This window comes from Streptomyces luomodiensis, from assembly GCF_031679605.1.
GTDB lineage: Bacteria > Actinomycetota > Actinomycetes > Streptomycetales > Streptomycetaceae > Streptomyces > Streptomyces luomodiensis.
The window spans coordinates 9,061,708-9,292,393 of the sequence record NZ_CP117522.1; the positions used below are offsets into that span (position 1 = coordinate 9,061,708).

A 230,686-nucleotide genomic window follows, 5' to 3' on the forward strand; every position below is an offset into this window, starting at 1 on the left:
CGGCATCATCTGCACACCGCGCACACCGCTGGGCGCCACCATGGTCTCCAGCGAGGGCGCGTGCGCCGCCTACTACCTGTACCGGCGGCTGTCCCCGCCCCACACGGAGGAGAAGGCTTCCGTTGACTGACCTCACCACCGACACCACCGGCTGGTCCTGTCCGGTGCCGCTGCGCGACCACCCCGTGGTGGTCATGGGACACGGTGGTGGCGGAGCGCTGTCCGCCGAGCTGACCCGGCACCTCTTCCTCCCCGCCTACGGCGGCGAGACGCTGGCAGGGCTCGCCGACTCGGCCTCCGTCACCCTCGGTGGCGCCCGGCTGGCCTTCTCGACCGACTCCTACGTCGTCCGCCCGCTGTTCTTCCCCGGCGGAAGCATCGGAGACCTGGCGGTCAACGGCACCGTCAACGACCTGGCCATGAGCGGGGCCGTCCCCGCGTACCTGTCCTGTGCGTTCATCCTGGAGGAGGGGACGGAGCTGAGCACCGTCGGCCGGGTCGCCCAGGCACTCGGCGCGGCCGCGCGGGCGGCCGACGTCACCGTGGTCACCGGCGATACCAAGGTGGTCGACTCCGGCCACGGCGACGGCGTCTACCTGAACACGGCGGGCATCGGGCTGATCCCCGAGAGCGTGGACATCCGTCCGCAGCGCGCCCGGCCCGGAGATGTGGTGATCGTCAGCGGTCCGATCGGGCAGCACGGCATCGCCATCCTCAGCGTCCGCGAAGGGCTGACGTTCGGCACCGACGTGGTCAGCGACACCGCGCCCCTGGCCGGGCTGGTCCAGGCGATGCTCGCCGCCACCCCCGAGATCCACGTCCTGCGTGATCCGACGAGAGGCGGCCTGGCCGCGGCACTGGGCGAGATCGCGACAGCCTCGGACACCGGCGTCGTGCTGGACGAGGGCGCGGTGCCCGTCCCCGACGCGGTGGCCACCGCCTGTGCCCTGCTCGGCCTGGACCCGATGTACGTGGCCAATGAAGGCCGCCTGGTGGCCTTCGTGCCCAGGACCCACGCCGACGCGGTACTGGCGGCGATGCGCGCGCATCCGCAGGGAGGGGGTGCGGTCGTGATCGGTGAGTGCGTGGCCGAACACCCCGGCATGGTCGTGGCCCGTACCGGACTCGGCGGGACCCGGATCGTGGATCCGCCGCTCGGTGAGCAACTCCCGCGCATCTGCTGAACGGGCGCGGTCCCCAGGTGGCCGGGACACACCGGAGGACCGGACACTGGAAGGGGAAGAGCCGCCGGAACGCCGTGCGGAACGGACCGAGGGAAGGGAGGAACCCCGTGCCCGAGACTCCGCACATCGTGAGCGATGTGATGACACGGACGGTGGTCGCCGTCGGGCGTGAGGCGCCGTTCAAGGAACTGGTGCAGACCCTGGGCACGTGGCGGGTGAGCGCCATGCCGGTCCTGGAGGGCGAGGGCCGGGTCATCGGCGTCGTCTCCGAGGCCGATCTGCTGCCCAAGGAGGAGTTCCGGGACAGCGACCCGGACCGCTTCCAGCAGCTGCGGCGCCTCCCCGATCTCGCGAAGGCGGGGGCGGTGACGGCGGAAGAGCTGATGAGCTCCCCGGCGGTGACCGTGCACCCCGGCGCCACGCTGCCCGAGGCGGCCCGGATCATGGCCGTCAGAGGGGTCAAACGGCTTCCCGTGGTCGACGCCGAGGGGAAGTTGCAGGGCATCGTCACCCGGGGCGATCTGCTGAAGGTCTTCCTCCGTACGGACCAGGACATCGAGGCGGAGGTCCACCGCACCGTGGTGTCCCACCTCTTCCCCGGCAGCGGTGTCCACGTACGGGCCCGGGAGGGCGTCGTCACCCTCAGCGGACAGCTCCGCGACACCGCGCTGATCCCCGTGGCCGCGCGCCTCACCCGGGCCGTGGAGGGAGTCGTGGACGTCGAATGCCATTTCCGGGGCGTCGGACCGGACCAGGCCGGACACCCCGCCTGACGGGGACCTCCCTGGCCGGTCCGGAACGCACGGGTGCGGTTACGGCTCGGTGTCCAGTACGTCCTGGACCGGCCGGCGAGGGGTCCGGGCGCCCGGACGGCCATACCCCAAGCGCAGCACCATCTGCACATAGGCCATGCCCGACGTCGGGTCGCGCAGCGGCCAGCGCGTGTCGTGCCATTCGAGGGCCTGGGTGACGAACGAGGTGGCCAGCCCCTCCAGGGTGGCCCGCAGCAGTACCCGTTCCACCGCCTGGCCGGTGCGCAGCCAGTCCTCGGGCCGGTCGCGTGCGGTGCTCAGCAGCGCCAGGTGGGGAAAGGTCTCGAAATCGGCGGTCGGGCGGCCGGGGACCCGCTTGCCGCCCGCGAAGTCCCGCATGGGCGCCTTGCCGATCCGGCGGAGGGGCCCGAAGGCGGACTCCGGGACCCCTTCGGTGGCCGGCCGCTCATCACCCGCCCTGCGGGTGAAACGGGCCAGGTCCGAGGCGGTGCCGGCATCGGTGATGTTGCGGGCCTCGGCCTCCAGCATCAACTCCAGGACCGACTGGAGGTGCCAGCCGGAGGGGAAGGCCAGCCAGACGCCCTCCTGGTGCGCGGCATCGACGAGAGCGGTGCACACGGGTCCGGGTATCGGCGTCTCGGCGAAGGGGTGGCGGCTGGTGTGCCGGGTGTGCACGGCGGGGTACAGACCGGCCGGATCGGTCTCGCCGCCGAGTGGGCCGGTCAGCGTCACCGAGGCCAGCAGCATGGGGTCGCCGGGGTCGGGCAGTAGCCGGGTCGCCGCCTGCCATCCCTCGTGCGCGACCGCGACCCGCAGGTTCATCAGGGCGGCGCCGCAGCCGAGGTGCAGGGCGCGCAGTTCCGGGTCGGAATGGGGCAGAGCGCCCCGGAGGTCGGCCCTGAGGTGGAAGACACGGGTGCGCCGGAAGTACTGGAACCGCCAGGGCTGGGCGTTGTGCATCGACGGGGCGGCCGTGGCGTCCCGCACCAGCGCCATGACCACCGCTTCGGAGAGCGAACGAGCGCTGTCCCGCGCCACCCCGGACTCAGGGTGACCGGTCGTCTCCGGCCGCCCTTCCGGTTCGTGCGCGAGGTGGTGAACGTGCGCGTCCGGGCCAGGGAACACGAGGGTGACCTGATCGGAGTCCGACCACCGCACGTCATAGGGCGGCGTCCCGTCCTCGTGGTGGAGTCCGACGATCTCACCGTCCCGTTGGGTGGCACCGGTGGTGGGGCTTTCGACAATCAGTTGGTCGCCGACTTGAGCACGCATCGACATCCCGCCTCTCTGCCCTCGCGTCCCACTGTGTCACCGCGGAGGTGCGGTGTCCTGGGGGCGGAAAGTCCTCGGGCGGGGGCCGGATGGCCCCATTGCTCGTGGTGGCGACGAGACCGGGAGGACTCTGCCGCGGCGGACCCCGCGCCGGCCGTTTCAGGTGGCCCACCCCCATACCTCATGGGGCCGGGGGCGGGGCGGCGCGCCGCCACCGTCGATATCGCGCTCCGCGGCGCCCAGCAGCTGGTCACCCAGATCGTGCAGCGCCCGTCCGGCCGCCAGCTCGTCCCCGATCTCGGGCACGTTCTCGTCCTCGGGGTTGCGCCGGGCGGTCCCGCGGCCGGTGAGCGAGGTGTCCTTGGTGTCGAGCACGACGCGGGCCTTCGTCGTTCCCTCGTCCTCGAAGAGGTAAAGGCGGACTGTCCATTCCACTGTGTGTGGCATCTTCTCCTCCTCGCCGGAAGATGACGGCGGGCCATCGCATCGCCCAGCACTGCCGGGCGGTCCGTTCCACGATCCGGCGCGGGCACGTCCGATCACAGGGCCGAAGGGCCCCATGGGAATGACTGAATCGCCCTATCTGAACAAGAAGCGGCATTCCATGATTAATGCGGCTTTCCGGGGTGTGAGGGGGTACTCCTCGGCTGAGCCGCGAGCGCGCAGCGGACGGGCAGACCACCGGAAGGACAGCACATGGCCTGGGAGACGATCCGGAAGGACACCGCACCGCACGTCACGCCGAACCTGACCGACTACGACCGGGCGCGAGCCGAGTTCACCTGGTCGCGGGCGCGTGCCGCGCTCGCCGGACTCCCCAGCGGCGGCCTGAACATCGCCCACGAGGCGGTGGACCGGCACATCGACTCCGGCGGTGGCGAGAAGAGCGCGCTGCGCTGTGTCGCCCGGGACGGTGCCGTCCACACCGTCACCTACGCCGGACTGGCCCGGCGTACCGCCCGTTTCGCGAACGTCCTGCGCGCGTTGGGCGTCGGCCGGGGCGACCGCGTGTTCACACTGCTCAGCCGCTGCCCCGAGCTGTACACCGCGGTGCTGGGCACACTGAAGAACACCAGTGTGCTCTGCCCGCTGTTCTCCGCCTTCGGCCCCGACCCGGTGGAACAGCGCATGCGGCTCGGCGACGCGCGCGTCCTGGTGACCACCGCGGCGCTCTACCGGCGCAAGGTGGCGGCACGCCGTGCGGCCCTCCCCGGACTCGACCATGTGATCATCGTCGGTCCCGGCGGGGAGGAACTGCCCGGCACTCTCGACTTCGACGAACTGATGGACGCGGCCGCGGACGAGTTCACCATCCCGCCGACCTCGCCGGAGGACATGGCGCTGCTGCACTTCACCAGCGGCACCACCGGCACTCCCAAAGGCGCGGTACACGTCCACGAGGCGGTGGTCGCCCACCACGCCACCGCCGCCTACGCGCTCGATCTGCACCCCGAGGACATCTACTGGTGCACCGCCGACCCCGGCTGGGTCACCGGCATGTCGTACGGCATCGTCGCCCCGCTCGTCCACGGTGCCACGGTCGTCGTCGACGAGGGGGACTACGACACCAGGCGCTGGTACCGGATCCTCGAGGAGCAGCGGGTGAGCGTCTGGTACACGGCGCCCACGGCGCTGCGCATGCTGATGCGGGCCACGCCCCGGCACGGTTCCCACGACCTGCCGGCCTCCTATGACCTGTCCCGTCTGCGGTTCGTCGCCTCGGTCGGCGAGCCGCTGAACCCCGAAGCGGTGGTCTGGGGCCGGGACGTGCTGGGCCTTCCGGTGCACGACAACTGGTGGCAGACCGAAACCGGCTGCATCATGATCGCGAACTTCGCGGCCTGCGACATCCGGCCCGGCTCGATGGGCCGCACGCTGCCGGGTGTCGAGGCGGCGGTCCTCACCTGCGGGGAGGACGGCCGGGCACTGGTCATCGACGGCCGGGTGAGCGTGGAGGACCGCCCGGGTGTCGAGGGAGAACTGGCGCTGCGCCCCGGCTGGCCGTCGATGTTCCGAGGCTATCTGCACGACAAGGAGCGTTACGAGGCGGCGTTCGCCGACGGCTGGTATCTCACCGGCGACCTGGTCAGCCGGGACGCGGACGGCTGGTTCTGGTTCGTGGGCCGCGCCGACGACGTGATCAAGTCCGCGGGTCACCTGATCGGGCCGTTCGAGGTGGAGAGCGTACTCATGGAACATCAGGCGGTCGCCGAGGCGGGGGTGATCGGCCGGCCGGATCCCGTCGCCGGGAATCTGGTCAAGGCGTTCGTATCGCTGCGCCCCGGCACCGAGCCCAGCCGGGCCCTCGAACGCGACCTGCTGGCCTTCGCCCGCCGGCGGCTGGGCCCGGCGGTAGCGCCCCGTGAGATCGCCTTCGACCAGAACCTGCCCAAGACCCGCAGCGGCAAGGTCATGCGCCGAGTGCTGCGCGCCCGGGAACTCGGCCTGCCCACCGGCGACCTGTCCACTTTGGAGGGAACGGCATGAGCCCGGCCCACGAGACCCGAACCCGCACGACCGCGAAGACCTCCGAGGCTCCGAAGGCGGCGAAGACCCCAGGGGCGTCGAAGCGCGTGCGCAAGAGCGACGGAGGTTCCGCCCCCGACCGGTCCGGGGCCGCGCACCGCCGCGACCTGTTGCACGCCATGCTGCGCATCCGCCGTTTCGAGGAGCGGTGCGTCGAGCTGTACAGCGCCGCGAAGATCCGGGGCTTCGTCCACCTCTACATCGGGGAGGAAGCCGTCGCCGTCGGCGTCAACGAGGCGCTGACCCCGGACGACGCGGTGGTCTCCACCTATCGTGAGCACGGCCACGCACTCGCCCGCGGCATTCCGGCCGAAGCCGTCATGGCCGAGATGTACGGCAGGACGACCGGGTGCAGTGGTGGCCGGGGCGGGTCCATGCACCTCTTCGACGCCGGCCGCCGGTTCTACGGCGGGAACGCGATCGTCGCCGGCGGGATTCCGCTGGCCGCCGGGCTCGCGCTGGCCGACCGTATGCGCGGACAGTCCCGCGTCACCTGCTGCTTCTTCGGCGACGGCGCGTTCGCGGAGGGTGAGTTCCACGAAACCGCGAACCTGGCCGCGCTGTGGCGTCTGCCGCTGCTGTTCGCCTGTGAGAACAACCGGTACGCGATGGGCACGGCCCTGGAGCGCCATCAGGCACAGACCGACCTGGCCCTGCGCGCCGCCTCGTACGGCATGGTCTCCTGGGCGGTGGACGGCATGGACGCCGAGGCCGTCGAAAGGGCGGCCCACCGGGCGGCCGAGGGAATCCGGGCAGGCGCCGGACCGCACTTCCTCGAACTGCGTACCTACCGGTTCCGGGCGCACTCGATGTACGACCCGGACCGTTACCGCGACAAGGCCGAGATCGAGCGGTGGAAGGCGCAGGACCCCATCGAGCGGCTCACGGACCGGATGCGCGAGCGCGGTGAACTGGACGACGAGGAACTGGCCGCGGTGGAGAGCCGGATCGACGATGAAGTGGGTGACGCGGTGGAAGCGGCCGAACGGGCGCCGGAGGAGCCGGCCGGGAGCTTGCTGCGCCATGTCACCAGCGCACCGACGGAGGTGGGCTGAAGCCATGGGAACCAGCCGGACGGATGAGCGGAAGACCACCTACCGGGAAGCGCTGCGCGAGGCCCTCCGCGAAGCCATGCGCTCCGACGACCGCGTGTTCCTGATGGGGGAGGACGTGGGGCGGTACGGCGGCTGCTTCGGGGTCAGCCTCGGACTGCTGGAGGAGTTCGGCCCGGAGCGGGTCCGTGACACCCCACTGTCGGAGTCCGCGTTCGTCGGCGCTGGCATCGGCGCCGCCCTGGCCGGGATGCGGCCGATCGTCGAGATCATGACCGTGAATTTCAGCCTGCTAGCCCTCGACCAGATCCTGAACAACGCCGCCACCCTGCTGCACATGTCGGGTGGTCAGCTGCCGGTTCCCCTGGTGATCCGCATGACGACGGGTGCGGGCCGCCAGCTCGCGGCGCAGCACTCGCACAGCCTCGAGGGCTGGTACGCCCACATCCCCGGCATCCGGGTGATCGCCCCGGCGACCCTCGAGGACGCTCGCCACATGCTGGCCCCCGCGCTGGCCGATCCCGATCCGGTCCTGATCTTCGAGCACGGCGTTCTGTACAACGCCTCGGGCGAGATCGGCCCGCCTGCCGCGTCGGCGGATCTGGACCACGCGGCCGTCCGCAGATCCGGCACCGACATCTCGCTGATCACCTATGGCGGCTCGCTGCCCAAGGTGCTCATGGCGGCCGACGAACTGGCCGTCGACGGCATCAGCGCGGAAGTCGTCGACCTGCGCACGCTGCGGCCACTGGACGGCGAGACCATCGCCGCCTCGGTGACCCGTACGCACCGTGCCGTGGTCGTCGACGAGGCCTGGCGCACCGGCAGTCTGGCCGCCGAGGTGTCCGCCCGGATCGCCGAGGGCTCCTTCTACGACCTGGACGCGCCCGTCGAGCGGGTGTGCGGCGCCGAGTGCCCCATGCCCTACGCCCGGCGGCTGGAGGAGGCCGCGTTGCCGCAGCCGTCGGACGTCGTGGCCGCGGCCCACCGGGCGGTGGACTGACCATGGCCGAGTTCACGATGCCGTCGCTGGGCGCCGACATGGACGAGGGGACGCTCCAGGAGTGGCTGGTGCGCCCCGGTGAGCGGATCCGGCGGGGCGATCCGGTCGCGGTGGTTGAAACCGCGAAGTCCACGATCGAGGTCGAGTGCTTCGAGACCGGAACGGTGGGGGAACTGCTGGTCGAGCCCGGACGGACGGTGCCCGTGGGCACCCCGCTCGCGCTGATCGAAACGGACCGGGAGGAACCGGAGAAGCCCGGGAGGAAGCCGCCGCGGAGGCGCGGGCCGAAGGCCACGCCACCACCGAAGGTGGTCCCGCCCCCGCCGCACGAGCCGGCACCGGCCGGTGATCGCGAGCTTGCCGTCGACCTTCCCCCGGAAGGACGCGTCCCGCACGAGGCCGTCCCCCTGGTCCGGCGGCTGGCCCGGGAACGCGGCGTCGACCTGGGGGCCCTCCACGGCTCGGGGCCGCACGGGCGCATCACCCGCTCCGATGTCGAGCGGGCCGCCGCACGGCGGCCGCGACCGCCGATCACCCCGCTCGCCCGACGGCTGGCCGGGGAACTGGGCGTGGACCTGGCCACCGTGACGGGGACCGGCAGACACGGCGCCGTCCGCGCCGACGACGTGCGGAAGGCGGCTGCCGGCCGCGCCGCCGCCCCGGTGAGCGGCCACGCGGAACCGGCGCGTACGGCTGACGACCGGGCCGTGGCCATGCGCCGGACGATCGCCGGACTGATGGCGCGGTCCAAGCGGGACATCCCGCACTACTACCTGTCCACGACGGTCGACATGGCCGCCGCGATGGGCTGGCTGCGCGATTACAACCGGCGCAGCCCGGTGGGTGAGCGGCTGCTCCCCGCGGCCCTGCTGCTGAAGGCGGCGGCCCTGGCGGTGCGGGAGGTGCCCGCGCTCAACGGATTCTGGACCGAGGACCGCTTCACCGAGGGCGACGGTGTGCACCTGGGCGTGGCGGTGTCCCTCCGCGGCGGCGGGCTGGTCGCCCCCGCGCTGCACGACGCCGACAGACTTCCTCTCCCGGAGTTGATGTCCCGCCTGAAGGACCTGGTCACCCGGGTCCGTGAGGGGCGGCTGCGCGGATCCGAGGTCTCCGACCCCACCATCACGGTCACCAATCTCGGGGATCAGGGAGTGGAGAGCGTTCTGGGCGTGATCTACCCGCCGCAAGTGGCCCTCATCGGGTTCGGGCGCGTCGTCGACCGTCCCTGTGCCGTCGACGGGCTGCTGGGTGTCCGGCCGACGGTCACGGCCACTCTCTCCGCCGACCACCGGGCGACCGACGGGGCCATCGGGGCCCGCTGCCTGGCCGAGGTCGACCGTCGCCTGCGGCATCCGGAGGAACTGTGAACCGCACCGAAGCGATGGACGTCGTCAAGGACTCCCTGGCGCAGGTCGTGCCCGGCGCGGACCTCGCCGTCCTGCACCCGGACGATGCCTTCCGCGACACCCTGGAACTCGACTCGCTGGACTTCCTCAACTTCATCGAGACGCTCAGCCGGCGCACGGGTGTCCGCATCGACGACGAGGACACACCGCGGCTCACCACACTGTCCGGTTGCGCCGCGTTCCTCGTCTCGCGCACGGAGTGAGACGCAATGGCGGCCGGTGCCGGGGCGCGGCCGAACCCGCCCGCCCGGGGGCCGTTGGGCCCGGCGGCGTGACCGTCCGATCGGTGCGACACTGGCGGCATGGGTGACCGGTAGCGCTCGTGGGGAGGTTGCCATGAGCGAATTCGAACATCATGCGGCGGAGAAGGAAGCCCGCCGCGGCGTCCACGGCCGCCACCGGATATCGACGGCGGAGCGGCGTGAGGACATGCTGAGGCGTTACCTCGGTGCCGTGGCCGCCGCCTCGTCCACCGAGGGCGAAACGGCACCGGCACGCGGAGCCGAACCCGTGCACACCGGGCGCCGGGCTCCGGCACACCCCACCGTGCCGCGGGTGGACGACGTGATGCGGGCGCCCGCCGTCTCGGTGCCGGGCGATATGCCCTTCCTCCAGGTCGCCGCTGCGCTCGCGGCCGAACAACTGAGTGCGGTACCTGTGGTCGACGCCGAAGAACACGTCGTCGGGATGGTGTCCGAGTCCGATCTGCTGGCCAAGGCCGCCGTGCTGGCCACCACCCGCCGACCGGGCCCGCTCGGCAAGCTCAAGGAGCGTCGGCTCTACGAGAAGAGCCGTGGCGAGACGGCGGCCACCTTGATGACCTACCCCGCCGTCACGGTCCATCCGTCGGACACGGTGGCCGACGCGGCGTGGACCGCCGCGCGTTCCCGTCTCAAGCGGCTGCCCGTCACCGACCACCGCGATCGGCTCATCGGCGTGGTGACCCGCGCGGATCTGCTGCGGTCGCTCGTCCGGGACGACGCCGACATCCGTGAGGAGATCGAGTCCAGGATCCTCCGCGAGGAGTACCACCTCGATCCGGATGCCATCGAGGTGATGGTGGTGGGCGGCGTCGTGACCGTGGAGGGCAAGGTGGACGTGGCACTCGCCCCCGGACTGCTCGAGTCGATTCGGGCGGTCGAGGACGTCGACGAGGTGGTCGATCACCTCACCGGAGTCACCTGACCCGGCCCATTCGGGCCGCGGCAGCCGCGAACCGCGGCGGATACGGAGGAGGTCCCATGGCCCGACCCATCACCGTAGGCCTGGACGGATCGCCCGAGAGTCTGGACGCCGCCGACTGGGCGGCGCGGGAGGCGCGGTGGCGTCATGCGCCGTTGCGCCTTGTGTACGCCTGGGCGCCGCTGCCGCACACGGCGCGCACCGCTCAGGCCCCCGAGGTCCGCGAGGAGTGGGCACGGGGGCTCCTGGACGATGCGGAGGCCGATCTCGCGAGCCGCCATCCGGAGGTGTCGGTCTCCACCGAGCTGGTGACGGAGACCGCCGTCCCGGCCCTGGTGGCCCACGGTGCCGACGCGGAGATGCTGGTGCTGGGCTGCCGCGGCCGTGGCGCCGTGGCCGGCTTCCTGCTCGGCTCCGTCGCGCTGCAGGTGCTCGGCCGGTCCACACGTCCGGTCGTGCTGGTGCGGCACACGAGCCATCACGCGCACGGGGCCGCCGGGTCGGACGTGGTGGTGGGCATCCAGAATCCGCCCGAGTCGGCCGCGCCGATCGAGTTCGCGTTCGCCACGGCCGCGGCCCGAGGCGTGGGGGTCCGAGCCGTACGGGCCTGGGTGCTGCCGCCGGTGTTCGAGTACGGTCCGGCGTACCTGCGGGCCCTGGACGAGGCCGGTGGTATCGAACCCGGTGAGCGGAAGCAGCTGGCGGAAGCGGTCCTGCCGTGGCGGGAGAAGTACCCGCGGGTGCCGGTGACCGAGCACGTCGAGATGGGCGGCGTCGCGGAGGTGCTGTTGACATCGGCCGAGGGGGCGGGACTCGTGGTCGTCGGCCGGCACATCCACCGGCCCGCCATGGGCCCGCGCCTCGGCCATGTCGCGCACGCCCTGCTGCACCACGCGGCGTGCCCCGTCGCGGTCGTCCCGCACGGCTGAACCGGATGGTGGCGGAGCCCGATGGGGAACCAGGTGCGCGGCGTCCGGGGACCGGCACCTCGGCGCTCAAGGCCGCGCACAGGCCGGAAGAAGCCGCGCACTGGACCGTGAGAACAGCACATTGACGACCGAAGGGATGTGAGCCACGGTGTCCGAACCATCAGGCTCCAGCCCGGCAGCCCGGCAGCCGATCGGGGGCGGAGGCGACCTCGGACGGCGCATCGCGCTGCGGCGGGCGCAGCTCGGTCTCTCGAGGGAGGAGGTGGCCGTCCGGGCGGGCAGCTCACCGGGTTACGTGCGCTATCTGGAGGAATCCCCCGCCGACCCGGGCGCCGGCACCCTCCTGAGGATCGCCGCGGCCTTGGAGACCACCACGACCGCACTGCACGGCTACGGCACCGATCTGCCGCCCGGCCTCGGCCAGGCAGGACACCACCCCCAGCTGCTGGAGCTGGACCCCGTGGAGTGCCGGGCCCGGCTCGCGGCGCACGGCGTGGGCAGGGTCTCGGTGTCGACCTCCCGGGGCCCGGTCATCGTCCCGGTCAACTACAGCGTCATCGACGACGCCGTGGTCTTCCGGACCGCGCCTGAGGCCTCCCCGGCGGCGGCCGCCGGCACCGAGGTCGCCTTCGAGGTGGACCATATCGACGAGGCGCTCAGCCAGGGCTGGAGCGTCCTTGTCGTCGGACGCGCCCGACAGGTCACCGAGCCGGCGGCGGTCCGGGAACTGGCCGACAAGGCGTTCAGCACCCCATGGCCCGGGGGCAGCCGTGACCTGTGGCTGCGCATCGAGCCCACGAGCATCACCGGCCGCCGTATCCAGGCGGAGTGACCAGCGCGCGTGCCCGGCCGCCACGGGCGGCGTTCGGCTTCGACGCCGCGACCGGGCACGCGGTGCCGGGCCAACGGCTCGGGGCACCCCGCGGGGCCGGGCGAGGGCCGTGCCGGCCCGCCGAGCCGGGCACCGGATGCGGCCCGGCGGAACCGGCTCCACGATGGGGTTATGACGGCCCCCCGCCCCGCCGAGAGCTATGACGCCTTCCGGGCCCCGGCCGCCCGGCGGGGGCGGCCGGCGGCGGACGGTCTCGGGTGACGTCCGGTCTGTCGCAGCGGGAGGCGGCACGCCGGCTGGGGGAGTACGGGGCCAACGTGGTCGCCCAGGGGCGGCGCACCCCCGTGTGGCGCCGCGTGGCACAACAGCTGCGTGACCCTCTGATCGTGGTGCTTCTCGTGGCCGCCGCGCTGACCATCGCCACCGGGGATCTGCCCGACGCATCGGTCATCCTGCTGGTGATCACGGTGAACACCGTGGTCGGCGTCGTCCAGGAGGTGAGGGCGGAACGGGCTGTCGCCGCCCTGTCGGCCTTGAGTGCCCCCACCGCCCGCGTCGTACGGGATGGCGCGGAGCGTTCCGTACCGGCCGCCGACGTGGTGCCGGGCGACCTGGCCCTGGTGGCCGAGGGCGACATCGTGCCCGCGGACGGCGTCGTTCTCGATGCCGCACGGCTCTTGGTGGACGAGTCGTCACTGACGGGCGAGTCCGTCCCGGTGGAGAAGACCACCACCGAGGACCGGTCGCTCGGCACGGTCTCGGCGGGCACGGTGGTCGTGCGCGGCCACGGCCGCTTCCAGGTCACCGGCACCGGGGCGAGCAGCGCGCTCGGCAGGATCGCCTCGCTGATGACGGCCGCTCCCGGGCTGACTCCGCTCCAGCGCCGGCTGGCCCGGTTCGGCCGGGTCCTGGCGGCCGTCACCGTCGTGCTGTGCGCCGTGGTGCTGGCCCTAGGACTGGTGCGCGGACAGCCGGTGGAGCTGATGGTCGTGACCGCCATCAGCCTCGCCGTCGCCGCCGTACCGGAGTCCCTGCCCGCCGTGGTGACCCTGGCACTCGCCCTGGGGGCGCGGCGAATGGCCGACCGGCACGCCATCGTCCGCCGGCTCCCCGCCGTGGAGACCCTGGGGTCGGTCACGGTGCTCGCCACCGACAAGACCGGAACCCTCACCGAAGGCCGCATGGCCGTGGAGAAACTGTGGACGCCCCGGGAGGAGGCCACGGTCACCGGTACCGGCTACGGGCCCGAGGGCCGCGTCATCCGCGACGGCCACACGGTGACCGCGCGCGGCGACCCCGATCTGGCCCTGCTGCTGCGTGCCTCGATGCTGTGCAACGACGCCGCGCTCGAACCTCCGCCGGACGGCGGGACACGGTGGCGCGCGCTGGGCGACCCCACCGAGGCCGCCCTGCTCGCCGCCGGGGCCAGGCTGGGCCTGGACCGGGCCGCGCTGGACCGGGAACTGCCACGCGTGGACGAGGTCCCCTTCGACAGCACCCGCAAGCGCATGACCACCGTGCACCGAAGGCCCGGCGGCGGCCTGTGGGTCATCTCCAAGGGGGCGCCGGAGGTGATGCTGCGGCCCCCGGTCCTCGCCGACCCGCCGGAGCTGCTCGGCCGGGCCGCCGCCGAGGCGGAGGAACTGGCCCGGGGCGGGTACCGGGTCCTGACGGTCGCCTGTGCCGAGCACGGGCAGGAAGGGCGGGGGGACCCCGGGACGCGGGAGTCGAACCTGTCGCTCCTGGGACTCATCGGCATCCTCGACCCGCCCCGCGACGCCTCCCGGACGACCATCGCGGCCTGCGAACGCGCCGGTATCACCCCCGTCCTCATCACCGGCGACCACCCGCTCACCGCGCGGGCGGTGGCCCTGCGCTCGGGCATCACCGCCCAGGAGGGCCAGGTCACCACGGGTGAACGGATCCGCACCGGCACCGCGGGCGACCTCACCCACCTGTGTGTGTACGCCCGGACCACTCCGGAGCAGAAACTGGACATCGTCCAGGCGTGGCGCGAGTCGGGTCACGTCGTGGCGATGACCGGGGACGGCGTCAACGACGGGCCCGCCCTGCGCCGAGCCGACATCGGCGTGGCCATGGGACAGCGCGGCACCGAGGTGGCCCGTCAGGCGGCCGACCTCGTACTCGCCGACGACAACCTGGGCACGGTGGTCTCCGCCGTCGAGGAGGGCCGCCGTGTCTACGCCAACGTCCGCCGGTTCCTGCTGTACGCCCTCGCCGGCGGCACCGCCGAGATCCTGGTGATGCTCCTGGGCCCGTTCTGGGGCATGCCCCTGCCCCTGCTCCCGGCCCAGATCCTGTGGATCAACCTGCTCACCCACGGCCTCCCGGGCGTGGCCCTGGGAGCGGAGCCGGGCGCCCCGGATGTGATGCGCCACCCGCCCAGACCTCCTGAGGAGAGCGTGCTCGGCGCCGGCCTGTGGCCCCGGATCCTGGCCATGGGCGCCTTCGTCGCCACCGTCACCCTGGCGGCCGGGGTCTGGGCGCGGGAGACCGGCCGCCCCTGGCAGTCCATGATGTTCCTGGTGCTCGGCGCCACCCAGCTCGGTGTCGCCCTGGGTTCCCGGGCACGGCCGGGCAGCCTCGCCAACCCCTTCCTGCTGCTCGCCGTCGGGGCGGCGCTGGTCCTCCAGGCGGCCGGCGTGTATCTGCCGCCCCTGCGCGCCCTGTTGGGCACCGAGCCGCTGCCCCCCGGGGACCTCGCCGTCGCGTGTGTCCTCTCCGGCCTCGGGCACATCGTCATGCGCGTACAGGCGCGGCTGGTCCCGGAACGGCCACCCCGGACGGGCTCCGCCGTCCGCGAGGTGCGACGGGGCGGAGGTGAGGCGGGCGCCGGGTAGGTCTGGCGGAGGCCCGGCCGAGCGCCCCGCCGGCTCCGTCCCTTCCGGCACGGGGAGCGGTTACAGACCCTGCGACAGCAGCAGTTCGTGGGCGAGCCGCGCGCCGCGTGCCGCCTCCTCGGGCGGAACGTCCTTCGACGGGATGTTCTCCAGGCCGTGGGCGAGTGCCCGGACCGCCTCGGCCAGGGTTCCGACCTGTGTTTCCAGCCGACTCAACCGGGCTTCCGGTCCGGGCTCGGCATCGGATGCTTCGGGATGGTTGTGCGTCATGTCGTGCCTCCCCACGAGGCGGTGACAAACCGGGCCTCAGCTCGGTGGGAACGAACGAACGCCCGCGAATCGGCGGTCGTGTGCATGTGTGCGTCGGGCCGGGGAACACAAGGGTGGCCCGGCCGGTGCTCGCTCATCGGTGCTCACGCATCCACATCCCGCCTCTCTGCCTGACTTCCACTGTGTCACCGCTGATGAGTCGTGTCCTGGTGGCGGGAAGACCTGGCGGGTGGGCCGGATGGCCCCGTGGTGGGCCGAGCGGCCGTGACTGGGAGCCATGAGGCTCATCCGGCGGCCGGGGACGAGCTGGCAGGCTCGATGAGGGAGCACACGGGCCGACCTGCCGCGCGTCCGTGAGAGGAGTCGGGAGATGCACCACAGAACGGTCGGAGAGCTCATGACGCGCCCCGTGGTCCGGGCGCCGCGCGACATGCCGTTCAAGGAACTCGTGGCACTGCTCACGGAGCACGATGTCACCGCCGTGCCGGTCGTGGACGACTCCGGACGACCGATCGGTGTGCTGTCCGAGGCCGATCTGCTCCGCAAGTCGTCCGGTCAGGCCGACCCGTCGGGTCTGTTGCCCCTTCCGCACCTGGAGGCGTGGGAGCGCGCGAAGGCGCAGGGGGCGAGGGCGGAGGAGCTGATGTCGGCGCCCGCGGTGTGCGCGCGTCCGGAGTGGACGGTCGTCGAGGCGGCTCGGGTGATGTCGGACCGGAACGTCAGGCGGCTGCCCGTGGTGGACGAGACCGGCGAGCTGCTCGGCATCGTCAGCCGGGGCGACCTGTTGCGGGTCTTCCTGCGCCATGACGACGCGATCCGCGACGAGATCGAAAGGGATCTGCTGCGGCGGACCCTGCGTCTGGCGCCCTCGGCCGTGACGGTCCAGGTGCGGCAGGGCGAGGTCACGCTGGACGGGTCGGTCGAGGCCAGGAGCCTGGTCCCGGTCATCGTGCGGCTGTGCCGGGGGGTGGACGGGGTGGTCTCGGTCGACGAGCACATCGCCTATGGCACCGATGACACCGGCGGCTCCGCCGTGGCCGCGTGAACCCGGCAGGAGGCACCGGCATGGAAGACGCCACGGAACACACCACGGAACAAGTGGTCACCGTGGGCCTCGACGGCTCGGCCGAGAGCCTGGCCGCCGCCCACTGGGCCGCCGACGAGGCGGAGCGGCGTGAGCTGGCGCTGCGTCTGACGCACGCCTGGATCCTGCTGTCCCCGCCCACGCCGGACAGCCCCACGGCGGACGACCAGAACTACTGGGCGCGGCGGATCGTGCACGACGCCCACGCCGAGCTGGCCCGCGAGCATCCGCGGCTGACCATCGTCGAGGACCTGGTCGCGGACGAGGCCGAGACGGCCCTGCTCGACGCGGCCGCGCGGTCCCGCATGCTGGTGCTCGGGTCCCGGGGGCTGGACCGGGTGGCCAGCTTCTTCCTGGGCGACATCGGATCGCACACCATCGCACGGGCGGAGCGGCCCGTGGTGCTGATGCGCGCGGCGGGGAGAACGGACGGACGCCGGCGTCATGTGGTCGTGGGCCTGAGCCTGCACGGTCCCCAGGACAACCTCCTCGAGTTCGCCTATGTCACCGCGTTCACCCGCGATGTGCCGCTGCACGCCGTCCACGGAAGAAAGCCGGACCGGGCACACACCGCCGCCCGGGGGACGGAATCCGACGTGGCTCAGGTCTTCACGGAGCAGGCGCGCCGGGAACTGGACGAGGTGCTGCGGCCGTGGCGGGAGAAGTTCCCCCGGGTGCGGGTGATCGACGAGGTCCGGCTGGAGAGCCCCGCCCAGGCCGTCGTACGGGCCGCGTCCGACAGCGATCTGCTGATGCTCGGACGGCGGAAGCACCCGCCCGCGCTGGGTCCCCGCCTGGGCCCCGTGGTGCAGGCGGCGGTGCACCACGCGGGCTGTCCGGTCGCCGTCGTCCCGCATGAATGAGCGGGACGCGGCAGTGGCGGGACGGATGGCCACGGTCGGCGGAAGGGGACACGGATGACGGGCACCTCTCGTCCCGATACCGTCCACGCCCTGCTCGCCGACGGCACCACCGTCGAGATACGCCCCGCCCGGCCACAGGACCGCGACGAGGTGCTGCGCATGCACCAGGAGCTGTCTCCCGAAGCCACCCGGCTGCGTTTCTTCGCCGTCAGCCCGCACTACGGACAGGAGGCGGCGGAGCGCATCTGCGCACCGGGACACCCCGGTTACCGTGCGCTCGTCGCGGTGGCCCGTGGCCGGGTGATCGGAGTGGCCGAGTACACCATGTTGCCGACGTCCCCCGGCGAACCGGTGTCCGCCGATATCGCCCTGGCCGTCGCCGAGCGCCGCCATGGCCAGGGCATCGGCACACTGCTGCTCGAACACCTCGTCCACGCGGCCCGGGAGGCGGGCATCTCCGCCTTCACCGCCGAGGCGCTCGCCGAGAACCACGAGGTCCTGAAGGTCTTCGCCGATCTGGGGCTGCGCACCTCCCGCCACTTCGACGGCACCGACGTCCGCTGCACCGTCCACCTGGCGGAGGACGAGCACTATCTGGCGGCGGTGGACCGGCGGGGCCGCATCGCCGACGTGGCCAGCCTGCGGCCACTGCTGCGGCCGCGTTCGGTGGCCGTGGTCGGCGCGGGCCGGCGGCCCGGCTCGGTGGGGCGGGCCGTGCTGGGCAACCTGCGGTCCGGGGGCTTCACCGGTGCGCTGTACGCGGTCAACCCGCACACTCAGGTCATCGAGGGGACACCGGCGTTCCCGTCCGTGGCGGCCCTGCCGCTCGTACCCGATCTCGTCGTGCTCGCGGTACCGGCGCCCACGGTTCCCGAGGTCGCCGAAGAGTGCGGCACGGCGGGGGTGCGGGGGCTGGTGGTCCTGACGGCAGGGCTCGACACCGGTCAGGCGGAGGCGCTGTTCACCTGCTGCCGGCGCTCCGGTATGCGGCTGGTGGGTCCCAACTGTCTGGGGATCGCCGACACGGCCGACGAGGCGCGCTTGAACGCCACGTTCGCCGCGCATCCCCCGCTGTCCGGGTGCGTGGGTGTCGCCGTGCAATCCGGTGGCGTCGGCATCGCGCTGCTCGAACGGTACGGCCGGCTCGGCGTCGGTGTGTCCGGCTTCGTCTCGCTCGGCGACAAGTACGACGTCAGCGGCAACGACATGCTCCAGTGGTGGGAGGCGGACCCCCGCACCCGGCTCGCCGTGCTCCACCTGGAGTCCTTCGGCAATCCGCGGGCCTTCTCGCGCACCGCGCGCCGCGTCGCCCGCACCATGCCCGTCCTCACCGTGGACGCGGGCCGATCGGACGCCGGACGACGCGCCGCCGCCTCGCACACCGCCGCCGCGGCCACCCCCACCATGACCCGAAGTGCCCTGTTCACCCAGGCCGGCATCATCGCCACCCGGAGCATCGCCGAACTCGTCGACACCACGGCCCTGGTGCACGCCCAACCGCTGCCCGCGGGCTCCCGCGTCGCCGTGGTGAGCAACGCCGGAGGCGCCGGTGTGCTCGCCGCCGACGCCTGCGTCGACGCCGGGCTCGCGGTGCCCGCCCTGGACTCCTCCCTGGCCGGTGCGTTGCGGGCGGTCCTGCCACCCGGTGCCGCCACCGGCAACCCTGTGGACACCACGGCCGCCGTCACCGCCGACCGGATGCGCTCCTGCGTGGACCGGCTGGCGGCGACGGCGGCCGTGGACGCCGTACTGGTGGTGCTCGTTCCCACCGCGCTGGCCACCGGAACCCGCGACGATCCGCTCCTGGCCCTCACCGAGGCGCCAGGGCGTCGCCCCCGCCCGGTGGCTGCGGTCCTGCTCGACCAGGAAGCCCCCGTGCGGCTCCTGGCGAGCGCCGACGACCACCCCGTCCCCGCCTATTGCGAGCCGCGGTCGGCGGCCCGTGCCCTCGCCCATGCCGCCCGCTACGCGCGCTGGCGCGCCGAACCACCGGGCAGCGTTCCCGCGCTGTCGGGGATCGACCATACGGGTGCGGCCGAACTCGTGGAGACTTTCCTCTCCCGCCACGCGGACGGTGGCTGGCTCGACCCGTGTGCCTGCGCGGCCCTGCTCGACCGCTACCACATCCCCCAGCTGCCCTGGGCCTGGGCCGAGGACGAGGACACCGCCGTGGCCGCCGCGCGGCACCTGGTGGAGGACGAGCACGGCCGGGTGGCCCTCAAGGCGTACTGGCCCGGACTGGTGCACAAGAGCGACCAGGGCGCGCTGCGGCTCGACCTGGAGTGGCCGGACCAGGTACGCCACGCCTACCGGGAGCTGCGGACGCGCTTCGCGGACCGGATGACCGGCGTTCTCCTACAGCCCATGGCCCGCCGGGGCGTGGAGCTGTTCGCCGGCGTCGCCCAGGATGAGGTGTTCGGCCCGCTGGTGCTCTTCGGCCTCGGCGGCACCGCCACCGAACTCCTCGCCGACCACGCCGCCAGGCTCGCCCCGCTCACCGACCGCGATGCCCACAGCCTCCTCACCGCCCCGCGCTGTGCCCCCCCTGCTGTTCGGATACCGGGGCGGTGAGCCGGTGGACCTGAAGGCGCTGGAGCAGTTGCTGCTGAGGCTCTCCCGGATGGCCTGCGACCTCCCGCAGCTCGCCGAGACCGACCTCAACCCGGTGGTGGCCCGCCCCGACGGAGTGATGGCGCTGGACGCGCGGCTGCGCATCCTGCCACGCCATGCGCACGACCCCTACCTGCGGCGACTGCGCGCCGCCCGGCGGTGGGCCTGAAGGCGCCGGGGACGGGGCGCGGTCACGTCTGCTGCGGGACGATGGCGACCGGGCACGCGGAGTGGTGGAGCACGGCATGGCTGACCCGGCCGAGCTGCAGACCACCGTGGTCCCGGCGGCGGAGGGCGCCGACCACCAGCAGATCGGCCTGTTCCGACATCTCCAGCAGAACCCGGTGCGCCGGTCCCTCGATCACATCACGGTGGACCGAGACGCCACCCTCCTCGCGCTCGACCGGGTCCAGCACCTCGCTGAGGATGGTCGCGGCCTGCTCCTCGTAGATCAAGGTGGCCGCCCCGTGCACGAGCAACGACTGGCCCGCGCCCGCGTGCGCGGGGCGCCGCCAGGTGCGTACGGCGTGGAGTTCGGCGTCCCGCGCCCGCGCCTCCCGGAAGGCGAACCGGACGGCTGCCGACCCCTCCGCGAGGTCGCCGACCGCGAGGAGCACACGCCGGAAGGCCCCTTGACGGCCGCGCTCTCCGCCACGCACCACGATCACCGGGGAGACCGCACGCGCCGCCACGGCCAGGCTCACCGACCCCAGCACCGTGTCCACCAGCTCGCCCCTGCCACGGGACCCGGTGACCACGCCGAACGCCTCACGGCTGTGCTCCAGCAACGCGGTGACGGTGTCTTCGGCCAGCACTTCGGCGGACACCTTCACATCCGGATCACGCAACCGCGCCCGTTCCGCGCAGGAGGCGACGATGTGCTCGGCCACGATCTCCCCCGAGGGGCGTTCCGTGCTGAACGAGGGGAGCCGGCCCTCGTACCGCTCCCACCGGGAGGCGTGGATCAGGCGCAGCGGCAGCTCATGGCGCGCCGCCTCGTCCACCGCCCAGTCCACGGCCTCCAGGCTGGATTCGGACCCGTCAACACCCACGACCAGCGGGAGCGCCATCATCCCCACCGCCCTTCCTGCGGTCGACTCGTCCGCTCCGGGTACCCCCGCGGCCGCACTCGCACCACGCCGGTTCCTGGGGACGGGCACATCGGCTCGATTCGGTGACCCGCGCCGACCCCGCCCGTCACGGCGCGGCCCCGGCCAGGACCGTCCCGGGGAAGCCCGGGGTGCGCCAGACCTCACCCGCCGCGGTGATCCCCAGCGCCTCGTGGCCGTCCAGCGCCTCGACCCAGGCGCGGGCCCCGCCGCCCATGGCGAACGCGGCGGTGGCGTAGGCGTCGGTCCGGGTGAGGTGACGGCCGGTGAGGGTGAGCGAGAGCAGCCCGGTGGCGGGCCGGCCGGTGTGCGGGTCCAGCACATGCGCACCGCGCTCGGCCGTGCCCGAGGTGGCGACGGCCAGGTCGTGTCCGGTGACGACGGCGGCCGGCTCCCCTGGGCGGGCGGGGTGGGCGATGCCGATCCGCCAGGGCGTGCCGGGGGCGGCTTCGCCACGCGACTGGAGGTCGCCGCCGCCGTTGACGCAAGTGTTGTGGGCGCCCGCCGCGTCCAGCATCTGGGAGACCCGCTCGACCGCCCAGCCCTTGACCATCCCGGAGGGGTCGAGCCGGCCGCCGGGGGTGTGGCTGAACCAGCCGCCGGTGGCGCGCGCCGCTTCCGCGCACAGCGCGAACACCTCGGTCACCTCCGGCCCGTACCGCTCCGGGACCGGCTCGCCACGGCCCAGGCGGCTGATCACGCTGTTGGGGCGGTAGGTCGAGAAGACCTCGTCCACATGGTGCAGCCAGCCCACGGCCTCCCGCAGGGCCCGGTGGACGGACGGGGTGACCGGGTCACGGAGGTCGAAGGAGAACACCGTGCCCATGACGTGCTCGACGTGGCGCAGCCCACGGGCGGGCGCGGAGGCATCAGACACCGGCCCTGTCCAGTGCGCTCTGGAGGGACCGGGTGTATCCCTCGCTGGTGTAGGTGGCGCCGGAGACCGCGTCGATGTGGGCGCTCTGGGCGCTCAGCGCCTCCTGGGTCAGCTGCGGTACGGCGTAGGAGTTGATCTCCTGGGAGCGGGGGCGGTCGGACGGTGTCCGGAGCGCCTTGACGGCGGTGATCCTGCCGCCTGAGACCGTGACGGCCACCTGGACCGGGCCGTACACGGTGTTGCTCACGTCTCCGGTGTAGGTGGCGGAGGCGCCGGAGGTGCCGCCTGAGGGTGCGGGGGACGACGTTCCCGACCGGCCGGTGCCGGGCGACGGGGACGACGACGCTCCCGGAGTCCTGGAGGCCGGCGGCGACGCCGCCATGGCCGTGGCGGGGTTCTGGTGTGGTTTGAGCGACAGCAGCAGGACGATGCCCGCCACGGTCGAGACGGTGGTGACGGCGGTCTTGCGCACGGAGGTCTCCTTCGGGTGCGGCGCGGTGCGGTGCGGATCGGACTCAGAACGCGAACGACTCGTGGTGGACGCGGCGGCGCGGCACCCCGGCGTCGCGCAGGGCGCGCCGGGCGGCCTCCGTCATGCCGGGCGGGCCGCACAGGTAGACGTCACGTTCGGTGAGGTCGGGCACCAGGCCGCGCAGTCCCTCGGCGGTCAGCGGGGAGGAGTGGACGGCCGGCTCGTCGACGACGTAGTGGACGACCGCCCCGCGCGCGGCGGCCACGCCGTCCAGTTCGGCGCGGAGCGCCAGGTCCTCGGGGCGCCGGGCCCGGTAGACCAGGGTCACCTCGCCGGGCAGCGTCTCGAAGAGGGTCCGCAGCGGGGTGATCCCGACGCCGCCGCCCAGCAGGAGGGTCTTGCGGGCGCGGCGGCGGCGTGCGGTGAAGCCGCCGTACGGGCCCTCGGCGAGCACCCGGGTGCCGGGTTCGAGGCGGGCGAGCGCCGCGCTGTGGCCACCGGACGCCTTGACGGTGATCCGCAGATACGCCGGGTGCGGGACGGCCGACAGCGAGTAGGGGTTGGCGGCCCACCACAGGCCGTGGGTCAGGAACCGCCACCGGAAGAACTGGCCGGGCTCGGCGCACAGCTCCGTCAGCCGGTCGCCCGACAGGTACACCGACACCACACCCGGGGCCTCCGGCCGGACCCCGGTGACGTACAGCCGGTGGCGCAGCGCCCGGCGTACCGGGACGGCGAACCGGTACCAGGCCAGCAGCGCCGCCGCTCCGATGTAGAGCGTGTACCAGGCCAACTGGGCGGGGCGGTCGCCGACGAAGTCGGCCCCGTCGGAGAGCTGGTGCCCGAAGACGAGGAAGACCGCGAGGTAGGTCGCGAAGTGCAGGAAGTGCCACGTCTCGTAGGAGACGCGGCGGCGCACGGCGCGCGCGGACACGCACGCGGTGACGAGGAAGAGCAGGAAGCCGATCGTGCCCTTGAGCAGGTCCGGGTAGTGGAGCACCAGGGTGGTGGTCTGGTCCACCACCCCGGTGTGCGATTCCAGCGCGTACCCCCAGATGATCAGCAGCACGTGGGCGCAGGCCAGCGAGACCGTGTACCGGCCGCCCATGGCGTGCCAGCGGGCCAGCCGGTCGGTGCCGACGGCGCGGTCCAGGAGCGGTACGCGGGCCATGAGGATCAGCAGCACCGCACACGCGTAACCGGCGAGCAGCCCGGTGATCCGCCCCGCGCCGGTCAGCCAGTCCGCCGCGCCGACGACCGAGGACGTGTCGCTCCACCACAGCGCCAGGACGGCGGCGGCCCCGCCCCAGATCACCAGGTGCGCGAGGGCCGGGACGGGGCTGGGCGGGCGCGGTGCCGACCGGGCCGGGCGGGTCACGGCCGGGACCGGCGTTGTCGTGCTGGTCATGGGATTCCTCTCGGTGAATTGCCTGGTCAGAGTGGTCGGCGAAGTTCTGAAAACCCTATGAACAGGGGCGAAGCGCTCGGAATTCAGAGGAAACTCAGAGGAAGGCCGGGCCTTGGCACGACGCGTCCCGAGGGATGCTGGACGCATCATGGATACGCACACCACCAGCCGTTTTCTGCTGCGGCCCGACGGCGCCCGGGTCCGCGTCCTGGTCGTCGACGACGAGCCCGATCTGACCGATGTGCTGTCGGGGGCGCTGCGCTACGAGGGCTGGGAGGTCCGTACCGCCGCCGACGGCGCGTCCGCGCTGGAGGCGGTGCGGACGTTCCGCCCGGACGCGGTGGTACTCGACTGGATGCTGCCGGACACCGACGGGCTCACGGTGCTGCGCGCGATCCGGGCGGAGCTGCCGGATGTGTGCGTGCTGTTCCTGACCGCCCGGGACGCGGTGGAGGATCGGATCGCGGGGATCACGGCGGGCGGCGACGACTACGTGACCAAGCCGTTCAGCCTGGAGGAGGTGCTGGCCCGGCTGCGCGGGCTGCTGCGCAGGGCCGGGATGGCGCGGGAGCCGGACGACGACCGGCTGGTGGTCGGGGATCTGGTGATGGACGAGCAGGCGCGGGAGGTGACCCGCGGGGGCGTGGCCGTGGAGCTGTCCCGCACCGAGTTCGAACTGCTGCGGTTCCTGATGCGCAACCCCCGGCGGGTGCTGTCCAAGGCGCAGATCCTGGACCGGGTGTGGAGCTATGACTTCGGCGGCCAGGCGCATGTGGTCGAGCTGTACATCAGCTATCTGCGCAAGAAGATCGACGCCGGACGGGCGCCGCTGATCCACACGGTGCGCGGGGTGGGCTACGTGCTGAAGGCGGAGGTCTCGTGAGGCGGCCGCGCACCGGTCGGCTGCTGAGGTGGCTGCCCCGGACGCTGCGCGCCCGGCTGACCGCCGGTCTGGTGGTGCTGCTGGCGGTGGCATGTCTGGCGGTGGGGCTGACCACGGTGTTCGCGCTGGAGGGGTTTCTGGTGCGCCGGCTGGACCAGCAGCTGACGGCGGCCGGCGGCCGGTTCCCGGCCAGCCTGGAGCACGGTGAGCGGCGGCCGGACGCCGACAACCGGCCCGACACCCGTGGCCAGTCGGACGGCACCTTCGGCGCCCGGCTGGTGGACGGTACGCCGACCGACGCGGCGGTGGTGCGCGACCAGACGGACGCCGCCGTACCGCTGACCGGCGCCGACCGGCGGGTCCTGGCCACGGTGCCGGTGGACGGCGCCGGCCACAGCATCCGGCTCACCGCGCTCCACGGCTACCGGGTCGCGGCGGTCGCGGGGGACGACGGCGACGTCCTGATCACCGGGCTGCCGCTGCGCCCGGTGGAGGAGACCGTGCACCGGCTGGAGCTGGTGGAGACCGTGGTGTTCGGCAGCGCGCTGCTGGTGACCGGGGTGGCCGGGGCGCTGTGGGTCCGTCTGTCGCTGCGCCCGCTGCGGCGGGTGACCACGACCGCCGCGGGCGTGGCCGAGCTGCCGCTGGCCAGCGGTGAGGTGGCCATGCCGCCACCGGTGCCGGACACCGATCCGCACACCGAGGTGGGCCAGGTGGGCACCGCGCTCAACCGCATGCTCGGCCACGTCGGGGACGCGCTGGGCCGTCGCCAGGCGAGCGAGGAGCGGCTGCGGCACTTCGCCGCCGACGCCAGCCACGAGCTGCGCACCCCGGTGGCCTCCGTCCGCGGCCACGCGGAGCTGGCACTGCGCCATCCGGGTCCGGTGCCGGCCGAGGTGCGGCACGCGCTGGAGCGGATCCAGTCCGAGTCGGAGCGGATGTCCACGCTCGTGGACGATCTGCTGCTGCTCGCCCGGCTCGACGCGGGGCGGCCGCTGGCCCGCGCGCCGGTCGACCTGACCCGGCTGGTGCTGGACGCGACGGGCGACGCACGGGCCGCCGGTCCGGGACACCGCTGGACGCTGGAGCTGGCCGAGGAGCCGGTCACGGTCGTCGGCGACGAGCACCGCCTCCAGCAGGTGGTGGGCAACCTGCTGGCCAACGCCCGTATCCACACCCCGCCCGGCACGCGGGTCACGGTCCGGCTGGCACCGGCCGGCGAGGACTGGGCCGAGTTCAGCGTGGCGGACGACGGTCCCGGGGTTCCCCAGGCGCTCCGGGACGAGGTGTTCGAGCGGTTCGCCCGCGCCGACCCGGGGCGGGCTCGGGCCGCGGGCGGCACCGGACTGGGTCTGGCGATCGCCCGCGCCGTCATCGCGGCACACGGCGGCACGGTCACGCTGGGCGGCGCGCCGGGCGCCACCACCTTCCGGGTCCGCCTTCCCCGCCGCACCACGGCGCCCGATCCGGCTGACACGGCGCCCGATCCGGGCTGACCGGGGCCGGCGGGCGGTGGCCGCGGCGAGGTCAGGCGTTGCGCGGAAGGAGGCCGACGCCGTCGGCGTGGCGCAGCGGGGTGGCAGGTGATGCCGCCGAAGGTGACGGGCACGTCGAGGTCGCCGGTGGACGCGGGGGCGCGTCGGGAACGCTCCCGCTCCCGGGAACGCTCCCGCTCCCGGTAACGCTCCACCGGGGCGCCCGCCGGATGCTGGAACGCGAGGCGGCGGAGGACGGCGTCAGCACCCTGGCGGGCGCGGGGCACCTGGGCGCCGCGTGAGGCGGATCAGTCGGCGGTGCGCTGCTCCAGCGCCTCCCGCAGACGGCGCGAGGCGCTCTCCATATGCCGGGCCATCGCCGCTCGGGCGGCCTGCGCATCGCCCTTCTCGACCGCCTCGAAGATCGGCACATGGTCGGCGTAGGCGACCTCGCGGGGCCGTACGGCGCCGGTGCGCTCGACCCAGCCGCGCTGGATCACGGCGCGCATGCCCTTGAGCATGTCCCGCAGGACCGTGTTCCCGGCCAGTTCGGCGAGGGTCGCGTGGAACGCGGTGTCCGCCTCGGCGAACTCCGCGTCGGGGCATTCGCGCATCGCGGCGAGCCGGGCCCGCAGCAGCCGCACCCCCGCCTCGTCGCGGGTCTCGGCGGCCAGACCCGCGACGACGACCTCGAGTTCGGCACGGGCCCGCAGCATGTCCTGCGCGCCGCGCTCGCCGAGCACCAGGCCGAGTTCGAAGAGGCGGTACAGGACGTCGGAGTCGGCGCCGCGGAAGTAGGTGCCGCTGGACTGCCGGATCTCCAGGAGCCCCAGGAATCCGAGGGATTTGATGGCCTCGCGCACGGTGGGCCGGTTGACTCCGAGCATCTCGGTGAGCCGGCGCTCCGAGGGGATGCGGTCGCCGGGCTGGACCGCGCCGGACATCAGATAGTCGATGAGGCGGCGCGAGACCTCGGCGGCCAGCGGTTCCCTCGGCTCGACCGTGATTCTCGAGAGTTCGGCCATGGATTCCCTCACTTCGGTGTGGATGAGTCAGCCGGAAGTCTAGTTTCCTACCGGCCGACCGGTCATCCGGTTGGCCGCGCCCGGAACCACGAGGACGCCGTGGGGGACAGGGGCCGTCCCCCACGGCGTCCATGACGCGGCAGGCCGGTGGGCTCCTCGGTCAGCCGGCCGGGGCGAGCGTGATGTCGTGTCGCTGGGCGTGGCCGGGCGCCACCAGCAGGAACTCCGCACGCGGCGCATGCGCCGGGCTGGACGCGATCAAGGTGTAGCCGCCGGGTCGCAGACCGGGCAGCCGGTAGCCACCGCCGGCGGCCCGGACCAGGGCCTCGCGCTTGCCCCGATCGCTGATCACGGTGATCCACGCCGAACAGCCGTCCGGGTGCGCCGGGCAGTGCAGCGCGCCGCTGACGGTGACCGTCCCGGAGCCGGCGGAAGACGTGGACCCGGCGGAAGACGCGGTGGCGGCAGGCGCCGTCGTGCGGTGGCCGGCGGCGGGGGCGCCCGCGCTGTGGGCGCGCGCCGTGTTCGTGGCCGTGCCGGGACGCAGGGTGGCCGCCCAGGCGGCGAGGGCCGTGTGGGTGCGGTCGGCCGGAGCGGTCCGTGTGGTGGGCGGGGTGGTCGTCGCCAGCCCCCGGCCCTCCGCGAGCGCGGCGAGCGCCTCGTCCAGCGCCGCCAGCTCGTGCAGCGCGGTGTGCAGCCGGTCGGCGCGTGGCCGGTCGGCGGTGCGCAGATGGTCCGTCAGCTCGTGGATCAGGGGACTGACCCGGACCCAGGTGCCGCCCTCCTCGCCCTTCGTGATGCGCCGGTCCAGGGCGTGGAGGGAGTCGACGAAGACATCGCAGACGCGCCGCAGACGGGCGGCCGACTCAGGAGCGAGGCGGATGTCGACGTCCGCCGCCGCGGCCAGGGTGTGTGCGTGCCGGGTGGCGGTGTTGAGAATCCCGAGCGCGCTCTCGTTGCCGCGCCCCCGGCCGCCCAGCGGCATCCGGACCAGTGGCCTGACCACGCTGCGCACCTGGAGGAGGGCGGCGTCCAGGGCGCGGGCCGCGCCGCGCAGCCGGACCGGGGCCTTGGGATCGGTCCAGCGCAGGGCGACCTGCTGGATCAGGTGTTCCATCGCGGACAGGTAGCCGCGCTGGACCTCGCCGGCGACCTTGCGGGTCGAGACCGGGAAGATCACCGCGGCGCAGACGGTGGCTATCGCGCAGCCCAGCGCGTTGTCCATCAGACGCTGCGTCAGCAGCCAGTTGACGTCGTCGTACGGCGTGGTCAGGCCGTACATCTGGACGAGCGCGGCGACCAGGCCGACGACCCAGTACGCGTACTGGCGCTGCATGCCCCAGGAGCCGATGGCCAGCCCGCCGACGATCACCGCCAGGGTCCACCAGATGTGGCCCGGCCCGATCAGGTGCAGCAGGACGATGCCGATGACCGCGCCGACGGCCGTGCCCACCACACGGTGTGCGAGCTTGCGCAACCGCTCATGGGTGGTGTTCGTGCCGAACAGCGTGATCATCACGCCGACCAGGCCCCAGTAGAAGCGCTGCCCGTTGATGGCGTCGGCCAGCGGGCACGTGATGGCGGCGGCGACCCCGGCCTGGAGCGGGGCGCGCAGAGAGGGAACGGCGCGCCGCCACCCCGGACCGGCCTGCGCGGCGGCGACCCGCTTGGCGGCGGGACCGGCTTCGGCCGGACGGTTGCGCTCCAGCGCCACGGTGGGCTGGAACGGCACCCTGGCCCGCACGGTGGACGAACTCCACCCCAGCTCCAGCCAGCGGGCGAGGGATTCGGCGAGCCCGTCCAGCAGGTCCGCGACACGGTGGGCCAGGGCGCGCACCTCCGCCTGCTCCGCGCTCGTCCCTTCGGGGACGGCGGCGGCCTGCTGCCGGATCAGCTCGGCGGCCGGGCGCAGCGCGTCGGCCTGCCCCAGATGGGTGTCGCGGGCGATGACCAGGCCGATCACGAGTGTTTCGCGCAGCGGAGCCGGCACCTGGCGGGCCGTCAGCTTCTGGATCGCCTGGCCGATGCCCTGGAGGGCGAGCTCGGCGTCGAAGAGGTACTGGTGCAGCAGCTCGGCGGTGTCCGGGTCGGCCGCGACCTCGGGCTGGGCGAGGTGGCCGTCGATGGTGACGGTGGTGATGTTCAGCCGGCGCTGCGCGCGGCTCATCCGTTTGACCGCCGTGGCCTGGTCGGCGTCGGGGTCCAGGGCGGTGGCGGCGGCGTCCGCGATCCTGCGGGCCTCGACGAGGAAGGCGCGCTGGGTGCGCAGCAGGTCCTCACGCGGCATCGGGTAGCACAGCAGCAGCCGGGCGAGCAGTACGGCCACCGAGGCCACCAGGGCGATGACGGCGAGCGGCCCACAGGTGTCCAGCGGGATGACGATGATGCCGCCGACCATGAAGGCGTTGAAGGTCATCATGCCGGTCAGCAGGCCGATGGGACCGAAGCGGGCCAGGAAGAACGCGAAGGCCAGCGTCACCACCAAGAGGGTGAGGTCGAGCATCCGGTGCGCATGCGCCCATGAGGCGATCGGCAGGGCGGCGCAGTAGGGCAGGGGCATCCACAGGCTGGAACGCGCCAGTCGCAGCGGGGTGTTCTCGGCCACCACGAAGGCGCTCATCAGCCCCATCATGCCGCCGACCACCATGCCCAGCATGGTGGGCACGTCCAGGACATGCGTCATCCCGTAACCGACCGAGAGGGAGACGGTCATGGACACCAGCGCTCGCCACCCCGCCTGAAGGTGGCCGAGGCCGGGATCGGCGGCGAGCACCCAGTCCCACCAGCGTCTGGGTCCGCCGACTCGGGGCGGGGCGAATCCACGGGCAGGGTGCGTGGGGTGCGGGTCCGTGGCCGACGGGGGTGAGTCGATAGCCGGCGTCGTCAACTGGCCTCCGTTTCTCTGGCGGGTACAAGGGGTGTGGCCGGACGTGCGGGGCGGTCACACAGTCGCGCGGTGCCCCGGAGCGGCCGGACGTACGCAGGACGCGGAGAGCCCGCCGATGTCGCTCAGTGGCCCTCTCGGGCCCTGCCCCATCCGACACTCGTCGGGTCCCAGCGAACGATGCATTGGCCAATTATATAAGTGGCTTTCACTTCGGCGGTGGCCGGGGCACCACGCCGGGACCGCCGGTCCGCCACGCCGGAGGCGTCATCTCCTCACCGCCGCAGTCCGTTTCACCCCAGGCAGCCCGTGATGCACCCCGGCGTCGCGGACGTTGTGGCATCCGTGGCGGAGTCGGCGGCTCGGCGGCTCGGTGTCTCACCGGCCCGGTCGGGTGACTCGCCCGGATCACAGCCTCAGCGTCGCCGCCACCGGCAGGTGGTCGCTGTCGGTGGCGGGCAGGGTCCAGGACGCGCGCGGATCCACGCCGCGCACGAGTATGTGGTCGATCCTCGCCACGGGGAGGGAGGCGGGCCACGTGAGCCCGAACCCGGCGCCCGCCTCGCTCTGGGCCGAGCGCAGTCGGGAGGTGACGGCGGACAGCGCCCGGTCCTCGAAGGTGCCGTTGAAGTCGCCCACGAGCACGGTGCGCCCCGCCGGTTCGGCCCGCAGGGCGTCGCCGAGGCGGTGCGCGGCGGCGTCGCGCGCGGTGGTGGCGAAACCCGAGAAGGGAGTGAACCGGACCGACAGCAGATGGGCGACGAAGACGGTGACCGGCCCCTTGGGTGTCCGCACGGTGGCGCGCAGGGCGCGTGGCCAGGGCGCGATGTCCACCGTGCGGGAGGCGTCGATGGGGTAGCCGCTCCACAGTCCGACCGTGCCCCGCACCACGTGGTACGGGTAGGTGGCGGCCAGTGTTCTCTCGTACTCCGCTGTCGCGCTGCCCAGCTCTTCGAGGGCCAGCACATCGGCACCGGAGGCGGCGAGGGCGCGTGCGGTGTGCGCGGGGTGCGGGTTGTGCTCGTTGACGTTGTGGGACACCACGGTCAGGTCTCCGCCGTCCGCCCGCTTGTCGAGGAGCGTCCCGCCGAACAGCGAGCACCAGGTGAGCGCGGGCAGGACGACGGCCACGGCGGCGGTCGCGGACCGGCGGACGAGGGCACAGAGCAGCAGCGTCGGCACGGCCAGCCCGGTCCAGAGCAGAAAGGTCTCCACGAGGCTGCCGAGGTGGCCGACCTGGTTGGGGATATGGGCGTGGAACAGCATCGCCGCCGCGGCCGTCAGCGCGAGCACGGCGATGGTCCGGCCCCGCCGCCAGACGCCGCCGGTCGTGGCGCTCTCGTCGGTCTCGGGCGGGGGAGCGGGCGCCGGCGGTGTGGAAGGGGTGTCGAGGGAGGTGGTCATGGTGCTTTCACCAGGTCCCGGAGGTGGTCGTCGACACCCACCGTCGTACGGCCTCGATCAGGGTGCGGCTGCTGTCGAGCGCGGCCTGGAGCCCCTCCTGGGGGCTGGAGCCCGCGCGCTGGTGGAGGACGACGCCGAGGATCAGCCGGTCGTGTCCCGCGCCGTCGGGCGCGGTGGCCGCCCACATCAGGGCGCCACCGGCGGGTGTGCTGGAGCCGGTCTTGAGGCCGATCACACCGGCCGTGCCCAGCAGGGTGTTGGTGTTGCGGATCGGGCCGGGCACACCGGGGACGGTGGTGCTGGGCTTGGCGACGATGGCTCGGAGCACCTCGTCCCGCATCACCCGCCGCGCCAGCTTCAGCTGGTCGGCGCTGGTGCTGGTGGTCGTGGACTCGATGCCGCTGGCGCCGCTGTAGGTGGTGTGGCGCATGCCCAGATCGTGGGCAGCCCGGTTCATCTCCGCCACGAACGCCTCCTGCGAGCCCGCGTCCCAGCGGGCCAGCAGCCGGGCGATGTTGTTCCCGGAGGGGATCAGCATCAGTTCCAGCACGTGTCGTTCGCTCAGCCGCTGTCCGGCCCGCACCCGCACGCTCGACTCCGAGCCCGAGCCGGACTCGTCGGCGGCCGGCTGGTCGACGGTGATGTCGGGACCGGCCTCGCCGGCCCGCAGTGGATGGTCACGCAGGATCACGTACGCGGTCATCACCTTCGTGACGCTGGCGATCGGCACCGGCCTCTGGGCGCCCTCGGTGGCGACATCACCGATGTCGCCGGTATCACCAGTGCCGCCGGCGCCGCCGGTTTCCCCGGTATCACCGGTGCCCTCGACCAGCACGCTCGTCTGGCCCTCCCGCGGCCAGGGCCACGACAGCGAGCCGTCCTCTCCTGAGGTGAGTCCGACGCACAGGCCGATGACGGCCACGAGCACCACGGCCGTGGCACCGGCTTTGCGGAGGGGAGGCCACGAGCGGCCCGGCCGCGGCGGCTGCGCCACGCCCGTGCCAGGTGGTTGGGGGATACGGTCACGGTCCATGTGCAAGGCACCTCCAAGGTGGTCGATGTGCTGCGCTCGCGCACGTCGGCCACCTTGGCCGGGCCGGATTTCCGCGGGGTCGTGACCGTGGCTCCGGCACCGCTCGGCCGGTCATCCGTTGTGTATCAGCTCTGTGGCGTCAGCCCGTCGGCGGCAGCCGGAGCGTGACGACGGCTCCGCCGTCGGTGGCGTTCGAGAAGTGCAGCGCCGCGCCGATGACCCGGGCCTGGCCCGAGGCGACGGTCAGCCCGAGTCCGTGACCGCGGCCGCGCTCGGCCGCGCCGGTGCGGAACCGCTGCGGCCCTTCCACGAGCAGGCTGTGGGGGAAACCGGGGCCGTGGTCGCGGACCACGACCGTCGTTCCCTCGATGGTGACCTCGACCGGCGCTCCGCCGTGCCGGTGGGCGTTGGTGAGCAGGTTGGCGAGGATCCGGTCGAGCCGGCGCGGGTCCGTCTCGACCACGCCGGGCGCGGCCCCGGCCGTGAGGGTCGCTTCGAGACCGGTGCGGGCCAGCGAGTCCCGGACCATGTCGGGGAGAGCGACGGGCCGCAGATCGGCGCGTTCCACACCGGCGTCGAGACGGGAGATCTCCAACAGGTCCTCCACGAGGGTGCGCATCACCCGCACCCGGTCCCTGACGAGATCGGTGGCCTCGCTCTCGGGGAGCAGCTCGGCGGAGGTGACCAGGCCCATCAGCGGGGTGCGCAACTCGTGTGCCACATCGGCGGTGAAGCGCTGTTCACCGCGCAGCCGGTCCCGCAGGCTGTCGGCCATGGAGTCGACGGTGGCCGAGATCTCGGTGATCTCGTCGCCCGCCCGGCCGCCCGACTCGGTCCTGGCGTCCAGGTCGCCCGAGGCGATACGTCGTGCGGTCCGCGCCACCCGCCGCAGCCGTCGGTTGGGGAGTTCGGCGGCGAGGGCGGACACGGGGACGACGACGGCCAGCGCGGCCAGCGAGTACTTCCACATGTGCCGGTCCAGGGCGCGGCGGCTGAGCTGGTCGGGCGTCATATCGACCCAGGTGGCCACCAGACGGCCGTCGGACAGCCGCTTTCCGGCCCACATCCGCGGACGGTAGGGCTTGCTCTCGTCGTACACGGCCGCCTCCCCTTGGGTCCGCACCCTCCGCACCAGCTCCGGTGGCATCTCCCCGGGGGCGCGGACGACGGCGTCGGGCCCGCTCCGGCCGCCCGGGGTGAGGGCGGTGTCCAGTGCGGTGTGCGCCTTGGCCGCGCCCTCGTTCATGGACCGCTCGTAGGTGCTGTGGTGCACCAGCAGTCCGACCGTCAGCGCGATGCCGCAGCACGCCGCGGCCACCAGCAGGGCGATCTTCCAGCGCAGGGAGCGCCAGTTGAGCAGGGACCGGGTGCCCACGTCAGCGCCTCAGCTTGTAGCCAAAGCCGCGGACCGTCTCGATCCGTCCGGCGCCGATCTTCTTCCGCAACCGCTGGACGCACAGGTCGACGACGCGGCTGTCGCCGTCCCAGCCGTAATCCCATACGTTGCGCAGCAGTGTCTGCCGGTCCAGCACGATGCCGGGATGCGCGGCGAACTCCAGCAGCAGCCGCAGTTCGGTGGGTGCCAGCGCGATCGGCTCACCGGCCAGGAACACCTCCAGGCCGCCTGTGTCGATGGCCAGGTCACCGAAGCGGAGCCGGGCGCGTTCGGGGCGCGGCTCGGGCTGCTCGGGGCGGCTCGGCCGGCCCGGCTGGTGGCCCGCCGATCCGACCGCCGCCGGGGTGGCCGTCGCTGGGGCGGCCGGATCGGCGGGTGCGGTGGCCGGTGCGAACGTGGCCCGCCGCAGCAGCGACCGGATCCGGGCCACCAGCACCGCGGTGTCGACCGGCTTGACGACATAGTCGTCGGCGCCCGCCTCCAGGCCGGATATGACGTCCAGCGCGTCGCCGCGGGCCGACATCATCAGGATCGGGTCCATGCTGGTCTCCCGGATCCGGCGGCACAGTCCGATGCCGTCGAGCCCCGGCAGCATCACGTCCAGCAGCAGCAGGTCATGGCCCCCGTCCCGGAACAGCTCCAGACCGGTCAGCCCGTCTCCGGCCGTGGTGACGCGGTAGCCGTAGCGCTCCAGCGCCATCGCGACCGACCTGCGGATCACCTCGTCGTCCTCCACCAGGAGGATCGTGACGGGCGTGGGACCACCGTCACCGGCGGCTGCGTAGGACATGTTCACCAACCTGTGCGAGGAGCGGAGCCTCCCATGATGCCGAAGGAGATCTCCGCCCCGGCGAGGCCGGGCCTCCGTGGCCGCTCAGCTGTGTATCAACCACGTATCGGCCGCCGCCACCGCACAGGACCGCGTCACAACACCGCGTACGCCTAGGCGTCGTGGCCGAAGTCGGGTACGTCGGTGGACAGCAGGTGCTCGGCGCCGCCTTCGAGGGCCTTGGCCGTCTCGGTGGAGCGGGGGAGCATGGTCTTCTCGTAGGTGCGGATGGCGTCGTCGACCGTGGCGGCGTTCGCGAGCGCGAGGGCGAGTTCGGCGGCGTCGAGCATGGCGAGGTTGACGCCGACGCCCAGCGGGGGCATGAGGTGGGCGGCGTCGCCGAGCAGGGTCACCGTCGGGTTGGGCGCCCAGGTGTGCGGGACCGGGAGGGCGAACAGCGGGCGGTCGACGTAGGGACCTTCGTTGTCGGTGAGCATCCGGCGCATCCGGGGCGACCAGTGGGCGTACTCCTCGAGGAGCAGGGCGCGGATGCCGTCGGTGTCGTCGGCGGTCAGGCCGCTCCTGGTGAGCCAGTCGGCCGGGACTCGCCGGATGATGTAGACGCGGATGTGGTTTCCGCTGTTGCGCTGGGCGAACAGGCCCCGGTCGCCGTCGGCCGCGGCGGCGCTGCCCGGACCGACCAGTTCGGCGATGTCGGGGTGCCGGTTCTCGACGTCGGAGAACCACGCCTCCAGGAAGCCCACCCCGGTGTACTCGGGGACGGCGGGGGACACCGCCGGGCGCACCCGGGAGAACGCGCCGTCGGCGCCGATGACCAGATCGGTCTCGATGGTCGTACCGTTCGCGAAGTGCAACCGCCGCGGCCCGTCGGCGGGCCCGCTGACGGTGTCGAGGGCGTGGCCCCAGCGCACGGTTCCCGGGTGGAGGGAGTCGAGCAGCAGGTCGCGCAGCTGGCCGCGGTCGATCTCCGGCTTGAAGAGCTCACCGGCCGCCGGTATGTGATGTCCCGTCAGCGTGCCGGAGGGGTCCCAGTGGCGCATTTCCTGCCCCTCGGGGCGGGACAGTGCGAAGAACTCGTCGAGCAGACCGGCCTCGCGCAGGGCGATCTGGCCGTTGTCGGCGTGCAGGTCGAGGGTGCCGCCCTGGTTGCGTGCGTCGGGGCCCGGGTCGCGGTCGTGGACGGTGACGTCCATGCCGTGTCGCTGGAGGATGCGGGCGCAGGTCAGTCCGCCGGGTCCGGCGCCGATGACGCTGATGCGGGCGTGGGCGGGTGCGGGAGAGGTCATGGTGGGTTCCCTGTCGATGGGCGAAGAGGGGGGGCATGGGCGAGCGGGGCCCGGCGTGCGGACCTCAGAAAAGCAGAACGATGTAAAAAGTGCAACGAGGCAACTTAGCTATCCATGCAACTATCGGATATGCTCACGCCATGACCACGCCCCCCGTCGGCCGCCGGGAACGCAAGAAGGCCGCCACCCGGCAAGCGATCGCCGACGCCGCACTCCGGCTCTTCCTGGAACGCGGCTACGACCAGGTGAGCATCCGTGACATCGCCGACGCGGCCGATGTGTCGACCACGACGGTGTTCAAGCACTTCACCGGCAAGGAAGCGCTGGTATTCGACCAGGACGAGGACCGGGAGGCAGCACTGATCGCCGCGGTGCGGCAGCGAGCCGCCGGCCAGAGCATCCCCGACGCCCTCCGGCAGCACGTCCTCGACAGCTGGCTGCCGATCGCGGCACATCCCCAGATGGCCGAGTTCACCCACCTCGTGGAGACCACACCGGCGCTGCGCGCGTACGCCGAACGCATGTGGACCCGGCACACCGACGCGCTCGGCGCGGCCATCGCCGACGAGATCGGCGTCGACCACGATGACCTCGCCTGCGGGGTGCTCGCCCGGTTCGTACTCGAGATCCCGGCCCTCGCTCGCGGCCGGCAGGACCGCCGGGCCGCCGTCGAGGCCATCTTCGACATCCTCGCCCACGGCTGGGAACCGCCGGGCGAGCCGCCCGCGCCCCGTACCGGGCGGGGCGGCGCTCAGGGCCGTTCTGACGGATCTCCGCGGTAGGCGGCCGTCGCGATCCGGACGAACGACCGGATCAGCGGGTTCGTGTCCCCCGCTTTCCACGCGGCCACCACGCGGCTCGGGGCCATGTCGATCAGCGGTACCACGGTCAGCTCCTCGGGCGGCTCGTGTCCGAGGGCGAGCGGGGCCATCCCGACCGTGCCGTTCCAGAGCACGGCCTGGAGGCACTCCTGGACGGCGCGCACCACCGGGCCCTCGCGCGGCTCGCCGCCGCTCCAGTACGACTGCCAGATCGGGTCGGTGCCCGCCGGGAACCGGAACCAGCGCCGGCCGGCCATATCGGCCAGCTTCAGGCGGTCGCGTCCGGCCAGCGGGTCGTCCGCGCGCAGCACCGCGCCCACCGGGTCGGCGCGCAGCTCGCGCACCGTCAGGCCGGTTTCGTCGAACGGCCCGCGGGTCAGGGCGACGTCGACCAGTCCGGCGCGCAGTCCGCAGGTCGGATCGGTCAGGTCGGTGTCGCGGACCCGGACCTCGACGCCCGGGTGCTGCCGGCGGTAGGCGGCGGCCAGCCGTGTCGCGCCCGGGTCGGTGCTGTCGCCCAGGATGCCGACGGTGATGGTCGCGGCGCCGGCCGCCGCGGCCACGCGTACGCGCACCTGGTCGGCCTGGTCGAGCAGGGTGCGCGCCTCCTCGAGCAGCGTCGCCCCGACCGGGGTGAGGCTGACTCCGGCGGCAGAGCGGTGGAACAGCACGGCGCCGACGTCCGTCTCCAGCTGCTTGATCGCCCGGCTCAGCGGCGGCTGGCTCATGTGCAGCCGGGCGGCGGCCCGGCCGAAGTGGAGTTCCTCGGCGACGGCCACGAAATAGCGCAGCGTGCGTAGCTCCATGACCGGCCACGATATCCAGGCGGAACCGGCCTCACCCACTCGGTCCGCTCGCCTCGGCCGGCTGTGCTCAGCCGGCGGGGGCCAGCAGGGTCGTTCGGCCGCTGACCACGGCGGAGAACTGGTCCGTGACCTGTGCCAGGGCCTCGGCGGCGGCCGGTGCGACGGCCGTGGTGCCGTCGTCGGCGACGGTGATGTCCTTGTCGAGGGTGAACCATCCCGGCACGATGTGCCCCGCGCCCATCGAACTCAGCACCGGGCGCAGCGCGTAGTCGATGGCCAGCACATGGGCCGTGCTCCCGCCGGTGGCCAGCGGCAGGACGGTCTTGCCGGTCAGGGCGTACTGCGGGAGCAGGTCGAGCAGTGCTTTGAGCAGACCCGAGTAGGCGGCCTTGTACACGGGGGTGCCGATCACTATGCCGTCCGCCTGCTCGAACCGGGCCGCGGCGTCGGCGATGGCCGGGTGCTGGACGTCGGCGGTGAGCAGTGCCTCGGCGGGCAGGGTGCGCACGTCGAGCACGGTCACCTCGTGGCCCTGGAGCCGGAGGCGCTCGTCGAGATGGCGCAGCAGGCGCGCGGTGCGGGAGGTGGCGGAGGGACTTCCGGAGACGGACAGGACGGCGGCCATGGAGGGACCTTTCAGTCGGGGTCGGCAGGTCTGGGCGTTCGGGTCCGGGCGTTCAGGCCCAGGCGTTCACCACGAACTCGTCTCCACCCTGAGCACGGGCCGCAGTTCATCGCGCAGTGTCTCCAGGAACGTGATGATCTCGGCCGCCACCGAGCGGTGCTGGAGGTCGTTGAGGACGTCGTGATGGGCGCCGCGCACCACCGACAGCCGGGCCCGGTCCAGTGACGTCGCGGTGCGCGTGAGCGCCTCGTGGTCGGCGAGCGGATCGGCGTCGCCGATGAGGAACAGGACGGGTACGTCGATGTCGCCGTCGTGGGCGGCCGTGAGCACGGCATCCGGTATCGGGACGCTGAGCGAACCCCGCCGCACCTGGGAGTCCTGGGTGAGCGTGGTGCGATGGGTGGGGCAGGAGGTGCGCACATCGAGCTCCGCGTCCCAGGTGTCGACGGCCCCGGTGGCCCGGCCCGGAAGACCCGCCAGGACGAGGGCGTCGGGGCGGCCGGCCGCGGGGAGTTCCGCCCGGCCCAGCAGTGCGGCGGCCGCGGCGGCCCCCGAGTCGGCTCCGATCAGGACGACCGGGTGGACGATGCCGTCGGCACCCGCTGTCCCGTCACCCGCCGTTCCCACCACGGCCTCGGCCAGGCGGTCCGCGAACGCGGTCAGGGGACCGGCCGTACCGCCGTCCCCTCCGTCCTCGACGACGGGGGCGTCGATCACCCGGACGCGGTAGGCGTCGGCGGCGAGTCGCTTGCCGAGCCGGGCGTAGGTCGCCCGCGTCTCGCCTCGGCCGGGCACCACGATGACGGTGCCGCGCGTCAGCAGCCCTTCGGGGCCGTAATGGTCGGTGTAGTCGGGCATCTCACGCTCGCACTTCTGTGGTCGGCGGTACGGGGAGGGGGTGGGCTTTCCGCCCGGGGCTCATGGCCCGGACCTCAGTCGGTCACGAGCGAACGCTCGCGGGTCCAGCGGTTGACGGGGACGGGCAGCCCGAGGTTGCCGCGCAGGGTGTCGGCGGTGTACTCGGTGCGGAACAGTCCGCGCTTCTGGAGGATCGGGACGACGCCGTCCACGAACAGGCCGAGCTCGTCGTCCGTGCGGAAGGCGAGGTTGATGCCGTCGAAGGCACCGGCCTCGAACCACTGCTCGATGGCGTCGGCGACCGTCTCCGGCGCGCCGACGAACGGCGAGCGCCGGAACTCCGAGAGGGACTCGGCCACCTGACGCAGAGTCAGGTCCTCCGCCCTGGCACGGGCGATGATCTTGGCGGCGCCGGTCCGGCCGCCCTTCTCGGCGAGGTGCGCCACGTCCGGGAACGGCGCGTCCAGGTCGTGCACGCTGAAGTCGTAGGCGCCGAAGGAGCGGCCGAGGAGGGCGAGGTTGCGGTCGAAGTCGTTGTCCTCCTCGAAGATCTCCCGCTCGCGGCGCCGGGCCGCCTCGTCGGTCGCGGCGACGACCGGGCCGCCGTGGATGAAGATCTTGATGTGCTCGGGGTCGCGGCCGTGGGCGGCGGTGCGGCGCTTGATGTCGGCGTAGTACTCGCGCGCCTGCTCCAGCGAGCCGCCCGGCGCGTAAATGCCCTCGGCGACCCGCGCGGCGAGGTCACGGCCCTCTTCGGAGACCCCGGCCTGGAAGATCACCGGCTGTCCCTGGGGCGAGCGCGAGAGGTTGAGCGGGCCCGCCACCTTGAAGTGCTCACCCTCGTGGTCCAGCCGGTGCAGTTTGGCCGGGTCGAGGAACAGATCACGCTCGACGTCGGCGGGGAAGGCGTCGTCCTCGTAGGAGTCCCACAGGCCGCGGGCGACCCGCACGAACTCCAGGGCGCGGCTGTAGCGGGTGGCGTAGTCGAGGTGTTCCTCGAGCCCGAAGTTCCGGGAGGCTCCCGTGTCGAAGCTGGTCACGACGTTCCAGCCGGCCCGGCCGCCGCTGATGTGGTCGAGGGAGGCGAACCGCCGGGCCAGGTTGAAGGGTGAGTTGTACGTCGAGCTCGCCGTGCCGACCAGCCCGATGTGCCGGGTGTGGGTGGCGACCGCGGACAGCAGGGTCAGCGGCTCCAGCCGGTTGAGGTAGTGGGCCGGGTAGGTGGCGTTGATGTACTGGCTGTCGACGATGAACAGGGCGTCGAACAGGGCGTGTTCGGCCGCCTGGGCCTGCCGGATGTAGTAGTTGATGTCGATGCTCGCGTTCTTCGCGACGCGCGGGTCCTTCCACAGTCCGTGCTGGCCCGGACCGCCGACGCCGTACGGGTGCAGCGCGAGGTGGATCGTGCGGGACATGGGTTTCCTCTCCGTGGTGCGTCAGGCGTGCAGCAGCGCGCGGAGCGCTTCGCGTTCGGCCCGGTCGGCGGGTGCGGTGCGCAGCGTGGGGGCGGAGCCGACGAGCAGCCGGGTGTAGACGTGCCGCGGACGGTTGATGACGTCGGCGGCGGCTCGGTCCTCGACCAGCTCGCCCCGGTAGAGCACCGCGATGCGATCGGCGATCCCGGCGACGGAGCCGAGGTCGTGGGAGATGAAGACGAGGGCCACCCCGTCGGCACGCAACTCCTTGAGGATCCGCAGGATCTGGACGCGGTTGGCCGAGTCGAGGGCGCTGACCGGTTCGTCGAGGATGACCAGGCGCGGCTCGGTGACCAGCGCCCGCGCCACCGCGACTCGCTGGCGCTGACCGCCGGAGAGCTCCCCGGGCAGCCGGTCGAGCAGGTCCTCGGAGAGGCGGACCCGGGAGGCGAACGCGCGGACGCGCGCCGCCGCCTCGTCCAGCGGGACGCCCCGGATCAGCAGCGGCTCGGCCAGGGAGGTCTCGACGGTGAGGTCCGGGTCGAGGCTGCGCAGCGGGTCCTGGAAGACGTACTGGACCACGCCGCGGCGGCGCAGGCCGCGCCATTGGCGCTGGTCGTAGGCGCTGACGTCCGTTCCGTCGATGACGACCGACCCGGCCGAGGCGCGCACCAGGCCGAGCACGGCCCGCGCCAGCGTCGACTTGCCAGAGCCGGTCTCGCCGATGAGGCCGACGGTCTCGCCCGGAGCGACGGACAGCGAGACCCCGCGCAGGGCCTGCCGGCGTCGGCGGCGCCGGCCGTAGTGCACGTCCAGGTCGGTGACGTCGAGGACGGGGCGCCGGTCCGGCGCGGTGGCGGCCGGACCGTCCTCCTGCGGCGGCTCGGTGGTCACGCCTCCTCCTTCGGGTCGGGGTCGAGGTCGAGGGCGGGGTCGGGATCGGACTTCGGGCCGGGATCGGGCTTCGAGCCGGGCTCGGGCTTCGGACCGGGCTCGGGGCCGGGTTCCGGGGCGGGTTTCGGGTCGAGGAACCTCTCCAGGCCGTACTGTTCGTGTTCGGCGATCAGCAGCCGGGTGTACTCGTGCCGCGGGTCGTGCAGTACCGTCCGCGTCGGGCCGTGCTCGACCACGTCGCCCTGGCGCATGACGAGGACCTCGTCGCACAGCTGGGCGACGACGGCGAGGTCGTGGGAGACCACGACGAGGGCCATTCCGCTCTGCTCGCGGAGGTCGGCGAGCAGGTCGAGTATCTCGGCCTGGACGGTGACGTCGAGCGCGGTGGTGGCCTCGTCGGCGATGAGGACGCGCGGACCGGCGGCGATCGCCGCCGCGATCAGGACGCGCTGGAGCATGCCGCCGGACAGTTCGTGCGGATACTGGCCGTAGACCAGCTCCGGCTCCCGCAGGTGCACGGCCCGCAGCAGCTCGACGGCCCGCCGGCGGGCCGCGCGCCGCGTGAGTCTCTTCTTGACCCGCACGACCTCGGCCACCTGCGGACCCACGCGGATCGAGGGGTTGAGATAGGAGGCCGGGTCCTGGAAGACCGCGCTGATCGTGACGCCGTGCAAGGCCGTCCACTCGGCGGCGGACAGTTGGGCGATGTCGGTGCCGTGGATCTCGATCGATCCGCCGGTGACCTCGAAGTGCGCGGGCAGGATGCCCAGGGCCGCCCGGCAGGTGATGGTCTTGCCGCTGCCGGACTCGCCGACGATGCCGACCACTTTGCCGGGGGTGAGTGTGAAGCTCACACCGTGCACGATCTCGCGGCCACTGACCTGGTCGCCGATGCGGACATCACGCAGTGACAGCACGGGCGGTCCGGGGTCGGGCGCGTCGCCGGTGCGGTGCCCGAGGGTGTCCCCGGGGGAGAGGTTCTGGGACAGGGTCGCCATCACGCACCTCCGGTGGGGGCGGGGTCGGCCTTCTCGATGCGGTGGGCGCGGGCCTTGCGGCGGTTGACGAGCGCGCGGCCCGCCTCGCCGGAGACGTCACGGATCGCGTCGGCGAGGAGGTTCGCGGCCCAGACGGTGACCATGATCAGTAGCGCGGGGGCCACCGGCGCCCACGGCTGGTGGCTGAGATAGCCCAGGTCCGAGGCGAGCAGTCCGCCCCAGGTGGGCTCGGGAGGCTGGACGCCGATGCCGAGGAAGGTCAGGCTCGAGACGATGACGAAGCCGACACCGATGGTCTGCGCGAGCGCGACCGCGATCGGCGGAAGCACCTTGACCCACACATGGCCGCGTACCACCCAGCCGACGGAGGCGCCGGCCAGCAGCGCGGCCTCCACATACGGCGAGCGGGCCACCGCCAGCGTGGCGGCGCGGGACACCCGGTAGAACAGCGGGGACACCAGGACGCCGGTGACGAGCATCGCCTGGGTGAGGCCGTTGCCGAGCAGCGCGATCACGGCGACGGCGAACAGCAGGAACGGCAGGGCGACCAGCGTGTCGGCCAGGCGGAGGGTGAGCCATTCGAAGGCCCGGCCGAAGTACACCGACAGGATGCCCGGGACGGAGCCGACGGCGAGTGCCGTGAACGCGACCTCGAGCGAGCCGAGGACGCTCACCCGCGAGCCGTCGAGGAGCCGGCTGAGCACGTCACGGCCGAGGTAGTCCGTTCCCAGCCAGTGTGCGCCCGACGCCGCCGCGAGCGTGTTGTCGCTGGTGGCGAGGGGGTCCTGCGGGGCGAGCAGCGGACCGAACACGGCCAGCAGAGCGGCCACGGCGAGGATGCCGACGGCGATCCGCCCGGACGGGAGAGCGAGAACGCGGCGCAGCATGGTTCACACCCCCCGCTGGGACGCCGGCGTCACACGCGCCAGCACCAGGTTGACGATCAGGTTGAAGGCGACGACCAGAACGATCGACACCACCAGGACGCCCTGGACCGCGGGCACGTCTCCGGCCTGGGCGGAGTCGTTGGCGAATCGGCCGAAGCCCTGAAGTCCGAAGACCCATTCCGTGATGACGGAGGCACCGACCAGGGCGGGGAACTTCAGACCGAGCGTCGCGAGCGCGGGTCCCAGGCCGTTGCGCAGCACATGGACGAAGAAGATCCGCCGCGGACTCAAGCCCCTCACCACCGCCCCGATCACGTAGTTCTCGCGATAGGCGGCGATGAGGCTGGTGCGCAGCTGCCGGGTGACGTCGGCGACGACATCGAAGCTCAACGCGACGGCGGGCAGGGTGATGTGGGCGAGCCACGGGCCGAACCCCTCCCGCGCCGGGACGTATCCGGCCGACGGGAAGAGGTGCAGCCCGACCGCGAAGACCGCCACCAGCACGATGCCGACCACGAACGCCGGCATCACCGAGATCACCGTCACGAAACCGGTGATGGCGCGGTCGATCCAGGTGGTGTGCCGCAGCGCCGACACCGTGCCGAGGGCGAAGCCCGCGACCACGCCGATGAGCAGTGCGAAGGTCGCCACCGACAGGCTCACGCCCAGGCCGAGGCCGATGAGGGTGGAGATGTCGGCGCCATTGGTCCAGCTGGCACCGAGCCGGCCGTGCAGCACGCCGCTGAACCAGTCCCAGTACTGCACCAGGAAGGGCCGGTCGAGGCCCCACTGCGCCTCGACCCTGGCGATGGCGTCGGGAGTGGCCTCCTCGCCCAGCTGGATCCGCGCCGGGCTGAGCCCGCTCAGCGACCGCAGCGCGAACGTCACGAACGTCGCGACCAGGAAGACGGGCACGAAGATCGCGACGGACCGGGCGAGAGTGGCCAGGACGCGGCCGAGCGCGTGCCGCGTCCTGGTCGCGGCGCCCCCGCGACGGAGGGCAGACGGTGTCCGGTCCTCGGTCGTCGTCATGGGTGGTCCCTGTCTGTATCCGTGGTGGACATCTGTGGTGGACATCTGTGGTGTGGACGTCTGTGGTGGACGGATGTCAGTTGCCGCCGGAGATGGTCACGCCGGTCCAGTCGATATGGGCCGGGTTCTTCGGCAGATCGGAGATCGACTTGCTCTTGGCGATGAGGTTGGGCGAGGAGTAGGTGAAGACCAGCGCCTTGCTCCGCAGGCCGGCCCGCGTCGCCGCTCGGAGGACCTCCGGGTACGCGGGTGAGTCCAGCGGGGTCCGGCGCACCTTGGCGATGGCCGCCTCGAAGCCGGCCGGCTCGTAGGGCGAGCTGAGGTTCAGCGGGCCGTTGGGGCCGAAGTGGGCGGTCAGGGTCTGGGCGGCGGAGTCACGGCCGGTGGTCGAGTACAGCGAGAAGGTCAGGTCCTTGGCGAAGAACGGGGTGGCCCAGTTCTTGTCGATCTTGATGTTGACGGTGATCCCGACCTTGGCCAGCTGCGACTGGACGATCTCCGCCTGTGGGTCTTCCTCTGGGATGACCAGGTTCAGCTTGATCTGGCCGCTCTTGTAGCCCGCCTCGGCGAGCAGCTTCTTGGCCTTCGCCGGGTCGTAGGGGTAGGCGTTCGCCGACTTCGGGTCGTAGGCCACGTATCCCTTGGGGAACGGCTGGTCGGTTTCCTCCCCGTAGCCGAAGGTCAGTTTGTCGACGAACTCCTTGCGGTTGATCGCGTAGCGGACCGCGTCGACGACCTTGTCGTTGTCGAATGGCGCCTTGTTGACGTTGAGGCTGATGTTGGAGGCGTTGAAGCCGGGCTGGACGAACACGTCGAGGCCCGCCTTCTTGGCCGCCCGCGCCTGGCTGGGGTCGATGTCGGCGAAGTTGTACGCGCCGGTCTGTAGACCGGAGACGACGGTGGAGGCGTCGGGCGCCGAGGTCAGCTCGACGTTGTCGATGTGGATGTGCCGCGCGTCCCAGTAGTCCGGGTTCTTCTTCAGCACCGCCTTGGTGCCCGGTATCAGCTGGGTGACGATGAACGGACCCGCGCCGACCGGGTTCTGGTCCAGCTTCTCCGGAGAGGCGGCCGCCTTGGGGCTGGCGATCTGGAGCACGCGCTCACCGAGCAGCTGCGGTATCTGGTAGTCGACCTGGGTGAGGTGGACGACCGCGTCCAGCCCCTTCGCCCGCACCGATGCGATCGAGGTCAGATCGCCGAAGAGGGCCGAGTTCCGCTGCTTCTTGGCGCGTTCGATGGCCGCCTTGACCGCGGCACCGTCGACCGGCGCCCCGTCGCTGAACGTCAGGTTGGGCCGCAGATGGAAGGTGATCTGGTCGCCCTTGGCGTTGTACTCCCAGCTCTTGGCCAGGTCCGGCACGGCCTTGCCGGTCTCGTCGGTGCGGGTCAACGACGCGTACACCAGGGAGAGTTCGCGGAACTGGGCGCCACTGCCGCCGACGACCGGGTCCCAGTGGGTGGGGAAGTAGGAGGATGTCCACTTCAGCGCGGCGCTGCCACCGGCGGACACGGCCTCGCCGCTGCATGCGCTCAGGACCGGGACGGCCACGGTGACCAGGGCGGTTCCCAGGGCGGCGGCGCGCAACCGCCGGACCGGCCGGGCGCATCGAAGGCGGAGTCCGGGGAGTTCGGGGCGGCGGGGCGTGAGGCGGGTGGACATCACTCGTTCTTTCTCGAGGGCCCCGGCCCGTATCAGGGCGGCGGGAGCGGAGGTGGCGCGCCCCCGCGCCGGCCGCCGGAACACCCCCGTATCCCGTACGGGCATGCCGACGCGAGCCTTGGGGCACGGGTCGGACCCGCCGGGCTCAGGGCAAGGCGCGGCGGCGGATCGGCGGGGGAGGGCCGGGACACGGGGGGAGGGGCGCGATACGACGTCGAAGGCGCGGCGGTACGGCGGACGGCCGGTGCCGACGGGGGCGGGCGCGGGGGCGGAGCCGGGCGCCGGGGGCCGTGGGCGGCGGGTGGTCAGCGACAGAGAGCGCTGGAAGTGCGCCGCAGGTCCACGTAGCGGCACACCACACCGGGGTGCGTCGTGAGCATGCTGCAATCCTGGGGCAGGCATCATTCGGCTGTCAATGGACACCAATTGGTGTCTCATTGGGCGGGATGGCTCCGGCGCAGCTCAGAGCCGGGCTTTCGAGCGACCGCGTCGGCTCGGTAGGCGAGGCCTCGTTCGTGACCGGAGCTTCCCTCGTCATCGATGGCGGCGGGGCGTCATGAAGAACTCCGCATGACACCGCGCCGGAAAAGGTCGGCGGACGGAATCAGCGCCGCACCGCTCAGCGGAGGGTCAGGCCACCGTCCACCGCGAGCACGGTGCCCGTCGTCCACGACGCCTGGTCGGAGGCCAGGTACACGGCGGCGTTCGCGACCTCTTCCATGCGGCCGATACGTCCCGTCGGATAGGCGTCCCGCACATAGCGTTCGTACGCGGCGCGCTGCTCCGAGGTCATCCGGCCGAGGAACTCGCGGTCGAAGGTGGGCGTCGCGATCGAGCCGGGAGCGATGGCGTTGACCCGTACTCCGTCGGGGCCCAGCTCGTTGGCGAGCGCGCGGGTGAGCGATTCGATGGCGCCCCTGGTGGCCGAATAGAGCGAGGAGGGACGCCCCGCGACCATCGTGGTGGCCCAGTAGCTGGACATGTTGATGACCGTCCCCTGTGCCGCGACGAGGGAGGGCAGCAGAAGCTGGGTGAGCCGGAAGGGCACCATGAGGTTGAGGGTCACCATGGCCTCCGCGTCCTCCAGTGTCAGATCGGCCAGCGGCTTCAGCCGTGCCAGGCCGACGTTGTTGACGAGGATGTCCACGCCGACGTCGAGGCGGGTGACCGCGTCGGTCAGGGCCGAGAGGTCGGCCAGGTCCACGGCGAGGGTGCGCACCGTCGCCCCCTCGGACCGCAGCGCACCGGCCGTCCTGGCCAGCTTCTCCCGGTCGCGGGCCAGCAGCACCAGACCAGCGCCCTCGGCGGCGAACGCCTCGGCGATCGCGCGCCCCAGCCCCTCGCTGCCGCCGGTGATCAGCGCCGTACGCCCCTCGAGCCTTCCCATGGGGTCCACCTCTCTCATCGCACTCGTCGCACTCATCGCACCCCTCACGTCAAACGGAGAGGGGTTATCCGTTTAGTGCTGAGCCTACAGCAACTGGAGAGGGGGTATCCGGTTTGGCTAGGCTGGAGGCGTGCATCACGAGAACACTCCGCTACGGGCCGACGCTCTGCGGAACCGCGAACTCCTGATCAAGGTCGCCCGGGAGGCCGTGGCGGAGGTCGGGCTCGGCGTGTCGGTGAACGAGATCGTGCGACGGGCCGGGGTGGGCCAGGCGACGTTCTACCGCCGCTTCGCCTCCCGTGAGGAACTGCTGTCCGCCGTCCTCGACGATGTGCTCACGACGGTCGAAGGGGGCTTGCGCGAGGCCCTCGAGGCGCCCCCCGCGGCGGGACTGCGGGACGCGCTGTGTGTTCTGGTGGCGCATCAGTCCCGGCACCGGGGTCTCTACGAACTGCTCAACGGCGACCCCGCCATGGCCGGAGAGGTGCACGCCGAGGGCCGCGCCCGGGTCCGCGACCTCGTCCGCCGCGTCGGTGAGCGAGCCCAGGAAGCGGGAGCCATGCACCCGCACGCACGGTGGCAGGACCTGCCGTTCCTCGCCGGCTCGCTCGCGGCGGTGTCCCCGTCCTGCCTCGGTATCGACGCCGATCCCGGGCTGGCCGACCGTATGCTCGACACGGTGCTGGCCGGCCTCCGTGCGGGGGGCGGTGCGTCGGGCGCTCAGAGCGCGTTGCCCGCGCGCAGCCAGGAGACGTAGTCGGCGGTCGCACGTTCGGTGTCGTAGGCGGGGCGGTAGCCGGTGTCCTGCTGGATGCGGGTGATGTCGAGGTGGTTCCGCGCGGCGGTGCCGCCCGTGGGCAGCTCGATCCGGGCGTCGGGAACGACCTTCTTGATGGCGGCGATGATCTCGGCGTTGGCCGTCGCGCGGCCGGAGGCGACGTTGTAGGTGCGGTGGTGGAGACGGTCCGCGAGCTGGAGGAGCGCGATGGCCCGGCCCGCGTCCTTGACGTAGCACAGGTCGAGCGCGTCCTCCGCGTACGCGGGCCCGGGGAGCGGGGAGAGGTCCGGCTCGGTGCCGCGTACGGCGGCGTGGACGAGTTCGGGGGCGGCGAAGAACAGCGGGCCGTGGGGGTCGCGGGGTCCCCAGATACCGGAGATGCGGTAGTTGATGACGTCGATGCCGGTGGCGTCGGCCAGGTGGCCGTTGAGAAGCTCGCCGATCTTCTTGAAGGTGGGGATGAGGTGGCCCGAGCTCATCGCCAACGGTGTGTCCTCGGTGAGCGGGCCCTCGGTGCCGAGGTCGTAGACACCGATCGTGCTCGCGACGCCCACCCGCCGCACGCCCCAGTCCTGCGCGGCCTGGAGGACGTTGAGCAGACCGCCGATCGCCTTGCGTGTCGCCTCGACGGGCTGATCGGGGCTCGGCGGCCAGGGCATGGACCCCGCCAGGTGCACCATGCCGGTGATCTTGTGGCGGGTGCCGATGTCGAGCAGCGCGCGCAGATCGGTGATGTCGGCCTGCTCCACCGCGACCGGCGCGTTGAAAAGACCGGCCGGCGGCTCGGGGGTGCGGCGCTGGACCAGCACACACTCCTCACCCGCGTCGAGGAGCGCCTGCACGGTGTGGGAGCCGATGAAGCCCAGCCCTCCGGTGACCAGAATCATCTGTGGACCTTCCTGACGTCCGGCTGATCGCCCGCTTCGGCCACGCCGAAACGGGACGCTGTTCCGATTAAGATACGGAACGCTGTTCCGGTTGTCAAAGAACCCGGCGAGAACCCGGCTCCCCGTGGTGCCCGCCCGGCCCGCTTCACACTGCCGCAACACCCGTTCCCAGCATGCGGACAGTTGCCGCGCCGTCTCGACAGGCGGCCCCGGGACTTGCGAATCTCCGGCTATGCATTTCGTCAACCGCCCCCTGGCCACCGCCCTTTGCTCCGCCGTCGCCCTGTGCGCCGCCCTCACCAGCTGCTCCCCGCAACCGGAGGAGAAGGCGTCCGGCACGAAGGACACGTCGCACTCCTGCACACCCGGCGGACTCGCCACCGAGGTACCGGGAAAGCTGACCGTCGGCACCGACAGACCCGCGTACGCCCCCTGGTTCGCCGACGACAAGCCGTCCAACGGAAAGGGGTTCGAGTCGGCGGTGGCGTACGCCGTGGCCAAGCGGCTCGGCTACGACCGCGACGCGGTGGTCTGGCAGAACGTGCCGTTCAACAGCTCCTTCGCACCCGGCGCCAAGAAGTTCGACTTCGACATCAACCAGATCTCCATCAGCGAGGAGCGCAGGAAGGCCGTCGCCTTCTCCTCCGGCTACTACGACGTGCGCCAGGCCGTCGTCGCCCTGAAGACGTCGAAGGCCGCCACGGCGAAGAGCGTGGCCGACCTCAAGGGCGTGAAGCTGGGCGCCCAAGTGGGCACCACCAGCCTGGACGTCATCAATGACCTGGTGAAGCCCACGCAGCGGCCCGCCGTCTACCAAAGGAACGACTTCGCCAAGTCGGCGCTGAAGAACGGCCAGGTGGACGCCATCGTGGTGGACCTGCCCACCGCCTTCTACATCACCGGGTCCGAGGTGCCCGAGGCGAAGGTCCTCGGCCAGTTCCCGAACTCCTCCGGCAAGCCCGAGCAGTTCGGCCTCGTCCTCGACAAGGACAGCGGGATCACCTCCTGCGTGACCGCCGCCGTGGACGCCATCCGGAAGGACGGCACCCTCGCCGCGCTGGAGAAGAAGTGGCTCTCCGAGGCCGTCGACGCACCGGTGCTCACGTGACGCCGCACACGACACCCGGCGGCGCGGACGGCTACGTCCCCTCGGAACGCCGCATCGCCCGCGAGCGCTACCGGCGTGCCCGCGCCCGGCGCGCGACGGCGATCGCCGCGACCAGCACCCTCGTCACCGGCGCGGCGCTGTTCCTGCTGATCACCAACTCGCCCGGCTGGGCCCGCACCAAGGAGACGTTCTTCAGCGCTCACTACGCGCGTGTGGCGCTCCCGCAGGTTCTGGAGGGCCTGTGGCTCAATCTGCGGCTGCTGGCGGTGTGCGGCGTCGCCGTGCTGGTCCTGGGCCTGCTGCTGGCCGTGGCGCGCACCCTGCGCGGGCCGGTGTTCTTCCCCGTACGGGCGCTGGCCATCGCGTACACGGACTTCTTCCGCGGACTACCGCTCATCATCTGCCTGTTGATGGTGGTCTTCGGCGTGCCCGCGCTGCGCCTCCAGGGGGTGACCACCGATCCCGTCCTGCTGGGCGGTGGCGCCCTGGTGCTGACGTACTCGGCCTACGTCGCGGAGGTGTTCCGGGCGGGCATCGAGTCCGTACATCCCTCGCAGCTGGCCGCGGCCCGCTCGCTCGGACTCAGCGGCGGCCAGGCGCTGCGCTTCGTCGTGCTGCCCCAGGCGGTGCGCCGCGTGGTGCCGCCGCTCCTCAACGACCTGGTGTCCCTCCAGAAGGACACCGGTCTGGTATCGATCGCCGGCGCCGTCGACGCCGTGTACGCGGCGCAGATCATCGCCAGCAAGGACTTCAACTACACCCCGTACGTCGTCGCGGGCCTGGTCTTCGTGGCGCTGACCATCCCGATGACCCGGCTCACCGACTGGGTGACGGCCCGGATGGACCGGCGGCGGGCCCAGGGAGGGATCGTATGAGCGGTCGCAAGAGCGTGGCACCGGCCGCGGTACCAGGGGCTTCGCGGGCTCCCGTGCTGCGGATGGAGGCGGTCCGCAAGTCGTTCGGCGGCTCGCTGGTCCTGCGCGAGGTGGACCTGGAGGTGGCCCCGCACACGGTGACCGCGCTGATCGGCGCCTCCGGGTCGGGGAAGTCGACCCTGTTGCGCTGCGCCAACCTCCTGGAGGAGGTCGACGACGGGGCCATCTGGCTCGACGGCGAGGAGATAACCGATCCGCGGGCCGACAAGGACGCGGTGCGCCGCCGGATCGGGGTGGTGTTCCAGGCGTACAACCTCTTCCCGCACCTGACCGTCCTGGAGAACATCACCCTGGCCCCACGGCGCGTCCACGGGCTCTCCCGGGCGGAGGCCGAAGAGCGCGGCCGCGCACTGCTGGAGCGGCTCGCGCTCGGGACGAAGGCCGACGAGTACCCGGACCGGCTCAGCGGCGGACAGCAGCAGCGGGCGGCGATCGTACGGGCGCTGGCGGTACGCCCCCGGCTGCTGCTCCTGGACGAGATCACCGCCGCGCTGGACCCGGAACTGGTGGGCGAGGTGCTCGCCCTGGTCCGCGAGGTGAAGGACGAGGGCATGACCATGGTCATCGCCACCCACGAGATGGTCTTCGCGCGTGAGGTCGCCGACCAGGTGTGCTTCCTGGACGCCGGAGTGGTGCTGGAGCGCGGCACTCCACAGGAGGTCTTCGGCAGTCCGCGGCAGGAGCGGACCCAGCGGTTCCTGCGGCGGTTCGCCGAGGCGGGACGGCTGTGACGACGCCCCCTCAGCGACGCGCGAGCCGGTGGGTATCCTCATGTCATTGGCGGATGACATCCGCCGATGACATCACCCGGTCGGCTTGAGGGAGATCCCGAGGATGGAAACCGGCACCGGACCGCAGACCGGCGAGACGGCGCGCGCACAGCCGGCCGCGGACCTCGGCGGCGCCGCCAGGCGCAGCAGGGTCCTCCTCGGGTCGCTCTCCTTCACGGCGCTGTCGGTCTCCGTGATCAGCACACTCGGTGCTCCGATGGTCCCGACCATCGCCCATGACCAGCACGTCTCACTCGGCACCGCGCAGTGGATCCTGACGGTGACGCTGCTCGCCGGAGCGGTCTCCGGACCGGTGCTGGGGCGGCTCGGCGACGGCCCGCGCCGCAAGGGGGCCATCCAGGCCGCCCTCGCGGCGGTCTTCCTCGGCAGTGTGCTGGCCGCCCTGGCACCGAGCTTCGGTGTGCTGCTGGCGGGCCGGGCGTTGCAGGGCGTGGGCATGGGCCTGATGCCGCTGGCCATCGCGGTCGCGCGGGAACACGTGCACCCGGCGCTGCTGCGCCGTGGTGTGGCGTCGCTGTCGATCACCACCTCGGTCGGGGCGGGGCTCGGCTACCCGATCACCGGACTGATCGCGCAACATCTCGACTACCGCGCCGGGTTCTGGTTCGCCGCGCTGTTGACGGCCTCGTCCTTCACGGTGGTGGCACGGGTGGTGCCACGCGGCTCCTCGGTGCCGCACCGCCCGCTGGACACGGTCGGAGCCGTCCTGCTGTGCTCGGGTCTCGCGGCCGTTCTGCTGACGCTCAGCCAGGGTACGGACTGGGGTCTGACGTCGCCCGCCACGCTGACCGGTGCGGCCGCCGGGCTGGTGCTGCTGGTGGCGTGGGTGCTCCAGGCCCTGCGGGCCCGCCATCCGCTGGTGGACCTGCGCCTGGTGCGGCACCGCGCGGTGCTGGCGGCGAACGTGGCCGCGCTGCTGATGGGGGTGGGGATGTACGCCGGGCTGTCCCTGGTGAACCTCTACACCCAGGTCCCCTCGGGGGCGGGCTACGGCTTCCACCTGTCGCTGACCCTCACCGGTGTCGTCCTGATGCCGATCTCGCTCGGCAGCCTGCTCGCCAACCGCCTGGCCTCGGCCCTGGTCGGCAGGTTCGGGCTGTACCGCATCCTGCCGCTGGGCGCGGTGCTGTGCTCGCTGGACCTGGTGGTGCTGGCGCTGTGGCGGCATGAACTCGTCGTGCTCATGGTGGGCACGTTCCTCCTGGGCGGCGGCGTGGGCGCGGCCTACGCGGCGATGCCGGTGCTGATCGTGCGCAGTGTGCCGGCGGCCGAGACGGGCAGCGCCACCAGCCTCAACCAGGTGCTGCGTACGGTCGGTGGCTCGGTCGGCAGCGCGGCCATCTCCGCCATCATGATCGCGTACACCCCCGCCGGGAGCTCCCTCCCGCCGGACCACGCCTACTCGGTCGCGCTCTGGGTCACCGCGGCGGTCTCCCTGCTCGGCGCGGTGGCCGCCGTGGTGATCGCGGGCCGGGGCGCGTCCGCCGCAACGCCGGAGCCGAGCGCCGTGGCCACGGGAGCGACGCCTATCGTGGACCGGCGCCAAGGCCGCTGATCGGTCCGAACCTCGGGAGACCCCATGCACGCTGACACCGGGACGAGCCGGAGCCGGAAGCGCGACTCGGAAGCGACCCGGGCCGCGCTCCTGGACGCGGCCCGTGAGCTGTTCGGACGACATGGCTATGAGCGGGTCACCCTGCGGGACATCGGCCAGCGGGCCGGTGTGGACGGCTCGTTGATCGCCCGGTACTTCGGCAGCAAGGCCGCGCTGCACCGCGCCGCCGTCGACGAGGACGGCCGCCAGGTCGCCGCCGAGCCGGCGGCGGATTTCGCGTCGTTCACCACCGAGGCGATCCGCCGCGTCGACCGGAGGCAGGCTCCCGGTCCGCTGGTGCAGACGCTCCTCCAGCCCGGTTCCGACCACGCCGCACGGGTGGCCGCCGCCGAGGACATGCGGGGACGGCTGATCGGACCGCTCACCGCCCAGCTGACCGCCCAGGGCGCCGCCGACCCGGAGACGCAGGCCGAGACGCTGGTGGCGGCTCTGATGGGCGTCCTCGCCCTGCGGCCCAGCGGGCTGTTCCCGGCGTTGTCCGCCGCGGATCCGGAACAGCTGGGCCGGCTCCTGGGCCGGTTCGCGGCCGCCGCGGCGGACGAACCCCCAGCCCCCTGATCCGGCCCGCGGTCGCCGCGGTGGACGTACCTCCCGCCACCTGATCCGGTTCGCGGTCGCGCGGCGGCCGGTCCGCCGCTCGCCGCGATGTCCGGTCGCCGCGATGTCCGGTCGCCAGGAGCGACCGGACCCGCCGGCTCCGTCAGGCGGACGTGGCGGTCGAAGCGGCGCCGGTCCGGGACTCCTGGCCGCCCGCCGGGTCCGGGGCCGGCCGCTCGCCCTCCCGCTCCTCGGGCAGCTTCAGCGTCAGGGTCAGCACGAAGGCGACCAGGTAGAGGGCGAGGAAGATCAGGGTGACTCCGCCGGCCCCGACGAGGGGGAAGAAGAGGCTGGCGATCGCCGGGCCGACGAAGGCCGCGCCGCCCGCGCCCAGGTTGAGCAGGGCCATCGAACCGCCCTTGTTCTCGGGCGCCATCGAGGGGATGAGCGCCGAGATGGGGACGAAGCCCGCGAGGGTCGCGCCGTAGAACATGCCCGCGAGCACCGCGACCCAGTAGTAGTCCGCACCGAGCCAGGTCGGCACGAAGTACAGCGTCGTGACGCTGATCGCGCAGCCCAGCGCGCCGAAGCCCGCGATGGTCGTGCGCCAGCCGATGCGGTCGGACAGGACGCCGAAGATGAGGTTGAAGAAGATGTTCGTGCCGTAGATGATCGCCAGCAGCTGGAGCCACTTGTCCTCGCCGAAGCCGACGTCGTCGGAGAAGATCCGCGGCAGGTACACCAGCATGCCGAACTCCGGGGCCGTGTTGATGATCCGGACCAGGCAGCCCACCAGGACGCGCGGATGGGTCCAGATGATGGACACGGAGTTGAGCAGGCTCTCGCCGGTGGTGACCTCCGGCGGCGCCATCCGGTCACCGCCGGGCCTCCTGCGGGCGCCGACCAGGGCGATGGCACCGCCGATGAGGATGAGGACGAGTGCGGACCACAGCGTGCCCAGGCGGCCGAACCAGGGGATCGTCAGGCTCGACCACAGCGAGCCCAGGGTGGGCAGGCCGCCGGTGAAGGCGAAGTAGAACCATCCCACCGCGGTGCCCAGCCGGGCCTTCGGTGCCGTGTTGGTGATCCACACCAGGAAGCCGAACGCGAAGAGCGGGTAGCCGAAGCCCCGGATGCCGTAGAAGAGCAGCATCATCGGGTAGTTCTCGGTGCCCAGCGCGAAGAGCAGATAGGCGGCGTCGAAGACGGCCCAGATGGCCAGGCCCGTCCACATCACCCGGCGTGGCCCCCACACCTGGCAGAGGGCTCCGGAGAACCAGGACGCCAGCATGACGGCGATGCCGTACACCGTGATGACATAACCGGCTCTGACGTCCGTTGACGCCCCGTGGTCGGCCATGTACGGGGCGATGAAGCCGGATTCGACTCCATCGCCGATCATGAACAGCAGCACGCCCACATAGCCCAGGATCAAGGGTTTCGGCATCGCTACCTCCACTCTGAGGTGATGACGTAGTACGACCGCAGATACTCAAGCGAGCCGAGAGAAATATCAAGGGGCTTGGTAAAAATAACGAGATCCGGTGCTAACTGCTCCGGGCCGCCCGGTGTCTGCGGACCGCTCCGTCCCGATGACCTACTCCGCCCCGTCGGCCTGCTCGGTCTCGATGACCCGGACATCGGTCAGCTCGCGCATCTCCCGTACCAGCTCCTCGTCCACCGGGCCGGTCAGCAGGACGTGGTCGAAGGAGTCCACGCTCTCCAGCCGGTGCAGGGCGCGACGGCCCACCTTGCTGTGGTCCATGAGCAGCACGCTCTTCGCGCCCGCCTGCCGGGTCGCCCGCTTGATGCTGACGATCTCCTGTTCCTGGTGGAAGGTCATGCCCGCGGTCATCGCGGAGGTGGACAGCACGCTCATATCGACCGAGATGCCGCTGATCATGTCCATCGCCGGCAGGCCGATCCACGAGTCGTGGGTGCGCGAGTACTCGCCGCCCACGCAGATCAGCCGGATGCCCTCGACCCCTCTGAGCTCCTCCGCGATCAGGCGGTAGTTGGTCACCACGGTCAGCGGCCCCACGTCGGGCAACAGCCGGGCCAGGGCCAGTGCCGAGGTCGAGTCGTCCAGCATCACCGACATCCCCGGCGCGAGGAACGGCAGGGCGGCGCGGGCCAGCGCCCGCTTCTCGTCGGCGTGCGCGTGCAGCCGGAAGTCCGAGCTGGACTCGAAGACCATCGAGGGCTGCGCGGAGACGCCACCGTGGTACTTGCGCAGGATGCCGCGGTCCGCCAGCTCGGCGATGTCCCGGTGGACGGTCATCACGCTGACGCCGGTCAGCTCGGCCAGTTCGGCCACGGTGGCGTCCCCCCGGGCCAGAACGTGGTCGACGATCAGTTGGTGCCGCTGCTGCCGCGCGCCGCGCGAGGACGGGAGAGTAGTCATGTCTCCATCCTGCCGTGTCAATTTCTCACAGAGAACCAGTGACAACTCACGCAGTGACTGTTAATTTCACTGTCACGGACACCGCCCGGTGCTCCGGCCAGCCAGAGTTCATCAGCGAGGAGATCAGGGGTACGCATGGCCGACGCAGTGGTCTTCGACATGGACGGCGTACTGGTGGAGAGCGAGCACCTGTGGGAGGAGCTGTGGGCCGCGTACGCCGCGGCACGCGGCCGCGCATGGGGCCCCGACCAGACCCGCGACGTCCAGGGCATGAGCGCCCCCGAGTGGGCCGCCTACCTCACCCGGTTCTGCGGGGCGGGTGACCCGGCCGAGGACACCGAACGGGTCGTCGTCGACGGTATGGTCCAGGCGCTGGCGGACGGCCGCATCGGCCTGCTGCCCGGCGCCCGCGAGATGATCACCGCCGCCGCCGAACTCGCACCCGTCGCGCTCGCCTCCTCCGCACCGCGCCGGGTCATCGACGCCGTCCTCGTCCATCATGGTGTCGACCACCACTTCAAGGCGACGGTCTCCAGCGCCGAAGTGGAGCGCGGAAAGCCGAGCCCGGACGTCTATCTGGCCGCCGCACGCGCGCTCGGCGTGGCCCCGGAGCGCTGCCTGGCGGTGGAGGACTCCAGCAACGGACTGCGCGCCGCCGCGGCCGCCGGAATGACCGTCGTGGCCATCCCCAATCCGCAGTACCCACCCGCCGAGGACGCCCTCGCGGCCGCATCCTTCCGCTCTCCGGACCATCATGCCGTACGCGACTTCCTGCTCAGCAGGCTCCAGACCCGAGGGGAGTGACCGACATGACAACGGTCCTGGTATCCGGCGACGACTTCATCGCCCCTGAACTGTTCTCCGCCGCCCTGAGCGAGAGCCTGCCCTCCGCCGGGCTGAGCTTCCGCACGATGCGCACCCGCTGGCCGAACGAGCCCTTCGGGCCGGTGGGGGCCGACGCGCAGGGCAACGGCGGCGTCAAGGAGGCCAGCGGCACCGAGGAGCAGCTGCTGGAGGCGCTCGGGGACGCGAGTGTCGCGCTCACCCAGATGGCCCCGTTCACCTCCCGGGTCATCCGGGAGTCGCCCCAGCTGAAGTTCATCGGCGTGGCCCGCGGCGGCCCGGTCAACGTGGACCTGGCCGCCGCCACCGCCGCCGGGATACCCGTCACCTTCACGCCGGGCCGCAACGCCGCCGCCGCGGCCGAATTCGCCATCGGCCTGATCCTCGCCGCCATGCGCCGCATCACCTTCTCCGACGCTGCCCTCAAGGACGGCATCTGGCGCGGCGACTACTACGCCTACGAGAACGCTGGGCTGGAACTCGACGGCGCCACCGTCGGCCTCGTCGGCTACGGAGCCATTGGCGCGATCGTCGCCCGGGTGCTGCGCGCCTTCGGCTCACACGTCCTGGTGGCCGATCCGTACGCCGACCCGGCACGGGCCCAGGCCGACGGTGTCGAGCTCACCGCCCTGGAGGACCTGCTGCGCCGCAGCTCGGTGGTGAGCCTGCACGCCCGGGTCACCCCCGAGACACGGCATCTGATCAACGCCGACAACCTCGCGCTGCTGCCCGAGGGCGCCGTCCTGGTCAACTCGGCCCGCGGGGAACTGCTCGACTACGCCCCGCTGCCCGGTCTGCTGGAGTCCGGCCGGCTGGGCGCGCTCGCCCTCGACGTCTACGACATCGAGCCGCCCCCGGCCGACTGGCCGCTGCACAAGGCCCCCAACGTGATCACCACGCCCCATCTGGCCGGCGCCACCCGGCAGACCGCCGACCGGGCCGCCCTGATCACCGCTGCCGAGGCCGCCCGCTTCCTGCGCGGCGAACCGCTGCGGCACGTGGCCAATCCGGAGGTGCTGACCGGGGGCCGGCCATGATCGTCGGGGTCGACATCGGTACCTCGGTCACCAAGGCGCAGCTGATCTCCCGCGACGGCCGGACCACCCCCGTGCACGAGGCCCGCAGCACCGTCTACACCCTGCCCGGACACCGCGTCGAACAGGACCTGGACGAGGTCGTGGGCACCGTGGAGACCGTCGTACGGGCGGCCCTGTCCGACACCGCGCAGCTGGGCGACGAACCGGTCGAGGCGCTGGCCCTGACCGGGCAGGGCGACGGCCTGTGGCTGCGCGACGCGGGCGGCGCCCCCGTCGGCCGCGCCCTGTCCTGGATGGACGGCCGGGCCGCGGACCGGCTCGACCGGTGGACCGCCGACGGCACCCTGCGCGCCCTGCACCGGCGCACCGGCGTCGGCCTGTTCCCCGGCTCGGCGGCCCCCCTGCTGGCCCATCTGGCCGAACACGAGCCGGAGCGGCTGGCGGCGGCCCACGTCGCCGGATACTGCGTGGACGCCGTCGTGCAGCGGCTGACCGGCGCCGTGACCGTCGACGCCTCCGACGCCTCGCAGCCGTTCCTCGACGTCGCCACCCGCACCTACGACGAGACCGCGCTCGAGCTGTGCGGACTGTCCGCCCACCGCCGGCTGCTGCCGGACCCCGCGCCGCCCGGCACCCTGCACCGGCTGCTGCCCGACGCCGCCCGGCGGGTGGGCCTGCCCGCGGGACTGCCGGTCTCCGCCGGCCCGTTCGACATACCGGCCTGCGCCTTCGGCTCGGGGATCGCCGAACCGGGCGAGGGCAACCTCATCATCGGCACCACCCTCGCCGCCCAGGTCCTGGACAGCGAGCCGCGTCCGGCCGCCACCGACGACCCGGCCGGGATGGTGCTGGCGACCCCGTACGAGAACCGGTACCTGCGGGTCATGCCCGCCATGATCGGCACCGCGGGCCTGGACTGGCTGCTGAAACTCCTCGACGTGAAGATCGAGGCGCTGGACGCGCTGCTCGTCCAGTCCCCGCCCGGCGCCTCGGGCGTCACCGCGCTGCCGTTCCTGTCCACCAGCGGCGAACGGGCCCCGTTCGTCGACCCGCGGGCCCGTGGCCGGTTCGACGGCCTGTCCCCGCTGGCCGGCCGCGCCGACCTGGTACGGGCCCTGTGCGAGGCCGTCGCCTACTCGGCCCGGCACTGCATGGACACCCTCGGCTTCTCCGGCACCGTCACCGCGTGCGGCGGCGGCGCGCGCTCCGGGGAGTGGGCGCGCATCTTCGCCGGTGTCCTCGGGGGCAGCCTGGAGGTCTGCGACGACGCCGTGGGCATCCGCGGCGCCGCCCACGTCGCCTGGAGCTCCCTGGGCACGCCGGTCGACGCCGACGCCTGGCGCGCCCGCCTCCGCACCGTCACCGCCGAGCGCGCTCTGATCGACCACTACGCCGAGGGCTACGCCGCCTACCGCCGGGCCCTCGACACCGCACGCGAAGGCTGGAGCACCCGATGACCAGGCTCTTCAACGACCCCGCCCGCTTCACCGACGACATGATCGCGGGATTCGCCGCCGCCCATCCCGAGCACGTACGGGCCGTGCCCGGCGGAGTGGTGCGCGCCCGCCCCACCCGCGCCGGGAAGGTGGCCGTCCTCACCGGCGGCGGCTCCGGCCACTATCCCGCCTTCTGCGGTGTCGTCGGCCCCGGCTTCGCCGACGGCTCGGTCATCGGCAACGTCTTCACCTCCCCGTCGGCCGCCCATGCCCGCTCGGTGGCCGAGGCGGCGGAGGCGGGCGGCGGTGTCCTCTTCCTCTTCGGCAACTACGCCGGGGACGTGATCAACTTCGGCCTCGCGGCACGGCAGTTGGAGGGCGACGGGATTCCCGCCCGCTGCTTCGCCGTCACCGACGACATCGCCTCCGCCCCCGCCGACCAGACCGCGCGGCGCCGGGGCATCGCGGGCGGCTTCGTCGTCTTCAAGACCGCCTCGGCGGCGGCCGAGGAAGGCGCCTGCCTGGACGAGGTCGTCCGCGTAGCCGAGCACACCAACGCCCGTACCCGCACCCTCGGCGTGGCCTTCGACGGCTGCACCCTGCCGGGCGCCGACGCGCCCCTGTTCACCGTCCCCGAGGGCCGCCTGGGCCTGGGCCTGGGCATCCACGGCGAACCGGGGGTCAGCGAGGACACCCTGGGCACCGCGGAGGACCTGGCCCGCGCCCTGGTGACGGGGCTGCTGGCGGACCGGCCCGACGGCACGGACGGCGACGGGCGGGTCGCCGTCGTCCTCAACGGCCTGGGCGCCACCAAGTACGAGGAGCTGTACGTGCTGTGGGGCGCCGTGGCCCGGCTGCTGGACGAGGCGGGGCTCACCCCCGTACGCCCCGAGGTCGGCGAACTCGTCACCAGCCTCGACATGGCCGGCTGCTCCCTGACCCTGAGCTGGCTGGACGACGAGCTGGAACGCCTGTGGCTGGCACCGGCCGACACCCCGGCCTTCTCCCGGACGCCACTGTCGGAACCCCCGGTGGACACCGCCGCCGCACGGCCCGCCGCGGCCCGGCGCCGCCCGGACCGGTCCGCCGCCACGGCGACGGGCGCGGCGGTCGAGGTGGCGGAGCTGGCCGTGAGCGCACTGCGCGCCGCACGCGACGTGCTGCACCGGGACGCGGAGGCCCTGGGCCGGCTGGACGCGGTGGCGGGCGACGGCGATCACGGCCGTGGCATGTGCAAGGGCGTCGACGCGGCCCTGGCGGCCGCCGAGAAGGCGCACGCCGACCGGCTCGCCCCGGCGGCGGTGCTGGCCGCAGCCGGCGACGCCTGGGCCGCGGAGGCCGGGGGCACCTCGGGCGCGCTGTGGGGGGCCGCGCTGCGCGCCGTCGGCGCCGTCCTGCCCGCCGACCGGGCGCCGGAACGCACGGAGTTGGCGTCCGCCGCCGAGGAGGCGCTCACCGCCGTCACCTCGCTCGGCGGAGCCGAAGTGGGCGACAAGACCCTGGTCGACGCGCTCGCTCCGTTCGCCACGGCGTTCGCCGAACGGCTGCGGACCGGGGTCCCGGTGGCGAAGGCGTACGCCTCCGCGGCCGCCGAAGCCCGCGCCGCCGCCGAGAACACCGCCGGCCTGCGCCCTCGCCTCGGCCGCGCCCGCCCGCTCGCCGACCGCAGCGTGGGCACCCCCGACCCCGGAGCCACCTCACTCGCCGCGGTACTGACCGCGGTGGCCACCCTCGGCGCGACGATAGGAAACGACCTGGTATGACCACCACGCACGCCTTCCGGATCGTCGTCGGCTGCGACGACGCCGGCTACGACTACAAGGAAGTCCTCAAGCGGGATCTGGCGGCCGACCCGAGGGTCGCCGAGGTCATCGACGTCGGGGTGGGCAGCGACGAGCACACCGCCTATCCGCATGTGGCCGTGGAAGCGGCCCGCCGCGTCGCCGAAGGCGCCGCCGACCGCGCCCTCCTGGTGTGCGGCACCGGCCTGGGGGTGGCCATCAGCGCCAACAAGGTCCCCGGCATCCGCGCGGTCACCGCCCACGACAGCTATTCGGTGCGCCGCTCGGTCCTCAGCAACAACGCCCAGGTGCTCTGCTTCGGCCAGCGTGTCATCGGCCTGGAACTCGCCCGTGCGCTCGTCGACGACTGGCTCGCGCACACCTTCGACGAGACCTCCCCGTCGGCGGAGAAGGTCGCCGCCATCCGGAGCTACGAGGGCTGACGCCGGGCGTCCCCGCCTCGGCGGCCCCGGGCCGCACACGCCGGTCTCCACGATCCCGGCCGGATCGTGGAGACCGGCGCCATGGGGGCATGACGCGTCGCCGCTACTGGCTCACCTTGACCGAGAACCAGTCCACGCTCATCCCCGCACCGGAGGTGGTGTCCTCCGCGGGCGAGGTGCAGCCGCAGACCTTGTTCGGGTAGGAGCCGCCGATGGCGACATTGAAGATGGCGAAGAACCCGTGGTCCACCGCCTTCGTCCAGGTGTCGGCGGACACCTGGTTCTGATGCACCGTGAAGGTCTCCTTGCCGTCGCGGTAGAAGCGCAGTTGCTCGGCGGAGGTGTCGGTGCGATCCACGATCACCGAGTACGTGTGGTACTCGGTCTGGCAGGTGTCGCACGGCAGCAGGTCACTGCTGATCCCGTCCGGGTCGTTGCACTCGCCGGCCCACTCGTCGCAGTGGAAGGTGTGCGAGTGCTTGCTCAGCCCGTTGACGTCCTCCATGATGTCCAGCTCGCCGATGCCCGGCCAGTTGGTGGCTCCGGTGGGGCGGGCGTCGGCGCCCATGGCCCAGAAGGCGGGCCAGACGCCCAGCGGCTTCTCCGGGTTGGGCTGCTTGAGGGAAGCGCTGATCTCCAGCTGCCCGCCGGCCGGCGCCTCGAAGTCGGTGCGCTGGGTCTCCACGCGGCCGGAGGTCCACTTCCCGGAGGCGTCGCGGATCGGCTTGATCACCATGTGACCCTCACCGTCCTGGTAGACGTTGTCGGTCGAGTCGGTGACCGTCTCGACCTCGCCGGTGCCCCAGTTCGCGGCCCCGCCCGGATAGCCGGTGCCGATGTCGTACAGCCAGTCGTCCTTGTTCAGACCGGTGCCCGCCGCACCGTCGAAGTCGTCGTGGAAGACGGTGGTCCACTCGGCCGCGGCGGACTCGTCCGCGGCCGCGCTGGAGGACGCGGTGAGAGCCAGCAGCCCGGTCAGCGGCAGCGACAGGGCGGCCACGAAGGCCACAACGCGTCGTCGGCGGCGGGGTTTGCCCTCCGCCGCCGAACGTGAGGAAGTGATGCGGTACATGTGGGGGGTTGCTTCCATTCCGTAGGAACGTCGGTCACGGGTGTGCGAGACCCGTGACCCGCGCCTGGCGTGGGGTGAGAAGCGCGGGCCACGGAAACTCGGCACAGTGGAACAGAGCGAGCGCCGCGGGGTCTTGAGAGCGCTCACACAGAACGACTGTCTTGGACCGTGCCCTTGCCGGTCAAGAGTCATGCTGCGTTCACAACGTGAACACAAGCCCTTCGCTCCGCCGCGACAGCACCGAACCATCGCTCGATCCACTTCAGAGTTGGACGCATGCGCGCGGTGCGAGCCTCCGCGCACGCCAACTCTTGACCTCAGGAACTCTCCGGCAGGGACTCCAGGACATCCGCGACGGACACCCGGCCGACGACGTCCAGAAGAGCCTGTCCCAGGACGGAGACGGGCTCCCGGGGAGGCAGCAGCAGACCGACGGCGGCCGTACGCGAGGGGCCCGCCAGCGGGATGACCCGCATACCGGCGGGGATGCCGAAGACGTGCAGCCAGGCGTGCGACACGATGCTCGCCCACTGGCCCGTCCGGACGTGTGCGAAGAGGGAGGCGATGGAGTCGGTCTCCACGCGCGGAGCCACCTTGGTGCCCAGTTCGGCAAAGACCGCGTCGAGGACCTGACGGCCCTGCATCATGGGGTGCAGCAGACACAGCGGGTACCCGGCCGCTTCCTCCCACTCGATCCCGGCCGGGTGCGCATCGACGGGCCCGGTGGTCAGGAACACATAGCGCTCCCGGTACAGCGGCACGAACTTGAAGTCCGCGTCCGCCGACGGCGGGCGGTAGGTGAGGGCCGCGTCCAGCTCATAGGTCTGCAACCGGCGGAGGATGTCCTCGGCCCGCAGATCCGTATACACCAGCACGGTCGCCAGCGGATTGGCCACGCAGAACGGCTGCGTCAGCACCGACACGGCCGTCGAGGCGGTGGGGACCGTTCCGATGCGCAGCCGGCCCGTCACACCCGACCGCAGCGCCTGGATGTCGTCACGCATCGCGTCCCGGTCGGCCAGGATCCGCTGCGCCCATACGACGACGCGCTCGCCCTCCGGGGTGAGCCCCTCGAACTTGCGCTCCCGACGGACCAGGGGCACCCCGAGTTCGTCCTCGAGCTTCCGGATCCCCTCCGACAGCGCGGGCTGGGAGACGAAACACGCCTGGGCCGCCCTGGCGAAGTGGCGGGCACGGGCGAGGGCGACCAGGTATTCGAGTTGGCGAAGCAGCACTCTCCCATGATCTCGCGGCCCCGGCGGAGCGGCCCGGCGGACCCGGCCGCGACGGGGCGTGATCGGCCTCGCCTATCACGCGATCAAAGATGCCGCTTTGACCTGGCCTTCCTTCGGAGAGGAGCCTGCTTGCGCAGGGAATTCGGAGAAAGGACCGACGGGCGATGCGGGACATCGAAGAACCGGCCGAGGACGTGACGGTATCGGCGCCCAAGACCTGGGCCACCGGCGCTCCCGCCGTCGCGCACGCGCTCACCTACGCCTTGGGCCAGACCTCGCCGAAGCGCACCGCCCTCACGCTGCTGAACATCAACCAGGCGCGTGGCTTCGACTGTCCCGGCTGCGCCTGGCCCGAGCCCGCGCCGGGGCACCGGCACCGCAACGAATACTGCGAGAACGGCGCCAAGCACATCAGCGACGAGGCCACCTCCCGCAGGGTGACCAGGGAGTTCTTCGAGCGCCACCCGGTCGATGAGCTGAACGGGAGGTCGGACTACTGGCTGAACCAGCAGGGCCGGCTGACCGAGCCGATGGTGCTGCGCGAGGGAGCGCGGCACTACGAACCGATCGGCTGGGACGAGGCGCTGGACCTGCTCGCCACCGAACTGCGCGGACTGGACCATCCGGATGAGGCGCTGTTCTACACCTCCGGCCGGCTGGCCAACGAGCCGGCTTTCCTGCTGCAGCTGCTGGCGCGCGCGTTCGGCACGAACAACCTCCCGGACTGCTCCAACATGTGCCACGAGTCCAGTGGCTCGGCGCTGAACGAAACCCTGGGCATCGGCAAGGGCAGCGTGAGCCTGGACGACATCTACGACGCCGATCTGGTCTTCGTGGTCGGCCAGAACCCCGGCACCAACCACCCGCGGATGCTGTCGGCCCTGGAGGAGACGAAGCGCCGCGGCGGCCAGGTCATCGCCGTCAATCCGCTGCCGGAGGCCGGACTGCTGCGGTTCAAGCACCCGCAGAAGGTGCGCGGGGTCATCGGCCGGGGGACGGACATCGCCGATCAGTTCCTTCAGATCCGGCCCGGCGGCGACCTGGCGCTGTTCCAGATGCTGAACCGGCTGCTTCTGGAGGCCGAGGACGAGGCGCCCGGAACCGTCCTGGACGGTGAGTTCATCGCGGCGCACACCACCGGCTTCGCCGCCTTCGCCGACCACGCGCGGCGGATCACCTGGCCGCAGGTGGAGCGGGCCACAGGCCTGAGCCGGGAAGAGATCGAGCAGGTGCACGCCCGTGTGCTGAGGAGCCGCAGCGTCATCGTCTGCTGGGCCATGGGTCTGACCCAGCACAAGCACGGAGTGCCCACGATCAGGGAAGTGGTGAACTTCCTGCTGCTGCGCGGCAACATCGGGCGCCCGGGAGCCGGGGTCTGCCCGGTCCGCGGCCACAGCAACGTCCAGGGCGACCGCACCATGGGCATCTGGGAGCGCATGCCCCAGCCGTTCCTCGACGCGCTGGAGGCCGAGTTCGGTTTCAAGCCGCCCTCGGCACACGGCGTGGACTCGGTGGACGCCATCCGCGCCATGCGGGACGGCCGGGCCAAGGTCTTCGTCGGTGTGGCCGGCAACTTCGTGCGGGCCACTCCCGACAGCGACGCCACCGAACGGGCCATGCGCAACTGCCGGCTGACCGTGCACATCTCGACCAAGCTCAACCGCTCCCACGCGGTGTGCGGCCGGACCGCCCTGATCCTGCCCACCCTCGGCCGCAGCGACCGCGACGTCCAGGCGGGCGGAGAACAGTTCATGACGGTCGAGGACTCCATGAGCGAGATCCACGCCACCCGCGGCCGTCTGGCGCCCGCCTCCGAACACCTGCTGAGCGAGGTGTCCATCATCAGCAGGCTGGCCCGCAAGGTCCTCGGCGCACAACCGGACATCCCCTGGGAAACCTTCGAGAGCGACTACGACACCATCCGCGACCGCATCTCCCGGGTCGTCCCGGGCTTCGAGGACTTCAACGCCCGGGTGCGGCGTCCCGGCGGATTCCGGCTGCCCAACCCGGTCAACAGCCGGGTCTTCCGCACACCCAGCGGAAAGGCCGTGTTCACCACCAACGACGTCACTGTGCTTCAGGCCCCGAAGGGACACCTGGTCCTGCAGACCCTGCGCTCGCACGACCAGTGGAACACCATCCCCTACGCCATGGACGACCGCTACCGCGGCATCAAGGGCGGCCGCCGCGTCGTCCTTGTCAACCCCGCCGACCTCGCCGACCTCGGCATCGCGGACGCGAGCAGGGTGGACCTGGTCGGCGTGTGGTCCGACGGAGTCGAGCGCAGGGCCCCGGACTTCCGCGTCGTCGCCTACCCCACCAGCCGCGGCTCGGCGGCCGCCTACTACCCCGAGACCAACGTCCTCGTGCCGCTGGACAGCGTCGCCGACATCAGCAACACCCCCACCTCCAAGAGCGTCATCGTCCGCCTGGAGCCCGCCACGGTCTGATTGGACCGGGTCTCGCCGGGGGTCCGCCCTGTTCCGCGCAACGGGCGGCTACCGCCCGTCGACCTGCACCGGGCCGGCGGAACAGCCCTGGCGCGCCGTCGACGAGCCGACCGACGAGCGGCGGAGGGTGCCGCCGTTCAGATGATGGACGCCCATTGGGGAAACTCCACGGTCGCCAGGGCGTCCGCCCGCTCCGCGGCCGGCACCCGCCCGGTGAGGAATCCGGCGATCAGCTCGCACCAGGAGTCGTAGCCCTCGGCGCATGCCTGCCGGATCTGTGCGCTGTCCGTTGCGGCGTCCAGCGTGACGGCCGCCGGCGGGCAGCCCCGCTGGAAGCCGGAGTCGGTCAACACACCGATCAAGAGCTCCACCACCGCCCTGACGGGGCTCGCCGGGTCCGGAGCCCCGGCGATGACCTCCCGCAGTGCCTCGCCCAGCCGGCTGCCGGACATCCGCAGCGCCTCGGCCGCCAGTTGTTCCTTGCCGACCTACCCACACGATGACGACCGGTCTCGTCAGTCCCGCGCGCCAAAGGTACGTCAGGTCTGACCGACCCTGCGACCGCTTCGGCATCGGAGCCCATTCGCCGGTGACCCGTACAGCGGGCCCACCCAGGCGGCGGCACCACCCAAATCACCAGCTTGTTGCCGATGAGGCCCGCCTGGTGAAATCCCCGTAACCGATGACGGCGAGTGCGCGCACACCTCTGGACAAAGTCTTCAGGGGTCTGTCACTTTTGATGGACCCAACCGGTTCTGTCGGCCGTCGGACCTGACGTCGCCTTGAGAACACGAAGGAGGACCCGTGCCGCACCGCCGCGAGGACGCCTCGTTTGTCCTGTTGGAGGCGCTGGCCGAAGCCGGGCAGCCGCTCGGCGCGCGTCAGGCGAAAGCCGCCCTGGCCTCGGCGGGCATCTCCATCAGCGAGTCGTCCGCCAGCCGCTTGCTGCGCGACCTCCACGGCGAGGGCCTGGTGGCCACGGCCGGGGCCAAGGGCAGGGTCATCACCGAGGAAGGCCGCCGCCGGGTCGCGGAACTGCACGGAGTCGCCGCCACAAGCGCCAGGCTCCAGCAGGCCGTCGACGTACGGGCCGCGAAGGACTTGCTGGATCTGCTGCACGCGCGGCGCACCGTGGAACGCGAGATCGTGCGCGAGGCCGCCGAACACGCCGGCGAGAAGGACCTGACGGACCTCAGGGACCTCACCCGCCGGCACGCCCTCTGCATCAGCAAGGGCGAAGTGCCGCAGACGCCCGGACTCGACTTCCACCGCCGCATCATCCGGCTCTCCCGCAACCGGCCGCTCCGGGCCATGGCCGATGTGGTCCTCGGCCCGCGCTACAACCGGGTGGAGACCCTGCTCGACATCATCATGGGCAACCACCACACCGAGACCAAGTCCGTCGGCGAGCACGAACGCATCCTCGACGCCATCGCGGCGGGCGACGCGGCAACCGCCGAGCGGACCATGAACGACCATCTGCTCCGCATGTCCGAGGAGGTCGAAAGGTATCTTCCCGCGGACAACGACCCCCTTTTCCAGCGCCTGCTGAGCTGGATGGACACCCAGGAGTCGCTGCGGCCCGCCTAGCGGCGTACGCCGCGGTGCCCCCGGCGCGCCGTCCCTTCGTCCGGCCCCGGACCGCGCACCGGACACCGCGGCGCCGGACACCGCGCACCGCGCACCATCGAGCACGACCAGGAGAGAACTCCCATGTACCCACGCGACCTCAAGGGATACGGCCCCCTTCCGCCCAGTCCGCAGTGGCCGGACGGGGCACGGGTGGCCCTGCAGTTCGTCATCAACTACGAGGAGGGAGGCGAGCGTTCCATCCTGCACGGAGACCGGTGCTCCGAAGCCTTCCTGACCGAAGAGCCGACCCGTGAACTGCCCAACCTCCGCAACCTCAACGTCGAGTCACAGTACGAGTACGGCAGTCGCGCCGGCTTCTGGCGCCTGCACCGGATGTTCACCGAACGCGGGCTGCCGGTCACCGTCTTCGGCATCGCCGAGGCACTGGAGAAGAACCCCGAAGCCGTGGCGGCCATGCGGGAAGCGCGGTGGGAGATCGCCTGCCATGGACTGCGCTGGATCAACTACGCGGAAATGCCACGGGAGGAGGAAGAGCGCCATGTGCGCCGCGCCGTCGAACTGCACACGCGGGTCACGGGCGAGCGTCCCCGGGGCTGGTACACGGGCCGGATGAGCCCGCACACCCGTCGGCTCGTCGCGGACGAGGGCGGCTTCCTCTACGACTCCGACTCCTTCGCCGACGACCTGCCCTACTGGGTACCGGTGGGAGACCGGGCGCAGCTGGTCGTCCCGTACACCCTCGACAACAACGACGGCCGGTACCTGAACACCTACGGATTCCAGTCCGAGAGCTTCTCCCGGTATCTGCTGCGCGCCCTGGACCTGCTGCGGGCCGAGGCGGACCACTGCCCGAAGATGATGAGCGTCGGGCTGCACACCCGGATCGTCGGCCGTCCCGGCAGGGCCGCGGACCTGGCGCGCTTTCTCGACGAGGTGGCCGCGGCCGACGACGTCTGGGTCACGCGGCGCGTCGACATCGCCCGGCACTGGCGCCGGGTGCAGCCCGCCGAGGCCCATCTGCCCGGCCTGCGCGACGCGGCCGTGTCCGCGGACGCCCTCGTCTGAGCTCATCCGGAACCTCTGAGCCCATCCGCGGCCGGATGCGCTCTTCCGCGGCCGGACGCTCCCGGCTCTCCGGGCGGACATCGCCCGCCCCCGGCGCGTGGTCGCCACCCCCGCGTGTGCCCACCACCCCCGGTGCGTGCCCGCCCCACCTCACGTGTGCCCGGCTCGCCCCCGGACACGTGCCCCGCGCGTGCCCGGTGCGCTCCGCCCCGGCGCCACCACTCACACGGCCGGTCCTCTCGCGGCCAGCCCGTTCGCGGCCGGTCCGTTTCCCTACCGTCCGCACCGCCCGATCCACCAGCGACATCCTCAGCAGCGTCCCCCGGGCCCGAGGGGCCCGTCCCACCTGTGGAGAACACTATGCGTGAAGGAAGATGGGCAGCCTTGCCCAACTGGCAGTTCCGGCTCTTCCCCCGTGACACCCGCCCCATCATCACCTGCGTCTTCCTGGGCCTGATCATGGCCGTGATCCTGCAGATCACCGAGCGGATCGACCTGGCGCTCACCGGCGGCACCATCGCCGTCGTCTCGGCCATCGTGGTGTGTGCCATCTGGGTGCCGGCCGCGGCCTTCTACGGTCTGACCGGCGCTCTGATCACGGCCTGGATCAACCCCATCATCTCCAACCTGACCGCCTCCCAGCCGATGGCGCCGTTCCTGTTCGTCACCAACGCCGCACACACGGTGCCGGTCGCCCTGCTGGTGTGGCTGGTGAAGTCCGGCTCGCGCGGTCTGCGGCTGTGGCACGTGCTGGTGATCGGCCAGATCGGCGGCCTGCTGGACGCCGTGTTCTTCGGCATCGGCAACCGGATCATCATGCATATGCCCTGGGACTTCATCGGCTTCCAGGTCCTGGTCATCCAGCCGTGTTATCTGGCGGGCAGTCTCATCACCTTCGTCATCATGCGCCGCCTGCTCAAGACCGGCCTGATCACGACCGAGCGGAAGGAGGACCTCAATGCCATGGTCGTCTGAGTCCACCCCGTACCGGGGAGCCGGCCGATGAGCGGCACCATGCTCTACCGTCCCGGAGATACGTTTCTGCACCGAGCGGATCCCCGCGCGAAGATCGTCACGGTGCTGGCCGTGCTGGTCACCGCCCTGACCACCACCCGGCTGGATGTGCTCACGGTGCTGCTGCTGGCGGTGGTGGCCGGGCTGTATCTGCTCGGCGGGATGTCGGTACGCGCCTACGGGCGCGGCGTGGCGGTGGTCGTCCCGCTCATCGCCGTACTGGTGCTGCTCCAGGGCCTGCTCCAGGCGGGGCCCGCGCTGCTGACCGTGGCCGGCCTCACCCTGTCCGAGCCGGGCGTCCTGCTCGCGCTGGGGATTGGTCTGCGGCTGCTGGCCATGGGCATCTGCTTCTACGGCTTCTCCGTCTCCACCAGCCCCGCGGACATCTCCCTGGCCCTGCACAAGGTCGGCGTCCCCTACAAGTTCGCCTATCTCACCAGCTTCGCCTTCCGCTTCCTGCCGCTGCTCCAGGACGAGGCCCGGACCCTGCTCACGGCCATGGCGGTGCGCGGATCGGGGGAAGCCGTGTCACGCAGCCCGGTACGGCGCTGCCGGGCGATCGTGCGGATGCTCTTCCCGATGCTGGTCGGCTCCCTGAAGCGCAGCGGTGAGATCGCCCTCTCCATGGAGCTGCGCGGTTACGGCCTGCCGGGCCGGCGCACCTTCGTGCGCACACTGCGGCTGCGCGGCGCGGACATGGCCCTGATGGGCGGCGCGTTCGCCGTCGCCGCCCTGCTCATCGCGGCGGGCGCCGGCGCCTTCCCCCTGCTGTCGTCGGAGGGCTGATCCATGACCGACACCGTCATCCGGGTGAACGACCTGAGCCTGCGCTACCGGGGCGCCGACCGGCGCGCCCTGGACGAGGTCTCCTTCGACGTGGCCAGAGGGGAGGTGCTCGGCATCCTGGGCCCCACCGGGGCGGGCAAGTCGACGCTGCTCAAGTGCCTGGCCGGGGTCATTCCGCACTACGAGCACGACAGCGCCCACCGTGGCACGGTCGAGGTGCTCGGACACTCCGTGGCCGAACGCGGCTCGCTGGCCGAGGTGGTGGCCGACGTGGGGCTCGTCCTCCAGGACCCCGAGGTCCAGCTGGTCAACACCACCGTCCGGGAGGAACTCGCCTGGGGCATGGAGAACCGCGGCACACCCGTGGCGGAGATCCACCGCAGACTGGCGCGGTCCGCCGGACTGTTCGGCGTGGAGCGGCTGCTGGACCGCTTCACCCACGCCCTGTCCGGCGGTGAGAAGCAACGCACTGTCGTCGCCGCGACGTACTGCCTCGGCCCGCAGGTCATGCTGCTGGACGAACCGACCTCGGAACTCGACCCGGCGGGCACCGAAAGCGTGCTCCAGGCCGTGCGGGTGCTGGCCCGGGAGGGCGTCACCGTCGTCGTGGTGGAGCACAAGGTCGAGGAGCTCGCCCAGTACGCCGACCGTCTGATGGTCCTCGACCAGGGCCGGGTGACCGCACTGGGCACCCCGCGGGAGGTCTTCACCGGCGAGCACGCGCCCTACCGGCCCCAGGTGCTGGAGGTGGCGCTGCGCCTGCGCGACCTCGGCCGCTGGTCCCCGGCCCAGCTGCCGCTGACCGTCGACGACGCGGTGGCCGCGGGGCGGCCGACCGCCGGCGCCGCGAGCGCCGTGACCGGGAAGGAGGAGTGACCATGGAACCCGGCGTCGCCGTGGACGTGCGGAACGTCGAGCACGTCTACGCGGGAGGCGTACGCGCCCTCGCGGGCGTCTCCCTGAGCATCGAGCAGGGCGAGTTCGTCGCGATCATCGGAAAGAACGGCTCGGGCAAGACGACCCTGGCCAAGCACCTCAACGGGCTGTTGCGACCGACCAACAAGGACGGCGCGGTGCTGGTGCGGGAGTCGGAGAGTGACACCTTCAGCACCCGTGACCGGCCGCTGCACCGCATCGCGCCAGTCGTCGGATACGTCTTCCAGAACCCCGATCGGCAGATCTTCCACGACACCTGCCGGGAGGAACTGGAGTACGGCCCGCGCAACATCGGCATCCCCGCCGGCCTGCTGGCCGAGCGGGTCGCCGAGACGCTCGCCGCGGTCGGCCTGCCGGGCCGCGAGGAGACCAACCCCGTGCACATGAGCCGCGGCGAGCGACAGCGGCTGGCCATCGCGGCGACGCTGGTGATGGGCCCGCAGGTGGCCATCGTCGACGAGCCGACGACCGGACAGGACCGTCACGAGGCCCGGCTGATCCTGGACTACCTCGCCCAGTACCACGCCTCGGGCCGCACCGTGGTGGCCGTCTCGCACGACATGGCGCTCGTGGCGGAGTACGCCACCCGCATCGTCGCCATGCGGGAGGGCCGGGTCCTCGCCGACGGACCGCCGCGGCAGGTCTTCGCCAGGCCCGAGGTGCTGGAGTCCACCAACATCCGCCCGCCACAGGTGACCGTGCTCGGCGCGCGGCTGGGCCACCCCGGACTGCTGACCGTGGACGAAGCGGTGACCGCCCTGGCCGGGGGCGACCGGTGACCCGGCACGGACCGCTCCCGCCGACGGCTCGGACCGGAAAGAACACGTGGACCGGAAAGAACACGTGGACCGGCAAGAACACGTGGACCAGGAAGAACGCATGGACTGGACAGAACACACGGACCGGAAGGGCCACAACGCCATGAGTACGCGCATCGCGGTGACCGGCGCCGGTGGATTCGTCATGAGCGTCTTCATCCGCCACCATCTGCGGCACCACCCGGACGCCGAGGTGCTCGCCCTCGACATCACCGAACCGGACGAGGACCTGAGGGCCTACCTGGCGGATGTCGCCGCCCGCGTCGAGTTCCGGCGCTGCGACGTGCGCGACGCCTCCACCGTCACCGAACTGCTGACGGGGTACCGGCCGCGGGCGGTGGTCCACGGCGCGACGGTCACGCACGTGCCGCGGTGGGAGCGGGAGGACCCCGGCCGCTTCCTGGACGTCAACGTCATGGGCACCTCCGCCGTACTCGACGCGGCCCGGCGCACCCCGTCCGTCCAGCGCGTCGTCCACATCAGCAGCGCGGCCGTCTACGGCGCTGGCACCCCGGGCCGGGAGGACCCGCAGGACGAGGACACCCCGCTGGTACCGGACGAGATGTACGGCGTCAGCAAGGTGAGCAGCGAGCTGGTGGCCCGGCGCTTCGCCGACCTCTACGGACTCGCCGTGCCGATCGTGCGCTTCACCAAGGTGTTCGGCCCGATGGAGCGCCCGACGTCCTCCCGGACCGCCATGTCCCTGCCGTACCACCTGGCCCGCGCGGCCGCCGCCGGCCGGCCGCTCACGGTCACCCCGCGCACCCTGCGGGCCGCCGGGGACTGGATCAGCGCGGTGGACGTCGCCGACGCCCTCGACCGCCTGTGCGCCGGAACCGGCCCCGGGTCCGGGTCCGCCGTCCTCAACCTGGCATCCGGGTCCCTCACCCCGGTGCCGGAGCTGGTGGACCTGTTCGGCACGACGGTGGTCACCGGCACCGGTGCGGAGGCCGTCGACATGGACCCGCTGCCGCGCACCGGGAAGAACGGGACCTACGCGATCCACCGGGCGGCCGACCTCCTCGGCTGGCGCCCGCGTGACCTGCGCCGCCAGGTGGCCGAGTACCGCGACTGGGCCGTGTCCCACCGTGACACCCCGGCGCTCCGCGCCTGACCCGGCGAACCCGGCACCCGGCACGGCCACACGGCTGACAGCCGCACGACACACACCGACACACACCGAGAGAAGAAGAGAGGACCCCACCGTGCACCAGGGCACGCTGACCGCACCCCGCATCCTCGTGCGTCCGCGGCAGGCTCGCTATCAGGACGCCTACCGCACCTGGCAGGGCATCCCGTCCGTCGAACGCACCCCCGGCGGGCGGCTGTACGCCAACTGGTACTCCGGGATGGACACCGAGACAGGCGGCAACTTCGTCGTGGTCACCACGAGCGACGACAACGGCGACACCTGGGACGGGCCCCGGTACGTCGTCGAACACGACGACCCCGAGGTACGCGTCTACGATCCCTGCCTGTGGCTCGACCCCCTCGGCCGCCTGTGGCTGACCTGGAACCAGAGCCGCGACTTCTTCGACGGACGGGTCGGCGTCTGGGTCTCCACCAGCGCCAACCCCGACGCCGACGAGCCCACTTGGAGCGCGCCACGACGCATCGCCAACGGCCTGATGATGAACAAACCGACCGTCACCGCCACCGGGGAATGGCTCGTTCCGGCGGCGATCTGGGCCTGCCACCCGCCGACCGAGCGGCACGGGCTGGAGGCGGAGATGTTCTCCAACGTGTACGCATCCACCGACCAGGGCACCACGTTCGAGCTGCGGGGCAGCGCGGACGTCCCCAACCGCAGCTTCGATGAGCACATGATCGTCGAACGCCGCGACGGCACGCTGTGGATGCTGGTCCGCTGCTTCGACGGCATCGGCGAGAGCTTCTCCACGGACGGCGGCCGGACCTGGTCACCCGGGCGCCGTAGCCACATCGACGGACCGTGCTCCCGCTTCCACATCCGACGGCTGACGTCCGGACGGCTGCTGCTCATCAACCACTACGGCTTCGCAGAGCGCAGCGACCGCGCGGACATCGAACAACAGGGCAACGTCAAGGCGTGGAAGGGCCGCAGCCACCTCACCGCCCTGCTCAGCGACGACGACGGAAGGACCTGGCCGCACCGGCTGCTGCTGGACGAACGCGACGATGTGTCCTATCCGGACGCGGCGGTGGGCGACGACGGCACCATCCATGTCGTCTACGACCACGACCGCTTCGGCGACCGTGCCATCTACCTGGCGCGGTTCACCGAGGACGACATCCTCGCCGGCCGCCTCCACGACCCGGGGTCGCGGCTGAGGCTCCTGGTCAACCGCGCCCTCGCGCTCCCCACCGAGGAGGCGGTCCGGCCGGGCGGTCCGGCCGCGTAGGCCGGACACGATGCCCCCCGCCGTCAGCCGACCCGCCGGGCCAGCACCTGGCCCGGCCAGGTCCCGAACCGGAAAGCCTCGGTGCGGATGAAGCCGTTGCGCTCGTAGAACGCCACCAGTTCGCCCCCGCCGCCCGCCCAGCAGTCGACCCGCAACAGGTCCACGCCGGCCCGTCGGGTCTCCTCGGCGGCATGGGCCAGCAGCACCGCCCCGATGCCCAGACCGGCGTGCCGCCGGTCGGAGACCAGCAGCCGGACGTACCGCTCGGGTTCTCCGGCCGGCCCGATCGGCATCTGCGGGCTGGGCCCGGAGTCCAGCACCAGGGCCCCGACCGACGTTCCCGCCAGCTCCGCGATGTACGGGGTGTTCTCGGTCATGTACCGCTCGACCCGCGCCACCCCGCCGGGCTTCTGTGAATACGGTGTCGTGCCCCACTGCTCGGTGTTGCCGCGCTCGTTCATCCAGGCCACCGCCGAGTCGAGCATGTCCAGAACCGCCGGTGCGTCGGCCAGGCTGCCGCGTCTGATCCGTATGCCATGCGTGGTGTCGTTCACGCCGGAAGCCTAGTGGTGCGGTTCGAAGTCGTTCGGGGTTGACTCCGGAGCCGTGGGCGGAATCCCGTCCCGCGAAGCCCGCGCACCGTCGGCCGGACGCCGGTGCCGGTGCCGGTTGTCAAAGCCGGTAATAGCGTGCGGCGTTGTCGTGGAAGAGCGCCATGCGCTCATCGCGCGAGTAGCCCCGCGTGATCTCCCGGAACGCCTCGAAGATCGTGCCGTAGTCGGAGAACAGCTTGTCCACCGGGAAGTTCGACGCGAACATGCAACGGCCCACTCCAAAGCTCTCCAGGGCGGACTCGACGTACGGACGGATCGATGTGACGGTCCAGTCGTGGTCACCCATACCGAGACCGGAGATCTTGCAGGCCACGTTCGGCGCCTGCGCGATCACCCGCATCCCCTCGCGCCAGGCGTCGAAGTGGTCCGGGCCGTCGACCTGCATCCCGGTGTGGTTGAGGATGATCTGGACGTCGGGGAACTCGGTGGCCAGCTCGAAGAACTCGCCCATCTGCGGGTAGTACAGCTGCAGGTCGAAGGACAGGCCCCGGGCGGCCAGGGCACGGAACCCACGCCGCCACTGCGGGGTCCGGCTCACTTCCGGTGCGCTCAGGTAGGTCTTCGCCGGGTCCGGGTGGTAGTTCATCGACTGCCGGATGCCACGGAAGTTCGCGTATCGCGCGTGTCCGTCCAGGATGGCCTCCACGCCGGGGGCGGCGAGGTCGGCGTAGCCGACGATGCCGTGCGGGAAGCCTCGCCGGTCCGCGATCGACTGGAGCCACCGCGTCTCACCGACCGGGTCGCGCGGGTCCCAGCCGACGTCCAGGTGCACCGCCTTGACGAGGTTCTGTCCCGTGGCGTCGGCGAGGTAGTCGTCCAGAAGGTAGTTGCGCAGCAGATCCTCGTAGGTCCCCCACGCCGCCGGCGCGACCTCGTCGCTCAGCCACGGGTAGTAGTTCTCCTCCAGGTTCCACAGGTGAAAGTGCGGATCGATGAGCGGAATGTCCTGTTCGGTCATGTCGAGCTCCTCATCGAGATCGCCGTGGGTGTCACCATCGCCATCTTCAGCGGCGGCGACTGCTGAGTGGGCTTTTCCGCGAGCGCGTCGGAGACCGTTGGCGGGCGTGGTGCCGAAGCTCTTGGCGATATTCGCCCCCGGAGACGGCGACTGTCAACAGTCGGCAGTTGGCAATGCATGCGCTCGTTGTGCGGCCTCACCTTCCGAAGGACTGGCGAAGCGGGTCTTCCTGCAATCGAAATTGCAATGTAGATTGCGGCAATCGCACTTGCAGATCCGCTGACTCACACCTGGGAGCACGGGGCGTGCCTGGAGCACCGGACAACGAGATCCTCGACAATGCCGACACTCAGTGGCTGGGCGACGCCCTGCCCCGCGTACGCCTGTCCAAGGCGCAGTCCCGTGTGGTGGACGTGATCGTCCGCAATCCGCAGCTGGCCTCCTACGCGGACATCGCCGAGATCGCCCAGCGGGCCGACGTCAACAACTCCACCGTGGTGCGGGCCGCCCAGACACTGGGGTACCGGGGCTGGCCGGACCTCCAGCGCGAGCTGCGCGCACGCTACCTGGTGCTGATCTCCACCGAGGAGACGCTCGCCGAGCACGGTGAGCACCGGAGCCCGCTGCACGACGCCCTCACGCACGACATCGACAATCTGCGCCAGACCATGGACAACAACACCGCCGCCGAGGCGGAGGCCGCCATCGCCACCCTGGCCGGGGCCACGTCGATCCTGGTGATCGGTGTCGGGTCCTTCGCCGGTCCGGCCAGTGTCATGGCCCACCTCGGCTCCACCATGGGCTACCCGATCTCCCTGGAGAACCGGGCCGGGGTGCACCTGGCCAGCGCCGTCAACAGCCTCGGCCCCGGCGACGTCCTCGTGGTCGTCAACATGTGGCGGTCCATGAAGCAGGTCATCGCCGCCGCTGAGGCCGCCGCTGAGGCCGGTGCCGCGGTGGTGGCCATCACGGACATGCGCCGGGGCCGGCTGGCCACCACCGTGGCCGACCACCTGCTGATCGTGCCGTCGGAAGGCATCTCCTTCTTCCAGTCCGTCACCGCGGCCACCTCGGTGGTCTACGGCCTGCTGGCCGGGATGCAGGCGGCTCAGCCGGAGCGCAGCCGGGCCGCCATCCGCCGCACCCAGCAACTGTGGAAGGACCTGGACATCTACCTCGAATAGCGGCTGTCGGGCTGCCCCCTGTTCTCCCCGGGCCCCCGGTACCCCCGGGTTTCCCCGGATTCCCCTTCCCCGCGACAGGAGCTCTGATGGACAAGCACATCGCCGTCGTCGGCCTGGGCTCGATGGGCGGCGCCATGGCGTCCGCCCTGCACCAGGCAGGCTGGCAGGTCTCCGGTTTCGACCCCTCGCCCGCCGCGCGCTCGGCCGCGGAAGCGGGCGGTGTCCGCACGGTGGACGACATCGGACACCTGGCGGGAACCCCCTACGTCGTCCTCTCGCTGCCCTCGGCCCGTGTGGTCGAGGAGACCGTGCCGGCCCTGCTGGCCCGTCCGGGCACCATCGCCATCGTCGACACGACGACATCGGAGCCGGCCACGAGCGCCTCCCTCGCCTCCCTGGCCGCGGACCAGGGCGCGGCCTTCGTCGACGCGCCGGTCTCGGGCGGGCGTGACGGGGCCGTGGCGGGCCGGCTGACCGCCTTCGTCGGTGCCACGGCGGAGGCTCTCGACGCGGCCCGGCCCGTCCTCCAGGCCCTGACCGGCGGCCAGTACCAGCACCTCGGGGGCCCCGGCTCCGGCAATGTGGTCAAGCTGCTCAACAACGTCCTGGCCGCGGCCAACCTGGTCTCCGTCGGGGAGGCCCTCGCCGTCGCCAAGGCCTACGGCGTGGATCCCGCGGCGGCGGCGGCCGGCATCAGCGGTGCCTCCGGCGGCAGCAAGGTCTCCGCCGCGATGTATCCGAACTGGGTGCTGACCGGCACCCACGACTCCGGCTTCGCCCTCGGGCTCATGGCCCGTGACGCCGCCCTCGCCATCGAGATCGCCGCCCAGCGGGGTGAGCGGCCGGACCTGCTGGCCGCGGCGAACCAGCGCTGGCAGGACGCGCTGGCCACGCTCGGCCCCGGCGCCGACTTCACCGAGATCGCCCGCACCGTCGCCCCCTCTCTCGTCCGCGAAGGAGCCCCCACCGCATGACCAGCGCAACCGCCACGTCCTCCGCCTCCGCCGCCCGCGCGGCCGTGGACGCCGTCTTCCCCCAGGGCCTCGGATCCTTCCTCGACGGCCGTATCGTCGCCGGAAGCGGCGAGCAGGTCCCGCTCACCGCCGCCGCCACCGGTGAGGAGTTCACCAGCTTCCGGGATGCCGGCCCGGAGGGGGCCGACGCCATCCTGGCCGGCGCCGTCCGCGGGGCCGCGGTGTGGGCCGCGACGGGCGCCTTCGAGCGGGCGGCGATCCTGCGCGAGGTCTCCCGCACCGTTGCCGAGCACGCCGAGGAACTGGCCGTCCTGGAGTCGGTGACCACGGGGAAGCCCCTGCGGGACACCCGGGTCGAGGCCGCCAAGGTCGCCGAGATGTTCGGCTACTACGCCGGCTGGGCGGACAAGCTGACCGGCCAGACCATCCCCGTCCCCGGTGACTGGCACACCTACACCGAGCGCGTCCCGTGGGGCGTGGTGGTGGCCATCACCCCGTGGAACGCGCCCCTGTTCACGGCCGGCTGGAACGCGGCCGCCCCCCTGGCGGCCGGCAACGCCGTCGTCGTCAAGCCCAGCGAGTACACCCCGGTGTCCACCCTCCGGCTGGCCCAGCTGGCGCACCGGGCCGGACTCCCGGAGGGCGTGTTCAACGTCGCCGCCGGGCTCGGCGGCACCGTCGGCGCCGCGCTGACCAGCGATCCGCGCGTCGGGAAGGTCTCGTTCATCGGCTCGGTGGCCACGGGCCGCCGGGTGGCGGTCGCGGCGGCGCGGGCCGGTATCCCCACCGTCCTGGAACTGGGCGGCAAGAGCGCCAACATCGTCTTCGCCGACGCGGACCTGGATCGGGCGGCGGACGGCGCGATAGCCGCCATCTTCTCCGGTGCGGGACAGTCCTGCGTGGCCGGCTCACGTCTGCTGGTCGAGCGCGGCGTCCATGCCGAGTTCGTGGAGCGGGTGGCGGAGCGGGCGGCGCGGCTGCGTCTCGGCGACCCCCTCGACCCCGCCACCGAGGTCGGCCCGATCATCACGGCACCGCAGTTCACCACCGTGACCTCCCTGATCGAGGCGGGAATCGAGGACGGCGGCCGCAGGGTCACCGACGCGGCGCTGCCCGCCCGGCTGACCGGCTCCGCGCTGGCCGGCGGCCACTGGGTCATGCCGACCCTGCTGGACGGCGTCACCCCCGCGAACCGGCTGGAGACGACCGAGGTCTTCGGCCCGGTGGTCGGCGCCGACGCCTTCGACACCGAGGCGGAGGCGATCGAGCGGGCCAATGGCACCGCCTTCGGGCTGGCCGGCGCGGTCTGGACCGGTGATGTCTCCCGCGCCCACCACGTGGCGCGCTCCGTCAACGCCGGCACCTTCTGGATCAACGCCTACAAGACGATCCACGTCGCCGTCCCCTTCGGCGGCTTCGGCGACTCCGGCCACGGCCGGTCCTCGGGCCCCGGCGTGCTGGACGAGTACACGCAGACCAAGGCCGTCTGGGTGCCCACCAGGGCGGCCGGCGCGCCTTTCCCGTCGCTGAGCTACTAGGGAGCACCGGATGGCACTGACGGACCTCGCCGCCGGCTCCGGCCGGCTGAAGACGGACCTCGCCGCCGGCGTCGAGCGCCGGCGGGAACGGGTGCTCGCGCTCTCGCGCCACCTCCACGCCCATCCCGAGGTCTCCTTCGAGGAGACCGGCGCCGCCGAGGCGATCACGGAACTGCTCGCGTGGGGAGGGTTCGACGTCGAGCGCGGCACCGGCGGTCTGCCCACCGCCTTCACCGCCACGGCGGGCACCGGCGAGCTGACGGTGGCGCTCTGCGTCGAGTACGACGCGCTGCCGGAGGTGGGCCACGCCTGCGGACACAACCTCATCGCCGGCGCCTCGCTCGCCGCCGCGCTGGCTCTGGCACCCCACGTCGACGAGCTCGGCATCACGCTCAAGGCGATCGGCACCCCGGCCGAGGAACACGGCGGCGGCAAGGCACTGCTGCTCGAAGCGGGCGCGTTCGACGGAGTGGGACTGGCCTTGATGGTCCATCCCGTCCAGGACGGGGTGACCTACAACCCGGCCGGGACCAGCGCCCAGGCGGTGGGCAGGTTCCGTGCGGTGTTCTCCGGCACGGCGGCCCATGCGGCGGCCGCCCCTCATCTGGGGGTGAACGCCGCCGACGCCGCCGTGCTCAGCCAGGTGGCCGTCGGTCTGCTGCGCCAGCAGATCCCGGGGGACCACCGGGTGGCGCTCTTCGTGGCGGAGGGCGGTATCGCCACCAACGTCATCCCCGAGCGCGCCGTGGTCGACTTCGAGTGCCGGGCCTTCACCCTGCCCGAGTACGAAGCTCTGCTGGCCCGGGTCCGCCGCTGTTTCGAGGGCGCGGCCCTGGCCACGGGCGCGGAGCTGACCATCGAGGCCACCGAACCGCTCTACGAGCCGCTGGTCCAGGACGAGGAGCTGGCCGCACACTGGACCGCGGCCATGCGTGCCTTCGGCCGGGACACCTCGCCCGCGGCGGGGCTGAGCGGCGGCTCGACCGACATGGGAAACATCAGCCAGGTGATCCCCAGCCTCCACCCCTGGCTGAGCATCCCGGGAGCCGACGTGCCCATCCATTCGCACGGCTTCGCGGCCCTGGCCGACACCCCCGAGGCGTACGACGTGATGTTCGAGGCGGCCCTCGCGCTGGCCTGGACCGTCGCCGACGCGACCACCGATCCGCAACAGAAGAAACGTTTCGTCAAAGCGGCCTACCACCGGAACCCCGTGCAGGGAGCACCAGCGACATGACCACCCGGACCGCACCGCCCGAGACCGAACTGAAGCAACCACCCTCCCGGACACTGCCGATCGCCGCCCTGGCACTGGTCATCACCCTGGTCGTCCAGTTCATCGGGCAACTCGACATCAATGTGGGCGTCGGATCCGTCATCGTCTTCCCGATGGTGTGGGGCCTGCTCCTGGGCCTGCTGGTGTCCGTCCAGAAGGTCAAGCCACTGGGCCTGAACGTCCAGAAGGCGGCCGCGGCCCTGGTCGGCGTGGCCGTGATGCTGCTGGTGGCCCGGCTGGCCTTCAACATCGGCCCGAGCCTGCCCACCCTGGTCGACGCGGGACCCGCCCTGCTGCTCCAGGAGATCGGGCACCTCCTGGGGACGGTCGCCCTGGCCCTGCCGCTGGCCGTGCTGCTGCGCATGGGCAAGGCCACCGTGGGCGCCACCTTCTCCCTGGACCGCGAGCCCTCCTTCGCGATGGTCTCGGAGAAGTACGGACCGGACTCGGACCAGTACCGCGGTGTGCTGGCGATGTACGTGTTCGGCACGCTCTTCGGCGCCCTGTTCATCACGCTTCTGACGTCGTTCGTGGCGAACTGGCACATCTTCGATCCGCTGGCCATGGCCATGGGCGCGGGTGTCGGCTCCGGCTCCATGATGGCGGCGTCCTCGGCGAGCATCGTGGCCGCGCATCCGGGCGACCAGGAGGCCATCCTCGGCATGGCCGCGGTGTCCAACCTCATCACCACCGTCCTCGGCGTCTACGTCGGGATCTACATCGCGCTGCCGCTGGCCGACAGGTTCTACCGCGTCCTCACCCGCCGCCGAGCCGCACCCGAGGCCGCGTCCCCCGAGCCGGGCGCGGCGGTGTCCGCCGGCGCGGCTCCCGCCGCTGCCCCGACGGATGACCTCGCGGCCAACCGTGCGTTCCGGGAGCAGGCGGAGCGGGCCTCGGCCGAGGTGAAGCTGCCGCTGTGGCTGTCCCTCCCGGTGCTCACGGTGCTGGGCATCGGCTCCGCCTCGGTGGCCGCCACATCCTTCAGCTGGCGCATCGTCGGCGGCTACGCGGTGCTCCTGGCCCTCGTGCTGCTCGGTCTCGCCCTGGCCAAGGCGAGCCGGAAGATCTCGGCGATCGTGTGGATCACCACCGTGGGCGCGTATCTCTCCAGTCCGTGGTTCTTCGCGGCCGATGCGCTGAACTCGCTGGTGAACTCGGTGGACTTCCTCTCGATCGCCACGATCATGCTGACCCTGGCAGGGCTGTCGCTCGGCAAGGACATCCCGCTGCTGCGGCGTATCGGCTGGAAGATCATCCCGGTTGGGCTGGTCGCGATCACGGCGTCGTTCCTTCTGTCCGTGGTGATCGCCGAGTTCACCCTCGGCCTCTGGAGCTGAACGCTCCACCGAAGCGGTGCCGGCGCGCGGGATGTGGGGCAAACGATCGGCCACCGCTCTCACTTCGGCCGGACGGGCGGTGGTGTCGCTTAGTGTCCGTACATCCCCGACGGAACACCGGTTCCCCTCACCAGGAGGCGACATTGAAAGCGGTTGCGATCCGGACGTTCGGACGTCCCGAGGGCCTGGCGGTCATCGACCTCCCGTCCCCGGCTCCCGCCGGCGGACAGGTGCTGATCACCACCGAGGCGATCGGGGTCGGCGGTGTCGACGCCGTGATCCTCAGCGGTGCGCTCGCCGACTACGGCTTCGAGGAAGGGCACATCCTCGGCAGTGAGGTGGCGGGCACCGTGTCCGCGGTCGGCGAAGGCGTCGACACGTCGTGGCTCGGCCGGCGTGTGTGGGCGTTCACCGGCATGGGCGGTGGCTATGTCGAACAGGCCGTCGTCCCGGTCGAGGCGATCCACCCGCTGCCGGCGGACCTGTCCGCCGCCGACGCGGTGACGCTCGGGAGCTCCGGGATGGTGGCCCACTTCGCCCTGGCCCACGCCCGTTTCGCTCCCGGCGAGTCGGTGCTGGTGCGCGGCGCGGCCGGCAGCCTCGGCATCATGACGGTCCAGCTCGCGGCGCGTGGTGGTGCCGGTGCGGTGGCCGTCACGACGTCGTCGGCCGAGCGCGGCGCTCGCCTGCGCGAGCTCGGCGCGACCCATGTGCTGGACCGGGCCGGTGCGGGAGGTGAGGACGCTCCCGCGGGCTACGACGTCATCATCGACATCGTCGCGGGCGCGGACCTGCCCTCGTTCTTCGCCAAGCTCAACCCGAACGGCCGCATGGTGGCCATTGGCGTGGTGGGCGGCCTGCCGCCCGCGGACTTCGGCGGGGAGATGCTCGCGGCGTTCCGGAAGTCGATGTCGTTCGCCACCTTCAGCGCCGACACCGTGTCCGAGGCCGATCGACGTGCCGTGCGGGCCGAGCAGTTCGCCGCCGCGGTCCGCGGCGAGCTGCGTACGGTGGTGCACCAGCTGCTGCCCTTGGAACAGGCGGTGCTGGCGCACCGGAAGATGGACGCCGGTGAGGTGTTCGGCAGGATCGTGCTGACACCGTAGTCCGCGGACCCCTTGGCGAACCGGCGGTCAGTGGGCGATGACCACCTTGCCGAAGCGCGTTCCCTCCGCGAACCAGGAGAACGCGTCCGGCGTCTCGTCGAACGAGAAGACACGGTCGACGACGGGCCGTAGCCGGGCCTGGCTGATCACCCGGTTCATCCGCTCGAAGTCGCTCCGGCTGCCGACGGTGATCGTCCTGAGCGTCGCGCCACGCTCGAAGAACCGTGTCAGGTCCATACCGCCACCCGACGCGAGATTGCCGACGAGGGAGATCCGACCACCGTAGGCGACGGCGGCGATCGACTGGGAGATGGTTCCGGCGCCGCCGATCTCGACGACGAGATCGACGCCCCGGCCGCCGGTGAGCGCTCGGACCTCTGCCCCCCACTCGGGCGTGCCGAGGTAGTCGACGACGTCGGACGCGCCGAGTTCGCGCAGGCGCCGGGCCTTTTCCGGACGCGATGTCGTGGCCAGCACCCGCGCGCCGGCCAGGCGGGCGAACTGCAACGCGAAGACGGACACCCCGCCCGTTCCCTGGACGAGCAGCGCATCGCCCGGACCGACACCGGACACCGCCGACCACGCCGTGAGCGCGGCACACGGAAGGGTGGCCGCTTCCTCGAAGGACAGATGCTCCGGCACTCCGACCACGCTCTGTTCACCGACGGCGATGAACTCGGTGAGCCACCCGTCGCGTTGCACCCCGTACAGCTCGCCCCACTGAGGGAACGAGCCGTAGAGCCAGGTCGGGTGGAACGTGCTCATGACGCGGTCTCCGACCCGGAACCGCGAGACCCCGTCCCCGACCGCCTCGACGATGCCCGCGCCGTCGGAGAGCGGAACGCGCCCCGGCGGCACCGCGGCCGTGTACTTGCCGGTGGCGATGAGCAGATCCCGCGCGTTGAGCGAGCTGGCCTTCACCCGTACCAGCACCTCGCCCGCCGCCGGAGTCGGCACCGGGCGCTCCGCCGCGACGACCGGGCCGCCCGCACCGTTCACCTGGAAAATCCGCATCGCCTGTCCTTCGTCCGTGGAATCCGAAACTCTCACGGTAGAGGCGAGCGGCTGGACGCACTGTATTCTCGCGTCCGGGATGTGGCGCTGATCGTCCAGGGAGGGGCATGGACCCGATCGACGACCTCCTCACCACGATGAAGATCGAGGACGCGCGGTATGTGCGGGTGGACGCGTACGCACCGTGGGGCATCTCGTTCCCCGCGCGGCACCTCGCCCGGCTGGTGCTGATAGCCGACGGATCGTGCCGGCTCACCACCGACGCCCTGGAGCGGCCGCAGCAGCTGAAGGCGAACGACTGCTTCCTGGTCCGGGCGGGGGTGGCCTTCACGCTCCAGGACGAGCCGGGCAGCGAGGTAGCCGACTGTGACGGGGTGTTCGCCAGTGCGCCCGGCAACTCGGCACGGGCCGGGGGCGACGGCGAGCTGACCCGGATCGTCTCCAGCCGGTTCACCTTCGACGCCGTGGCGGGCGAACCGCTGTTCGCGCTCCTGCCGCCGTTGTTCCGGCTGCGTCCGGACGACGCGGCCGTCCGGCTGCTGCGCGCCACGTTCGATCTGATCGAACAGGAGAGCGCGGCGGGCGGAATCGGTTCCGGCTTCGTGATGAGCCGTCTGTCCGACGCGTTGTTCGTCCAGGCGATGCGCGCCTGTTGTACGTCGGTCGGCGGTGGCGCCGTGGGGTGGCTCGCCGCCCTGCGGGACCCGCGGCTGGCCCCCGCCCTGCGGGAGATGCACGCGGACCTGGCCCATCCGTGGACGGTCGGCGAACTCGCCCGCACGGCGGGGATGTCACGCTCGGCGTTCGCCGTGCTGTTCAAGGAGAAGGCGGGGGACACCCCGCTGAGCTACCTCACGGCGTGGCGCATGTACCGGGTGAAGACCCTGCTCCAGGAGACGCCGCTGAGCGTTCAGGAGATCGCCGTCCGAGTCGGCTATGACACCGGTTCCGCACTGAGCCGGGCGTTTCTGCGCCGGGAGGGCATCGCCCCCGGAGCGTGGCGGCAGTCGCGTCCCGCCGGTCGGCGGGTGGCGGCCGTCGCTTGGCGGGAAGATCACGGCCCGTCCCGTGCTTGAGGATGGTGGCGCGGTCCTCGACGAGGGCCTATGACCCGCGAAAGGTTGGAACATGTACAGCGCACCGCCGTTCGACGCCGAACTCGCCGCCGCCCTCGCGGCCACCGGACAGGATTCGATCGCCACCGGTATCACCCGGGAGACCATCGCGGCCCACAGGGAGGCACTTCTGGCGGACGTTCCCTCCATCGAGGAGCTGTCCCAGGACGGCGCCTTCGACGTCGAGGAGCGCACGGTGCCCGGACCCGAAGGCGCCCCCGACATATCGCTGCTGATCCTGCGTCCGACGGGATGGACCGGCGCGCGCCCCGTCGTCTACCACACCCACGGTGGTGGGCTGATCATGGGCAACAACCGCTTCGGCATCGAGCAGGTCACCCAGTGGGCGCTGGAACTCGGTCTCGTCGTGGTCTCGGTGGAGTACCGGCTGGCGCCGGAACACCCCTACCCCGCGGGGCTGGACGACGCGTACGCCGGTCTGCTCTGGACGGTGCGGAACGCCGAGAGCATCGGCGGCGACCCCCGCCGCGTCCTCGTCGCCGGCGGCAGTGCCGGCGGCAACCTGGCGGCCGCGCTCGCGCTGCTGGCCCGGGACCGGAAAGAGGTCGAACTCCTCGCCCAGGTGCTGATCTACCCCATGCTCGACGACCGGAACGAGACGGTCTCGGCGCACCAGATGGCCGGACGGGGAGCGTGGGACCGGGTCTCGAACGACACCGCCTGGACCGCCGTGCTGGGCAGCGCCCGCAGAAGCGACGACGTGCCCGCGTACGCGTCGCCCGCCCGGGAGACGGACCTGGCCGGTCTGCCGCCGGCCTTCCTCGAGGTCGGTGCCGCCGAGACCTTCCGTGACGAGGTCGTGGCCTACGCCGGGCGGATCTGGGCCTCGGGCGGCGAAGCCGAGCTGCACGTGTGGCCCGGTGCCTTCCACGGGTTCGACGTCTTCGCGCCCCACGCCGCCATCTCGCAGGACGCGTGCAACGCCCGCCTGCGCTGGTTGAGGAGGCTGCTCGGTGAGTGAGCGGGTGCGCCGGCCACGTGGCCGGGGCCCGGCGGCGGGGTGCCCGGCGGCGGCCCGGGACCGGCGCGGGCGGAGGGCGTGAGGTCATGCAGAGCCTAGCCGAGCGGGTGGCCGCGCTGGACCCGGACGCCGGGTCCGCGGTAGGCGTCATCGCCTACTTCGACCAGCTCATCGAGCGTCGGGCCGGCCTCGAGGCGGTCGTACGCGGCGCCGCGGTCCTGTCCGGGGCGGTGGCCCGCCTCGACGACCCGGACCGGAGGGTGCGCATCCGGGTGACTCCCGACGGCCGGCGGACGGACGACGACCCACCGGTGCGGCCGGAATGGCCCTCGGTCCCGGTCTTCCCGGGCGAGGCGGCGGCGGTCCGGCTCGAGAGCACCCGGAAGTCCGTCGTCCACGACCTGATCCTGGAGCGGGCGGCCCTGGTCGCGGGCGTCGTCACGGTGCGCGTGCGGGGGCGAGCGCCCGTGGCGGCCGACCCTGACGACCCGGCTCTGACCGAGACGGTGGTGGATCCGGAGGCATCCGAAAGCACCCGTCTCCTCGCGGCCGAGGCGCTCGGGCTCTCCGCGCACGCGCAGGCCCGCGCCGTCGCGCGCGTCGGGGGAGTGATGCACGTCCAGTCGGCCGAGGTTCCCGTCTCCTCGCTGCCGGGCCGCATAGGCGTCGGCCCGGCCGTGCCCGTCCTGGAGCTGCCGCGGTCGGCGACCGCGGCCCGCACGGCCCTGCGGTTCACCGCGGACGGCACGGCGCACGACCCCGGACCCCGGATCGTCCACGCCGACGAGCTGGGCGGCCTCGACATCCTCGCGCGCGCCCTCGACGCGGACACCCCGCCCCCGCCCGACGTCGCGACCCTGCTCCGCGAGGCGGCCGAAACCCCCTGGCTGTTGCAGACGTTGAGCGTCGTGTCCCATGCGGCGAGCCTGCGGAGTGCCGCCGGTGAACTCCATCTCCACCACTCCACACTCCAGGAGCGGATCAGCTACGCCGAACGAAGACTCGGCTGGCCACTGCGTACCCCCGCGGGCCGGCTGCGCCTCCAATTGGCCCTCGCGGCCAGACTGCTGACACGACGCCCCTGAGCGCTTCGGGCAGCCGTCCCCGCGCCATGGCCGTTCATCCGCATCCCACCGCTGAGGCGGATGAGCCGGATGGGAGCCAAGTGGCAGATATATGCAAGGTTTGCTGCCTGGAACGGGTACTTCCGCACCTATTCCGTGCCACACTGGTGGTGGCCCTCACCGCATCCCCCGTCGGTGAGGGCCACTCACTGAACACCTAGCCGCTGGGCATGAGGTGTTTCCGCGCGGATTCCCGGAAGTGCGCGATGAGCGGGTTGCGGTCGTCGCCGCGGGTGACGACGGCCACCTGGCAGGGTTCGATGCCGTGGATGGGGATGGTGGCGACGTCGTCCCGCAGTGTGCTGCGTCGATCGCCGGCGGGCAGGACGGCGACGGCCCGGCCCTCCGCGACGAGTTCGAGCTTGTCCTCGAAGGTGTCGATGACCAGGGGGCCAAGTGGTGCCGGGCGGCCGTCCGGGCGGGGTTCCAGCCGCCAGAATCCGGTCCACGTGGCGGCGGGGCCGGTGCAGGGCACGAGGGGCTCGTCGGTGAAGTCGTCCGGGGTGATCGACTCCTTGCCGGCGAGGCGGTGGGCGGCGGGTACGAGGAGCACACGCGGTTCGTCGTAGAGGACGGTCAGGCGCAGGCCATCGGTCGGGAACGGGAGCGGCGCTCGGGCGACGAGTGCGTCGACCCGGCGGTCGGGCAGGGCGCGGCCGTCGTTCCACTCCAGGTGGCGGGTGGTGACGTGGGCGTCGGGGTGGCGGCGGCGCAGATCCCGTACGGCGGGGGTGATGACGAGGTCGTCGACGTAGCCGATGGTGATCGCGCGGGGCGGTGCGGCGGCGCGTGCGGTGAGTGCCGCCTGGTGGGAGGTGTGCAGGAGCGCCTGTGCCTGGGGGAGGAAGGCGGCGCCGGCCGCGGTGAGGCGGCTGCCCTGGGGAGTGCGCTCGAGCAGGCGCACCCCGAGCACGTCCTCCAGCCGCTGGATCTGGCGGCTCAGGGACGGCTGGGCGAGATGCAGTGCCGCGGCGGCTCGGGCGAAGTTCAGATGCTCGGCGACGACCGTGAAGTACCGCACCAGCCTCAGGTCGAGATCCGCGCCGGGATCGAGATGGACCGGTGGCGAGGGCGGGGCGGCGGCACGCATGCCGCCACTGTATCCGTGATGCCGGTCCCCGGCCGTCGTCCGGCGGCCGGCTCCCATCCCGGGGAGGCCCGGTGCGGCGCCGCCGCTAAAGCCGGCACCGCACCCCAGCGCCCGCCGCCTGGTTCGCGGCCGCACACCTCATCCACCGGCCTTGACCAGCCCGTGCACGAACGCGTATTTCACCGCCTGTGCCCGGTCGCGCAGATGGGCCTTGGCGAAGACGTTGTTGATGTGGGTCTTCACCGTGGCCTCGCCGACCACCAGCCGCTCGGCGATCGCCCGGTTGGTCAGGCCCTCGCCGATGAGGGTGAGCACCTCGATCTCCCGGGGCGTGAGGCCGGGGGCGAGGCCGGAGACCGGCTGCTCGGCCGGGGCGCTGTTCTTGATGGCGGCGGCCAGCAGCCGGTCCCGCACGGCGGGGTCGAGGACGGACTGCCCGGCGGCGGCGACCCGCACCGCGCGGGCGATGTCCTGGCGGCCGGATTCCTTGGTCAGGTAGCCGCGGGCTCCGGCGCCGAGCGCGGCGAGGATGTACTGCTCGTCGGCGAAGGTGGTGAGCACCACCACGGCGACGGCGGGGAAGCGCTCGGTGATCAGCCGGGTGGCCTCGACCCCGTCCACCCGCGGCATGTTGAGGTCCATCAGGACCACGTCGGGGCTGTGCTCCGCGGCGGCCGCCAGGGCCTGCTCGCCGTCCCGGGCCGTGGCCACCACCTCCAGGTCCGGTTGCAGGTCGAGCACCGTCGCCAGCGCCTCGCGGATCGCGGTCTGGTCATCGGCGACGACCACCCGTACCGGCCGTACCGGCTCTTCGTCGCTCATGTCGGTATCACCACGTGCACGCGCCATCCTCCTGCGTCGTCGCCGTCCACGACCGGCCCGGCCGCGACCGTACCCGCGACCAGTTCGAGGCGCTCGCGCATGCCGACCAGCCCCATGCCGCCGCCGGCGCCGGCCAGTGGCCGGGAACCGCCCGGCGGCGCGGCGTTCACGACCTCCAGGACGGTTTCGCGCCGCCGGTACTCCAGGAGCATGCGGACCGCCGCGCCCGGTGCGTACTTGTGCGCGTTGGTCAGCGCCTCCTGGGCGCAGCGCACGAGCACCTGGGCGAGGCGCACGGGCAGTTCCCGCGGCGTCCCGTCGACCCGCAGCGTACCGGAGCCGGGGCTGCCCGCAGCCGACCCGAGCATCGAGCGCAACGTCTCCACCAGCGGCAGCGCGTCCTCGCGCAAGTCGCGGACGGTGCGCTGCACTTCGGTCAGCCCCTCGCGGACCAGGCTCTGGGCCCGCTGGGCGGACTCCCGGGCCCGCGCGACGTCGCCGGCCTCCAGCAGCGCGTCGGTGACCTCCAGTTGCATGTTGACGCCGGCCAGCGAGTGGGCCAGCACGTCGTGCACATCGCGGGCGATGCGGGCGCGCTCGGCCAGCGCCTGTGCGCGGGCCTCGGAGCGCGCGGCGAGTTCGGCCTGCTCGGCCGCCGCCCGCGCCGAGCGAAGCGCCTCGGCGCGGGAGCGGTTGACCAGACCGGGCAGCACGGAGACGCCGGTGAACGCGCCCAGGTACCACGAGGTGTGCTGGTGGCCGGCGCCCAGCGGGAAGTACAGCACGCCCGCGCACAGCGCACTGGTGAACGCCGCCAAGGTCATCGAGGGCCGTAGCGCCAGACGGAACCCGGCGTGGCCGGTGGCGGAGAACGCGAACACCGCCGCCGCGCCGGAGTGGTCCACGCTCAGCAGGGCGGCCGCGCTGACCGCCTGGACGGCCAGCAGCACGGTCAGCCGGCGCGACGTCAGCCTGGTCTCGGGGAGCAGCCGGGCGCACAGCAGCAGCGAGTTCCACCCGAGCAGGCACAGGACCGCCAGACCGGTGCCGGAGGTCCCGACCGGTCGCACCAGGACCGCGCACACGGCCGCACCGATGGCGGTGGCGAAGAAATGGGAGAGGTTGTGGTCCGTCGCGAGCCAGCGCATCGCGGCTTGAAGTCGGTTCACTGGACTCGCTTCCCGCGGTCGGCGTTACGGGGCGGAAAACTACCAGCGCCGCCGGCGGTGGTCCGCCGGCGGCGCTGGTGCGCGGACGGGGCGGGTGGTCTCCTGACACCGGGCGGCCGCCGCACGGTTGCCCCGCCCCGGTGCCGTCACCAGTCGCGCGGTCCCCACGGCCGCTGCCCGCCGCCCCCGGCGTCGCGCACCCAGCCGCGGACCTGGTCGAACGCCGGCGATGTGCGGTGCGGCGTACCGTCTTGGCCCTTCTCCCACACCACCGTGGACCCGGTGCGCATCGCCCGGCCCAGCACCACCAGCGTCTCGGCCAGCACACCGAGTCCGATGGACAACAGCACGGCCTGGTTGGCCGCGTGCGCCGACGCGGGCGACACCGCGTGTTCGACCGGGATCATCGCCACCTTCAGTACCCCGTTCACCAACCACAGCAGCAGTGTGCTGACGCGGTATCGCATCCACAGCACACCGTCGCGCTCGCCCAGGTGGACGGTGGTGCCGCGAAGGAGGCCCACGACCACGCTCAGCAGGCAGCCGGCCGCGATCAGGGCGATGGCGGCCGCGCTGAGCGGAAGGGCGTCGCGCACCCGGAACACTCCCACGACGCTCAGCACCACCGGAGCCACCAGCATGGCCTTGGCCTGCAACAGTTCGCCGATCATCCGGCGAGCGAGGACGTAACCGACGCCGCCTACGATGAGGACGATGTCCAGGGGACTCATCTCGGCCCTTCCCACGTGCGTTTCCCGGGTGTTTCCCGCTGATACCGGAACGCTAGGGATCGCGCCGCCGAAGCTGCTCCACCCCTGGGTGGAGCTTTGGGGTGGAGCATCGCCTGCCGAGGGTTCGAGGCCCTCAGCCGATCTGCGCGGTCGCGCCCGAGGTCAGGCGGTGGTAGCGGGCCGCGGTGCCAGGGCCTTGGTCGCCCAGGAAACCGCCGACCATCGCGGTGCCGATGTCGTTGAGGGCGCCGTCGTGGATGGCGTAGGCGTCCCGCGGGGCGACCTCGCGGACGTAGTCGATCAGGTGGCCGACGGTGGACCAGGGGGCGTGCACCGGCAGCAGCAGCGTGCCGACGGGGGCGTCGGGGACGGTCAGGGCGTCTCCGGGGTGGAAGAGGACGTCGTCGATGAGGAACCCGATGTTGGCGATGCGCGGGATGTCGGGGTGGATGACCGCGTGCCAGGTGCCGTGGACCGTCACATCGAAGCCGGCCGCGGTGAACGCCTCGCCTTCGCCGACGACGGTGACCCGGGTGCCGAGGCCGTCCAGCCGCTTGGCCACGGAGGAGTTGGTCCAGATGCGCAGGCGCGGGTTGTTCTCGGCCGCCCGGCGCAGCGTCTCCTCCGCGAAGTGGTCGAAGTGTTCATGCGTGACCAGGACCGCGTCGGCGCCGTCCAGGGCCTGCGGTTCGGTCAGACCGCCCGGGTCCACGGCCAGGCGGCGGCCGTCCTTCTCGACGCGGACGCAGGCGTGGCCGAACTTGGTGAGTCGCATGGTGGGCATCCTTCCAACGGGAGAAACTATACAACCAAGGTGTACAAATAAACTGTACAGCTTTCTTCCATGGAGCTGGATAGGATGCGCGCATGGACGAAGAAGTGCTGGCCGAGGAGGTGCGGCAGTCGATCGGGGAGCTGGTCCGGGCGGTACGCGTCGTGGACACCATGCCTCCCGGTGAGGCGGCCGTCCTCGGCTTCCTCGACCGCAGCGGCCCCCTGACCACGGCCGACCTCGCCCACCGGCGCGGGGTGACGCACCAGTCGGCCGCCAAGTCCGTGAAGGAACTCATCGGCGGCGGCCTGGTGCGCACCGAACCCCACCCCAGCGACGGCCGCAAACTCCTGGTGCACATCACCGACGCCGGACGCGCCCGCCTGCGCCGCGAACGCGCCCAGCGCACCCACGCCCTCGACGCCGCCATCCGCGACACGTTCAGCCCCGAGGAGCAGGAGCGCCTGCGTGACTGCGTCGCCCTGCTGTCCCGCCTGACCGCACGCCTGACCGGCCGCTGACCAGTCGGCCGTCGAACAACCGGCCCTCGAACGACCGCCGGCTGGACGACACCCGCGGACCGGCCACGCGGCCGGTCACGGCCCCAGCAGGAAGGTGCTGCCCACCGCGTTCGGCAAAAAGGCATCCGGCAGCCGGGTCGCCAGCGCCTGCTGCGCCGTCCAGCTCGTGCAGTGCGCCGGAACCACGACCTCGGGTGCCTCGGCGACCAGCTCGTCGACCGTGCGGTCGACGACCGGCCCGAACCGCAGGTGCAGGCCGCCCAGAACCGCGTACAACCGGTGGACTCCCGTCACCTCCCGGGCATGCCGGACGATGTTGATGATCCCCGCGTGCCCACATCCCGTCAGGATCACCAGCCCCTTGCCCCGTACGTGGAGAACGGCGGCTTGATCGTCCTCGATGAGCTCGTCCGGCGCCCATTCTCCGTCCAGGCACGCCTGGTGGCCCGCCATGCCCACCTCGAAATCAGTGGTTCGCCCGACCTCTCCGGTGATCAGGAGGAAGTCGTCGAGCAGCAGGGACGGGCGTCGTTGTTCGATCACCGTGAAGCCGGCTCCTTCGATGGCCGCGCGGCTCGGTGTCGGAAGGTCCAGCACACCGCCCGGACCGGCGATCCGGCGCCGTCGCCACGCGTCGGGGTGGAGCAGCACCGGCATCGCCGGCCGCCCGATCCGGTTCACCAGCCCGTGCAGACCCGTCACATGGTCGAAGTGTCCATGGCTCAGGACGATGGCCTCGAAGGTGTCCGGGTGCACGCCGAGGCGATCGAGATTGCCGATCAGGCCGTCGGTGGTCGCACCGGCGTCGAACAGGATCCGCCGGCCGCGACCGCCGGTCTCGATGTCCACCATCGCCGAGAAGCCGTGCTCGGCCCGGAGCACGTCGAGCGTGGCGCCCGTGACGGTCATCCCGGCCGGGGCCACGGGCAGCGGCCCCCCGGCGCCGGCCAGGCCCCAGCGCCGTACGAGACGTCCGTCCGGCAGCAAGGCGTCGCTGGAACTGTCGATCAGTGTCGTCACCCGCGCGGCATCGACCGGGCGTAGCGGAACGTGCACGATTCCTCCCTCTGCTCTGTACCGCACCGATGCCACCGCACGGTGCGCCACCCGGTCCAGGACCGTTCCGCTTCCGCCCCGAGCGCTTCGATATCGTGACTGGTCATGGACCTACGGCAGCTTCGGTATTTCGTTGCCGTGGCCGAGGAGTTGCACTTCGGCCGCGCCGCCGCCCGCCTGCACATGTCGCAGCCGCCGTTGAGTCAGCGCGTCCGGGAGCTGGAGGAGGAACTCGGCTGCCGGTTGCTGGAACGGTCCTCGCACGGTGTGCGGCTCACCGACGGCGGCCGGATCCTGCTCGCCGAGGCGAAGGAGATCCTGGAACGCGCCGAGCGGGCGAAGGAGAAGGTGAGACGGAGCGCCGGACACCGTACGGTCGTGGTGGGCGCCGTCGCCGGTGCCGGACTGGCCCTCGACGACCGGGTGCGGGAGACGTTCCGCCGACGGCGGCCACAGGCGGCTGTCCGGCTGCGGGAGTGCGGACTGACCGATCCGAGCGCGGGCCTGCGCACCGGTCAGGTGGACATGGCTCTCACCCGTCTGCCGTTCGACACCACGGGCATCGCCGTCCGGGTTCTCTACGAGGAACCCCTGGTGGCCGTCGTGCCCGCCACGGACCCCTTGGCCGAATCGGCCCAGGTCGACGTCGCGGACCTGCGCGGGCGCATGGCGTTCCGGCTGCCGCCGGGCACCGATCCGCGGTGGCGTGACTTCTGGCTCGCCACCGACGCCGACGAGCCGGACACGCCCGTGGTGAGCACCATCGGTGAGTGTCTGCACGCGGTCGCCTGGCGATCGGCCGTCGGTCTGCTCCCGGCGGCCGCGGCCCGCCACCACGCGGCGCCGGGCGTCAGCTTCGTACCCGTGACCGGTCACCGGCCCAGCCGTGTGGTGGTCGCCTGGCGCGCCGGGGAGGTGGACAGGCTCGTCCTCGACCTGATCGACATCGTCGGTGGCGGCCCGGAAACCGGCCGTGCGCCGTCCCGCGCGGTGCGGCGCGTTCGCTATCCGGGCTGACCCGTGCGGCCCGCCGCCGGACCGTGCGGTGCGTGGTGGATCGCGCGAGACGGCGTGTTCGGCCGCGCGGCGGGCACCCCGTGCGGAGAAAGGCCGGCCGCGCGGGCGCGGCCGGCCTTTCCGGCTGCCGGCAGCCGGACCCGGGCCGGTGACAACGGCTGGGTCCGGTACGCCAAGCGGTGCGCGGCTCAGCCGGCCGCGTAGACGTCCTCGACGTAGCGGCCCTCGGCCACCAGCGAGTCGAGCCACTCGGCGGCGGCCGCGGCGTCCGCACCGGGAGTGTGCTGGACGTAGATGGCCCGGAAGGCGTCGCGCACGCCCGGGGCCATCCGGCTGCCGTCGCCGCACACATAGACCTTGGCGCCGGCCCCGAGCAGCTCCCAGACCTCGTCGGCCTCGGCGGCGATCCGGTGCTGGACGAACCTCTGGCCGTCGACCGGGGCGTGGCTGAACGCCGGGCGCATCCGGACCGCGCCGGCCAGCTCGGCGGTGCGCAGTTCATCGGCGTGCAGATAGTCGGCGTCCGGGGCGTCGCAGCCGAAGTAGCAGAGCGCCGGGGCGAGTTTGGTGTCGTTCACCGCGAGGGCGAGCCGGTCGGCGACGGTACCCCGGAAGGGAGCCAGGCCGGTGCCGGCCGAGACCATGATCAGCGGGGTCTCGGCGTCATGGCTGATCCGGAAGACCTCGCGGCACGGCTGTATCCGGGCGTACACGGTGTCGCCGGGGCGGACGGTGTGCAGATAGCCCGAACCCGTGCCGCGGAAGTCGCCCCGGCCCGAGCGCGCGGGCGCCTGGAGCAGGGAGACCATCAGGTCGACATGGTGCGGATCGTTCGCCGGTGAGGACGAGACCGAGTAGTGGCGCGGCCGGATCGGGGGCAGCAGCTCCAGCAGCACCGGCCAGGACAGGAACTCGCCCAGCGCGGGGTTGTCCTCGATCACGTCGAGCAGGGTGCGGTGGTCCGCGGCGAGCGCCTCGGCGTCCTCGGCCAGGGCCCGCAGCGCTGTCCGCTCGGGCGGGCAGGGGTTGAGCTCGGCCAGGACGGCCAGCTGCTCGGCGGTCGGGCGGTCCTGGAGTTCGACGTACCGGGTGAGCAGTTCGCGCACGGTCACCGGCCGGTCGACCGCGATGCCGTCGCGGCGCGGGCGGCTCGCGGAGATGTTGAGGACGGTGTCCAGGTCGGCGCGCAGGATCCGGGCGGCGCGTGTCACCAGGGCGGGGTCGTTCGCCGGGAGCACGGTGAAGTGGTCCGCGGTGCGGTACGTCATGCCCTCGGGCAGGGCCAGGCGGACGAGGCGCTTGGCGCGCGGGTGGTCCGGCCGGGTGAGGCCGCCGGTCTCGGTGACGGTCATCGGCGTCATGCCGTGGCGCTCCGCCAGTGCGTCCAGGGGACCGCCGGTGACCTCGGTGACCGTGTACGCCGGGGTGTCCGGCACCGCCTCGGGAGCGGCGCCGACCGTGCCGGGGTCGCCGTACCGCTCAAGGACACGGGTGCGCAGCGCGGCGGTGAACGCCTTGACCGCGCCGCTCAGGTCCCCGGAGGCGTCGCCTTCGGCGCGCTCCAGCAGCCGGGTTCCGCCGAGAGCGGCGAGCCGGTCGTCGATGAGGGTGGGGATGTGCTGGTAGGTGGCGGACCAGTTGCGGTCGCCGACACCGAGGACGGCGTAGGTGACGCCGTCGGCGGCGCCGGGTTCGGCGGTCCTCAGCCACTGGACGAAGGCGGCCGCGTCGTCGGTGGCCTGGCCGTTGTACGAGGCGGCGGTGATCACCACCGGGCGGTCGGTGGGCAGGGCTCCGGCGTGGGCGTCGAGCGGGGCGACGGCGGTCTCGCAGCCGAGCGTGGCGGCGGTGTCCGCGAGCTGCGCGGCGAAGCCGCGGCAGGTGCCGTAGTTGGAGCCGTGCAGCAGGAGCATTCCGGTGCCCTGGTGCACCCGGGTGGGCAGGCCGCTGTCGTCGGCCGACGCCTCCTCATCGGGCGCCGCGGCGCCGACGGGCAGGGCGGCGCGGTTCGCCTCCCGGTCGGCCGCGGTGCGTGGGGCGAGTGTGAGGGTGAAGCCCTCGGGCTTGATGGTGAGCGTCTGCTTGAGGTGCAGCCGGTAGTCGGCGTGGTCCAGCAGCCGGTAGCGGTGGACCAGCATGCCCAGCAGCATGGTGGCCTCGTGCAGGGCGAACTGCCGCCCGATGCAGGCCCGTTCACCGGTGCCGAACGGCTTGAAGGCGTGCGGGGACCGCGCCGCCTCCGCCTCGGGGGCGAACCGGGAGGGGTCGAACAGCTCGGGGTTGTCGCCCCAGACCGGGTCCCGGTGCAGCATCGGGGTCAGCACCGCCGCCCACTGTCCGGCCCGCATCGGGATGCCGCCCAGCGTGGTGTCGTGGCGGGCCTGGCGGGTGAACCCCACGGCCGGCGGGAACAGCCGCAGCGTCTCGTTGAGCACCTGGTGGGTGTAGTGCAGGCGGCCGATGTCCTCAAACGTCGGCTCGGGGTCGGGGTCGTCGCCCCACAGTTCGTCCACCTCGCGCTGCACCAGCCGCAGCGCGGCCGGGTGCTTCACCAGGTTGTACAGGGCGAAGGACAGGGTGCCGGAGGTGGTCTCGTGGCCGGCGATCAGGAAGGTGATGACCTGGTCGCGGATGTTCGCCAGGTCCAGGGTGGTCCCGTCGGAGGGGTGGGTGGCGCCCAGCATCAGCCCCAGCAGGTCCTCGTGCTCGGGGGGTCGCGCGCCCGGCGCGGTACGCGCCGCGATGACCTCGTCGACCACCTCGGCCAGGAAGCCGGCGTCGGCGCGGAACGCCGCGTCGGTCTCCGTGTAGTCCACGCCCGGGGTACGGCTCTGCCTGGTCATCGCCCAGTACAGGCAGCGCACCAGGGAGTCGACGAAGGGGTGCGGTTCGGTGCGGCTGAACGAGCCGAAGTCGAACCCGAAGCCGGCCAGACCGATGGTGTCCAGGGTCATCCGTGTCATGTCGTCGGGCACGTCGACCGGGGCGCCGGCGGCGGAGCGGCGGTCCCATGAGTCGATCAGACGGCGGGCGACACGCAGCATCACCGGGTGATAGGTGCGCATCGAGCCGAGGGCGAAGGCGGGCATCAGGATGTCGTGCGCCTTGGCCCAGTTGGGCTCGTCGCTGTACGCGGTGAACAGGCCGTCGTGGGCGAACTCGCGGACGTTCTCCAGGGACGGCCCGATGGACTTGGTGAAGCGCTTCTCGTCGGAGAGCTCGGTGACCAGATCCAGGCTGCTGATGAAGAGACTGTCCTGGCCCTGCCGACGCTGGACGAAGGCCGGGCCGTGCTGCCGGGCCAGTTCCATGGTCTGGAGGACGGGTGTGTCCGTCGGGGCGTCGGAGACGTCGATGACGGGGATCTCGCCGTGGCTCTCGGACGGCGGGGGGAGAAGCGACGCGGGCATGCAGGCTAACCGCTTTCTGTGAATCGTGTTTCCTATGTGCATCGTGAGACACCGGAACCGGCCGAGACGACGATCTCGGCGGCCTCCTCAACCCTCCCGCCACGCGAGCACAAGCGCTCCACACGGTGCTACATGATTGTGTAGTGAACCGACCTGTGTCGGCCTTGCGACAGCACCCCCGATGCGCTACGAGGAGACCGTATGGCGGAGGACCACGGCATGGACCTGGGAGCGAGCGGACCGCCGAGCGACTCCCCGGCGGCGGACGCCTGGCGCCGGCAGGCGATCACCTGGCGCAACCGGGTCATGCTGCTGCTCGACCGGCTGCCGCTGCCGGTCGCCCTCTGCGACGCGGAGGGCGTCATCCTGCTGGCGAACCCGGCGATGGCCGCCGAGTGGGGCATGCTGTCGGGGCAGATGCGCGGGCGCAATGCCCTGGACTTCTTCCACCCACGCCGGACGACCCGGCTCCATCCGATCGGGGAAGCCGTCCGGCTGCGCCGCAGGTCCCGCTATCCGGTCGAAGTGACCTGGTCCACCGCGGCCGGCACCGAGCGGTACGGCGAGATGGACGTCGACCCGGTCAGTGACACCCCGGATGCCCCACCGGCCCTGCTGTTGCTGCTGCGGGTGCTGGGCGAACGGGCGCAGACCCCCGCTGAAAGCGTGGCCGAGGACCCGCGGGCGAGCGAGGTCGAGGCGCGGATCCTCGCCCTGGCGGCGGGCGGCGTCACGACCGCGCGGGTGGCCAAGACGGTCGGCCTGACCGTGGACGGGGTCAACTACCACCTGGCGCGACTGTCCCGGCGCTGGGGTGTGCGGGGCAAGGCGGCGCTGGTGGCCCGCGCCTATGTCCTGGGCGTGCTCGATGCCGAGGCATGGCCACCGGCCGTAGCACACCGATCAGGGCCGGACTGAAGCGATCAGGTAACGAGGCCCGATCACACCGATCGCACGATCACATCCGATCATGTCCGATCAGAAGGGATAGGGTGAGCTGACTGCCGTGCCTCACAAAGGGGCGTCGGGTTCGGAAGGGGCGGGACGATGCCTTTGGCGGCCGAACGCCAGGAGAGGATTCTCGCCGCGGTCCGCAAGCACGGCATGGTGCGGCTGTCGGACCTGGTGACCCAGCTGGGCGTCACGGCGGTCACTGTGCGCAGGGACGTGACGCTGCTGGCCGACCGGGGTCTGGTGCAGCGGGTGCACGGGGGTATCGCGCTGCCGCACCGGGCACAGACCCAGCCGGCGCGGGAGGGCGTGCCCGGGGCCTACGGTCCGATGGCGACGCGCGCCTTGGTGGGCATGGTGGTGCCCTCGGTGGAGTACTACTGGCCCCCGGTCATCCAGGGGGCCCACGCCGCCGTGGCCGCGGCCGAGGGCCGGCTCGTCATGCGCGCCTCGCGCTGGGACGACCCGGCCGAGGACCGGCGGCAGATCAACGCCCTCCTGGAGCGGGGAGCGCAGGCGCTGCTCATCGCCCCGACCACGACCGGCGACACGGCCACGGAGCTGCTGCGCTGGATCGGATCGCTCACCGTGCCGGTGATCCTCGTCGAGCGCCGGCCCCCTCAGGAGCTGCTCACCCTCGCACTGGACGCCGCCATGACCGCCCACGCGCTCGGCGCCGGCCTGGCGGTGCGCCATTTCGTCACCCTGGGGCACAGCCGCATCGCGCTGATCACCACCCGTCAGAGCCCCACGAGCACGGCGCTGCGCACCGGCTGGCACGACGCGGTGGACACGCTGGGGCTTCCCTCGCACGAGGGCCTCGACATCGAGGTGCCGTCCTACGGGGCGCCGGGATGGGCGAAGGCGTACACCGGTGTGCTGAGGCGCAGCCGCGACCTCGGGGTACGGGCGTTGCTGGTGCACTCGGACCGCGAGGCCATCGGCCTGATCGAGCGCGCCCGCGACCAGGACATCAGCGTGCCGGGCGATCTGGCCATCGTGACCTACGACGACGAGATCGGGGCGGCCTCCGATCCGCCGCTGACCGCCGTGCGCCCCCAGAAGCACCGCATCGGCAGGATCGCCGCCGAACTCGCGCTGGCCAAGCTCGCCGATGTCGGTGAGGAGTGGCCCGTCCACCGCGTCGAGCTCTGGCCGACCGTGGTGGTGCGGGAGTCCTGCGGCACCGTGCCGAGGCCGGAGGCGCCGTAGCGCCGACCGGAAGACGGCGTCTGACCAGGCATTTCAGTGTTTCCCTTCGCCTTGGTGCGCCTCGTCGGCCGTATCGCTCCTGATCGATTTTGATCGATATAGTTCCGGCTCGTTGACCCAGAACTGTGCGGGGCGCTGAAGTGACCGGGTCACTCGCACAGGAGAGAGCAATGATGCTTTCAACCAACACCGCCGGCGCGGAGGCGGAATCCGCGCCCTCGCCCTCGCCCCCGCCGTCGTCGTGCTCGCGGCGCACCGTGCTGCGCGCGTCAGCGGGCCTGGGGGCCGCGGCCGCGACCGCGGGGACGCTGTCCGGCTGCTCCTCGTCCTCGTCGAAAGCCACCACGGTCACGGTGTGGTCCTGGCTCACCGGCATGGACAAGTACGTCGCGGCGTTCAACAAGAAGCACACGGACATCCACGTCGAGCTGAGCGTGATCGCCGCCGGGCTCTCGGGCGGCTACGCCCAGCAGACCAACGCCATCCGCGCGCACAACGCCCCGGACATCCTGCACGTCGAATACCAGGGCCTGCCGCAGATCCTGACCAGCGGCGGCCTGCGGGAGCTCACCGACGACCTGGCGGACCTCGCGGGCGGCTACTCGGACGCCGCCTGGCAGGGCGTACGGCCCGACGGGCGCACCTGGGCGGTGCCCATGGACATCGCGCCGATGGTCTTCTACTACCGCAAGGACCTGTTCGACCGGCACGCCATCGAACTGCCCCGCACCTGGGACGACTTCCGGCTCGCCGCGCGAGCGGTGCGCAAGGCCCGAGCCGACGCCCGGATCACCACCTTCCCGCTGAACGACGGATCGTTCTTCGCCGGCATGTGCTGGCAGGGCGGCGACCCCTGGTGGCAGGTGGAGGGCGACAGCTGGGCGGTGGACGTGGCCGGTGAGGGCACGCGCCGCACGGCCGAGTACTGGCAGGAGATGATCTCCTCCGGCCTCGTCAAGGCCGACCCCACCGGCAGCCAGGAGTGGATCTCGGCCATGCACACCGGGCGGCTGTGGGGGCTGCTGGGCGCGTCGTGGAGCGTGGGCTCGCTCAACAAGTCCATCCCCGACGACAAGGGACGCTGGGCCGTCGCCACCATGCCCACCTGGGACGGCGAGCCCGCCAACGGCATGCAGGGCGGCACCGCCTTCGGCATCTCCAAGGAGAGCGAGGTGGCGGACGCGGCACTGACCTTCCTGCGCTGGCTGAGCACCGACCCCGAAGTGGTGCGCATCGGCGCCACCTTCTCCTCGCCCTTCCCCGGCTACGAGCCCAGCCGCGAGGTCGCCCGCCGCGTCTACCGGGGCGGCTACTTCCTCGGCGAGCCCGTCTACGACGTTCTGGACCGGGCCGCCGCACAGGTACCGGAGTGGACCTGGGGCCCCAACGCCCTCGGTCTGTTCTCCACCGTCGCCAACGCCTTCGGCCCGGTGAGCTCGGGAGGCACCACCCTGCCGCGCGCCGTACGCGGCGTCCAGACCGAGGCGGTGTCCGGCATGCGGGCCCGAGGACTCTCCGTCATCAACGCGAGCGACAGGAGCCGGACATGAGCGTTCTCACCCCCTCCCGTCCCACCGCGGAGAACGCCTTCGGCACCGGCGCCGCGGCCACGCACCGCCCCGCGCGCGGCGGCAGGAGGGGCGGCCTGCTGCTCGCGGCGCCGTTCGCCCTGCTGCTGACCGCCACCGTCCTGATACCCGTCGGCTACGCCATCTACCTGAGCCTGTTCACCGACCGTCTGACCGGCCTCGGATTCAGCGGCCCCGAGCAGGTCTTCGTCTGGCTGGAGAACTACGGCAACGTCCTCACCGACAAAGCGTTCCTCGACGGCGTCGGCCACGTGGCCCTGTTCTCCCTCATCCACATCCCGCTGATGCTCGGCGGCGCGCTCGTCCTCGCCCTGCTGCTGGACTCCGCCGTGGCCCGGCTGCGCGGCATGTGGACCCTCGCGGTATTCCTGCCCTACGCCGTGCCCGGTGTGATCGCCGGACTCATCTGGGCCTATCTCTACAGCCCCACCATCGGCCCCCTCACCGACCTGCTGCCCTTCGACCCGCTGGGCAGCGACGGCGCCCTCGCCTCCATCGCCAACATGGCCACCTGGCAGTGGTGCGGCTACAACATGATCATCTTTCTGACGGCGCTCCGCTCCGTCCCCCGCGAGATCCTGGAGGCCGCGCGCGTGGACGGCGCGGGCCCCGTGCGCACGGCGCTGCGCATCAAGGTGCCCGTCATCCGCCCCACCCTCTTCGTGGCGCTCATCTTCACCGTCATCGGCTCCCTCCAGCTGTTCACCGAACCACTGGTGCTGCACAACTTCACCGGATCGGTCACCACCAACTGGAGCCCGAGCCTGTACGTGTACGACTCGGCCTTCATCAACAACGAATACGGGCGCGCCGCGGCCGCCTCGATCATCCTCGCCCTGGTATCGGCCCTGCTCTCCGCGCTGGTGATGCGCCTGTCCACCAGGAGGTCGGCACGGTGAAAAACGCCGCCCCGCCCCGCAACCGCCCCTCGCCCACCGCCTCGGTGTGGACCTCACGCGCCGCCGTCCATCTCGTCCTGCTGCTCGGCGCGCTCTACAGCGTGCTGCCGCTGATCTGGCTGGTCACCTCGGCGACCAAGAACGTCCGCGACTTCTCCACCACCGGCGCCTTCGACCTCGGCGCCGTCCACCTCGGCGACAACCTGAAGGCACTCTTCGACGAGCAGGACGGCGTCTTCCTCTACTGGATCCGCAACTCCGTGCTGTACGCCCTGGTCGGCGCCCTCCTGGGCGCCCTGATCTGCGCGGCCTGCGGATACGCCATCGCCAAGCTGGACTTCCCCGGCCGCCGCACCCTGTTCGCCGTCACGCTCACCGGCGTCCTGGTGCCCACCACCGCGCTCGCCCTGCCGCTGTACCTGCTGGCCTCGCAGCTCCGCCTGGTGGACACCTTCTGGGCGGTGTTCCTGCCGGTACTCACCAACCCCTTCGGCGTATACCTCGCCCGCGCCTTCGCGGAGGCCTCGGTACCGGACGAGGTCCTGGAGGCGGCCCGGGTGGACGGCGCCGGCGAGCTGCGCACCTTCTTCACCATCGGCCTGCCCATGATGCGCAACGGACTCATCACCATCGTGCTGTTCCAGTTCGTGGCCATCTGGAACAATTTCTTCCTGCCGCTGGTGATGCTCACCGACCCCAAGCTCTTCCCGATGAACCTCGGCATCTTCCAATGGAGCACCCGTGTCTCACAGTTCCCCCAGTACAACCCCATGGTGATCACCGGCTCGCTGCTCGCCGTCATCCCCCTCGTCGCCGCCTTCGTGCTGCTGCAACGCCAGTGGCGCAGCGGACTCGCCGCAGGGAGCACCAAGTGACCGACCGCGCCACCGAACCGGACGGGTCAGCGGCACCGCGGGGGAGCACACCCGCCGCGCCGGTGAGGCGTCCCGAAACGCTCCTGGTGATGGACGACAGAGCGCTCGGCATGCAGTTCTCGCCCCAGGAGATGGCCAGACTCCGCGCGGCCGCCTCGGTGGCGGAACCCGTCGTGGTGCACGAGCTCACCTCGCCCGCGGCACGGCGCCGGCTCGCCGAGGCCGAGGTGCTCATCACCTCGTGGGGCTGCCCCCGCATCGAGCCGGAGGTCCTCCGCGCGGCGCCGAGACTGCGGGCGGTCCTGCACGCGGCGGGCTCGGTGCGCTCGCACATCACCGACGCCGTCTTCGACCGGGGAATCCTGGTGACCACCGCGGCCGACGCCAACGCGGAACCGGTGGTCCACTTCACCCTCGCCGCCATCCTCTGGGCGTTCAAGAAGGCGCCCTTCCTCGCCAACGACGCCCGGCGGTTCCGCGACGACTGGGCCTACGTCGACGGGCGCGGCGAACTCAGCGGGGTCGGCCGGACGGTCGTCGTGGTGGGCTTCTCCCGCATCGGCAGCCGCCTGGTGAAGCTGCTGCGCGACCTGGACCTGGCGCGGGTCCTCGTCGTCGACCCGGTGGCCGACCCCGCCGCCATCCTCGCCGCGGGCGGTGAGCCCGCCACCCTCGCCGACGCCCTGCCCCAGGCCGACGTCCTCAGTCTGCACGCGCCCGCGCTGCCCGAGACCCGGCACATGATCGGCGCCGCGGAGCTCGCGGCACTGCCCCGGGACGCCGTACTCGTCAACACGGCCCGGGGCAGCCTGGTCGACACGGCCGCCCTCGAAGCCGCCTGCGGCGCCGGTCTGCACGCCATCCTCGACGTCACCGACCCGGAACCGCTGCCCGCCGACTCGCCGCTGTACACCCTGCCGAACGTGATGCTCACCCCGCACATCGCGGGCTCGCTCGGCTCCGAGGCCCGCCGGATGAGCGCCCTGGCCCTCACCGAGCTGGAACGCTACGCGGCCGGCCTGCCGCCGCTCGCCCCGATCACCCGGCACAGCCTGGCGGTGCAGGCATGACCCCCACACCCCACAGCCCCACACCTGACAACCGCACACCCGGCAACGGCACACCCGACAGCGGCCGGCCGGAGGGCATCTCGCCGTACACCGGCTGGGAGCGGCGGCACTGGACCGCGTACGCCGACCGACTGCTCAGCGCGCTCGACGCCCACTGGTCCCCGGGCCGCGCCCGCATCCTGCCGCCGGGGCCGAACAGCTCCTACGGACCCGACTCCGACGGGCTGGAGGGCTATGCCCGGTCGCTGCTCATGGCAGGCTTCCGCATCGCCGGCGAGCGCGGAGCGGATCCCCACGGCCTTCTGGAGCGCTATGCGGCGGGCCTCGCCGCCGGCACCGATCCGCACCATCCGGAGGCCTGGCCCCGCCCCGACACACTCGACCAGGCCAAGGTCGAGGCGGCCTCGATCGCGCTGATCCTCCAACTGACCAAGCCGTGGCTGTGGGACCGCCTCGACGACCGGGTGCGGGAGGCGACCGTCGCATGGCTGTCCGCCGTCATCGGGCAGCCGTATCCGCCGATCAACTGGGTGTGGTTCCGCATCGTGGTGGAGTCCTTCCTGCGCGAGGCGGGCGGGCCGTGGTCGGCCACCGACATCGAGGCGGACCTGGCCGTGCACGCCTCGCTGCGCCGCGCCGACGGCTGGCTGTCCGACGGACAGGAGCGGGCCTACGACCACTACGCGGGCTGGGCCCTGCACACGTACCCGCTGTTGTGGACCGGCCTGTTCGACGTCACCGGCTCGCTCTGCGCCGAGCGTCTGAAGGCCACCTGGGAGGGGGACCTCGCCCGGTATCTCGACGACGCGGTGCGGCTGGTGGGCGCCGACGGCTCCCCGCTCCTGCAAGGCCGCAGCCTGATCTACCGGTTCGCCGCCGCGGCGCCCTTCTGGGTCGGCGCGATCAGCGGCGCATCCCCCCTTCCGCCCGGTCTGACCCGGCGCGTGGCGAGCGGCATCGTGGACCACTTCGCCCGGCACGGGGTACCGGGCGGCGACGGACTGCTGACCATGGGCTGGCACCATCCCTGGCCCGGTATGCGCCAGTCCTACTCCGGACCCGGGTCACCGTACTGGGCGTCCAAGGGCATGCTCGGGCTCGCCCTGCCCGCCGACCACCCGGTCTGGACCGCCACCGAGGAGCCGCTGCCCCTGGAGGAGGACGACCAGGCGCGGATCGTCTCCGCACCCGGCTGGCTGGTGTCCGGGCGCCGGGCGGACGGCATCGTGACGGTGCTCAACCACGGCACCGACCACGCACGGCCGGGCACCGCGCGCACCGACGCGCCGCTGTACGCACGGCTGGGCTACTCCACCGCGACGCTCCCCCCGCTGACCGGACCCACCCTCCGCGGCCCGGTCGACAACACCGTCGCCCTGCTGGACGAGGACGGCAGGGCGTCCCACCGCACCGGGTTCGACACCTCCCGCACCCTGGAGCTGCCCCACGGCGTGCCGGCGGCGGTGTCCTCCGGCCCGGTGCACTGGGTGGACAGCGCCGGCGACACCTCCCCCGATCACGGTTCGGGCCGCGCCGGCAATGTGACAGCGGGCCCCCGGGTGACCGTGGCGTCCGCCGTCCGCGACGGCACCGAGGTACGGCTGGTCCGCGTGGAGGGAGCACCCGGGCCCGGAGTCCGACTGCGCCTCGGCGGCTGGCCGGTGGCCGCCGACATCCGGCCCGGGACCGGCGCCTCCCGGGACACCGGGCCCGACGACCCGTACGCGGTGGCCACCACGGACCGCCTCACCTCCCGCCTGCGCGGTCTGACCGGCTACCAGGACGCGGGCGTGCTCCTGGAACAGGACACCAGCCCCCTCGGCCGCTGGACCGCCATTCCATGGCTGGCGGCCGACCTCCCGGCTCCCGGGGCCGTACTGGCCGCCGCCGTGACCCTCAGCCGCGGCAGCGCCACCGAGCCACGCGCCGTGGAGATCCGCCCGGACGGTGACAACGGCCATGTCGCACACATCGTCTGGCACGACGGCGTCGAGACGGAATTCCCGATCCCTCAAGACCTGCTGCCCGGCTGACCGGAAGTCGTGCGATCGAGATCGAACCACTGCTTTAATTGGGTAGCTGATCTTGAGTCACCGCCCTCGGAAAGGCCACCCTGATGTCACCCGTCCTCCGCCAGGTCCCGGCCGTCGCCCGTTCCCAGGTCCCGTTCGAGGCCGCCGACGCCGGCGTACTCCGCGTCATATCGGATCGCCGCACCCCGGTGTTCGCCACCGTGCACGCGAGTGGGCGCCGCCGGTACGGCTACTGGCAGCCGTACGACTCCGTCACCAACAGGGGAGGCTGCTATGTGGCGCTGCCGACCACGGTGTGCGACCGGCTGCACGCGCTGGGTCTGATCACGCTGGGGGAGCCCCTGGTGGATCCGGCGAAGACCACCTACCGCGTGTGGCCCACCCGTACCCCGGCCACGCCGGTACGCATCCCCGTGGCTCCGGTGCGCCCGGCGGCGCAGACGCTGGCCGCATGAGCCGGGTTCCGGCCGGGCCGTGCGGAGCTCGCGGCGGGTCAGCCGTGCAGTGAGCGGTAGGCCCGCACGGCTCCGGGGTGCAGGGGGACGCGGCCGGTGCCGATGAGGCTGCGGACGTCGAGGAACTGGGTGCCGGCCACATCCTCGGGGACGAGGGCGCCGGCTCGTTGGATCAGCAGGCGGGTGAGTGCGTCGGCCACCGCCGGCGACAGGTCGGGGCGGCAGACGAGGAGGTTCGACACTCCGATGGTGGCGATGCCGCCCGCGCCCCGGTAGGCGCCCTGGGGCATGGTGACGTGTTCCAGCCCTGCCGCGGCCAGCCCTTGGGGTGCGCCGAGGCGGGGGAGCAGCTGGGCCAGGGGCAGGAACCGCAGTCCCGGGCGTTCGGTGAGCCCCGACAGGACCGGGATGGGCGCGCCGCCGGAAACCGGCCTTCTCGCCGGTGGCCAGGCGCAGTACGCCTGGCGCGTAGCGCTGCGCCCTCTGGAGAGTTTGGCGCAGCGTAACTGCCGTGCCCGGAAACGGGGAGAATCGTGATCATGACAGCTTTCAGAAATGGGCCTGCGCCCCAGGGTGGGTCGGCCTCCGCTCCTGGCGAGGGGACTCATGCGGGTGCTGTGACCCCTCCGGCGCGTCCTGTACGGCAGCTGATCGCCGCCTCGATCGGCAATGCGGTCGAATGGTATGACTGGTACGCATATACCTTCCTTGCCACGTACATCGCCGCGCAGATCTTCCCCAAGGGCGCGGCGAATTCGCTGGTGCCGCTGCTGTCGACGTTCGCCGTCTTCGCGGTGGGATTCTTCATGCGACCCGTTGGCGGGCTGCTCATGGGCGCGGTCGCTGACCGGCGCGGGCGCCGTGCGGCGCTGACGGTGACCATTCTGCTGATGGGCGGCAGCAGCCTGCTGGTGGGGCTGACGCCGACGTACGCCGCCGCCGGCGTCCTCGCGCCGATCGTCCTCGTCCTGGCCCGGCTGCTGCAGGGGCTGTCGGTGGGCGGGGAGTTCGCCGCGTCGACCACATTCCTTGTGGAGTCGGCCGGGCCCGGCCGGCGGGGGCTGTTCTCCAGCTTCCAGTATGTGTCGACGACCATCGGGCAGCTCGTCGCGTCCGGAGTCGCGGCGCTGCTCGTGGCGAATCTCGCGCCCGCCACCATGGAAGGCTGGGGTTGGCGAGTCCCGTTCGTGTTGGGCGCGTTGCTGAGCCTGGTGGGCTTCTGGGTCCGGCGCGACGCGGACGAGACGCGAAGTGAAGAGCAGGCGAAGGCGCCCCGCCCCGGCCTCTTCGAGGCGCTGCGCCGCCATCCGCGCGAGTCGCTGCTGATCTGCGGAATCACCGCGGGCGGCACGCTCGCGTACTACACGTGGACGTCGTATCTGCCGACGTACGCCGAGCTGAACGCCGGGGTGGACAAGGCGGACGCGCTGCTGGCGGGCACCCTGTCGCTGACGTTCTTCGCGGTGCTCCAGCCCGTCGCGGGCATGGTGTCCGACCGCTTCGGGCGCAAGCCGCTGCTGCTGATGTTCGGGATCGGCTTCGCGCTGCTGAGCGTGCCGCTGCTGCGCGCGCTCAACGACTCCTTCGTCACGCTGCTGCTCGTGCAGTGCGCGGGCATGGTCCTGCTGAGCGGCTTCACGGCCATCTCGGCGGCCGTGAACGCGGAGACGTTCCCGGCGCGGGTGCGTGCCGCGGGAATCGGGTTCCCCTACTCGCTCACCGTCGCCCTCTTCGGCGGCACGGCGCCCTACATCGGCACGCTGTTCAAGGACATGGGGCAGGCCGGCCTCTTCCCCGTCTACGTGGCCGTGCTGTGCCTGGTCTCCTCCGCCGTCTATCTTCGACTCCCCGAGACCGCCCACCGCCCACTGGAGCGGTGAGGGCCAGGAAATGGCCAGCGGTCAGGAAGACCCCCCTGGGGCGCGCCCTTTAGCAGGTGCGCCGGGGCGGGAGGCAGGCCGATGATCGCCTGACATGCGGAGCGCCCGGCGCCAGTATCTCCGGGCGTCCGCAGCGGGAATGGGCGTGAGCCAAGCGGAGCTCCGCACTGCTCGGTGAGTTGGGAACTGCTATCGATAGACGATGCTTCACGAGCTGACATAACGGTGCCTGGCCACGCTTCGGCCGCCAGCGCGTCGTCCTGATGCATCCGGCCCACGGTCAAGGCATCGTCCTGGGGGCTTCCGAAGGGCGGGTGCCCCGTCAGCATCTCGTACAGGACGCAGCCCACGGAGTACAGGTCGCTGCTCCCGCTGCTGTAGTGCGGTGGTCAGGGTCGCGACGGCCTCATTGCGCGCTTGGTCGCCCTGCTCGCGCACATGCCTCTTGCGCAGGGGAATGCCGAAGACCTCCCATAGGACCCACCCGATCACGGCGAGGATGAGGAGGAGGAACACCCCCCGCCCTGCGCCGTCGACGAACGGCGCACAGCGTCGCATCACCGGCAGACACACTCCGGCCATCAGCGCGCTGAGCACCATGGACGTACTGATGAATCCGGCGAGCCGGGCCCAGCTCGGCGAGGGGGTGAAGAAGAGACAGCCCACCGCGAAGGACACGAGGGTCGACACCCACGGGATGCCGTGCTTGTTGATCTTCTGGAAGGCCCGGGGGAGCAGCCGTGCACACTCAGCCAGAAGCCGACACGGGCGGTCACGCCGAGGAAGATGTAGCCGGCGGCCCCTGGCGAGATCACCGCGTCGATCAGCAGTACCGAGGCGAATGCTCCCAGCGCGGCGAAGGAGGAAGCGCGCAGCCCGTGCAACAGTGGCCCGTCGGCCCTGTGAACCCCTCGTCGAGGTGAGCCTCGACAACTGGCAGCGAAGGATCGACACCAATCTCACCGGTGCCTTCGTCGTGGGCCGGCGGGTCGCCCGCCGGATGCTGCCGCGCCACGCCGGAAAGATCATCAACGTCTGCTCTGTGCAGACTGACCTGGCCCGCCCGACCATCGGCGCCTACACGGCCGCCAAGGGGACCCTGCGCAACCTCACCCGGGCCATGACAGCCGAATGGGCGGGCGAGAGGGCTTCGCTGTAGGCGAGGCGGGCGTGATCGTCGACGGCGGTGCGGATGAAGCTGTAGCCGATCACTGGACTGCCGCCTTTGCGCGCGCTGGTCGTGGCTTGCCGGTTGGCACCGGCCTGTTGCCGGGGCATGATTCGATGCCCGCCGCCGTCCGGGATGTTGCCGAGCTTCTTGATGTCGACGTGGACCAGTTCGCCGGGTCGTGATCGCTCGTAGCGGCGGATGACCTGGCCGGTGGGTCGGTCCATCCACCGCAGACGGTTCAGACTATGCCGGGTCAGGACGCGGTGGACAGTCGAGGCGGGCAGTCCCAGGATCGGGCCGATCCTGGCCGGGCCGAGCTTTCGCTCACGCCGCAGGTCGCAGATGCGAGCCTCGACATCGGCCGGGGTGCGGTGGGGAGTTGTGTGTGGCGTGCTGGGGCGGTCGTACAAGCCGGCGTCGCTTTCGGCTCGCCAGCGGCGGACCCATTTGTGGGCCGTGGTGCGGGAGATACCCATTTCGTCGGCCACGTGGGCGACGGGCCTGCCGGCCTGGACCCGGTCGACGAGGAGCCTGCGGCCGTGGACGGTCAGCCGGACATGGGGATGGGACACGGCGACCTCTGCAGTGGTGGGGAGCGACGGTAGCCACCGACAAGCTGGCGTATCGGGCAGGATCGGCGGCAGGTCACCGTCGGTCGCGCTGGGGCAGCAGGTACGCGGCGCCGCACGATTCGGCGAGGGTGGGGCCGAAGAGGGCGGCCGGGGTGTATGCGCCAGGTCGGCCCTCACCGGCCAGCAGCCGCCGGGCGATCTCTGCGGCCACTGCTCCGGTGTACTCCTGCGCGTCGCCCAGGCGCAGCCAGCCCTCTCGGGTCTCGCCGTCCGTCCAGGTCACGACGGCGTGCCCCCAGGAGTGATCGCGCGGACGCTCCTTCGCTTTGACGCGTACCCGGGCGAGGTGGCGGGTGGTGAACGAGCGCAGCCGCTCCCACCGCATGAGGGTGCTCAGGGCGGGCATCATCGCCCGGAGCAGGGGGGAGGACGGCGCCTCGCTGGTCGCCGAAAGTACATGGCGGGCCCCGCTCGCTCGGTGAGCCGCGAGCAGTTCGCCCGACGGCATACTCGCGGTGGTGACCTGCGAGCCGTCCGGCAGGGTGAGGCGCAGCGCGTCGCTGAATATCCGGGCGGGTGCCAGGCGGCCGTCGGTGATCCGACGGCCGTGGAGGCTGCCCAGGAGAGTGCCGATCAAGGCTTCGCCGGCGGTGCCTTCCTCCATCGCGATTGAGGGCACCATGTCGACACGGACCCGAAGCGGCGCGGGACGGCCCTCGCACAGCTTCGCCACGACGCTCTCGGTGGCGGTCACGCCGAACCCGGCACCGGTGACCAGCGTATGGCCCGCCCGGGTGGCCGCGTCGTGCATCTCGTTCGCGGCCAGGAGCGCCGCGACATCGTTCGCCAGGTCGATGTAGTGGCTGCCGGCGGCGCGGCAGGCGTCGATGATCTCAGGGGCCGTGGTGGTGAACGGTCCGACCGTGTTGATGACCACGGCGGGGCGTTGCTGCCGGATTTCCACGGCGGCGGCCGCAAGGGAAGGGGCCAGCAGTGTTTCGCTGCCGGTCTGCTGTGCCGCGGTGTGCAGGCGGCTCGTGTCCCGGCCGACGAGGACGGCTGTCAGGCCGAGCCGGGCGAGTTGTGCTGCGATGGTGCGGCCGCTGCGCCCGGTGCCGCCGAGCACCCAAATCTGTGCGGTCATTCGAAGCAGCTCCTGTAGTGGGGTGGAGGGTCGGGCGGATGTGAGGTCAGGCGGTCGTGATGATGAGCTTGCCGCCCTTGGGTGTGCCATCGCGCTCGAGTTCGGTGAGTGCCTTGATGGCCTCGGTGAGCGGCACCGTGCGGGCGATCGGCACCCGCAGCGTGTCGCGTCCGGCGGCGCGCGCGACTTCCTCGAGGTCCGCTGTGACGGGCCTGGCGATCAAGACGTTGTACGGGCCCGGCAGTGCGCTCTTTGCGATGTTCGCGGGGGTGGGGTGGATGCTGACGATGCGTCCGCCCGGCTTCAGCATCTTCTTCGCTGCGTCCGTCGGGAGCGTGTCGGCAGTGTCGAGGACGAGGTCGAATCGGCCGCTGAGCGTCGTCGGGTCGAAGCCGAATTCGACGATCGGGTCGAGGCCGAGGTCGCGCGCGGTTTGTCTGGCGGTGTCGCGGCAGCTGCCTCCCACTGAGGCGCCGTGCGCCAGCGCGATCTGGGCGCCGGCTCGGCCGACTCCACCGAGGCAGCCGTTGATGAAGACCGATTGCCCGGCCTGCAGCTTTCCCTTCTTGACCACGGCTTGGAGTGCGGTGAGGCCAACGGTCGGGATGGCGGCGGCCTCCTCGAAGGAGAGATTCGCGGGCTTCTTCACCACCCCTCTCTCCGCGGCCAGGACCATCTCGGCAAAGGCTCCCGACGCCTTGATCGACACCCCGCCGAGCACTTCGTCGCCGACGGCGAGCCGAGTGACGCCCTCGCCGACCGCCTCGACGACGCCCGCGAAGTCGTAGCCAAGTGCGCGCGGGAACTTCCGCCCCGTCACCATCTTCATGGCGCCGCTGCGGATACCCCAGTCCATCGGATTGGCCGCGGCTGCTCGCACGCGGACCAGAACCTCGCCGGAACCAGGACGAGCCGGCTCGAATTCCTCCAGGCGCATTACTTCGGGTCCGCCGTACTGGTGGTACTGGATGCGCTTCATCGGGGCCTCCGCAAGGCGATGTCATCGAATGACATCACTCTATCACGGTGATGTCATCGAGTGACATCGCGCCGAGGGAAGCCGAGTGTCACGAGGTGACATCACCTACACTCTCGACATGGGACGGTGGAAGCCTGGGGCCGGTGACCGGCTGCGCGAGGCCGCGCTATCGCTCTATCTGGAGCGCGGCTTCGAGCAGACGATGGTGGCGGACATAGCCGAGCGGGCGGGCGTCACCGCCCGCACGTTCTTCCGGCATTTCGCCGACAAACGCGAGGTCCTCTTCGCCGATTCCTCCGACCTGGAAGAGAAGGCGCTGGCTGCCCTCGAGGGGCTGCCGGCCACGACATCAGCGCTGGATGCTGTCGCGGCCGTACTCGACACCGTGGCCCGGATGGTGGGTGGCGACCGTGAGGCCGCACGGAAGCGACAGACTGTGATCATGGCCAACGCCGATCTCCGCGAACGCGAGTTGATCAAGCTCACATCCCTGTCGGCCGCCCTGGCTGACAGATTGCGGCAGCGAGGCATCGGCGACATCGAGGCAAGCCTGGCCGCCGAGACCAGCATCGCCGTGTTCCGCGTCGCCTTCTCGCGATGGGTCACCGCCACCGACGATCACGACTTGCAAGGCATCATTCGCGAGACGTTGGACCAACTGCGGACCCTGGCCGCCAGCCGCTGACCCACATTCCAGCCCGACCACACCCGTCGACGTTGAACGCCTGATCCTTCCCTCCCCCGCCCACCATCCGTCAACAACGCTCGTGGTCAATACACACGGTGCGTCCCGCGGCCATGATCAGCCGTACGCTGCGCAGGGCATCGAGAAGGCTGTTGGCTGGGGGAGGGCTGCACCGGCCCGGGGCTTCGCGACTCCTCTTGGAACTCCTAACGAAATGATCAGCCGTTGTTGCCCAGGATCGAGCGTCGGGTCCGGCATCCCGGGCGCAAGCGGCATCCGGACCGGCTGGTGTTCCAGGGCATCCTGTTCGTGCTGCACACCGGGATCGTCGCCTGGGAGCACCTGCCGCAGGAGCTCGGCTTCGGCTCGGGCATGACCTGCTGGCGCCGGCTGGCGGAGTGGACCGAGGCCGGCGTGTGGCCCCGGCTGCACGAGGTCCTGCTGGCCCGACTCCGCGGTGCCAACGCCCTGGACTTCTCCCGCGCCGCAGTCGACGGCTCCCACATCCGGGCGTTAAAAGGGGGCCCAAGACCGGACGAAGTCCCGTCGACCGGGGCAGGACGGGCAGCAAGCACCATCTGATCACCGACGCCACCGGTATCCCGCTAGCCGCGACCCTGACCGGCGGGAACCGCAACGACGTCACCCAGATCATCCCACTGCTGCAGGACGTGCCGCCGGTGCGGGGCAAGTGCGGCCGGCCCCGGCGCCGCCCGGATGCGGTGCTGGCCGACCGCGGCTACGACCACGACAAGTACCGCCGCCTGGTCTGGAACCTCGGCGTGAAACCACTGATCGCCCGCCGAGGCACCGAACACGGCTCCGGCCTGGGCACCCAGCGCTGGGCCGTCGAGCGTGCCTTCGCCCACCTGCACTGGTTCCGCCGCCTGCGCATCCGCTGGGAGATACGCGACGACATCCACGAAGCCTTCCTCACCCTCGGGTGCGCACTCATCTGCTGGCGACGCCTGAAAGGCATCCCAGCAGGAGTTCTCAGGTGATGTCGTCGACAAGAGCCTCAAGGTGGCGCTCTCCGTCGCGGGTGTGCACGCCGGCGGCCAGTGCAGCCTTGGCAAGACGGGCTGCGGCGGGCTCACTGAAGAGTCCGCTGAGGAGCTCGTTGGCCTTCCGCAGGCCGTGAGTGGTCGACTCGACCGCGGTGTCGACCGCTTCGGTCGCGGCGCGGGCGACGCCGGGCGGCAGAGCGGCGATGCGGGCGGCGAGGGTATCGACGACGTGGTCAAGGTCGGTGTCCGGCACGGCCCGGTTCACCCATCCGATCCGTTCCGCGGTCGCGGCATCGATCAGCTGCCCGCCAAGGATGATCTCCAGGGCGCGTGCGCGACCCACGAGACCGGGCAGGTATGCAGTGCCTCCCGCGCCCGGGAGGATTCCCAGCCGGCACTCCATCTGGGCCAGTCCGGCGCGCTCGAGCGATGCGAACCGCATGTCCATCGCGGACAGCAGTTCCGCACCGCCGCCGCGTGCCAGTCCGCGCAGCTTGGCGATGGTGATCTGCGGCAGCGACCGGATGCGTTCGTGGAGCCGCATCATCGGGTTGAGGGACTGGTCTTGTTCGGGCGCAATGGGGAGCGCAATGAATGCCGCGGGGTCGTCGGCGGTCGTCATGTCGCCGTGCGCGACGAAGAAGTCCGGGTCCGCGCTATCAAAAACGATCACCCGGATGTCGTGGTCGCCGGACATGGCGTCCGCGAACCGGTCCAGGTCCGTCATCAGGGCGGCATCGAGCAGATTGATGGGAGGGTTGTCGATCACGACGTGCGCCACGCCGCTGGTGAGAGAGATCTTGAGGGTCGAGTATGCGTCAGTCATGATTCCCGTTTCGACGTCAGGTCCTAGGTATCTGATGTATATCTAGTGGTAGGGATATACTTCAACGAAATCAGGTATCGCGAGGGAGACCGACGTGCCCGAAGAGACCGACGTGCCCGAAGTGAAGCTCGACGGCAGCGGCCGGCAGTTGCTCGACCAACTCTTCGACAAGTGGTCCTTGCTGGTACTGGCCGCATTGTGCGACCGCCCCCGACGCTTCAACGAACTCCGGCAACACATGCCCGCTGTCACCCCGAAGTCACTGACCACATGCCTGCGACGACTGGAGCGCAACGGCATGGTCGAGCGAGTGGTCGTGTCCACGGATCCGGTGGCGATCGAATACCGCATCACCCCCCTGGGCCGGACCCTTCGGCCCCCTGTGCACGCCGTACTGGAATGGGCCGTCGATCACCTCGACGCGGTCGAAGCCGCCCGCTGTCACTACGACGAGCGACGAGTGGACAAGTGACACCCGGGTGTGTCCAGGTCCTGTCCGGTGGATCATGGTCGGAGCCATAGATCGGATCGCGGCTGCGGTGACTGTGCCGTGGAAGACATAGGCTCTCTTGCCGTAACGGGTGGCGACCGCCCGCTCACGGCGCGCGGGTCGGACCCTGCGAGCCGCACGGCAGGGTGGTTCTGGGTCCACCCCCTGTGGGGGTGCTGGACCGCTGGTGGGCCGAACGGGCCGTTCATAGCGTTGTGTTCATGATGGATGACACGAACGAAGAACGAAAAGGTGCCACCCGGCGGACGGCGCTGCGTGGGCTGGGACTCGCGGTGGGAGGCATGGCGCTGGCCACCGGGCTCGGAACCTCGCCGGCCGCGGCGGCCCCGCGTCGCGGGCTCGCAACTTACGTGCTGGTGCACGGTACCCACAGCGCCGGCGCGTTCTGGATGCCGATTGCGCGGGAACTGGTGCTGCGCGGCCACCGCGTCGTCATGGTGGACCAGCCGCGGCACGGCGCGGAGGCTTTCGTGGCGGAGTCGTACCAGCGGCAGGACCTCACAGCAATGGCGGTCGAGCCCTCCCCGCTGAAGGGCCTCGGGCTGGACGACTACGAGGCGCGCGTCACGGGCATCGTGCGGCAGGCCGCACGGAACGGCCCGGTGGTGCTGGTCGGGCACAGCCTGGGTGGCGTGTCGGTCAGCCGTGTCGGCGACGCCGTCCCGCACCTGCTTCACCACATCTGCTACATGGCTGCCTTCTGTCCCAGCCGCGTCCTGCCCACGGCGGACGCCTGCACGGCGGCACCCGAGAACGCGAACGCCGTCAGCCCGGTGGAGCTGACGGTGGGTGACCCGGACCGGCTCGGGGTACTGCGGCTGAACTTCCGTACGGGTGTCAGCGGTGAGTTGGCCCTCCTGAAGGAGATGATCTGCGCGGACTACCCCGACGCCGACTTCCGCCGGATACTGGCCGGCATGCAGACCGACGAGCCCGTCGCCGCCTATGCGGGCCGAGCGGTCGGCCGGGCCGCCAACTGGGGACGCATTCCCCGCACGTACCTGCGTTTCGGCAGGGACCGTACGATCGCCACCGCGCTCCAGGACAGAATGATCGCGGAAGCCGACGCGTCCACACCCGGCAACAGCTTCCGCGTGCACGATTTCCCCGGGGCGTCACACGTCGGCCCTCTGGATCCCACCCCGGTCGCGGACGTCCTGGACACGCTCGCAGGGCAGGGGGGCTAGGGTCCGTCTTCAAAGATCATCCGGGTGGTAGATCATGGTGTCGTGGTACGTCGTCATGAACTCACTGATCAGGAGTGGGAGTTACTCGCTCCGCTGATACCCCGGGCTGCGACGGGGCGTCCTCGCGTGGAGGACCGGCAGGTCGTCAACGGGATGGTCTACAAGATCCGCACCGGGATCTCCTGGCGTGACTTGCCGGAACGCTACGGGCCGTGGAAGACCGTGTACACCCGCTTCCGCCGCTACGCCCTCGACGGAGTCTTCACACGGGCCCTGCAGCAGATCCAAGCCCACGCCGACGCGGCCGGCGACATCGACTGGCTCGTCCAGATCGACTCCACCATCGTCCGCGCCCACCAGCACGCCGCCGCCACCGGCCGAAAAGGGGGCGGCATCGGCAGGACGAACCGGACGATCACGCCCTCGGCCGATCCCGAGGCGGGCTGACGACCAAGATTCACCTCGCCTGCGACGGCAAGGGCCGCCCGCTCGCGATCCTGGTGACGCCCGGCCAACGCCACGACAGTGTCTGCGCACGCCCTCTGCTGGAACGGATCCGTGTTCCCCGCACCGGCCTGGGCCGGCCTCGGTGCAAGCCCGGCCAGGTCATCGCAGACAAGGCTTACAGCTCCCGCGGCTTCCGTGCCTACCTGCGAAGACGCGGCATCGCGCACACCATCCCCGAGAAGACCGACCAGCGACGGCACCGGCTGAGACGCGGAGGCCACGGCGGACGACCGCCAGGGTTCGACCGGGAGACCTACCGGCGGCGCAACATGATCGAGCGCTGCTTCAACCGGCTCAAGGGCTTCCGCGGGATCGCCACCAGATACGAGAAGACCGCCACTTCCTACGAAGCGGCGGTCACCCTCGCATCGTTCCTGCTCTGGGCAAGATCCGTTTGAAGACGGACCCTAGGTTCTGTCCGGCGGATTATGCGACCTTCTGATTGATCGCTCGTTGGTCCGGTCATGCGTCGGGGGGATCTGACGCATCGCGAGTGGTCGCTTCTGGAGCCGCACCTGCCGCCGTCGGGTGGTCGGGGAGGCCGGTGGAGTGACCACCGCACGGTGGTGAACGGCAACCTGTTCCGGGTCCGGACCGGAGTTCCGTGGCGTGATCTGCCGGAACGCTACGGATCCTGGAAAACCATGTACGAACGGCATCGCCGATGGTGGGCGGACGGAACCTGGGAGCGGATCCTGCAGCCGGTCCAGACGGACGCCGATCTCGTCGGTCGCGTCGACTGGTCGATGGTCGGAGTCGACTCGACATCCTGCCGGGCCCATCAGCACGCGGCCGGTGCCCGAAAGGCCCGGCCGCGGGTCCCGAAAAAGGACGACGCCCCGGCACCACCGCCCCGACGAGGGAATCGGACGGTCCCGGGGCGGGCTGACCTGCAAGATCCACCTTGCCGGCGAGGGCGGCTGCCGTCCTTTGGCCTTCCTTCTTACGCCCGGCCAGTGGGGTGACGCACCGCAGATGACCAAGGTTCTGGACCGGATCCGGGTTCCCCGTCCATCGGGCGGGCGCCCCCGAAGCCGGCCGGCTGATGTCAGCGGCGACAAGGCATACAGTTCCCGCCGCAACCGCAGTTACCTGCGAAGACGCCGGATCAAGCACACGATCCCGGAGCCGAGGGACCAGCAGGCCAACCGCCGGCGCAGAGGCAGCGCGGGCGGCAGGCCCGCCGGGTTCGACCAGGAGCACTACCGCACAGTCACCGCAGCCGCGATATGGCTCCGACCATGATCCGCCGGACAGGAACTAGGGCGTGTTTCGAAAGTAGCGCCGTCCGCCCGGAGGGCGGGCCCCGCGGCGTCTGGTGCGTGTGATCGCAAGGCGGAGGGTCGTCCTCGTCGTGGGCCTACTCGGACGATCCCGACAACGCGGCGAGCGCGCGTGCCAGGCGTCGCGGGGCAGGCGGGACTTTGGAAACACGCCCTGGCGCAGGACGGCGCCAGGACTCCCAACTGGTCATGCCGAGCCGTTCGCTGTGTGCGGCCAGAGTCAGACCCGTACCAACGATCGCCCAGCCGATCCAGGCCAGTGTCCAGGACGAAACCGCTCGCTCGGCCCTCGCCGCACCGTGGCGACTCCCCAGGCGAACTGCTGCTCGACAGCCGCTGTCGCCTCAAGGCATTCCGTTAGGAGTTCTTAGGCGGGCGACGCCAGGGCGTCGGATAGGGCGACCAGCTGCCGAACGTCCGCGTCCAGGCTGTCGTCGTCCGGCATGGCTATCGCCAGGGCCTTGGACGCTGCGGGCTGCGCCTCGGCTGGGGCCTGCAACGCCCTTCTCCCTCGAGGACACGCCGGCCCCGCGCGAACAGGTCGCCGCCTGACGTCCGCCGGGCTGCCCGCGCACGCCCTGGCCGGGGCGTCGGTGCGTCGGCGTGTCGGTGCGTCGGCGCGTCAGCGCGTCAGGGCGTCCATGAGCAGGTCGACGAGCCGCTGGGCCTGCTCCCGGGTGCCGTACTGCGCGGAATGGGCGAGGCCACCCATGAGGAGCAGGAGGTCGTCGGGGGTGACATCGGTCCGCAGGCCGCCGTCCCGGGCGCCGGCCTCCAGGAGGGCGGCGACGGCGTCGGTCAGCAGTGCCCGGCTGTCGGCGTAGGGGTCGACGCCGGAGGCGATGACCGCGTCGAGTGCCGCGGCCATACCGCTCTTGGCCGTGACGTAGTCGAGGAAGTGTGCCATCCACCTGCGGGTCGCCTCGGCGGCCGGGTACTGGGCGAGGAGGTCGGTCGCCTGCTCGCAGACGCGGGTGAGCTGGTGCCGGTAGGCGGCGTCGACGAGCGCTTCCCGGGTCGGGAAGTGCCGGTAGAGGGTGCCGACCCCGACGCCCGCCTGCTTGGCGATGGCGGCCGGCGCGGTGTCCAGCCCCTGCTCGGCGAAGACGCGCGCGGCCACTTCCAGCAGACGTGCCCGGTTCTGCAGCGCATCGCTCCTGGTCCGGCGGGGGGCGGCGGACATAGGGGTTCCTCCGGTGGTCTGGCTCCGATTGCTTTCCGGAATGCGTTCCGTTTAACTGGTTTCCGGAACACATTCCGGAAACACCCTACCCGTGGAGACCGCCATGACCGCACCCTCCGACCAGGCCGTACGCCACTGGTTCATCACCGGAGCCTCCGGTGGCCTGGGCCGTCACCTCACCGAGCACGCCCTCCGCGGCGGCGACCGCGTCACGGCCACGGTCCGCCGCCCGGCGGCTCTGGAAGACCTGCGCGAGACCTACGGCGACCGGCTGACCGTCGAAATCCTCGATCTCACCCGCCCGGCCGACGTCGGCGAGGTGATCGACAGGACGCTGCGGTCCGAGCCGGTGGACATCGTCGTCAACAACGCCGGATACGCGGTCGTGGGCGCCGCCGAGGAGATGACCGTCGACCAGATCCGCGACCAGATCGAGGTCCTCCTGCTCGCTCCGATGCTGATCACCCGGGCTTTCCTGAAGCCGATGCGCGAGCAGGGCGGAGGCCGCATCATCCAGATCTCCAGCATGGGCGGCCAGATCGGCACCCCCACGCACAGCTCCTACCACGCGGGCAAGTGGGGGCTGGAAGGCTTCACCGAGAGCGTCAGCCGCGAAGTCTCCGACTTCGGCATCCGCCTCACCGTGGTCGAACCCGGCGCCACCCGCACCGGCTTCGCCTCGGCCCTGCGCTACACCACCGCATCGGCCGCCTACCGCGACACCGCCGTCGGCCGGACCCGGCGTCTGCTGGAGAGCGCCGACGAAAGCCTGTTCACCGGTGACCCGGCCAGGCTCGCCGCCGTCATCTACGACACCACCCGCCACCCGGACCCACCGCTGCGCCTCACTCTCGGTTCCGACACCTACGACGCCGTCCACGCCGCGCTGACCGAACGCCTCGCCGCACTCGAAACCCAGAAGGAGCTCGCGGCATCCGTCGCCTTCCCGCGCTGATCCGACGCCACCAGGCCGGGTACGGTCAGCCCCCCCGCCAGGGCCGTTCTCGCGGTACGGAACGACACCGCCCTGACGAGGGGCTGGGTTTCTCAATTCCGGGTTGGGTCCAGGCCGGTTCAGGCCGGTTCAGGCAGGTTCAGGCCGGTTCAGGCCAGGGAGATGGCGGCGTTCATCTCCCACATGAGCACCTCGGCGCCGTCCGGGCCGCCGGTGAGGCGCTGCCCCTCGGCGCCGGTGACACGGACCGCGTCACCGGTGGCCAGCGCTCCCGCGCTCTCCAGTTCGGCGGTGCCGCGCGCGACGAAGAGGTGGACGAACGGAGCGGTGGCGATCTCCAGGGTCTCGCCGGGGCGGACGCGGGCGACATGCAGGGCGGCGTGCTTCTGCCGGATGCCGATCGCGCGCTGGTTGCCGTGACCGGGCATGCCGGAGGCGAGCGTGGTCCAGCCGCCGACGGCGAGTTCGTTGTTGATGTCGAGCTGCTCGTAGCCGGGGCGGATACCGGACTCGTCGGGGATGGTCCACATCTGGATGAAGTGGACCGGGTCGTGGTGCTCGGCCTGGCCGGTCAGGGTCCAGGAGTCGTTCTTCTCGCTGTGCAGGATGCCGGTGCCGGCGCTCATCCGCTGCGCGAGACCGGGGTAGATCACCCCGTTGTGGCCTTCGGAGTCCTGGTGGACGAGGGCGCCGTCGAGGACCCAGGTGATGATCTCCATGTCCTGGTGGGGGTGGGTCTCGAAGCCGGTGCCGGGGGCGACGACGTCGTCGTTGGAGACCAGCAGGAGCCCGAAGTGGGTGTTCTTGGGGTCCCAGTGGTGCGAGAAGGAGAAGGAGTGGTGGGAGTCGAGCCAGCCGGCGCGGGTGTGGAAACGCTCGTTGGCGCGCCGGATGTCGAGGCGAGAGGCCATGGTGGTGTCCTTGCTGTCCGTGCGGCCGGGGGTGCCGACCCGGTTTAGTTGAACGTTATACAACATCGCGGGCGGAGATATTCCCGCCACCCCGGAGGGGGCGACTGCCCTCCATATGGTTTACGGTTCAACCAGTGCCCGACCGGCGGGCATGCACCAACGAGGACGAGATCCGCCATGGGCATCTTCAGTCGCAATCAAACGAACGAGACCAACGGAACGGAGGCCGCAACCGTGAGCACCCCGATCAAGGTAGCCGTCGTCTATTACTCCTCCACCGGCACGATCGCCGAGGTCGGCAAGCAGATCGCCCGGTACGCGGAGAAGGCCGGCGCCGAGGTCCGCCTGCTCAAGGCAGCCGAACTGGCCCCGCAGTCCGCGATCGACTCCAACGACGCCTGGGCCGCCAACGCCGCCGCCACCGCCGACATCCCCGTCGCCGCCCCGGACGACGTCGAATGGGCCGACGCCGTGATCTTCGGTACCCCCACCCGCTTCGGCAACGTCGCCTCTCAGCTGAAGCAGTTCATCGACACTCTCGGCGGCCTGTGGGCCCAGGGCAAGCTCGCCGACAAGGTCTACAGCGGCTTCACCTCCTCCGCCACCGCCCATGGCGGCCAGGAGTCCACGCTGCTCGCCCTGTACAACTCCTTCCACCACTTCGGCGGCCTCGTCGTGGCCCCCGGCTACACCGACCCCGCCAAGTTCGCGGACGGCAACCCCTACGGCACCTCCCACGTCGACGCCCAGGGCAACAACCCCGTCGACCAGACCACCCGCGAGGCCGCCCGCGTCCAGGCCGAGCGCATCGTGCGCATCACCACCGCCCTCAAGGCCGGCCTCGCCGCCGCCTGATCCCGCCACCCGGCGGCGCACCACCCCCGGTGCCCCGGCCGGCCGCACGGCATCGTGCGGCCGGCCGGCCGGACCGGGACCGAACCTGGGGGGTGTTGTCAGGTCCACCCCCATTCGGGTTCCAGACCCAGGGACCGCGGGAGCCGGGCGCGCGAGGCTTTCTTCCATCGACAACAGCACGCGTCACACGACGTGTTCGAGGGAGAAAGCAATGAACGAGAACGTCGCCCGACGCTTCACCGGAGCCGCGGGGATCGCCGCGGCAGGGGGCCTCATCCTCGAAGTGCCGCTCTACTTCGTCTACTCGGGGCCACCGCCGGACTCCAATGTGCTGGCCCGGCTCCTCATCGGAATTCTCGCGCTCGGCGGCGTCCTGGTCTTCGTGACCGGCTTCCGGCAACTCGTCAAGACGGTGGCGCCCGAAGCGGAATGGGCGGGCACGCTCGCCTTCGCCTCGGGCCTCGCCTACACCATCGTCACACTCGTCTCCAGCGGCCTGGAGGCCGGAGCCGTCATCGCCACCGACCACTCCATCGACCCCACGATCGCGGTTTCGGGCACCTACATCCTCTACGGGACGATCTCCCGCATGCTGCTCGGCATGTTCCTGGCCGTCTTCGGATACACCGTCAGCCGCACCCGCTTGCTGCCGCGCTGGGCCCACCGCACCGCCTACGCCCTCGCCGCCGTCAACCTCGCCTTCATGCCGTCCCTCTTCTTCGGCAACACCCCGGCCCACTTCTACGCCGCCAACGGCTGGGGCACCACCGCCCTCATGGGTGCCGTCCTCAGCTACTGGCTCCTCGCCATCGGAATCACCACCTACCGCAGCGCCAACCGCGTACCGGAGCAGCACACCGCCACCCCACGGACGCTGACCAGCGGCTGACCGGGCTCCGCCGGGTGGCGCCGCCTGCGATGGCCGGTCGTTCGCGAATGCTGGGGAGGAGCCGTGGCCGGGGCGAGTGGGCCGAGTCCGGGGAAGAGCCGGGGAGGGGCCGGGGTGGCGCGGTGGCGTCCGGCTCACCCCGGCCCCGGACGTTCCCCGCCGACGACGCCCACCGATCTGGGGTGTCACGGAGCTCGCCCAGGCGCTGGGTCTGCCGAAGGCCCGGGTGCACCGCCATGCCGCGAACCTGCGGCAGGCGGGCTTCCTGTCCCAGAACAGCAGCACCAGGCGATACGAGCCCGGCTGGCGCCTGGTCCTGCTGGGCCGGCGCGTCGAGGCCAGGGCCCAACTCGTCGCCCCGGCCAGGCCGGTGATGCGGCGGCTGCGGGACAAGGTCTCGCAGACCATCGTGTTCTCCCAGCTCACCGACGCGGGCGTCACGGTGACCGAAGTCCTGCCCGGCGGTTCGCCGATCGATGGGGTGCTGAACCCCGGCACCCAGTTCGCCTACAACAGCACGGCCCAGGGCAAGGCGGCACTCGCCTTCGCCTCACCGGACCAACTCGACCAGTGGGCGGGGCTGTTGGACGAGCAGCGCACCCCGAGCACCGTGGTCGACCAGGAGGTGCTCCGGCAGCAGGTCGCGAGCGACATGTGACGCGGTCTCCGCGCGACGCGCGCCGGGCGTGCGGCACGACGCTGTCACGTCCGGCTCACGGCGCGGGCACGGAGGCGGCGCCCGCGGGACCACTGGCGTCGGGGGTCTCCTCCGCCGGGCCGAGGGGGCTGCCCTCCCACAGGAGGGTCTGCCAGCCCCGGGTGGGAGAGCCGGAGAGGACCACGGCACCGGTGTTGCGCAACGCGTGGCCCGACGCGTAGGCCACATCGACGTTGGCCGACCGGGCGGCCACCCACATACGGATCGCGGCGCCATGGCTGACCATCGCCACCGTTGCCGCTCCCGTCGCGGCCGCCTCGGCGACGACGGAGTCGAAGCGGCCGAGGGCCTCCACACCGTTCTCACCCCCGGGCATCCGGCGTCCGGTGTCACCCGCGGACCAGGCGAAGACGGTGGTGAGGTAGGTGGCGATCGCTTCGTCGTCGCCGCGCATCTCCAGATCCCCGGCCATCACTTCCCGGATGCCGTCCCGGACGCGGACCTCGAGCCCTGTCGCGGCGGCCAGCGGCGCGGCGGTGAGCCGGGCACGCAGGAGCGTCGACGCGTACAGGGCGTCGATCCGCTCGGATGCCAGCGCCCGCGGCAGCGCGGCCGCCTGATCCTGCCCGAGGGAGGTCAGCCCGGGGCCCGGCTCCGCGGTGTCCAGGAGGTGCTTGAGGTTGGACGGGGTCTGGCCATGACGTATGAGCAGCAGGCGCATGCGGGGGGAACCTCCACGGAGCGATACAGGTAACTCCACTCTCTCCCTCGCCCCCGCTTCTTGCCGAACCGGCAAGAAGTGTTGGTCTGCCTCTGCCCGCCCGGCAACACTGAGCCCAGGTGCCGGTGGCACCCCACACCCGTCGGAAGGAACCTCCATGTCGACAGCGCAGCCCACCGACCCGACGCTCTTCTGGGAAGAGCGATACCGCGCCGGCGAACGCCTCTTCAGCGGTAACCCGAATCCACTGCTCGTGCGGGAGACCAGCGACCTGACGCCCGGCGATGCGCTGGACCTGGGCTGCGGCGAGGGTGGTGACGCCCGGTGGCTCGCCTCGCGCGGGTGGCGGGTGACCGGCGTGGACATCTCCACCACGGCGCTGGCGCGGGCCGCGGCCCATGTCGCCGAGGCCGGCTTCGCCGAGCAGGTCACGTTCGAACGGCATGAACTCGGAGTGACCTTCCCCGAAGGGAGCTTCGATCTGGTCAGCGCGCAGTTCCTCCAGTCACCGGTCACGTTGGACCAGGACGGCGTACTCAAGCGGGCCGCCGAAGCGGTGGCGCCGGGGGGCACCCTCCTCGTCGTCATGCACGCCGGCTGGCCGTCCTGGATGGCGGAACACGAGTACCCGTTCGACGCCGTCTTCCCCACGCTTCAGGGCGTGCTCGCGGCGCTCGCGCTGCCGCCCACCTGGCGGGTGGAGACGCTGGAGGCCGTGGAGCGGCCCTTTCCGTCACCCGACGGCAGGCCCGGCACACGGGTGGACAACGTGTGGCGACTGACCCGTACCGGCTGAGACGCGGGCCGCTCCCGGGCGGGCGGAAACGGGGTCGTTCGGGCGGATCGAGATGCGTTCGCCGACCGCCATGGCGTTCGCCCAGCGGTCAGAGGCCGGCCAGCAGGTTCACGAGTGGGGCGGGTACGCGGTCGGGGGCGAGGGCCTCGACGAGGACGCGGCCGTAGCGGATCTTGCGCCCTTTCTTCGTGCCGAGGAAGCGCCGCAACTGCTGCTGTGAGGTGCGGCCCCGCTGTGCGGGCTGGCGCAGGAAGGTGTGCAGGGCGCGCAGGTCGCCCTCCGCCCGGACGAGCTCCGCCACCCGTGTCACGCCCAGCGCGCGGATGAGCTCGTCCTCCAGATCCGCCGAGCAGACGAAGAACTCTTGCCGTGCCGCACTCGCCCGCGCCAAGCCGCGCGCGTAGTAGGGGCGCTCCGCCTCGTCGCACAGTCCGGTGAGGCGGAGACCCAGGCCGGGCGGCCCGAGGAGGCGGGCGAAGCGCCCGACGCTCATCGCACCGCCCATCGACAGGACGCAGACTCCTTCGGCCGCCAGGTTCCGGCCGCGGCTCGCGGCCAGCGCGCTGACCGCCGCGGCGTCGCTCGGCCCCTCGAGCAGCACGGCCGTGCGGACGGACAGTCGCGCGGCCAGCTCCCGCGCGGTGTCGCCGGGACCACCGGCCGCCCACGCGGTGACCGCCTCCCGGAACGACCCCATGTCAGCCATGGGACGAGTCTGCGCCCTTTCCGGCCACCACGGTAGGGAATTTCGACTCCGGCCGGACGCGCATGCTGGTCAGCCTGCGATCCGAAGGCGGACGGAGATCGGCGTCCGGTGTGCGGGTGGGGGTGGTGTTACGGGGCGCCCGCCATCTGCCGCTGCCGCTCCCCGTCGGCGTGCGCCTTGCCCATCAGCGAGCCTTCCTCCTGTTCGTAGTGGGAGAGGGCGAGGCCGAGGCCGAAGAACGTGGGTGCCCACTCGCCCACGAAGAGGCCCCACCGGTCCGCCCGGTCCAGACCGGTGCCGGGTTCGGCGCGGAGGGAGGTGGCCCAGGTGAAGATGGACAGGCCGATGGAGGCGACGGCGGCGGTGTAGGCGTGCTCGCTGCGCAGGCCCAGGTCATGAAGTTTCTTGATCACGACGGTGCTCCTCGGGAGAACCCCCCTCTGGTCCGCCCTCGTGTGCCCAGTCCGCGCCGGGTCACTCAGGACGCGGTCCGCTTCCTGGCCGTCTTCTTCGCCGGGGGCTTCTTGGCCGTCTTCTTCGCGGCGGCCTTCTTCGGCTTCTTCCGCGCGGGCATCTGGTGCACCTCGGCCTCGCCGGCTTCCTCCCCGCGGGCCTCCTTGGCGGCCCGTACGCTGTCCTGGAGGGCGGCCATGAGGTCCACGACCCGGCCCTTGGGTTCGGCCGGTGCCTCCATCTCGGGCGGCGCGTGGCCCTCGGCCTTGGCCTCGATGACGGCTTCCATGGCCTCGCGGTACTGGTCCTTGTACTGGCTGATGTCGGTGCCGCCGATGGCCTCCATGAGCGCCATGGCCTCATCGACCTCCGAGTCGGAGATGTCGACGGCCTTGGGGGCGAGCCCTTCGGCCGAGCGGATCTCGTCCGGCCAGTGGAGCACCTGGAGGACGATGGCATCGCCGACGACCCGGAGCGCGCCGAGCCGCTCGCGGTTGTGCCAGGCGAACTTCGCGACCGCGACCTTGTCGCTGCGCTGGAGTGCCTCCCGCAGCAGCACATACGGCTTGGCGGCGACGGCGCCGTCGGCCTGGAGGTAGTAGGGCTTGCCGAAGCGGATGGGGTCGAGCCGCTCCGCTTCCACGAACGCCTCGACGTCGATGGCCTTCGCGGTGGGGACGGGGAGGTCGTCGAGTTCCTGGTCGGCGATGGGGACGAGCTGGTCCTTGGACGCCTCGTAGGCGCGGCCGATCTCCTCCGGGGCCAGCTCCCGGTCTTCGAGTTCGCAGACTTTGCGGTAGCGGATGCGGCCGCCGTCGGTGGTGTGGATCTGCCGGAAGGAGATCGAATGGTCCTCGGTGGCGGGCATGACCTTGATCGGGATGGTCACGAGACCAAAGGAAACCGCTCCGCTCCAGACCGGGCGTGGCATGGCATACCTCCCACGATCCCCCCTGGGCTCGGCTCCAGCCTAGGTCAGCCGCCGAGGGAGCGCCCCCGGGTCGGTCCGGCCCCGCTATTCGAACTAGAATGCGAATGGTGAGTGTGGAGGAGTGGCGCGCGAAAGCCGGTCCGTGGGTCCGGGCGGCGATGCCGGATGACCAGGAGCTCGACGTCATCCTGAGCCAATGGACCCGTACCACGGACGGCCGCTGGTGGGCCGAGTGCGAGGCCATCCTCCCGGCCCGCTACGAGCGTGCCGATGGCCGCTCCCGGGCCACCGGTGCCCCCACCCCGATCAGCGTCCCCAGCGAGCGGATCACCCCGATCCCCGGCGAGGACTACAGCGCGGTCCCCGTCGACGGGGCGATCGCCGGACGGCAGTGGGTGGTGGAGAAACTCCACCAGTACGCCGAGGACACCGCCTCCCGCCGCCTGCACCGCCGCGACTGCTGGCAGGTCCGCGACGAGCACACGCTCGTTCCCACTCGCGAAGCGGCCGACCTCCTGGCCCACCCGGACGTGGCGATATGCGATGTCTGCTCACCGGACAAGGCGCTGCGGCGCTGAGGCACCGCTGCTAGCGGAGCTGGACCACCAGAGTGCTCATCCGGCCGGCGGCGGTGTCGTACACCCGTAGCAGCAGCTGGTTGTGGTCGTTGATGTCGTCGATCGACCGCACGGTGCCCTCGGGGAGGTCCAGCATCGAGTCGAGCCGGTGCGGGGCGCCGTGCGGGTCCCACACCGCGGGGAGGCTGGTGGCGACGGTGTCCGCCGTGACCCGTACGGTGCCGGTGATCCAGCCGCGTGCGTTGATGTCCAGGGCCTGCCCGCCCAGACCTTCGTCGGCCAGCTGCCGCGGGGCGTCGGGCGCGCCCCAGCGGACGGCCGCCGAGACGCCGTCCGGGCGGATCTGACCGCCGACGGCCACACCGGCGTTGTTGATGTCGTGCAGCCAGGTGCGCGTGGTGCCGGGCGCCGAGCCGGAATACCTCACCTCGGTGCCGTCGGGCCGCCAGGCGGTGCCCGTGTCGTCTCTCCAGCCGACGACGATCCCCTTGTCGTTGAGAGCCGAGGCGTAGGAGCCGTCGTTCGGTCCCGACAGGTGCTGGAACCCGGTTTCCGGCCGCCAGCGGTAGTACGACGTGGCGACCCGCGGGTGCCCGCCCGGCCAGCTGATGAACTGGTGGGACGCCGCCACCAGCAGGGTGCCGTCCTCGCCCAGCCGGGCCGTGTCGGCCGAGGTCTCGCCCTCCGGCAGGCCCGGAGTGGTCACGGTGCCGTCCGCGCCCCACAGCACCACGCCCTGACCGGACCGCACGCCCACGACGCGGCCGTCGTCGGCGATGTCGGTCGGGAGGGCGTGCGGGACGTCGGCCAACGCCCGCCGCTCGCCGGTCACCGCGTTCCACACCCCGGCGCCACCCTGCCCCGTGCGGAACGGGACGTCTCCGCGCCTGTTCATCGCGTGGGCGACATCGCTCTCCTCCAGGGTGCCGACCACCCGGGCGCGCGGCCGCGGCCGGGTGGGCCCGTCCTGTGCCGCGGCAGCCGCCGTGGGCAGCAACAGGGCGAACGCGGCGATCACGGCCGCCACGTGTCTCCGGTGTGGCATGGCGGTTCCCCCGTGTCCTGAATGCCGGTATGTGGCCGAACGGCGCCATCATGACGCTCGCCCGGACCCCGGCGCGAGGCCGGAACGCGCCAAGACATGGCACGGTCGAGCGCGTTCGCGCACGCTGGACCGTCTCGGCCTGTTCCGGTCGTCGCTACGGCCGCACGGTGAGCCGCGGGGCCGTGGCGAGTGCCGCGCTGATCGCGGTGGCCGCGCCGAGTGCGCACCGTGTGCGGCGCCGCGGGGGCCGGGGGTGCTGTGCGCAGTCCGGGGGGACCCGCATGGCCGACGTCTCCTTACGGTGGTGGCGGTTCACAGCGATATGGCACCGGTGAGCAGTGCGGCGGCCGTCATGACGGCAGTCGTGCCGAAGGCCCAGCGGAAGATGAAGCGCTGGTGTTCGCCGAGTTGTACGCCGCTCATGCTGACGAGGATGAAGGTGGAGGCGGTGAGGGGGCTGAGCGGGAACCCGGTGGTCATCTGGCCGAGCACCGCGGCTCGGGCGATCTCCGCCTCGTCGGCGCCGAATCCGGACGCCGTGTGGGAGAGCACGGGCAGCACGCCGAAGTAGTAGGCGTCCGGGGTGAAGGCCAGACTCAGGGGCATACCGGTCACGGCCACGATGGGCGCCAGATGCCCGCCCAGGGAATCGGGCACGACGGCGACCAGCGCCTCGGCCATCTCGGAGATCATTTCGGTGCCGGTGAGAACTCCGGTGAACACGCCCGCGGCGAAGATCATCGTGGTGACCAGCACCACGCTCTTCGCATGCTTCTCCAGGAGCGCCTGCTGCCCCTCCCAGGTGGGGTGGTTGACGAACAGGGCGAGCGCGAAGGCCAGCGCGAACAGCACCGGCAGGGGCATGAGCTCCATGACGAGCGCCACGATCAGCGCGACCGTCAGCACCCCGTTGAACACGGTCAGCGGAAGGGAAGGACGTGCCGCCCGTGTCACCAGCGGTGTGCCGGGGCCGTCTCCCGGCGTACGCCGCGCAGTCCGCCGCGTACGCGTCGACGTAACCCTCCGCGTGTCGTCCTGCGCCCGCTGTCCGGAGTCCGCCGCCGCTAGTGCGGTCAGGCGGCGGCGCTCGCGGCGGCCGATCCAGTACGAGGCGAACAGCACCCACGCGATACCGCATCCCATCGCGGGCAGAACCGGGGTGAAGACCTGCGAACCGTCCAGCTTCAGCGCCGCCATGGCCCGCACCGTCGGTCCGCCCCACGGGAGCATGTTCATCACGCCCGCGCCCAGACAGACGACACCGGAGAGGACCAAGGGGCTCATGCCCAGGCGTGTGTAGACGGGCAGCAGTGCGGAGACCGTGATGAGGAAGGTCGACGCGCCGTCGCCGTCGAGCGCCACGCACATCGTGAGGACGGCGGTCCCGACCGCGATGCGCGCCGGATCATTGCGGGCGGCGCGCAGGATCCGGCTGATCAACGGGTCGAAGAGCCCGGCGTCCACCATCAAGGAGAAGTAGAGGACCGCGAAGGCGATCATGATGCCGGTCGGGGCCACCGTGCCGAGCCCGTCGAGGATCATGTCGCCCATGTCGCCGGCGAAGCCGCCGATCACAGCCGCCGGGACCGGCAACAGAACCAGCGCCACCAGGACGGAGACCCGCTTCGTCATGGTCAGGAGCAGGAACAGGCCGATCGTGGAGAACCCCAGGGCTGCCAGCATGGTTGTCGCTCACCTTCTCGTTCGCCTCATCGGCATCGGCTCCCGGCACGGGAAACGGGCCCCCGTGGTCCGGCGCTGCGGATGAGTTTCGAAGCGCCAGCGGATCGGAGTCCAGCATCAAACCGAGATCTATCCATGCGCTTTGGGCATCAGTCTCCGGGGAGGACACCGGGGAGGACACCGGGGAGGACACTTAGGATCACTCGCCATGGACAGCACCCTGCGTCAACTCGCGGCCTATGCGGCCGTCGCTCGGGCGGCCAGCTTCACCGCGGCCGCCGCACAGCTGAAGGTGTCCCAGTCCTCACTCAGCCGCGCGGTGGCGGACCTGGAACGGCAGCTGGGCACCCGGCTCCTCGAACGCGACACCCGTAATGTCGAGCTGACCGCCGCGGGCGTCGAGGCGCTGCGCATCGCCGAGCAGATCGTGAACGCCCACCGCTCCGGGATGAAGGAGCTCGAGCGCTTCCTGCTCGGCGAGTCGGGAACGGTCGCGGTGGCCACCCTGCCGTCGGTCGCCGCGGTCCTGCTGCCGCAGGTGATCCTGGACTTCCGTCGGCAACGGCCGCAGGTGGCCGTCCAGATCATGGACGGCCTCGAACAGTCGGTACTCAGCCGTGTGCTTTCGGGCGACGCGGACTTCGCCATCACGACCGGTGAGCCGTCGGGACAGCTGGACCACCGGCCTTTGGTGCGGGACCGGTTCGTCGCGGTCCTGCCGCGGGACCACCCGCTGACCGACCGTCCCGGCGTCACATGGGAGGACCTGGCCCGCGAACCCTTCCTCGCGGTCGGCCGGGACTCCAGTGTGCGGCGGCTGACCGACGCGGCGTTCGCCCAGATCGACGTCGGCTCGGCGCCGTCCGCGGAGGCGGGCAACGTCGCCACGGTCGGCGGGCTCGTGGCGGCCGGGCTCGGGGTGACCGCGCTGCCCGCGCTGGTGCTGCCGCTCCTGGGCACCGGGCCGGTCGTCCACCGCCCGCTCTCCGAGCCCACGGTCCATCGGCGCCTCGACATCGCCGTACGGGCGCGCCGCCCGCTGCCCCAGGCGGCCGATCGGTTCCTGGACACACTGCGGGAGTTCCGCACCCGCCGGCACCGACTGCCGCCTGGGGTGAGCTGGGCCTGACCCGGCCCGTGAGCTGAGTCCGACCGGCCCACCGCGCACCCACTTATGCGTGTTCCGCATGTATTCATCGCCGTCTTTTGCTGGACGCACATGCCTGGGGGTCGGCAGGCTGACAGGCGTCGCAGTGAGGCGAGTTTGGGGAGCACAGTGACGTTCGAGCAGCAGCAAACCGGCGGCCGAGGCCAGTTGCGGGGTCTCAAGGTGGTCGAGTTCGCACATGTGGTGGCCGGTCCGCTGGCGGGCTCCATGCTCGCCGACCAGGGCGCGGACGTGGTTCATGTGGAGCCGCCGGGCGTCGGGGACGCGGCACGGGCCATGGGCCCCAGCAAGGACGGTCACCCGCTCTGGTTCAAGGTCGCCGGCCGCAACAAGCGGTCCGTCACCCTCGATCTGCGCCAGGAGTCCGGGCGGCAGGTCGCCCAGCGGCTCGTCGCCTGGGCGGACGTCGTGATCGTCACCCTGCGCCAGGGCCGGCTGCGCGCCTGGGGGCTCGACTGGGAGTCCGTGCACCAGATCAATCCGAAGGCCGTACTGCTCCAGATCTCCGGCTTCGGCGCGACGTCCTCCCGGGCCGACGAGCCGGGCTTCGGCAAGGTCGGCGAGGCCCGCAGCGGCGTGGTGCACCTGACCGGTTTCCCCGACACCCCGCCCGTGCACACCGGTTTCTCCCACGGCGACGCCGTGACCGGCCTCATGGGCGCCTACGCGATCCTCGCCGCGCTGCACCGCCGCGACCACGACCCCGATTTCGACGGCGAATGGATCGACCTCGCGCTCTTCGAGCCCCTGTTCCGGCTGGTCGAGTGGCAGGTCATCGTCCACGACCAGCTCGGATCGACACCTGGGCGCTCCGGGAACCAGCTCGCGGTCGCCCCCGCGGCCGTCATCAACACCTACCGGTCGAAGGACGGTGAGTGGATCACCGTGACATCGGCGACGCCGCGGTCCGTCCGCAACGTCGCGAAACTGCTCGGGTTCGACGAGGCCGAGTTCGCCACCGTACCGCAGCAGTTCGCCGGGCGCGCCCGCCTCGACGACGGCCTGCGGGCGTGGGTGGCCGAGCGCACCGCCGCCGCCTGCCTCGAGGCGTTCACCCGTGCCGAGGTGGTGGCATCACCGGTGCTCAGCGCCGCCGATATCGCCGAGGACCCCGTCTACGCCGAACGCGAGGACATCGTCACGATCGACGACGCCGACCTCGGCCCCGTACGCATGCAGTCCGTCATCCCCCACTTCCACCAGCGGCCGGGCGTGGTCTGGCGGACCGGGCCCGCCCTGGGGCAGGACAACCACCTCGTCTACCGGGATTGGCTCGGCCTGGACGAGGAGGAACTCACCGACCTGGAGAAGCACGGTGTCGTCTGATCCCCGTCGCACCCCACCCCTCGCGCCCGCGCCGCGCCCGCTCCTGCGGTCCCTGCTGTTCGTACCCGGCAACAGAACGGCCTCCTGGCTTCCCAAGGCCAGGGCGGCAGGAGCCGACGCGGTCATCCTCGACCTGGAGGACGCCGTGCCCGAGGCCGACCGGGCCGCCGCTCTGGACCAGGTGACGAACGCTCTCGCCCGGCAGGCCGACACCCCTGGGGGACCGGCTCTGTTCGTCCGCGTCACCCCTCTCGACACCTGGGCGGCCGCCGAGGCGCTGCGCGGCATCTGCGGTCCAGGACTCAGCGGCATCGTCCTGCCCAAAGTGACCGGGCCCGACGACATACGCCTCGCCGACCGGCTCCTGGGCTGGTGCGAACGCGAACACGGCCTGCCCCGGGGCCACGTCGCCCTGGTGCCCCTGCTGGAGAGCGCCCGTGCTCTGCACGATGCCCACGGCTGCGCGGCGGCCGCCGGCCGGGTCGCCTACCCCGGCGCGATCACGGGGGCGGGCGGTGATGTCGAACGGGCCGTCGGCTACCGCTGGAGCCCTCAGGGCTGCGAAACACATGCCCTGCGCGCCCGGGTACTGCTCGACGTACGGGCCGCGGGCGCACCGCATCCGGTGGCCGGGCTGTGGACCCGCGTCGGCGATCTCGACGGACTGCGCGCCTTCGCCGAACAGAACCGGGCGCTCGGCTACGCGGGCATGATGGCCATCCACCCCTCGCATGTGCCCGTCCTCAACGAGGTGTTCGCGCCCAGCACGGCCGAGCTCGAGCGCGCGGCACGGTTGGTCGCCGCTGTGGAGGAGGCACAGGCCGACGGCACGGGTGCGGTCACTTTCGAGGGGGAGATGGTCGACGAGGCCATGGCGGCGACGGCCCGGTCGCTACTGGAGTGGTATACCGTCGGTGCCGACAGCATGCGCGAATAGGTTGATGAGGTGGCAGGTCAGTGAGCCGACGGCGCCCTGCGACGCCGAGCACCGCCCCGCTCGCCGTGGCGCTGCCGGGCTCGTTCTGTGCCCCGGCGATATTCGACGGACTCGGACACGCGCTGGCGGGACACTGCCGCCTGCTGGCCCTGTCGTGGATGACGGATGCCGACGCGTGCGGCATCGCCTCGCTCGCCGAGTGGACCGCCGGCCGCATCAGGGCACACAGTGGCGAACCGGTCGTCCTGATCGGGCACTCCACCGGCGGCGCGATCGCCCTCCAGGCCGCCGCACACCATCCCGAGCTGCTGCGGGCGCTGGTCTTGATCAATACCGGCCCCCATATGCGGGAACACGGAGATGTGGACACCCTGATCGACGCCATCGGGACGGACGGCGTGGAGAGCATGACGCGACGTGTGATGCGACGCTCGTTCCGGACCCCTCCGCCCGCGGCCGAACTCGAGCGCTTCCTCGCCTACGGTCGCGCCGTCCCCGCCCGGTCCGCCGTGGAGGCGCTGACCAGCCAGCGTGACACCGACCTGACCGAGGTCCTGCCCGCGATCCGGGTGCCGGTCGCGGTCGTCCACGGGCGGCACGACCCGGTCCGCGGCGTCGCCGGCGCCGCGGCGATGGCCGAGGCGCTCCCGGACGCCACCTTCCACCCCGTGGACGCGGGACACAGCCCGATGTACGAGTGCCCCGACGCGGTGCGCACCATCCTCGTGGAACTCCTGGCCCGCACGGACCGCTGACCGCCGCCCACACCTCGGCCGGCCCGTTGTGCCTGCTCCGGGACGCTTCGGACGGGACGGGCGAACAATATGAACGCAACGGCCGATGGGATGGCACTCACCCGTGGCGGTCCCTAACATCCCGGCTCGCAGCGCAACTTCGCGCAGAGCACGAACAGGAGCCGCTCCTTGAACACACCTGACGCGCCCACGCATGTCCCGTGGCGGGCCCCACGGCGCCGACGCCGCCCGGCGGCACTGGCGGCCGTGCTCGCCGCCGTGGTCCTCGGCACGCTCGGCAACGCCCCCACCGCCCACGCGCGGACCGCCCAGCCCGAGGCCGCCACCTGCCCGGCCGATCTGGCCGGGAAGGCGAGGTGTTACACCGGTCAGGACACCAACGGGGCGTACTACACGATGGCCGTGCCGACACACTGGAACGGATCCCTCGTCGTGCACGCCCACGGCGGCCCCGATCTCGGCGACTCCTCCGACCCGTCGCGCAGCACCGACGACCTGGAGCGCTGGGCGGTGATGGTCGACCAGGGATACGCGTGGGCCGGCTCCTCCTACCGCCGCGGTGGCTACGGCACCCGGATGGCGGCCGCGGACACCGACAACGTACGCCGTCTGTTCATCGACCGGTTCGGCCGGCCGAAGCGGACCTACCTGCACGGCCAGTCCTGGGGTGGCAACGTCGCCGCCAAGGTGGCGGAGACCTACGGCAGACAGCCCGGCGCCTACGACGGCACGTTGCTGACCAGCGGTGTCCTCGGTGGTGGTTCCCGCGGCTACGACTACCGCGTGGACCTGCGCGTGGTCTACCAGTACTACTGCCACAACCACCCCCGCCCGAGCGAGCCGCAATACCCGCTGTGGCAGGGGCTGCGCCCGGACTCCACCATGACGACGGCCGGGCTCCGCGCCCGCCTCCAGGAGTGCACCGGCTACGCGTCCGACCCCGCGGACCGGACCGCGTCGCAGCAGCGCAACCTCGACGACATCCTCGCCGTCACCCACATCCCGGAGCGTTCACTGGAGTCGCATCTGCGGTTCGCCACCTTCACGTTCCGGGACATCGTGTGGAACCGGCTCGGGGGCCGTAACCCGTTCGGCAACCGGGGGGTGCGGTACACGGGCTCACACGACGACAAGGCGCTCAACGCGGGTGTCGAACGGTTCTCGGCGGACCCCACCGCACGCCGTGACCTCTCCTACGACAGCGACCTCACCGGCACGGTGTCCATGCCGGTCCTCACCCTGCACGCGATCGACGACCCGACGGCCTTCGTCGAGCACGAGGCGGCCTACCGCGCCACGCTCCAGGGCGCCGGACGGGACGGGAACCTCGTCCAGACGTTCACCAGGGAAACCGAGCACAGCGCGCTGAGCGACGCCGAGTACGCCGACTCCATCGCGGCCCTGGACAGCTGGGTGCGCTCCGGCCGCAAGCCGACCCCGCGCTCGATCGCGGCCTCCTGCGCCGCCTTCGACGCGACCTACGGCAGCGGTTGCTTCTACGACGCCGCCTTCCACCCCTCGCCGTACGCCTCGCGCGTTCGGCCCCGCCCCGGCGGGCTCGGCTGGCCTGCCATGACCGCGGCGCAGGAGCGGGCCTGGAGCCGGATCGACGGTGTGGGGATCGCTCCCTGAGCGACCGCGCGCTGAGGGGCCCTCACGCATCCCCGCGGGTCCCGGCGGGTCCGGTCCCGGCGGGACCCGCGTCGCAACGCGCCCGGACACCCGGCTCGCCGGGTGTCCGGGCCGGTGAACGGAGCGGGGCCGTCAGCCGGCCAGACGTTCCACGAGCAGGAACCCGCCGATGCCGATCATCATGGCACCGGAGACCCGGGTGACCGCACGGGCCGCCGCCGGCCGGGTCTTCAGCACGGTGCGGGCGAGCACACCGACAGCCAGGTAGACGATGGCGCAGGCCGCCATGTGGAGCGTGCCGAGCAGCCCCGTCTGCGCGGCGACCGGCCAGCCGGTGGCGGGGTGGATGAACTGCGGGAAGAGCGAGAAGTACAGCAGCAGCGCCTTGGGGTTCAGGCCACTGATCCCGGCCCCCTTGAGCATGACCTGCCGGCGCGAGGAGGACACGGCCTTCGTGGGCGCGTCCAGCACCGCCGGCCGCGCGAGCACACCCCAGCCCAGCCACATCAGGTAGCCGGCGCCGGCCACGGTCAGCGCGGTGAGCACGCTCGGAGAGCTCGCCACGAGCACCACCAGACCGGCCACGGCGAGCAGCGTGTATCCCGCGTATCCGGCTATCAGCCCGGCGACGGCGGGGACGACCGACCGGTCCCGCAGCCCCGCCGCGATCGCGTAGGCCCAGTCCGCGCCCGGGGTGAACACCAGCAGCAGATCCACTGCCAGGAAAGCCGCCACCGTCGTCGTGTCCATCGATCGATCCCTCTCAGATGCTCATCCTTACGAGGGAAGATTAGGTGCGATATGCCCGAAAATGTTTCCGCGATCACGCCCCTCGCGGCCGTTGTGGGGAAAATCTTTCTCATGGATGCCCTGGACCGGAAAATTCTTACCGAGCTACAGCTGGACGGCCGCCTGACCGTCACCGAGCTGGCCGCGCGCGTGCGGCTGAGCGTCTCGCCCTGTCACCGCCGGCTGCGCGACCTCGAACGCGAGGGTGCCATCCGCGGCTACCGCGCCGTGGTCGACCCGGCGGCCATCGGCCTGCACTTCGAAGCCGTGGTCTTCGCCACGCTGCGCTGGGAGGGCCGCGACACCGTCACCGCCTTCGAAGAGGCCGTGACCGCCATCCCGCATGTCATCCAGGCCCAGCGCCTCTTCGGCGAACCCGACTACCTGCTGCGGGTCGCCACCACCGACCTGGCCGCCTACCAGCAGCTCTACGACCAGCAGTTGGCCCAGCTGCCGGGTGTCCAGCGGCTGACGTCCACCCTCGTCATGAAGAGCGTCGTGCAGGACCGGCCACTGCCCGAGCAGCCGTCACGCGGGTGACGCACCCTCTTGGCGGCGATGCCGCCCCGGTCGTCATGTCGCGCCGCTCACACCGGGAACCGGGGCAACGCGCTGTCCGACTCCTGGAAAGGACCGGTGATCACGGTCCCCGAGCCACCCGAGAGAAGGGTCAGCGATGCCCGACAGGCAGACCACGCCACCACCCGCGCCGGCCGAGAGCGAGGACCGTAGTGGGGCGGTGGGCCGATGATCGCCGCGACGGGTCTGCGCTGGGTCCTGACCGTACTGTTCGTCGTGCCCGCGCTCTTCGCGGTGTGGCGGGCCGTCATACCCGGAGGTGCCGGCGGCGGGCCGGGCGCCACGGGGCGAGCCGCGCATCTGCTGCACGCGGTGATGGCCCTCGCCATGGTGGCGATGGTCTGGCCCTGGGGCATGGACCTTCCGGCCCGGCCACAGATCCTCCTGTTCACGCTGGGCGGGGTGTGGTTCGCGGGGGTGGCCCTGGCCCGGCCCGCTCCGCTCTCCCGTGCGCGTGCGCTGTCGGATGTCCTCCCGCATGTGGTGATGATGGGCGCGATGGCCTGGATGGCCGCGGCGATGGCCTCGTCCTCCCCGGCGCCGGGACACGGTGGCTCCCACGGTATGGCGGACATGCCCGGGATGGACATGTCCGGTGGCTCCGGCACCGTGACCATGACCCTCACCGGAACCGGCCCGAGGCTGACCGCCGGGCTGCTGGCCGGAGTGCTGCTCGTGCTCGCCCTGCGGTGGCTGGCGCGGGGGTTCGACGCCGCCCGGCTGGACGACACCACCGGGTCGCGGCGCCGCTCGGCGCCGGCCGAACCGGACGCGTTCGAACTCGGCTGCCACGGCGCCATGGCGCTGGGTATGGCGGTGACGTTCGTCCTGCTCGTATGAAGACCTCACTGTCAGCCGCCGGTTGACGCCCCGTGGCTGTGGCGCGGTGGACGCCGTCGCGAAGGGGAAAAGACGGCGAAAGGTGGAGAAGTGCGGCGCTTCTGTGAAGGCGTGGTGTTCCGGACGGTCCCTGGCGGCCCGCCGATCAACCATGGGAATGAGGCACCGGATCTCGGACCGCATCGGTGCCGCAGCGCCACACGGGGGACGGTTTCATGGCTGTACGCATGCACTTCACCGACGAAGATCTCGCACAGATCAGGCTGGCGCAGGCTCCGGATCCCATGTGGGAAGCCCTGCTCAGCATGCACACACTACAGACGGCCGCCGCCGCGGCCGTCTTCGGCGGCTGGCGGCGCACCGTACGCCGTCGGCTCCGGACCCACGACGCCCAGTTGCTCCAGCTCGCCCCGCCCGTCGGATACTCCGCCGACTTCCTCACCCCGGCGGCCGGCGCCGGCGGTCTGGACGCGGGATTGAGCGCCTTGCTCTCCACTCCGCGCCGCCGGTTCCAGCACGATCTCCTGGAACTGTCCCGGACGGGCCGTCGGTTACCGGTCTGGGCCCGGTCGCTCGCCGACGGCGACAAGGAGGCCGTCACGCTCCTCGCCCGCATGTTCCGGTCCTACTTCGACACGGCCCTGGCGCCCTGGTGGGAGGGTATCCGCGCCCGGTTCGACGCCGAACGCACCGTGCACGAGCGGTACTTGGCGCAGGGTGACCTGCCAGGACTGCTGGGTACGCTCCATCCGGGGCTCGTCTGGCGCGGGTCCGTGCTGGTGCTCCCGGGCCTGGGGGACGACCGGGACGTCTGGCTGGAGGGGCGCGGGATCCTCATTCTCCCGTCGTACTTCTGCTGGGGCGCACCGACGCTGCTGAAGGATCCCGGGCTCCCGCCCGTCGTGGTCTATCCCATGGCGCACGACACCGCGCCCTGCGCCGTGCCCGGGGCCGACGGGGCCGTCCCGGTGCGGCCCCGCTCCTTGGACGCCCTCGTCGGCCGCACCCGCGCCCGCATCCTGACCACGGTCGCGGGCCACGGCTTGACGACGAGTGAACTGGCGCACGGCGTGGGCGTCGCGCCCGCCACGGTCAGCCACCACGCCACCGTTCTGCGCGAGGCGGGCCTGCTGAGCACCCGCAGGATAGGCGGCTCCGTGCTCCATACGCTCACCCCCCTGGGGCTGGCCCTGCTGGGCGAGCGGCCGGCTCTGGGCTCCGGCCTGGTCGCGTGACGTCCGCTCCGTGCCCGACCCGCTGGCTTGACCAAGTCTTTACTCGCTCCACGTGGGCTTTTCGAAGCAGGTCTAAAGCGATTGTCGCCCGTCTCCGGGCCTGGGCATCCTGATCGGGCCTTGACCGGTGGGCGATTCGCCTTGCCCGGCGACAGGCGACGACGGGTGGCCGACGCGGCGCGGCCGGATCTGCTGTGCCGCGGGGCTGCTCGCACGTGAACCGCACGAGGGGGACTTGGGGTGGCTGGGCGCATGACCGTGTGCATCATCGGTGCACCCCGTAGGACCCTGGCCGCCACCTTCCTCCTGCTCGCGGTGGCGGCGGTCGTCGCGGTTCCGGTCATGGGCAAGCTGTCCGCGGGTGGGTTCAGGGACCCCGGCGCCGAGTCGTCCCGGGCCACCACCGCGCTCGCCGATACGTTCGATCAGGGGAAGATGCAGTTGCTGCTGACGGTCACCGCGCCGGGCGGGGTGGCCGGGAGCGCGGCGCGCACGGCGGGCAGCCGCATCGTCGAAGAGCTCGAGCAGTCACCGCACGTCGCCTCGGTGTCCTCGCCGTGGACCGCTCCCGGACCGGCCGCCGCCACGCTGACCAGCAAGGACGGCGACACCGGCCTCATTGCGGCCGGCCTGTACGGCGAGGAGAACGACGCCCAGCGGTACGCCCGGGACCTGGCCGACAAGGTGACGGGCACGGCCGACGGTGTGGTGGTCAAGGCCGGTGGCGGGGCGATGCTGTACTCGCAGATCCGGGAGCGCAGCGAAGCGGACCTGTCCTTCATGGAAGCCGTCGCCACCCCGTTGAGCCTGCTCGCCTTGATCTGGGTGTTCGGCGGACTGGTGGCCGCCGGGCTGCCGCTCGCGGTCGCGGTGGTGGCCATCGCGTGCGCGGCCGCGGCGCTGCGCCTGCTCACCATGGTCACGGAGATATCGGTCTTCGCGCTCAGCCTGGCGACCGCGCTGGGGCTCGCCCTCGCCATCGACTACACCTTGCTGATCATCAGCCGGTTCCGCGACGAGCTGGCCCGGCGGGAGTCCATCGAACACGCGGTCGTCCGGACCATGTCGACGGCGGGCCGGACCGTGCTGTTCTCGGCGAGCACCGTGATCCTGTGCACGCTGCCGATGCTGCTGTTCCCGATGAGTTTCCTGCGGTCCATGGCCTACGCCGCGATGCTCGTCGTGGCGTTCGCGGCAGCGGGGGCGCTGGTGATCACACCCGCCGCGATGACGCTGCTCGGCCACCGGATCGAGTCCTGGAACCTCAAGACGCCCGTACGCCGCCTCTTCGGCCGGAGCGGCCATCCGGTCCGCCGTACGGAGGACACCTTCTGGTACCGGAGCACCAAGGCGGTGATGAGGCGGCCGCTGGTGACGGCCGTGGCGGTCACCGCGGCCCTGCTGCTCCTCGGCTCGCCCTTCCTCGGCGTGCGGTACGGATTCCCCGACGACCGGGTGCTCTCCTCGTCCGCGTCGGTACGCGAAGTGGGCGACCAGTTGCGCGAGGACTTCACCGTCAACCCGCAAGCCGCCGTCTCGGTGGTCCTCAAGGACACCCGCGACATGACGCCGACGCAGCTGGGCGCGTACGCGGCCGCGCTGTCCCGGGTGCCTGGTGTCACCTTCGTGGCGGCTCCTGGCGCCACCTTCGTCGACGGCGAGCGGTCGGCGGGACAGTCGGCCGGCGCCGGAGCCGAGGGAAACGCCGCGTTCCTCACCGTCGCGAGCGCCGCGCCCGTGTTCTCCGCACAGTCGGAGAAGCAGCTGGACGGCCTGCACGCGGTGCCGGTCCCCGGCGACGCGCAGGTGATGTTCACCGGCACCGCACAGGTCAACCGGGACAGCGTCGACGCCGTCACCTCCCGCCTCCCCCTGGTGATCCTGCTGATCACGATCGTCGCGCTCGTGCTGCTGTTCGCGGTCACCGGGAGCGTGCTGCTGCCGCTGAAAGCCGTGGTGCTGGACATGATCTCGCTGTCGGCGGCGTTCGGAGCGCTGGTCTGGATCTTCCAGGACGGCCATCTGGGGGCGCTCGGCACGACGTCGGTCGGCACGCTGGTGATACAGACCCCGATCGTGCTGTTCTTCATCGCCTTCGGCGTGTCCATGGATTACGAAGTGTTCATCATGTCCCGCATCAAGGAGTACTGGAAGAACTCCGACCGCACCGACGAGGCCAACGCCGAAGCCGTGGCGCGCGGGCTGGCACGCACCGGGCCGGTGGTCACCGCCGCCGCGGCGATCATGACCATCTCGTTCGCGGCACTGATCGCGGCTCAGGTGTCGAACATGCGGATGCTCGGTTTCGGGCTCATGGTGGTGGTGCTCGTCGACGCCACCCTGGTGCGGATGCTGCTCGTGCCAGCGTTCATGAAGATGCTGGGCAGAGCGAACTGGTGGGCTCCCCGGCGGCTGCGCGCGTGGCACGACCGGTGGGCGATCTCCGATGACGGCGCGGTCGCGCCGGTGCGGACGGAAGTGCCGGTCGGCTGACATCGGTACGGCCTGTGTCGATCAACAACGCTGGAGAGGTGAAACGGATGACCGCGGGCAACACGTCCCCGGCGGAGTCGGGCTCTGCCGAGCTGCCACGTGAGGTGGTATCCAACCGGTTGTTGAAGGGGTCGGTGAAACGGTCCTACATCCCGGTGGTCGACATCGACTGGGAGGCGCCGCTGGACGACGACAAGTTCTTCGTGGCGCCGAAGACCCTCTCGCTGTACGGCACCGAGCTCTGGGACCGGATGGACCGGGCGCAGCGGATCGAGCTGTCCCGGCAGGAGTTCGTCAACATGCTGTCGACGGCGATCTGGTTCGAGAACATCGTCAACCAGGGACTGCTGCGCCACGTCATGCACGCGGACCCGCGCAGCAGCGAAACCCACTACAGCCTGACGGAGCTGGGCGACGAGACCCGGCACATGGTGATGTTCGGCAAGGCCATCCAGAAGGTCGGCGCCGAACACGTCCGGGTCCCGCTGGCGCAGCGGGTCGTGCTGAACACGATCCCGTTCTTCCTCCGCGGCTCCGGGCTGTGGCTGTTCGCGCTGCTGGGCGAGGACATCACGGATGAGTTGCAGCGCCAGATGGTCGACGACCCGGATGTGCAGCCGCTCGCGCAGCGGGTGCTGCGGGTGCACATCCTGGAGGAGGCCCGCCACATCAGCTTCGCCCGGGACGGCATCCGCAAGCGGGTGGCCGAGATGCCGCGGTGGCGGCGCGCGGTGCTGGCCAACGTGCTCGGGTTCCACGGCATCGTGAACCAGCAGGCGTTCATCAACCCGGTCGTCTACCGCCGGGTCGGTCTGCCCGACCCGAAGGCGGCGCGCCGGGCGGCCAAGGCGAACGAGAACTTCCGGCTGGTGCAGAAACGCTGCTTCGCCGGACTGGCCGAGTTCTTCGAGGAGACGGGGCTGATGGGCCGGGTGTCCCGGAAGATCTGGAAGAAGATCGGATACCTCGACTAGTGGCGGCACGGGTGAACGATGACGAGGTGTACGACGGCCCGGCGGCCCTGACCGTGGCGGGTGTCGCCCAGGAGGTCAGGGTGCGGCTGGCCGGCCGGATCGATCCCATCGACGGCAAGTACCACTGGCAGGGCACCGTCGTGGCGGCGAGCTCGCCGGAGAAGCTGTCCGGGGGCCTGGCGGTGAGCGTGACGATCGGGTCGAGGACGGCCGAGGGCCGGCTGGCCGAGCAGACGCCGTGGGGCAGCTACTCCATCACGGGCGTGGGTGCGCCGCCGTTCGACCAAGCCGAGTTCGACTAGTGGCCTTGCGAGGGGGCGCGATGGAAACGTATCCGTCATTGATCGATGGCGCGGACGGCGAGCACGACAAGTGGATCCACGTGGTGCGGACCAGCGCCATGCTGGCCGACGAGATCGGGTGCCTGCGGCTCAAGCGCGGTCTCGACCGGGGCACGATCGACGGCGTGCGGGACGACCGCGCCGTCGGCCGGGTCGGCATCTCCAGCCGGGAGCAGATCGACCGGGCGGCCGCCGCCGCCCGGCGGGCCCAGCGGGAGTGGGCCGACGCGAGCGTCACCGACCGCATCGAGCTCGGCCGCAGGATCAACGAGGTCATGCGGAAGAACATCGACAGGTTCATCGAGTACCTGGTGGCCGAGGGACACCCGCGCAGGTTCGCCGAGCTGGAGATCGCCGTCGCGATGGAGGGCACGAGCGAGCTCGGCCTGGAGCTGACCCGAGCACAGCTGGAGCAGATCGGCCACGTCGGCGGCCGCCAGACCCGCCTGGTCCGCAAACCGGACGGTGTCGTCTGCGTCCACCCGCCGCACAACGCCCCCGCGGCCAACTCGCTGCTCGCGATCGGCGCCCTCATCGCGGGCAACGCCGTCGTGGTCAAGGCGCCGCGGAGCGCCCCGCTGACCACCGCCTGGGCGTGGCGCGAGCTGGTGTACCCCGCGCTGTGCGACTTCGGCGCCCCGCGCGGACTGGTGAACGTGGTCTGTGGCGAGCCGAACGCGGTGCTGCGGCAGTGGCTCGACAGCGACGACACCGACAACCTGATGTTCTTCGGGGACTCGGCACGCGGCATCCCGGTCGGACGGGACTGGTTCAACCGGGGCAAGAAGACCGTGCTCGAACTGTCCGGCAACGACGGGGTGCTGATCTGGCGGGACGCCGAGGCCGAGCTGGCCGTCGAGGCCCTGCGCGAGGCGTACTACGGATCCGGCCAGGTGTGCATGGCGCCGAACTTCGCCGTGGTGCACCCCGACATCGCGGACACGGTGATCTCCCGGCTCGCCGACACCGTACGCACGATGCGCCCCGGTATGCCCGAGGACCGCACCACGGTGCTGTCCCCGGTGTTCAAGTCGGCGGAGTTCTTCCAGACGCTGGAGCAGGCCGTCGCCGGCGGGGCGGAAACGCTCTTCGGCGGACACCGGATCGACGTCGAGGGCAACGTCAGCGACGTCGGATTCTTCCTCGAGCCCACCGCGATCCGGGTCGACGGACTGGCCCTGGCCGACCGGCTGGACGTGGTCCGCAAGGAGACCTTCTTCCCGCTGCTGTCGATCGTGGTGCCCGAGCGCCGGGACGATGACCAGACACTGCTGCGCGCCTGCGTCGGCTTCATGAACGGCAATCGCTACGGACTGCGGAACTCCCTGTGGTCGCGGGACGCGCACGTGATCGAGACGTTCTGCGGCGGCATGAACAACAGCGGCACGCTGAAGGTCAACGACAGCCACATCGGGGTCTCGCCCGGAGTGGCCACACACGGCGGCACGGGACTGTCCGGCGGACCCTACGGCGGCGCCAACTATCCGGCGCTGGGCACCTCCCACCTTCAGGCGATCAGTATCGCCACCGAGGTGCGCCCGCGCCGCGCGATCTTCGAGGTGGCCGACGGTGCGACTCCGTCCTGAGTCCGAGCGCGAAAACGAGGGGAACGTCAAGTGACCGTGACGGATGAGAAGTCCGCGGAGACAGCCAGGCTGCACGCGAAATACCTGAGCCGGGGCCGGGCGAAGATCGCCGGTATGCTCGGCGGCCAGATCGAGGAGAGCTCCGCCGGTTCGTACATCCACACCTCGGCGGGAGAGAAGTACCTCAACTGCGCCGGCTACGGGGTCATGCTGCTCGGGGCGACCCACCCGGATGTGGTCGAGGCCGTCGTCGAGCAGGTCAGGCGGCATCCGATCTCCTCCCGGGTGTTCTTCGACGACGTGACCTCCCGCGCCGCCCAGGCGCTCGCCGAGGTCTGTCCGGGCGAGCTGGAGAAGGTCTTCTTCTGCGGCTCCGGCGCCGAGGCCGTGGAAACGGCACTCAAGCTGGCCCGGGTGAACGGGCACAAACGCACGGTCACCACGCGGAACGGTTACCACGGCAGGACGATGGGAGCGTTGAGCGTCAGCGCCAAGCGCCGCTACCAGGAGCCCTTCGAACCGCTGATACCCGATGTCGTCGAGATCCCGTTCGGGGACGCGAACGCCCTGCGCGCGGCGCTGCGCGACGCCGAGCCGTCGTGCTTCATCGTCGAACCGATCCAGGGCGAGGCGGGCGTCGTGATCCCGGACGACGACTACCTCCCCGAGGTGTCGCGGATCTGCCAGGAACACGACTGCTTCCTCATCGTCGACGAGGTCCTGACCGGCATGGGCCGCACCGGCACCTGGTGGGCCATCAGCGAACTGCCGGTCCAACCCGACGTCATGCTGGTCGGAAAGGGCCTGTCCGGCGGTGTGGTACCGGTCTCGGCCGCGGTCGCCACGCCCACCGCGTACGCGCCGTTCGACAAGGACCCGATCCTGCACGCCTCCACGTTCGGCGGGTCGCCCATCCAGACCGCGGCGGTGCTGGCCGCCATCGAGGCGACCAAGACACATGACGTCCTCGGCGCGGCCGGCACGATCGGCGAGCGCCTCCTGCGGACCCTGCGCACAGCGGCGCAGGCCGCGCCCCCGGGCTCGATCAGGGAGGTACGGGGCAAGGGGCTGCTGCTCGGCGTCGAATTCGAGGACCCGGGCTCGTCCGCCGAGCTGATGCTCCACCTGCTGGACCGGGGCGTGCTCATCAACCACTCGGTGAACAATCCGCACGTGGTGCGGTTCACGCCGCCGGCCCTGATGTCCGAGGACGAGGTGGACACGCTCGAAGTGGCGATGGAGGACTCGTTCCGGCAGCTCGGAAAGCTGTCGGTGGGGCGCCGGTGACCGTCCGGTGAGCTGGTGGCAGATCGACACGGGGAAGGCGACATGAAGACCGTACACGTCGACCAGATGGTCGTCGGATGGGACCGGTTCGCGATTTACGAGAAGCTCAAGGACGGCGAGAGCTACAAACAGCACGCCCCGGAGCATGTGAAATCGGTCCTGATGGAATCCACCGACGATCCCCACACCATGCTCTCGCACTGGGAGCTGTACTTCCGCAACGGCCTGCTGGAGTGGTCCGAGCGGGATCACTACGACGAGGAGAACACCACTCTCCGGTTCGAGCAGGTCGACGGCGACTTCGACGAGTTCCACGGCAGTTGGGAAGTCTCTCCGGTGCCGGACCCCGCCGGGGAGCCGACGGTTCGCGTCCGGTTCACCGCCACGTTCGACTTCGGTGTGCCCAGCGTCGAGGCCATGATCGAGCCGGTGGCCGCGAAACTCCTCGAGGAATCCGTGAGCCGGATCATCACCGAGCTGTTCAGCGGCAGCGGGTCAGCGGTGTGATCCGGACCCTCGTCGTCACCTTGTGCTGAAGTGCCGGCCGGCCCGCACCGGCCGGGGCGCGGTTTTCTGGGGGAAGGTTCAGGCCATGCACGGTTCTTATGTCGATCTGCTCCGCCTTCGGGAGTCGGAGCAGCCGGAGGCGCACGTCTACCGATTCCTGGAATCCGGCGAGGTCGACGGCGACATCACCGAGATGTCCTATCGAGAGCTGGCGACACGTGCGCGTGCCATCGCCGCCACATTGCAGGAGCGCGGATTCGCTGGCCGGCACGCGCTGCTGCTCTATCCGCCGGGCCTGGAGTTCACGGGCGGATTCTTCGGCTGTCTTTTCGGCGGGGTCGTCGCGGTGCCCGTCCCGCTGCCGGAGTTCCACCAGCTCGACCGCTCCCTGCGCAGGTTGAAGCGGATCATCGCCGACGCCGGCATCGCGGTCGTCCTGACCACGCGGCTGGTGGCCGACGGCCTGGCCGCCGTGATCCACGAGATGCCCGAACTCGCCGCCCTGGAGTGGATCGCGACCGACGACATCGCCGACGAGCGGCAAACCGCGTGGCGCGACCCGGGCGTCGGCCCGGATTCCACGGCATTCCTCCAGTACACCTCCGGCTCGACGTCGGAGCCGCGCGGCGTGATCGTCAGCCACCGCAACCTGCTGCACAACCAGCGGGCCACGGCGGAAGGAATGGGACACACCCCCGAACTGGTCGCGTCCTGGGAGGGCGACCTGATCGGCAGCTGGCTGCCGGTGTACCACGACATGGGCCTGATCGGGCCGGTACTGCACACGGTCTACGTCGGCAGCAGCGCGGTGCTGATGTCGCCGCTGCACTTCCTCCAGCAGCCCAGGCGCTGGCCGGCGATGGTCTCGGCGTTCGGGGTGCGGTGCAGCGGTGCGCCGAACTTCGGCTACGAGCTCTGCGTCCGGCGCGCCACCCCGGAGTCCGTGGCGGGCCTGGACCTCAGCCGGTGGCGGGTGGCCGCCAACGGCGCCGAGCCCGTCCGGGCGGGCACCTTGCGCCGGTTCGCGGACACGTTCGCGCCCGCGGGCTTCCGGCCCGCGTCGCTGTTGCCGGTGTACGGACTGGCCGAGGCGACGCTGACGGTGACCGCCGGCTCCGGCGGTGGCCTGGACCGGGCGCCCACGATCCTCCGGGCCGGACCCGGACAACCGGAGTGGGTCAGCTCGGGACGGCCCGCCGAGGGGACGACCGTCCTGATCGCCGACCCGGAACGGTGCACCGAGTGCCCGGAAGGGACGGTCGGCGAGATCTGGGTGACCGGCGGGAGCGTGGCGGGCGGCTACCACGGCGACGCCGAGAAGACCAGGGAGACGTTCGACGGCCGGCTCGACGACGGGCGCGGCGGGTTTCTGCGCACCGGCGACCTGGGCTTCCTCCGGGACGGCGAACTGTTCGTGACGGGGCGACGCAAGGACCTGCTGATCATCGACGGCAAGAACCACTACCCGCAGGACGTGGAGCTGACCGTGGAGTCCGCGCACCCCGCGGTGCGCGCCGGCTGCGTGGCGGTGTTCTCGGTCGAGCGTGGGGATGGCGAGGTCGGAGATGGCGGCAATGACGTCGGTGGCGATGGCGACGGTGGCAATGACGGCGGTGGCAATGACGGCGGTAGCGGTGGCGATGGTGGCGGTGGCGAGGTGCCGGTCGTCGTCGCGGAGGTGAAGACGACCGACCACGCCGAGCTCGACGCGGTCGAGGACGCCGTCCGAAGCGCCGTCGGCGCGCAGCACGGCCTCGCCGTCCGCGCGGTGGTGCTGATCCCGCCCCGCACGATCTTCAAGACCAGCAGCGGCAAGATCCAGCGGCAGGCCACCCGTGCCGCCTATCTGGCCGGGGAACTCACGGCCGTGGAGCGAGCCGCGCCGGACACACCGGTGGAGCAGGCACCGGCAGCGCATCATGCAGCAACCCCGGATCAGGCACCGGCAGAGCACACGTCCCCGGCGCCGCCGTCCCGTAACCCCGTGCCCACCGTCGCGTCGATCCGGGACTGGCTCGTCGCGGCGGTCGCCCGGGACACCGGCACCGACCCGGCGCGGATCGACCTGGACCGGCCGATCGCCGAGTTCGGGCTCGGCTCACGTGGCCTGGTCGAACTCACGGTACGGCTGTCCGAGTTCGTCGGCCGGGAGCTGGAACCCAGCCTGGTGTTCGAGCATCCGTCGATTTCGGCGGTGGCGACCGCGCTCGGCACCGCCGGGACGACGGGTTCGGCCACCGAGCGGGTCCCGGCCGACAGCGAGGTGGCGATCATCTCGATGGCCTGCCGCTTTCCGGGCGGCGCCGACAACCCCGAGGCGCTCTGGAAACTGCTCGCGGACGGTGTCGACGCCGTCCAGGCCGTGCCGGAGGAGAGGTGGGACACCACCGGACTGCACGACACGGACCCCGACGCGCCCGGAAAGACCTACACCCTCCAGGGCGGCTTCCTCACCGGCGTCGACCGCTTCGACGCGCCGTTCTTCGGGATCTCCGCGCATGAGGCCGCCGCGATGGACCCCCAGCAGCGGTTGCTGCTGCAAGCCTCCTGGGAAGCGATCGAACGCGCGGGCATCGATCCCCGACGCCTGGCCGGCACCGCCACCGGTGTCTACATCGGGCTGTACGACAGCGGATACCTGGCGGGCGCCGACCTGGACCAGATGAACGGGCACGTCGGCACCGGCAACGCCGGCAGCGTCGCCTCCGGCCGCATCGCCTACACGCTCGGGCTGCGGGGACCGGCGCTCACGGTCGACACCGCCTGCTCCTCGTCCCTGGTGGCACTGCATCTGGCCGCGCGGGCCGTGGCCGCCGGTGAGTGCGAGCTCGCCCTCGCCGGCGGTGCCTCCGTCATGGCGACACCGCGTGCCCATGTGGAATTCAGCCGCCTGCGGGGGCTGTCCGCCTCCGGCCGCTGCCGACCGTTCTCGAACGACGCCGACGGCGTGGTCTGGGCCGAAGGGTGCGGTCTGGTCCTGCTCAAACGGCTCGACGCCGCGCTGCGGGACGGTGACCCGGTGCTCGCGGTCGTCTGCGGTTCGGCGGTCAACCAGGACGGACGCAGCCAGGGACTCAGCGCACCGAACGGACTCGCCCAGGAACAGGTGATCCGAGCGGCCCTCGCCTCCGCCGGCCTGGAGCCGCAGGACATCGACTACGTCGAGACGCACGGCACCGGCACACCGCTCGGCGACCCGATCGAGGCCCGTGCGCTGGCCAGGGTCTTCGGACCCGGCCGCGCCGCCGACCGGCCGCTCGCGATCGGGTCGCTCAAGTCGAACCTCGGCCACACCCAGGCCGCGGCCGGTATCGGCGGGGTCATCAAGACCGTACTCGCCCTGCGTCACGAACTGCTGCCCGCGTCGCTGCACGCCGACCACCTGACGCCCCACATCGACTGGGCCACGGCCGGACTCACGGTGCAGCGCGATCCGGCGCCGTGGCCGTCGGGCCGGGGTACCCGGCGTACCCGGCGTGCCGGGGTCAGCGCGTTCGGTATCAGCGGCACGAACGCCCATGTGGTGCTGGAGGAGCCGCCGGTCAGGGGCCACCTGCCGACGGACTCGGCAGACTCACCGGACTCGGCCGCCTCGGCGGTGTCGGAGCCGCTGCTCATACCGGTCTCCGCCCGTACCCGGACGGCGCTGTCGGGCCAGGCCGAGCGCCTGCTGGCGTTCCTCCAAACCGCTTCCGACGAAACCGCTTCCGACGAAACCACGCCCGACGACATCACGTCCCATCTGTCGCTGCCCGCCCTGGCCCGGTCGCTCGCGACGCGACGCACCCACTTCGAACACCGGGCCGTCGTCAGGGCGCGGACCGCGGACGAACTCCGCGCCGGACTTGCCGGGCTCGCAGGCGGCGATACCGCGCCGAACCTGGTCACCGGCTCCGCCCCGGCGTTGAGCTCCGGCAAGGTGGCGTTCGTGTTCCCGGGCCAAGGGGCACAGTGGGCGTCCATGGCGCTCGACCTGCTGGCCTGCTCGGCACCGTTCCGGGCCGAGCTCGCCAAGGCCGACGCCGCGATCCGGCGGTACACCGGCTGGTCCGCCACGGCCGTGCTGCGCGGTGAGGCCGACGCTCCCGAGCTGACCGGGGACGATGTCGTGCAGCCCGTGCTGTTCGCCGTGATGGTGTCGCTGGCCGCGCACTGGCGGGAGCGCGGAGTGGCTCCGGACGCCGTCATCGGACACAGCCAGGGCGAGATCGCGGCCGCCTACGTCAGTGGCGCGCTCGGACTGTCCGACGCCGCCGCCGTGGTCGTCCTCCGCAGCCGGGCCCTGCCGCGCATCGCCGGCGCCGGCGCGATGGCGGTCGTCGGACTGCCCGCCGACGAACTGCGGTCGCGGCTGGGCGGCGCGGTGGCGGTCGCCGCGGTCAACGGACCGAGGACGACGGTGGTCGCCGGCGACCGCGCCGCGGTGACCGACCTGCTCGCGACGCTGGACGGCGAGCAGGTGTTCCATCGCATGCTCGACGTCGACTACGCCTCGCACACCGAACACGTGGCGTCCCTGCGCGAGTCGCTGGCGGCCGATCTGGCCGGTATCACCGCCCGGCCCGGCCCGATCGCCTGGTACTCCACGGTGCTGGCCGAGGCGGTGACCGGCGCCGTACTCGATGACGGCTACTGGTACCGGAACCTGCGCGAACCGGTGCGGTTCGCCGAGACCGTCACCCGTATGATCGCGGACGGCTACCGGTTCTTCGTCGAGATGAGCCCGCATCCGTCGCTCGTCACCGCCGTCCACAGCGTCGCGGAGGACAACGGCCGCGAGGTCGTCGCCGTCGGCTCCCTGCGCCGCGAGGAGGACGGGCCGGCGTGTCTGGACCGCGCGCAGGCCGAGTTGTACATCGGTGGCCTGGAGCCGGACTGGGCCAGGCTGCTGGGGACGGACGACGGCGGTGGGCGCGGCGATGCCTTCCCGGACCTCCCCACCTACGCCTGGGACGACCATGCGTACTGGACCACCCCGAGGCCGGGAACCACCGGGCTGCCGGGCTTCGGACGGACCGGTCACCCGTTCCTCACCACCGTCGTGCCGAATCCGGCGACCGGGGCCGTGACATTGGCCGGTGCGCTGGCGCTGGACCGGCAGCCGTGGCTCGCCGACCACGCGGTCGAGGACACGGTGCTGCTTCCCGGCACGGCGTTCGTGGAGCTGGCACTGGTCGCCGGTGACGAAGTCGGCTGTGACGCGGTGCGGGAACTGGTCATGCGCGAGCCGCTGAGCCTGTCGCCGGGCACCGAGATCGCGCTCCAGGTCGTGGTGGGCCCGTCGGACGACGCGGGCGACAGGCCCGTTTCCATCCACGCCTGCGGGGATGGCGAACGGACGTGGACCGAGCACGCGCGCGGGACACTGTCACACGCGGACGACTCCGGCGCCGGAACATCCGGCAGCGAAACCATGGCGTGGCCGCCCGCCGATGCCGTGGCCGTCGATCTGACCGACGGCTACGAGCGGCTCGCGGCGCTCGGCTACCAGTACGGACCGACGTTCATGGGTTTGCGTGCGGCGTGGCGGCTCGGCGACGACCTGTATGCCGACGTGGCCCTGCCCGACGACGTTCGGGATTCCGCCACGGCCCACCTGCTGCACCCCGCGCTGTTCGACGCCGCATTGCACGCGCTGGCGCTCCAGGCCGGTCCGGTGCCGGACGACACCATCCCGCTGCCCTTCTCCTGGTCGCGCGTCACGGTGCGGTCGGCCGGCGCCGTGGCTCTTCGCGCGCATCTGGCCCCGATCGGCGACGAACAGGTCCGGATCACCCTGACCGAGGCCGACGGTGCGCTGGTGGCACAGGTCGACACGCTGGAACTGCGGAAGACGCCGCTGTCCCGGCTCGTGACGCCCACGCGCCCCCATGACTCGTGGTACGTGGTCGACTGGGTCCCGCTGCCCGTGCCGGACGAGGCGTACGAGCCGCCGCGATCGCCGAGCGAAACGCCCGCGCTGCTCCTACGCCGCAGCACGGAACCGGAGCCCGCCGATCGCCTGCCGGCCACGGCCGAGAGCGAGGTCTCGGCCGTCCTCGACCAGGTCAAGGCGCGACTGGCCGCCGAGGACGACAACGAGCCGCCGTTGGCCGTCGTCACCAGCCAGGCCATCGCGGTCGACGGGCACGAGACCGACCTGGACCTGTGCCACGCACCGGTGTGGGGCCTCCTCCGGTCCGCCCAGACCGAGCATCCGGGCCGGATCGTGCTGGTCGACGTGGACGACTGGGCCGACGCGCCGATCGCGATCGCGACCGCGACGGCGGCGGTCAACGACGAGCCACAGCTCGCCTTGCGCCGTGGACGTTTCTTCGCACCCCGGCTGGCAGCGGCCACCCCGGAGCAGAAAACGGAACAGGCAACGGAACAGCAAACGGGCCAGGGAGGGGAGCAGGGCCAGGGAACGCGGCCACGGCTCAGTGACGGCACAGTGCTGATCACCGGCGGCACCGGATCGCTCGGCAGCCTGGTCGCCCGACACCTGGTGAGCGCGTACGGGGTACGGAACCTGCTGCTCGTCAGCAGGCAAGGCCGCTCCGCGGCCGGTGCGGAGGCGCTCGTCACCGAACTGGAGGAGAAGGGCGCCTCGGTACGCGTCGCCGCCTGCGACGCGGCGGATCGCGCGGCCCTGGCGGCAGTGCTCGACGAGCTCCCCGCGGCACAGCCGTTGACCGCGGTCATCCACACCGCCGGTGTGCTTGCCGACGCCGTGTTCTTGTCGACCACACCGCGGAACCTCGCCGCGACGTTCCGGGCGAAGGTGGCCACCGCCTGGAACCTGCACGAACTCACCAAGGACCAGAACCTGTCGGCCTTCGTCCTGTTCTCGTCGGCTGCCGGTGTGCTGGGCTCGCCGGGCCAGGCCGGTTACGCCGCTGCCAACACGTTCCTGGACGCGCTGGCCCAGCACCGGCGGCACCTCGGACTCCCCGGTTCCTCCCTCGCATGGGGCGTCTGGGAGCAGTCGGACGGAATGACCGCGTCATTGCGGGAAGGCAGGCTGTCCCGGATCGGCCGCGGTGGCATGATCGCGCTGTCACCGGACCATGGCCTGGCCTTGCTCGACAGCGCACTGTCCACGGAGCCCGTGCTGGCCGTGCCGGCGCGGTTGCGGCTGGACGCGCTGGCACGGTCGGAGACGATCCCGTCGGTACTGCGTGGGCTGGTGCGTGGCCGAGCGCGTCGGTCGGCGGACGGTGGCCGCGCGGCGCGGTCGGCGTTGTTGCGGCGGCTGGAGGGGGTGTCCGAGGTCAGGCGGGACGCGGTGGTGCTCGAGCTGGTGCGTACGCACGTCGCGGCCGTGCTCGGGCGTGCGGGAGCCGAGGACATCGCTCCGGACCGGGCCTTTCAGGACCTCGGTTTCGATTCCCTGACGGCGGTCGAGCTGCGGAACCGGCTCAAGAACGCCACCGGGCTGACCCTGTCGGCCACAGTGGTCTTCGACTACCCCACGCCCGACGCGCTGGCGAAGTACATCGCGACCAACCTACCCGGCCAGCCCGACGCGCCTGCTGCGAGCGTTGCGGCGGACTCCGACGTCTGGTCGGTCATCAGAGCCATTCCGCTCGCGGATCTGCGGGATTCCGGACTGCTCGACAAGTTGTTGCTGCTGGCCGAAGCGTCCGAGGAGCGGCAGGCCAAGGCAAAGGCGAACGACGATCTCATCGACTCCATGGGCGCGGACGATCTGGTGGCGCTCGCCCTGTCCCAGGGGGAGTGACATGTCGGCTATCCGCGCGCTATCGACCTCGGACAACGTCGGTGGGCCTCTTAATGGAAAGTGTGGTTTCCGTGACCGGTTCTGATGGTGAGCTGATCGAGGCACTGCGTGTGTCGCTCAAGGAGAACGAGCGGCTCAAGCAGCGGATCGAGACGTTGGTGACGCGTTCGTCCGAGCCGATCGCGGTGGTGGGTATGGCGTGCCGGTTTCCGGGTGGGGTGGATTCGCCGGAGGACTTGTGGGATGTGGTTGCCGGTGGTCGGGATGTGGTGTCGGGGTTTCCGGTTGATCGGGGTTGGGATGTGGCGGGTTTGTTCGATCCTGATCCTGATGCGGTGGGCAGGTCGTATACGCGGTCCGGGGGTTTCCTGCATGACGCGGCGGGTTTTGATGCGGGGTTTTTTGGGATTTCGCCGGGTGAGGCGTTGGCGATGGATCCGCAGCAGCGGTTGTTGTTGGAGTTGTCGTGGGAGGCGTTGGAGCGGGCTGGTGTTGATCCGGTGTCGTTGCGTGGTTCGGCGACGGGTGTGTTTGCGGGGTTGATTACGCAGGCGTATGGGATTGATGCTGGTGATGCGGTGGATGGGTATCGGTCGACGGGGTTGCAGTCGAGTGTGGCGTCGGGGCGTGTGTCGTATGTGTTGGGGTTGGAGGGTCCGGCTGTTTCGGTGGATACGGCGTGTTCGTCGTCGTTGGTGGCGTTGCATTTGGCGGTGCAGTCGTTGCGGTCGGGTGAGTGTGATGTGGCGTTGGCGGGTGGGGTGACGGTGATGGCGTCGCCGACGGTTTTTTCGGAGTTCAGTCGGCAGCGTGGGTTGTCGGTGGATGGGCGGTGTAAGGCGTTTTCGGGGTTGGCTGATGGGACGGGGTTTGCTGAGGGTGGGGGGTTGTTGGTGGTGGAGCGGTTGTCGGATGCGCGGCGGTTGGGGCATGAGGTGTTGGCGGTGGTGCGGGGTTCGGCGGTGAATCAGGATGGTGCGTCGAATGGTTTGACGGCGCCGAATGGTCCGTCGCAGCAGCGGGTGATTCGTTCGGCGTTGGCGGGTGCGGGGTTGTCGCCGTCGGATGTGGATGTGGTGGAGGCGCATGGGACGGGGACGACGTTGGGTGATCCGATCGAGGCGCAGGCGGTGTTGGCGACGTATGGGCAGGGTCGGGAGTGTCCGTTGTGGTTGGGGTCGGTGAAGTCGAATCTGGGTCATACGCAGGCTGCGGCGGGTGTGGCTGGTGTGATCAAGATGGTGGAGGCGATGCGGCATGGGGTGTTGCCGCGGACGTTGCATGTGGATGAGCCGACGCCGCATGTGGATTGGTCGGCTGGTTTGGTGGAGTTGTTGGTTGAGGAGCAGGTGTGGCCGGGGGATGGTGGCAGGCCGCGGCGGGCTGGTGTGTCGTCGTTCGGGATCAGTGGCACGAACGCGCATGTGATTCTTGAGCAGGCACCAGCGTTGGAGGCGGTCCCGGAACCGGCAGGCATGAGGTTGCCGGTGGTGCCGTGGGTGCTGTCAGCGAAGAGTGATGCGGGTTTGACGGATCAAGCACGCCGACTGCTGGAGCACCTCCAGTGCCATCCTGAGCTGGACGTGGTCGATGTCGGTCATTCGTTGACCCATCGGTCGGTGTTCGAGCATCGGGCTGTGGTGGTCGGTGCTGATCGGGAGGAGCTGGTCCGGGGGCTGGTGGGTCTGGTCGAGGGGGAGCCTGGGCGGGGTGTGGTGCGGGGGCGTGCGGCGGGTGAGGGCAAGACGGCTTTTGTGTTCCCGGGGCAGGGGTCGCAGTGGCTGGGTATGGGCGCGGAGTTGTATGCGGATTGTGCCGCTTTCGCTGAGGTGTTTGATGTGGTGGTGGGGGAGTTGGATCGGCATCTGCGGCTGCCGTTGCGTGAGGTGATGTGGGGTGAGGATGCGGGGTTGCTGGATTCGACGGAGTTTGCGCAGCCGGCGTTGTTCGCTGTGGGGGTGGCGTTGTTCCGTGTGTTGGAGGGTTGGGGTGTGTGTCCGGATGTTGTGGTGGGGCATTCGGTGGGTGAGTTGGCGGCGGCGCATGTGTCGGGTGTGTTGTCTTTGGCGGATGCGGCGGTGTTGGTGGTGGCGCGGGGTCGGTTGATGCAGGGGTTGCCTGCGGGTGGGGCGATGGTGGCGGTTGAGGCCAGTGCGGAGGAGGTGGCGGAGTCGCTGGTGGAGGGTGCTGTTCTTGCTGCGGTCAATGGTCCGGATGCGGTGGTGGTTTCTGGTGTGGAGGAGGCTGTGGGTGAGGTTGCGGCGGGGTGGCGGGAGCGGGGGCGCAGGGTTCGTCGGTTGGCGGTGTCTCATGCGTTTCATTCGCCGTTGATGGATCCGATGCTGGGTGGGTTCGGTGAGGTTGCGGCGGGGGTGTCGGTGGGTGTGGCGGAGATTCCGCTGGTGTCGAATGTGAGTGGTGAGTGGGCTCAGGATGGTTATGGTTCGGCTGAGTACTGGGTGGATCATGTGCGGCAGCCGGTGCGGTTCGCGGATGGTGTGCGGTGTCTGGTATCGGCTGGTGTGACTCGGGTTGTCGAACTGGGTCCGGCCAGTGGGCTGACGGCCACCATTCCATCCGCGCTGACCGTTCCCGTGCTGCGGAAAGAGCGCCCAGAAGCGTTCTCTGCGATCGCCGCGTTGGGACAGCTGGCGGTAGCCGGCGTGGGTGTCGATTGGCGTGCTGTCATCGGACCTGGTGCGCGGCGGGTGCCGTTGCCGACGTATGCGTTTCAGCGGTCCCGGTACTGGTTGCGCGGGTCCGGTGCGCCGGGGGACGTGAAGCGGTTCGGGTTGGAGGGAACCGAGCACGCGTTGCTGGGTGCGGTGGTCGAGCAGCCGGATACCGGCGGGATGGTGCTGACCGGCTGGCTGTCGACGGCCGCGCAACCGTGGCTGGCGGATCACGCGGTGGCGGGAACGACGGTGTTCCCCAGCACGGCGTTCGTGGAATTGGGCATCCGCGCCGGGGACGAGGTGGACTGCGGTGTCATCGAAGACCTGACGCTGCGGGCGCCGTTGGTGTTGCCGACCGAGGGCGGTGTGCGGATTCGGGTGGTCGTCGGCGAGGTCAGCCAGAACGGTCGTCGCCCAGTGGCGATGTATTCGCGTGGCGGCACTGAATGGGTCCTGCACGCCGAGGGCGAATTGAGCTCGGAAGAATCGTCGGCCGACGCCACAGATCTGTCGGTGTGGCCGCCCGAAGGCGCGGTCGCTGTCGACATGACCGATGTCTATGGGCGTCTGGCTGATCGTGGCTATGAGTACGGGCCTGCTTTCCAGGGGTTGCGTGCGGTGTGGCGGCGGGGTGAGGAGTTGTTCGCCGAGGTTTCTCTCCCGCAGGACACGGAGGTGAGCGACCTCGGGGTGCATCCGGCGCTGCTGGACGGCGTACTGCATGCGTGGCACATCAACGACATCAGCACCGCTGAAACGGTCCTTCCGTTTGCGTGGGAGGGGGTGTCGTTGTGTGCGGCGGGTGCGGTGGCGGTGCGGGCGCGGATCGCGCCGGTGGGGCCGGGTGCGGTGTCGGTGGAGTTGGCGGATACTGCGGGTCTGCCGGTGCTGTCGGTGCGGTCGATGACGTCTCGTCCGGTGTCCCCGGAGCAGCTGCGGGCAGCGGTCGAGGCCGCTGGTGGGGTGTCGGACCGGTTGTTCGAGGTGGTGTGGTCGCCCGCGTCGGTTGGTCAGTCCGGTGCGGCGGGCGGTGGGGCGGATGTGGTGGTGTTCGAGGTGGGGGCGGGGTCGGATGTGGGGGTGGTGGCGGGGGTGTACGAGGCCACGCACCGCGTGCTGGGGGTTGTGCAGTCCTGGTTGTCGGGTGGCGCGGGCGGCAAGCTGGTCGTTGTCACACGTGGGGCGGTGGGTCTGCCCGGCGAGGGTGTCGCTGATCTCGCCGGGGCGGCGGTGTGGGGTCTGGTGCGCTCGGCGCAGACGGAGAACCCCGACCGGATCGTCCTGGTCGACACCGACACCGACACCGACACCGACGCTGACGTCGACATCGCTGCGATCCTCGCCACCGGTGAGCCACAGCTCGTCGTTCGTGCCGGAACGCTTTACGCTCCGCGTCTGAGCGGGGTGCCGGTCACCTCCGCCCGTCCGACGCCCGTCGGCTCGTTGGCTGAGGGCACGGTGTTGGTCACCGGTGGTACGGGGATGGCCGGTGCGGTGCTGGCCCGGCACCTGGTGCAGGCGCACGGCGCACGTCATCTGCTGCTGGTCAGTCGTCGCGGTGAGTGGGCCGATGGTGCTGGGGAGCTGGTGGCCGAGTTGTCCGAGCTGGGGGCCGATGCTCGGGTTGTGGCGTGTGATGTGGCCGACCGGTCCGCGTTGGAGCGGGTGCTGGCGGACATCCCGGAGGACCGGCCACTGGCCGGGGTGGTGCATGCGGCTGGTGTGCTGGACGACGCGGTGATCGGCTCCCTGACACCGGAGCGGGTCGACGTGGTGTTGCGGGCGAAGGTCGACGCGGCGTGGAATCTCCATGAGTTGACACGTGGCCTGGGCCTGTCGATGTTTGTGCTCTTCTCTTCCATGGCGGGGACGGTCGGCGCACCGGGTCAGGGCAACTACGCCGCCGCCAACACCTTCCTCGACGGCTTGGCGGCGCACCGGCGTGCCCTCGGGCTGCCCGCGGTCTCGTTGGCGTGGGGTCTGTGGGCCGAGGCCAGTGCCATGACCGGGCACTTGGGTGCGGAGGATCTGGCCCGGCTGGGACGAGGTGGTGTGCAGCCCATGGCCGCACATGAGGCGACCGAACTGTTCGACGTGGCGCTGCTCGCCGACCGGGCGCACATGGTGCCGGCGCGCATCGACGTCACCAGGTTGCGGGACCGATTGGCGAGTGGACTGGTGCCCCCGTTGCTCGCCGGGTTGGTGCGCGGCCGGGTGCGCCGGACGGTCGACACTGCTCGTGCTGCGGAGTCGGCGTTGGCGCAGCGCCTGGACGGAGTGTCCGCAAGCGAGCAGGACGCGGTGGTGCTTCAGCTGGTACGTTCGCACATCGCCGCTGTGCTCGGGCATGCGGGCGCCGACGCCGTCGATCCGGACCGGGCCTTCCAGGACCTCGGATTCAGCTCGTTGACTGCGGTCGAACTCGGCAACCGGCTCAACAACGCCACGGGTCTGACGCTGCCGACCACCCTCGTCTTCGACTACCCCACGCCCAACGCGCTCGCGCGGCACATCCGCGAAAAGATCACCGGCACCCGGTCGCAGGTCCGGCGCGCACCGGCCGCTGCCGCCAGTCTCTCCGAGCCGATCGCGGTGGTGGGTATGGCGTGCCGGTTTCCGGGTGGGGTGGATTCGCCGGAGGACTTGTGGGATGTGGTTGCCGGTGGTCGGGATGTGGTGTCGGGGTTTCCGGTTGATCGGGGTTGGGATGTGGCGGGTTTGTTTGATCCTGATCCTGATGCGGTGGGGAGGTCGTATACGCGGTCTGGTGGTTTTCTGGCGGATGCGGCGGGTTTTGATGCGGGGTTTTTTGGGATTTCGCCGGGTGAGGCGTTGGCGATGGATCCGCAGCAGCGGTTGTTGTTGGAGTTGTCGTGGGAGGCGTTGGAGCGGGCTGGTGTTGATCCGGTGTCGTTGCGTGGTTCGGCGACGGGTGTGTTTGCGGGGTTGATTACGCAGGCGTATGGGATTGATGCTGGTGATGTGGTGGATGGGTATCGGTCGACGGGGTTGCAGTCGAGTGTGGCGTCGGGGCGTGTGTCGTATGTGTTGGGGTTGGAGGGTCCGGCTGTTTCGGTGGATACGGCGTGTTCGTCGTCGTTGGTGGCGTTGCATTTGGCGGTGCAGTCGTTGCGGTTGGGTGAGTGTGATGTGGCGTTGGCGGGTGGGGTGACGGTGATGGCGTCGCCGACGGTTTTTTCGGAGTTCAGTCGGCAGCGTGGGTTGTCGGTGGATGGGCGGTGTAAGGCGTTTTCGGGGTTGGCTGATGGGACGGGGTTTGCTGAGGGTGGGGGGTTGTTGGTGGTGGAGCGGTTGTCGGATGCGCGGCGGTTGGGGCATGAGGTGTTGGCGGTGGTGCGGGGTTCGGCGGTGAATCAGGATGGTGCGTCGAATGGTTTGACGGCGCCGAATGGTCCGTCGCAGCAGCGGGTGATTCGTTCGGCGTTGGCGGGTGCGGGGTTGTCGCCGTCGGATGTGGATGTGGTGGAGGCGCATGGGACGGGGACGACGTTGGGTGATCCGATCGAGGCGCAGGCGGTGTTGGCGACGTATGGGCAGGGTCGGGAGTGTCCGTTGTGGTTGGGGTCGGTGAAGTCGAATCTGGGTCATACGCAGGCTGCGGCGGGTGTGGCTGGTGTGATCAAGATGGTGGAGGCGATGCGGCATGGGGTGTTGCCGCGGACGTTGCATGTGGATGAGCCGACGCCGCATGTGGATTGGTCGGCTGGTTTGGTGGAGTTGTTGGTTGAGGAGCAGGTGTGGCCGGGGGATGGTGGCAGGCCGCGGCGGGCTGGTGTGTCGTCGTTCGGGATCAGTGGCACGAACGCGCATGTGATTCTTGAGCAGGCACCAGCGTTGGAGGCGGTCCCGGAACCGGCAGGCATGAGGTTGCCGGTGGTGCCGTGGGTGCTGTCAGCGAAGAGTGATGCGGGTTTGACGGATCAAGCACGCCGACTGCTGGAGCACCTCGAGTGCCATCCTGAGCTGGACGTGGTCGATGTCGGTCATTCGTTGACCCATCGGTCGGTGTTCGAGCATCGGGCTGTGGTGGTCGGTGCTGATCGGGAGGAGCTGGTCCGGGGGCTGGTGGGTCTGGTCGAGGGGGAGCCTGGGCGGGGTGTGGTGCGGGGGCGTGCGGCGGGTGAGGGCAAGACGGCTTTTGTCTTCCCCGGACAGGGGTCGCAATGGCTCGGCATGGGCGCCGCACTCATCGACACGTCACCGATATTCGCGGAAAAGATGCGTGCCTGCGCGACCGCTCTCGACGAGTTCGTGGACTGGTCATTGATCGATGTGCTGCGAGGTGCTGACGGAGCCCCTTCGCTCGATCGCGTCGACGTCGTGCAGCCCGCGTTGTTCGCCGTGATGGTCTCGCTGGTCGAACTGTGGCGGTCGGCCGGTGTGCGTCCGGACGCCGTGATCGGACACTCCCAGGGTGAGATCGCCGCCGCGCACGTGGCCGGTGCGCTCTCGCTGCGTGACGCCGTCCGTGTGGTCGCCTTGCGGAGCCGGCTGCTGACCGCCCTCTCCGGAGCCGGCGGCATGGTCTCCCTCGCGTGTGGAGTGGAGCAGGCGAAGAAGCTGATAGGGCGTTGCGGCCACCCGCTGAGCATCGCAGTCGTCAACGGTCCCGCCGCGGTCGTGGTGGCAGGCGAACCGGCCGGGCTGGACGACCTGATGGCACGTTGTGCGGCCGAGGACGTACGCGCCCGCCGCATCGACGTGGACTACGCCTCGCACTCGGCACAGGTCGAGGCGATCCGAGAGGAGCTGCTCGCCGCGTTGTCCGGCATCGAGCCGTGTACCACCGAGATCTCGTTCTTCTCGACGGTCACGGGAGACCTGCTCGACACCGACGTGCTGGACGGCGACTACTGGTATCGAAACATCAGGCACACGGTGGAATTCGCAGCCGCCGTGCGCTCCGCCCGTGGTCAGGGATACCGGTTCTTCATCGAGGCCAGCCCGCACCCGGTGCTGATCGCGGGTATCGAGGACGCCGCCGACGATCGTGCGGACGACCATGGGGAAGCCGTCGTCATCCCGTCCCTCGGACGTGGCGATGGCGGGCTGGACCGATTCCTGACTTCACTGGGTGCGGCCCATGTCCGGGGTGCCCGTGTCGATTGGCGTGCTGTCATCGGACGTGGTGCGCGGCGGGTGCCGTTGCCGACGTATGCGTTTCAGCGGTCCCGGTACTGGTTGCGCGGGTCCGGTGCGCCGGGGGATGTGAAGCGGTTCGGGCTGGAGGGAACCGAGCACGCCTTGCTGGGTGCCGTGGTCGAGCAGCCGGACACGGGCGGGGTGGTGCTGACCGGCCGGTTGTCGACGGCGGACCAGCCGTGGCTGGCGGATCATGCGGTGGCGGGGACGACATTGTTCCCCGGTACCGGGTTCGTGGAGTTGGCGATCCGCGCCGGCGACGAGGTGGGTTGCGGTGTCGTCGAAGAGTTGATGCTGCGCGCGCCGTTGGTAGTGCCGGCCGAGGGCGGGGTACAGATCCGGGTCGTCGTCGCCGGGGAGGCGGAGCAACGCCCTGTGGCGGTGTATTCGCGCAGCGACGTCGGCGATACGGACTGGGTTCTGCACGCCGAAGGCACATTGGGCTCGGGTGACCCGGCATCGAACGTCGCCGACCTGTCGGTGTGGCCACCCGTGGAGGCGGTCGCTGTCGACATGACCGATGTCTATGGGCGTCTGGCTGAGCGTGGTTATGAGTACGGGCCTGCTTTTCAGGGGTTGCGTGCGGTGTGGCGGCGGGGTGAGGAGTTGTTCGCCGAGGTTTCTCTTCCGCGGGAGATGGAGGTGAGCGACCTCGGGGTGCATCCGGCGTTGCTGGATGCCGTGTTGCATGCGGTGGTGGTGGCTGCTGGCGGGGTGGAGATGGCGCTTCCGTTCGCGTGGGAGGGGGTGTCGTTGTGTGCGGCGGGTGCGGTGACGGTGCGGGCGCGGATCGCGCCGGTGGGGCCGGGTGCGGTGTCGGTGGAGTTGGCGGATACTGCGGGCCTGCCGGTGCTCTCGGTGCGGTCGATGATGTCTCGCCCGGTGCCCCCGGAACAGCTGCGGGCAGCGGTCCGGGCCGCCGGTGGGGTGTCGGACCGGTTGTTCGAGGTGGCGTGGTCGCCTGCGCCGGACGGCCGGCCCCGCGCGGTATCGGCGGTGTCGTGGGAGGAGTTCCGTAAGACGGGCGGTGGGGCGGACGCCGTGGTGTTCGAGGTGCGGTCGGGATCGGATGTGGGGGTGGTGGCGGGGGTGTACGAGGCCACGCACCGCGTGCTGGAGGTTGTGCAGGCGTGGCTGTCGGGTGCGGGGGTCGGCAAGCTGGTCGTTGTCACACGTGGGGCGGTGGGTCTGCCCGGCGAGGGTGTCGCTGATCTCGCCGGGGCGGCGGTGTGGGGTCTGGTGCGCTCGGCGCAGACGGAGAACCCCGACCGGATCGTTCTGGTCGACACCGACACCGACACCGACACCGACACCGATGCCGACACCGGTGCGATCCTCGCCACCGGTGAACCACAGCTCATCGTCCGTGCCGGGAAGATCCACATCCCCCGCCTCACCACCGCGTCCCTCGACGGTGTCCTGGCCCTGCCGGAAGGACCCGAGGCATGGCGGCTGGGGCTCACCGAGAAGGGAACGCTGGAAAACCTGACCATCGAGCCCTTCCCGGAGGCGGAGGCCCCGCTGAGGACGGGCGAGGTCCGCGTCGCGGTACGGGCCGCCGGCATGAACTTCCGCGATGTGCTGATCGCCCTCGGCATGTACCCCGACGAGGACGCCGTGCCGGGTGGCGAGGGCGCCGGTGTGGTCGTGGAGGTCGGGCCCGGGGTGACCGATCTGGCGGTTGGGGACCGTGTGATGGGCGTGCTGGTGGGCACCGGTCCGCGAGTCGTGACCGACCACCGTCTGGTCGTCACCATGCCCACGGGATGGTCCTTCCCCCAGGCCGCCGCCGTCTCCGTGGCGTTCCTGACCGCGTACTACGCACTGGTGGATCTGGGCAGGGTGCGGACCGGTGAATCCTTGCTCGTACACGCGGCGACGGGCGGCGTCGGCCTGGCGGCGCTCCAACTGGCTCGGCACTTGGGTCTGGAGGTGTTCGCCACGGCCAGCCCCGGCAAGTGGGACACCTTGCGAAACCTGGGATTCGACGACGACCACATCGCCAATTCGCGGACGGTCGAGTTCGAGCGGAAGTTCCTGGCGAGCACGGGCGGTCGTGGCATGGACGTGGTCCTGGACTCGCTCGCCGGCGAGTTCGTCGACGCGTCGTTGCGGCTGCTGCCTCGTGGCGGGCGATTCCTGGAAATGGGCAAGACTGACGTACGGAACGCCGAGTCGGTCGCGGAGACACATCCCGGAGTCCGCTACCGCGCGTTCGATCTGTTCGAAACGGGAGCCGGGCGGATTCGAGAGATCCTGACCGAGCTGCTTCGTCTCTTCGAGGCGGGAATCCTGCGGCCGCTGCCGGTCACCACCTGGGATGTGCGCAACGCCCCGGCTGCGTACCGATTCCTCAGCCAAGCACGGCACACGGGAAAACTCGTGCTCACGATGCCCGGCTCGTTGGCTGACGGCACGGTGTTGGTCACCGGTGGTACGGGGATGGCCGGTGCGGTGCTGGCCCGGCACCTGGTGCAGGCGCACGGTGTGCGTCATCTGCTGCTGGTCAGTCGTCATGGCGCGCGGGCCGATGGCGCTGGGGAGCTGGTGGCCCAGTTGTCCGAGCTGGGGGCGGATACTCGGGTGGTGGCGTGTGATGTGGCCGACCGGTCCGCGTTGGAGCGGTTGCTGGCGGACATCCCGGAGGACCGGCCGCTGGCCGGGGTGGTCCACGCGGCTGGTGTGCTGGACGACGCGGTGATCGGCTCCCTGACACCGGAGCGGGTCGACACGGTGCTGCGGGCCAAGGTCGACGCGGCGTGGAATCTCCATGAGGTGACGCGTGGCCTGGGCCTGTCGATGTTTGTGTTGTTCTCGTCGATGGCGGGGACGGTCGGCGCACCGGGTCAGGGCAATTACGCCGCTGGGAATACCTTCCTCGATGGCTTGGCGGCGCACCGGCGTGCCCTCGGGCTGCCCGCGGTCTCGTTGGCGTGGGGTCTGTGGGCCGAGGCCAGTGCCATGACCGGGCACTTGGGTGCGGAGGATCTGGCCCGGCTGGGACGAGGTGGTGTGCAGCCCATGGCCGCACATGAGGCGACCGAACTGTTCGACGTGGCGCTGCTCGCCGATCGTGCGCACATGGTGCCGGCCCGCGTCGACGTCACCGGGTTGCGCAAGCAGGCCGCGAGTGAGGTGCTCCCACCGCTGTTCGCCGGGTTGGTGCGCGGTCGGGTGCGTCGGGTCGTCGACGGCGATCGCGCGGCGGCGGCGTCGATGTCGGCGTTGGCGCAGCGGCTGCACGGGCTGCCCGCGGACGAGCAGGACGCGGTGGTGCTTGAGCTGGTGTGTTCGCACATCGCTACCGTGCTCGGACATGTGGCGCCCGACGACGTCGCTCCGGACCGGGCCTTCCAGGACCTCGGTTTCGACTCCCTGACGGCGGTCGAGCTGCGGAACCGGCTGAAGAGCGCCACCGGCGTGGCCCTGTCGGCCACGGTGGTGTTCGACCACCCCACGCCCAAGGCGCTGGCCCGGCACATCCAGGACAACATCGCGACCGACACGCCCCGGTCGGCGCCGCATTCGGATCCGCAGGACGAGGAAGTCCGGAAGTTGATCGCCTCCATCCCCATCGGCCGACTGCGTCAGGCGGGCGTGCTCGAAACACTGATGAATCTGGCGAATGTGGAGAACGGCGTGTCGACAGCCCCGGAACCACAAGGAAAAGATCTTGCGGATATGGACCTGGAAGATCTTCTCGGTGTCGCCCTCGGCGACCACGACGATATACAGGTGACTGACTGATGCGCACCAAAGTGGACCAGGCCACGGAAGCCCTGCGTAAAGCGCTGATGCAGGTCGAGCGCTTGAAACAACAGAACAAGGCCCTCGCCGCGAGTCTGTCCGAGCCGGTCGCGGTGGTGGGTATGGCGTGCCGGTTTCCGGGTGGGGTGAATTCGCCGGAGGACCTGTGGGATGTGGTCGCCGGTGGCCGGGATGTGGTGTCGGGGTTCCCGGTCGATCGGGGCTGGGATATGGAGCGGTTGTTCGATCCTGATCCTGATGCGGTGGGCAGGTCGTATACCCGGTCCGGGGGTTTCCTGCATGACGCGGCGGGTTTTGACGCGGCGTTTTTCGGGATTTCGCCGGGTGAGGCGTTGGCGATGGATCCGCAGCAGCGGTTGTTGTTGGAGTTGTCGTGGGAGGGGTTCGAACAGGCGGGGATCGATCCACTGACGTTGCGCGGTAGCGCAACCGGAGTGTTCGCCGGTATTGCGACCCAGGGCTACGGGATCGTGTCGGACGGGAGCGCGGAAGGCCACCGAATGACCGGCTTGACGTCGAGTGTGGCGTCGGGGCGTGTGTCGTATGTGTTGGGGTTGGAGGGTCCGGCTGTTTCGGTGGATACGGCGTGTTCGTCGTCGTTGGTGGCGTTGCATTTGGCGGTGCAGTCGTTGCGGTCGGGTGAGTGTGATGTGGCGTTGGCGGGTGGGGTGACGGTGATGGCGTCGCCGATGATTTTTTCGGAGTTCAGTCGGCAGCGTGGGTTGTCGGTGGATGGGCGGTGTAAGGCGTTTTCGGGGTTGGCTGATGGGACGGGGTTTGCTGAGGGTGGGGGGTTGTTGGTGGTGGAGCGGTTGTCGGATGCGCGGCGGTTGGGGCATGAGGTGTTGGCGGTGGTGCGGGGTTCGGCGGTGAATCAGGATGGTGCGTCGAATGGTTTGACGGCGCCGAATGGTCCGTCGCAGCAGCGGGTGATCCGTTCGGCGTTGGCGGGTGCGGGGTTGTCGCCGTCGGATGTGGATGTGGTGGAGGCGCATGGCACCGGCACCACACTGGGTGATCCGATCGAGGCCCAGGCTGTTCTCGCGACGTATGGGCAGGGTCGGGAGTGTCCGTTGTGGTTGGGGTCGGTGAAGTCGAATCTGGGTCATACGCAGGCTGCGGCGGGTGTGGCTGGTGTGATCAAGATGGTGGAGGCGATGCGGCATGGGGTGTTGCCGCGGACGTTGCATGTGGATGAGCCGACGCCGCATGTGGATTGGTCGGCTGGTTTGGTGGAGTTGTTGGTTGAGGAGCAGGTGTGGCCGGGGGATGGTGGCAGGCCGCGGCGGGCTGGTGTGTCGTCGTTCGGGATCAGTGGGACGAACGCGCATGTGATTCTTGAGCAGGCACCCGCGTTGGAGGCGGTCCCGGAGCCGGCAGGCATGAGGTTGCCGGTGGTGCCGTGGGTGCTGTCTGCCAAGAGTGACGCGGGTTTGACGGATCAAGCACGCCGACTCCTGGAGCACCTCCAGCGCCATCCTGAGCTGAGCGCTGCCGATGTGGGCTTTTCCTTGGCGGGGCGGTCGGTGTTCGAGCATCGGGCTGTGGTGGTCGGTGCTGATCGGGAGGAGCTGGTCCGGGGGTTGGTGGGTCTGGTCGAGGGGGAGCCTGGGCGGGGTGTGGTGCGGGGGCGTGCGGCGGGTGAGGGCAAGACGGCTTTTGTGTTCCCGGGGCAGGGGTCGCAGTGGCTGGGTATGGGCGCGGAGTTGTATGCGGATTGTGCCGCTTTCGCTGAGGTGTTTGATGTGGTGGTGGGGGAGTTGGATCGGCATCTGCGGCTGTCGTTGCGTGAGGTGATGTGGGGTGAGGATGCGGGGTTGCTGGATTCGACGGAGTTTGCGCAGCCGGCGTTGTTCGCTGTGGGGGTGGCGTTGTTCCGTGTGTTGGAGGGTTGGGGTGTGTGTCCGGATGTTGTGGTGGGGCATTCGGTGGGTGAGTTGGCGGCGGCGCATGTGTCGGGTGTGTTGTCTTTGGCGGATGCGGCGGTGTTGGTGGTGGCGCGGGGGCGGTTGATGCAGGGGTTGCCTGCGGGTGGGGCGATGGTGGCGGTTGAGGCCAGTGCGGAGGAGGTGGCGGAGTCGTTGGTGGAGGGTGCTGTTCTTGCTGCGGTCAATGGTCCGGATGCGGTGGTGGTTTCTGGTGTGGAGGAGGCTGTGGGTGAGGTTGCGGCGGGGTGGCGGGAGCGGGGGCGCAGGGTGCGTCGGTTGGCGGTGTCTCATGCGTTTCATTCGCCGTTGATGGATCCGATGTTGGGTGGGTTCGGTGAGGTTGCGGCGGGGGTGTCGGTGGGTGTGGCGGAGATTCCGCTGGTGTCGAATGTGAGTGGTGAGTGGGCTCGGGATGGTTATGGTTCGGCTGAGTATTGGGTGGATCATGTGCGGCAGCCGGTGCGGTTCGCGGATGGTGTGCGGTGTCTGGTATCGGATGGTGTGACTCGGTTTGTCGAACTGGGTCCGGCCAGTGGGCTGACGGCCACCATTCCATCCGCGCTGACCGTTCCCGTGCTGCGGAAAAAGCGCCCAGAGGCTTCTTCCGTGATCACGGCGTTGGGACAGCTGGCGGTGAGCGGTGTGCGGGTCGAGTGGCGCCGAGTGTTCGCCGGAAGCGTTGTCCGACGCGTGCCGTTGCCGACGTATGCGTTTCAGCACCGTCGGTTCTGGTTGTCGGGCCCGACAGCGCCGGGTGATGTGTCGAGGCTCGGATTGGACAGTGCCGGACACGCGTTGCTGGGTGCGGTGGTCGAGCAGCCGGATACCGGCGGGGTGGTGCTGACCGGCTGGCTGTCGACGGCCGCGCAACCGTGGCTGGCGGATCACGTGGTGGCGGGAACGGTGTTGTTCCCCGGCACCGGATTCGTGGAATTGGCGATTCGCGCCGGGAACGAGGTGAAGTGCGACGCGCTGGAGGAGCTGATGCTGCGGGCGCCGTTGGTGTTGCCTGCCGAGGGCGGGGTGCGGATCCGGGTGGTCGTCGGCGACGTCGGCCAGACCGGTCGCCGTCCGGTGGCAATGTACTCCCGGAGCGGGGAGGCAAGCTGGGTACTTCACGCCCAAGGCGTTCTGGGCCCTGCCGCAGTTCCGCGCTCCCCGGCGGACACCACGGACCTGTCGGTGTGGCCACCCGTGGAGGCGGTCGCTGTCGACATGACCGATGTCTATGGGCGTCTGGCTGATCGTGGCTATGAGTACGGGTTTGCTTTTCAGGGGTTGCGTGCGGTGTGGCGGCGGGGTGAGGAGTTGTTCGCCGAGGTTTCTCTTCCGCGGGAGATGGAGGTGAGCGACCTCGGGGTGCATCCGGCGTTGCTGGATGCCGTGTTGCATGCGGTGGTGGTGGCTGCTGGTGGGGTGGAGATGGCGCTTCCGTTCGCGTGGGAGGGGGTGTCGTTGTGTGCGGCGGGTGCGGTGGCGGTGCGGGCGCGGATCGCGCCGGTGGGGCCGGGTGCGGTGTCGGTGGAGTTGGCGGATACTGCGGGCCTGCCGGTGCTCTCGGTGCGGTCGATGACGTCTCGTCCGGTGTCCCCGGAGCAGCTGCGGGCAGCGGTCGAGGCCGCTGGTGGGGTGTCGGACCGGTTGTTCGAGGTGGTGTGGTCGCCCGCGTCGGTTGGTCAGTCCGGTGCGGCGGGCGGTGGGGCGGATGTGGTGGTGTTCGAGGTGGGGTCGGGGTCGGATGTGGGGGTGGTGGCGGGGGTGTACGAGGCCACGCACCGCGTGCTGGGGGTTGTGCAGTCCTGGTTGTCGGGTGCGGCGGTCGGCAAGCTGGTCGTTGTCACACGTGGGGCGGTGGGTCTGCCCGGCGAGGGTGTCGTTGATCTCGCCGGGGCGGCGGTGTGGGGTCTGGTGCGCTCGGCGCAGACGGAGAACCCCGACCGGATCGTTCTCGTCGACACCGACACCGACACCGACACCGACACCGACACCGACCCCGACACCGACACCGACGCTGACGTCGACATCGCTGCGATCCTCGCCACCGGTGAGCCACAGCTCGTCGTTCGTGCCGGAACGCTTTACGCTCCGCGTCTGAGCGGGGTGCCGGTCACCTCCGCCCGTCCGACGCCCGTCGGCTCGTTGGCTGAGGGCACGGTGTTGGTCACCGGTGGTACGGGCATGGCCGGTGGGGTGCTGGCCCGGCACCTGGTGAAGGCGCACGGCGTGCGTCACCTGCTGCTGGTGAGCCGTCGCGGTGAGCGGGCCGATCGTGCCGCGGAGCTGCTGGCGGAGCTGTCGGCGTTGGGTGCACAAACCCAGATCGTGGCGTGTGATGTGGCCGACCGGTCCGCGTTGGAGCGGGTGCTGGCGGACATCCCGGAGGACCGGCCGCTGGCCGGAGTGGTGCATGCGGCCGGTGTGCTGGATGACGCGGTGATCGGCTCCCTGACACCGGAACGGATCGACACGGTGCTGCGGGCCAAGGTCGACGCCGCATGGAACCTGCACGAGGTGACGCGCGATCTGGGCCTGTCGATGTTCGTGCTCTTCTCTTCCATGGCGGGGACGGTCGGCGCACCGGGCCAGGGCAACTACGCCGCCGCCAACACCTTCCTCGACGGCTTGGCAGCCCACCGGCGTGCCCTCGGGCTGCCCGCGGTCTCGTTGGCGTGGGGTCTGTGGGCCGAGGCCGGTGGCGTGACCGGCATGAGCGGGCACTTGGGAGCCGCGGACCTGGCCCGGATGAGCCGCAACGGCCTGCTGCCCATGCCCGCCCACGAAGCGACCGAACTCTTCGACACGGCACTCGCCACCGACCGCGCGAACCTCGTGCCCGCACACATCAACCGGGCGGCGGTCGAGAGTGCGGTGCAGGTGCCACCGCTGTTCCAGGCCCTGGTACCGACTGCCCACCGGCGCACGGTGCCGCAGAAGCCCGACGCGGACCTGCCGGATCTCACCGCCCTGAGCGTCGAGGAACGCCGAGCCCGATTGACCGCCATCATCCGTGAAGAAGTCGCCATGGCTCTGGGGCATGACGGCCCGGATGACATCGACCCGGACGCTCGTTTCGAGGAACTGGGATTCGACTCGATGAGCGCCGTCGAGTTGCGAAACGCCATGACGGCCGTCGTCGGGCGCCCGCTGTCTCCCGCGTTGGTGTTCGAGTACGCGACAACCGCCGCCCTGGCGGACTATCTGGCGACGGAACTGGTGTCGTAGCGAGTGGCGACCGCGGGCACGACCGCGCCCGCACGTGTCCGGTCGGCTCCCCGGCGCTGGTTGCGCCGGCTCAGACGGTGACGACGAGCTTCTTCGCGGAGACGCCGTCCCGGAGCTGCCGCAGGGCATCGGGGATGCGGTCGAGTCCGTGGCCGACGACGGTCGCGTCCGGTGCGGCCTGGTAGACGCCGGTGGCGAGCGCGGTCGGGAGGAAGTCGACGTAGATCGCCGGTCCGACCTCGTTGTCCTTCAGGGTGCCGCCCCAGATGCCGCTCACCCGCACTCCGTGTCGCGGCGCCCGCCATCCCTCGATGCGTGCGAGCAGTGCGGGCTGTGCCGAGGCGACCCGCTTGCTGCCCGTGGTCCGGGCCGCGATCGCGATCGCCTTCCGGAGCGACCCGAATCCGATCGCGAGCGTGCCCGCGAGCGGACTGTCGCCGATCCGCTCCACGATGTCCTCGACGGCGGTGGGGCTGCGGCGGTCGACCGCCTCGGCTGCGCCCAGCGACCGGACGAAGTCGAAGTTGTGCGGTGACGCGGTCGTCACGACCCGGTAGCCGGCGTTGCGGGCGAGCTGGATCGCGTTGCTGCCGACGCTCGTCGAACCGCCCCACACGAGCACCGTCTCCGACCGGTCGACGGGGTCGGCGCCGGGCATCGCCAGCCCGAGGTGGTCCTGCTGGAACATGCCGGTCGCAGCGGTCGAGAGCGTCAGCGGCAGCACGGCCGCCTGCTCGAAGGACAGTGAGTCGGGGATGGGGGAGACCATGTGCTCCATGAGCACGACGTAGTGCTGGAAGGCGCCCTCCGCCGCGCGGTTCTGCGACTTCTCGACGCCGAACGCGTGTCCGAGGACGCGATCGCCCGGTCGCAGCCGCGTCACGCCGGTGCCGACCTCGACAACCTCGCCGGCGACGTCCGAGCCCACGACGGCGGGGAAGGTCAGCCAGGGCAGGACCACGCGGTACAGGAAGCCCTGCATGCCGTCGATGGGGTTCACGGCGATGGCCCGCGCTCGAACGACGACCTCGCCCGCTGCCGGTGGCGTGTACGGGGCGGGCCCCACCTCGAAGCGTGCGCCTCGTTTCGGCAGCCACAGGGCGATGTTCTGATCGGTCATCTTCGGGTCTCTTTCCGCTATGTGATCGCTGGGCCGCGTCGTCGCAGCACGCACGCCGCATCCGCAGACTAGACACCGTCTAGAAACTAGTCAACGCCTACTTCGAGGTGTGGTGGAGCCGTGTCCCATCGGCCGCATCGGCCTCTCGCCATCGATACGAACGGCCGTCGGCCTCGCTCACGGTGAGACCGAGGCGGCGGCATCGGCCCCGGTGACCAGGACGGCGTCCCGGTGGCCCACGCCGTGCTTCCGCGAGCGCACTTCCACCGTCCACAAGCCGGCCGGTGCCCGCAGCTCGCACCGCAGACCGCCCTGCCCGTCGGGTTGCAGTGGTTCGTCGGCGAGCGTCTGGCGGCCGTCCGGGGACAGCAGACGGGCCCTGAGCGCCAGGGCGGGGTCCGCGTCCGGGGTGGTGATCTCCATCGGTTCCCCCGCCACGGCCAGGTCGGGCAGGTCGACGGCGAACTCCGCGTCCGACGCCAGGTATTTCCTGACCTCGACGCTCTGGCAGATCTCGCGCAGGGCGGCCAGAACCGGCCCCTCGTTGGCCAGCGTGGCGTGGCGGAAGGGAAACCAGTGCGTGTACACGGTGGACTCCAGCTCGGCCGGCGTGGCGGAGATCGTGGGGACGGTGGAGTCGCCCTGCCAGTCGCGTGTGTCGTCGAAGGCATGGAGGAAGCGGATCCGGTCGCCCACCACGGACACCCCGTGCACGGTACGCAGTCCGTGCCCGCCCAGCGGGACGAGGCGGTAGCCGGGCTTCTCCGCCTGGTCGTTGCGGGACCGGGCGTTCCTGATCTGCTCATGAAAGCGGAACATGTCCTCGACGGTGGCCGTCGGGAGGCTCAACCGGTCCGCGATACCGGTGGCGTTGAGCGGCCGCGGCCGTGGGCTCTCGGTCACCACCGCCCGGTAGCTCGGCAGGAGTTGACCGAGCGAGGGGAAGCTCCCACAGATCTCCGCGAGCGACTCGCTGATCCACCGGGGTGTCCCCTGCACGAACCGGCCCGTCAGGAAGCGGATCGCCTTGGCGCTGCCTTGGTGCGGGGTGCCGAGCGTGGCGACCGTCCGGGTGATCTCCCGGCCGCCCAGGCACTCGAGGTAGTACTTCACCACCAGACCGCCCATGGAGCGGCATAAGAAGACGACCTTGGGATCGTCCGCGTCCGGATGCCGGCCGCGGTCGATCCGCTCCCGCCACTGAGCCAAACGCCGCTCGACGAACGCCCGGAGCTTCTCCGCCGAGTTCCGGTTGGACAGCCGCCAGTCGTAGCGGAAGACCGCCAGGCGCTCGGGCGGCTGGATGTCCAGGCCCTTCAGCAGATCGCGGTATCCCAGATGGGAAACGAGGCCGGGCAGGACCCGAGGTGCCTCGATCGTGTCCCCCGGGCTCAGGGCGGACTCGCCCTCCGGGTCGCCGTCCTCGATGCCCTCCTGAAGCATGAGGCGTCTGCGGAGCTTGCTCGGTCGCAGCAGCCCGGCGAGCGCCTCGGGCGTGAGGTTCCAGACGTCCCTGCCCTCGTGCAGCAAGGACGTGCCCATGATGCCGGGAACGATGACCACCAAATCGTGTCGCACGCCCGCCCCTTTTCCTCTTCTTTCCTCTTCGGTCGTCTGTCGTCGCGGCCGGGGTCTTCAGACCAGCTGCCTCGGTGGGGTGCCGAGCAGGTCAGCGAGACGATCGGCCGGGAGGAGCACCTGATCGCACCGCGCTCGGTCCTGGACTCCGCCCTGGATCATGAGAGTCACCCCCGCCGCGCTGTGGACAGAGGCCACGTCGTCCACCTCGTAGCCGCGGTGTTCGATGTCCGGCAGCCGCCTGTTGTCCCACACGTCCCACACATGTATCCGGCCGGACTCCTTGCGCCAGCCCAGCAGCAACGGCCGCTCCGGCGGGCCGGCGAAGGTCAGCCCCTGCGCGGCCACCGGCGGTCCGGCCAGAGGCTCGTGCGCGGGCGAGTCGGAGAGGCACTCCGCGATCCATACCTGGCCACCGGCTGTGTAGGCCACCACGGGATGGCCCTGTCCGGTGTCCCGCAGTACCCCGAACGCGGTGGCCGACCGCTCCGAGGGGTCGATACCGTACGGCGCCGGTCCCCGGTCGGGCAGGTTCCAGACCCGGACGGACTCGCCCCCGGCCGCGTACAGCCAGGCCGGCCCGCCGGGCACAGCCCGCACAGCCACCTGCTGCGCGGTCGCGGCCGTGGTGAACGGCCAGGTCTCGGGCGCTTCCCGCCAGTTGCCCCAGTCCTGTCCGCGGCATTCCCAGACCCGTACGCACTGGGTACCGGAAGCGAACAGCCGGACCGTGCCCGCCCCCGTGGCGTGCAGGTCCACGGCACCCACCAGCACATCGTCCTGACCGCCCAGATCGAGTACGGCCGTGGGCCGGACGAGGGGCGGGCCCTCCAGCCGTGGCGGCAGATGCCAGAGGGACGTCGTCCGGCGCACCACGGTGGCGACCAACCAGCCGTCGCGGACCCGGGTGGCGGCGAGCGCGGTGAACTCGTCGTCGCTGTCGCCTCTGTCGTCGCGGAGGCGCAACCGCGCGGCGCGCGGACCCGGCAGCCGGCCGGCGGGGCCGTGCAGGGTCGCCAGCACCTCACGGCCCCGGGCCCGGCAGAGCAGGTGCCCGTCGGAGTCGGAACCAGAGGCCATACGCAGGAGCGGTCGCCCGCCCTCGGTTCCGTGGCCGCGAACGTCCGGGGCATCGCGAACGTCCGGGGCATCGCGAACGTCCGGGGCATCCGGCGCGGCCTCGTCAGCGGCGGGAGGATCCCACAGCCGTACCTGAATCCCGTCGGCGACCAGCAGCCGCCCGCTGCCCGCGGGGTCGAATGCCAGCGAAGGCTGCTGTTCGTCCCCGGGCAGCGGGGTGTGCTCGGTACCGGACAGGCTCCACAGGCGGACGTCGCGTCCTTCCCGCACCCCGGCCAGCACGCCGTGCGGACTGTGTCCCAAAGCCACGGCGCGCTGCCCGCTGGTGGGCGCGCTCAGCACCGGCCCGACGTCGTCCTTCTGGGCCGGGTCCAGGAAGTCCGGCAGCTGCCAGACGCGCAGCGCGCCGCCGCCCGCGGCGGCGATCCAGCCTCCCGTGCCGTCGGTGGAGGCCATCGCCGCCACCGCGCGGGCCGGGCGGCCGTCCCGACGCGCGCCCAGCTGGAGGACGCCGCTGCCGGGCCGGGAGGCGCGGGCCGTGACGTCCCACAGCGTCACGCCATCGGGGTCGCCGAGCACGGCGAGGACCTCGTGGTCCACCGTCAGCAGGACCGCGTCGTACACGTTTCCGGGTAGCCGGACGTGCCGGATGGTCTCGTGGTCCGGAGGCACGTCGGCCGGCCAGCGCCACAGCCACAGCCCGTCGCCGTCCACCGCGGCCACGTAGACCGTGGCTCCGCACCGTACGGCGCACACCGCCTCCGGTGCCCCGCCCCAGTAGAACCGTTCCGTGGGCCAGCGCGCACTGCCCTGCCACACATGGACGGCGTGTCCGTCATGCGCGGCGATCACCTTCCCGGCCACTGTTCCGGGAGGGGCACCGGGAATCGCTCCGCCCGGTGCCACCGCCAGTCCGCGCAGCGGTCCGGGCGCCACCCGGCCGGCCGGGCGGGGGAGGGCCCGGCCCCGGTACTCCCGGCCGTCCGCTCCCCAGGACCGGATCTCCCCGACCCCCGCCGCGTGCACCAGCCCGTCCGAGGAATCCTCCCAGGCCACGGCGAAGGCACCGCCCTCCGGGGCAGGCCAACCGCGCCCGAGCGGCAGGGGGCGCGCGCTCGTCCACAGGTCCTGCCAGAACAGCTCGGGTGGATGCGTCAGGGCCGGCAGCAGCTCCTGCGCCGCGGTGACCAGCGCGGTGGCGCGCAGCATCGCCCACCGCGCGAGGGGATCGGGGCGTGCGCGAAAGTGTCCGGCCACCCGCAGATAGAGCACCGACCGGGTGGTCACGTCGAGTTGTGAGGCGACCAGTGGCTCGAGGACGTCGGGGTCGGCGTAGACGACGAAGGCGTCGTCCTCGACCAGATCGGCGAGGCTGTCATCGCCGGCCAGCGCGGCATGAGTGGCCAGGTGGGTCAGCACATAGGGGTCCGCCCCGGCCCAGCCCGTGTCCGGCGCCGGGCGCAGCGCCCGGCACACCGCGCGGTGCAGGCGCCGGGGATCGGCGTCCCGCCCGACCAGCTGTCCGCCGAAGCTGGGGTGCGCCAGCCGGTAGACGTCCCGGCCGGCCTCCCGGCCACGGACCACCGGTGCGCCCCGGGCGGCATCCAGCACATGCTTCAGGTCCCGCTCGGTGTACTCCCGCCGGGAGGAGAGCCGTACCGCGTTGGCGATGGCGAGCCAGACGCCGGGCTGGGGCAGGCCGTGTCCCTCCGCCAGCGCGAGCGGGCGCAGCACATCGCGGATGCGGTCGGGATCCTCCGGGTCCAGCAGCTCCAGCTCCTCGGCGAACAGCCGCCCCAGACCCATCGTGCCGACCTCCCGGTCGGCGTCGAGTTCCCCAGGACCGTCCGGCAGGCCGCCGCGGCGGGCCACCCGGCGCGCCCACAGCGTGGCCACCAGGAAGATGCCGTTGCTCTCTCGGGCGATGTGCCGGGCCACGGCGGCCAGCCGCCGTCCGCCGTCCACCGTCCGTTCTCCGAAGCCCGCCCGTCGGAGCAGCTGCTCGACATGGCCGGCGATATCGCTCTCGGTCTCCGGTAACTCGTCCAGTACCACCGTGTGGGTGCTGTCCAGTGCGTCGCGCAGGGATTCGGCAGGTGGGCCGCCCGGCAGGTGGCGGCGCGCGTCGGCCCTGGTACCGACCACCACCTTGACCGCGGGGTCGACCGCCAGCCGGTTCAGCAGTTGGCGGGCGATGTCCAGGGGATGGCCGGCGGCGGCCTCGTCCAGGCCGTCGAAGAGCAGCGTCAGGCTGCCCTTGCGTTTCGCCACCTTGACGACTGCTTCCACGGAGGCGGCCGGTGATACGGAACCGAGGGGGCCGGGCAGCGCCAGACCGAGCGGTAGCAGTCGGTGGCACAGCTCCTGGCAGACCGCCGCGAGCGTCTTGCCGCGACAGTGGATCGCGGCATGGATGGAGTTGAGTCCGGGCTGGCTGCCCGGCCGCCGGTCGGCAGGCAGCGACGCGACGAACCCCGGGGTGGTCAGATGGGCCAGATAGGTCAGCAGCGCCGACTTGCCCGCTCCCCATGCGCCGGTCACGGTCAACAGGCCCGAGCTGCGGGTGCCCAGCCAGGTGACCACGGTGTCCAGGACGGTCTCGCGCGGGGCGAAGTCGCGTAGCTCCCAGTCGGCGGCCTCGCCCGCGAACACCGGCAGGGTCTCGTCCCGCAGCTCTTCGCCGATCCAGGTCTCGTCGTCCGGTGGACGGGAGGCCGGTTTGGCGGTCTCCGACCGGTAGGGATTGTGGAAGAAGTTGAGCCGCAGCGGCCGCAGCTCCCTGGCCAGCGGCTCCTGGCTGGCGTCCCACCGCGCACGGTCGTCCACCGCGCGCATCAAGGGCCCGAAGAAGAGATACGGCGTCTCCCGGTCGAAGAGCCGGTGGCCGTACAGCTCCAGGCCCGCCTCGTCGAAGAGGGCGGTCAGTTCGGTGACCCACCGCCCTTCGGCGGCCCGCTGATCCTCCGAGGCGGTGGCCACGACGGCGAAACCGCCGGCCCCACCGCGCTTGCGGAGCAACGCGTCCAACTCGTTGACCGTCTGGGCCAGAGCCGCGCCGGCGAAGCAGGCGTCCAGGATCAACAGGATGTCCGCCGGGTCGTCGGCGAGCCAGGAGATCAGCTCGGCGGCGGTGACGGCGGTACGGGGATCGAACGTCCCGCCGTCCGGATAACTGTCCTGGCACGCCAGGTGATAGCGGTCGTCGTCGGCCTTCTCACCGTGACCGGTCCAGTAGAGGATCTTGCGGGTGGCGGGGTGGGCGCGCAGCCGGCGCACGGTGGCCTCGATCTCGGCCCGCGTGGTGCCGGCCGCCGGGCCGCCCGGCTCGCCCGCGGCGACGCCACCGCCGGTGTTGCGCAACGGGGGTGCGGTGAAGCCGAGCCGGGCTGCCACGTCAAGGAAGGAGCCGGCGGTCACCCGCAGTTGGTGCCGGTCTTGACGCCCCTGGCCGCCGCCCGCGTAACGGTCCACCACTACGGCGGCGACCACGCCTTCCGACTCCACACCCACCCCCGGCGCCCGGACCGTCTCCATGGCGGCAAACACCACTATGTACGAAATAGGTCGAGAACCATAGTTACCCATCCGGCCGCGGATGGGGGAGTATTCGGGAGGAACGAGCGTGACGCGAGGCTCGCCCCGGCGGCAGGACCGGCAGGGCGGACGAAGGAGAGCGGATGGCGCAGCGGGACAAGTTCGTCGTGGGATCCCGGACCACCGACTGCCACGTCTTCGAGGGAGACGGCACCCGGGCCATCCTCGAGGAGAACGTGCACATCCTGTACGAGCGCGGACGCCGACGGGTCAAGCTGCCCGCGGTCGTGCAACGCTGGCGGGACGAGACCGCGGAGCGGGAAGCCCGCAAGGAAGCGGCAGGGCTGCCCCACCGCTGGAACAATCCCCGCTTCGCGGTGGAGAGCGTGGAGATCGCACGTACGCACGAGCGTGAGGAACCCGTCGTCCGGATGCAGCTGTGCGATGCCGACTACTTCGACTTCCTCGCCACGTCGCACAACCTCGACCGGCCACTTCGGGAAGGCTCGGCCGAGACACTGCGCACCCAGTATCTGGAGAACACCGATCCGGTGACCGTGGAACCGTTCCTGTCCTGCAGTTTCGGGGTGAACATCGCCGTGGAGACGGAGCCGGACCGGAAGATGGTCTTCTCCCGCCGGAGCGCGCAGGTCTCCGGCCGGTATACCGATCACTGGAACTCCTCCGCGAACGAAGGGCTCGCCAGCATCCATGACGTGCCCGAGGACGGCTCCCGCATCAGCCTGCACGCGGTGGCGCGCCGGGCGCTGCGCGAGGAGTTGGCGATCCAGGCGGACGACGCGGTGGAGCTGGAGTTGCTGGCCTTCGCCCTGGACCTGAGCAACCACCAGTGGGCGGCGTTCTTCCGGGCGGTGTTGAAGGATCTCACCGCGGACGACCTGCTGGCCCGGCGCGCCCGCGGGGTGGAGGACAAGTGGGAGCACGCGGGCCACGAGTTCGTGTCCGCCGACCCGGACAGCGTGCTGGACTTCATCCTCAGCAGGCCGGAGGAGGAGTGGACACCGTGTGCGCCGGCGCTCTTCTATCTGGCGCTGGTCCGTGGCGCCGTCATCGCCCGAGGCGGGAATCCTTCCGGCCGGCTGGACGTCGAGGCGGCCGAGCGGCGCGCCCTCGCCCGCCTCGCCACCGCACCAGGACGCTGATCCGCGCGGGCCGCCCCGGTGACGCCCGAACGGTCGTCTCCCGCAGCCGTGCTGCCATCTGTGAGATCCGTCAGATCCGTCAGAAGATGTTCTTCTCCCGGTGCTGACGGCGCAGCGCCGTGAACTCCTCACGGACTTCCTCGGCGGTCAGGCCATGCTTGCTCCGGACCATCAGATCGGCCAATGTGTCCCGGGATTCCATGAAGCCCTGCCACTTCTGCTGGGGTTTGAGCCAGGTGTCGAGCGCGGTGAGCACGGCCACGGCCAGGGCCAACGCCGGCACCCACGCGACCAGGAAGCTCCCTTTGCCGTCACTGAGATTCTGGTCGGCTGCCACGACGGCGCTGGCGACGATGAGCAGAATGCGCGACAGGTAGTAGGTCACCCCGTAGTTGACCGTGGCCACCCGCCACCGCCGCATCTCCCGATGTATTTCGGCGGACAGCTCCTCCTGTAGCCCGTCCGCCCCGGTCTCCGGCCCACCCCCGCCGCCCCCGGCCGTCTGTGCGCTCACCTGTCTCCCCCATTCCGCCCATGGACATCGCGCGGCACACGCAGTCGCTGTCTTCGACTGCCCTCTACCCCTGGCCTATCCGGCGTACGCCCACAGATGAGGGCACATCGGCAGCCTCATGCCCGATCCACAGCGCGTGCGGCCATGGCGATGCTACTGCTGCCCTTCGGCGACACCCTGGTGGACCGGATGATCGAATTTGCGGACCTGCCCTGGAGCCTGCGGGCCTTCGAGGACGCGTTCGCGCGCACCGGCTGGTGTGACGGCGAAGCCCCCGGACCCCGCCGTGGCCTGCGATCACCCGACCGCCGCACGGGGGTGCTTCATAGAGCACCCCTTCGCGTATGTCACCGATCCGGTGGACCGGGAGGAGTGGGACAACGGGTTCGGCACCTTCCACACTCGGCCCGATGTGGGCCCCGAAGCCGCGGCCGAGGACTTCGCGGCCCAGTACCGTCGGGTGTCCGGGATGCTCCGCACCCGGCTCGGCGCCCCGCTGCCCGAGGGCGCGTACCAGTCCCTGGGGACAGGTTCCAGGTGTGGGAGCGGGGCGACTCCTGGGTGGTGCTGCTCGTCGCCGAGGACCACATCACGTACGGCGCGTACGACCGGGCGGGCAGGCATCCCGGTCGGCCGGACCATCGTCGACACGCTCGCCCAGTTCCGGGCCGGCGCCCGCTCCCTGGCCCATCCGGAGTACCTCGTGCCCGCTCTCAGCGGCACCGGTATCGCCGACGGCTGACCGGCCCACGCCGCCGTACCGGCGTGGCCGGAGGAAGAAAAACGGCCAACTTCCAGGCCCCGCGTTCCGGGTGTTGTCGGCCTCACGGCCCGCTCCTAGAGTGGGAGCGCTCCCACGGCGTATGACGGGCCGCGATCGAGGTCTGGGGGCGGCTTCGAGGCATCGTGTGTCCGCGCACGTCCCACCATCTGGCGTGCACCGGCGTGTCCCTGACTCCAGGCCGTCCGGCCGGGGCCATCGCCCGCCGGGACCGCGCGCCTTCCCATGGAGGTCCTCCATGCGCATTCATCGACATCGGCCCCGGGCATGGGCAGTCGCGGTCTTCCTGGCCGTCGCGAGCCTGACAGCCACCGCCCTCGACACACCGGCAGGCGTCGCCGACGGCCTCAGGGCCGACGCGTACGTGCGGCCCGGTGTCGAGGACGACGGTGCCGACTGCGCGGTGCCCGACCCGGGCGCCGTGACCGCCAACTCCAAGCTTCCCGATCCCTTCACCAGGCTGGACGGTACGCGCATCTCCGCCACGTCCGACTGGCGGTGCCGACGGGCTGAGATCAAGAAACTGGGGGAGAGGTTCGTCTACGGCGAGAAGCACGGAAAGCCCGCCGGTGTCACGGGTACGGTCTCCCGCACCGGCATCACCGTGAACGTGACCGACCAGGGCAGAAGCTCCAGCTTCTCGGCGAAGGTCGAGCTGCCCAGTGGCTCCGGACCTTTCCCGGCCGTCGTCGTCCTGGGCGGCTTCGGGGCGGACACCGCCACCATCAAAGCCTCCGGTGTCGCCGTCATCACCTACGACCCCCTCGCCGTCGGCCGAGAGGGCACGCCACGGAACAACAAGCAAGGGGCCTTCTACAGCCTCTACGGCTCATCGAGCAGTACCGGGCTGCTCATGGCCTGGGCCTGGGGCGCGAGCCGGATCATCGACGTCGTCGAGCAGTCGGGCGGTGGCATTCTCCGGGCGGACGCGATCGGCGTCACGGGATGCTCACGGTACGGAAAGGGCGCCTTCGCGGCCGGCGCGTTCGATCAGCGCATCGCCCTGACCATGCCGATCGAGTCGGGCACCGCTGGTGTTCCCCTCTACCGCGGGGTTCCGGGAGAGGGCGGGGCACAGCCGCTGAGCAGCGCCTACTCCGAACAGCCGTGGTTCGGCGACGCGTTCGGCTCGTTCACCGGCAACCCGGCCAACCTGCCGGTGGACACCCACGAGATCGTGGCCATGGTCGCACCGCGGGGACTGTTCATCATGGAGAACCCCCACATCGACTGGCTGGGCGCCAGGTCCGGAAGCGTGGCGGCCCTGGGTGGCGCGGAGGTCTACAAGGCGCTCGGCGCGGAGCACAACATCACCTACTGGTCCGACATCCAGGACGGCACCCACTGCGCCGTCCGGTCCGAATGGAAGACCCCCTTGCAGCAGAACCTCAAGAAGTTCCTGCTGAAGACGGGCAACGACCCCGGCGTGTTCAGGATCTCGGGCAAGAAGGCCGGCGACTTGTCCGCATGGCGGGACTGGCAGACCCCGGTCCTCACCGGCTGACCCTGACCGGTGCCCTGCGCAGCCCCGACGACCGGGACCGGCGACCGGGACCGGCTGGTCGTCGACAACCCCGCGTACGTGCCCGCCGAGTACCGGGCCGTCGCCCTCGCCGGGGTCGCCCAGCTGCGGGTCTGCCAGGCCCACGCCGGCGCCGACTGGGTGTACCTGAGCCCGCCGGCCCTGCTCGAACCCGGTGCCCGCACCGGCCGCTACCGGCGCGGCACGAACACCCTGCTCACCGCCGCCGACGGCCGGTCGTGGATCAGCGCCGAGGACCTGGCCGTCGCCGTGGTCGACGAGCTCGAGACGCCCGGACCCGAGCGCCACATCACGGTCGTCCACCAGGACGCGCCCCCGTCGGTCGGCCGTGCACCGGAGCTTCGTGCCCGGAATGGGGAGGACGGCCGGTAGCGGCCGGTAGCGGCTGGTGCGGGACCGGGTGCGGTGGCGGCGTCGCCCCTCGGGCCGCCGCCGGAATCCGGCCGCCGGCCGCTTCTCGCCCCGGCCGGCGCCGCCGACCGCACTGGTGCGTCCTGACGCGCCGGGCGGCCCTTCGGCGCGCTCGGTCGAGCCGCCCGGTCGGGCACCCGCTCAGTCCGCCCGGTCGAGCACCTGCCGCAGGATTTCGGCCAGGCGGTCCAGCTCGTCCGGCTCGCAGCCGGCGAAGGGGCTCTGGTCGAGCGTCAGCCGTACGACGCGCTCGCGGACGTCCCGGCCCCGCTCGGTCAGCACGGCCACCCGGGCGCGCCGGTCGGCCGGGTCCGCGCCGCGCTCGACGAGCCCGCGGTCGACCAGCTGGTTGATGACGAAGCTGAGATTGGGCGCATTGCAGAACAGCCGGCCCGCCAGCACCTTCATGGACGGCGCGGGCTCGTCCGGGTCGATCGCCCACAGGGCCTGCGCCGTCGCGTGCGTGAGCCCCAGCTCCTCGAGTGGCCGGGCGAGGCGGTCGGCGGTGCGCATGAAGAGCTCGTGGTTGGCGCGCACCACCGATTCCAGCGACTGGTTCGTCATGGTCCGAGGCTAGCAGTGTGCTTCGAGCCTCGAAGCTGTTACCGTGCTCCATGTACTTCGAGCCTCGAAGTACTTTCGACCGCCCAGTTGCCCCGGTGTGCCCCGACGGCGCCCGGCCGCAGAAGGAAGAGAGATCCGCATGGACGGCTACTCCGGCATCACCGCCCTCGTCACCGGGGCCTCGAAGGGGCTGGGCGAGGCGTACGCCCGCGAACTCGCCCGGCGCGGCGCCCGCCCCGTGCTCGTGGCCCGCTCCGGCGACGCACTGCGCCGGGTCGCGGACGCGATCCGGGAGGAGTACGGCGTCGAGGCCGCGGCCGAGGCGGTCGACCTCGCGGCCCCCGACGGGGTGTCCCGCCTGATCGCGGAGCTGGACCGGCGGGGTCGCACCATCGATCTGCTGGTCAACAACGCGGGTGCCGGCACCGTCGGCCCGTTCCTGGACTCGTCGCTGACGCGGCACGTCGACTCCGTCGGACTGAACGTCGTGGCTCTGATGAGCCTGTGCCACCAGCTCGGCGGCCGGATGGTCGCGCGGGGGAGTGGCGGCATCATCAACGTGGCCTCCACGGCCGCGTTCCAGTCCATGCCGTACCAGGCGAGTTACGCGGCGACGAAGGCGTTCGTGCTGTCCTTCACCGAAGCGCTCGCCGAGGAATTCCGCGGGGCCGGGGTGCGGGTCATGGCGGCCCATCCCGGGGCCACCGCCACGGGGTTCTTCGACGGCACGTCCGCCACCATGAAGCCGGCGTTCACCGATGCGCCCGGACGCGTCGCGGCCAGGACCCTCGACGCCTTCGCCAAGGGTGCCGTCAACGCCTACCCGGGGCGTGCGAGCTTCCGCGCGACCACCTGGGCCGCCCGGGTGCTGCCCCGCACCACGGCCACGCGCCTGACGGCGCGTCTGAACCGCGCCATGGGCTTCGACCGCGCCCACGATCTCGACGCCCCGGTGGCCCCTCCGCGGTCGTGACCGCTCCTCGGCCGCCGGAGTGTCGGGCCCCCGGACTGACGCGGCCCATCACTTCAGCGGGTCGTGACCCCAGTTCATGAGGGAGTAACGCCATCTGGTGTCGGTGACGTCCCCGCTGGGGCGCTGCTTGATGTGCCGGTGGACGTAGCCGACGACCTTGCGCATATGGGCGATGTCCTCCTCGCCCAGGTCGGCCTTCCTGGTGTGCAGAAGCTCGACGATGCGACGCCCGGAGGCATGGCCGACGCTCTCGCCGCCATCGCTCTGTCCCACGCTCTTGGACTCGTCGGTGTCAAGCCATCTCTCCAGCTCCCCCGCGGTCATATTGACTGCCTCGCTGAACGCCTTCTGGGTGTCGTCCCGGTCGTGGCCCCGTTCTTTTGCGGCCATCACGAGCTCTTGCCCCGCTTCCGCAGGGCTCCCGGTTTGTGCACGGCCGAGCGACCGGATGTATCGCTTTCCACCTCGTACTGCGGTTCTTCCTCCGACGCGGCGACGGTCCGGCCGGCTGCCCGGGTACGGCCGGTGATCTTCTTCTTGACCTTTCCGGTCACGTCCTGGCCGTGGCTCTTCCATGAGACTTTGTCGCCTTTGTGTGGCTTGTCCTTCTTGGTCATGACGCTCTCCTTCCGTCCTGTTTCCAGACTCGTGCAGGCGGCCCGAGGGTGCATCCCCGGATTGCCCGGCGATCTGGTGCGCACCGGATGGAAAGACCCTGGCGGTATGCGCGTTGTTGCCCGTAGAGTCGTGTCAGCTCTGGTTTGGCCCGTGGGTGGATGTTTCACGAGGCTCCCTCGGGGGCCGAGGGCCGGTGGCCGGGGCACGGCACACACGCACTGATGTCGCGGGGGGCCTCATGGCGGATACGAGGCGTGAGCACGGTACGGACGATGCGGCGGGCCGTCGAGCGCATGGGCACGCGCCGCCGCCCGGGAAGCCCGTCGCGCCGCCTCGGCCGGCCTCCGCGCCGCGGGGCGGTATCCGGACCGAGGCCACCCGGCTGCTGTGCGCGGGCGTCTACTTCGACAGCGAGTATCGCCGCCGTGTGGTCGAGGAGCTGGTCCAGCACGAGGAGCGCCCGATCGCCCCCTCGCTCGGCATCGACGCGTTACCCGTCCTCGTGCACGCGCTGCGCGCCCGTCGGAAGGAAGCGGAGACCGCGCTCGTCCTGCTGGCGATCTGGACCGTGTTCATCGGGCTCGGCGTGGCCGGGGTCGGTTCGGAGACGATGCTTCCGGTCCCCTGGTGGCTGGCCTACATGCTGGTGTGCTTCCTCCTGGGAAGCGTACGCTCCGGGACCGGGCTCGGCGTGGCGGTCTTCACCCTCGACCGCTCCATGGTCAAACGGGCCACCCGTGGGCGGTTGCGGATGCTGCTGCCGCTCATGCCCCTGTTGATAGCTCTGATCTACTGGGTGAGTGCGCTGTTCGCACTCTTCAGCGGCGCCCACGCCTGGGTGAGCGTGGTGTTCCCGTTCCTGCTGGTGCTGCCCGTGTGGGCGTATCGCGCACATGTCTCGGCCGTCATGCGCGATGAGCTGGGCCCGGAGACGTTCTTCCGGGCGCCTCGCGAGACGGTGCCGCCCACCCCCGGCTACCGGCGCATCGCCGAGGCCATCGACCGCGAGCAGTATGCGGTGCTCACGATCTACGACCCGTTCCGGCCCTTCATCGGCGCCGGGCGGCCGTACCGGGAGCCCTGGTCGCTGGTGATGGAGCTGAAGGAGCGGACCTCACCCGCGAAGGACGACAAGGGCGCGGAGCCGACGGCCGGGCGGGGCGCGCGACTCACCGGCCGCGAGGTCATCGACCTCATCAAACCGCGGCTGGAGGAGCTGCGCACCGCGGCGGCGGCCACCAGCCGCGACCGGCTCTGCGCCCTGGAGATCGAGGAATTCGTCTATCTGCCGTCCGGACTGGCCCGCTGGGAGGTCGCCTACGATCCGGCCGCCACCCGGCGGCACCTCGACGAGGCCGTGGGAGAGGGCGGCGAGGCGCGCCGTCACTTCCTGCGCATCCGGGTCGGGGCATGGGACGAGCAGGTCGTGGTCTCGGTGCTGGTGCGCGTCCACACCCAGGGCGGGATGCTCGTCCTGGAGGTCGTACCGCACGTACTGACCCCGGTGCGGCCGGAGTTCAGGGCCGTGGACGTGATCGAGGCGCGGGGCGGGGACGACCTCCTGCGTGAGGCCGTGCGCGGTCTGCTCGCGACCCCGACCGCGAACTTCGCCGCCGGAACGTCGCTGATCCGTACCGGCGTCGCCGTCTTCCGCACCTGGCTGGCCAACCCCCGGCGCGCGCTGCCGGACGCGCCGGCCACGTCCGTACGGGAGTTGGGGAGCACGACCGACCTGTCGGTGTTCCAGGAGATGGACGTCAGACGGTATGTGAGGACGGTGCAGGACCGGATCGCGAGCGGCGTCCGGGAGTCGCTGCGGGTGAACGGCTACGAGACCGGTGACTTCGAGCAGCAGGTCGTGAACGTGAGCGGCGGTGGGGTCTTCATCGGCGCGATGAGCGGGGGTGCGGTCGCGACGGGGGAGGGAGCCTCGGCGGCGCACACGGAAGGCGGTAAGAAGTGATGGCAGTACACCGGGAAACACCGGATGAGGAGCAGAGCGCGGAAGCCGGCCGCACCGACGCGCACACTCCCTCTGCGGAAAGCGCGGGAAGTGCAGGAAGTGCGGGAGGGATCTCGATCGGCCTGCTGGCCGGTGGTGTGGTGGCGAGCGGGGAAGGAGCGTCCGCGGAGGACCGCTCACTGCGGATCGGGGCGCCGGCCCCCCTCCCGGCCTCGTCCGAGGGTCTGTCCGCGCCCGCACCCGTCCCCGGCGGCATCGGCATCGGCGCGATGACCGGTGGCGCGGTGGCTTCGGGCAAGGGCGCGAAGGCCGTGTCCGCCGCCACACAGGTGATCGACGCATCGTCCGACCTCCAGGCCACCATCAGCACGCTGCGCGAGCAGCTGACCGTGCTCGCGCCCACGGCCGAGGTCGCGACGGTGGACGCCCAACTGGCCGCGGCGGAGGAGGAGATATCCGAAACCCGCCAGGTGAGCCGTGACCGGTTGCAGTGGCTGCGGGACCGGTTGTCGCTCGGTGCCACGGCCGCGGCGGGGCTCGCTTCGGCCGCCGCCGTGGTCCAGGCCATCGACCAACTGGCCGGCTAGAGAGCGCGGGGCGCCATGAGCAACTGGGACGCCAACGCGCAGCGTTGGGTGCAGAGCCCGTCGTCGTCCGGGGCCGGCCCCGGTCTGCCGCCGCCGGACGACGGTTCGCAACGCCTGCTGATCGTGGCGATCGTCACGCTGCTGCTGTGCGCGGCGGCGGGCACCGGCATCTGGATGTTGGCACACCACCAGGGCGGCGGCAGCCCCCGACAGGAGGCGCCGCTGCTCACGCCGTCGGACATGGCGACGGACACCTGGACGGCGACGCCCGCGTTCCCGGAGACGGACGAGCCGTCCCCGACGGACTGGCCGTCCCCCGAGGCGACCCCTTCGGCCGACGACGGGCCGGACGCCACGGTGACGAGCTATTTCGACGCCATTAACGAGGGTGACTACACCACCGCCTGGAACCTCGGTGGCAAGAACCTCGACAACAGCTATTCCGCGTTCGTCTCCGGCTTCTCCGAGACCCAGCGCGACGAGGTCACCATCGTGTCCGTCCAGGGCGACACCGTGTCCGTGGACCTCGTCTCCTTCCAGACGGACGGCACCCAGCGCAGCTTCACCGGCACCTACACCGTGCGCGACGGTGTCATCACCGGAGCCGATATGCGGAGAACGAGCTGAGCCTCGGGGTGGCGTCCGTCGCGTGGCGGTCGCCCTGGCCGGCGACGCTCTTGGCGTGGAGGGATGGTCGGTGCGATGACAGCGGATGAACGCAGGACACGGGTCCGGGAGGTACGCCGCCGGCTCGCGCAGGAAGGGCCGACGTGGACGCGGGGCTTCGCGGCGGACTTCCCGACGGTCACCGTGCCCGAGCGCGATTGCGACCAACTGCGCGACGTGCTGATCTCCGAGGGCGCGCAGACGGTCGTCGAGGTCGGTCTCGCCTACGCCAGTTCCGCGCTCGCGATCGGTGAGGCGCTGGTCACGGTCGCCCCGCCGCGTCCCCGGCACATCATCATCGACCCGTTCCAAGAACGTGAGTGGTCGAACGCGGGCTGGGACCTGCTGCGCTCCGCGGGGCTGGACGCGATCGCCTCGCTCATGCTCGCTCCTTCGTCGATCGCGCTCCCGCAACTCCTCACCGAGGGTCTGGTCGCCGACGCGGCCTTCGTGGACGGCAGTCACCGGTTCCACGAAGTCTTCGTCGATTTCTACTATCTTCGCAAGATCGTCCGGCCCGGCGGGCTGATCGTCATCGATGACGCCTGGGCGCCGTCGGTGCGCACCGCCCTGCGGTACTACGAGCGGAACCTGGGGTGGACGGTCATCCCCGACGCCTTCCCCGACGGAACCCTGATGAAGGCCGCCGCCGCCCCCCGGGCCGAGTCGGTGCCCCGGTGCCAGGCCATCCGCTTGCCTGATCCGTCGTTCGAGCCGCCCTTCGAAGAGTTCCACGCCTTCTGAGCTTGTCGGTCAACCTCCGTCCGCGTCGAGCTGTGCGCGCACCCATGCGGGATCGGGGTTGACATGCGGCCGGCCCGCCACGAGGACGGTCGGTACGGTCTCATTGCCGTCGTTGGCCGCCCGCACCGCTGCCGCTCCAGCCGGATCACGCCAGATGTCGACCCAATGCAGCCGGCCGGCCCTGCGGCCCAACCGGATACGCAGCCGCAGACAGTACCGACAGCCCGACCGCCAGAAGACGACCGGCCGGCCATCGACCGCGCTGCGGCGTTGTGCCTCCAGCGCACCGATCGACCTCGGGAAGATCAGAGGCGAGTTCACGCCCGCGAGCAGCGCGAACACCAGCAGGAGCGTTACGGCCTCGCCGGGGCTCCCGCTGGAGAACAGGCCGGCCGCGACGACTGAGCCGCAGAGTACGAGCAGTATGGGCAAGGTCCAAGCGCGCGTCATGATGACGCAGGCTATCGATGTCGAGGAGACCTGCGGGCGGGCGCCGCGGTTCAGGCAACGTTCCTATTCGGACATCGTCCGATAAGTGCGACGATCAACTCCGGTCAGCGTTGCAGGCCACCCACCGAAAGGATCGTCACGGAGCGAGCACGATGGTAGGGATCTGGCCACCGGTGCGAAGACCTTATTGATTACGATCGCCTATCGGTGCAAAGTCTTTTAGGACCAAGCACGGATGCTGCGTCCACGGCATGACGCAGCTCCTCTACGACTGGCACCTAGGCGTCCGCAGCAAGCGATGACGCCGGCGCTTCACTGGGACACCGGACCTCGTCCCGCTGCGTACTGCGCACGTCGATGGCACCACCTGTCCGTACCCCCGGATCCGTTGAACAGCGCACGTACCACCTCGCGGCCATGGTGTACGGACGCCCGTGAGGTGGGCCGGCACGTCGTGCACCCCTCCTCTGGATCGGTAGGAGACCCCGAGATGCCCGCACGGTTCAGCATTTCCCCCACCGAGCGGCCGCCTGGAGCGGTGGCCGTACGGTGCGACGGACGTTCCCCCGTCACCTATGCCGAACTCGACGCCCGCTGTACCCGACTGGCCAACCGCCTGCGGGCACGCGGCGTCGGTCCGGAGACCGTCGTCGCCGTCTCCCTGACCGAACGCGCCGACACCTTGGTGGCCCTGCTCGCCATTCTGCGGGTGGGCGGCGTCTACCTGCCGCTGGACACCACGGCACCGGCCGAGCGCCGGCGGGAGGTGCTGGGGGACAGCGGTGCCCGCGTGGAGCTGCGCGACGGCCCGCACCCCGGTGCCGAGCCCGTTCTGGAGGGCCGGGCCGATTCCCCTCTGGCCGGCACCGACCCCACGGACGCCAACACGGCGTACCTCCTCTACACCTCGGGGACCACTGGGCGCCCCAAGGGCGTGTGCGTCTCCCGCGCGGGCCTGGCCACGCACCTCGACGACATGGCCGAGCGGCTGGAACTGGTGGCGGAGGACCGCGTTCTGTGGTTCGCCGCGCCCCATGTGGACGTCGCGCTGGAGCAGGCCCTGACACCCCTGCGGGTCGGCGCCACCGTGGTGACGCGCGGACCCGGGTTGCTGTCCTTCGATGAACTGGCCGATCTCATCGATCGCCACGCGGTGACCGTCGCCAACCTGCCGGGTGGTTACTGGAACACGTTCGCCTCGTCCCTGACCGGACATCACCGTGCCGCCTGCCGACGGCTGAGACTGATGATCTCGGGCAGTGAACGCATGTCCGCCCGTGCGGTGGCGAACTGGCAGCGGCTCCTTCCGGACGTGCCACTGCTCAACGCCTACGGACCCACCGAATCCGTCATCACCTCGACCCTCTTCCGGGTGCCGGCCGATAGGACACCGCGGGACGAGATTCCCATCGGCACCGCCTGCGGGACGCGCGCCCTGCGCGTGCTGGACCAGCGGATGGCGCCCGTCCCCAGCGGACAGGTCGGCGAGTTGTACATCGGCGGTGCTCCACTGGCCCGGGGATACCTGGCCCGTCCGGCGACGACCGCGGAACGCTTCGTGCCCGATCCGTACGCGGACTCCCCGGGTGCCCTGATGTACCGCACCGGCGACCTGGTCCGGGAGACCAACGGCGGGGACCTGGAATTCGTCGGCCGCGCCGACGACCAGGTGAAGATCAGAGGCTTCCGAGTGGAGCCGGCGGAGGTGCGGATCGCCCTGGAACGCCACCCCGCGGTACGTCACTGCGCCGTACTGGGGCGGTCCGCCCCCGGCGGCCGAACCACCCTGGTCGCCTACGTAGTGGCCCCCGACACCCCCGCCGCGGAGCTGGTGGCCCTGGCCCGCCGATTACTTCCGCCGCATATGGTGCCCACTGTCGTACCGCTGTCGGCCCTGCCGCTGACCGCGGACGGCAAACTGGACCGAGCGGCCCTCCCCGAACCCGCCCAGGCCACCCCCGACACCACCGCCGTCGCCACCACCCCCGACACCACCGCCGGAACCATCCACGAGGCGGAGCTGTCCGCCACACAGAAGGCGCTGGCCAAGATCTGGCAGAGAATGCTGCGCGTACCGCGGGTCGGCAAGGACGACAACTTCTTCGCCCTGGGCGGTGACTCGCTGGCCGCGCTGCAACTGGCCGCCGAACTCATCAGCGCATACGGGCCCGACCTGCCCGCCCAAGCGGTCTTCTCCGCGACCACGCTGGCCGAACTGGCCGCCGTCCTCGACCAGGTCACCGGTGCGGCCGAGGCGGAGTCCGCCGCGGCCCCGCACCAGCCCGGACAGAACGGCGCGCACCCCGCCACCGCGGGCACCGCCCAGCCGGAGGACGGCGGCGGCCTGTCGGCCGGCCAGCGGTCGCTGTGGTTCCTGGAGCGCTGGGCGCCGGGGACGGCCACCTACAACGTGCCCTGGGCGTTCGAGCTCAGCGGTCCGGTCGAGCCCACCGTGCTCCAAGCGGCCCTGCGCACGGTCGTGGCCAGGCACGAGGTGCTGCGCTCGGTCTTCGTCGAGGACCTCGGCGAGCCGCGGCGCGTGATCCGCCCGGATCTGACGCTCGACCTGGAGCTCGTGGACCCGGCGGACCAGGAGGGGTCGGTCCACGCCCGGCTGCGGGCCGCGGCCCGGGACCCGTTCGACCTGGAGCGCGGCCCGCTGTTCCGAGCGGTCCTGGCACGCGGAGACGAGCAGCGGGCGGAGCGGACGGTCCTGCTCACCGTCTTCCACCACCTGGTCTGGGACGAGCTGTCCCTGGCGGTCTTCGAGCGCGAACTCGCCGAGGCGTACACCGCGGCCCTGGAGCGGCGCGAGCCCGCCCTGCCGCCGCTGACCGCCGGTTACGACGACTTCGTCGCCTGGCAGACGAGGACGGCCGCCGGCGCGCCGCACCGAGCCGCGCTCGACCACTGGGCCCGCCGTCTGGCCGGTGCGCCGACCCTGCTGCGGCTGCCCACCGACCGGCCCCGGCCGGAACACCCCTGCTACGACGGCGCCACCGTGGAGTTCGCGGTGCCGGTGAGCGTCGGCTCCCGGGTGCGCGCCCTGGCCCGGCAGGAGGGCGCCACCCCCTTCCTCGTGCTGCTCACTTCCTGTGCCGCGACGCTGCGCAGGTACAGCGGCCAGGAGGACATGGTGCTCGGCACCCCCGTGGCCGGCCGGAGCAGGCCCGAGTTCGAAGGACTGATCGGAAACTTCGTCAACCTGCTCGCCCTGCGCCTCGACCTCTCCGGCGAGCCCACCTTCCGGGAGCTGTTGCGCAGGGTCCGCACCGCCGTGCTGGCCGACTTCGGCCACCAGGACGTGCCGTTCGAGGCCGTGGTGGACCGGGTGCTCGGCCACCGCCCGACCGCACACGCCCCCCTGGTACAGGCGGTCTTCGAGATGCACCGGCACGCCGACGACGGGTGGCGGGCCGGACCGCTCACCGCCCGTCGTGCGCTGGTCCCCACCGGGACCGCGAAGTTCGACGTCGGCTGGCAGGTCACCGACGACGGACGCAGCTTCCACGGAGTGGTCGAGTACAACACCGGGCTCTTCGACGCGGACACCGTGCGGGAACTGGTCGAGGAGTGGAAGGCCCTGTTGCGCGACGCGGTGCACGAGCCGGACACCGCGACCCGCGTCTGGCGAGGGGGCACGGCGCGCCCCGCGTCCGAGTCGGCACCGAGGGGAACGGCCATGGATGCCACACCAGCTGAGCACCGGTCGAGCAGACCGGCACCGACCGCCACCAACGCGCGGCAATCCGCCGCCCGGCAAAGCGGCCGGGCGCGCCCGGCCGACGAGGAGACCTTGGAACACCTGCTCCGTTCCCGCCCCGGCGGTGCCGATCCGAAGCGGCCCGCGGTGGTCGTCGAGGGGGCGTACCTCAGCCACCCGGAGCTGACCGCGTCGGCAACCCGCCTCGCCCACCGGCTGCGCTCGCTCGGGGTCGGCCCCGGGGTCGTGGTGGGCGTGCTGGCCGAGCGCTCCCTCGACCTGGTCGTGGCGCTGCGCGCGGTGGTGGCGTCCGGCGGTGCCTACCTCCCGCTCGATCCGGAACACCCGGCCGAGCGCCTGGAGCACATGGTCACCGAGGTGGCGGCGCCGGTGGTCCTCGCCCAGCGCCGGTTCGCCCACCTGCTGCCCGCGGGAGAGGCCACCGTCGTGGACCTCGACGACCCGGACCGCTGGGCCGGGGAGTCCGACCAGCCCCCGGCGCCACTGGCCGGCCCCGCGGACCCCGCGTACGTGATCTTCACCTCCGGCTCCACCGGGCGGCCCAAGGCCGTCGCCACCTCCCACCGGGCCATCCACAACCGGCTCGTCTGGATGGACCGTCGGTTCCCGCTCGCCGCGGACGATGTGGTGCTCCAGAAGACGCCCTTCGGCTTCGATGTGTCGGTGTGGGAGTTCTTCTGGCCGCTGATGACCGGTGCGCGATTGGTCCTGGCCCGCCCCGGCGGCCACCGGGACCCCGGCTACCTGCGCGACCTGATCATGGCCGAGCGGGTGACCACCGTGCACTTCGTCCCCTCCATGCTCCGCGTCTTCCTCGCCCAGCCGGGTGTCGAGGACTGCCGGTCGCTGCGCCGGACCGTGTGCAGCGGGGAAGAGCTGCCGCCACGGCTGGTCAACGACTTCCTCGGCCGGATGCCCGGGGTGCTGCACAACCTCTACGGTCCGACCGAGGCCGCGGTCGACGTCAGCGCCTGGCGGTGCCGGCCGCTGCCGCGGACGGCCGGTACCACGCCGATCGGGCGCCCGATCAGCGGCGTGCGGCTGCATGTGCTCGACTCCACCGGCGAACCGGTCCCGGCCGGTGCTCCGGGAGAGCTCTACATCGGCGGCGTGGCCGTGGCCATCGGCTACCTCAACCAGCCACGGCTCACCGCGGACCGCTTCGTGCCCGACCCGTTCCGCGATGACGGAAGCCGGCTCTACCGCACCGGCGACGCCGCACGCCGGCGCGAGGACGGAGAGCTGGAATACCTGGGCCGGCTGGACGACCAGATGAAGATCCGCGGTCAGCGGGTCGAGCCGGGGGAGATCGAGGCCGTGCTGGAAGGGCACCCGGCGGTGTCGACGGCGGTGGCGGTACTCGTTCCCGACGGCGAGGACCACCGTTTGCAGGCCTACGTGGTGGTGGCGCCCGGAGACGAGGTCGACGCCGCGGAACTGCGCGACCGGGCCGGATCCGTACTGCCGGACCACATGGTTCCCACGCACTTCCGCCGCCTGTCCGCCGTGCCGCTCACCGCCAACGGCAAAGTGGACCGGTCCGTCCTGCGGGCCGGGGACGCCGGGGACCCCCTGCCGTCCGGCGCGCCCCTGCCCGAAGCGGGCGGCGCGGACGGTGACGAGCCGGTGGAGCACGTGCTGAACCGCATCTGGTCCATGGTGCTCAACGTGCCCGGACTCCACCGGGACCAGGACCTGTTCACCTCGGGGGCGCACTCGCTCAACGCGGTCCGCGTGCGGGCCAGGATCGCGGTGGCGCTGCACACCGACATCCCCCTGCGCGCGATGTTCGAGTCCCGGACCGTCGCCGAACTCGCCCGGTCCGTCCGGGCGAGTGCCGACTCCGTCGATGAGGTGGAGCGACGGGCCTCGGCCGTGGCCTCGCTTCCGCCGCTGGGTGACGCCGAGTGGGTGCGTGCGGTGACCGAACTCGATGTCGAGGTGAGGTGAGATGAGCGCTTTCTGGCAGCCCATCGTCCGGGCCGGCGAGCCGACGGCACCGCTGTCGGCCGGTCAGCGGTCCCTGTGGTTCCTCGACCGGTGGGCACCGGGCACGGCCACCTACAACCTGCCCTGGGTCCAGCGGCTGAGCGGGCGCCTCGACCCGGCTCTGGTGGAGCGCGCCCTGCGCGGTGTCGTCGAGCGGCACGAGGCGCTGCGCACGGTGTTCTCCGCGGCGCTCGGGGAGCCGAGGCAGGTGGTCCGCGCGGAGGCCGAGGTGCCGTTCACGGTACAAGACCTCACCGAGGAGCCGGATCCGGAATCCCGGTCGGCGCTGCTGCTGCACGATGTGGTGCGCCGGCCGTTCGACCTGGAGCGAGGGCCGCTCCTGCGCGGCTGCCTGCTCAAGACGGGGCAGGACCGGTGGATCCTGGCGGTGGTCTTCCACCACATCATCTGGGACGAGCTGTCCACGGCCGTCTTCGAGCGGGAGCTGGCCGAGCTGTACACCGCCGCCGAGCAAGGCCGGCCACCGGCCCTGGAGCCCCTTCCGGTGCAGTTCACCGACTACGCCCGCTGGCAGCGGGAGCGGATGACCGGGGCCGCCTACGAGCGCGAACTGAAGTACTGGGAAGAGCGGCTCGCCGACGCGCCGGAGTCGTTGGCCCTGCCCACCGACCGGCGCCGTCCGGCGGCCCAGACCTTCCGCGGTGCCACGGCCACCGTGCCGCTCCCCGGGGACCTGCTGGACCGGACGCGCGAGGTGGCACGGCACGAGGGCGCCACCGGCTTCATGGTGCTGCTGGCCGCGTTCGCCGCCCTCGTGCACCGGCACACCGGCCAGAGCGACCTGGTGCTCGGCACCCCGGTGGCCGGCCGGGACCGGCTGGAACTCGAGGGTCTGCTCGGATACTTCGTCAACATGCTTCCGCTGCGGATCGACACCGGTGCGGAGCCCACCTTCAGAGACCTGCTGGAGCGGGTCCGCGACGGTGTACTGGAGGACTTCGACCACCAGGACGTGCCGTTCCAGGCCGTGGTGGACCGGGTGCTCGCCGGCCGACCGGCCGGCCACTCCCCGTTGGTCCACGTCGTCTTCGGCTACCACGACGGCCGGGGTGCGGACCGGCTGCGCCTCGGTGACGCGATCGGCCACCCGGTGCCCACCGACACCGGCACCGCCAAGTTCGACCTGATCTGGTCCGTCTGTGACGAGGACGCGGGGGCACGGCTCGAGATCGAGTACAACACCGACCTCTTCGACGAGTCGACCGCGGTGCGCATGGCGCGGCGCTGGGTGAAGCTGCTGGACGCGGTGCTGGCCGACCCCGAGGCCGGCATCGCCCGCGTCGACCTGCTCACCGACGAGGACCGCGCGGTGGTCCAGCCGGTGGCCGCGCCCCGGGTGCCGGCCGGCGCCAGACTGCACGAGACCTTCGAACGGATCGTGGCCGAACACCCCGAGCACATCGCCGTCAGCCACGGCGAGGAGCGCCTCACCTACGCGGAGCTGAACGCCCGAGCGAACCGGCTGGCCCGGTTCCTGCGATCGCGTGGCATCGAGCGGGGAGACCGGGTCGGGCTGTCGCTGGAGCGCGGTTTGGCCCAGGTCGAAGCGGTGCTCGCGGTGCTCAAGGCGGGAGCCGCCTACGTACCCGTCAACCCCGCCGACCCGGTCGACCGGCAACAGCTGATCTTCGGTGACGCGCGGGTCCGGCTGGTGCTGCGCGACGAGGACGTGGCCGCCGCGGCGGCATCCCGGACGTGGCCGGAGGGGAACCTGTCCCTCGCGGGCTCGGCCGAGGACTCCGCGTATGTGATCTTCACCTCCGGTTCCACCGGGCGCCCCAAGGGGGTGGAGGTGGCACACCGCAACGTCACCGCCCTCTTCGAGGCGGCGGCCGGGAGATTCGGTTTCCGCGCGGACGACGTGTGGACCGCGTTCCACTCCTACGCCTTCGACTTCTCCGTATGGGAGATGTGGGGGGCCCTGCTGTACGGAGGACGGTTGGTCGTGGTGCCCCTGGAGATCGCGCGGGCACCCGGGCGGTTCGCCGAACTGCTGGTGCGCGAACGGGTCACCATCGTCAGCCAGACCCCGTCCGCGCTGGCCCAGCTGACCTCCGCGCTGGCCGACATCCCCGTTCCGGCCGAGGACCTGCGGTGGGTGGTGCTGGGCGGCGAGGCGTTGCAGCCGCACCACGTCGCCACCTGGTTCGAACGGGCCAAGGCCCCGGCGGCCCGGCTGTGCAACATGTACGGGATCACCGAGACCACTGTGCACGTGACCGCACATCACATCGAGTCCGCGGGCTCCTTCGAACACAGCGTCATCGGCCGCCCGCTGCCGCACCTGTCCGTCGCGGTGCTCGACCCGCACGGTGCGCCGGTGCCGATCGGTGTGGTGGGCGAAATGGTGGTCGGCGGGGCCGGTGTGGCCAAGGGCTACGTGGGCAATCCCCGGCTGACCGCCCACCGGTTCGCTCCCGGACCGGTGCCCGGGGACACCTCACCGTGGTATCGCACCGGCGACCTGGCCCGGTGGCGCGGGGACGGCACCCTGGAGTACCACGGCCGCGGCGACGACCAGGTGAAGATCCGCGGCTTCCGGATCGAGCCGGGCGAGATCCGCCATGCGCTCCTGGCACACCCGCAGGTCCACGACTGCGCGGTGGTCGCGCACCAGGACCCGGACGCCCCGCCCCATCTGGTCGCCTACGTGGTGGGCGAGGCCGGCGCCGCCGAGGTCCGCGCCTTCCTCGGCGCGCGGCTCCCGGCCCACCTGGTGCCGTCCATCGTCATGTCGCTGGACGAACTGCCGCTGACCTCCAACGGCAAGGTGGACCGGCGTGCGCTGCCCCGGCCCCGGGCCGAGGCCGAGCGCGGCACCGGGCACACCCCACCGGAGACCGACGCGGAGCGGCTGGTGGCCGAGGCGTGGCAGGAGGTACTCGGCGTGGCGGACATCGGGAGGGAGGACAACTTCTTCTCCCTCGGCGGCGACTCCATCCGCAGTGTCCAGGTGGCCGGGACGCTCCACAAGCGGGGGTACGAACTGGACCTGGAGGCGTTCTTCACCACCCCACAACTGGCCGAACTGGCGTCCCGGCTGCGACGCGCCGACGGGTGCGCCGACACCGGCGGCCGGACGCCGTTCGAGCTGGTCCCCGCCGCCGACCGCGACTTCCTCCCGGCCGGCCTGGACGACGCCTATCCCATGACCTCCATGCAGCTGGCCATGGTCTACCACATGGAGGCCGACCCTGGGCGCCGCCCCTACCAGAACGTCAACAGCTACCGGATGTCCGGCGACTTCGACGAGAAGGCCTTCGCCGCCGCGCTCGCCGAGGCCATGCACCGGCACCCGGTCCTGCGCACCAGTTTCGACCTGGTCTCCTTCAGCGAACCGATGCAACTGGTCCACCGGGACGCGCCGGTGCCGCTGACGGTGGAGGATCTGCGCGCGGTGGGCGAGTCCGAGCAGCTGACCCGCGTCACGGACCTGGCGCTGCGCGAGTGGGCCGTCCCCTTCGACCTCACCACCGCCCCGCTGCTGCGGGTCGTCGTGCAACGCCTCGCCGAGGACGTCTACCAGCTCACCCTGGTCGAACACCACGCCATCCTGGATGGCTGGAGCTTCACCTCGCTCTTCGCCGAACTGCTGGAGCGGCACGCCGCACTGCGCGACGACCCGGCGTCCCCTCCGCCGCCGGCGCCCACCTCCCTCTTCCGGGACTACGTGGCCCTGGAGGCCGCCGCCAAAGCGTCCGCGGTGTCGCGGGAGTTCTGGGCACGGCGGATGTCCGGGGTCCGCCCGACCCGGTTGGGCAGCACCGCGAAGCGGGGTGAGGGACGCGGTGCCGACACGGGTGTGGTGGAGCGCGTGCTGCCGGACGCGCTGGCCGCCCGCGTCCCGGCGTTGGCCGCGGCCGGCGGGGTCGGCGCGAAGAGCGTCGCGCTGGCCGCCCATGTGGCGGCGATCTCCCGGCTGGCCCGCACCCACGAGGTGGTGACCGGGCTCACCGTCAACGGCAGGCTGGAGGACGGGGCCGGTACCGAGGCCCGCGGTGTCTTCCTGAACACCGTCCCGCTGCGCGTACCGCTCGACGGGCAGACCTGGACCTCCCTGGTGCGCGAGGTGCACCAGCAGGAGAGCGAGATCACACCGCACCGCAGGACGCCGTACAGCGAGATCGCCAGACACCTGGCCGACCCCACCCTGGACTGCAGCTTCACCTTCAACCGGTTCCACGCCCTGGGCCGTCTCCCGGCCGCGCAGACCCGCATCGTGGACCCGCGGCTCGGTGTGGAGCCGACGGTGCGCCGAGAACCCAACCACTTCGCGCTGAACGTGGCGTTCGTTCAGGACCCGACGTCGGACCGGGCCATGCTGATCGTGGACAGCGCGGACAGCACCCTTACACCCGATCAGCTCCACCAGTACGTCGCCGACTTCCTGGCGGCGATCCAGCACATGGCCGACGTACCGGACGGCTCCGTCACCACGTGGCGGGGCGGAGAGGGACCCCGATGAGTGAACCACGACCGCCGGAGACCTACACGGTGGTGGTCAACGACGCCGGCCAGTACTCGGTGTGGCCGGCCCACCGGGCAGTGCCCGGAGGCTGGCGGGAGACCGGCTTCCGGGGCGACCGGGACAGCTGCCTCGACCACGTCGAGAACGTGTGGGAGGGGCCGCGTCCCGCCACGCCGCGTCCCGCCTGATCCCCCGGCGTGGTGGCCCCGGGGAGGAGGTGAGGCACCTGGAGTTCCGTGCCCCGGACACCGGAGCACCGTCTGCCACCCCTCGCCAACCGATCGCCCGACAACCCAAGGAGTGCAACATGTCGCGTCAGAAGGGCACCGGCCCGGGTGCGTTCAGCCCCGAGGGAGACCCGGTCGAGCTGTACTCGATCCTGCGGGCCGGCCGGACGCCCCAGGTGGTGGACAGCGCACTGCCCCGCGAAGCCTCGGTACTGGAACTCGGCGCGGGCACCGGACGTGTCACCCACCCACTGATCGCTCTGGGACACCGGGTGGTCGCGGTCGACCACAGCGCCGAGATGCTGGCCAGGATCGAGGGAGCCGAAACCGTCCACGCCGAGATCCCGGACCTGCGACTCGGACGGACCTTCGACGCCGTGGTGCTCGGCTCCTGCCTGGTCAACTTAACCGACGCGGAAGTGCGCTACGAGATGATGGCCACGGCCAGGCGCCATGTGCGCCCCGGCGGCAGCGTACTGATCGAACGGGCACTGCCCGAGTGGTTCACCGGGGTCGGCGAACCCAGGGTGTGGGACGACCTCACCGCCACCCTGCTCACCGTGGAGCGGCTCACCCCCGATCTGGTGCGCGCGTTGATGGAGTACCGCTGGCAGGGGCGCCGTTGGACGCACCTCCAGATCGTCCAGTTCCTCGACGACAGCACCATCGACACCTACCTGGAGGCGGTCGGGCTGCGTCGCAAGGAATGGCTCACCGAGGACACCTCATGGCTCGCCGCCTGCCCCGTCAGCTGATCAGTCCAAGAGAGCGAGGCGCCTTCGTGCACGCTTCCCGCACGGCCCCCCGGACCGAGGGAGACTGGTTCTGGCTACCGGTGCCCCGCCCGCACGCCGCCATCCGACTGCTCTGTTTCCCCCACGCGGGTGGCGACGCCACCGCCTTCACCTCGCTCGGCCGGCTGCTGCCCGAGGAGATCGAGCTGTGGGGGGTGCGGATGCCCGCGCGGGGCGGGCGCGCCCGCGACCCCTACCCGGAGAGTTTCGGCGCACTGGTCCACGCGGTCGGCGAGGCCGCGCTGCCCCACCTCGACCGGCCTTACGCCGTGCTCGGCCAGAGCATCGGCGGACTGGTCGGCTACGAGGTGGCCAGGAAGCTGAGCGCCCGGCTGGCCCCGACGGCCTGCGTCGTCATCGGATTCGCGCCCCCGCACACCTGGCGGGAGACACCAGGTTCCGGCGGCGACGCCGACGTGCGCGACCTGGTGGACTTCATGCTCCGCAACGACGCGCGGGCCGGCGCGGTGATCAACCATCCGGCCCTGCGGGAGATGGTGCGACGGGTGCTCCTGGCCGACATGGGTCTGGTCCGCAGCTACCGGGACCCGGGCACCGGACCGCTGGACTGTCCCCTCCAGGCCATCCTCGGGGCCGACGACGAGGCGGTCACCGCGGGGGAGATGGAGGAGTGGAAACGCTGCTCCACCGGTGGCCACCGGCTCGATGTGCTGCCGGCCGGGCACCTGGTGCTCCAGTCCGGCGAGACCGCCGCGCGGCAGGTGGCCGCCATCGTCCGGGACCTGCTGCTGCCGTCCCTGTACCAGTGAGTCACTCGCCGATGACGGGCCGAGGAACCGCGACCGATGCCGGCAGACCTAAGGACCAGCATGAACACCGTGACCAGTACCACCGTCCTGCCCGACCTCACCGACCCCGCGTTCTGGGCGCGCGAGGACAGCCACCTGATCCTCCGTGAGCTGCGCCGACGGGCGCCGTTGTGGCGACTGGAGTCGGCCGCGGAGGGGCCGTTGTGGTGCGTGCTCTCCTACGCGTTGGCCGGCGAGGTCCTGGGCGACGCGGCCCGGTTCAGCTCCGAGCGCGGATCTCTGCTGGGCACCGGCAGGGACCGGGCGCCGGCCGGCGCGGGGAAGATGATGGCGCTCACCGACCCGCCGCGCCACCGGGAGCTGCGGAATCTGGTGCTGCCGTTCTTCACCAAGCGGAAGGCGGCCGAGCTCAGCGGACGCGTGGCCGACCTGACCCGGCAGGTGGTGCACGGCGCGCTGGAAGCGGCGGAGACCGACTTCGTCAGGGACATCAGCACGGCGGTTCCGCTGACCGTCATGTGCGATCTGCTCGGCGTCCCGGACGAGGACCGGGACCATGTGGTGCGGATGTGCGACCGGGCGTTCCTCGGCGACACCCCCGCAGAGCGCGCCGAGGCACACCAGCAACTGCTGCCCTACCTGTTCGCCCTCGGACTGCGTCGCCGGGCCGACCCGCGGGACGACATCATCAGCTCGCTGGTCACCCACGAGGTGGACGGCCGTCGGCTGCCGCTGGACGAGGCTCTGCTCAACTGCGACAACATCCTGGTCGGCGGGGTGCAGACGGTACGTCACACCTCGACCATGGCGATGCTCGCGCTGACCCGGCACCCGGACGCCTGGCGGGCCATGCGCGAGGACGGATACGACCCCGAGCTCGGGGTCGAGGAGCTGCTGCGCTGGACCTCGGTGGGCCTGCACGTGCTGCGCACGGCCCGGACGGACACCGAACTCGCCGGACAGCGCATCCGGGCAGGGGACCGAGTGGTGGTCTGGACACCGGCCGCCAACAGGGACGAGGCGGAGTTCGAGGACCCCGGCCGACTGCGGCTGGACCGCACCCCGAACCGGCATCTGGCCTTCGGCTGGGGACCGCACTACTGCATCGGTGCGCCACTGGCCCGGGTGGAGCTGGCCTCGCTCTTCGGCGCCCTGGCCGAGGTGGCCGAAGGGGTCGAGGTGCTGCGGCCACCGGTGCCCAACCGCTCCCTCATCAACTTCGGACTCGACTCCCTCGTGGTGCGCCTGCACGCGAGGGAAACGGCCGGCCGGCCGCGCCCGGTCTGACCACCGTGCCGAACGCGGCCGCGCCGCACAGGTCCGTGCCCCGACGCGGACGGGGATCGAGGGACCGGGCGGGCCCTCGATCCCCGTGCCACCGAGCCGACGTGAGGGTTGGGCGTCACTCGGCCGGATCGGTCTCCCAGGGACGCGGGGGCTCGGCACGGGCCGGGATGTCGGCGTAGGACCGGGCGCGGTCCACGGCGGCGCCGATGGCATCGGTGACGCGCGCGTAGCCGCCCGCGGCCAGCACCGCGCCGAGGTCGCGCACACAGCCGGACAGCACCTCCGGGCCGCGCAGCAGCACCGCGCTCGCCAGTTCCACCGCCCGCGCGCCGCTGAGCAGGAAACGCGCCACGTCCGCGCCGGACCGCGCCCCGTTCGTTCCGACCAGCGGCAGCTCGCGATCGGCGGCGAACGTCTTCGACACCCAGTACAGGCTCACCGGGAGCATGCCGGGCCCGCCCACGGCACCCCATGAACCGAGCACCGGCTCGCTCGTCACCGGGTCCGGCCAGAACCCGTTGAACCGCCCGATCATCGCGACGGCGTCCGCGCCCGCGCCCCGCGCGGCGGCCGCCAGGGCCAGGGGGCTGTCGGCCTGGGCGGGCAGCTTCACGATGAGGGGAGCGTCGAGCGCGGCACGCACGGTGCTGGTGTAGTGCCGCACCATCTCCGCGCCCGTGACCTGCCGGACGGCCGTCGCCTCCCGGCCGTGCGGTGCGCCGATGTTGAGCTCGACCGCCGAGACCACCTGCGCCATCTCGCGGGCGATGCGCGCGGCCGGTTCCGGCTCGGCCACGGTGATGCTGCCGATGATGTGTGCGCCGAGGTCGCGGGCGCGCCGGCCGGTGCGCTCCAGCATCGCCAGCCAGCCGTCGAGCGAGGCGAGCCCCGACCGGCACAGCAGGGTCTCGTCACCGCCGCGCCGCCGCCAGTCGACCTGGTCACCGGCGCGGTCCAGCAGCGCGTAGTCCGCGATGAGCAACTGCCGTGCCGCCGCCGGGGATTCGTTGACCGATTTCGCGACCACGGCGCCGGCCCCGGCGTCGAGGCAGGCGAGGATTCCCCGCTCGGTCATGGTCGCCTCCGACGAGGCGGCCATGACCGGGTTCTTGAGCCGCAGCGGCCCGATCGTGGTGGACAGGTCGGTCATGCGACGAGCTCCTTCTGGGGGGCCGGGTCGGCCAGGTGGTCCACGCGCCGGCCGATCATGAACACACACCCCGCGCTGAGCAGACCGGTCGCCGCGAGGAACAGGGCCACCGGGAGGTACTGACCGCCCTGACCGGCGAGGGCGACCGCACCGAGGGGCGCGAGACCGCCGCCCAGGATGCCCGCGAGCTGGTAGCACAGGGAGATACCGGTGAACCGGACGTCGGCGGGGAACAGCGCCGCGGCGAACGCGGGCAGCGGGCCGTACACCAGTGACCGCCCGAGGTTGAACAGGATCATGCCCAGCCAGAGCAGCACCACGCTCCCGGTGCTCGCCAGCGAGAACAGCGGAACGGACAGCGCCGCCGTGGCCAGGGTGCCGACCAGGATCACCGGCTGTCTGCCCCGGCGGTCGGCCAGGACGGCGGCCGTCGGCAGGGACACGATCTGCACGACGGCCACCAGCATGGTCCCGATCAGCAGCTCGTTGGAGCTGAAGCCGAGGTGCTCGGTGCCGTAGCTGGTGAGGAACGTGGTGGACAGGTAGAACCCGGTGAGGGTGACGATGATGGCGCCCGTGCCCAGCACTACCGCGACCCAGTGATCACGCAGCACGGTGCCCAGCGGCAGCCGCCCCTTGTCCTGTTGCCGCGGGACCTGGACCTCTTCGACGCGTGCACGGACGAACTGCCCGATCGCGATCAGGACGGCGGACAACAGGAACGGGATCCGCCAGCCCCATGTCCGCACCGCGTCCGCGGACAGCGTCTCGACCAGCGCGAACACGCCCGCGGCCAGCAGGAGGCCCAGAGGAGAGCCGACCTGTGCGAACGACCCGTAGAAGGTGCGGCGGCGGGCGGGTGCCCGTTCCACACCCAGCAGCACCGCGCCGCCCCATTCGCCGCCGACGGCGAGTCCCTGGAGAAAACGCAACGCCGTCAGCAGGATCGGCGCGGCGATGCCGATGGCCGCGTAGGTGGGGAGCAGGCCGATCGCGAACGTCGAGAAGCCCATGAGCAGCAGGGTGACGATCAGGACGTGCTTGCGCCCGACGCGGTCGCCGAGGTGGCCGAAGACGATGCCACCGAGCGGCCGCGCGAGGAACCCGATCGCGAACGTGGCGAACGCGGACAGCGTCCGCGCGGTCGGGCTCAGCGAGGGGAAGAACAGGTCACCCAGGGCCAGCGCGGCCGCCGTGCCGTAGATGTAGAAGTCGTACCACTCGACCATCGTGCCCACCAGCGAGGCCACGGCCACCCGGCGCAACTGGCGGCGTTCGGTGTTCACCCTCTCTCCTCCCGGATCTCGCGCACGAGGGACACCGCCGCCGAGGCGAGCATCGACGTGTCGTTGGACACCACGACGAATCCGCACCCCTGGGCGATGGCCCGCACCGCGGGCCCGGCGGCGGCGAACGCCAGACCACACGGCTTCCCCGCCTCCGCGGCGTACCGCAACGTCCACGCGATCATCTCCCGCACCACGGGGTCATCGGGTGTGGTGCCCATCGACAGCGACAGGTCCGCCGCGCCGACGAAGACCGCGTCCACCGCGGGCAGCGCCAGGATGGCGGGTGCCGCCTCGATGGCCTGTTCGCTCTCCAGCTGCGGGACGCACAGGACACGCTCACCGACGTACTCGGCGGTGGGCCGCAGGCCCCAGCGCCCGGCGCGGCTGGTCCCGCCGGCGCCACGGTCGCCGTCGGGCGGGAACCGCACCGCGCGGCCCACCGCCTCGGCCTGGGCGACCGTGTCCACCTTGGGTACGAGCACCCCGGCGGCGCCCGCGTCCAGCACCTTCTGGAGCGTCGACGGCGTGTGGTCCGGTACCCGCACGAGCGGCGTCATGCCCAGTGCGGACGCGCTGTTCACCAGCCGGTACGCCGTCTCCAGGGTGAGGGGCGCGTGTTCGAGATCCACCACGACGAAGTCGAACCCGGCATGGGCCACGATCTCGACGGGCTCGGGGCCCGCCATCTTCAACCAGGTGCCGACCGGCACCCGCGATCCGGAGAAGAGGGTCATGGCCGCGGGTACTCCTCGGCGTTGAGCACCCAGCCCGGCTGGGCGGAGAAGTCGGCGCGGGGCGGGGAGAAGATGTCGATCAGCTGGTTCCGGCCCGGACCCACCGCCGCCGAGGTGTGCACGGTCGGCGGCGGGATCACGGTCACCGACGGGCTGCCGACGCGCACGTGGTCGTCGTCGCGCCAGGTGCGCGAATCCGTGGTCCACGGGGTGCGGATGTGATGCACGAACTCCCCGTCGACGGCCAGCGACACCTGCTCGAAGTCGTCGTGGTGGTGCGGCGAGAGCTCTGAGGGGTCCCGTGGCCCGTCACCGGCGGCGAGGAAGTTCACCATGAAGGCGCGCGTGCGGAAGATGCGGCCGAACCGCCCGGGTTCGGCGGGCACGTCGGCGAGTGGGTACACCCGCAGCCGGTCGCCGCCCACCGGAGCGGGCCAGGGGGTGAGCGGTGTGACGCGCGGGTGCGGATCGGCGTAGGAGGCGGCGTTGCGCGCGCGTTCCGCCCAGCCCGGCTCGTCGGTCCGGATCAGCCGTACCAGATCGCCGTCGCCGAGCGAGACGACGGTGCTGGGTCCGGGCGGAACCACGATCAAGCCCTGCCCGCGCAGCGTGACCTTCTCCGCCCCGGCGACCACTTCGGCGGCCGAGGAGTCGTGCACCAGGAGCACCACGTGTTCGTGGCGGAACTCCTCCCGGCCGAGCGACTCGCCGGGGGCGGGTGAGGTGTAGGCGAGCAGTACGTTCTGCGCCCGGGTGATCCAGGTGCCGCGGCCGAGGCCGGCGAAGTCGTGGTACTCGGGCGCGGCGATACCGGAGTCCGAGGCGGCCGGGGCGAGCCTGGCGCGGGGGTCGTCCTTGGTGTACACGGTGTCCCTCCTCAGTCGTCGGGTCGGTCGTCGGGTCAGTCGTCGAGCCCGAGCAGATAAGCCGGGTTGTCGCAGGTCATCCGGCGCAGATCCGTCTCGGGCAGGCCCAGGTCGAGGAGGGCGCCGCACACCCGCAGATACGCGTCCACCGGTTTGGGGTTGGCGGCCTGGCCGAGGTCGGAGGAGATCACGGTGTGCTCCGGGCCGATCCGCTCGATCCACTCGAGCAGCGACCGCGGATCCCAGTGCATATGTCCCTCGGGGTCGTACATGCCGACCTCGTGCTCGATGAACGCACCCAGCGCGACGAACTCCCGGCACTGCTCGGGCTCGGCGCCGATCACGAAATTGGGGTGGTTGACGATCAGCCGCCGGATGCCCTTGGCCTTGGCCGCTTCGAACAGCTGCCGGATGCTGTCGGGATACATGTGCCCGCCGGAGAGCAGCGCCCCGGTCTCGGCGACCACGTCCAGGATCTCGTCCACCTCGGGCCTGAGTTCGCCCGAGGAGTCCTGGATGTCGATGCGTTCGCAGGTCAGCGGAACGGTTTCGGTGGGGAAGCCGTCGCCTTCGCGGTGGCATTCGATGTGCCGGCCCGAGGACATGGTGGGGAACCACACCACCTTGCCGCCCATGCGCAGGGACATGCGCACCGCGTGCGGGTTGAGCCCCCCGACGAAGCTGTTGAGCGCGATTCCGCCGTAGACCTCGATGTTCAGGTCACGCAGCCGGGGTGCCATGGCGAGCACGTCCATGACGGTGTTGTGGTGGTGGGACTTGACCACCATGGCGCGCATGCCGAGCCGTTCCTGGGCGTCGATCGCCGCCTCGACATGGTCGAAGCGGCGGGGGAACGGACTGGGCCCGGAGTGGCAGTGCAGGTCGACGCTGCCTCGCAGAATCCTGGCCACCGGGTCGGATGTCGTGGTCATGGGAACTCCCTTCGCCCTCATGGATGTTCGCATTACACACTGAGGCGGCACGATGCGAACGTCAAGAGACGTTTCTGCTGCACGGGGCTTGTCTCTGTAGGGACTCGTTGTTCACGATGTAGATCAGCACTCGCTCTATGCGAACATCCCGAGTGATCTTTTCGAGGGAGCAGCGATGACCGAATCCATCGTCGAACGCGGGGCTCCGGTGGCCGGATCCGGCGTTCACCCCAAGGCCAAGGCCGCGATCCGCAGCGGTGTGCTCGCCTACTTCGTCGACCAGTTCGACATCTACCTGCCGATCGTGGCGCTCGCCCCGGCCGGCGCCTACTTCCAGTCGACGGGGATCGACGCGGGCACCGCCGCGCTGCTCAACGCGTTCGTCTTCGCCGCGACGCTCATCGCCCGCCCCCTCGGTGCCGCGATCTTCGGGCATTTCGCCGACACCCGCGGGCGCCGCACGAGCACGCTTGTCGCGGTCGCCGGGTTCGGCGTCACCACGGCGCTGATCGCGGCGCTGCCCGGGTACGAAACGATCGGCATGGCGTCGGCGGGGCTGCTCATCGCCCTGCGTTTCCTCGACGGCATCTTCCTCGGCGGGGAGTACACGACGGCGGTGCCGCTGGCCATGGAGTGGAGCCCCCGCCGGCACCGCGGCCTCGTGTCGGGCAGTATCACCTGCACCTCACCAGGCGCGTACGCCGTGGTCGCGGCCATCACGTTGATCCTGCTGTCGGTGATGCCCTCGGCCGGGGTGCACTCGGCCTACGCGCAGTGGGGCTGGCGGATCCCGTTCGCCGTCGGCGCCCTCCTCGCGGTGGTGCTCTTCCGGGCCTACCGCCGGGAAGTGGAGGAGCCCGCGACCGAGCGCACCCGCACCGGCTCGCCACTGCCGCTGCTGTTCAAGGGCGAACACCGGTCCACCATGGTGCAGGTCTTCGTCCTGATGACCGGCACCTGGCTGGCCACCAACGCCGGGATCGCGGTCCTGCCCGGACTGCTGACGTCACATGCCGGGCTGACCGGGCGGCAGGTGTCGGTGACGATGATGGTCGCCACCGCCGTCACCGCCGCGACCTATCCGCTGTTCGGGCTGCTTTCCCAACGGATCGGACGCCGGAGGTTCTTCATCGGGTACGGCCTGTCCGTCGTCGTGATCGGCGCACCGTCCTATGTCCTGGCCATGTCGGTCGGGAACGCGCTCGGCGCCGTCCTGCTCGCGAGCACGCTGGTCGTGGTCTTCACCATCGGCACCTTCGGTCCGATCGCGGCGTACCTCACCGAGCGTTTTCCGGACAGTCTGCGGGCCAGCGGCTACGGGGTCGGATACAGCCTCGCGCTGATCATCCCCGCGTTCTACGCCCTCTACCTGGACGGGATTTCCCACCTCCTGCCCGGACACCTGGCGCCGGTGGTGCTGGTCGTCGTGGCCGGTCTGCTCATCAGCGGCGGGGCGGCCGCCGGGCCGGAGACCAAGGACGTCGCCATGGGCCGCGATACGGTGGGTGGATCAGATGGCGATGAGGGAGTTCTCAGTGGCGCGTGAGGTCGACGGCGCGGTGTCCTCCGGTGACATCCAGGCGGTCAGCCGGGTCGGGCAGATCCTGGGCCTGTTCTCGGGGGAGAACCCGACCACGACCGTCGCGGAGGCGGCCGAGCGGCTCGGGCTGAACCGCAGCACGACCCATCGGTACTTCACCTCGCTGGTCGCCGCGGGCCTCCTGGAGCGCACCCGCGAACCGTCGCGGTTCGAGCCCGGCGGAATGCTGCTGCAACTGGGCGCGGCCGCGCTGGGCCGGCGTCAGGTGCTCGACGTGGCGCCCCCGTTCCTGCGCCGGTTGTGCCAGTCCACGCACCTGACCACGGTGATCAGCCTGTGGGGGTCGTCCGGTCCGGTCGTGTCGCGAACGGAGGAGGACAGCACCCGGTCGGTGCTGGTGACCGTGCGGGTCGGAACGCAGCTCGGGCTGCGCTCGGCGCAGGCGAAGGTCTTCCTCGCCTTCCTCTCCGACCAGCTGCGCGCGGACCGCCTGCTCGCGACGCTGCCGTCCGACGAACGGGAGGAGCTGACCGCGCAGCTGGAGGAGGTGCGCCGGACCGGCGTGGCCAGCGACCACCTCACCGACTCCGGCATCACCGCGATCGCCACGGGAGTCTTCGACGAGTACGGCATCTGCGCGACGATCGCCGTCGTGGGCACGATCCGCACGCTGCCGGTGGACGGCGGTCCCTTCCGCGACGACCTGCTGTCCGCGGCCGCCTCGATCTCCGAGCGCATGGGTGGTGTGGTACCCGTGGCATGACGGTAGGAGCCCATCGGGACGCGGACGGCTCCCTGGACTTCCCGCCTCCGGAGAGCGAAAGGAACACGGGCCATGACCGGCGACGATGTGCTGGAGATCCTGGACACGCTCCGAAAGGCCGGCGCGGACGTCTGGATCGGTGGCGGCTGGGGCATCGATGCCCTGCTGGGCAGGCAGACCCGCCCGCACCGCGATCTGGATCTCATGCACCGCCAGGAACAGGAGCCGGCGGTCGTCGCGGCCCTCGCCGAGGCCGGCTTCACCGAATCGCTCAACTGGCGCCCCGTGCGATTCGTCGTCGCCGATACGGCGGGACGCGAGATCGACCTGCACCCCCTGGCCTTCACACCGGATGGACGCGCCACCCAGGCTTCGCCGGAACCAGGGCGCCCGTTCATCTATCCGGCAGCGTGCTTCGTCACCGGCGTAATTCAGCACCGCACCGTTCCCTGTCTCTCCGCCGAACAGCAGGTCTCCTTCCACCAGGGCTACGAGCCCACCGACCACGACCGCCACGACATGGCCCGGCTCCGCGAAGCGTTCGGGATCGCTACGCACTTCTGAGCCGCTCCACTCGGCGGTAGCTGGTGAGCCGCGTGTTCCGGCTTCATGCGATGTGTCACGAGCGGGTACACGTCTTGTGGCGGAACGTCCACCGGGGGAACGGGCGGACGTGTGGTTCGCTTAGAGTGCCGGTCATGTCTCAGCCAATGATCTTCGAGCGCACCGCTCAGCACCAGCAGTCCACCCGGATACCGTCCCGACGGAAGAAGCAGACCCTGATCGCGGCCATCGGCATCGGCCTGGCCGTCGTCCTGAGCGGGTGCAACGACGACACCGGCGATGCCACGGACAACGACACCAGCGCCGCGGGGTCGAAGTCGCCCTCGGCGGCGTCGTCCCCGTCCTCTGCGTCCTCCGCCCCGGCGAGCCCCTCGGGCGATCAGCCGTCGGTCGCGGGATGGCAGACGCAGACCGCGCAGAAGCACCACTTCCGCTACGACGTGCCCGCCAAGGCCGAGAAGTGGAAGGTCCTCGGCGAGGACACGGCCCTCTCCTACACGGACAAGGACGGCCAGCCGATCGTCGTCATGACCGCGGCCGCCAACTACCGCGAGGGTGGCTGCGCGTCGAGCCCCAACCCGAAGGCATTCGGCGAGGCGGGCAAGGGACAGCTGGCCACCGTCGGTACCACGGGCGGCGGCAAGGACGGCACCCTCCAGGAGAACGCGCGTAACTGGGCGGGCAACTGGGGCTTCGCCGCGTACGGCGGTGCGGACCACAAGCCCAAGATCGAGGTCAGCCAGGCCAAGCCGTGGAAGCAGGGCGGCATCGACGGCTACACCGCGACCGCCCAGGTGACCGTCACCAACCGCCCCAGCTCATGCGTCCCGCCGAAGGCCGTCGTGCACAGCATCGCGCAGAAGCTCCCCGACGGCACCATGCACGGCTGGGTGATCTACGCGGACCAAGGGGTGCCGAACGCGCTGACGGACGCCGAGATCAAGAAGATCATGAGCACGGTCCGGTCCACCAGCAGCTGACACGCTGAAGCGAGGAAGGCGCAGGACCTGAACCCCGGCCACCGGCGGGTGCGGGTCCTGCGCCGGAGTTCCCATCCGCCGGATACGCACATGTGTTCGTGTGATCACCCGTTCGTGAGTTCCGTCGTCCTCTCACTCCCCGCGAGACGATGCTGAAAGGGGGGCGCGCGACCGGCGACGCCCCCGATGGGTGAGGGGAGAAGGCGTGGCTGGGGATACCGGGCGCCGTGGGGGCCTGGACGGGCAGGCGGTGTTGCTGGTGGCGGGTCTTGCCGACGTGGCGGTGAGCACTCTGGGTTCGGCCGTGGGAACGGTGCGTGGGTTGTTGCGCCGTTCGGACACCGCGCAGCTGGCCGCGGACGCCGAGCGGGACCTGATGGCGCGCGGGCGCCTGGCTCTGGACCGGTATGCGGCTGTGCCGCCGGCCCACCTCGAGGTGCTGGCTCAGCATGTCCTGGCCCGGCGGGCGGGCGATGGCGTCTGACCGGTGGGACGCGTCGACGTTCAAGGCCCGCGTCGATGAGGTGCTGTGGCGGTTCGTGGGGGCGGAAGCCGACCGGCTGGCAGCCATCGACGCGGCCCTCGATCCGGTCGCCGATCAGCTGCGAGCGGCGGTGGTGGCAGGCAAGCGGCTGCGGGCGGCGTTCTGCTACTGGGGCTGGCGGGCGGCCGGGCAGCCGGACAGTGACGCCATGGTGCGGGCGGCGGCCTCGATGGAGCTGGTGCACGCCGCGGCGGTGGTCCATGACGACCTGATCGACGACAGCCCGCTCCGGCGTGGCCGGCCCACCGTCCACATGGCATTGCGGTCCGCCGTGGCCGGTCGGCCCCGGGCCGCGCACACCGGACAGGCGCTGGCGATGCTCGTGGGCGACCTGCTGATGTCGCTCGCGGGACAGCTGTTCGCGACCAGCGGTCTGCCCGCCGCGTACCTCGGCCGGGCACGCCCGCTGTGGGGGACCCTGGCACGGGAGCTGATCGCCGGTGAGTGCCTGGAGATCCTGCACACCGCGGGCACCCCCGACGTGGCGGCTTCGCTGAAGGTGGTGCGCTACAAGACCGCCAAGTACACCGTCGAGCAGCCGCTGCTGATCGGCGGCGCCCTGGCCGGGGCCGGGGACCGGCTGTGCGCGGGCTACTCCGGCTACGGTGTGCCGCTGGGGGAGGCGTTCCAGCTGCGGGACGATCTCCTCGGACTGTTCGGCGACGAGCGGCTCACCGGCAAGTCCGCCGCGGATGACCTGCGCGGCCACCGCCCCACCGCGCTGCTGGCGGAGACGTGGTGCCTGGCCGACGACACCGAGCGTGAGCGGCTGCGTGCCCTGCTCGGGCGTCCGGACCCGGACGGGGAGTGCCTCGACACGGTACGGGAGCTGATGCGCCGCCTGAAGGCGCCGGACCGCGTCGAGACCATGATCGGCGAACGGGTCGACGCGGCACTCGCCGCGCTGGACACGCTGCACCTGCCCGCGCCCTCGGCCGAAGCCCTGCACGCCCTGGCGCACTCGGCCACGGTTCGCCAGTACTGACCTGCTTTCCGGCCGGCACACAAGGAGCACTGCCATGACCTACACCGAGACGTCGCTGGACGCTCTGCGCCAGGCCGGTGACGAACTGGCCGACGCCACCGTCGCCACACTCTTCGAACGCGGGGAAGTCGGCACGTTCAACACGCTGATGCGCTACGTCTCCACCGTCGGCGCCCCCCTGCCCGACGGGCTGCCGGAGGTGGCTCGCGCGTACCTTGAGGCGACCAGCGTCCCGCCCGCCTGGGTGGACTGGGGGGAGATGGAGAAAGCACGGCTGTTCTTCATCGACAACAACGTGCACATCTCCACCGCGCTGTCCTTCGCCTCCATGCCCGCCTGCTACCTGGTTCCCCGCGTGGCGAAGCTGTTGTCGGCCACCCACTCACTGAAGTACCCGTCCAAGCGGATGGCGGAGACCGGCCAGTTCACCGTCTACCTGATGCGGCCCGACGCCTTCGAGGCCGGCAGCCGGTTCATCCCCGCCGCCCAGAAGGTCCGCCTGCTGCACGCCTCCATCCGCCACCACCTCAAGCGCGAGAACCGCTGGGACAGCGAGGCGCTCGGGACACCGATCTGCCAAGAGGACATGATCGGCGGGCAGATGTTCTTCTCCCTGCTCGTCCTCGACAGCCTGCACCGCCTCGGCATCCACCTGTCCACCGAGGGCGCGGAGGCCTACTACTACGCCTGGCGCGTGGTCGGCGCCATGCTCGGCGTCGACCAGGACGCGGTCCCCAAGACCCTCGAGGAAGCCCGCCAGTTCCTCGATGCGTACATGACTCGGTACATGGGCCCCTCCGACGAGGGCGCGCACCTGACCCGGCAGCTCATCGACCTCTACGAGGAGGTCGTCCCCGGCACCTTCTTCGACCCGATCGTCTCCGCGCTCATCCGCTACCTCATCGGCGACACCTGCGCCGACTGGCTCCAGGTCCCCAGCGGCCCGTGGGACAGCGTCGTCAAGGCAGCCCCCCACCTCCTCGGGGTGCTGGAGACCATCGAGGACCGCTCTCCCCTCGGCGCCTGGGCGCTGGACCGCCTCGGCCACCTCACCACCGTCTTCGAACTGTCCTCCCTCACCCGTGGACGTGTCATGCACTACGCCATCCCCGAACACCTCAAGAAGGACTACGGCGTCGCCGGCACCGTGCCCCGCACCCGCCGCTGGACCCCACCCGCACCCACCGTCGCGCCCTGACCCCGTCCCTCCGTGAAGCGGTGGGGCGGTGGGGCGGCGGAGGGCGGTGTGCGAAGCACCGGGGGTGTCCGCCGTCTGGTGGCGGGCACCCCCGGGGGGCGTCATGCGGAGGCGCTCACCGTGGCCGCGAGGTGCTCGCCGACGGCGAAGCCGCGGGTGATGGCCGAGCCGAGGGTGGCGAATTCGGTGTCGACGCCGACGCGGGTGTCCGCGTTGAAGCGCCGCAGGGTCCGTATCAGACCGTCCGGGTCGATGCCGCAGGCGCGGGCCAGGTCGGCGGGGGTGCCGGCGGAGACCATCCACGTCTCGGGCGTACCCGGGGTGGAGCCGGCGATCGGGTACGTGTTCAGGTAGGACTGGTCGAAGACAAGCCACGCCGGGGCGTTGGCGCTGCGGCCGCTGCGCGGGTCGGTGTTGCCGAAGACCCGGTTGAGGTCGTGGTAGTTGGTGGCTTCGTTGACGAACCGCCGGCCCTGGGAGTTGACCGTGACCGAGCCGGGCAGCGTCAGCTCCACGTTGCCCATACGGCCCGACGGCAGGCCGTCGTACCGCTGGGTGGGAGCGGTGATCACTGGCACGCCCCATACGGCGGTCATGTCGGCCCCCGCGGCCAGTCCCAGCAGCAGCCCGTCGCCCTCGTTGCTGGGTGCGCTGATCGGGGTGACCGGGAAAGGCAGGTAGGCGGCGCGTAGCCGCGGGTTCCACCCGAAGCCGCCGGAGGCGAGGACGACCCGGCCGGCCGCCACCCGCGCCGCGCCGTCGGATACCGACACCCGCCACCCCGGGTCACCGCGCTCCAGACCGGTGACCCGCGCCGGTGCGGCGAGCGTCACACCTCGCCTGAGGGCCGTGACCACCAGCCGCCCCACGAGGGCGCCGCCCATGGTGCGCACACCGGACCGCCCGCGCTCGGCGAGCAGTTCCGGGTCGACGGGGGCGCCTTTGAGGGCGTCCCGCTCGTTCATGCTGATCAGCGGGAAGTAGGTGGGCGGGCGCAGGGCCTTGGCGAGCCCCGGGTAGGGGGCCGGGGCGAACGGATCGTTGTCCAGGCCGCGTCCGGTGGCCGCGCCGTCCCATTCCGGGTGGTAGTCGGGGCGGGCGAGCGGGGGAGCGCATCGTCTCGAACGCCGCACCGCGACGCCGCACACCCCTCCCGGCTCGTGCTGCCGTTCACGAGCCGCTGATCACGGACCACATCCCGGGGGAGCGGCCGGCAGCCACGTTCCCGGGTTCCTGACCGCCACTCACGTACTCCACGTGGTCGTACACGTGTCGGAATAGGCGCCGCGCCCATTTTCCGATGCTCTGGTCCGTCAACTGGAGCCGGAGGACCGCGCTGTGCCCTACGCTGGTCCTCTCTATACCTGGGGGGAATGGGTGGAACCTGGAGCAATTGGTGCTCGCTTGGCCTCGAGCGTCGTGTTCCCGCTGATCAGGAGATTGTTCGTATCGGAAAGCACTGGGGCGGGGCTGGTCGACAAACCCGTGCGTGTCTCAGGGCTGGTGTCGTTCAAAGGCGAGAAGCGCACGCTGTCCGACCGCGAGTTACAGAAGATCGCTGATGAGTTGGTGCGACGCGCTGGGCAGTCGACCGGGGTCGAGGAGCGGATGCCGTCCTATGAACGACGCGCGGTGGCTCATGCGGTAGCCGACTCTTTACGCGCCATGGGCGATCTGGACATGGACGATGTGCAAGCGGTAAGCCTTGGCCATTTGGCGTTGTCTCAACGTCTTAGATCTCAGAGTCCGACGGCAACTCTTGGACTGTCGAGCGACGCGATCACGCTGCACGCGGCTGTCATGGACACCGCTTGCCTCCATGTATTGCACTTCTTCACCCAGCGGTCCGCGTTCGTGCCGAGAACGTTGGTCGAACAGAGCCGTCGGCTCGATGACCTGCGAGCGAAGGTCGATGCCTTACTCTTCCGGACCCCATCGCCGGCGGACACCCCCTTCGAGGACCGCTATGCGGCGTACATCATGTCGAAGTACGGCAAGTTGACTATTTTCGGTCTCGATTTTCCTGGTGTGTCCAGTGTGTGGCCTCTGGATGCCGCCTATCTGAGCTTGGACGCGGCATCCAGGGCGGCAAGTGACGTGCCTTTGCTGCTTCCTGCCGATCATGTATTGGAGGGGCGCAACCGAGTGCTCCTCAGGGGCGTGGCAGGGTCCGGCAAAACAACTCTTGTGCAGTGGCTTGCGGTCACCGCGACCCAAGAGGAGCCCGACGAGTCCCTGCTCTATTTGTGGGGACTCGTACCCTTCGTGCTTCCGCTGCGCGCCCTTACCCGAGACGGGGCATCATTCCCGACCCCGGACCAATTTCTCGCGGCAGTGGGCTGCCCCCTGGCGAACCTCCAGCCCACGGGGTGGTTTGATCGCGTTTTGACCTCGGGTCGCGGTTTGATCCTCATCGACGGTATGGATGAAGTTCCAGAAATTGAGCGGGAGAGCGCACGGCGATGGCTGCAAGATCTCCTCGCCGTCTATCCTGAAAACCGTTGGTTGATTACTTCGCGTCCGTCTGCGGTTCGGGACGAGTGGTTGGCCGACGAGGGGTTCATCGAACTGGACATGGCTCCGATGAGCCGGGACAGCGTGGCATCATTCATCAAGCGCTGGCACAAGGCAGCCGGTATTGGTGATCAGTACGCCCCGGAACTGATTCGAGAGGTACAAGCCAAGCAGGCCCTTGGGCGCCTCGCGGCCAACCCTCTGATGTGTGCACTCATCTGTGCTCTGCACCAGGATCGACGCGGCTATCTGCCTGACGGTCGAAAGGAACTCTATGATGCGGCGCTTTCCATGCTTCTCTCGCGTCGTGACCGTGAGCGCGGTATCTACAAACCCGGGATGATCCGAATCGGTGAGGCCCATCACATTCAGCTCATTCAGAAGCTTGCTTACTGGATGATCAGAAACGGTCGAGTGGAGATGGGCCGAGGCGATGCCGTGGATTTGCTGGCGCAGTCTCTTCCGGCCATCCCGCAGGTGGCTGAGCAGGGGACGCCGGAGGAAATCTATCGGCACTTGCTGGTGCGGAGCGGCCTGTTGCGTGAGCCGAGCGTCGGATCGATGGATTTCATTCACCGCACCTTTCAGGACTACTTGGGGGCGAAGGCCGCTGTCGAGGGCCTTGACTTCGATTTCCTCATCTCCAACGCCCACCTCGATCAGTGGGAGGACGTGATCAGGATGGCCGTTGCCCATGCCCGGCCGGCCGAGCGTGTGCGCCTTCTCAATGGCCTGTTGGAGCGGGGCGATTCATCCGTGGACGGTCGCCATCGACTGCACTTGCTGGCCGCTGCCTGTCTGGAACATGCCACGGAATTGGATCCATCCGTCAGAGACGCGGTACAAAAGCGTGCTGCGGCTTTGATTCCGCCCCGCTCGGCGGAGCAAGCGCGAGCATTGGCAGACGTGGGACCCGTTGCTCTGGAACTACTGCCTGGTCCGCAAAATCTGCACCATGAGAATAAAAATGAGAATGAAGACGCCGAAAACGACAAGGCGTCGAACGAAGACTACTTCACGGTTCTGGCGGCCGCGCGCATTGCGACCGATGCGGCGATTCCAGTTCTGGCCCGCTACAGAAGCCACAAGGATCTGCGTGTGCGGGCTGAACTGGTGCGGGTGTGGGGGAGATTCGATACCGTTCACTTCGGGGAAGAAGTGGTGGCATACCTCGATGATACGAATCTCTACTTTCCGGTTTCGAACCAGCGGGAATTGCGGGAACTGCAGAGGTACGGGGGCAGGTCTCGGATCAAGGTTGTCGGGAACATCTCTCAAGAGGACCTTGTAGATGCGGTTTCACGTCACAGGTTGACCCATTTATGGGTGGCTGTGGACGTCGGGTGGACATGGGAGTGGCTTTCCTTGTTCACGAATTTTCAGGTACTCACCCTGGAAACCTCTCTGGTGAGTGTCGACGTGACATCGTTGGCAGATGTGCGGTTGCGTGAGGTCCGTGTGCCGGCCGGAGTCGCTGTCCTCGGCTCCGAGAACCTGTCTCCGGCCACGAAGATCGTTCAGGAGGACCCCATCAGGTAGGAGTCGCTCGCCGGTTGGTGGCGGTGTCAGGCGTAGTGGCGGTAGATGGCCTGCGCCACGCAGGCGGGCTTGTCGGAGCCCTCGATCTCCACGGTGAAGGCGAGCCGCATCTCCACGCCGTTGCCGCGGACCTCGTCGACGGACTCCACCACGCCGTGCAGGCGGATCGTGGCGCCGACCTTCACGGGGTGCGGGAAACGGACCTTGTCCAAGCCGTAGTTGATGCTCATGGAGGTGCCCTCGATGGCCAGCAGCTGGTTGAAGAGGGGGATGATCAGTGACAGGGTCAGATAGCCGTGGGCGATCGTGCCGCCGAACGGGCCGGTGGCGGCGCGCTCGGGATCGGTGTGGATCCACTGGTGGTCGTCGGTGGCGTCGGCGAAGGTGTTCACCCGGTCCTGGGTGATCTGAAGCCAGTCGGTGCGGCCGAGGTCGGCTCCGGCCAGGGCCTTGATCTCATCGAGTCCGGTGGCGGTGCGGGCTGCGGTCATGGCGGGGCTCCTTCAGGAAGTGGTACCGAAGTGGTCGCGGATACGGGGCTTGAGCAGCTTCCCGGCGCCGCTGCGGGGCAGCGCGTCGGTGAAGACGAGCGACTTGGGGATCTTGTAGCGGGCCAGCCGCCCTTCCAGGGAGGCGAGGATGTCCTCGGCGCTCGCCCGGACACCGGGTGCGAGGACCACGACGGCGCGCGGGACCTCGCCCCACGTGTCGTCCCGGACACCGATGACGGCGCAGTCGCCGACGGCCGGGTGTTCGTACAGGAGGTTCTCGATCTCGGCCGGGTAGATGTTCTCCCCACCGGAGATGATCATGTCTTTGGCGCGGTCGACGAGGGTCACGTACCCGTCCTCGTCGGTGCGGGCGATGTCCCCGGAGCGGAACCAGCCGTCCTGGAAGGCCGCGGCCGTCTCCTCGGGCAGATTCCAGTAACCGCTCATCACGTTCGGTCCCTCCACCAGCAGTTCGCCGTGCGGGGCGTCGTCGCCGGCCGGGTCGACGAGGCGGATGTCGCTGAAGAAGTGGGGGAGACCGGCGCTGCCGGGCTTGGCGAGGGCGTGCTCGGCGTCGAGCAGGCACACGCCGGGGGACGCCTCGGTCATGCCGTAGCCCTGGAGGAAGCCGAGCCCGCGCCGTTGGTAGGTGCGGATCAGTGCTTCGGGTACCGGGGCGCCGCCGCACAGCAGCATCCGCAGCGACGACAGGTCGGCCTCGGCGAACCGGGGCTCGGCGGCGATCTGCTGGAACATGGCCGGCACACCGAACATCACCGTGACCCGGAGCCGCTCGACCAGGTCCAGGGTGCGGGCGGGGGAGAACGACTCCTCCAGGACGAGCGTGCCGCCCTTGAGTACAGTGGGCAGACAGGTCATGTTCAGCGCGGCCGTGTGGAACAGCGGCGCGGACAGCAGGGTCACGTCACCGGCCGCGAACTCCCCGTCGACCAGGGTGTTCAGGCTGTTCCAGATGAGGTTGCCGTGGGTGAGCACGGCCCCCTTGGCACGCCCCGTCGTCCCGGAGGTGTACATGATCACGGCGGTGTCGGCGTGTGTCACGGGCACGTCGAGGGGCGCCGGTGTGCCCGCGGCGAGGTCCTCGTCCAGCGTGTCGCCCACGGGGACCAGGCGCGGGGTGCCGCAGGAGAGGGCGAACGGCGCGAAGGCCGGGGTGTGCACCAGCACGCTCGCCCCGGAGTCCGTCAGGCAGTGCCGCAGTTCGGGTTCGGCGAGCCGGGTGTTGAGCGGCACGAAGATGGCTCCGAGCTGGCCGGCCGCGAAAAAGGTCTCCAGGAACGAGGGGTGGTTGGGGCCGAGGAAGGCGACGCGGTCGCCGGGACGCACGCCGAGGTGGCGCAGGTGGTGGGCCAGGCGCGTGCTGCGGTCGTGCAGTTGGGCGTAGGTGATCTGGACACCGCCGTGGACGACGGCGGCACGGTGCGGGGTTTTGCGGGCGCGTCGTGCGGTCCAGGACCCGACGCCGTGGTTGCGCATACGGATGCCCTGCCTTTCGGATGGGTGGCCGAGTCCGCCGGCCGGGGCCGGCCGGGCTCACAGAGGGGAAGAGGGTCAGCTCTTCGTGAGGCCGAGCAGGCGCAGCGCGTTGTCCTTCAGGATGCGGGGCCGTACCTCGGGCTTGATGTCGATCTTCTCGAAGTCGCTCAGCCAGCGGTCGGGGGTGATGACCGGGTAGTCCGAGCCGAAGAGCACCTTGTCCTTCAGCAGCGTGTTGGCGTAGCGGACGAGCTGCGGCGGGAAGTACTTCGGGGACCAGCCGGACAGGTCGATGTACACGTTCGGCTTGTGGGTCGCCACCGCCAGCGCCTCGTCCTGCCACGGGAACGACGGGTGGGCCAGGATGATCGGCAGGTCGGGGAAGTCGGCCGCCACGTCGTCGATCAGCAGCGGGTCGGAGTACTTCAGGCGGATGCCCCCGCCGCCCCGTACGCCCGCGCCGATACCGGTCTGCCCGGTGTGGAAGAGCGCCGGAACCTCCAGTTCCTGAATGGCCTCGTACAGCGGGTAGGCCATCGGGTCGTCGGGCGAGAACGCTTGGAGACTGGGGTGGAACTTGAAGCCCCGCACGCCGTGGTCCGCCACGAGCCGGCGCGCCTGGCGCACCGCCGCGCGTCCGCGCCACGGGTCGAGCGAGGCGAACGGGATGAGGACGTCGGCGTGGGCGGCGCAGTCCTCGGCGACCTCCTCGTTCGGAATCGGCGGGTGGCCCAGGGCGTGTTCGGCGTCGACGGTGAAGACGACGGCCGCCATGCCGCGCTGCCGGTAGTAGTCGGCCGTCTCGGCGATCGTGGGCTGTCGGTGGCCGTGCGCGGCGAAGTACTTCTCCGAGGCGGCCATCAGTTCCGGGCTGAGGGAGGGGTGCCCCGTGCGGGACACCTCCGCGTGGGTGTGCACGTCGATCGCGGTCAGCCGGGACGGGTCCATGGGAGCGGCGGGGGCGGCCATGTCAGTTGCCCGTCGGCGGCTGGGGCGCGGGGATGCCGAAGGTCTCGGGCCGCGCACCGACACCCTCGCTCCAGGCGGCGGCGATCTCGTCGGCGCTCCAGCCGCCGTCCCGGAAGTCGACCGCCTTCTCCTGCGGGTGCGACCACAGCGCCAGCCGGTCCCCGCCGAGGCCGATGGCCTGGCCGGTGACGGCGGCCGAGGCGTCGGAGGCGAGGAAGGTGACCAGGCCGGTGACGTCCTCGACGGTGCCCAGCCCCTCCTGCTTGCGTATCCAGTCCGGCAGGGGCGCTCCGGTGCGTTCGGCCTCCTCGATGGCGGGGCCGAAGGCCGGGATGGTCTTGGTCATCTCGGTGGCCGCCACGGGGATGACGGCGTTCACCGTGATCTTCGCGCGGGCCAGTTCGAGGGCCCAGGTACGGGCCATGGCCGCGATGCCGGCCTTGGCCGCCGCGTAGTTGGTCTGCCCGAAGTTGCCGCGCTGGCCGGCCGGCGAGCCGATCAGGATGATGCGGCCGCCCTCTCCCTGCTCCCGCATCCGCACCGCGGCCGCCCGCGCGCAGCTGAAGGTGCCGCGCAGGTGGACGCGGATCACGTCGTCGAAGTCGTCGTCGGTCATCTTCCACAGGACCTTGTCCCGCAGGATGCCGGCGTTGGTCACCAGCACGTCGAGCCGGCCGAAGTGCTCCACCGCGGCGGAGACCAGCTCATCGGCCGCCGCGGTGGTGCCCACCGCGGCGGTCACCCCGACCGCCTTGCCGCCGGCCGCCGCCACGCTTTCCACGGCGGCGCCGACGGCCTGCTGGTCCACATCGTTGACCACGACATGCGCCCCGGCCGCGGCCAGCGCGCGGGCGTAGGCGAGTCCGAGACCGCGGCCGCTGCCGGTGACGACGGCCACCTTTCCCGTGAGATCCATGGGAGTCCATCCTCCATTGACAGGATTCCTGGCTAAGCAGGACCAGTCTTATGACCAACAGGAATCCTGTCAATGGAGTAGGCTGGGCGCATCTTCCGCAGGGCGCCGCGGCCGTGGCACGCCCTCAGGGACGGCCACATGAGGAGGGCGCCGTGTCGGAAACCGCCATGCAGTCGGCCGGTCGAGGTGGGAAGGCTGCCCCTTCACTGCTGTACCTGGTCAAACGCACCGAGCTGGTCGTGCGGGCACGGCTGGAGGAGGTGCTCAAGCCCGCGGGTGTGACCGCCCTGCAGTACACCGCGCTGACCGTGCTGGAGAGACATGACGGCCTGACCGCCGCTCAGCTCGCCCGCGACTCCTTCGTCACCGCCCAGTCCATGGCCGACATGGTGCGCACCCTCGAGGCCCGCGGCTATGTCGTCCGGCGCCCCAACCCGGCCAACCGGCGCGAGCTCCTCATCGCGCTGACCGACCTCGGGCACCAGCTCCTCGCCGACTACGCAGAGCCCGTGCGTGACGTGGAGCGGCGCATGACCGACGGCCTCACCGCCGACCAGACCGCCCAGCTGCGCGCCGCGCTCGACCACGCCTGGCGACAGCTCTCCTGAGCGGAGCGCGGCCTGCTCACCGGCCGCTACCGCAAGGGCCACCGGCCGTTACCGCAAGGGACGGCCGTCCGGCTCAGGACTCCCAGGGGCAGGCGGCCAGCAGCTGCGCGTACCCGGGGACCGCGGATTCCGGTGACCGCTCCTGGAGGACCCCGCCGGGGAAGGTGAAGGGCGGCGCCTTGTGCGGCTTGGCGGTGGCCTGCGCCACGATGATGTCGGCCATGTCGCGGCCCAGGTCCAGCCTGGGGTAGTCGGCGTGGACGCTGAGGCCGTGGCCCTCGGGGAGCAGGTCCGCCTGGAGGCCGAAGATGTCCGCTCCGATCCCGGAATGGGCCAGGGCGATTTCGGGACGCTTGCGGTTGGCGATCCCCTGGGAGGTGTGCAGAGCGATCGCGTCCCAGACGATCGCCGCCCTGTCCTCGTCCAGCCCGTTCTCGATCAGGAACCTGGCGGCGAGATCGGCGCCGTCGACCTCGAACCGCTGCTCGCCGTCGCCCTCGTCGGTGAGGCCGATGTCGTGGAGCGCGCAGCCGAGAAAGAGCAGCTCGTCGTCGTAGTCCGCACCCGGGTGCAGGCCCTGGTGGTCGCCGATGGTCCGGGCGAACAGGTAACTGCGGAGGCTGTGGTTGACCAGACTGGTGGGGGCGATGCCGGTCAGATAGGTGTGAGCCGTCCGGGCGAGTGCGGTGTCCGGAAAAGCGCTGGAGTAGTCATCGCCGCTCATGAAAGTGCTCCTTGCCAGAGGGTGGTTCGCCGGGGCGGTGCCGGGCCCGGCGACCGGCGCCGAAGGTGGGGGAATGTCAGTTTCCGGGCTCCGTTGTCGATCACTCAAGTGGCCAGATGGCCTGATGTTGCTAAGATCTGGCCATGACGGTTGTCGCGGTGCTCGGACTCGATGGAGCTCTCGGATTCGAGCTGATGACCCCGGGTCAGGTCTTCGGCACGGCCAATACCGTGGACGGCCCCGGCGCGGCGTCCCCTCCCCGCTACGACGTGCGTCTCTGCGCACCGGGCCGCTTCCTCAGCACCGCGGCCGGCTGGGGCGCGGTGGAGATGCGCACTCCGTACGACCTGGACGCGGTGGCCGATGCGGAGATCGTCATCGTCCCGGGCACTGAACGGTTTCTCGATCCTCCGGACCCGGAGGTGGTCCAGGTGTTGCGCGACGCGGCGGCGCGCGGAAGCCGCATCGCGTCGATATGCGTGGGGGCCTTCACCCTGGCCGCATCGGGCCTGCTCGACGGAGCGCGGGCGACGACCCACTGGCAGTGGGCCGATGAACTCGCGCGGCGACACCCCGCCGTGGAGGTCGATCCCACCGTGCTGTTCGTGGACAACGGCCGGACGCTCACCTCCGCCGGTGTGGCGTCCGGGCTGGACGTATGTCTGCACCTCATACGGACGGAAGCCGGGGCGGAACTGGCCGCGCAAACCGCCCGGCGCGTCATCATGCCGGCGTGGCGAGACGGCGGCCAGGCGCAGTTCATCGAGCACGTCAGTCCCGGCGACACGAGTGACTCGCTCCAGCCGACCATCGACTGGATGGAGAAGAACCTGACGGCGCCGCTGGATCTCACGGCGATCGCACGGCATGCGGCGATGAGTGTGCGCAGCCTGAACCGGAAGTTCAGACACCAGATCGGCACCACTCCACAGCAGTTGCTGTTGCAGATGCGCATCGACCGCGCCCGGCGGCTGCTGGAGACCACGCATCTGCCGGCCGATCAGGTGGCGGAAGAATCCGGATTCGGCTCGCAGGCCTCACTCCGCTACCACTTCACACGACTCGTGGGGACATCCCCGCACGCCTACCGGCTGGCGTTCAACTCACACCGTCGCACGCCATCGCGCACGGCTCTTGGCGCGGATGGTGGGTGAGGCGGCTGGTCGATACCGTGCGCTACACTTGATCTTGCTGCGGCGCCCGAACTCCGGGCCGCCGGACGCGCGTTGGTGGTCCAAGGAAAGACGCTCCGCTTCCTGCGGGGAGATGCAGGTGCAAGGCCTGCCCAGCGCTCGGGAGACGAGCCCACCCCGCATGCGGGGTGGGCTCGTTGGGTTTCAGGGGCGTCGTGGTGGCCCGACCCGGCCCCGGCCCGCCGGCCGTCGAGCTGCCCCGGCTCCCGCTGCCCAGGGCGTTCGCCGACCAGGCCCTCCGGGCTCGTGGCCGCACGCCGCCGGCTCGCGCGGCTGCTCACCGGCCCATGGGGGGACGGGCGCGTCAGGCGTCCGGGACCAGGAGGCTCTTCGCGGAGTCGCGGAAGTGGGCGATGAGCGGGTTGCGGTCGTCGGCACGGGTGACGACGACCACCTGACAGGGTTCGACTCCCTCGATGGGTACGGTGGCGAGGTCGTCCCGGAGCGCGCAGCGCCGGTCATAGGCCGGCACGAGGGCGATGGCCTGGCCGTCGGCGACCAGTTCCAGCTTGTCCTCGAAGGTGTCGACGAGCACCGGACCGTGGGGAGCCGGGGCACCGTCCGGGCGGGGATCGAGCCGCCAGAACCCGTTCCACACCGCGGCCATGCCGGCAACGGCCACCAGGGGTTCGTCGGCGAAGTCGGCCGGGCTGACCGACTCCTTGCCCGCGAGGGGGTGGGAGGCGGGCACGAGCAGGACCCGGGGTTCGTCGTAGAGGACGGTCACGCGCAGGCCATCGGTCGGGATCGGCAGCGGCGTGCGGACGACAAGCGCGTCGACCCGGCGGTCGGGCAGGGCGCGGACCTGGTCCCAGTCCAGGTGACGGGTGCGGACGTGGGCGTCGGGATGGCGGTCGCGCAGGTCCCGCACCACGGCGGTGATGACGAGGTCCTCGACGTATCCGATGGTGATCGTGCGCGCCGGCGCCGCGGCGCGCGCGGTGCGCACCGCCTGCTGGGCGGCGTGCAGGAGTGCCTGTGCCTGCGGCAGGAATGCCGCGCCGGCCGCGGTGAGGCCGCTGCCCTGCGTGGTGCGCTCCAGCAGGCGCACCCCGAGGACGTCCTCCAGCCGCTGGATCTGGCGGCTCAGGGACGGCTGGGCCAGATGCAGTGCCTCGGCTGCCCGGGTGACGTTCAGATGCTCGGCGACGACCACGAAGTACCGCACCAGCCGCAGGTCGAGGTCCGAAACGGCGGTGGGCGGTGAGGCGGGGGAGGACTCGTCGGGCATACCGCCGTTATACCGCTCCGGCATGACGGGTGCGAAACAGAACCGTGGACGCCCAGCGCGGAGGGTCGTCGACGCGCCGGGGACCGCCGGCGCCTCACACGCTCACCGCACGTGCAGCGTGTGCGCGATGGCCACCGGGCGCGGCCGTGCCGAGGACGCCGACAACCGCACGAGGCCGAACCGGGCGCCGAACCACGCCGGGTGAACACGCCGATCAGCCGGTGACGCGCCGAGGGCCTACCGGAAGGCGTCGACGTGGTCGGTGACAAAGGCGCGCAGGCCGCGGGGGCTGGTTCCGGTGAGAGAGGCGACATCGTCGGACAGCCACGCGGCGTCTCCCTCCGCGATCAGGCCGAAGACCTGGGCGTTGGAGGCGGCGACCGGCTCGGGCAGCCCTGCCTGGACCATTGCCTCCCGGTGCTGCTCGGGCGTGATCCGGCGGTACTCGATCTCCTGGCCCAGGGCGTGGGTCAGCTCGGCGGCCACGTCGGCGTAGGTGATGAGCTCCGGCCCGGTCAGCAAGTAGGTGCGCCCCACGTGACCGGCGGGAGCGGCTGCCACGGCCGCCGCGCTTGCGGACACGTCACGGGCATCGACCATCCCGAACCGGCCCTCGCCGGCCGACATGACGAACCCGTGCGTCTGCTTGATCATCGGGGCCACGGCGAACAGATTCTGCATGAGGAGATTCGGCCCGAGCAGCGTGTACCGGAGTCCACTCGCCCTCAGGTGAGCCTCGATGCGCGCATGGTCGCGGCGGCGGTCGACGGGGGAGTCGGGTGTGGCCTTGTGATTCGTGATCTTGACGACGTGTTGCACGCCCTGGCGTACGGCGCTGTCGATGACGGCGATCTCCTGGCCGGGAACCGACGGGCTGATGAGCAGCAGGGTGCCGACACCGCGCATCGCCTGATCCAGCGTATGCGGGCGGTCGAAGTCACCAACGGCAACCTCTACGCCGCTCCAGGCGCCGTCCTTCGGTACGCGGGACGTGTCGCGCACCAACGCCCTGGTGGGGAGGTCGCGCCCGGCGAGCAGGCGAACCGCTTCGGAACCGATCCTGCCGGTCGCTCCGGTAACCAAGATCATGGCGTCTCCTTCAACAGGCGTAGAGAAAGTGAGGCCGCTGCGTCACCGCGAGCGGCCTCACAAGCCTGCCTGTGGCTGGTATCGATTGTGAAGGAGGAACCGTTTGGATATATAGGTACCTCATGGATACCAACTCGGGGATCACCTATGCGAAAGACTGTCCGTCGCGCACGGTACTGAGCGTTCTGGCGAACAAGTGGTCGCTCTATGTACTCGGAGTGCTGAGCGGGAACGACCGGCCGCTCCGCTTCACCGAACTGCGCCGGCACATCGAAGGCGTGACGCAGAAGTCCCTCACCCAGGCGCTGCGCAACCTCGAACGCGACGGCCTGGTCAGCCGCACCATCCACCCGACCATCCCTCCGCGTGTCGAGTACCGCCTCACCGACCTCGGCCGCGAAGCGGGAACGCTCACCACCGCGATCGCCGACTGGTCCAAGACCAACGCGGCCCGCGTGCACGCGGCCCGCGCCGCCTACGACGCCCGCCTGGCCGACGACCGGGCCTGACCCGGAAGCTACGGGCCCTGCGAGTGCGACGCCTGGCCCGCGCGGCGGCTCGGGATGACCCTGCGTCCGTGGACCACGTGCCGACCGCTGGCCGTCGGATCGCCCATGCGATCTGACCAGTTGCTCATTATTCCCCCGCGTTATTGACCCAGGTGACGCGTGCCGCATACCTTGCCCGGCATCGTGGCCTGGCGTGCCGTGACCGCCGCGGGTCCCTGGGACGGGGCCCCGTCGTACGCGCTGGGGCACCGCTGTCGCCTCAAGGAGGAGAATGCCGTGGCAGTGAACGACGTGGGTGCCGCCGCTCGTTCCGAATCAGCGCTCATCGCCGCTCGGCTCGACCGGCTTCCGGTCGCCCGGTGGCATTGGAGACGGACGCTCCTGGTGGGGCTGGCCGCGTTCTTCGACCTCTACGAGGTCTTCATGAGCGGCGTCCTGGGAGGTGTCCTGGGCGAGGAGTGGCATCTGGGGAAGTACGTCAAGGCCACGCTGATCGCTGCCCCGTTCGTCGGGATGATCTTCGGCGCCATCTTCCTGGGCATCGCCTCGGACCGGTACGGCCGCCGGCGCATGTTCATGATCAACCTGGGTACCTACTCGGTGCTCTCGGTGCTCGCCGCCTTCTCGCCGAACATCGGCGTGCTCATCGCGATCCGGCTGCTGTGCGGCGTCTTCATGGGGGCCGAGCTGATCCTGATCGACACCTACCTGAGCGAATACATGCCGAAGCTCAGGCGCGGCCGGATGATCGCGGTCGCCTACACCATCGGGTTCTTCGGCACCCCGGTCGTCGCACTACTCGGCGGTGTGCTGGTCGCCCGCTCGCACTTCCTGTGGGAGGGCTGGCGCTGGCTGCTGCTGTGCGGCGGTCTGGGAGCGATGGCCGTGTTCATCGTGCGCCGCGGGTTGCCGGAGTCCGCGCGGTGGCTCGCCGAGCGGGGCCGGGTCGAGGAGGCGGACCGGATCGTCACCGACATCGAGCGCGTCGTGGAGGCCGAGCGGGGGCCGCTGCCCGCCCCGGAGCCGCCGGCGCCGGTCACGGTGTGGCGGGTCTCGCTGGCCGACATGTTCCGGCCGCCGTACCGGCGCCGGACGGTGATGCTCTGGGTCTTCCAACTGCTCCAGACCGTGGGCCAG

At 71.1% G+C, this 230,686-nt stretch carries 187 protein-coding genes and 4 pseudogenes (2 of these 191 running past the window's edge); 115 read left to right on the top strand and 76 right to left on the bottom strand.

The window, feature by feature from the left end; all coding sequences use genetic code 11:
- The 3 genes from hypD to PS467_RS38170 form a co-directional block, all read left to right on the top strand.
- On the top strand, positions 1-130 hold the 3' portion of the coding sequence (hypD, locus tag PS467_RS38160; protein ID WP_311039100.1) for a hydrogenase formation protein HypD. Its footprint begins 992 nt before the window's first position; 130 of the gene's 1,122 nt are visible here — the last part of the coding sequence; its start codon lies off the left edge, out of view; its stop codon occupies positions 128-130.
- A gap of 64 nt (positions 131-194) precedes the next feature.
- Positions 195-1,184, top strand: a complete 990-nt coding sequence (gene hypE, locus PS467_RS38165; protein WP_311040087.1) for a hydrogenase expression/formation protein HypE — start codon at positions 195-197, stop codon at positions 1,182-1,184.
- Positions 1,185-1,291: 107 nt separating this feature from the next.
- Positions 1,292-1,957: a CBS domain-containing protein gene (locus tag PS467_RS38170; RefSeq protein WP_311039101.1), complete on the top strand. Its 666-nt coding sequence runs from the start codon at positions 1,292-1,294 to the stop codon at positions 1,955-1,957.
- A gap of 39 nt (positions 1,958-1,996) precedes the next feature.
- Here PS467_RS38170 and PS467_RS38175 read toward each other — a convergent pair whose 3' ends face one another.
- Together PS467_RS38175 and PS467_RS38180 are read right to left on the bottom strand one after the other, a co-directional pair.
- Positions 1,997-3,229, bottom strand: coding sequence for an Acg family FMN-binding oxidoreductase (locus PS467_RS38175; RefSeq protein ID WP_311039102.1), 1,233 nt, complete (start codon positions 3,227-3,229; stop codon positions 1,997-1,999).
- Between the two features lie 159 nt (positions 3,230-3,388).
- Positions 3,389-3,676, bottom strand: coding sequence for a DUF1876 domain-containing protein (locus PS467_RS38180; RefSeq protein WP_311039103.1), 288 nt, complete (start codon positions 3,674-3,676; stop codon positions 3,389-3,391).
- Positions 3,677-3,925: 249 nt separating this feature from the next.
- On the opposite strand from PS467_RS38180, the gene acsA reads away from it, so the two are divergent.
- From acsA to PS467_RS38225, 9 genes are all read left to right on the top strand, one after another.
- Positions 3,926-5,716: an acetate--CoA ligase gene (acsA, locus tag PS467_RS38185; protein WP_311039104.1), complete on the top strand. Its 1,791-nt coding sequence runs from the start codon at positions 3,926-3,928 to the stop codon at positions 5,714-5,716.
- The gene (gene pdhA, locus PS467_RS38190; protein ID WP_432280690.1) at positions 5,713-6,810 is read left to right on the top strand and encodes a pyruvate dehydrogenase (acetyl-transferring) E1 component subunit alpha; all 1,098 of its coding nucleotides are present in this window, start codon (positions 5,713-5,715) and stop codon (positions 6,808-6,810) included. Before acsA ends, pdhA begins: the two co-directional genes overlap by 4 nt.
- Positions 6,811-6,814: 4 nt before the next feature.
- A complete protein-coding gene (locus PS467_RS38195) occupies positions 6,815-7,810 on the top strand; it encodes an alpha-ketoacid dehydrogenase subunit beta (protein WP_311039105.1) in 996 nt (331 codons plus the stop codon).
- A gap of 2 nt (positions 7,811-7,812) precedes the next feature.
- Complete coding sequence (locus PS467_RS38200; protein ID WP_311039106.1) at positions 7,813-9,177, top strand: dihydrolipoamide acetyltransferase family protein; 1,365 nt, start codon at positions 7,813-7,815, stop codon at positions 9,175-9,177.
- Positions 9,174-9,419 carry an acyl carrier protein gene (locus PS467_RS38205; RefSeq protein WP_311039107.1) on the top strand — a complete coding sequence of 82 codons (246 nt, stop codon included), beginning with the start codon at positions 9,174-9,176 and terminating at the stop codon, positions 9,417-9,419. Before PS467_RS38200 ends, PS467_RS38205 begins: the two co-directional genes overlap by 4 nt.
- A 133-nt stretch (positions 9,420-9,552) precedes the next feature.
- Entirely contained in the window at positions 9,553-10,401 is an 849-nt protein-coding gene (locus tag PS467_RS38210; RefSeq protein ID WP_311039108.1) for a CBS domain-containing protein, read from the top strand.
- Between the two features lie 56 nt (positions 10,402-10,457).
- Positions 10,458-11,327 carry a universal stress protein gene (locus PS467_RS38215; RefSeq protein WP_311039109.1) on the top strand — a complete coding sequence of 290 codons (870 nt, stop codon included), beginning with the start codon at positions 10,458-10,460 and terminating at the stop codon, positions 11,325-11,327.
- Positions 11,328-11,475: 148 nt separating this feature from the next.
- A complete protein-coding gene (locus tag PS467_RS38220; RefSeq protein WP_311039110.1) occupies positions 11,476-12,159 on the top strand; it encodes a helix-turn-helix domain-containing protein in 684 nt (227 codons plus the stop codon).
- A gap of 257 nt (positions 12,160-12,416) precedes the next feature.
- A complete protein-coding gene (locus PS467_RS38225) occupies positions 12,417-15,020 on the top strand; it encodes a cation-translocating P-type ATPase (RefSeq protein ID WP_311039111.1) in 2,604 nt (867 codons plus the stop codon).
- Between the two features lie 60 nt (positions 15,021-15,080).
- Here PS467_RS38225 and PS467_RS38230 read toward each other — a convergent pair whose 3' ends face one another.
- Entirely contained in the window at positions 15,081-15,290 is a 210-nt protein-coding gene (locus PS467_RS38230) for a hypothetical protein (RefSeq protein WP_311039112.1), read from the bottom strand.
- Positions 15,291-15,660: 370 nt separating this feature from the next.
- Between PS467_RS38230 and PS467_RS38235 the strand changes: the two genes are divergently transcribed.
- The 3 genes and pseudogenes from PS467_RS38235 to PS467_RS38245 all read left to right on the top strand — a co-directional run bounded on the left by PS467_RS38235 (position 15,661) and on the right by PS467_RS38245 (position 20,016).
- Positions 15,661-16,335, top strand: coding sequence for a CBS domain-containing protein (locus tag PS467_RS38235; RefSeq protein WP_311039113.1), 675 nt, complete (start codon positions 15,661-15,663; stop codon positions 16,333-16,335).
- Positions 16,336-16,355: 20 nt separating this feature from the next.
- Positions 16,356-17,237, top strand: a complete 882-nt coding sequence (locus PS467_RS38240; RefSeq protein WP_311039114.1) for a universal stress protein — start codon at positions 16,356-16,358, stop codon at positions 17,235-17,237.
- 54 nt (positions 17,238-17,291) lie between these two features.
- A pseudogene (locus PS467_RS38245) lies at positions 17,292-20,016 on the top strand (bifunctional acetate--CoA ligase family protein/GNAT family N-acetyltransferase).
- A 22-nt stretch (positions 20,017-20,038) separates the two neighbouring features.
- Here the strand turns inward: PS467_RS38245 and PS467_RS38250 are convergent.
- The 4 genes from PS467_RS38250 to PS467_RS38265 all read right to left on the bottom strand — a co-directional run bounded on the left by PS467_RS38250 (position 20,039) and on the right by PS467_RS38265 (position 23,713).
- Positions 20,039-20,917: a universal stress protein gene (locus PS467_RS38250; protein ID WP_311040089.1), complete on the bottom strand. Its 879-nt coding sequence runs from the start codon at positions 20,915-20,917 to the stop codon at positions 20,039-20,041.
- Between the two features lie 127 nt (positions 20,918-21,044).
- Positions 21,045-21,782, bottom strand: coding sequence for an FAD:protein FMN transferase (locus PS467_RS38255; RefSeq protein WP_311040090.1), 738 nt, complete (start codon positions 21,780-21,782; stop codon positions 21,045-21,047).
- A 43-nt stretch (positions 21,783-21,825) separates the two neighbouring features.
- Complete coding sequence (locus PS467_RS38260) at positions 21,826-22,305, bottom strand: FMN-binding protein (RefSeq protein WP_311039115.1); 480 nt, start codon at positions 22,303-22,305, stop codon at positions 21,826-21,828.
- A 43-nt stretch (positions 22,306-22,348) separates the two neighbouring features.
- Complete coding sequence (locus PS467_RS38265; RefSeq protein WP_311039116.1) at positions 22,349-23,713, bottom strand: ferredoxin reductase family protein; 1,365 nt, start codon at positions 23,711-23,713, stop codon at positions 22,349-22,351.
- Between the two features lie 148 nt (positions 23,714-23,861).
- On the opposite strand from PS467_RS38265, the gene PS467_RS38270 reads away from it, so the two are divergent.
- Together PS467_RS38270 and PS467_RS38275 are read left to right on the top strand one after the other, a co-directional pair.
- Positions 23,862-24,596: a response regulator transcription factor gene (locus tag PS467_RS38270; protein WP_311039117.1), complete on the top strand. Its 735-nt coding sequence runs from the start codon at positions 23,862-23,864 to the stop codon at positions 24,594-24,596.
- A 20-nt stretch (positions 24,597-24,616) separates the two neighbouring features.
- Complete coding sequence (locus tag PS467_RS38275; RefSeq protein WP_311040091.1) at positions 24,617-26,092, top strand: sensor histidine kinase; 1,476 nt, start codon at positions 24,617-24,619, stop codon at positions 26,090-26,092.
- Between the two features lie 287 nt (positions 26,093-26,379).
- Here the strand turns inward: PS467_RS38275 and PS467_RS38280 are convergent, their stop codons facing one another.
- The 7 genes from PS467_RS38280 to PS467_RS38310 all read right to left on the bottom strand — a co-directional run bounded on the left by PS467_RS38280 (position 26,380) and on the right by PS467_RS38310 (position 35,889).
- A complete protein-coding gene (locus tag PS467_RS38280) occupies positions 26,380-27,096 on the bottom strand; it encodes a FadR/GntR family transcriptional regulator (RefSeq protein WP_311039118.1) in 717 nt (238 codons plus the stop codon).
- Between the two features lie 160 nt (positions 27,097-27,256).
- A complete protein-coding gene (locus PS467_RS38285) occupies positions 27,257-29,983 on the bottom strand; it encodes an FUSC family protein (protein ID WP_311039119.1) in 2,727 nt (908 codons plus the stop codon).
- 405 nt (positions 29,984-30,388) lie between these two features.
- Complete coding sequence (locus PS467_RS38290) at positions 30,389-31,384, bottom strand: endonuclease/exonuclease/phosphatase family protein (protein ID WP_311039120.1); 996 nt, start codon at positions 31,382-31,384, stop codon at positions 30,389-30,391.
- A 7-nt stretch (positions 31,385-31,391) separates the two neighbouring features.
- A complete protein-coding gene (locus tag PS467_RS38295) occupies positions 31,392-32,417 on the bottom strand; it encodes a D-alanyl-D-alanine carboxypeptidase family protein (RefSeq protein ID WP_311039121.1) in 1,026 nt (341 codons plus the stop codon).
- Positions 32,418-32,556: 139 nt separating this feature from the next.
- Complete coding sequence (locus tag PS467_RS38300) at positions 32,557-33,792, bottom strand: sensor histidine kinase (RefSeq protein ID WP_311039122.1); 1,236 nt, start codon at positions 33,790-33,792, stop codon at positions 32,557-32,559.
- Between the two features lies 1 nt (position 33,793).
- Complete coding sequence (locus PS467_RS38305; RefSeq protein ID WP_311039123.1) at positions 33,794-34,603, bottom strand: response regulator transcription factor; 810 nt, start codon at positions 34,601-34,603, stop codon at positions 33,794-33,796.
- 152 nt (positions 34,604-34,755) lie between these two features.
- Complete coding sequence (locus PS467_RS38310; protein WP_311039124.1) at positions 34,756-35,889, bottom strand: FAD-dependent oxidoreductase; 1,134 nt, start codon at positions 35,887-35,889, stop codon at positions 34,756-34,758.
- 140 nt (positions 35,890-36,029) lie between these two features.
- Between PS467_RS38310 and PS467_RS38315 the strand changes: the two genes are divergently transcribed.
- Positions 36,030-36,671 (top strand): TetR/AcrR family transcriptional regulator, encoded by a 642-nt coding sequence (locus PS467_RS38315; RefSeq protein ID WP_311039125.1) that lies wholly within the window; start codon positions 36,030-36,032, stop codon positions 36,669-36,671.
- On the opposite strand, the gene PS467_RS38320 is transcribed toward PS467_RS38315, so the two are convergent.
- From PS467_RS38320 to PS467_RS38365, 10 genes are all read right to left on the bottom strand, one after another.
- Positions 36,641-37,516, bottom strand: a complete 876-nt coding sequence (locus tag PS467_RS38320; RefSeq protein ID WP_311039126.1) for a LysR family transcriptional regulator — start codon at positions 37,514-37,516, stop codon at positions 36,641-36,643. The two genes, PS467_RS38315 and PS467_RS38320, sit on opposite strands and share 31 nt — an antisense overlap.
- Before the next feature lie 67 nt (positions 37,517-37,583).
- The gene (ssuE, locus tag PS467_RS38325) at positions 37,584-38,141 is read right to left on the bottom strand and encodes an NADPH-dependent FMN reductase (protein WP_311039127.1); all 558 of its coding nucleotides are present in this window, start codon (positions 38,139-38,141) and stop codon (positions 37,584-37,586) included.
- Positions 38,142-38,207: 66 nt separating this feature from the next.
- Positions 38,208-38,999 (bottom strand): alpha/beta hydrolase, encoded by a 792-nt coding sequence (locus PS467_RS38330; RefSeq protein ID WP_311039128.1) that lies wholly within the window; start codon positions 38,997-38,999, stop codon positions 38,208-38,210.
- Positions 39,000-39,073: 74 nt separating this feature from the next.
- Complete coding sequence (locus tag PS467_RS38335; RefSeq protein ID WP_311039129.1) at positions 39,074-40,414, bottom strand: NtaA/DmoA family FMN-dependent monooxygenase; 1,341 nt, start codon at positions 40,412-40,414, stop codon at positions 39,074-39,076.
- 21 nt (positions 40,415-40,435) lie between these two features.
- Positions 40,436-41,308, bottom strand: a complete 873-nt coding sequence (locus PS467_RS38340; protein WP_311039130.1) for an ABC transporter ATP-binding protein — start codon at positions 41,306-41,308, stop codon at positions 40,436-40,438.
- The gene (locus PS467_RS38345) at positions 41,305-42,306 is read right to left on the bottom strand and encodes an ABC transporter ATP-binding protein (protein WP_311039131.1); all 1,002 of its coding nucleotides are present in this window, start codon (positions 42,304-42,306) and stop codon (positions 41,305-41,307) included. Before PS467_RS38345 ends, PS467_RS38340 begins: the two co-directional genes overlap by 4 nt.
- Positions 42,306-43,193, bottom strand: coding sequence for an ABC transporter permease (locus PS467_RS38350; protein WP_311039132.1), 888 nt, complete (start codon positions 43,191-43,193; stop codon positions 42,306-42,308). Before PS467_RS38350 ends, PS467_RS38345 begins: the two co-directional genes overlap by 1 nt.
- Positions 43,194-43,196: 3 nt before the next feature.
- Entirely contained in the window at positions 43,197-44,225 is a 1,029-nt protein-coding gene (locus PS467_RS38355) for an ABC transporter permease (protein WP_311039133.1), read from the bottom strand.
- Between the two features lie 76 nt (positions 44,226-44,301).
- Positions 44,302-45,885 carry an ABC transporter substrate-binding protein gene (locus tag PS467_RS38360; RefSeq protein ID WP_311039134.1) on the bottom strand — a complete coding sequence of 528 codons (1,584 nt, stop codon included), beginning with the start codon at positions 45,883-45,885 and terminating at the stop codon, positions 44,302-44,304.
- A 619-nt stretch (positions 45,886-46,504) separates the two neighbouring features.
- Complete coding sequence (locus tag PS467_RS38365) at positions 46,505-47,272, bottom strand: SDR family NAD(P)-dependent oxidoreductase (protein ID WP_311039135.1); 768 nt, start codon at positions 47,270-47,272, stop codon at positions 46,505-46,507.
- A 130-nt stretch (positions 47,273-47,402) separates the two neighbouring features.
- Between PS467_RS38365 and PS467_RS38370 the strand changes: the two genes are divergently transcribed.
- Entirely contained in the window at positions 47,403-48,029 is a 627-nt protein-coding gene (locus tag PS467_RS38370) for a TetR/AcrR family transcriptional regulator (protein ID WP_311039136.1), read from the top strand.
- Here PS467_RS38370 and PS467_RS38375 read toward each other — a convergent pair.
- Positions 47,993-48,937 carry an NAD-dependent epimerase/dehydratase family protein gene (locus tag PS467_RS38375; RefSeq protein ID WP_311039137.1) on the bottom strand — a complete coding sequence of 315 codons (945 nt, stop codon included), beginning with the start codon at positions 48,935-48,937 and terminating at the stop codon, positions 47,993-47,995. The genes PS467_RS38370 and PS467_RS38375 overlap by 37 nt on opposite strands.
- A gap of 232 nt (positions 48,938-49,169) precedes the next feature.
- Between PS467_RS38375 and PS467_RS38380 the strand changes: the two genes are divergently transcribed.
- The 5 genes from PS467_RS38380 to PS467_RS38400 all read left to right on the top strand — a co-directional run bounded on the left by PS467_RS38380 (position 49,170) and on the right by PS467_RS38400 (position 53,944).
- Positions 49,170-50,045 carry an ABC transporter substrate-binding protein gene (locus PS467_RS38380; RefSeq protein ID WP_311039138.1) on the top strand — a complete coding sequence of 292 codons (876 nt, stop codon included), beginning with the start codon at positions 49,170-49,172 and terminating at the stop codon, positions 50,043-50,045.
- Positions 50,042-50,920, top strand: coding sequence for an amino acid ABC transporter permease (locus PS467_RS38385; RefSeq protein ID WP_311039139.1), 879 nt, complete (start codon positions 50,042-50,044; stop codon positions 50,918-50,920). The genes PS467_RS38380 and PS467_RS38385 overlap by 4 nt, the downstream gene beginning before the upstream one ends.
- Complete coding sequence (locus PS467_RS38390; protein ID WP_311039140.1) at positions 50,917-51,711, top strand: amino acid ABC transporter ATP-binding protein; 795 nt, start codon at positions 50,917-50,919, stop codon at positions 51,709-51,711. The genes PS467_RS38385 and PS467_RS38390 overlap by 4 nt, the downstream gene beginning before the upstream one ends.
- 103 nt (positions 51,712-51,814) lie before the next feature.
- A complete protein-coding gene (locus PS467_RS38395) occupies positions 51,815-53,326 on the top strand; it encodes an MFS transporter (RefSeq protein ID WP_311039141.1) in 1,512 nt (503 codons plus the stop codon).
- 24 nt (positions 53,327-53,350) lie between these two features.
- Complete coding sequence (locus tag PS467_RS38400) at positions 53,351-53,944, top strand: TetR/AcrR family transcriptional regulator (RefSeq protein WP_311039142.1); 594 nt, start codon at positions 53,351-53,353, stop codon at positions 53,942-53,944.
- A 142-nt stretch (positions 53,945-54,086) separates the two neighbouring features.
- On the opposite strand, the gene PS467_RS38405 is transcribed toward PS467_RS38400, so the two are convergent.
- Together PS467_RS38405 and PS467_RS38410 are read right to left on the bottom strand one after the other, a co-directional pair.
- The gene (locus PS467_RS38405; RefSeq protein WP_268976286.1) at positions 54,087-55,370 is read right to left on the bottom strand and encodes an MFS transporter; all 1,284 of its coding nucleotides are present in this window, start codon (positions 55,368-55,370) and stop codon (positions 54,087-54,089) included.
- Positions 55,371-55,520: 150 nt separating this feature from the next.
- Positions 55,521-56,327, bottom strand: coding sequence for a DeoR/GlpR family DNA-binding transcription regulator (locus PS467_RS38410; protein ID WP_311039143.1), 807 nt, complete (start codon positions 56,325-56,327; stop codon positions 55,521-55,523).
- A gap of 135 nt (positions 56,328-56,462) precedes the next feature.
- Between PS467_RS38410 and PS467_RS38415 the strand changes: the two genes are divergently transcribed.
- Genes PS467_RS38415 through PS467_RS38435 form a run of 5 tightly spaced genes read left to right on the top strand, consistent with a single transcriptional unit; the run spans position 56,463 to position 61,867 of the window.
- Positions 56,463-57,131, top strand: a complete 669-nt coding sequence (locus tag PS467_RS38415; RefSeq protein WP_268976288.1) for an HAD family hydrolase — start codon at positions 56,463-56,465, stop codon at positions 57,129-57,131.
- A 5-nt stretch (positions 57,132-57,136) separates the two neighbouring features.
- Entirely contained in the window at positions 57,137-58,207 is a 1,071-nt protein-coding gene (locus PS467_RS38420; protein WP_311039144.1) for a 2-hydroxyacid dehydrogenase, read from the top strand.
- A complete protein-coding gene (locus PS467_RS38425) occupies positions 58,204-59,664 on the top strand; it encodes an FGGY family carbohydrate kinase (protein WP_311039145.1) in 1,461 nt (486 codons plus the stop codon). The genes PS467_RS38420 and PS467_RS38425 overlap by 4 nt, the downstream gene beginning before the upstream one ends.
- Positions 59,661-61,406 carry a dihydroxyacetone kinase family protein gene (locus PS467_RS38430; RefSeq protein WP_311039146.1) on the top strand — a complete coding sequence of 582 codons (1,746 nt, stop codon included), beginning with the start codon at positions 59,661-59,663 and terminating at the stop codon, positions 61,404-61,406. Before PS467_RS38425 ends, PS467_RS38430 begins: the two co-directional genes overlap by 4 nt.
- Positions 61,403-61,867, top strand: a complete 465-nt coding sequence (locus tag PS467_RS38435; RefSeq protein WP_311039147.1) for a ribose-5-phosphate isomerase — start codon at positions 61,403-61,405, stop codon at positions 61,865-61,867. The genes PS467_RS38430 and PS467_RS38435 overlap by 4 nt, the downstream gene beginning before the upstream one ends.
- 103 nt (positions 61,868-61,970) lie before the next feature.
- Here PS467_RS38435 and PS467_RS38440 read toward each other — a convergent pair whose 3' ends face one another.
- Together PS467_RS38440 and PS467_RS38445 are read right to left on the bottom strand one after the other, a co-directional pair.
- Positions 61,971-62,939 (bottom strand): glycoside hydrolase family 16 protein, encoded by a 969-nt coding sequence (locus PS467_RS38440; protein WP_311039148.1) that lies wholly within the window; start codon positions 62,937-62,939, stop codon positions 61,971-61,973.
- A 317-nt stretch (positions 62,940-63,256) separates the two neighbouring features.
- Entirely contained in the window at positions 63,257-64,174 is a 918-nt protein-coding gene (locus tag PS467_RS38445; RefSeq protein ID WP_311039149.1) for a LysR family transcriptional regulator, read from the bottom strand.
- A 164-nt stretch (positions 64,175-64,338) separates the two neighbouring features.
- Here PS467_RS38445 and PS467_RS38450 point away from each other — a divergent pair, with 164 nt between their 5' ends.
- The gene (locus PS467_RS38450; protein ID WP_311039150.1) at positions 64,339-66,624 is read left to right on the top strand and encodes an FdhF/YdeP family oxidoreductase; all 2,286 of its coding nucleotides are present in this window, start codon (positions 64,339-64,341) and stop codon (positions 66,622-66,624) included.
- 137 nt (positions 66,625-66,761) lie between these two features.
- Here the strand turns inward: PS467_RS38450 and PS467_RS38455 are convergent, their stop codons facing one another.
- Positions 66,762-67,076: an LmrA/YxaF family transcription factor gene (locus tag PS467_RS38455; protein ID WP_311039151.1), complete on the bottom strand. Its 315-nt coding sequence runs from the start codon at positions 67,074-67,076 to the stop codon at positions 66,762-66,764.
- A gap of 352 nt (positions 67,077-67,428) precedes the next feature.
- On the opposite strand from PS467_RS38455, the gene PS467_RS38460 reads away from it, so the two are divergent.
- The 8 genes from PS467_RS38460 (at position 67,429) to PS467_RS38495 (ending at position 75,217) form a co-directional block, all read left to right on the top strand.
- On the top strand, positions 67,429-68,214 hold the full coding sequence (locus tag PS467_RS38460; RefSeq protein WP_311039152.1) for an FCD domain-containing protein: 786 nt from the start codon (positions 67,429-67,431) through the stop codon (positions 68,212-68,214).
- 123 nt (positions 68,215-68,337) lie between these two features.
- Entirely contained in the window at positions 68,338-69,282 is a 945-nt protein-coding gene (gene puuE / locus PS467_RS38465) for an allantoinase PuuE (RefSeq protein ID WP_268976298.1), read from the top strand.
- A gap of 384 nt (positions 69,283-69,666) precedes the next feature.
- On the top strand, positions 69,667-70,257 hold the full coding sequence (locus tag PS467_RS38470; protein ID WP_311039153.1) for a hypothetical protein: 591 nt from the start codon (positions 69,667-69,669) through the stop codon (positions 70,255-70,257).
- 27 nt (positions 70,258-70,284) lie between these two features.
- Complete coding sequence (locus tag PS467_RS38475) at positions 70,285-71,082, top strand: energy-coupling factor transporter transmembrane component T family protein (RefSeq protein WP_311039154.1); 798 nt, start codon at positions 70,285-70,287, stop codon at positions 71,080-71,082.
- A 3-nt stretch (positions 71,083-71,085) separates the two neighbouring features.
- Positions 71,086-71,958, top strand: a complete 873-nt coding sequence (locus tag PS467_RS38480; RefSeq protein ID WP_311039155.1) for an energy-coupling factor ABC transporter ATP-binding protein — start codon at positions 71,086-71,088, stop codon at positions 71,956-71,958.
- Positions 71,959-71,960: 2 nt separating this feature from the next.
- A complete protein-coding gene (locus PS467_RS38485) occupies positions 71,961-72,797 on the top strand; it encodes an energy-coupling factor ABC transporter ATP-binding protein (protein WP_311039156.1) in 837 nt (278 codons plus the stop codon).
- A 142-nt stretch (positions 72,798-72,939) separates the two neighbouring features.
- On the top strand, positions 72,940-73,950 hold the full coding sequence (locus tag PS467_RS38490; RefSeq protein WP_311039157.1) for an NAD-dependent epimerase/dehydratase family protein: 1,011 nt from the start codon (positions 72,940-72,942) through the stop codon (positions 73,948-73,950).
- A 91-nt stretch (positions 73,951-74,041) separates the two neighbouring features.
- Entirely contained in the window at positions 74,042-75,217 is a 1,176-nt protein-coding gene (locus PS467_RS38495) for a sialidase family protein (protein WP_311039158.1), read from the top strand.
- A gap of 23 nt (positions 75,218-75,240) precedes the next feature.
- Here PS467_RS38495 and PS467_RS38500 read toward each other — a convergent pair whose 3' ends face one another.
- Positions 75,241-75,771, bottom strand: coding sequence for a GNAT family N-acetyltransferase (locus PS467_RS38500; protein WP_311039159.1), 531 nt, complete (start codon positions 75,769-75,771; stop codon positions 75,241-75,243).
- Between the two features lie 118 nt (positions 75,772-75,889).
- Positions 75,890-76,789, bottom strand: coding sequence for an amidohydrolase family protein (locus PS467_RS38505; RefSeq protein ID WP_311039160.1), 900 nt, complete (start codon positions 76,787-76,789; stop codon positions 75,890-75,892).
- 305 nt (positions 76,790-77,094) lie between these two features.
- On the opposite strand from PS467_RS38505, the gene PS467_RS38510 reads away from it, so the two are divergent.
- From PS467_RS38510 to PS467_RS38535, 6 genes are all read left to right on the top strand, one after another.
- Complete coding sequence (locus tag PS467_RS38510) at positions 77,095-77,973, top strand: MurR/RpiR family transcriptional regulator (RefSeq protein WP_311039161.1); 879 nt, start codon at positions 77,095-77,097, stop codon at positions 77,971-77,973.
- An 86-nt stretch (positions 77,974-78,059) separates the two neighbouring features.
- Positions 78,060-78,947 carry an NAD(P)-dependent oxidoreductase gene (locus PS467_RS38515; protein ID WP_311039162.1) on the top strand — a complete coding sequence of 296 codons (888 nt, stop codon included), beginning with the start codon at positions 78,060-78,062 and terminating at the stop codon, positions 78,945-78,947.
- On the top strand, positions 78,944-80,485 hold the full coding sequence (locus PS467_RS38520; RefSeq protein WP_311039163.1) for an aldehyde dehydrogenase family protein: 1,542 nt from the start codon (positions 78,944-78,946) through the stop codon (positions 80,483-80,485). Before PS467_RS38515 ends, PS467_RS38520 begins: the two co-directional genes overlap by 4 nt.
- A 10-nt stretch (positions 80,486-80,495) precedes the next feature.
- A complete protein-coding gene (locus tag PS467_RS38525) occupies positions 80,496-81,722 on the top strand; it encodes an amidohydrolase (RefSeq protein ID WP_311039164.1) in 1,227 nt (408 codons plus the stop codon).
- Positions 81,719-83,098, top strand: coding sequence for a DUF3100 domain-containing protein (locus PS467_RS38530; RefSeq protein ID WP_311039165.1), 1,380 nt, complete (start codon positions 81,719-81,721; stop codon positions 83,096-83,098). Before PS467_RS38525 ends, PS467_RS38530 begins: the two co-directional genes overlap by 4 nt.
- Positions 83,099-83,241: 143 nt before the next feature.
- Positions 83,242-84,204 carry a zinc-binding dehydrogenase gene (locus PS467_RS38535; RefSeq protein ID WP_311039166.1) on the top strand — a complete coding sequence of 321 codons (963 nt, stop codon included), beginning with the start codon at positions 83,242-83,244 and terminating at the stop codon, positions 84,202-84,204.
- Between the two features lie 27 nt (positions 84,205-84,231).
- Here PS467_RS38535 and PS467_RS38540 read toward each other — a convergent pair whose 3' ends face one another.
- The gene (locus PS467_RS38540; RefSeq protein ID WP_311039167.1) at positions 84,232-85,218 is read right to left on the bottom strand and encodes a zinc-dependent alcohol dehydrogenase family protein; all 987 of its coding nucleotides are present in this window, start codon (positions 85,216-85,218) and stop codon (positions 84,232-84,234) included.
- 107 nt (positions 85,219-85,325) lie between these two features.
- Between PS467_RS38540 and PS467_RS38545 the strand changes: the two genes are divergently transcribed.
- The 3 genes from PS467_RS38545 to PS467_RS38555 all read left to right on the top strand — a co-directional run bounded on the left by PS467_RS38545 (position 85,326) and on the right by PS467_RS38555 (position 88,400).
- The gene (locus tag PS467_RS38545) at positions 85,326-86,294 is read left to right on the top strand and encodes an AraC family transcriptional regulator (protein ID WP_311039168.1); all 969 of its coding nucleotides are present in this window, start codon (positions 85,326-85,328) and stop codon (positions 86,292-86,294) included.
- Between the two features lie 52 nt (positions 86,295-86,346).
- Positions 86,347-87,315, top strand: a complete 969-nt coding sequence (locus PS467_RS38550; protein ID WP_311039169.1) for an alpha/beta hydrolase — start codon at positions 86,347-86,349, stop codon at positions 87,313-87,315.
- A gap of 86 nt (positions 87,316-87,401) precedes the next feature.
- Positions 87,402-88,400 carry a helix-turn-helix domain-containing protein gene (locus tag PS467_RS38555; protein WP_311039170.1) on the top strand — a complete coding sequence of 333 codons (999 nt, stop codon included), beginning with the start codon at positions 87,402-87,404 and terminating at the stop codon, positions 88,398-88,400.
- 196 nt (positions 88,401-88,596) lie between these two features.
- Here PS467_RS38555 and PS467_RS38560 read toward each other — a convergent pair whose 3' ends face one another.
- The 5 genes from PS467_RS38560 to PS467_RS38580 form a co-directional block, all read right to left on the bottom strand.
- A complete protein-coding gene (locus PS467_RS38560; protein WP_311039171.1) occupies positions 88,597-89,529 on the bottom strand; it encodes a LysR family transcriptional regulator in 933 nt (310 codons plus the stop codon).
- Between the two features lie 138 nt (positions 89,530-89,667).
- The gene (locus PS467_RS38565) at positions 89,668-90,351 is read right to left on the bottom strand and encodes a response regulator (protein ID WP_311039172.1); all 684 of its coding nucleotides are present in this window, start codon (positions 90,349-90,351) and stop codon (positions 89,668-89,670) included.
- Entirely contained in the window at positions 90,348-91,520 is a 1,173-nt protein-coding gene (locus tag PS467_RS38570; protein ID WP_311039173.1) for a sensor histidine kinase, read from the bottom strand. The genes PS467_RS38565 and PS467_RS38570 overlap by 4 nt, the downstream gene beginning before the upstream one ends.
- Before the next feature lie 146 nt (positions 91,521-91,666).
- Positions 91,667-92,251 (bottom strand): DUF1453 domain-containing protein, encoded by a 585-nt coding sequence (locus PS467_RS38575; RefSeq protein WP_311039174.1) that lies wholly within the window; start codon positions 92,249-92,251, stop codon positions 91,667-91,669.
- A gap of 133 nt (positions 92,252-92,384) precedes the next feature.
- Positions 92,385-93,026, bottom strand: a complete 642-nt coding sequence (locus PS467_RS38580) for an MBL fold metallo-hydrolase (RefSeq protein ID WP_311039175.1) — start codon at positions 93,024-93,026, stop codon at positions 92,385-92,387.
- 92 nt (positions 93,027-93,118) lie between these two features.
- On the opposite strand from PS467_RS38580, the gene PS467_RS38585 reads away from it, so the two are divergent.
- Entirely contained in the window at positions 93,119-93,544 is a 426-nt protein-coding gene (locus PS467_RS38585; protein WP_311039176.1) for a MarR family winged helix-turn-helix transcriptional regulator, read from the top strand.
- A 75-nt stretch (positions 93,545-93,619) separates the two neighbouring features.
- On the opposite strand, the gene PS467_RS38590 is transcribed toward PS467_RS38585, so the two are convergent.
- Positions 93,620-94,600: an MBL fold metallo-hydrolase gene (locus PS467_RS38590; RefSeq protein WP_311039177.1), complete on the bottom strand. Its 981-nt coding sequence runs from the start codon at positions 94,598-94,600 to the stop codon at positions 93,620-93,622.
- A 105-nt stretch (positions 94,601-94,705) separates the two neighbouring features.
- Between PS467_RS38590 and PS467_RS38595 the strand changes: the two genes are divergently transcribed.
- Complete coding sequence (locus tag PS467_RS38595; RefSeq protein ID WP_311039178.1) at positions 94,706-95,617, top strand: LysR family transcriptional regulator; 912 nt, start codon at positions 94,706-94,708, stop codon at positions 95,615-95,617.
- 188 nt (positions 95,618-95,805) lie between these two features.
- On the opposite strand, the gene PS467_RS38600 is transcribed toward PS467_RS38595, so the two are convergent.
- Positions 95,806-99,027, bottom strand: coding sequence for a bifunctional cytochrome P450/NADPH--P450 reductase (locus tag PS467_RS38600; RefSeq protein ID WP_311039179.1), 3,222 nt, complete (start codon positions 99,025-99,027; stop codon positions 95,806-95,808).
- Positions 99,028-99,228: 201 nt separating this feature from the next.
- On the opposite strand from PS467_RS38600, the gene PS467_RS38605 reads away from it, so the two are divergent.
- The 8 genes from PS467_RS38605 to PS467_RS38640 all read left to right on the top strand — a co-directional run bounded on the left by PS467_RS38605 (position 99,229) and on the right by PS467_RS38640 (position 108,111).
- The gene (locus PS467_RS38605) at positions 99,229-99,945 is read left to right on the top strand and encodes a PAS domain-containing protein (RefSeq protein WP_311039180.1); all 717 of its coding nucleotides are present in this window, start codon (positions 99,229-99,231) and stop codon (positions 99,943-99,945) included.
- A 129-nt stretch (positions 99,946-100,074) separates the two neighbouring features.
- Entirely contained in the window at positions 100,075-101,190 is a 1,116-nt protein-coding gene (locus tag PS467_RS38610) for a substrate-binding domain-containing protein (RefSeq protein WP_311039181.1), read from the top strand.
- Between the two features lie 170 nt (positions 101,191-101,360).
- Complete coding sequence (locus PS467_RS38615) at positions 101,361-102,740, top strand: ABC transporter substrate-binding protein (protein ID WP_311039182.1); 1,380 nt, start codon at positions 101,361-101,363, stop codon at positions 102,738-102,740.
- Positions 102,737-103,678: a carbohydrate ABC transporter permease gene (locus tag PS467_RS38620; protein ID WP_311039183.1), complete on the top strand. Its 942-nt coding sequence runs from the start codon at positions 102,737-102,739 to the stop codon at positions 103,676-103,678. Before PS467_RS38615 ends, PS467_RS38620 begins: the two co-directional genes overlap by 4 nt.
- Positions 103,675-104,553 carry a carbohydrate ABC transporter permease gene (locus PS467_RS38625; protein WP_311039184.1) on the top strand — a complete coding sequence of 293 codons (879 nt, stop codon included), beginning with the start codon at positions 103,675-103,677 and terminating at the stop codon, positions 104,551-104,553. Before PS467_RS38620 ends, PS467_RS38625 begins: the two co-directional genes overlap by 4 nt.
- An 89-nt stretch (positions 104,554-104,642) precedes the next feature.
- Entirely contained in the window at positions 104,643-105,623 is a 981-nt protein-coding gene (locus PS467_RS38630) for a hydroxyacid dehydrogenase (protein WP_311039185.1), read from the top strand.
- Entirely contained in the window at positions 105,620-107,656 is a 2,037-nt protein-coding gene (locus PS467_RS38635; RefSeq protein WP_311039186.1) for a DUF2264 domain-containing protein, read from the top strand. Before PS467_RS38630 ends, PS467_RS38635 begins: the two co-directional genes overlap by 4 nt.
- A gap of 83 nt (positions 107,657-107,739) precedes the next feature.
- Positions 107,740-108,111 carry a hypothetical protein gene (locus tag PS467_RS38640; RefSeq protein WP_268976334.1) on the top strand — a complete coding sequence of 124 codons (372 nt, stop codon included), beginning with the start codon at positions 107,740-107,742 and terminating at the stop codon, positions 108,109-108,111.
- Positions 108,112-108,149: 38 nt separating this feature from the next.
- On the opposite strand, the gene PS467_RS38645 is transcribed toward PS467_RS38640, so the two are convergent.
- The gene (locus tag PS467_RS38645) at positions 108,150-108,719 is read right to left on the bottom strand and encodes a TAXI family TRAP transporter solute-binding subunit (RefSeq protein WP_311039187.1); all 570 of its coding nucleotides are present in this window, start codon (positions 108,717-108,719) and stop codon (positions 108,150-108,152) included.
- On the opposite strand from PS467_RS38645, the gene PS467_RS38650 reads away from it, so the two are divergent.
- Both PS467_RS38650 and PS467_RS38655 read left to right on the top strand, forming a co-directional pair.
- Entirely contained in the window at positions 108,651-109,991 is a 1,341-nt protein-coding gene (locus PS467_RS38650) for an MFS transporter (protein ID WP_432280691.1), read from the top strand. The two genes, PS467_RS38645 and PS467_RS38650, sit on opposite strands and share 69 nt — an antisense overlap.
- A gap of 841 nt (positions 109,992-110,832) precedes the next feature.
- Positions 110,833-111,150 carry an SDR family NAD(P)-dependent oxidoreductase gene (locus PS467_RS38655; RefSeq protein WP_311039188.1) on the top strand — a complete coding sequence of 106 codons (318 nt, stop codon included), beginning with the start codon at positions 110,833-110,835 and terminating at the stop codon, positions 111,148-111,150.
- On the opposite strand, the pseudogene PS467_RS38660 reads toward PS467_RS38655, so the two are convergent.
- The 3 genes and pseudogenes from PS467_RS38660 to PS467_RS38670 form a co-directional block, all read right to left on the bottom strand.
- Positions 111,132-111,734: pseudogene (locus tag PS467_RS38660) on the bottom strand (leucine zipper domain-containing protein); the annotation flags it as partial. The gene PS467_RS38655 and the pseudogene PS467_RS38660 overlap by 19 nt on opposite strands.
- A 73-nt stretch (positions 111,735-111,807) precedes the next feature.
- The gene (locus PS467_RS38665; RefSeq protein ID WP_311039189.1) at positions 111,808-112,878 is read right to left on the bottom strand and encodes a saccharopine dehydrogenase NADP-binding domain-containing protein; all 1,071 of its coding nucleotides are present in this window, start codon (positions 112,876-112,878) and stop codon (positions 111,808-111,810) included.
- Between the two features lie 46 nt (positions 112,879-112,924).
- Positions 112,925-113,857 carry an NADP-dependent oxidoreductase gene (locus PS467_RS38670; RefSeq protein ID WP_311039190.1) on the bottom strand — a complete coding sequence of 311 codons (933 nt, stop codon included), beginning with the start codon at positions 113,855-113,857 and terminating at the stop codon, positions 112,925-112,927.
- Between the two features lie 118 nt (positions 113,858-113,975).
- On the opposite strand from PS467_RS38670, the gene PS467_RS38675 reads away from it, so the two are divergent.
- Both PS467_RS38675 and PS467_RS38680 read left to right on the top strand, forming a co-directional pair.
- Positions 113,976-114,542, top strand: coding sequence for a TetR family transcriptional regulator (locus tag PS467_RS38675; protein ID WP_311039191.1), 567 nt, complete (start codon positions 113,976-113,978; stop codon positions 114,540-114,542).
- A 225-nt stretch (positions 114,543-114,767) separates the two neighbouring features.
- A protein-coding gene (locus PS467_RS38680; protein WP_432280692.1) for an IS5 family transposase occupies positions 114,768-115,543 on the top strand; the annotation gives its coding sequence in 2 pieces (ribosomal slippage) (positions 114,768-115,059 and positions 115,059-115,543; 777 coding nt in all).
- Here the strand turns inward: PS467_RS38680 and PS467_RS38685 are convergent.
- Complete coding sequence (locus tag PS467_RS38685; protein ID WP_311039193.1) at positions 115,536-116,375, bottom strand: enoyl-CoA hydratase/isomerase family protein; 840 nt, start codon at positions 116,373-116,375, stop codon at positions 115,536-115,538. The genes PS467_RS38680 and PS467_RS38685 overlap by 8 nt on opposite strands.
- A 94-nt stretch (positions 116,376-116,469) precedes the next feature.
- Here PS467_RS38685 and PS467_RS38690 point away from each other — a divergent pair, with 94 nt between their 5' ends.
- The 4 genes and pseudogenes from PS467_RS38690 to PS467_RS38705 all read left to right on the top strand — a co-directional run.
- Positions 116,470-116,847: a winged helix-turn-helix transcriptional regulator gene (locus PS467_RS38690; protein WP_311039194.1), complete on the top strand. Its 378-nt coding sequence runs from the start codon at positions 116,470-116,472 to the stop codon at positions 116,845-116,847.
- 233 nt (positions 116,848-117,080) lie between these two features.
- Positions 117,081-118,073: an alpha/beta fold hydrolase gene (locus PS467_RS38695; RefSeq protein WP_311039195.1), complete on the top strand. Its 993-nt coding sequence runs from the start codon at positions 117,081-117,083 to the stop codon at positions 118,071-118,073.
- Positions 118,074-118,115: 42 nt separating this feature from the next.
- A protein-coding gene (locus tag PS467_RS38700; RefSeq protein WP_311036159.1) for an IS5 family transposase occupies positions 118,116-118,978 on the top strand; the annotation gives its coding sequence in 2 pieces (ribosomal slippage) (positions 118,116-118,472 and positions 118,475-118,978; 861 coding nt in all).
- 66 nt (positions 118,979-119,044) lie between these two features.
- Positions 119,045-119,789: pseudogene (locus tag PS467_RS38705) on the top strand (IS5 family transposase); the annotation flags it as partial.
- A gap of 441 nt (positions 119,790-120,230) precedes the next feature.
- Here the strand turns inward: PS467_RS38705 and PS467_RS38710 are convergent.
- Positions 120,231-120,362, bottom strand: coding sequence for a hypothetical protein (locus PS467_RS38710; RefSeq protein WP_311039196.1), 132 nt, complete (start codon positions 120,360-120,362; stop codon positions 120,231-120,233).
- 123 nt (positions 120,363-120,485) lie between these two features.
- Positions 120,486-121,046, bottom strand: a complete 561-nt coding sequence (locus PS467_RS38715; RefSeq protein WP_311039197.1) for a TetR/AcrR family transcriptional regulator — start codon at positions 121,044-121,046, stop codon at positions 120,486-120,488.
- A 103-nt stretch (positions 121,047-121,149) separates the two neighbouring features.
- On the opposite strand from PS467_RS38715, the gene PS467_RS38720 reads away from it, so the two are divergent.
- Positions 121,150-122,001: an SDR family oxidoreductase gene (locus PS467_RS38720; protein ID WP_311039198.1), complete on the top strand. Its 852-nt coding sequence runs from the start codon at positions 121,150-121,152 to the stop codon at positions 121,999-122,001.
- 149 nt (positions 122,002-122,150) lie between these two features.
- Here PS467_RS38720 and PS467_RS38725 read toward each other — a convergent pair whose 3' ends face one another.
- Complete coding sequence (locus tag PS467_RS38725; protein WP_311039199.1) at positions 122,151-122,912, bottom strand: pirin family protein; 762 nt, start codon at positions 122,910-122,912, stop codon at positions 122,151-122,153.
- Positions 122,913-123,146: 234 nt separating this feature from the next.
- Here PS467_RS38725 and wrbA point away from each other — a divergent pair, with 234 nt between their 5' ends.
- The 3 genes from wrbA to PS467_RS38740 all read left to right on the top strand — a co-directional run bounded on the left by wrbA (position 123,147) and on the right by PS467_RS38740 (position 125,314).
- On the top strand, positions 123,147-123,767 hold the full coding sequence (gene wrbA / locus PS467_RS38730) for an NAD(P)H:quinone oxidoreductase (protein WP_311039200.1): 621 nt from the start codon (positions 123,147-123,149) through the stop codon (positions 123,765-123,767).
- 211 nt (positions 123,768-123,978) lie between these two features.
- A complete protein-coding gene (locus PS467_RS38735) occupies positions 123,979-124,656 on the top strand; it encodes a hypothetical protein (protein ID WP_311039201.1) in 678 nt (225 codons plus the stop codon).
- 76 nt (positions 124,657-124,732) lie between these two features.
- Positions 124,733-125,314, top strand: coding sequence for an IclR family transcriptional regulator (locus PS467_RS38740; protein ID WP_311039202.1), 582 nt, complete (start codon positions 124,733-124,735; stop codon positions 125,312-125,314).
- A 55-nt stretch (positions 125,315-125,369) separates the two neighbouring features.
- Here the strand turns inward: PS467_RS38740 and PS467_RS38745 are convergent, their stop codons facing one another.
- Entirely contained in the window at positions 125,370-126,035 is a 666-nt protein-coding gene (locus PS467_RS38745; protein WP_311039203.1) for a histidine phosphatase family protein, read from the bottom strand.
- Between the two features lie 157 nt (positions 126,036-126,192).
- On the opposite strand from PS467_RS38745, the gene PS467_RS38750 reads away from it, so the two are divergent.
- Positions 126,193-126,831, top strand: coding sequence for a class I SAM-dependent methyltransferase (locus PS467_RS38750; RefSeq protein ID WP_311039204.1), 639 nt, complete (start codon positions 126,193-126,195; stop codon positions 126,829-126,831).
- Between the two features lie 88 nt (positions 126,832-126,919).
- Here the strand turns inward: PS467_RS38750 and PS467_RS38755 are convergent, their stop codons facing one another.
- From PS467_RS38755 to ku, 3 genes are all read right to left on the bottom strand, one after another.
- Positions 126,920-127,537 carry a TOPRIM nucleotidyl transferase/hydrolase domain-containing protein gene (locus PS467_RS38755; protein ID WP_311039205.1) on the bottom strand — a complete coding sequence of 206 codons (618 nt, stop codon included), beginning with the start codon at positions 127,535-127,537 and terminating at the stop codon, positions 126,920-126,922.
- A gap of 128 nt (positions 127,538-127,665) precedes the next feature.
- A complete protein-coding gene (locus tag PS467_RS38760) occupies positions 127,666-127,950 on the bottom strand; it encodes a hypothetical protein (protein WP_311039206.1) in 285 nt (94 codons plus the stop codon).
- 65 nt (positions 127,951-128,015) lie between these two features.
- The gene (gene ku / locus PS467_RS38765) at positions 128,016-128,921 is read right to left on the bottom strand and encodes a non-homologous end joining protein Ku (protein ID WP_311039207.1); all 906 of its coding nucleotides are present in this window, start codon (positions 128,919-128,921) and stop codon (positions 128,016-128,018) included.
- A gap of 107 nt (positions 128,922-129,028) precedes the next feature.
- Between ku and PS467_RS38770 the strand changes: the two genes are divergently transcribed.
- Complete coding sequence (locus tag PS467_RS38770; protein ID WP_311039208.1) at positions 129,029-129,499, top strand: DUF6233 domain-containing protein; 471 nt, start codon at positions 129,029-129,031, stop codon at positions 129,497-129,499.
- 10 nt (positions 129,500-129,509) lie between these two features.
- Here PS467_RS38770 and PS467_RS38775 read toward each other — a convergent pair whose 3' ends face one another.
- Positions 129,510-130,544, bottom strand: a complete 1,035-nt coding sequence (locus PS467_RS38775; protein ID WP_311039209.1) for a hypothetical protein — start codon at positions 130,542-130,544, stop codon at positions 129,510-129,512.
- A gap of 312 nt (positions 130,545-130,856) precedes the next feature.
- On the bottom strand, positions 130,857-132,227 hold the full coding sequence (locus tag PS467_RS38780; RefSeq protein ID WP_311039210.1) for a CitMHS family transporter: 1,371 nt from the start codon (positions 132,225-132,227) through the stop codon (positions 130,857-130,859).
- Between the two features lie 208 nt (positions 132,228-132,435).
- Here PS467_RS38780 and PS467_RS38785 point away from each other — a divergent pair, with 208 nt between their 5' ends.
- The 5 genes from PS467_RS38785 to PS467_RS38805 all read left to right on the top strand — a co-directional run bounded on the left by PS467_RS38785 (position 132,436) and on the right by PS467_RS38805 (position 138,045).
- Entirely contained in the window at positions 132,436-133,356 is a 921-nt protein-coding gene (locus PS467_RS38785; protein WP_311039211.1) for a LysR family transcriptional regulator, read from the top strand.
- Between the two features lie 147 nt (positions 133,357-133,503).
- Positions 133,504-134,721, top strand: a complete 1,218-nt coding sequence (locus PS467_RS38790; RefSeq protein WP_311039212.1) for a CaiB/BaiF CoA transferase family protein — start codon at positions 133,504-133,506, stop codon at positions 134,719-134,721.
- Positions 134,711-135,658: an HpcH/HpaI aldolase/citrate lyase family protein gene (locus PS467_RS38795; RefSeq protein WP_311039213.1), complete on the top strand. Its 948-nt coding sequence runs from the start codon at positions 134,711-134,713 to the stop codon at positions 135,656-135,658. Before PS467_RS38790 ends, PS467_RS38795 begins: the two co-directional genes overlap by 11 nt.
- A 20-nt stretch (positions 135,659-135,678) precedes the next feature.
- Positions 135,679-136,413, top strand: a complete 735-nt coding sequence (locus PS467_RS38800) for an alpha/beta fold hydrolase (RefSeq protein ID WP_311039214.1) — start codon at positions 135,679-135,681, stop codon at positions 136,411-136,413.
- A 168-nt stretch (positions 136,414-136,581) separates the two neighbouring features.
- Positions 136,582-138,045, top strand: a complete 1,464-nt coding sequence (locus PS467_RS38805; protein ID WP_311039215.1) for an alpha/beta hydrolase — start codon at positions 136,582-136,584, stop codon at positions 138,043-138,045.
- Positions 138,046-138,177: 132 nt separating this feature from the next.
- Here the strand turns inward: PS467_RS38805 and PS467_RS38810 are convergent, their stop codons facing one another.
- Complete coding sequence (locus PS467_RS38810) at positions 138,178-138,795, bottom strand: LysE family translocator (RefSeq protein WP_311039216.1); 618 nt, start codon at positions 138,793-138,795, stop codon at positions 138,178-138,180.
- Positions 138,796-138,906: 111 nt separating this feature from the next.
- On the opposite strand from PS467_RS38810, the gene PS467_RS38815 reads away from it, so the two are divergent.
- The 12 genes from PS467_RS38815 (at position 138,907) to PS467_RS38870 (ending at position 173,155) form a co-directional block, all read left to right on the top strand.
- Positions 138,907-139,374 carry an Lrp/AsnC family transcriptional regulator gene (locus PS467_RS38815; RefSeq protein WP_268976353.1) on the top strand — a complete coding sequence of 156 codons (468 nt, stop codon included), beginning with the start codon at positions 138,907-138,909 and terminating at the stop codon, positions 139,372-139,374.
- 207 nt (positions 139,375-139,581) lie between these two features.
- Complete coding sequence (locus PS467_RS38820) at positions 139,582-140,253, top strand: DUF5134 domain-containing protein (protein WP_311039217.1); 672 nt, start codon at positions 139,582-139,584, stop codon at positions 140,251-140,253.
- Between the two features lie 215 nt (positions 140,254-140,468).
- The gene (locus PS467_RS38825) at positions 140,469-141,488 is read left to right on the top strand and encodes an ArsR/SmtB family transcription factor (RefSeq protein ID WP_311039218.1); all 1,020 of its coding nucleotides are present in this window, start codon (positions 140,469-140,471) and stop codon (positions 141,486-141,488) included.
- Between the two features lie 252 nt (positions 141,489-141,740).
- Complete coding sequence (locus PS467_RS38830; RefSeq protein ID WP_311039219.1) at positions 141,741-143,981, top strand: MMPL family transporter; 2,241 nt, start codon at positions 141,741-141,743, stop codon at positions 143,979-143,981.
- Positions 143,982-144,028: 47 nt separating this feature from the next.
- Positions 144,029-144,955 (top strand): AurF N-oxygenase family protein, encoded by a 927-nt coding sequence (locus tag PS467_RS38835; protein WP_311039220.1) that lies wholly within the window; start codon positions 144,029-144,031, stop codon positions 144,953-144,955.
- Between the two features lie 11 nt (positions 144,956-144,966).
- On the top strand, positions 144,967-145,257 hold the full coding sequence (locus PS467_RS38840; RefSeq protein ID WP_311039221.1) for a DUF4873 domain-containing protein: 291 nt from the start codon (positions 144,967-144,969) through the stop codon (positions 145,255-145,257).
- A gap of 20 nt (positions 145,258-145,277) precedes the next feature.
- Complete coding sequence (locus tag PS467_RS38845) at positions 145,278-146,882, top strand: aldehyde dehydrogenase family protein (RefSeq protein WP_311039222.1); 1,605 nt, start codon at positions 145,278-145,280, stop codon at positions 146,880-146,882.
- Between the two features lie 30 nt (positions 146,883-146,912).
- Complete coding sequence (locus PS467_RS38850; protein WP_311039223.1) at positions 146,913-148,169, top strand: aspartate aminotransferase family protein; 1,257 nt, start codon at positions 146,913-146,915, stop codon at positions 148,167-148,169.
- 42 nt (positions 148,170-148,211) lie between these two features.
- The gene (locus PS467_RS38855; RefSeq protein ID WP_311039224.1) at positions 148,212-148,676 is read left to right on the top strand and encodes a type II toxin-antitoxin system RatA family toxin; all 465 of its coding nucleotides are present in this window, start codon (positions 148,212-148,214) and stop codon (positions 148,674-148,676) included.
- An 85-nt stretch (positions 148,677-148,761) separates the two neighbouring features.
- Positions 148,762-156,399: an SDR family NAD(P)-dependent oxidoreductase gene (locus PS467_RS38860; RefSeq protein ID WP_311039225.1), complete on the top strand. Its 7,638-nt coding sequence runs from the start codon at positions 148,762-148,764 to the stop codon at positions 156,397-156,399.
- A 71-nt stretch (positions 156,400-156,470) separates the two neighbouring features.
- Positions 156,471-167,984 (top strand): SDR family NAD(P)-dependent oxidoreductase, encoded by an 11,514-nt coding sequence (locus PS467_RS38865; RefSeq protein WP_311039226.1) that lies wholly within the window; start codon positions 156,471-156,473, stop codon positions 167,982-167,984.
- Positions 167,984-173,155 carry a type I polyketide synthase gene (locus tag PS467_RS38870; RefSeq protein WP_311039227.1) on the top strand — a complete coding sequence of 1,724 codons (5,172 nt, stop codon included), beginning with the start codon at positions 167,984-167,986 and terminating at the stop codon, positions 173,153-173,155. Before PS467_RS38865 ends, PS467_RS38870 begins: the two co-directional genes overlap by 1 nt.
- Positions 173,156-173,225: 70 nt before the next feature.
- Here the strand turns inward: PS467_RS38870 and PS467_RS38875 are convergent, their stop codons facing one another.
- The 3 genes from PS467_RS38875 to PS467_RS38885 form a co-directional block, all read right to left on the bottom strand.
- A complete protein-coding gene (locus PS467_RS38875; RefSeq protein ID WP_311039228.1) occupies positions 173,226-174,275 on the bottom strand; it encodes a zinc-binding alcohol dehydrogenase family protein in 1,050 nt (349 codons plus the stop codon).
- Between the two features lie 177 nt (positions 174,276-174,452).
- Complete coding sequence (locus tag PS467_RS38880) at positions 174,453-175,853, bottom strand: esterase/lipase family protein (protein WP_311039229.1); 1,401 nt, start codon at positions 175,851-175,853, stop codon at positions 174,453-174,455.
- A 57-nt stretch (positions 175,854-175,910) separates the two neighbouring features.
- A complete protein-coding gene (locus PS467_RS38885) occupies positions 175,911-180,467 on the bottom strand; it encodes a hypothetical protein (RefSeq protein ID WP_311039230.1) in 4,557 nt (1,518 codons plus the stop codon).
- Positions 180,468-180,610: 143 nt separating this feature from the next.
- Here PS467_RS38885 and PS467_RS38890 point away from each other — a divergent pair, with 143 nt between their 5' ends.
- Positions 180,611-181,630, top strand: a complete 1,020-nt coding sequence (locus PS467_RS38890; protein ID WP_268976368.1) for a translation initiation factor 2 — start codon at positions 180,611-180,613, stop codon at positions 181,628-181,630.
- Positions 181,631-181,709: 79 nt separating this feature from the next.
- Here the strand turns inward: PS467_RS38890 and PS467_RS38895 are convergent, their stop codons facing one another.
- On the bottom strand, positions 181,710-182,144 hold the full coding sequence (locus PS467_RS38895) for a DUF4231 domain-containing protein (RefSeq protein WP_311039231.1): 435 nt from the start codon (positions 182,142-182,144) through the stop codon (positions 181,710-181,712).
- A gap of 625 nt (positions 182,145-182,769) precedes the next feature.
- On the opposite strand from PS467_RS38895, the pseudogene PS467_RS38900 reads away from it, so the two are divergent.
- From PS467_RS38900 to PS467_RS38910, 3 genes and pseudogenes are all read left to right on the top strand, one after another.
- Positions 182,770-182,886: pseudogene (locus PS467_RS38900) on the top strand (VOC family protein); the annotation flags it as partial.
- A gap of 277 nt (positions 182,887-183,163) precedes the next feature.
- Entirely contained in the window at positions 183,164-184,429 is a 1,266-nt protein-coding gene (locus PS467_RS38905) for a glucuronyl esterase domain-containing protein (RefSeq protein WP_311039232.1), read from the top strand.
- Between the two features lie 9 nt (positions 184,430-184,438).
- A complete protein-coding gene (locus PS467_RS38910; protein ID WP_432280693.1) occupies positions 184,439-184,840 on the top strand; it encodes an NAD(P)-dependent oxidoreductase in 402 nt (133 codons plus the stop codon).
- Between the two features lie 180 nt (positions 184,841-185,020).
- On the opposite strand, the gene PS467_RS38915 is transcribed toward PS467_RS38910, so the two are convergent.
- Entirely contained in the window at positions 185,021-185,443 is a 423-nt protein-coding gene (locus tag PS467_RS38915) for a MarR family winged helix-turn-helix transcriptional regulator (RefSeq protein ID WP_311039233.1), read from the bottom strand.
- Positions 185,444-185,582: 139 nt separating this feature from the next.
- Between PS467_RS38915 and PS467_RS38920 the strand changes: the two genes are divergently transcribed.
- On the top strand, positions 185,583-186,416 hold the full coding sequence (locus PS467_RS38920; RefSeq protein WP_311039234.1) for an SDR family NAD(P)-dependent oxidoreductase: 834 nt from the start codon (positions 185,583-185,585) through the stop codon (positions 186,414-186,416).
- Positions 186,417-186,464: 48 nt separating this feature from the next.
- Here PS467_RS38920 and PS467_RS38925 read toward each other — a convergent pair whose 3' ends face one another.
- Both PS467_RS38925 and PS467_RS38930 read right to left on the bottom strand, forming a co-directional pair.
- The gene (locus PS467_RS38925; RefSeq protein ID WP_268976375.1) at positions 186,465-186,806 is read right to left on the bottom strand and encodes a DUF3140 domain-containing protein; all 342 of its coding nucleotides are present in this window, start codon (positions 186,804-186,806) and stop codon (positions 186,465-186,467) included.
- Entirely contained in the window at positions 186,806-187,033 is a 228-nt protein-coding gene (locus tag PS467_RS38930) for a hypervirulence associated TUDOR domain-containing protein (protein WP_311039235.1), read from the bottom strand. Before PS467_RS38930 ends, PS467_RS38925 begins: the two co-directional genes overlap by 1 nt.
- Before the next feature lie 239 nt (positions 187,034-187,272).
- Between PS467_RS38930 and PS467_RS38935 the strand changes: the two genes are divergently transcribed.
- From PS467_RS38935 to PS467_RS38950, 4 genes are all read left to right on the top strand, one after another.
- Complete coding sequence (locus tag PS467_RS38935; RefSeq protein WP_311039236.1) at positions 187,273-188,997, top strand: AbeC-like domain-containing protein; 1,725 nt, start codon at positions 187,273-187,275, stop codon at positions 188,995-188,997.
- On the top strand, positions 188,997-189,584 hold the full coding sequence (locus PS467_RS38940; protein ID WP_311039237.1) for a hypothetical protein: 588 nt from the start codon (positions 188,997-188,999) through the stop codon (positions 189,582-189,584). Before PS467_RS38935 ends, PS467_RS38940 begins: the two co-directional genes overlap by 1 nt.
- A 15-nt stretch (positions 189,585-189,599) precedes the next feature.
- Positions 189,600-190,211 (top strand): hypothetical protein, encoded by a 612-nt coding sequence (locus tag PS467_RS38945; RefSeq protein ID WP_311039238.1) that lies wholly within the window; start codon positions 189,600-189,602, stop codon positions 190,209-190,211.
- Positions 190,212-190,286: 75 nt separating this feature from the next.
- Positions 190,287-190,994 carry a class I SAM-dependent methyltransferase gene (locus PS467_RS38950; RefSeq protein WP_311039239.1) on the top strand — a complete coding sequence of 236 codons (708 nt, stop codon included), beginning with the start codon at positions 190,287-190,289 and terminating at the stop codon, positions 190,992-190,994.
- 9 nt (positions 190,995-191,003) lie between these two features.
- Here PS467_RS38950 and PS467_RS38955 read toward each other — a convergent pair whose 3' ends face one another.
- On the bottom strand, positions 191,004-191,444 hold the full coding sequence (locus PS467_RS38955; protein ID WP_311039240.1) for a glutaredoxin domain-containing protein: 441 nt from the start codon (positions 191,442-191,444) through the stop codon (positions 191,004-191,006).
- A gap of 490 nt (positions 191,445-191,934) precedes the next feature.
- On the opposite strand from PS467_RS38955, the gene PS467_RS38960 reads away from it, so the two are divergent.
- The 6 genes from PS467_RS38960 to PS467_RS38985 all read left to right on the top strand — a co-directional run bounded on the left by PS467_RS38960 (position 191,935) and on the right by PS467_RS38985 (position 204,724).
- A complete protein-coding gene (locus PS467_RS38960) occupies positions 191,935-197,118 on the top strand; it encodes a non-ribosomal peptide synthetase (RefSeq protein WP_311039241.1) in 5,184 nt (1,727 codons plus the stop codon).
- 1 nt (position 197,119) lies between these two features.
- The gene (locus tag PS467_RS38965; protein ID WP_311039242.1) at positions 197,120-201,643 is read left to right on the top strand and encodes a non-ribosomal peptide synthetase; all 4,524 of its coding nucleotides are present in this window, start codon (positions 197,120-197,122) and stop codon (positions 201,641-201,643) included.
- Entirely contained in the window at positions 201,640-201,834 is a 195-nt protein-coding gene (locus PS467_RS38970) for an MbtH family protein (protein WP_311039243.1), read from the top strand. Before PS467_RS38965 ends, PS467_RS38970 begins: the two co-directional genes overlap by 4 nt.
- 119 nt (positions 201,835-201,953) lie before the next feature.
- The gene (locus tag PS467_RS38975) at positions 201,954-202,628 is read left to right on the top strand and encodes a class I SAM-dependent methyltransferase (RefSeq protein ID WP_311039244.1); all 675 of its coding nucleotides are present in this window, start codon (positions 201,954-201,956) and stop codon (positions 202,626-202,628) included.
- A 26-nt stretch (positions 202,629-202,654) separates the two neighbouring features.
- Complete coding sequence (locus tag PS467_RS38980; RefSeq protein ID WP_311039245.1) at positions 202,655-203,437, top strand: thioesterase II family protein; 783 nt, start codon at positions 202,655-202,657, stop codon at positions 203,435-203,437.
- 60 nt (positions 203,438-203,497) lie between these two features.
- A complete protein-coding gene (locus PS467_RS38985; protein WP_311039246.1) occupies positions 203,498-204,724 on the top strand; it encodes a cytochrome P450 in 1,227 nt (408 codons plus the stop codon).
- A gap of 115 nt (positions 204,725-204,839) precedes the next feature.
- Here PS467_RS38985 and PS467_RS38990 read toward each other — a convergent pair whose 3' ends face one another.
- From PS467_RS38990 to PS467_RS39010, 5 genes are read right to left on the bottom strand one after another with little or no spacing between them, the layout of a single operon-like run.
- Positions 204,840-205,874 (bottom strand): hypothetical protein, encoded by a 1,035-nt coding sequence (locus PS467_RS38990; RefSeq protein WP_311039247.1) that lies wholly within the window; start codon positions 205,872-205,874, stop codon positions 204,840-204,842.
- The gene (locus PS467_RS38995; protein ID WP_311039248.1) at positions 205,871-207,160 is read right to left on the bottom strand and encodes an MFS transporter; all 1,290 of its coding nucleotides are present in this window, start codon (positions 207,158-207,160) and stop codon (positions 205,871-205,873) included. The genes PS467_RS38990 and PS467_RS38995 overlap by 4 nt, the downstream gene beginning before the upstream one ends.
- Positions 207,157-207,897 (bottom strand): HpcH/HpaI aldolase family protein, encoded by a 741-nt coding sequence (locus PS467_RS39000; RefSeq protein ID WP_311039249.1) that lies wholly within the window; start codon positions 207,895-207,897, stop codon positions 207,157-207,159. The genes PS467_RS38995 and PS467_RS39000 overlap by 4 nt, the downstream gene beginning before the upstream one ends.
- Positions 207,894-208,763 carry a cupin domain-containing protein gene (locus PS467_RS39005; protein WP_311039250.1) on the bottom strand — a complete coding sequence of 290 codons (870 nt, stop codon included), beginning with the start codon at positions 208,761-208,763 and terminating at the stop codon, positions 207,894-207,896. The genes PS467_RS39000 and PS467_RS39005 overlap by 4 nt, the downstream gene beginning before the upstream one ends.
- Before the next feature lie 35 nt (positions 208,764-208,798).
- Positions 208,799-209,695, bottom strand: coding sequence for a DUF6282 family protein (locus PS467_RS39010; protein ID WP_311039251.1), 897 nt, complete (start codon positions 209,693-209,695; stop codon positions 208,799-208,801).
- A gap of 175 nt (positions 209,696-209,870) precedes the next feature.
- On the opposite strand from PS467_RS39010, the gene PS467_RS39015 reads away from it, so the two are divergent.
- The 7 genes from PS467_RS39015 (at position 209,871) to PS467_RS39045 (ending at position 216,269) form a co-directional block, all read left to right on the top strand.
- Positions 209,871-211,241 (top strand): MFS transporter, encoded by a 1,371-nt coding sequence (locus PS467_RS39015; RefSeq protein ID WP_311039252.1) that lies wholly within the window; start codon positions 209,871-209,873, stop codon positions 211,239-211,241.
- Positions 211,231-211,998, top strand: coding sequence for an IclR family transcriptional regulator (locus PS467_RS39020; RefSeq protein WP_311039253.1), 768 nt, complete (start codon positions 211,231-211,233; stop codon positions 211,996-211,998). Before PS467_RS39015 ends, PS467_RS39020 begins: the two co-directional genes overlap by 11 nt.
- Before the next feature lie 72 nt (positions 211,999-212,070).
- On the top strand, positions 212,071-212,562 hold the full coding sequence (locus PS467_RS39025; RefSeq protein WP_311039254.1) for a nucleotidyltransferase domain-containing protein: 492 nt from the start codon (positions 212,071-212,073) through the stop codon (positions 212,560-212,562).
- Positions 212,563-212,696: 134 nt separating this feature from the next.
- Positions 212,697-213,542, top strand: a complete 846-nt coding sequence (locus PS467_RS39030) for a DUF8017 domain-containing protein (RefSeq protein WP_311039255.1) — start codon at positions 212,697-212,699, stop codon at positions 213,540-213,542.
- Between the two features lie 205 nt (positions 213,543-213,747).
- Positions 213,748-214,026: a polyprenyl synthetase gene (locus PS467_RS39035; RefSeq protein WP_311039256.1), complete on the top strand. Its 279-nt coding sequence runs from the start codon at positions 213,748-213,750 to the stop codon at positions 214,024-214,026.
- The gene (locus tag PS467_RS39040) at positions 214,016-215,071 is read left to right on the top strand and encodes a polyprenyl synthetase family protein (RefSeq protein WP_311039257.1); all 1,056 of its coding nucleotides are present in this window, start codon (positions 214,016-214,018) and stop codon (positions 215,069-215,071) included. Before PS467_RS39035 ends, PS467_RS39040 begins: the two co-directional genes overlap by 11 nt.
- 34 nt (positions 215,072-215,105) lie before the next feature.
- Entirely contained in the window at positions 215,106-216,269 is a 1,164-nt protein-coding gene (locus PS467_RS39045) for an oxygenase MpaB family protein (protein WP_311039258.1), read from the top strand.
- A 101-nt stretch (positions 216,270-216,370) separates the two neighbouring features.
- On the opposite strand, the gene PS467_RS39050 is transcribed toward PS467_RS39045, so the two are convergent.
- Positions 216,371-217,402 carry an FAD-binding protein gene (locus PS467_RS39050; RefSeq protein ID WP_311039259.1) on the bottom strand — a complete coding sequence of 344 codons (1,032 nt, stop codon included), beginning with the start codon at positions 217,400-217,402 and terminating at the stop codon, positions 216,371-216,373.
- Between the two features lie 244 nt (positions 217,403-217,646).
- Between PS467_RS39050 and PS467_RS39055 the strand changes: the two genes are divergently transcribed.
- Positions 217,647-220,322, top strand: coding sequence for an NACHT domain-containing protein (locus PS467_RS39055; protein WP_432280694.1), 2,676 nt, complete (start codon positions 217,647-217,649; stop codon positions 220,320-220,322).
- Positions 220,323-220,348: 26 nt separating this feature from the next.
- Here PS467_RS39055 and PS467_RS39060 read toward each other — a convergent pair whose 3' ends face one another.
- The 4 genes from PS467_RS39060 to PS467_RS39075 all read right to left on the bottom strand — a co-directional run bounded on the left by PS467_RS39060 (position 220,349) and on the right by PS467_RS39075 (position 224,195).
- Positions 220,349-220,813 carry a MaoC family dehydratase gene (locus tag PS467_RS39060; RefSeq protein WP_311039261.1) on the bottom strand — a complete coding sequence of 155 codons (465 nt, stop codon included), beginning with the start codon at positions 220,811-220,813 and terminating at the stop codon, positions 220,349-220,351.
- A gap of 12 nt (positions 220,814-220,825) precedes the next feature.
- Positions 220,826-222,310 carry an acyl-CoA synthetase gene (locus PS467_RS39065; protein ID WP_311039262.1) on the bottom strand — a complete coding sequence of 495 codons (1,485 nt, stop codon included), beginning with the start codon at positions 222,308-222,310 and terminating at the stop codon, positions 220,826-220,828.
- Positions 222,311-222,385: 75 nt separating this feature from the next.
- Positions 222,386-223,258, bottom strand: a complete 873-nt coding sequence (locus PS467_RS39070; RefSeq protein ID WP_311040092.1) for an amidohydrolase family protein — start codon at positions 223,256-223,258, stop codon at positions 222,386-222,388.
- A gap of 22 nt (positions 223,259-223,280) precedes the next feature.
- A complete protein-coding gene (locus tag PS467_RS39075; protein WP_311039263.1) occupies positions 223,281-224,195 on the bottom strand; it encodes an SDR family oxidoreductase in 915 nt (304 codons plus the stop codon).
- A gap of 167 nt (positions 224,196-224,362) precedes the next feature.
- On the opposite strand from PS467_RS39075, the gene PS467_RS39080 reads away from it, so the two are divergent.
- Positions 224,363-224,803 (top strand): MarR family winged helix-turn-helix transcriptional regulator, encoded by a 441-nt coding sequence (locus PS467_RS39080; RefSeq protein ID WP_311040093.1) that lies wholly within the window; start codon positions 224,363-224,365, stop codon positions 224,801-224,803.
- Positions 224,804-224,876: 73 nt separating this feature from the next.
- On the opposite strand, the gene PS467_RS39085 is transcribed toward PS467_RS39080, so the two are convergent.
- Complete coding sequence (locus PS467_RS39085) at positions 224,877-225,527, bottom strand: HD domain-containing protein (protein ID WP_311039264.1); 651 nt, start codon at positions 225,525-225,527, stop codon at positions 224,877-224,879.
- A 143-nt stretch (positions 225,528-225,670) separates the two neighbouring features.
- On the opposite strand from PS467_RS39085, the gene PS467_RS39090 reads away from it, so the two are divergent.
- On the top strand, positions 225,671-226,681 hold the full coding sequence (locus PS467_RS39090) for a GlxA family transcriptional regulator (RefSeq protein WP_311039265.1): 1,011 nt from the start codon (positions 225,671-225,673) through the stop codon (positions 226,679-226,681).
- Between the two features lie 343 nt (positions 226,682-227,024).
- Here the strand turns inward: PS467_RS39090 and PS467_RS39095 are convergent, their stop codons facing one another.
- Both PS467_RS39095 and PS467_RS39100 read right to left on the bottom strand, forming a co-directional pair.
- Complete coding sequence (locus PS467_RS39095) at positions 227,025-227,951, bottom strand: LysR family transcriptional regulator (protein WP_311039266.1); 927 nt, start codon at positions 227,949-227,951, stop codon at positions 227,025-227,027.
- Positions 227,952-228,188: 237 nt separating this feature from the next.
- Positions 228,189-229,040 carry an SDR family oxidoreductase gene (locus PS467_RS39100; RefSeq protein WP_311039267.1) on the bottom strand — a complete coding sequence of 284 codons (852 nt, stop codon included), beginning with the start codon at positions 229,038-229,040 and terminating at the stop codon, positions 228,189-228,191.
- Positions 229,041-229,162: 122 nt separating this feature from the next.
- On the opposite strand from PS467_RS39100, the gene PS467_RS39105 reads away from it, so the two are divergent.
- Positions 229,163-229,549 carry a winged helix-turn-helix transcriptional regulator gene (locus PS467_RS39105; protein ID WP_311039268.1) on the top strand — a complete coding sequence of 129 codons (387 nt, stop codon included), beginning with the start codon at positions 229,163-229,165 and terminating at the stop codon, positions 229,547-229,549.
- Positions 229,550-229,825: 276 nt separating this feature from the next.
- On the top strand, positions 229,826-230,686 hold the 5' portion of the coding sequence (locus tag PS467_RS39110; RefSeq protein WP_311039269.1) for an MFS transporter. It continues 585 nt past the right edge of the window; only the first 861 of its 1,446 coding nucleotides appear in the window; it begins with the start codon at positions 229,826-229,828; its stop codon lies beyond the right edge, outside the window.

What these genes read in the sequence shown, in the direction of transcription:
- PS467_RS38925 (WP_268976375.1), bottom strand. Translation starts at nt 186,806, where the DNA reads ATGGCCGCAAAAGAACGGGGCCACGACCGGGACGACACCCAGAAGGCG.
- PS467_RS38810 (WP_311039216.1), bottom strand. Translation starts at nt 138,795, where the DNA reads ATGGACACGACGACGGTGGCGGCTTTCCTGGCAGTGGATCTGCTGCTG.
- PS467_RS38240 (WP_311039114.1), top strand. Translation starts at nt 16,356, where the DNA reads ATGGAAGACGCCACGGAACACACCACGGAACAAGTGGTCACCGTGGGC.
- PS467_RS38490 (WP_311039157.1), top strand. Translation starts at nt 72,940, where the DNA reads ATGAGTACGCGCATCGCGGTGACCGGCGCCGGTGGATTCGTCATGAGC.
- PS467_RS38410 (WP_311039143.1), bottom strand. Translation starts at nt 56,327, where the DNA reads ATGACTACTCTCCCGTCCTCGCGCGGCGCGCGGCAGCAGCGGCACCAA.
- PS467_RS38580 (WP_311039175.1), bottom strand. Translation starts at nt 93,026, where the DNA reads ATGCGACTCACCAAGTTCGGCCACGCCTGCGTCCGCGTCGAGAAGGAC.
- PS467_RS38665 (WP_311039189.1), bottom strand. Translation starts at nt 112,878, where the DNA reads ATGACCGCACAGATTTGGGTGCTCGGCGGCACCGGGCGCAGCGGCCGC.
- PS467_RS38515 (WP_311039162.1), top strand. Translation starts at nt 78,060, where the DNA reads ATGGACAAGCACATCGCCGTCGTCGGCCTGGGCTCGATGGGCGGCGCC.
- PS467_RS38450 (WP_311039150.1), top strand. Translation starts at nt 64,339, where the DNA reads ATGCGGGACATCGAAGAACCGGCCGAGGACGTGACGGTATCGGCGCCC.
- PS467_RS38485 (WP_311039156.1), top strand. Translation starts at nt 71,961, where the DNA reads ATGGAACCCGGCGTCGCCGTGGACGTGCGGAACGTCGAGCACGTCTAC.
- PS467_RS38360 (WP_311039134.1), bottom strand. Translation starts at nt 45,885, where the DNA reads ATGTCCACCCGCCTCACGCCCCGCCGCCCCGAACTCCCCGGACTCCGC.
- PS467_RS38785 (WP_311039211.1), top strand. Translation starts at nt 132,436, where the DNA reads ATGGACAGCACCCTGCGTCAACTCGCGGCCTATGCGGCCGTCGCTCGG.
- PS467_RS38990 (WP_311039247.1), bottom strand. Translation starts at nt 205,874, where the DNA reads ATGACCGACCTGTCCACCACGATCGGGCCGCTGCGGCTCAAGAACCCG.
- PS467_RS39070 (WP_311040092.1), bottom strand. Translation starts at nt 223,258, where the DNA reads ATGGACCCGTCCCGGCTGACCGCGATCGACGTGCACACCCACGCGGAG.
- PS467_RS39095 (WP_311039266.1), bottom strand. Translation starts at nt 227,951, where the DNA reads ATGCCCGACGAGTCCTCCCCCGCCTCACCGCCCACCGCCGTTTCGGAC.
- PS467_RS38280 (WP_311039118.1), bottom strand. Translation starts at nt 27,096, where the DNA reads ATGGCCGAACTCTCGAGAATCACGGTCGAGCCGAGGGAACCGCTGGCC.
- PS467_RS38650 (WP_432280691.1), top strand. Translation starts at nt 108,651, where the DNA reads ATGACAGCTTTCAGAAATGGGCCTGCGCCCCAGGGTGGGTCGGCCTCC.
- PS467_RS38725 (WP_311039199.1), bottom strand. Translation starts at nt 122,912, where the DNA reads ATGGCCTCTCGCCTCGACATCCGGCGCGCCAACGAGCGTTTCCACACC.
- PS467_RS38930 (WP_311039235.1), bottom strand. Translation starts at nt 187,033, where the DNA reads ATGACCAAGAAGGACAAGCCACACAAAGGCGACAAAGTCTCATGGAAG.
- puuE (WP_268976298.1), top strand. Translation starts at nt 68,338, where the DNA reads ATGTACCCACGCGACCTCAAGGGATACGGCCCCCTTCCGCCCAGTCCG.
- PS467_RS38270 (WP_311039117.1), top strand. Translation starts at nt 23,862, where the DNA reads ATGGATACGCACACCACCAGCCGTTTTCTGCTGCGGCCCGACGGCGCC.
- PS467_RS38215 (WP_311039109.1), top strand. Translation starts at nt 10,458, where the DNA reads ATGGCCCGACCCATCACCGTAGGCCTGGACGGATCGCCCGAGAGTCTG.
- PS467_RS38615 (WP_311039182.1), top strand. Translation starts at nt 101,361, where the DNA reads ATGATGCTTTCAACCAACACCGCCGGCGCGGAGGCGGAATCCGCGCCC.
- PS467_RS38575 (WP_311039174.1), bottom strand. Translation starts at nt 92,251, where the DNA reads ATGAGTCCCCTGGACATCGTCCTCATCGTAGGCGGCGTCGGTTACGTC.
- pdhA (WP_432280690.1), top strand. Translation starts at nt 5,713, where the DNA reads ATGAGCCCGGCCCACGAGACCCGAACCCGCACGACCGCGAAGACCTCC.
- PS467_RS38875 (WP_311039228.1), bottom strand. Translation starts at nt 174,275, where the DNA reads ATGACCGATCAGAACATCGCCCTGTGGCTGCCGAAACGAGGCGCACGC.
- PS467_RS39065 (WP_311039262.1), bottom strand. Translation starts at nt 222,310, where the DNA reads ATGCGCAACCACGGCGTCGGGTCCTGGACCGCACGACGCGCCCGCAAA.
- PS467_RS38940 (WP_311039237.1), top strand. Translation starts at nt 188,997, where the DNA reads ATGGCAGTACACCGGGAAACACCGGATGAGGAGCAGAGCGCGGAAGCC.
- PS467_RS38890 (WP_268976368.1), top strand. Translation starts at nt 180,611, where the DNA reads ATGGCGCAGCGGGACAAGTTCGTCGTGGGATCCCGGACCACCGACTGC.
- PS467_RS38310 (WP_311039124.1), bottom strand. Translation starts at nt 35,889, where the DNA reads ATGACCTCTCCCGCACCCGCCCACGCCCGCATCAGCGTCATCGGCGCC.
- PS467_RS38560 (WP_311039171.1), bottom strand. Translation starts at nt 89,529, where the DNA reads ATGCGTGCCGCCGCCCCGCCCTCGCCACCGGTCCATCTCGATCCCGGC.
- PS467_RS38735 (WP_311039201.1), top strand. Translation starts at nt 123,979, where the DNA reads ATGAACGAGAACGTCGCCCGACGCTTCACCGGAGCCGCGGGGATCGCC.
- PS467_RS38955 (WP_311039240.1), bottom strand. Translation starts at nt 191,444, where the DNA reads ATGACGCGCGCTTGGACCTTGCCCATACTGCTCGTACTCTGCGGCTCA.
- ku (WP_311039207.1), bottom strand. Translation starts at nt 128,921, where the DNA reads ATGCCACGCCCGGTCTGGAGCGGAGCGGTTTCCTTTGGTCTCGTGACC.
- PS467_RS38235 (WP_311039113.1), top strand. Translation starts at nt 15,661, where the DNA reads ATGCACCACAGAACGGTCGGAGAGCTCATGACGCGCCCCGTGGTCCGG.
- PS467_RS38320 (WP_311039126.1), bottom strand. Translation starts at nt 37,516, where the DNA reads ATGGAGCTACGCACGCTGCGCTATTTCGTGGCCGTCGCCGAGGAACTC.
- PS467_RS38780 (WP_311039210.1), bottom strand. Translation starts at nt 132,227, where the DNA reads ATGCTGGCAGCCCTGGGGTTCTCCACGATCGGCCTGTTCCTGCTCCTG.
- PS467_RS38540 (WP_311039167.1), bottom strand. Translation starts at nt 85,218, where the DNA reads ATGCGGATTTTCCAGGTGAACGGTGCGGGCGGCCCGGTCGTCGCGGCG.
- PS467_RS38945 (WP_311039238.1), top strand. Translation starts at nt 189,600, where the DNA reads ATGAGCAACTGGGACGCCAACGCGCAGCGTTGGGTGCAGAGCCCGTCG.
- PS467_RS38430 (WP_311039146.1), top strand. Translation starts at nt 59,661, where the DNA reads ATGACCAGGCTCTTCAACGACCCCGCCCGCTTCACCGACGACATGATC.
- PS467_RS38595 (WP_311039178.1), top strand. Translation starts at nt 94,706, where the DNA reads ATGGACCTACGGCAGCTTCGGTATTTCGTTGCCGTGGCCGAGGAGTTG.
- PS467_RS39000 (WP_311039249.1), bottom strand. Translation starts at nt 207,897, where the DNA reads ATGACCCTCTTCTCCGGATCGCGGGTGCCGGTCGGCACCTGGTTGAAG.
- PS467_RS38545 (WP_311039168.1), top strand. Translation starts at nt 85,326, where the DNA reads ATGGACCCGATCGACGACCTCCTCACCACGATGAAGATCGAGGACGCG.
- PS467_RS38335 (WP_311039129.1), bottom strand. Translation starts at nt 40,414, where the DNA reads ATGTCCCGCACGATCCACCTCGCGCTGCACCCGTACGGCGTCGGCGGT.
- PS467_RS39040 (WP_311039257.1), top strand. Translation starts at nt 214,016, where the DNA reads ATGGCGTCTGACCGGTGGGACGCGTCGACGTTCAAGGCCCGCGTCGAT.
- PS467_RS39030 (WP_311039255.1), top strand. Translation starts at nt 212,697, where the DNA reads ATGTCTCAGCCAATGATCTTCGAGCGCACCGCTCAGCACCAGCAGTCC.
- PS467_RS38870 (WP_311039227.1), top strand. Translation starts at nt 167,984, where the DNA reads ATGCGCACCAAAGTGGACCAGGCCACGGAAGCCCTGCGTAAAGCGCTG.
- PS467_RS38175 (WP_311039102.1), bottom strand. Translation starts at nt 3,229, where the DNA reads ATGCGTGCTCAAGTCGGCGACCAACTGATTGTCGAAAGCCCCACCACC.
- PS467_RS38305 (WP_311039123.1), bottom strand. Translation starts at nt 34,603, where the DNA reads ATGTCCTACGCAGCCGCCGGTGACGGTGGTCCCACGCCCGTCACGATC.
- PS467_RS38255 (WP_311040090.1), bottom strand. Translation starts at nt 21,782, where the DNA reads ATGGGCACGGTGTTCTCCTTCGACCTCCGTGACCCGGTCACCCCGTCC.
- PS467_RS38390 (WP_311039140.1), top strand. Translation starts at nt 50,917, where the DNA reads ATGAGCGGTCGCAAGAGCGTGGCACCGGCCGCGGTACCAGGGGCTTCG.
- PS467_RS39085 (WP_311039264.1), bottom strand. Translation starts at nt 225,527, where the DNA reads ATGAGCGGCGATGACTACTCCAGCGCTTTTCCGGACACCGCACTCGCC.
- PS467_RS39045 (WP_311039258.1), top strand. Translation starts at nt 215,106, where the DNA reads ATGACCTACACCGAGACGTCGCTGGACGCTCTGCGCCAGGCCGGTGAC.
- PS467_RS38715 (WP_311039197.1), bottom strand. Translation starts at nt 121,046, where the DNA reads ATGTCCGCCGCCCCCCGCCGGACCAGGAGCGATGCGCTGCAGAACCGG.
- acsA (WP_311039104.1), top strand. Translation starts at nt 3,926, where the DNA reads ATGGCCTGGGAGACGATCCGGAAGGACACCGCACCGCACGTCACGCCG.
- PS467_RS38230 (WP_311039112.1), bottom strand. Translation starts at nt 15,290, where the DNA reads ATGACGCACAACCATCCCGAAGCATCCGATGCCGAGCCCGGACCGGAA.
- PS467_RS38825 (WP_311039218.1), top strand. Translation starts at nt 140,469, where the DNA reads ATGGCTGTACGCATGCACTTCACCGACGAAGATCTCGCACAGATCAGG.
- PS467_RS38750 (WP_311039204.1), top strand. Translation starts at nt 126,193, where the DNA reads ATGTCGACAGCGCAGCCCACCGACCCGACGCTCTTCTGGGAAGAGCGA.
- PS467_RS38395 (WP_311039141.1), top strand. Translation starts at nt 51,815, where the DNA reads ATGGAAACCGGCACCGGACCGCAGACCGGCGAGACGGCGCGCGCACAG.
- PS467_RS38685 (WP_311039193.1), bottom strand. Translation starts at nt 116,375, where the DNA reads ATGACTGACGCATACTCGACCCTCAAGATCTCTCTCACCAGCGGCGTG.
- PS467_RS38210 (WP_311039108.1), top strand. Translation starts at nt 9,553, where the DNA reads ATGAGCGAATTCGAACATCATGCGGCGGAGAAGGAAGCCCGCCGCGGC.
- PS467_RS38915 (WP_311039233.1), bottom strand. Translation starts at nt 185,443, where the DNA reads ATGACGAACCAGTCGCTGGAATCGGTGGTGCGCGCCAACCACGAGCTC.
- PS467_RS38975 (WP_311039244.1), top strand. Translation starts at nt 201,954, where the DNA reads ATGTCGCGTCAGAAGGGCACCGGCCCGGGTGCGTTCAGCCCCGAGGGA.
- PS467_RS38620 (WP_311039183.1), top strand. Translation starts at nt 102,737, where the DNA reads ATGAGCGTTCTCACCCCCTCCCGTCCCACCGCGGAGAACGCCTTCGGC.
- PS467_RS38635 (WP_311039186.1), top strand. Translation starts at nt 105,620, where the DNA reads ATGACCCCCACACCCCACAGCCCCACACCTGACAACCGCACACCCGGC.
- PS467_RS38400 (WP_311039142.1), top strand. Translation starts at nt 53,351, where the DNA reads ATGCACGCTGACACCGGGACGAGCCGGAGCCGGAAGCGCGACTCGGAA.
- PS467_RS39010 (WP_311039251.1), bottom strand. Translation starts at nt 209,695, where the DNA reads ATGACCACGACATCCGACCCGGTGGCCAGGATTCTGCGAGGCAGCGTC.
- PS467_RS39015 (WP_311039252.1), top strand. Translation starts at nt 209,871, where the DNA reads ATGACCGAATCCATCGTCGAACGCGGGGCTCCGGTGGCCGGATCCGGC.
- PS467_RS38440 (WP_311039148.1), bottom strand. Translation starts at nt 62,939, where the DNA reads ATGTACCGCATCACTTCCTCACGTTCGGCGGCGGAGGGCAAACCCCGC.
- PS467_RS38920 (WP_311039234.1), top strand. Translation starts at nt 185,583, where the DNA reads ATGGACGGCTACTCCGGCATCACCGCCCTCGTCACCGGGGCCTCGAAG.
- PS467_RS39025 (WP_311039254.1), top strand. Translation starts at nt 212,071, where the DNA reads ATGACCGGCGACGATGTGCTGGAGATCCTGGACACGCTCCGAAAGGCC.
- PS467_RS38905 (WP_311039232.1), top strand. Translation starts at nt 183,164, where the DNA reads ATGCGCATTCATCGACATCGGCCCCGGGCATGGGCAGTCGCGGTCTTC.
- PS467_RS39080 (WP_311040093.1), top strand. Translation starts at nt 224,363, where the DNA reads ATGCAGTCGGCCGGTCGAGGTGGGAAGGCTGCCCCTTCACTGCTGTAC.
- PS467_RS39105 (WP_311039268.1), top strand. Translation starts at nt 229,163, where the DNA reads ATGGATACCAACTCGGGGATCACCTATGCGAAAGACTGTCCGTCGCGC.
- PS467_RS39060 (WP_311039261.1), bottom strand. Translation starts at nt 220,813, where the DNA reads ATGACCGCAGCCCGCACCGCCACCGGACTCGATGAGATCAAGGCCCTG.
- hypE (WP_311040087.1), top strand. Translation starts at nt 195, where the DNA reads ATGGGACACGGTGGTGGCGGAGCGCTGTCCGCCGAGCTGACCCGGCAC.
- PS467_RS38530 (WP_311039165.1), top strand. Translation starts at nt 81,719, where the DNA reads ATGACCACCCGGACCGCACCGCCCGAGACCGAACTGAAGCAACCACCC.
- PS467_RS38720 (WP_311039198.1), top strand. Translation starts at nt 121,150, where the DNA reads ATGACCGCACCCTCCGACCAGGCCGTACGCCACTGGTTCATCACCGGA.
- PS467_RS38565 (WP_311039172.1), bottom strand. Translation starts at nt 90,351, where the DNA reads ATGAGCGACGAAGAGCCGGTACGGCCGGTACGGGTGGTCGTCGCCGAT.
- PS467_RS38885 (WP_311039230.1), bottom strand. Translation starts at nt 180,467, where the DNA reads ATGGAGACGGTCCGGGCGCCGGGGGTGGGTGTGGAGTCGGAAGGCGTG.
- PS467_RS38845 (WP_311039222.1), top strand. Translation starts at nt 145,278, where the DNA reads ATGGAAACGTATCCGTCATTGATCGATGGCGCGGACGGCGAGCACGAC.
- PS467_RS38860 (WP_311039225.1), top strand. Translation starts at nt 148,762, where the DNA reads ATGCACGGTTCTTATGTCGATCTGCTCCGCCTTCGGGAGTCGGAGCAG.
- PS467_RS38815 (WP_268976353.1), top strand. Translation starts at nt 138,907, where the DNA reads ATGGATGCCCTGGACCGGAAAATTCTTACCGAGCTACAGCTGGACGGC.
- PS467_RS38965 (WP_311039242.1), top strand. Translation starts at nt 197,120, where the DNA reads ATGAGCGCTTTCTGGCAGCCCATCGTCCGGGCCGGCGAGCCGACGGCA.
- PS467_RS38585 (WP_311039176.1), top strand. Translation starts at nt 93,119, where the DNA reads ATGGACGAAGAAGTGCTGGCCGAGGAGGTGCGGCAGTCGATCGGGGAG.
- PS467_RS38550 (WP_311039169.1), top strand. Translation starts at nt 86,347, where the DNA reads ATGTACAGCGCACCGCCGTTCGACGCCGAACTCGCCGCCGCCCTCGCG.
- PS467_RS38555 (WP_311039170.1), top strand. Translation starts at nt 87,402, where the DNA reads ATGCAGAGCCTAGCCGAGCGGGTGGCCGCGCTGGACCCGGACGCCGGG.
- PS467_RS38950 (WP_311039239.1), top strand. Translation starts at nt 190,287, where the DNA reads ATGACAGCGGATGAACGCAGGACACGGGTCCGGGAGGTACGCCGCCGG.
- PS467_RS38380 (WP_311039138.1), top strand. Translation starts at nt 49,170, where the DNA reads ATGCATTTCGTCAACCGCCCCCTGGCCACCGCCCTTTGCTCCGCCGTC.
- PS467_RS38455 (WP_311039151.1), bottom strand. Translation starts at nt 67,076, where the DNA reads ATGTCCGGCAGCCGGCTGGGCGAGGCACTGCGGGAGGTCATCGCCGGG.
- PS467_RS38345 (WP_311039131.1), bottom strand. Translation starts at nt 42,306, where the DNA reads ATGGCGACCCTGTCCCAGAACCTCTCCCCCGGGGACACCCTCGGGCAC.
- PS467_RS39075 (WP_311039263.1), bottom strand. Translation starts at nt 224,195, where the DNA reads ATGGATCTCACGGGAAAGGTGGCCGTCGTCACCGGCAGCGGCCGCGGT.
- PS467_RS38775 (WP_311039209.1), bottom strand. Translation starts at nt 130,544, where the DNA reads ATGCCACACCGGAGACACGTGGCGGCCGTGATCGCCGCGTTCGCCCTG.
- PS467_RS38525 (WP_311039164.1), top strand. Translation starts at nt 80,496, where the DNA reads ATGGCACTGACGGACCTCGCCGCCGGCTCCGGCCGGCTGAAGACGGAC.
- PS467_RS38520 (WP_311039163.1), top strand. Translation starts at nt 78,944, where the DNA reads ATGACCAGCGCAACCGCCACGTCCTCCGCCTCCGCCGCCCGCGCGGCC.
- PS467_RS38755 (WP_311039205.1), bottom strand. Translation starts at nt 127,537, where the DNA reads ATGGCTGACATGGGGTCGTTCCGGGAGGCGGTCACCGCGTGGGCGGCC.
- PS467_RS38295 (WP_311039121.1), bottom strand. Translation starts at nt 32,417, where the DNA reads ATGGACCGTGACCGTATCCCCCAACCACCTGGCACGGGCGTGGCGCAG.
- PS467_RS38645 (WP_311039187.1), bottom strand. Translation starts at nt 108,719, where the DNA reads ATGAGTCCCCTCGCCAGGAGCGGAGGCCGACCCACCCTGGGGCGCAGG.
- PS467_RS38250 (WP_311040089.1), bottom strand. Translation starts at nt 20,917, where the DNA reads ATGGCGCTCCCGCTGGTCGTGGGTGTTGACGGGTCCGAATCCAGCCTG.
- PS467_RS38375 (WP_311039137.1), bottom strand. Translation starts at nt 48,937, where the DNA reads ATGATTCTGGTCACCGGAGGGCTGGGCTTCATCGGCTCCCACACCGTG.
- PS467_RS38630 (WP_311039185.1), top strand. Translation starts at nt 104,643, where the DNA reads ATGGACGACAGAGCGCTCGGCATGCAGTTCTCGCCCCAGGAGATGGCC.
- PS467_RS38315 (WP_311039125.1), top strand. Translation starts at nt 36,030, where the DNA reads ATGACCACGCCCCCCGTCGGCCGCCGGGAACGCAAGAAGGCCGCCACC.
- PS467_RS38655 (WP_311039188.1), top strand. Translation starts at nt 110,833, where the DNA reads ATGCTCCCAGCGCGGCGAAGGAGGAAGCGCGCAGCCCGTGCAACAGTG.
- PS467_RS39090 (WP_311039265.1), top strand. Translation starts at nt 225,671, where the DNA reads ATGACGGTTGTCGCGGTGCTCGGACTCGATGGAGCTCTCGGATTCGAG.
- PS467_RS38935 (WP_311039236.1), top strand. Translation starts at nt 187,273, where the DNA reads ATGGCGGATACGAGGCGTGAGCACGGTACGGACGATGCGGCGGGCCGT.
- PS467_RS38200 (WP_311039106.1), top strand. Translation starts at nt 7,813, where the DNA reads ATGGCCGAGTTCACGATGCCGTCGCTGGGCGCCGACATGGACGAGGGG.
- PS467_RS38640 (WP_268976334.1), top strand. Translation starts at nt 107,740, where the DNA reads ATGTCACCCGTCCTCCGCCAGGTCCCGGCCGTCGCCCGTTCCCAGGTC.
- PS467_RS38475 (WP_311039154.1), top strand. Translation starts at nt 70,285, where the DNA reads ATGAGCGGCACCATGCTCTACCGTCCCGGAGATACGTTTCTGCACCGA.
- PS467_RS38480 (WP_311039155.1), top strand. Translation starts at nt 71,086, where the DNA reads ATGACCGACACCGTCATCCGGGTGAACGACCTGAGCCTGCGCTACCGG.
- PS467_RS38355 (WP_311039133.1), bottom strand. Translation starts at nt 44,225, where the DNA reads ATGACGACGACCGAGGACCGGACACCGTCTGCCCTCCGTCGCGGGGGC.
- PS467_RS38855 (WP_311039224.1), top strand. Translation starts at nt 148,212, where the DNA reads ATGAAGACCGTACACGTCGACCAGATGGTCGTCGGATGGGACCGGTTC.
- PS467_RS38425 (WP_311039145.1), top strand. Translation starts at nt 58,204, where the DNA reads ATGATCGTCGGGGTCGACATCGGTACCTCGGTCACCAAGGCGCAGCTG.
- PS467_RS38675 (WP_311039191.1), top strand. Translation starts at nt 113,976, where the DNA reads ATGGGACGGTGGAAGCCTGGGGCCGGTGACCGGCTGCGCGAGGCCGCG.
- PS467_RS38830 (WP_311039219.1), top strand. Translation starts at nt 141,741, where the DNA reads ATGACCGTGTGCATCATCGGTGCACCCCGTAGGACCCTGGCCGCCACC.
- PS467_RS38960 (WP_311039241.1), top strand. Translation starts at nt 191,935, where the DNA reads ATGCCCGCACGGTTCAGCATTTCCCCCACCGAGCGGCCGCCTGGAGCG.
- PS467_RS38405 (WP_268976286.1), bottom strand. Translation starts at nt 55,370, where the DNA reads ATGCCGAAACCCTTGATCCTGGGCTATGTGGGCGTGCTGCTGTTCATG.
- PS467_RS38820 (WP_311039217.1), top strand. Translation starts at nt 139,582, where the DNA reads ATGATCGCCGCGACGGGTCTGCGCTGGGTCCTGACCGTACTGTTCGTC.
- PS467_RS38600 (WP_311039179.1), bottom strand. Translation starts at nt 99,027, where the DNA reads ATGCCCGCGTCGCTTCTCCCCCCGCCGTCCGAGAGCCACGGCGAGATC.
- PS467_RS38610 (WP_311039181.1), top strand. Translation starts at nt 100,075, where the DNA reads ATGCCTTTGGCGGCCGAACGCCAGGAGAGGATTCTCGCCGCGGTCCGC.
- PS467_RS38970 (WP_311039243.1), top strand. Translation starts at nt 201,640, where the DNA reads ATGAGTGAACCACGACCGCCGGAGACCTACACGGTGGTGGTCAACGAC.
- PS467_RS38330 (WP_311039128.1), bottom strand. Translation starts at nt 38,999, where the DNA reads ATGCCCGACTACACCGACCATTACGGCCCCGAAGGGCTGCTGACGCGC.
- PS467_RS38435 (WP_311039147.1), top strand. Translation starts at nt 61,403, where the DNA reads ATGACCACCACGCACGCCTTCCGGATCGTCGTCGGCTGCGACGACGCC.
- PS467_RS38415 (WP_268976288.1), top strand. Translation starts at nt 56,463, where the DNA reads ATGGCCGACGCAGTGGTCTTCGACATGGACGGCGTACTGGTGGAGAGC.
- PS467_RS38195 (WP_311039105.1), top strand. Translation starts at nt 6,815, where the DNA reads ATGGGAACCAGCCGGACGGATGAGCGGAAGACCACCTACCGGGAAGCG.
- ssuE (WP_311039127.1), bottom strand. Translation starts at nt 38,141, where the DNA reads ATGGCCGCCGTCCTGTCCGTCTCCGGAAGTCCCTCCGCCACCTCCCGC.
- PS467_RS38605 (WP_311039180.1), top strand. Translation starts at nt 99,229, where the DNA reads ATGGCGGAGGACCACGGCATGGACCTGGGAGCGAGCGGACCGCCGAGC.
- PS467_RS38180 (WP_311039103.1), bottom strand. Translation starts at nt 3,676, where the DNA reads ATGCCACACACAGTGGAATGGACAGTCCGCCTTTACCTCTTCGAGGAC.
- PS467_RS38745 (WP_311039203.1), bottom strand. Translation starts at nt 126,035, where the DNA reads ATGCGCCTGCTGCTCATACGTCATGGCCAGACCCCGTCCAACCTCAAG.
- PS467_RS38505 (WP_311039160.1), bottom strand. Translation starts at nt 76,789, where the DNA reads ATGACCGAACAGGACATTCCGCTCATCGATCCGCACTTTCACCTGTGG.
- PS467_RS38420 (WP_311039144.1), top strand. Translation starts at nt 57,137, where the DNA reads ATGACAACGGTCCTGGTATCCGGCGACGACTTCATCGCCCCTGAACTG.
- PS467_RS38835 (WP_311039220.1), top strand. Translation starts at nt 144,029, where the DNA reads ATGACCGCGGGCAACACGTCCCCGGCGGAGTCGGGCTCTGCCGAGCTG.
- PS467_RS39100 (WP_311039267.1), bottom strand. Translation starts at nt 229,040, where the DNA reads ATGATCTTGGTTACCGGAGCGACCGGCAGGATCGGTTCCGAAGCGGTT.
- PS467_RS38670 (WP_311039190.1), bottom strand. Translation starts at nt 113,857, where the DNA reads ATGAAGCGCATCCAGTACCACCAGTACGGCGGACCCGAAGTAATGCGC.
- PS467_RS38290 (WP_311039120.1), bottom strand. Translation starts at nt 31,384, where the DNA reads ATGACCACCTCCCTCGACACCCCTTCCACACCGCCGGCGCCCGCTCCC.
- PS467_RS38365 (WP_311039135.1), bottom strand. Translation starts at nt 47,272, where the DNA reads ATGGGAAGGCTCGAGGGGCGTACGGCGCTGATCACCGGCGGCAGCGAG.
- PS467_RS38985 (WP_311039246.1), top strand. Translation starts at nt 203,498, where the DNA reads ATGAACACCGTGACCAGTACCACCGTCCTGCCCGACCTCACCGACCCC.
- PS467_RS38350 (WP_311039132.1), bottom strand. Translation starts at nt 43,193, where the DNA reads ATGCTGCGCCGCGTTCTCGCTCTCCCGTCCGGGCGGATCGCCGTCGGC.
- PS467_RS38265 (WP_311039116.1), bottom strand. Translation starts at nt 23,713, where the DNA reads ATGACCAGCACGACAACGCCGGTCCCGGCCGTGACCCGCCCGGCCCGG.